Origin of the sequence: Streptomyces sp. NBC_01017 (assembly GCF_045162795.1) — a bacterium.
Taxonomy (GTDB): Bacteria; Actinomycetota; Actinomycetes; order Streptomycetales; family Streptomycetaceae; genus Streptomyces; species Streptomyces machairae.
Genome location: NZ_CP108683.1, coordinates 3,504,617 through 3,735,302, shown reverse-complemented (window position 1 = coordinate 3,735,302; position 230,686 = coordinate 3,504,617). Strand labels below are relative to the sequence as shown.

The 230,686-nt window shown below is 70.1% G+C and carries 205 protein-coding genes, 5 tRNA genes, 2 pseudogenes and 1 riboswitch (2 of these 213 cut by a window edge); of the genes and pseudogenes, 145 read left to right on the top strand and 67 right to left on the bottom strand.

The genetic code is table 11. The features are described from left to right. Positions 1-467, bottom strand: the 5' portion of a protein-coding gene (locus OG331_RS16935) for an alpha/beta hydrolase (protein ID WP_406196939.1). 772 nt of this gene lie to the left of the window's left edge; only the first 467 of its 1,239 coding nucleotides appear in the window; its start codon is at positions 465-467; the stop codon falls past the left edge of the window. A gap of 191 nt (positions 468-658) precedes the next feature. Between OG331_RS16935 and OG331_RS16930 the strand changes: the two genes are divergently transcribed. Then, positions 659-1,522, top strand: coding sequence for a thioesterase family protein (locus OG331_RS16930; protein WP_328879058.1), 864 nt, complete (start codon positions 659-661; stop codon positions 1,520-1,522). 237 nt (positions 1,523-1,759) lie between these two features. Then, positions 1,760-2,197, top strand: coding sequence for a hypothetical protein (locus OG331_RS16925; RefSeq protein WP_406196936.1), 438 nt, complete (start codon positions 1,760-1,762; stop codon positions 2,195-2,197). A gap of 70 nt (positions 2,198-2,267) precedes the next feature. On the opposite strand, the gene OG331_RS16920 is transcribed toward OG331_RS16925, so the two are convergent. Continuing rightward, positions 2,268-2,894, bottom strand: coding sequence for a TetR family transcriptional regulator (locus OG331_RS16920; RefSeq protein WP_406196934.1), 627 nt, complete (start codon positions 2,892-2,894; stop codon positions 2,268-2,270). 147 nt (positions 2,895-3,041) lie between these two features. Here OG331_RS16920 and OG331_RS16915 point away from each other — a divergent pair, with 147 nt between their 5' ends. The 3 genes from OG331_RS16915 (at position 3,042) to OG331_RS16905 (ending at position 5,642) form a co-directional block, all read left to right on the top strand. Further along, a complete protein-coding gene (locus OG331_RS16915) occupies positions 3,042-3,194 on the top strand; it encodes a hypothetical protein (protein ID WP_328879055.1) in 153 nt (50 codons plus the stop codon). Between the two features lie 57 nt (positions 3,195-3,251). Beyond that, complete coding sequence (locus OG331_RS16910; RefSeq protein WP_406196932.1) at positions 3,252-3,524, top strand: DUF4190 domain-containing protein; 273 nt, start codon at positions 3,252-3,254, stop codon at positions 3,522-3,524. A 942-nt stretch (positions 3,525-4,466) separates the two neighbouring features. Further along, positions 4,467-5,642, top strand: a complete 1,176-nt coding sequence (locus OG331_RS16905) for a cysteine desulfurase family protein (protein ID WP_406196930.1) — start codon at positions 4,467-4,469, stop codon at positions 5,640-5,642. Between the two features lie 16 nt (positions 5,643-5,658). Here the strand turns inward: OG331_RS16905 and OG331_RS16900 are convergent, their stop codons facing one another. After that, positions 5,659-6,324, bottom strand: coding sequence for an N-acetylmuramoyl-L-alanine amidase (locus tag OG331_RS16900; protein WP_406196928.1), 666 nt, complete (start codon positions 6,322-6,324; stop codon positions 5,659-5,661). Between the two features lie 60 nt (positions 6,325-6,384). On the opposite strand from OG331_RS16900, the gene mnmA reads away from it, so the two are divergent. After that, the gene (gene mnmA, locus OG331_RS16895) at positions 6,385-7,515 is read left to right on the top strand and encodes a tRNA 2-thiouridine(34) synthase MnmA (RefSeq protein WP_363032592.1); all 1,131 of its coding nucleotides are present in this window, start codon (positions 6,385-6,387) and stop codon (positions 7,513-7,515) included. 60 nt (positions 7,516-7,575) lie between these two features. On the opposite strand, the gene OG331_RS16890 is transcribed toward mnmA, so the two are convergent. After that, positions 7,576-8,355, bottom strand: a complete 780-nt coding sequence (locus OG331_RS16890; protein ID WP_406196926.1) for an alpha/beta fold hydrolase — start codon at positions 8,353-8,355, stop codon at positions 7,576-7,578. A 37-nt stretch (positions 8,356-8,392) separates the two neighbouring features. Then, positions 8,393-8,716 carry a DUF427 domain-containing protein gene (locus OG331_RS16885; RefSeq protein ID WP_406196924.1) on the bottom strand — a complete coding sequence of 108 codons (324 nt, stop codon included), beginning with the start codon at positions 8,714-8,716 and terminating at the stop codon, positions 8,393-8,395. 50 nt (positions 8,717-8,766) lie between these two features. On the opposite strand from OG331_RS16885, the gene OG331_RS16880 reads away from it, so the two are divergent. The 5 genes from OG331_RS16880 (at position 8,767) to OG331_RS16860 (ending at position 15,821) form a co-directional block, all read left to right on the top strand. Next, positions 8,767-9,306: a TIGR00730 family Rossman fold protein gene (locus OG331_RS16880; protein WP_328879048.1), complete on the top strand. Its 540-nt coding sequence runs from the start codon at positions 8,767-8,769 to the stop codon at positions 9,304-9,306. 27 nt (positions 9,307-9,333) lie between these two features. Further along, on the top strand, positions 9,334-10,023 hold the full coding sequence (locus tag OG331_RS16875) for an SDR family oxidoreductase (protein WP_406196921.1): 690 nt from the start codon (positions 9,334-9,336) through the stop codon (positions 10,021-10,023). A gap of 71 nt (positions 10,024-10,094) precedes the next feature. Next, positions 10,095-11,105 carry a methionine synthase gene (locus OG331_RS16870; RefSeq protein ID WP_406196919.1) on the top strand — a complete coding sequence of 337 codons (1,011 nt, stop codon included), beginning with the start codon at positions 10,095-10,097 and terminating at the stop codon, positions 11,103-11,105. A 16-nt stretch (positions 11,106-11,121) separates the two neighbouring features. After that, positions 11,122-13,314 carry an NAD-dependent DNA ligase LigA gene (gene ligA, locus OG331_RS16865; RefSeq protein WP_406196917.1) on the top strand — a complete coding sequence of 731 codons (2,193 nt, stop codon included), beginning with the start codon at positions 11,122-11,124 and terminating at the stop codon, positions 13,312-13,314. A 272-nt stretch (positions 13,315-13,586) separates the two neighbouring features. Further along, positions 13,587-15,821: a putative bifunctional diguanylate cyclase/phosphodiesterase gene (locus tag OG331_RS16860; RefSeq protein WP_406196915.1), complete on the top strand. Its 2,235-nt coding sequence runs from the start codon at positions 13,587-13,589 to the stop codon at positions 15,819-15,821. A gap of 49 nt (positions 15,822-15,870) precedes the next feature. On the opposite strand, the gene OG331_RS16855 is transcribed toward OG331_RS16860, so the two are convergent. Beyond that, positions 15,871-16,458 carry a TetR/AcrR family transcriptional regulator gene (locus tag OG331_RS16855; RefSeq protein WP_406196912.1) on the bottom strand — a complete coding sequence of 196 codons (588 nt, stop codon included), beginning with the start codon at positions 16,456-16,458 and terminating at the stop codon, positions 15,871-15,873. Between the two features lie 87 nt (positions 16,459-16,545). Between OG331_RS16855 and OG331_RS16850 the strand changes: the two genes are divergently transcribed. From OG331_RS16850 to gatB, 6 genes are all read left to right on the top strand, one after another. Further along, positions 16,546-16,917 carry a DUF4267 domain-containing protein gene (locus OG331_RS16850; protein WP_406196910.1) on the top strand — a complete coding sequence of 124 codons (372 nt, stop codon included), beginning with the start codon at positions 16,546-16,548 and terminating at the stop codon, positions 16,915-16,917. 40 nt (positions 16,918-16,957) lie between these two features. Continuing rightward, the gene (locus OG331_RS16845; RefSeq protein ID WP_406196908.1) at positions 16,958-17,452 is read left to right on the top strand and encodes a cupin domain-containing protein; all 495 of its coding nucleotides are present in this window, start codon (positions 16,958-16,960) and stop codon (positions 17,450-17,452) included. A gap of 110 nt (positions 17,453-17,562) precedes the next feature. After that, positions 17,563-17,859 (top strand): Asp-tRNA(Asn)/Glu-tRNA(Gln) amidotransferase subunit GatC, encoded by a 297-nt coding sequence (gene gatC, locus OG331_RS16840; RefSeq protein WP_007384860.1) that lies wholly within the window; start codon positions 17,563-17,565, stop codon positions 17,857-17,859. A gap of 5 nt (positions 17,860-17,864) precedes the next feature. After that, on the top strand, positions 17,865-19,358 hold the full coding sequence (gene gatA, locus OG331_RS16835; protein ID WP_406196906.1) for an Asp-tRNA(Asn)/Glu-tRNA(Gln) amidotransferase subunit GatA: 1,494 nt from the start codon (positions 17,865-17,867) through the stop codon (positions 19,356-19,358). Next, the gene (locus tag OG331_RS16830; RefSeq protein ID WP_328423132.1) at positions 19,355-19,594 is read left to right on the top strand and encodes a hypothetical protein; all 240 of its coding nucleotides are present in this window, start codon (positions 19,355-19,357) and stop codon (positions 19,592-19,594) included. Before gatA ends, OG331_RS16830 begins: the two co-directional genes overlap by 4 nt. A gap of 15 nt (positions 19,595-19,609) precedes the next feature. After that, entirely contained in the window at positions 19,610-21,124 is a 1,515-nt protein-coding gene (gatB, locus tag OG331_RS16825; RefSeq protein ID WP_406196904.1) for an Asp-tRNA(Asn)/Glu-tRNA(Gln) amidotransferase subunit GatB, read from the top strand. Between the two features lie 59 nt (positions 21,125-21,183). Here the strand turns inward: gatB and OG331_RS16820 are convergent, their stop codons facing one another. After that, positions 21,184-21,990 carry an SAM-dependent methyltransferase gene (locus OG331_RS16820; protein WP_406196901.1) on the bottom strand — a complete coding sequence of 269 codons (807 nt, stop codon included), beginning with the start codon at positions 21,988-21,990 and terminating at the stop codon, positions 21,184-21,186. Positions 21,991-22,180: 190 nt separating this feature from the next. Between OG331_RS16820 and OG331_RS16815 the strand changes: the two genes are divergently transcribed. The 7 genes from OG331_RS16815 to OG331_RS16785 all read left to right on the top strand — a co-directional run bounded on the left by OG331_RS16815 (position 22,181) and on the right by OG331_RS16785 (position 30,060). Next, positions 22,181-22,570, top strand: coding sequence for a hypothetical protein (locus tag OG331_RS16815; RefSeq protein WP_406196899.1), 390 nt, complete (start codon positions 22,181-22,183; stop codon positions 22,568-22,570). A 212-nt stretch (positions 22,571-22,782) separates the two neighbouring features. Further along, positions 22,783-25,011 carry an MMPL family transporter gene (locus tag OG331_RS16810; RefSeq protein WP_406196896.1) on the top strand — a complete coding sequence of 743 codons (2,229 nt, stop codon included), beginning with the start codon at positions 22,783-22,785 and terminating at the stop codon, positions 25,009-25,011. Further along, the gene (locus OG331_RS16805) at positions 24,989-25,564 is read left to right on the top strand and encodes a GNAT family N-acetyltransferase (RefSeq protein ID WP_406196893.1); all 576 of its coding nucleotides are present in this window, start codon (positions 24,989-24,991) and stop codon (positions 25,562-25,564) included. The genes OG331_RS16810 and OG331_RS16805 overlap by 23 nt, the downstream gene beginning before the upstream one ends. A gap of 55 nt (positions 25,565-25,619) precedes the next feature. Further along, the gene (locus OG331_RS16800; protein WP_406196890.1) at positions 25,620-26,198 is read left to right on the top strand and encodes a hypothetical protein; all 579 of its coding nucleotides are present in this window, start codon (positions 25,620-25,622) and stop codon (positions 26,196-26,198) included. A 216-nt stretch (positions 26,199-26,414) separates the two neighbouring features. Further along, positions 26,415-26,597, top strand: coding sequence for a hypothetical protein (locus OG331_RS16795; RefSeq protein ID WP_406196887.1), 183 nt, complete (start codon positions 26,415-26,417; stop codon positions 26,595-26,597). 158 nt (positions 26,598-26,755) lie between these two features. Then, entirely contained in the window at positions 26,756-29,797 is a 3,042-nt protein-coding gene (locus OG331_RS16790; protein WP_406196884.1) for an AAA family ATPase, read from the top strand. Between the two features lie 47 nt (positions 29,798-29,844). Further along, complete coding sequence (locus OG331_RS16785; RefSeq protein ID WP_383243157.1) at positions 29,845-30,060, top strand: DUF6191 domain-containing protein; 216 nt, start codon at positions 29,845-29,847, stop codon at positions 30,058-30,060. 10 nt (positions 30,061-30,070) lie between these two features. Here OG331_RS16785 and OG331_RS16780 read toward each other — a convergent pair whose 3' ends face one another. After that, positions 30,071-31,219: a PQQ-dependent sugar dehydrogenase gene (locus OG331_RS16780; protein ID WP_406196881.1), complete on the bottom strand. Its 1,149-nt coding sequence runs from the start codon at positions 31,217-31,219 to the stop codon at positions 30,071-30,073. Positions 31,220-32,007: 788 nt separating this feature from the next. Further along, a complete protein-coding gene (locus tag OG331_RS16775; RefSeq protein WP_406196879.1) occupies positions 32,008-33,006 on the bottom strand; it encodes an aldo/keto reductase in 999 nt (332 codons plus the stop codon). A gap of 76 nt (positions 33,007-33,082) precedes the next feature. Here OG331_RS16775 and OG331_RS16770 point away from each other — a divergent pair, with 76 nt between their 5' ends. From OG331_RS16770 to serA, 6 genes are all read left to right on the top strand, one after another. Next, entirely contained in the window at positions 33,083-34,033 is a 951-nt protein-coding gene (locus OG331_RS16770) for a 2-hydroxyacid dehydrogenase (RefSeq protein WP_406196877.1), read from the top strand. Between the two features lie 452 nt (positions 34,034-34,485). Beyond that, on the top strand, positions 34,486-37,524 hold the full coding sequence (locus tag OG331_RS16765; protein WP_406196875.1) for a putative bifunctional diguanylate cyclase/phosphodiesterase: 3,039 nt from the start codon (positions 34,486-34,488) through the stop codon (positions 37,522-37,524). Between the two features lie 237 nt (positions 37,525-37,761). After that, on the top strand, positions 37,762-39,618 hold the full coding sequence (locus tag OG331_RS16760; protein WP_406196873.1) for an acetolactate synthase large subunit: 1,857 nt from the start codon (positions 37,762-37,764) through the stop codon (positions 39,616-39,618). Between the two features lie 21 nt (positions 39,619-39,639). Further along, a complete protein-coding gene (gene ilvN, locus OG331_RS16755) occupies positions 39,640-40,164 on the top strand; it encodes an acetolactate synthase small subunit (RefSeq protein WP_007496172.1) in 525 nt (174 codons plus the stop codon). Positions 40,165-40,292: 128 nt separating this feature from the next. Next, positions 40,293-41,291: a ketol-acid reductoisomerase gene (gene ilvC, locus OG331_RS16750; protein WP_328879026.1), complete on the top strand. Its 999-nt coding sequence runs from the start codon at positions 40,293-40,295 to the stop codon at positions 41,289-41,291. Positions 41,292-41,520: 229 nt separating this feature from the next. After that, positions 41,521-43,110, top strand: coding sequence for a phosphoglycerate dehydrogenase (gene serA, locus OG331_RS16745; RefSeq protein ID WP_406196869.1), 1,590 nt, complete (start codon positions 41,521-41,523; stop codon positions 43,108-43,110). Between the two features lie 36 nt (positions 43,111-43,146). On the opposite strand, the gene OG331_RS16740 is transcribed toward serA, so the two are convergent. Next, positions 43,147-44,703: an MFS transporter gene (locus OG331_RS16740; RefSeq protein ID WP_406196867.1), complete on the bottom strand. Its 1,557-nt coding sequence runs from the start codon at positions 44,701-44,703 to the stop codon at positions 43,147-43,149. Positions 44,704-44,799: 96 nt separating this feature from the next. Between OG331_RS16740 and OG331_RS16735 the strand changes: the two genes are divergently transcribed. Further along, positions 44,800-45,384, top strand: a complete 585-nt coding sequence (locus tag OG331_RS16735) for a TetR/AcrR family transcriptional regulator (RefSeq protein ID WP_406196865.1) — start codon at positions 44,800-44,802, stop codon at positions 45,382-45,384. A gap of 64 nt (positions 45,385-45,448) precedes the next feature. On the opposite strand, the gene OG331_RS16730 is transcribed toward OG331_RS16735, so the two are convergent. Beyond that, the gene (locus tag OG331_RS16730) at positions 45,449-46,687 is read right to left on the bottom strand and encodes a PucR family transcriptional regulator (RefSeq protein WP_406196863.1); all 1,239 of its coding nucleotides are present in this window, start codon (positions 46,685-46,687) and stop codon (positions 45,449-45,451) included. Positions 46,688-46,860: 173 nt separating this feature from the next. Between OG331_RS16730 and OG331_RS16725 the strand changes: the two genes are divergently transcribed. Further along, complete coding sequence (locus OG331_RS16725; protein WP_406196860.1) at positions 46,861-47,787, top strand: proline dehydrogenase family protein; 927 nt, start codon at positions 46,861-46,863, stop codon at positions 47,785-47,787. A 51-nt stretch (positions 47,788-47,838) separates the two neighbouring features. Then, positions 47,839-49,470, top strand: a complete 1,632-nt coding sequence (gene pruA, locus OG331_RS16720) for an L-glutamate gamma-semialdehyde dehydrogenase (RefSeq protein WP_406196857.1) — start codon at positions 47,839-47,841, stop codon at positions 49,468-49,470. 72 nt (positions 49,471-49,542) lie between these two features. Here pruA and OG331_RS16715 read toward each other — a convergent pair whose 3' ends face one another. After that, positions 49,543-49,749, bottom strand: a complete 207-nt coding sequence (locus OG331_RS16715) for a DUF5988 family protein (protein ID WP_328879019.1) — start codon at positions 49,747-49,749, stop codon at positions 49,543-49,545. Positions 49,750-49,854: 105 nt separating this feature from the next. On the opposite strand from OG331_RS16715, the gene OG331_RS16710 reads away from it, so the two are divergent. Together OG331_RS16710 and OG331_RS16705 are read left to right on the top strand one after the other, a co-directional pair. Then, the gene (locus tag OG331_RS16710) at positions 49,855-50,412 is read left to right on the top strand and encodes a GNAT family N-acetyltransferase (RefSeq protein ID WP_406196855.1); all 558 of its coding nucleotides are present in this window, start codon (positions 49,855-49,857) and stop codon (positions 50,410-50,412) included. A gap of 259 nt (positions 50,413-50,671) precedes the next feature. After that, positions 50,672-50,812, top strand: coding sequence for a hypothetical protein (locus OG331_RS16705; RefSeq protein ID WP_107083653.1), 141 nt, complete (start codon positions 50,672-50,674; stop codon positions 50,810-50,812). 87 nt (positions 50,813-50,899) lie between these two features. Here OG331_RS16705 and OG331_RS16700 read toward each other — a convergent pair whose 3' ends face one another. Continuing rightward, complete coding sequence (locus tag OG331_RS16700) at positions 50,900-52,474, bottom strand: purple acid phosphatase family protein (protein ID WP_406196852.1); 1,575 nt, start codon at positions 52,472-52,474, stop codon at positions 50,900-50,902. Positions 52,475-52,616: 142 nt separating this feature from the next. On the opposite strand from OG331_RS16700, the gene OG331_RS16695 reads away from it, so the two are divergent. Continuing rightward, complete coding sequence (locus tag OG331_RS16695; RefSeq protein WP_406196849.1) at positions 52,617-53,660, top strand: 3-isopropylmalate dehydrogenase; 1,044 nt, start codon at positions 52,617-52,619, stop codon at positions 53,658-53,660. A 267-nt stretch (positions 53,661-53,927) separates the two neighbouring features. After that, positions 53,928-55,016, top strand: coding sequence for a branched-chain amino acid aminotransferase (locus OG331_RS16690; protein WP_406196847.1), 1,089 nt, complete (start codon positions 53,928-53,930; stop codon positions 55,014-55,016). Here OG331_RS16690 and OG331_RS16685 read toward each other — a convergent pair. Then, the gene (locus tag OG331_RS16685) at positions 55,013-56,464 is read right to left on the bottom strand and encodes a cytosine permease (protein ID WP_406196845.1); all 1,452 of its coding nucleotides are present in this window, start codon (positions 56,462-56,464) and stop codon (positions 55,013-55,015) included. The two genes, OG331_RS16690 and OG331_RS16685, sit on opposite strands and share 4 nt — an antisense overlap. 129 nt (positions 56,465-56,593) lie before the next feature. Here OG331_RS16685 and ureA point away from each other — a divergent pair, with 129 nt between their 5' ends. The 9 genes from ureA to OG331_RS16640 all read left to right on the top strand — a co-directional run bounded on the left by ureA (position 56,594) and on the right by OG331_RS16640 (position 66,941). Next, positions 56,594-57,307, top strand: a complete 714-nt coding sequence (gene ureA / locus OG331_RS16680) for an urease subunit gamma (RefSeq protein ID WP_406196843.1) — start codon at positions 56,594-56,596, stop codon at positions 57,305-57,307. Beyond that, the gene (locus OG331_RS16675; protein WP_406196840.1) at positions 57,304-58,977 is read left to right on the top strand and encodes an urease subunit alpha; all 1,674 of its coding nucleotides are present in this window, start codon (positions 57,304-57,306) and stop codon (positions 58,975-58,977) included. The genes ureA and OG331_RS16675 overlap by 4 nt, the downstream gene beginning before the upstream one ends. A 20-nt stretch (positions 58,978-58,997) precedes the next feature. Next, positions 58,998-60,050: an agmatine/peptidylarginine deiminase gene (locus OG331_RS16670; protein ID WP_406196838.1), complete on the top strand. Its 1,053-nt coding sequence runs from the start codon at positions 58,998-59,000 to the stop codon at positions 60,048-60,050. A gap of 9 nt (positions 60,051-60,059) precedes the next feature. After that, positions 60,060-60,464, top strand: coding sequence for a hypothetical protein (locus OG331_RS16665; protein WP_406196836.1), 405 nt, complete (start codon positions 60,060-60,062; stop codon positions 60,462-60,464). A 56-nt stretch (positions 60,465-60,520) separates the two neighbouring features. Continuing rightward, positions 60,521-61,066, top strand: a complete 546-nt coding sequence (locus tag OG331_RS16660; protein WP_362384445.1) for a TetR/AcrR family transcriptional regulator — start codon at positions 60,521-60,523, stop codon at positions 61,064-61,066. Positions 61,067-61,189: 123 nt separating this feature from the next. After that, positions 61,190-63,253 (top strand): TolB family protein, encoded by a 2,064-nt coding sequence (locus OG331_RS16655; protein WP_406196833.1) that lies wholly within the window; start codon positions 61,190-61,192, stop codon positions 63,251-63,253. Positions 63,254-63,279: 26 nt separating this feature from the next. Beyond that, positions 63,280-64,530 (top strand): TolB family protein, encoded by a 1,251-nt coding sequence (locus tag OG331_RS16650; RefSeq protein WP_406196831.1) that lies wholly within the window; start codon positions 63,280-63,282, stop codon positions 64,528-64,530. 307 nt (positions 64,531-64,837) lie between these two features. Continuing rightward, positions 64,838-66,442, top strand: a complete 1,605-nt coding sequence (cimA, locus tag OG331_RS16645; protein WP_406196829.1) for a citramalate synthase — start codon at positions 64,838-64,840, stop codon at positions 66,440-66,442. A 55-nt stretch (positions 66,443-66,497) separates the two neighbouring features. After that, a complete protein-coding gene (locus OG331_RS16640) occupies positions 66,498-66,941 on the top strand; it encodes a VOC family protein (protein ID WP_406196827.1) in 444 nt (147 codons plus the stop codon). Positions 66,942-66,950: 9 nt separating this feature from the next. Here OG331_RS16640 and OG331_RS16635 read toward each other — a convergent pair whose 3' ends face one another. Continuing rightward, complete coding sequence (locus OG331_RS16635) at positions 66,951-68,849, bottom strand: ricin-type beta-trefoil lectin domain protein (protein WP_406196825.1); 1,899 nt, start codon at positions 68,847-68,849, stop codon at positions 66,951-66,953. Positions 68,850-69,294: 445 nt separating this feature from the next. Between OG331_RS16635 and OG331_RS16630 the strand changes: the two are divergent. Continuing rightward, positions 69,295-69,936: pseudogene (locus tag OG331_RS16630) on the top strand (glycoside hydrolase family 3 protein); the annotation flags it as partial. Between the two features lie 105 nt (positions 69,937-70,041). Beyond that, complete coding sequence (locus OG331_RS16625) at positions 70,042-71,388, top strand: hypothetical protein (protein WP_406196823.1); 1,347 nt, start codon at positions 70,042-70,044, stop codon at positions 71,386-71,388. Positions 71,389-71,445: 57 nt separating this feature from the next. Here OG331_RS16625 and OG331_RS16620 read toward each other — a convergent pair whose 3' ends face one another. Then, positions 71,446-72,024, bottom strand: a complete 579-nt coding sequence (locus OG331_RS16620) for a cysteine hydrolase family protein (RefSeq protein WP_406196821.1) — start codon at positions 72,022-72,024, stop codon at positions 71,446-71,448. Between the two features lie 184 nt (positions 72,025-72,208). Here OG331_RS16620 and OG331_RS16615 point away from each other — a divergent pair, with 184 nt between their 5' ends. Then, on the top strand, positions 72,209-73,225 hold the full coding sequence (locus OG331_RS16615) for a GlxA family transcriptional regulator (protein WP_406196819.1): 1,017 nt from the start codon (positions 72,209-72,211) through the stop codon (positions 73,223-73,225). 123 nt (positions 73,226-73,348) lie between these two features. Here OG331_RS16615 and OG331_RS16610 read toward each other — a convergent pair whose 3' ends face one another. From OG331_RS16610 to OG331_RS16595, 4 genes are all read right to left on the bottom strand, one after another. Beyond that, positions 73,349-74,131 carry a S1 family peptidase gene (locus tag OG331_RS16610; RefSeq protein ID WP_406196817.1) on the bottom strand — a complete coding sequence of 261 codons (783 nt, stop codon included), beginning with the start codon at positions 74,129-74,131 and terminating at the stop codon, positions 73,349-73,351. Between the two features lie 206 nt (positions 74,132-74,337). Further along, a complete protein-coding gene (locus OG331_RS16605; RefSeq protein ID WP_406196815.1) occupies positions 74,338-74,571 on the bottom strand; it encodes a hypothetical protein in 234 nt (77 codons plus the stop codon). A 575-nt stretch (positions 74,572-75,146) separates the two neighbouring features. Then, positions 75,147-76,340, bottom strand: a complete 1,194-nt coding sequence (locus tag OG331_RS16600; protein ID WP_406196812.1) for a Cmx/CmrA family chloramphenicol efflux MFS transporter — start codon at positions 76,338-76,340, stop codon at positions 75,147-75,149. 110 nt (positions 76,341-76,450) lie between these two features. Further along, entirely contained in the window at positions 76,451-77,449 is a 999-nt protein-coding gene (locus OG331_RS16595) for a DMT family transporter (protein WP_406196809.1), read from the bottom strand. A gap of 76 nt (positions 77,450-77,525) precedes the next feature. On the opposite strand from OG331_RS16595, the gene OG331_RS16590 reads away from it, so the two are divergent. The 3 genes from OG331_RS16590 (at position 77,526) to OG331_RS16580 (ending at position 79,576) form a co-directional block, all read left to right on the top strand. Continuing rightward, on the top strand, positions 77,526-78,161 hold the full coding sequence (locus tag OG331_RS16590) for a TetR/AcrR family transcriptional regulator (protein ID WP_406196807.1): 636 nt from the start codon (positions 77,526-77,528) through the stop codon (positions 78,159-78,161). Between the two features lie 98 nt (positions 78,162-78,259). After that, positions 78,260-78,943 carry a DUF899 family protein gene (locus OG331_RS16585; protein WP_406196805.1) on the top strand — a complete coding sequence of 228 codons (684 nt, stop codon included), beginning with the start codon at positions 78,260-78,262 and terminating at the stop codon, positions 78,941-78,943. Between the two features lie 63 nt (positions 78,944-79,006). Continuing rightward, the gene (locus OG331_RS16580; RefSeq protein WP_406196803.1) at positions 79,007-79,576 is read left to right on the top strand and encodes a YdeI family protein; all 570 of its coding nucleotides are present in this window, start codon (positions 79,007-79,009) and stop codon (positions 79,574-79,576) included. Between the two features lie 48 nt (positions 79,577-79,624). Here OG331_RS16580 and OG331_RS16575 read toward each other — a convergent pair whose 3' ends face one another. Further along, positions 79,625-80,179, bottom strand: a complete 555-nt coding sequence (locus OG331_RS16575) for a YceI family protein (protein ID WP_406196801.1) — start codon at positions 80,177-80,179, stop codon at positions 79,625-79,627. A gap of 151 nt (positions 80,180-80,330) precedes the next feature. Here OG331_RS16575 and OG331_RS16570 point away from each other — a divergent pair, with 151 nt between their 5' ends. The 3 genes from OG331_RS16570 to OG331_RS16560 all read left to right on the top strand — a co-directional run bounded on the left by OG331_RS16570 (position 80,331) and on the right by OG331_RS16560 (position 84,640). Then, entirely contained in the window at positions 80,331-82,661 is a 2,331-nt protein-coding gene (locus OG331_RS16570) for a polysaccharide lyase 8 family protein (RefSeq protein ID WP_406196799.1), read from the top strand. Positions 82,662-82,815: 154 nt separating this feature from the next. Continuing rightward, positions 82,816-84,399, top strand: coding sequence for an acyl-CoA carboxylase subunit beta (locus tag OG331_RS16565; RefSeq protein WP_406196796.1), 1,584 nt, complete (start codon positions 82,816-82,818; stop codon positions 84,397-84,399). Between the two features lie 46 nt (positions 84,400-84,445). Continuing rightward, the gene (locus OG331_RS16560) at positions 84,446-84,640 is read left to right on the top strand and encodes an acyl-CoA carboxylase subunit epsilon (protein WP_328878991.1); all 195 of its coding nucleotides are present in this window, start codon (positions 84,446-84,448) and stop codon (positions 84,638-84,640) included. Positions 84,641-84,782: 142 nt separating this feature from the next. Here OG331_RS16560 and OG331_RS16555 read toward each other — a convergent pair whose 3' ends face one another. From OG331_RS16555 to OG331_RS16520, 8 genes are all read right to left on the bottom strand, one after another. After that, positions 84,783-85,364: an ATP/GTP-binding protein gene (locus OG331_RS16555; protein ID WP_026248371.1), complete on the bottom strand. Its 582-nt coding sequence runs from the start codon at positions 85,362-85,364 to the stop codon at positions 84,783-84,785. Then, positions 85,345-85,917, bottom strand: a complete 573-nt coding sequence (locus OG331_RS16550) for a DUF742 domain-containing protein (RefSeq protein ID WP_328878990.1) — start codon at positions 85,915-85,917, stop codon at positions 85,345-85,347. The genes OG331_RS16555 and OG331_RS16550 overlap by 20 nt, the downstream gene beginning before the upstream one ends. Before the next feature lie 95 nt (positions 85,918-86,012). Next, positions 86,013-86,426, bottom strand: a complete 414-nt coding sequence (locus OG331_RS16545; protein WP_005479603.1) for a roadblock/LC7 domain-containing protein — start codon at positions 86,424-86,426, stop codon at positions 86,013-86,015. Between the two features lie 10 nt (positions 86,427-86,436). Further along, a complete protein-coding gene (locus OG331_RS16540; RefSeq protein ID WP_406196792.1) occupies positions 86,437-89,688 on the bottom strand; it encodes a nitrate- and nitrite sensing domain-containing protein in 3,252 nt (1,083 codons plus the stop codon). 388 nt (positions 89,689-90,076) lie between these two features. After that, a complete protein-coding gene (locus OG331_RS16535) occupies positions 90,077-90,652 on the bottom strand; it encodes a GTP-binding protein (protein WP_406196789.1) in 576 nt (191 codons plus the stop codon). Then, a complete protein-coding gene (locus OG331_RS16530) occupies positions 90,633-91,031 on the bottom strand; it encodes a DUF742 domain-containing protein (protein ID WP_003997626.1) in 399 nt (132 codons plus the stop codon). The genes OG331_RS16535 and OG331_RS16530 overlap by 20 nt, the downstream gene beginning before the upstream one ends. Before the next feature lie 114 nt (positions 91,032-91,145). Continuing rightward, entirely contained in the window at positions 91,146-91,559 is a 414-nt protein-coding gene (locus tag OG331_RS16525) for a roadblock/LC7 domain-containing protein (protein ID WP_093910158.1), read from the bottom strand. A gap of 9 nt (positions 91,560-91,568) precedes the next feature. Next, positions 91,569-95,408, bottom strand: coding sequence for a nitrate- and nitrite sensing domain-containing protein (locus OG331_RS16520; protein WP_406196786.1), 3,840 nt, complete (start codon positions 95,406-95,408; stop codon positions 91,569-91,571). A gap of 599 nt (positions 95,409-96,007) precedes the next feature. On the opposite strand from OG331_RS16520, the gene OG331_RS16515 reads away from it, so the two are divergent. From OG331_RS16515 to OG331_RS16470, 10 genes are all read left to right on the top strand, one after another. Continuing rightward, the gene (locus OG331_RS16515) at positions 96,008-96,193 is read left to right on the top strand and encodes a hypothetical protein (RefSeq protein WP_362384231.1); all 186 of its coding nucleotides are present in this window, start codon (positions 96,008-96,010) and stop codon (positions 96,191-96,193) included. A gap of 127 nt (positions 96,194-96,320) precedes the next feature. After that, positions 96,321-97,106: a fumarylacetoacetate hydrolase family protein gene (locus OG331_RS16510; protein ID WP_406196783.1), complete on the top strand. Its 786-nt coding sequence runs from the start codon at positions 96,321-96,323 to the stop codon at positions 97,104-97,106. Then, on the top strand, positions 97,090-98,574 hold the full coding sequence (gltX, locus tag OG331_RS16505; RefSeq protein WP_406196781.1) for a glutamate--tRNA ligase: 1,485 nt from the start codon (positions 97,090-97,092) through the stop codon (positions 98,572-98,574). Before OG331_RS16510 ends, gltX begins: the two co-directional genes overlap by 17 nt. Before the next feature lie 166 nt (positions 98,575-98,740). Further along, the gene (locus OG331_RS16500) at positions 98,741-100,957 is read left to right on the top strand and encodes a FlgD immunoglobulin-like domain containing protein (protein WP_406196778.1); all 2,217 of its coding nucleotides are present in this window, start codon (positions 98,741-98,743) and stop codon (positions 100,955-100,957) included. A 36-nt stretch (positions 100,958-100,993) separates the two neighbouring features. Further along, complete coding sequence (locus tag OG331_RS16495) at positions 100,994-101,725, top strand: HAD family hydrolase (protein ID WP_406196775.1); 732 nt, start codon at positions 100,994-100,996, stop codon at positions 101,723-101,725. 91 nt (positions 101,726-101,816) lie between these two features. Next, positions 101,817-101,888 (top strand) — tRNA-Gln (locus OG331_RS16490). A 39-nt stretch (positions 101,889-101,927) separates the two neighbouring features. Then, positions 101,928-102,000, top strand: a tRNA-Glu gene (locus OG331_RS16485). Positions 102,001-102,062: 62 nt separating this feature from the next. Continuing rightward, positions 102,063-102,135 (top strand) — tRNA-Glu (locus tag OG331_RS16480). 20 nt (positions 102,136-102,155) lie between these two features. After that, a tRNA-Gln gene (locus OG331_RS16475) sits at positions 102,156-102,227 on the top strand. A gap of 28 nt (positions 102,228-102,255) precedes the next feature. After that, positions 102,256-102,328 (top strand) — tRNA-Glu (locus OG331_RS16470). A gap of 157 nt (positions 102,329-102,485) precedes the next feature. On the opposite strand, the gene ndgR is transcribed toward OG331_RS16470, so the two are convergent. Then, on the bottom strand, positions 102,486-103,202 hold the full coding sequence (gene ndgR, locus OG331_RS16465) for an IclR family transcriptional regulator NdgR (protein WP_328423005.1): 717 nt from the start codon (positions 103,200-103,202) through the stop codon (positions 102,486-102,488). Between the two features lie 202 nt (positions 103,203-103,404). Here ndgR and leuC point away from each other — a divergent pair, with 202 nt between their 5' ends. From leuC to OG331_RS16445, 4 genes are all read left to right on the top strand, one after another. Next, positions 103,405-104,835 carry a 3-isopropylmalate dehydratase large subunit gene (gene leuC, locus OG331_RS16460; RefSeq protein WP_406196772.1) on the top strand — a complete coding sequence of 477 codons (1,431 nt, stop codon included), beginning with the start codon at positions 103,405-103,407 and terminating at the stop codon, positions 104,833-104,835. Positions 104,836-104,841: 6 nt separating this feature from the next. Next, positions 104,842-105,435: a 3-isopropylmalate dehydratase small subunit gene (gene leuD / locus OG331_RS16455; RefSeq protein WP_362384220.1), complete on the top strand. Its 594-nt coding sequence runs from the start codon at positions 104,842-104,844 to the stop codon at positions 105,433-105,435. A gap of 303 nt (positions 105,436-105,738) precedes the next feature. Then, the gene (locus OG331_RS16450; protein WP_328878980.1) at positions 105,739-105,969 is read left to right on the top strand and encodes a hypothetical protein; all 231 of its coding nucleotides are present in this window, start codon (positions 105,739-105,741) and stop codon (positions 105,967-105,969) included. A 137-nt stretch (positions 105,970-106,106) separates the two neighbouring features. Beyond that, the gene (locus tag OG331_RS16445) at positions 106,107-106,751 is read left to right on the top strand and encodes an HU family DNA-binding protein (protein WP_406196768.1); all 645 of its coding nucleotides are present in this window, start codon (positions 106,107-106,109) and stop codon (positions 106,749-106,751) included. Positions 106,752-106,831: 80 nt separating this feature from the next. On the opposite strand, the gene OG331_RS16440 is transcribed toward OG331_RS16445, so the two are convergent. Both OG331_RS16440 and cofC read right to left on the bottom strand, forming a co-directional pair. After that, a complete protein-coding gene (locus OG331_RS16440) occupies positions 106,832-107,035 on the bottom strand; it encodes a hypothetical protein (protein WP_328878978.1) in 204 nt (67 codons plus the stop codon). A 10-nt stretch (positions 107,036-107,045) separates the two neighbouring features. Next, on the bottom strand, positions 107,046-107,702 hold the full coding sequence (gene cofC, locus OG331_RS16435) for a 2-phospho-L-lactate guanylyltransferase (protein WP_406196765.1): 657 nt from the start codon (positions 107,700-107,702) through the stop codon (positions 107,046-107,048). Positions 107,703-107,872: 170 nt separating this feature from the next. Here cofC and OG331_RS16430 point away from each other — a divergent pair, with 170 nt between their 5' ends. From OG331_RS16430 to OG331_RS16420, 3 genes are all read left to right on the top strand, one after another. Beyond that, the gene (locus tag OG331_RS16430) at positions 107,873-108,664 is read left to right on the top strand and encodes a lysophospholipid acyltransferase family protein (RefSeq protein WP_406196762.1); all 792 of its coding nucleotides are present in this window, start codon (positions 107,873-107,875) and stop codon (positions 108,662-108,664) included. Next, positions 108,661-109,671, top strand: a complete 1,011-nt coding sequence (locus OG331_RS16425; RefSeq protein WP_406196760.1) for an NAD(P)H-dependent glycerol-3-phosphate dehydrogenase — start codon at positions 108,661-108,663, stop codon at positions 109,669-109,671. The genes OG331_RS16430 and OG331_RS16425 overlap by 4 nt, the downstream gene beginning before the upstream one ends. Positions 109,672-109,751: 80 nt before the next feature. Then, positions 109,752-110,909 carry a D-alanine--D-alanine ligase family protein gene (locus OG331_RS16420; protein ID WP_406196758.1) on the top strand — a complete coding sequence of 386 codons (1,158 nt, stop codon included), beginning with the start codon at positions 109,752-109,754 and terminating at the stop codon, positions 110,907-110,909. A 43-nt stretch (positions 110,910-110,952) separates the two neighbouring features. Here the strand turns inward: OG331_RS16420 and OG331_RS16415 are convergent, their stop codons facing one another. After that, positions 110,953-111,462: a DUF3515 domain-containing protein gene (locus OG331_RS16415; RefSeq protein ID WP_406196755.1), complete on the bottom strand. Its 510-nt coding sequence runs from the start codon at positions 111,460-111,462 to the stop codon at positions 110,953-110,955. A 20-nt stretch (positions 111,463-111,482) separates the two neighbouring features. Further along, positions 111,483-111,716, bottom strand: a complete 234-nt coding sequence (locus tag OG331_RS16410) for an Lrp/AsnC ligand binding domain-containing protein (protein ID WP_328422984.1) — start codon at positions 111,714-111,716, stop codon at positions 111,483-111,485. Between the two features lie 206 nt (positions 111,717-111,922). Between OG331_RS16410 and OG331_RS16405 the strand changes: the two genes are divergently transcribed. Both OG331_RS16405 and thiD read left to right on the top strand, forming a co-directional pair. Then, entirely contained in the window at positions 111,923-112,891 is a 969-nt protein-coding gene (locus OG331_RS16405; RefSeq protein WP_406196752.1) for a thiamine-phosphate kinase, read from the top strand. Beyond that, on the top strand, positions 112,888-113,688 hold the full coding sequence (gene thiD, locus OG331_RS16400) for a bifunctional hydroxymethylpyrimidine kinase/phosphomethylpyrimidine kinase (RefSeq protein WP_406196749.1): 801 nt from the start codon (positions 112,888-112,890) through the stop codon (positions 113,686-113,688). The genes OG331_RS16405 and thiD overlap by 4 nt, the downstream gene beginning before the upstream one ends. Before the next feature lie 138 nt (positions 113,689-113,826). Here the strand turns inward: thiD and rpmB are convergent, their stop codons facing one another. Beyond that, positions 113,827-114,012 carry a 50S ribosomal protein L28 gene (gene rpmB, locus OG331_RS16395; RefSeq protein WP_003993230.1) on the bottom strand — a complete coding sequence of 62 codons (186 nt, stop codon included), beginning with the start codon at positions 114,010-114,012 and terminating at the stop codon, positions 113,827-113,829. Between the two features lie 256 nt (positions 114,013-114,268). On the opposite strand from rpmB, the gene OG331_RS16390 reads away from it, so the two are divergent. Further along, positions 114,269-115,978, top strand: coding sequence for a DAK2 domain-containing protein (locus OG331_RS16390; RefSeq protein ID WP_406196747.1), 1,710 nt, complete (start codon positions 114,269-114,271; stop codon positions 115,976-115,978). A 33-nt stretch (positions 115,979-116,011) separates the two neighbouring features. Here the strand turns inward: OG331_RS16390 and OG331_RS16385 are convergent, their stop codons facing one another. Next, positions 116,012-118,972 (bottom strand): tetratricopeptide repeat protein, encoded by a 2,961-nt coding sequence (locus tag OG331_RS16385; protein WP_406196745.1) that lies wholly within the window; start codon positions 118,970-118,972, stop codon positions 116,012-116,014. Further along, positions 118,969-120,807 (bottom strand): HSP90 family protein, encoded by a 1,839-nt coding sequence (locus OG331_RS16380; protein ID WP_406196743.1) that lies wholly within the window; start codon positions 120,805-120,807, stop codon positions 118,969-118,971. The genes OG331_RS16385 and OG331_RS16380 overlap by 4 nt, the downstream gene beginning before the upstream one ends. Before the next feature lie 190 nt (positions 120,808-120,997). Here OG331_RS16380 and recG point away from each other — a divergent pair, with 190 nt between their 5' ends. From recG to mutM, 8 genes are all read left to right on the top strand, one after another. Beyond that, positions 120,998-123,205 carry an ATP-dependent DNA helicase RecG gene (gene recG / locus OG331_RS16375; RefSeq protein WP_406196741.1) on the top strand — a complete coding sequence of 736 codons (2,208 nt, stop codon included), beginning with the start codon at positions 120,998-121,000 and terminating at the stop codon, positions 123,203-123,205. Positions 123,206-123,284: 79 nt separating this feature from the next. Continuing rightward, a complete protein-coding gene (gene rsmD / locus OG331_RS16370) occupies positions 123,285-123,872 on the top strand; it encodes a 16S rRNA (guanine(966)-N(2))-methyltransferase RsmD (protein WP_406196739.1) in 588 nt (195 codons plus the stop codon). 26 nt (positions 123,873-123,898) lie between these two features. Further along, positions 123,899-124,378: a pantetheine-phosphate adenylyltransferase gene (gene coaD, locus OG331_RS16365; protein WP_406210064.1), complete on the top strand. Its 480-nt coding sequence runs from the start codon at positions 123,899-123,901 to the stop codon at positions 124,376-124,378. 58 nt (positions 124,379-124,436) lie between these two features. Then, positions 124,437-125,534 (top strand): ATP synthase F0 subunit B, encoded by a 1,098-nt coding sequence (locus tag OG331_RS16360; RefSeq protein ID WP_406196736.1) that lies wholly within the window; start codon positions 124,437-124,439, stop codon positions 125,532-125,534. A 138-nt stretch (positions 125,535-125,672) separates the two neighbouring features. Beyond that, positions 125,673-126,311 carry a YceD family protein gene (locus OG331_RS16355; protein ID WP_406196734.1) on the top strand — a complete coding sequence of 213 codons (639 nt, stop codon included), beginning with the start codon at positions 125,673-125,675 and terminating at the stop codon, positions 126,309-126,311. A 2-nt stretch (positions 126,312-126,313) separates the two neighbouring features. Then, positions 126,314-126,487, top strand: coding sequence for a 50S ribosomal protein L32 (gene rpmF / locus OG331_RS16350; protein ID WP_015657589.1), 174 nt, complete (start codon positions 126,314-126,316; stop codon positions 126,485-126,487). A gap of 7 nt (positions 126,488-126,494) precedes the next feature. After that, complete coding sequence (gene rnc, locus OG331_RS16345; protein WP_406196731.1) at positions 126,495-127,328, top strand: ribonuclease III; 834 nt, start codon at positions 126,495-126,497, stop codon at positions 127,326-127,328. Positions 127,329-127,427: 99 nt separating this feature from the next. Continuing rightward, on the top strand, positions 127,428-128,288 hold the full coding sequence (gene mutM, locus OG331_RS16340; protein WP_365057861.1) for a bifunctional DNA-formamidopyrimidine glycosylase/DNA-(apurinic or apyrimidinic site) lyase: 861 nt from the start codon (positions 127,428-127,430) through the stop codon (positions 128,286-128,288). Here the strand turns inward: mutM and OG331_RS16335 are convergent. After that, positions 128,261-128,662: a winged helix-turn-helix transcriptional regulator gene (locus OG331_RS16335; RefSeq protein ID WP_406196727.1), complete on the bottom strand. Its 402-nt coding sequence runs from the start codon at positions 128,660-128,662 to the stop codon at positions 128,261-128,263. The two genes, mutM and OG331_RS16335, sit on opposite strands and share 28 nt — an antisense overlap. 123 nt (positions 128,663-128,785) lie before the next feature. Between OG331_RS16335 and OG331_RS16330 the strand changes: the two genes are divergently transcribed. From OG331_RS16330 to OG331_RS16320, 3 genes are all read left to right on the top strand, one after another. Next, positions 128,786-129,370: a flavodoxin family protein gene (locus tag OG331_RS16330; RefSeq protein ID WP_406196725.1), complete on the top strand. Its 585-nt coding sequence runs from the start codon at positions 128,786-128,788 to the stop codon at positions 129,368-129,370. 115 nt (positions 129,371-129,485) lie between these two features. Beyond that, a complete protein-coding gene (locus tag OG331_RS16325; RefSeq protein ID WP_406196722.1) occupies positions 129,486-129,806 on the top strand; it encodes a hypothetical protein in 321 nt (106 codons plus the stop codon). A 266-nt stretch (positions 129,807-130,072) separates the two neighbouring features. Beyond that, positions 130,073-130,423 carry a hypothetical protein gene (locus tag OG331_RS16320; RefSeq protein WP_406210061.1) on the top strand — a complete coding sequence of 117 codons (351 nt, stop codon included), beginning with the start codon at positions 130,073-130,075 and terminating at the stop codon, positions 130,421-130,423. A gap of 36 nt (positions 130,424-130,459) precedes the next feature. Here OG331_RS16320 and OG331_RS16315 read toward each other — a convergent pair whose 3' ends face one another. Further along, positions 130,460-131,641: a CAP domain-containing protein gene (locus OG331_RS16315; RefSeq protein WP_406196720.1), complete on the bottom strand. Its 1,182-nt coding sequence runs from the start codon at positions 131,639-131,641 to the stop codon at positions 130,460-130,462. Positions 131,642-131,793: 152 nt separating this feature from the next. On the opposite strand from OG331_RS16315, the gene OG331_RS16310 reads away from it, so the two are divergent. From OG331_RS16310 to OG331_RS16295, 4 genes are all read left to right on the top strand, one after another. Beyond that, positions 131,794-132,075 (top strand): acylphosphatase, encoded by a 282-nt coding sequence (locus tag OG331_RS16310; protein WP_406196717.1) that lies wholly within the window; start codon positions 131,794-131,796, stop codon positions 132,073-132,075. A gap of 383 nt (positions 132,076-132,458) precedes the next feature. Next, positions 132,459-132,662: a hypothetical protein gene (locus OG331_RS16305; protein ID WP_030048901.1), complete on the top strand. Its 204-nt coding sequence runs from the start codon at positions 132,459-132,461 to the stop codon at positions 132,660-132,662. A 254-nt stretch (positions 132,663-132,916) separates the two neighbouring features. Further along, on the top strand, positions 132,917-136,483 hold the full coding sequence (smc, locus tag OG331_RS16300; protein WP_406196714.1) for a chromosome segregation protein SMC: 3,567 nt from the start codon (positions 132,917-132,919) through the stop codon (positions 136,481-136,483). 235 nt (positions 136,484-136,718) lie between these two features. After that, the gene (locus tag OG331_RS16295; RefSeq protein ID WP_406196711.1) at positions 136,719-138,134 is read left to right on the top strand and encodes a sugar porter family MFS transporter; all 1,416 of its coding nucleotides are present in this window, start codon (positions 136,719-136,721) and stop codon (positions 138,132-138,134) included. Between the two features lie 159 nt (positions 138,135-138,293). On the opposite strand, the gene OG331_RS16290 is transcribed toward OG331_RS16295, so the two are convergent. Beyond that, positions 138,294-139,322, bottom strand: a complete 1,029-nt coding sequence (locus OG331_RS16290) for an LLM class flavin-dependent oxidoreductase (RefSeq protein ID WP_406196709.1) — start codon at positions 139,320-139,322, stop codon at positions 138,294-138,296. Between the two features lie 105 nt (positions 139,323-139,427). Here OG331_RS16290 and ftsY point away from each other — a divergent pair, with 105 nt between their 5' ends. Beyond that, entirely contained in the window at positions 139,428-140,639 is a 1,212-nt protein-coding gene (gene ftsY / locus OG331_RS16285) for a signal recognition particle-docking protein FtsY (RefSeq protein WP_363032440.1), read from the top strand. A gap of 112 nt (positions 140,640-140,751) precedes the next feature. On the opposite strand, the gene OG331_RS16280 is transcribed toward ftsY, so the two are convergent. After that, entirely contained in the window at positions 140,752-141,408 is a 657-nt protein-coding gene (locus OG331_RS16280) for a bifunctional DNA primase/polymerase (RefSeq protein WP_406196707.1), read from the bottom strand. Between the two features lie 458 nt (positions 141,409-141,866). On the opposite strand from OG331_RS16280, the gene OG331_RS16275 reads away from it, so the two are divergent. The 6 genes from OG331_RS16275 to ftsH all read left to right on the top strand — a co-directional run bounded on the left by OG331_RS16275 (position 141,867) and on the right by ftsH (position 151,555). Then, on the top strand, positions 141,867-143,360 hold the full coding sequence (locus OG331_RS16275; RefSeq protein ID WP_406196705.1) for a hypothetical protein: 1,494 nt from the start codon (positions 141,867-141,869) through the stop codon (positions 143,358-143,360). Positions 143,361-143,698: 338 nt separating this feature from the next. Continuing rightward, a complete protein-coding gene (locus tag OG331_RS16270) occupies positions 143,699-145,042 on the top strand; it encodes an ammonium transporter (RefSeq protein WP_406196703.1) in 1,344 nt (447 codons plus the stop codon). Next, positions 145,039-145,377, top strand: coding sequence for a P-II family nitrogen regulator (locus OG331_RS16265; RefSeq protein WP_280886673.1), 339 nt, complete (start codon positions 145,039-145,041; stop codon positions 145,375-145,377). Before OG331_RS16270 ends, OG331_RS16265 begins: the two co-directional genes overlap by 4 nt. A gap of 27 nt (positions 145,378-145,404) precedes the next feature. Beyond that, on the top strand, positions 145,405-147,852 hold the full coding sequence (locus tag OG331_RS16260; RefSeq protein ID WP_406196701.1) for a [protein-PII] uridylyltransferase: 2,448 nt from the start codon (positions 145,405-145,407) through the stop codon (positions 147,850-147,852). 83 nt (positions 147,853-147,935) lie between these two features. Further along, complete coding sequence (ffh, locus tag OG331_RS16255; RefSeq protein ID WP_406196699.1) at positions 147,936-149,489, top strand: signal recognition particle protein; 1,554 nt, start codon at positions 147,936-147,938, stop codon at positions 149,487-149,489. A gap of 128 nt (positions 149,490-149,617) precedes the next feature. Next, entirely contained in the window at positions 149,618-151,555 is a 1,938-nt protein-coding gene (gene ftsH / locus OG331_RS16250) for an ATP-dependent zinc metalloprotease FtsH (protein WP_406196697.1), read from the top strand. A gap of 3 nt (positions 151,556-151,558) precedes the next feature. Here the strand turns inward: ftsH and OG331_RS16245 are convergent, their stop codons facing one another. Further along, positions 151,559-152,425, bottom strand: a complete 867-nt coding sequence (locus OG331_RS16245; RefSeq protein ID WP_406196694.1) for an SAM-dependent methyltransferase — start codon at positions 152,423-152,425, stop codon at positions 151,559-151,561. 197 nt (positions 152,426-152,622) lie between these two features. On the opposite strand from OG331_RS16245, the gene proS reads away from it, so the two are divergent. The 18 genes from proS (at position 152,623) to OG331_RS16155 (ending at position 167,505) form a co-directional block, all read left to right on the top strand. After that, positions 152,623-154,038, top strand: a complete 1,416-nt coding sequence (proS, locus tag OG331_RS16240) for a proline--tRNA ligase (RefSeq protein WP_406196691.1) — start codon at positions 152,623-152,625, stop codon at positions 154,036-154,038. Between the two features lie 260 nt (positions 154,039-154,298). Continuing rightward, positions 154,299-154,895, top strand: a complete 597-nt coding sequence (locus OG331_RS16235) for a hypothetical protein (RefSeq protein ID WP_328878943.1) — start codon at positions 154,299-154,301, stop codon at positions 154,893-154,895. A 352-nt stretch (positions 154,896-155,247) separates the two neighbouring features. Next, positions 155,248-155,667: a 30S ribosomal protein S16 gene (rpsP, locus tag OG331_RS16230; RefSeq protein WP_406196689.1), complete on the top strand. Its 420-nt coding sequence runs from the start codon at positions 155,248-155,250 to the stop codon at positions 155,665-155,667. A 2-nt stretch (positions 155,668-155,669) separates the two neighbouring features. Continuing rightward, positions 155,670-155,909 (top strand): RNA-binding protein, encoded by a 240-nt coding sequence (locus tag OG331_RS16225; RefSeq protein WP_003973401.1) that lies wholly within the window; start codon positions 155,670-155,672, stop codon positions 155,907-155,909. A 126-nt stretch (positions 155,910-156,035) separates the two neighbouring features. Further along, entirely contained in the window at positions 156,036-156,587 is a 552-nt protein-coding gene (rimM, locus tag OG331_RS16220; RefSeq protein WP_406196687.1) for a ribosome maturation factor RimM, read from the top strand. After that, positions 156,587-157,420: a tRNA (guanosine(37)-N1)-methyltransferase TrmD gene (trmD, locus tag OG331_RS16215; RefSeq protein WP_406196685.1), complete on the top strand. Its 834-nt coding sequence runs from the start codon at positions 156,587-156,589 to the stop codon at positions 157,418-157,420. Before rimM ends, trmD begins: the two co-directional genes overlap by 1 nt. A 134-nt stretch (positions 157,421-157,554) precedes the next feature. Beyond that, positions 157,555-157,905 (top strand): 50S ribosomal protein L19, encoded by a 351-nt coding sequence (gene rplS, locus OG331_RS16210; RefSeq protein WP_004924850.1) that lies wholly within the window; start codon positions 157,555-157,557, stop codon positions 157,903-157,905. Between the two features lie 60 nt (positions 157,906-157,965). Continuing rightward, positions 157,966-158,682, top strand: coding sequence for a signal peptidase I (lepB, locus tag OG331_RS16205; RefSeq protein WP_406196683.1), 717 nt, complete (start codon positions 157,966-157,968; stop codon positions 158,680-158,682). Further along, entirely contained in the window at positions 158,675-159,766 is a 1,092-nt protein-coding gene (gene lepB, locus OG331_RS16200) for a signal peptidase I (protein WP_406196681.1), read from the top strand. The genes lepB (OG331_RS16205) and lepB (OG331_RS16200) overlap by 8 nt, the downstream gene beginning before the upstream one ends. Further along, complete coding sequence (lepB, locus tag OG331_RS16195; protein WP_406196679.1) at positions 159,654-160,622, top strand: signal peptidase I; 969 nt, start codon at positions 159,654-159,656, stop codon at positions 160,620-160,622. The genes lepB (OG331_RS16200) and lepB (OG331_RS16195) overlap by 113 nt, the downstream gene beginning before the upstream one ends. Positions 160,623-160,749: 127 nt before the next feature. Then, a complete protein-coding gene (gene lepB / locus OG331_RS16190; protein ID WP_406196677.1) occupies positions 160,750-161,526 on the top strand; it encodes a signal peptidase I in 777 nt (258 codons plus the stop codon). A 10-nt stretch (positions 161,527-161,536) separates the two neighbouring features. Further along, positions 161,537-162,082 carry an NUDIX hydrolase gene (locus OG331_RS16185; RefSeq protein WP_406210058.1) on the top strand — a complete coding sequence of 182 codons (546 nt, stop codon included), beginning with the start codon at positions 161,537-161,539 and terminating at the stop codon, positions 162,080-162,082. Positions 162,083-162,138: 56 nt separating this feature from the next. Beyond that, complete coding sequence (locus OG331_RS16180; protein ID WP_003993268.1) at positions 162,139-162,447, top strand: DUF2469 domain-containing protein; 309 nt, start codon at positions 162,139-162,141, stop codon at positions 162,445-162,447. Positions 162,448-162,554: 107 nt separating this feature from the next. After that, positions 162,555-162,932, top strand: a complete 378-nt coding sequence (locus tag OG331_RS16175; RefSeq protein WP_406196673.1) for a YraN family protein — start codon at positions 162,555-162,557, stop codon at positions 162,930-162,932. 1 nt (position 162,933) lies between these two features. Beyond that, positions 162,934-164,559: a YifB family Mg chelatase-like AAA ATPase gene (locus OG331_RS16170; RefSeq protein WP_406196671.1), complete on the top strand. Its 1,626-nt coding sequence runs from the start codon at positions 162,934-162,936 to the stop codon at positions 164,557-164,559. Beyond that, a complete protein-coding gene (gene dprA, locus OG331_RS16165; protein ID WP_406196669.1) occupies positions 164,556-165,716 on the top strand; it encodes a DNA-processing protein DprA in 1,161 nt (386 codons plus the stop codon). Before OG331_RS16170 ends, dprA begins: the two co-directional genes overlap by 4 nt. A gap of 293 nt (positions 165,717-166,009) precedes the next feature. Next, entirely contained in the window at positions 166,010-166,852 is an 843-nt protein-coding gene (gene whiG / locus OG331_RS16160; RefSeq protein WP_328422905.1) for an RNA polymerase sigma factor WhiG, read from the top strand. Between the two features lie 95 nt (positions 166,853-166,947). Further along, the gene (locus tag OG331_RS16155; RefSeq protein WP_328884306.1) at positions 166,948-167,505 is read left to right on the top strand and encodes a helix-turn-helix domain-containing protein; all 558 of its coding nucleotides are present in this window, start codon (positions 166,948-166,950) and stop codon (positions 167,503-167,505) included. Positions 167,506-168,049: 544 nt separating this feature from the next. On the opposite strand, the gene OG331_RS16150 is transcribed toward OG331_RS16155, so the two are convergent. Continuing rightward, positions 168,050-168,649, bottom strand: coding sequence for a murein hydrolase activator EnvC family protein (locus tag OG331_RS16150; RefSeq protein ID WP_406196666.1), 600 nt, complete (start codon positions 168,647-168,649; stop codon positions 168,050-168,052). A 319-nt stretch (positions 168,650-168,968) separates the two neighbouring features. Between OG331_RS16150 and rpsB the strand changes: the two genes are divergently transcribed. The 5 genes from rpsB to OG331_RS16125 all read left to right on the top strand — a co-directional run bounded on the left by rpsB (position 168,969) and on the right by OG331_RS16125 (position 173,779). Further along, positions 168,969-169,913: a 30S ribosomal protein S2 gene (gene rpsB / locus OG331_RS16145; protein WP_406196663.1), complete on the top strand. Its 945-nt coding sequence runs from the start codon at positions 168,969-168,971 to the stop codon at positions 169,911-169,913. 183 nt (positions 169,914-170,096) lie between these two features. Continuing rightward, the gene (gene tsf, locus OG331_RS16140) at positions 170,097-170,933 is read left to right on the top strand and encodes a translation elongation factor Ts (RefSeq protein WP_383243394.1); all 837 of its coding nucleotides are present in this window, start codon (positions 170,097-170,099) and stop codon (positions 170,931-170,933) included. A 195-nt stretch (positions 170,934-171,128) separates the two neighbouring features. After that, positions 171,129-171,887 (top strand): UMP kinase, encoded by a 759-nt coding sequence (gene pyrH / locus OG331_RS16135; RefSeq protein WP_328422897.1) that lies wholly within the window; start codon positions 171,129-171,131, stop codon positions 171,885-171,887. A gap of 168 nt (positions 171,888-172,055) precedes the next feature. Continuing rightward, positions 172,056-172,613 carry a ribosome recycling factor gene (frr, locus tag OG331_RS16130; protein WP_062666818.1) on the top strand — a complete coding sequence of 186 codons (558 nt, stop codon included), beginning with the start codon at positions 172,056-172,058 and terminating at the stop codon, positions 172,611-172,613. After that, positions 172,613-173,779, top strand: coding sequence for a phosphatidate cytidylyltransferase (locus OG331_RS16125; RefSeq protein WP_406196659.1), 1,167 nt, complete (start codon positions 172,613-172,615; stop codon positions 173,777-173,779). Before frr ends, OG331_RS16125 begins: the two co-directional genes overlap by 1 nt. A gap of 232 nt (positions 173,780-174,011) precedes the next feature. Here OG331_RS16125 and OG331_RS16120 read toward each other — a convergent pair whose 3' ends face one another. Continuing rightward, the gene (locus tag OG331_RS16120; protein ID WP_406196657.1) at positions 174,012-174,323 is read right to left on the bottom strand and encodes a tyrosine-type recombinase/integrase; all 312 of its coding nucleotides are present in this window, start codon (positions 174,321-174,323) and stop codon (positions 174,012-174,014) included. A gap of 224 nt (positions 174,324-174,547) precedes the next feature. Here OG331_RS16120 and OG331_RS16115 point away from each other — a divergent pair, with 224 nt between their 5' ends. After that, positions 174,548-175,054: a cupin domain-containing protein gene (locus OG331_RS16115; protein WP_383602674.1), complete on the top strand. Its 507-nt coding sequence runs from the start codon at positions 174,548-174,550 to the stop codon at positions 175,052-175,054. A gap of 612 nt (positions 175,055-175,666) precedes the next feature. Then, on the top strand, positions 175,667-176,338 hold the full coding sequence (locus OG331_RS16110; RefSeq protein WP_406196654.1) for a hypothetical protein: 672 nt from the start codon (positions 175,667-175,669) through the stop codon (positions 176,336-176,338). 914 nt (positions 176,339-177,252) lie between these two features. Here OG331_RS16110 and OG331_RS16105 read toward each other — a convergent pair. The 7 genes from OG331_RS16105 to OG331_RS16075 form a co-directional block, all read right to left on the bottom strand. Further along, complete coding sequence (locus OG331_RS16105) at positions 177,253-178,107, bottom strand: hypothetical protein (RefSeq protein WP_406196651.1); 855 nt, start codon at positions 178,105-178,107, stop codon at positions 177,253-177,255. An 84-nt stretch (positions 178,108-178,191) separates the two neighbouring features. Next, complete coding sequence (locus tag OG331_RS16100) at positions 178,192-179,829, bottom strand: ATP-binding protein (RefSeq protein ID WP_406196649.1); 1,638 nt, start codon at positions 179,827-179,829, stop codon at positions 178,192-178,194. A 10-nt stretch (positions 179,830-179,839) separates the two neighbouring features. Further along, positions 179,840-180,979, bottom strand: coding sequence for a hypothetical protein (locus OG331_RS16095; RefSeq protein WP_406196645.1), 1,140 nt, complete (start codon positions 180,977-180,979; stop codon positions 179,840-179,842). A gap of 796 nt (positions 180,980-181,775) precedes the next feature. Further along, positions 181,776-182,078 carry a hypothetical protein gene (locus OG331_RS16090; protein ID WP_406196643.1) on the bottom strand — a complete coding sequence of 101 codons (303 nt, stop codon included), beginning with the start codon at positions 182,076-182,078 and terminating at the stop codon, positions 181,776-181,778. Further along, entirely contained in the window at positions 182,075-182,806 is a 732-nt protein-coding gene (locus OG331_RS16085) for a GntR family transcriptional regulator (protein WP_406196641.1), read from the bottom strand. The genes OG331_RS16090 and OG331_RS16085 overlap by 4 nt, the downstream gene beginning before the upstream one ends. Positions 182,807-182,814: 8 nt before the next feature. Next, positions 182,815-183,039 (bottom strand): hypothetical protein, encoded by a 225-nt coding sequence (locus tag OG331_RS16080; protein WP_406196639.1) that lies wholly within the window; start codon positions 183,037-183,039, stop codon positions 182,815-182,817. Between the two features lie 523 nt (positions 183,040-183,562). Next, positions 183,563-183,841, bottom strand: a complete 279-nt coding sequence (locus OG331_RS16075) for a hypothetical protein (protein WP_406196636.1) — start codon at positions 183,839-183,841, stop codon at positions 183,563-183,565. Between the two features lie 79 nt (positions 183,842-183,920). Between OG331_RS16075 and OG331_RS16070 the strand changes: the two genes are divergently transcribed. Beyond that, entirely contained in the window at positions 183,921-184,682 is a 762-nt protein-coding gene (locus OG331_RS16070) for a GntR family transcriptional regulator (RefSeq protein ID WP_406196633.1), read from the top strand. On the opposite strand, the gene OG331_RS16065 is transcribed toward OG331_RS16070, so the two are convergent. After that, entirely contained in the window at positions 184,679-185,635 is a 957-nt protein-coding gene (locus tag OG331_RS16065; RefSeq protein ID WP_406196631.1) for a pentapeptide repeat-containing protein, read from the bottom strand. The genes OG331_RS16070 and OG331_RS16065 overlap by 4 nt on opposite strands. A gap of 472 nt (positions 185,636-186,107) precedes the next feature. Between OG331_RS16065 and OG331_RS16060 the strand changes: the two genes are divergently transcribed. The 6 genes from OG331_RS16060 to OG331_RS16035 all read left to right on the top strand — a co-directional run bounded on the left by OG331_RS16060 (position 186,108) and on the right by OG331_RS16035 (position 192,861). Then, positions 186,108-186,734, top strand: a complete 627-nt coding sequence (locus OG331_RS16060) for a hypothetical protein (RefSeq protein ID WP_406196628.1) — start codon at positions 186,108-186,110, stop codon at positions 186,732-186,734. 170 nt (positions 186,735-186,904) lie between these two features. Further along, complete coding sequence (gene rlmN, locus OG331_RS16055) at positions 186,905-188,011, top strand: 23S rRNA (adenine(2503)-C(2))-methyltransferase RlmN (RefSeq protein ID WP_406196625.1); 1,107 nt, start codon at positions 186,905-186,907, stop codon at positions 188,009-188,011. A gap of 45 nt (positions 188,012-188,056) precedes the next feature. Next, a riboswitch (TPP riboswitch) is annotated at positions 188,057-188,162 on the top strand. A gap of 79 nt (positions 188,163-188,241) precedes the next feature. After that, on the top strand, positions 188,242-189,348 hold the full coding sequence (locus OG331_RS16050; RefSeq protein ID WP_406196622.1) for a thiamine ABC transporter substrate binding subunit: 1,107 nt from the start codon (positions 188,242-188,244) through the stop codon (positions 189,346-189,348). Then, positions 189,324-191,018 carry an ABC transporter permease gene (locus OG331_RS16045; protein ID WP_406196619.1) on the top strand — a complete coding sequence of 565 codons (1,695 nt, stop codon included), beginning with the start codon at positions 189,324-189,326 and terminating at the stop codon, positions 191,016-191,018. Before OG331_RS16050 ends, OG331_RS16045 begins: the two co-directional genes overlap by 25 nt. Then, the gene (locus OG331_RS16040; RefSeq protein ID WP_406196617.1) at positions 191,019-192,038 is read left to right on the top strand and encodes an ABC transporter ATP-binding protein; all 1,020 of its coding nucleotides are present in this window, start codon (positions 191,019-191,021) and stop codon (positions 192,036-192,038) included. Between the two features lie 25 nt (positions 192,039-192,063). Further along, positions 192,064-192,861, top strand: coding sequence for a maleylpyruvate isomerase family mycothiol-dependent enzyme (locus OG331_RS16035; protein WP_406196614.1), 798 nt, complete (start codon positions 192,064-192,066; stop codon positions 192,859-192,861). A gap of 88 nt (positions 192,862-192,949) precedes the next feature. Here OG331_RS16035 and OG331_RS16030 read toward each other — a convergent pair whose 3' ends face one another. The 7 genes from OG331_RS16030 to OG331_RS16000 form a co-directional block, all read right to left on the bottom strand. After that, complete coding sequence (locus OG331_RS16030; RefSeq protein WP_406196612.1) at positions 192,950-193,603, bottom strand: LAETG motif-containing sortase-dependent surface protein; 654 nt, start codon at positions 193,601-193,603, stop codon at positions 192,950-192,952. A gap of 179 nt (positions 193,604-193,782) precedes the next feature. Then, positions 193,783-194,907: an LOG family protein gene (locus OG331_RS16025; RefSeq protein ID WP_406196609.1), complete on the bottom strand. Its 1,125-nt coding sequence runs from the start codon at positions 194,905-194,907 to the stop codon at positions 193,783-193,785. 37 nt (positions 194,908-194,944) lie between these two features. Next, the gene (locus tag OG331_RS16020) at positions 194,945-195,364 is read right to left on the bottom strand and encodes a VOC family protein (RefSeq protein WP_406196607.1); all 420 of its coding nucleotides are present in this window, start codon (positions 195,362-195,364) and stop codon (positions 194,945-194,947) included. A 106-nt stretch (positions 195,365-195,470) separates the two neighbouring features. Next, positions 195,471-196,901, bottom strand: coding sequence for a hypothetical protein (locus tag OG331_RS16015; RefSeq protein WP_406196604.1), 1,431 nt, complete (start codon positions 196,899-196,901; stop codon positions 195,471-195,473). After that, positions 196,883-197,623 (bottom strand): ABC transporter ATP-binding protein, encoded by a 741-nt coding sequence (locus OG331_RS16010; protein WP_406196602.1) that lies wholly within the window; start codon positions 197,621-197,623, stop codon positions 196,883-196,885. The genes OG331_RS16015 and OG331_RS16010 overlap by 19 nt, the downstream gene beginning before the upstream one ends. A gap of 184 nt (positions 197,624-197,807) precedes the next feature. Further along, positions 197,808-199,181 (bottom strand): aspartate aminotransferase family protein, encoded by a 1,374-nt coding sequence (locus OG331_RS16005; protein ID WP_406196600.1) that lies wholly within the window; start codon positions 199,179-199,181, stop codon positions 197,808-197,810. 19 nt (positions 199,182-199,200) lie between these two features. Beyond that, entirely contained in the window at positions 199,201-199,716 is a 516-nt protein-coding gene (locus OG331_RS16000) for an Lrp/AsnC family transcriptional regulator (RefSeq protein WP_406196597.1), read from the bottom strand. 168 nt (positions 199,717-199,884) lie between these two features. On the opposite strand from OG331_RS16000, the gene OG331_RS15995 reads away from it, so the two are divergent. Beyond that, entirely contained in the window at positions 199,885-201,324 is a 1,440-nt protein-coding gene (locus tag OG331_RS15995) for a gamma-aminobutyraldehyde dehydrogenase (protein WP_406196594.1), read from the top strand. 183 nt (positions 201,325-201,507) lie between these two features. Next, the gene (locus tag OG331_RS15990; protein WP_406196591.1) at positions 201,508-202,698 is read left to right on the top strand and encodes a spermidine/putrescine ABC transporter substrate-binding protein; all 1,191 of its coding nucleotides are present in this window, start codon (positions 201,508-201,510) and stop codon (positions 202,696-202,698) included. A gap of 25 nt (positions 202,699-202,723) precedes the next feature. Here OG331_RS15990 and OG331_RS15985 read toward each other — a convergent pair whose 3' ends face one another. After that, the gene (locus OG331_RS15985) at positions 202,724-204,073 is read right to left on the bottom strand and encodes a diacylglycerol/lipid kinase family protein (RefSeq protein WP_406196588.1); all 1,350 of its coding nucleotides are present in this window, start codon (positions 204,071-204,073) and stop codon (positions 202,724-202,726) included. 125 nt (positions 204,074-204,198) lie between these two features. Here OG331_RS15985 and OG331_RS15980 point away from each other — a divergent pair. Next, positions 204,199-204,727 (top strand): annotated as a pseudogene (locus OG331_RS15980) (hypothetical protein). Here OG331_RS15980 and OG331_RS15975 read toward each other — a convergent pair. Continuing rightward, entirely contained in the window at positions 204,717-205,880 is a 1,164-nt protein-coding gene (locus tag OG331_RS15975) for a serine hydrolase domain-containing protein (RefSeq protein ID WP_406210055.1), read from the bottom strand. The pseudogene OG331_RS15980 and the gene OG331_RS15975 sit on opposite strands and share 11 nt — an antisense overlap. A gap of 276 nt (positions 205,881-206,156) precedes the next feature. Between OG331_RS15975 and OG331_RS15970 the strand changes: the two genes are divergently transcribed. After that, complete coding sequence (locus OG331_RS15970; RefSeq protein ID WP_406196585.1) at positions 206,157-207,854, top strand: sigma-70 family RNA polymerase sigma factor; 1,698 nt, start codon at positions 206,157-206,159, stop codon at positions 207,852-207,854. On the opposite strand, the gene OG331_RS15965 is transcribed toward OG331_RS15970, so the two are convergent. Next, positions 207,836-208,555, bottom strand: coding sequence for a glycerophosphodiester phosphodiesterase (locus tag OG331_RS15965; RefSeq protein WP_406196583.1), 720 nt, complete (start codon positions 208,553-208,555; stop codon positions 207,836-207,838). The two genes, OG331_RS15970 and OG331_RS15965, sit on opposite strands and share 19 nt — an antisense overlap. A gap of 64 nt (positions 208,556-208,619) precedes the next feature. Then, entirely contained in the window at positions 208,620-209,681 is a 1,062-nt protein-coding gene (locus OG331_RS15960; protein WP_406196581.1) for an adenosine deaminase, read from the bottom strand. Positions 209,682-209,836: 155 nt separating this feature from the next. Here OG331_RS15960 and OG331_RS15955 point away from each other — a divergent pair, with 155 nt between their 5' ends. Continuing rightward, on the top strand, positions 209,837-210,652 hold the full coding sequence (locus tag OG331_RS15955; protein ID WP_406196579.1) for a DUF4190 domain-containing protein: 816 nt from the start codon (positions 209,837-209,839) through the stop codon (positions 210,650-210,652). A 107-nt stretch (positions 210,653-210,759) separates the two neighbouring features. On the opposite strand, the gene OG331_RS15950 is transcribed toward OG331_RS15955, so the two are convergent. Further along, positions 210,760-211,314: an NADAR family protein gene (locus tag OG331_RS15950; protein ID WP_406196577.1), complete on the bottom strand. Its 555-nt coding sequence runs from the start codon at positions 211,312-211,314 to the stop codon at positions 210,760-210,762. A gap of 226 nt (positions 211,315-211,540) precedes the next feature. On the opposite strand from OG331_RS15950, the gene OG331_RS15945 reads away from it, so the two are divergent. The 8 genes from OG331_RS15945 to OG331_RS15910 all read left to right on the top strand — a co-directional run bounded on the left by OG331_RS15945 (position 211,541) and on the right by OG331_RS15910 (position 221,254). Next, entirely contained in the window at positions 211,541-213,076 is a 1,536-nt protein-coding gene (locus OG331_RS15945; RefSeq protein WP_406196575.1) for a gamma-aminobutyraldehyde dehydrogenase, read from the top strand. A gap of 150 nt (positions 213,077-213,226) precedes the next feature. Then, a complete protein-coding gene (locus OG331_RS15940) occupies positions 213,227-214,474 on the top strand; it encodes a spermidine/putrescine ABC transporter substrate-binding protein (RefSeq protein ID WP_328878907.1) in 1,248 nt (415 codons plus the stop codon). Positions 214,475-214,479: 5 nt separating this feature from the next. Further along, positions 214,480-215,643: an ABC transporter ATP-binding protein gene (locus OG331_RS15935; protein WP_406196573.1), complete on the top strand. Its 1,164-nt coding sequence runs from the start codon at positions 214,480-214,482 to the stop codon at positions 215,641-215,643. After that, entirely contained in the window at positions 215,643-216,572 is a 930-nt protein-coding gene (locus tag OG331_RS15930) for an ABC transporter permease (protein WP_406196571.1), read from the top strand. Before OG331_RS15935 ends, OG331_RS15930 begins: the two co-directional genes overlap by 1 nt. After that, positions 216,573-217,373, top strand: a complete 801-nt coding sequence (locus OG331_RS15925; RefSeq protein ID WP_362384090.1) for an ABC transporter permease — start codon at positions 216,573-216,575, stop codon at positions 217,371-217,373. A gap of 22 nt (positions 217,374-217,395) precedes the next feature. Then, complete coding sequence (locus OG331_RS15920; RefSeq protein WP_406196569.1) at positions 217,396-218,823, top strand: NAD(P)/FAD-dependent oxidoreductase; 1,428 nt, start codon at positions 217,396-217,398, stop codon at positions 218,821-218,823. 128 nt (positions 218,824-218,951) lie between these two features. Beyond that, positions 218,952-219,395 carry a hypothetical protein gene (locus tag OG331_RS15915; protein ID WP_406196567.1) on the top strand — a complete coding sequence of 148 codons (444 nt, stop codon included), beginning with the start codon at positions 218,952-218,954 and terminating at the stop codon, positions 219,393-219,395. Positions 219,396-219,463: 68 nt separating this feature from the next. Continuing rightward, positions 219,464-221,254 carry a chitinase gene (locus OG331_RS15910; RefSeq protein ID WP_406196564.1) on the top strand — a complete coding sequence of 597 codons (1,791 nt, stop codon included), beginning with the start codon at positions 219,464-219,466 and terminating at the stop codon, positions 221,252-221,254. A gap of 3 nt (positions 221,255-221,257) precedes the next feature. Here OG331_RS15910 and OG331_RS15905 read toward each other — a convergent pair whose 3' ends face one another. Next, the gene (locus tag OG331_RS15905; RefSeq protein ID WP_406196562.1) at positions 221,258-221,830 is read right to left on the bottom strand and encodes a phosphatase PAP2 family protein; all 573 of its coding nucleotides are present in this window, start codon (positions 221,828-221,830) and stop codon (positions 221,258-221,260) included. Positions 221,831-222,289: 459 nt separating this feature from the next. Further along, the gene (gene gabT, locus OG331_RS15900; RefSeq protein ID WP_406196559.1) at positions 222,290-223,624 is read right to left on the bottom strand and encodes a 4-aminobutyrate--2-oxoglutarate transaminase; all 1,335 of its coding nucleotides are present in this window, start codon (positions 223,622-223,624) and stop codon (positions 222,290-222,292) included. A gap of 252 nt (positions 223,625-223,876) precedes the next feature. Here gabT and OG331_RS15895 point away from each other — a divergent pair, with 252 nt between their 5' ends. The 3 genes from OG331_RS15895 (at position 223,877) to OG331_RS15885 (ending at position 229,446) form a co-directional block, all read left to right on the top strand. Then, a complete protein-coding gene (locus tag OG331_RS15895) occupies positions 223,877-225,997 on the top strand; it encodes an ATP-binding protein (RefSeq protein WP_406196556.1) in 2,121 nt (706 codons plus the stop codon). Between the two features lie 142 nt (positions 225,998-226,139). After that, positions 226,140-227,819: a PucR family transcriptional regulator gene (locus OG331_RS15890; protein ID WP_406196553.1), complete on the top strand. Its 1,680-nt coding sequence runs from the start codon at positions 226,140-226,142 to the stop codon at positions 227,817-227,819. Positions 227,820-228,000: 181 nt separating this feature from the next. Beyond that, entirely contained in the window at positions 228,001-229,446 is a 1,446-nt protein-coding gene (locus OG331_RS15885) for an aldehyde dehydrogenase family protein (protein WP_406196551.1), read from the top strand. A gap of 113 nt (positions 229,447-229,559) precedes the next feature. Here OG331_RS15885 and OG331_RS15880 read toward each other — a convergent pair whose 3' ends face one another. After that, positions 229,560-230,686, bottom strand: partial view of a glycoside hydrolase family 3 C-terminal domain-containing protein gene (locus tag OG331_RS15880; protein ID WP_406196548.1) — the final stretch only. 1,711 nt of this gene lie beyond the right edge of the window; the window shows 1,127 of its 2,838 coding nt (coding positions 1,712-2,838); its start codon lies off the right edge, out of view; the stop codon is at positions 229,560-229,562.

Genomic DNA, 230,686 nt, shown 5'->3' with positions numbered 1-230,686 from the left:
ACCGGGAACCGGTGATTGCGGTAGGCGGGCTCGTGGTACTGCGGCGGCAGCCAGACGTTGACCTCGGCGTGCACTCCGGAGACCCGGCCCTTGAGCTGCGTGACGAGCACCCCGCCCTCGGCGCGCATGCCCGGCCCCTTGGCCGGCTTGAAGGTCTGCCGCACCTTGGGCAGCTTCTCCAGCGCGATCCCGCCGGTGCCGCTCGCCCCGAGATCGGCGGCCTCGTGCACATGGTCGCTGGTGCCGAGCAGATCGCCCCAACTGTCGTACAGCTGGTTGGAGTTGTTGACCATGGTGAAGACCAGGGCGACCGCCGTGGCCTGGGCGAACAGCAGCATCAGCACCCGGGCGGCGCCCCGTACGACCTTGGGCCCGCGCACCCGCGACCACAGGACCAGCGGCAGCGCGACGGCGACGACGCACAGCGCGATCAACGTGTAGAGGAACGGGGTCCCGGTGAGACTCATGTCCTCATAGAGGGGCAGAGCGGGCTTCGGGTTTCGGGCGAGCCGGGGCACTTGCTGAGAAGTTGCGCACATCTCGTTCGAAGGCTGTGCACCCCCGCCGGAAAGGGGGTGATCCCTTGCCGGAAAGGGGTTGCGCCCTCACTCGGAGGAAAAAGCTACCGCTTAGTAGTTAGCTGTTGTACCGTTCATCCATGCCAGAAGCAGCCTCTGCCCCGACGGCCCCACGGGCCACGATCGGCGACAGCGAGTTCGACCGCGACACCGCGCTGACCCTGCGCGAAGCCGGCGTCTACGACATCGACCTGTCCGCCGGCTGGACGATCATCAGCGCCGTCAACGGCGGCTACCTGCTGGCCGTCCTCGGCCGCGCCCTCGCGGACGCGCTCCCGCACGGCGACCCGTTCACCATCTCCGCGCACTACCTCACCGCCTCCCAGCCGGGCCCGGCGGTCGTCCGCACCGACGTGGTGCGCACGGGGCGAACGCTGTCGACCGGCACCGCCTCGCTCTTCCAGTACGACGAGCAGGGCCGCGAGATCGAACGCATCCGCGTCCTCGCCTCCTACGGCGACCTCGGCTCCCTCCCCGACGACGTCCGTACGACGGCCGAGCCGCCCGCGATCCCGCCGATGGACCACTGCTTCGGCCCCGAGGACGGCCCCGCCCCCGTCGACGGCAGCTCGGCCATCGCCGACCGCCTGATGCTCAAGCTCGACCCGTCCACCCTGGGCTGGGCACTCGGGCAGCCCTCGGGCAAGGGCGAGATGCGGGCCTGGTTCGGTCTCGCGGACGGCCGCGACGCCGACCCCCTCTCCCTCCTCCTGGCCGTCGACGCGCTGCCCCCGACGGCCTTCGAGATCGGCATCTCCGGCTGGGTCCCGACGGTCGAACTGACCGTCCACATCCGCTGCCGCCCGGCGCCGGGCCCCCTCCGTGTGTCCATCACCACCCGCAACCTCGCCGGCGGCTTCCTGGAGGAGGACGCGGAAGTCTGGGACAGCGCGGACCGGTTGGTGGCGCAGTCGAGGCAGCTGGCGAGGGTACGGCTCGGCTGAAGCGGCCCCGGGGGGCGCAGGGCCCGTATCGCGATCGAGTTCCGCCGTGTCACGGCCCTGTACCGGCGAGTTGGCTGAGTATCCAAGGAAAGTCGCAGGCCAGCGGCGTGTGTTGAGGTGCGCTTTGCCCGGCGCACAGGTCCTCGACAGCGGGGCCTCAAGGGAGCCCTGAGCGGCGTTGGTTGAGTGCCGCCCAGGACTTCCTCAGTTTCCTCATCCTCCTTGGAGCTGTCTCTCATGAAGCGTGCACGTCTCCTCTCCGCCGTGGCCCTGCTGGCCCTCTCGCCCCTGGCCCTGGCGGCCTGCGGGTCCGGCGACTCGTCGTCGACGTCGAACAGCGGCAACTCCGGGCAGCAGCAGTCGTCGTGCCGGCAGCCGAGCGGTGCTGCGTCGGGGGCGCCCAGCGGTGCGCCGTCGGGCGCTCCTACCGCGCAGCCGTCCGGTGCGCCGACGGGTGCGGCCTCCGGCGCGCCGTCGGGTGCGCCGAGTGGTGCGCCCAGTGGCGGCCCCGGTGGAGGGCAGGGTGGCGGTCAGGGTGGCCCCGGCGGGGGGCAGGGTGGCGGTGGCTGTGGTGGTCCCGGCGGGGGTGGCCAGGGCGGCGGGGCGGCTCCCGGCGGGGCGCCGAGTGGTGCGCCGAGCGGCGAGCCGGCGGCGGCGACGGCGACCAAGAGCTGACCTACGAGACGTACGGCAGGGGCGGCACTCCCGGTGAAGGGGGTGCCGCCCCTGTGGCGTTGTGCCTTCCTCAGTCCAGCCAGTGCTCCCGGCCGATGCTGATCAACCGCATCTGGCGGGTCGCGACCTGGGCGACGCGCTGCCGCTCCTCCTCCGGTGCCTCCAGGGAGTCCAGGAACAGGGAGGCCGTCATCAGCATCTGGTCGACGTAGAGGTTGGCGAGCATGAGGAGGTCGTCGTCGTTCCAGCCCTCGGAGACCGGGTCCTTGGTGAGCGCCACCTTCACCTCCTCGGCGAAACGGGCCAGTTGGTCCTGGATCGCCTCCCGCACCGACTGCACGCCGCCGTGCCGCTCGCGGGCGATGAAGCGGACGTGGGCAGGGTGGGTCTCGACGTGCCGGGAGATCAGGTCGACGGCGCGTTCTATGCGTTGGTCGCTGTCGCCGACGGAGCTGACGATCGTACGGATCATCGGGTGCAGACTGCCGAGGGCCTCCTCGACGAGGGCGACTCCGAGGTCGGCGGTGGAGCGGAAGTGCCGGTAGAAGGCGGTGGGGGCAACGCCGACGGCCCGGGTGACCTCGCGCAGGCCCAGACTGCTCAGGCTCTGCTCCTCCAGCAGTGCCAACGCCGCGTCCAGGAGGGACTGGCGGGTCTTCTGCTTCTGGGCCTGCCGGATACCGAAGGTGTGACTCATACCATGCAGTTAACAACTGTTCTCTGGAATTGAAAAGCCGTGGGGCGCGCTAGACTTGGAGTCAGTGAACAACTGTTACTACAACTGTTCACCGAAACTTAACGAGAGAGATCTCCAGCGAGAGGGATCTCGAAGGGGGCTCCATCCATGCTGTTCCTCGTCGCCGCGCTCCTGTTGCTGGGTGTGCTGTTGGGCACCGTCGCCCACGCACCGCTCGCCTTCACCGCCGTCGCCGCCGCCGTGATCGCCGTCTGGCTGGGCATCTTCGCCGCCCGCGAGCGTCACGCCCGCCGCAACTGACTCCGTCGTCCGAAGCGACTTCGTCATCCGAACCGACTTCTCGGGAGCTGACACCCCATGCACCTCACCGCACCGGCCACCACGCGCCCCGGCACCCGCACCCGCGACGCCGACGGCATGGCCGTGGCGTCCTTCATCCTCGGCCTCCTCGGCCTCCTCGTCTTCAACCTCTTCCTCGGCCCGACCGCGATCGTCCTGGCCGCAGCGTCCCTGTGGCGCGGGACCGAGCGCAGGGGGCGCGCCTACCTGGGCATGGGCCTGGGCGTCGCGGACCTGCTGGTCCTGCTGGCCTTCGTGCAGGTGGACAACACCGTTTCCTGGGGCTTCTAGGAGTTCCGGAAGGCCGGCCCCGGACCCGACGGCAAGCGGCTTGGGACGAGCCGCAGCCGCGGACGGTCGGTCCGCGGGGCGCCGCCGACTGACTGCCGTCAGCTGAACCGCCGCTGATTGACTGCCGTCAGCTGCCGCCGCAGCCGCCAGCCGCTCACCGTCGGCCTACCGGTGCCCGGCGCTCGCGCTCCGCTGGTCAGGCTGCCGGGACCGGGGGACTGGTTCGCCCGCCGCCCGATGGCAGCCGCCTGCCGCCTGCCGCCCGATGGCCGCCGCCTGCCGCCTGCCGCCCGATGGCAGCCGCCTGCCGCCTGCCGCCTGCCGCCCGATGGCCGCCGCTGCCGTCCGGCGCTTGCTGTCTGTCGCCGGCCGTCGGTTAACCGCAGCTTGTCGTCGGCCTTTCGCCAAGCGCTGACCACTGACCGCTGACCGCCGCCTACCGCCTGCCGTCGGCCTACCGGTGCGCGGCGCCCGGCATCCGCTGGTCAAGCTGCCGGGACCGCAGGAGTGGCTCGCGCGCTGCCGGGTGCACGTCGTCGCTGCCCGATGTCCGGTGCCCGCCGTCGGCCTACCGGGGCCCTGTGGTCACGCCGCCGGGGGTGATTCGCCCGCTGTGGCCTGCCCGCCGCCCGCCAACCGCCGCCTGCCGCCCATCGTCCGCTGATCGCCGCCCGCGCCGTCGGCCTGCCGGTGTCCGGCGCCCCGGGTCAGTGCCGCGACTGCGGGAGTGGCTCGTGCGCTGGTTGGCGCCGGCCCGCGGTCGGCCGCACCACCAACCCGCGGGGGGAGTCGTTCCGCAGGGCGGAACGGGTGGTGCGGGCCGCAGTGCCGGGTGGGTCGCCATCGAGGTCGACTGCAACGCGGGCAAGGCGCAATCCAGCCACACCCCGCGGCAACCTGGGCGCGAGGCCGCAGGGCGGCGCCCGTAGAATCGGGCTCACCATGGCTTACCTCGACCACGCCGCGACGACCCCCATGCTCCCGGAGGCGGCAGAGGCACTGACCGCCCACCTGAGCGTCACCGGCAACGCCTCCTCCCTCCACGCATCCGGCCGCCGCGCGAGGCGTACCGTCGAGGAGGCCCGCGAAACCCTTGCGGAAGCGCTCGGCGCCCGCCCCAGCGAGGTCGTCCTCACCTCCGGCGGCACCGAGGCCGACAACCTCGCGGTCAAGGGCCTGTACTGGTCCCGACGCGACGCCGACCCGGCCGGCACCCGCACCCGCATCCTGGCCAGCCCCGTCGAACACCACGCCGTCCTGGACGCCGTCCACTGGCTCGGCGAGCACGAGGGCGCCACGGTCGAGTACCTCCCGGTCGACGCCCACGGCCGCGTCCACCCGGACGCCCTGCGCGAAGCCATCGCCCGCAACCCCCACGACGTCGCCCTGGCCACCGTGATGTGGGCCAACAACGAGATCGGCACGGTCATGCCGATCCGTGAACTGGCCGACGCGGCAAGGGAGTTCGACGTCCCCCTGCACGCCGACGCCGTCCAGGCCTTCGGCCAGGTCCCCGTCGACTTCGCCGCCTCCGGCCTCGCCGCGATGACGGTCTCCGGTCACAAGATCGGCGGCCCGTACGGCATCGGCGCCCTGCTCCTCGGCCGTGACCACACCCCCGTCCCCGTCCTGCACGGCGGCGGCCAGGAACGCCACGTCCGCTCCGGCACCCTCGACGTCCCCGCCATCGCCTCCTTCGCGGTCGCCGGCCGCCTCGCCGCCGAGCAGCGCGAGTGGTTCGACCGGGAGATCGGCGCCCTGCGCGACGCCCTGGTCGAAGCGGTCCGTACGGCAGTCCCGGACGCGATCCTCGGCGGCGACGCGGCACCCGGCGGCCGCCTCCCGGCCAACGCGCACTTCACCTTCCCGGGCTGCGAGGGCGACTCCCTGCTCCTGCTGCTGGACGCCCAGGGCATCGAGTGCTCCACCGGCTCCGCCTGCACCGCGGGTGTCGCCCAGCCCAGTCACGTCCTCCTGGCCACCGGTACCGACCCCGACCTGGCCCGCGGCACCCTCCGCTTCTCCCTCGGCCACACCTCCACGGAGGCCGACGTCGAGGCGGTCGCGAAGGCGATCGGCCCGGCGGTGGAGCGGGCGCGGGCGGCAGGGCTGACGTAAGCGGCTGCGGCCGCGGTCACGCCTTCGTCGTACGTGCCGCCCGCACCAGCTTCATGTACCGGTCCCAGTCCCAGTGCTCCCCGGGATCCGTGTGGTCGGTCCCCGGCACCTCCACGTGCCCGATGATGTGCTCGCGGTCGACCGGGATGTCATAGCGCGCGCATATCCGGGCCGTCAGCCGCGCCGAGGCCTCGTACATCTCGTCCGTGAGGTCCTGGCGGCGCTCCACGAAGCCCTCGTGCTCGATGCCGACACTGCGCTCGTTGTAGTCGCGGTTGCCCGCGTGGTACGCCACGTCCAGCTCGCGGATCATCTGCGTGACGTGGCCGTCCTTGCGGACGATGTAGTGCGCGGCCGCACCGTGTTCCGGGTCCTGGAACACCTTCACCGCGCTGGCGAAGCTGCCCTGGGTGACATGGATGATCACCATGTCTATGCCGTAGTCGTCGGGCCGGTCCGCCCGCCGCCAGTTCGCGTCCGACGCCGCCACCCACCGGGCACCGGTGTAGTCGACCTCGCCCTCCTTGCGCGGCTTCTCCACGCCCGGAACCCGCCACCACAGCCGCGCGAGCTCGTCGCGGGCCAGCACGGCCGAGCCCGCCGCCGCCACTGCCCCACCGATCAGCAACGCGCGCCGGCCGACCTTCCGGTCGCCGTCCTTCGGAGCCTTCCGCTGTCCCATGTGATCGTCAACGGATACTCGCGGGTCCTGGTTCCCACGCCCCCGTACCCTGGAAGGGTTATGACTGACACCGCGCAGCCCTCCCGCCCCCTCCGTGTCCTCGCCGCCATGTCCGGCGGGGTCGATTCAGCCGTCGCCGCCGCCCGTGCCGCCGAGGCGGGCCATGACGTGACCGGCGTCCACCTCGCGCTCTCCGCGAACCCTCAATCCTTCCGCACGGGCGCGCGGGGCTGTTGCACCATCGAGGACTCCCGCGACGCCCGCCGCGCCGCCGATGTCATCGGCATCCCGTTCTACGTGTGGGACCTCGCCGACCGCTTCCGCGAGGACGTGGTCGAGGACTTCGTCGCCGAGTACGAGGCCGGCCGCACCCCGAACCCGTGCCTGCGCTGCAACGAGAAGATCAAGTTCGCGGCCCTGCTGGACAAGGCGCTGGCCCTCGGCTTCGACGCGGTCTGCACCGGCCACTACGCGACCGTCGTGCTGAACGAGGACGGCAGCCGCGAGCTGCACCGGGCCTCCGACATGGCCAAGGACCAGTCGTACGTCCTCGGTGTCCTGGACGAGCAGCAGCTCGCGCACGCGATGTTCCCGCTCGGCGACACCCTGACGACGAAGGACGAGATCCGCGCGGAGGCCGAGCGCAGGGGCCTCGCGGTGGCGAAGAAGCCCGACTCGCACGACATCTGCTTCATCGCCGACGGCGACACCCAGGGCTTCCTCGCGAACCGCCTCGGCAAGGCGGAGGGCGACATCGTCGACGAGTCGGGTGCGAAGCTCGGCACGCACGAGGGCGCGTACGGCTTCACCATCGGCCAGCGCAAGGGCCTGCGCATCGGCACCCCGGCCGCCGACGGCAAGCCGCGCTATGTCCTCGACATCTCGCCGGTCAACAACACGGTGACGGTCGGCCCTGCGGACTCCCTCGACGTCAGCGCCCTCACCGCCATCAAGCCCCGCTGGTGCGGCACCGCCCCGACCGGCCCCGGCACCTACACCGCCCAGCTCCGCGCCCACGGCGGCGAGACCGAGGTGACCGCCGAACTGGTCGACGGCACTCTGGAGGTCACCTTCACGGAGCCGGTCCGCGGAGTGGCCCCCGGCCAGGCGATCGTGCTGTACGACGGCACGCGCGTGGTGGGCTCGGCGACGATCGCGTCCACGGTGCGGGCGACGACCGCAGCCGTCTGAGGCGAGGCGCCCGGGCGGAGCCGAACTCCCGGCACACGCGTGTGCCCGTCGCCGCCCCGATCACGCCCCGAAGAACTCCGCCAGCACCGGCCCGAGAACGTCTGGCTCCACCGTGTGGGTCTGCCCCTCCAGGCTCCGGTACGTCCCCTCGGGCACGGTCTCCGCGACCGCCCGCGTCGCCTCGCGCATCCACGCGGGGCTCAGGCTGCCCGCGACGGCCAGCACCGGCACCCCGATCGAGGCCAGCCGGTCCCGGGGCACCAGACCGTCGCCCATCACTGCGTTGTCGTACGCCAGGCTCGGCGCGACGGTCTCCAGGCCGGGCCACATGGGCGACTGGCGGGCACCCTGGATCATCTGCTCGGCCATGCCCGTGAGCCGCAGGAAGAGCTCGACGGCGTCCCCGCGCCGCCCTTCCGCCAGCGCCTCGGTCAGCCGCTCGGTGTACTCCGCGCGCTCCTTCGCCCCGCCCTCCTGGACGGCGAACGGCACCTCGTACACCGCGACCTGACGCACAGGCAGCCCGCTCGCCGCCGCCTCGAGCACCAGGGCGCCGCCCGACGAAACGCCGTAGAGCGCCGCCTCGCCACCCACCGCCTCGATCAGCGCGGCAAGATCCTCGACCTCGCGCTCCACCGCGTACGGCTGGGTGTCACCGCTCTCGCCCCGCCCTCGACGGTCGTACGAGACAACCTTGAAGCGATCCGCGAGAGGCACGGCCAGCGGCGCGACAGTGCCCCCGGTGGACATCGCCCCGCTGACCAGGATCACCGCCGGCCCCTGCCCGCTGCTCTCGTATGCGATGGAGGTGCCGTCGTGCGAAATGGTGTTCTTGTCCATGCCTGTGCAGATTGCCGTACAGGGCGGACCTAATCGTTTACGACACTTCGACTTCGTAGAAGCACAGGTGGTCCTTGATCTCGGCCACGTCCGGCTTCGGGTCCGGATAGGCCCAGACGAGGTCCGCCGTGTCGGGCAGCGACCAGTAGGAGGCCGTTCCCTTGAACGGGCAGTAGGAGTGCGTCTCCGAGGGCGTCAGCAGGTCCAGTCGTACGTCCTCCGGCGGGATGTAGTAGCGCACGGGACAGCCCGTCTCCCGCAGGAGGAGCGGGCGGTCGGATTCAGCCAGGATCTGGTCGCCGCGGACGACCCGCACGCGTCGCGTGCCCTGCTCGATCGTGATCGTGTGTCCTTGAGCCATATCGGAAAAGCGCTCGCGGGCCCCCGGTTCTTCCCGCGTACGGTGGCTGCATGCGTATCTGTGTCTTCCTCTCCGCCGCCGACCTCGACGACCGTTACACACGACCCGCGCGCGAGTTCGCGAAACTGCTGGGCAAGGGCGGGCACACGCTCGTGTGGGGCGGCTCCGACGTCGGGCTGATGAAGGTGGTCGCCGACGGGGTGCAGGAGGCGGGCGGCCGGCTGGTCGGGGTCTCCGTGCAGTTCCTCGCATCCAAGGTCCGCCCGGGCGTCGACGAGATGGTGATCGCGAAGGATCTGGCCGAGCGCAAGAAGCTGCTGCTGGAGAAGGCCGACGCCGTGGTGATCATGGTCGGCGGTACCGGCACCCTGGACGAGGCGACGGAGATCCTGGAGCTGAAGAAGCACGGCCACACGGACAAGCCGGTCGTGCTGCTCAACACCGCGGGCTTCTACGACGGTCTGAAGGAGCAGTTCCGTCGCATGGACGACGAGGGCTTCCTGCCCCGCCCCCTGACCGACCTGGTGTTCTTCGCGGAGGAGCCGGTGGGGGCGCTGGCGTACCTGGAGGAGAGCCAGGGAGTGGAGTGACCGGCCACTGATGCGAGCATGGCGGGCATGGCTACACATGTGATCACCGGAGCGGGCTCCGGCATCGGCGCGGCCGTCGCCCGCCGACTGCACGCGCGTGGGGACGATCTCGTCCTCCACGCGCGCGACGCGGGCCGGGCGAAGGAGCTGGCGGCCCAGTTTCCCGGCGCGAAGACGCTGGTCGGCGACCTGGCGGACCCGGACAAGCTGTCCTGGGCCTTCTCCCACCAGGGCCTCCCGGACCGCGTGGACTCGCTGCTCCACATCGCCGGGGTCGTCGATCTCGGCCCGGTGGGCGACCTGACGCCGAAGTCCTGGCGCCATCAGCTGAACGTCAACCTGATCGCCCCCGCGGAACTGACCCGTCACTTCCTTCCCCAACTCCGCGCAGACCGCGGCCACGTGATCTTCGTGAACTCGGGCGCGGGCCTGAGTGCGAGCGCCGAGTGGTCCGCGTACGCCGCGTCCAAGCACGGCCTGAAGGCCCTCGCCGACTCCCTGCGCAACGAGGAGCACGACAACGGCGTCCGGGTCACGTCCGTCTACCCCGGCCGCACCGCCAGCCCGATGCAGGCGAAGGTCCACCAGCAGGAGGGCAAGGAGTACGACGAGTCGAAGTGGATCGACCCCGAGTCGGTCGCCACGACGATCCTGATGGCCCTGGACCTCCCGAGGGACGCGGAGGTCAACGACCTGACGGTGCGACCGGGGAACTGACGGCACATCCCGGGTTCGGCCCGTACCCCAGGCACGGTCCCCGCCCCCGGAGGGTTACGTAGGCTTCGGGGGTGAGTAACAACACCACCCAGTTCAGCTTCGGCGGAGCCACCGGCATCGGCTCCATGCCCGGCGGCGACGCCCGTGAGGCCGCCAAGACCGTCACCGGGTCCTTCGAGGACTTCCCGTTCCTCGCCGAGCTGCCCGCCCGCGGCCCCGGCGCGGACATGATCGGGCGGACGGCGGGGATGCTCGTCGAGCTGTACGCGCGCGTGGAGCCCAGCGGATGGCGGATCGGGGACCGGCCGGGCCGGGACACCAGGCGGGCGAGGTCGTGGCTCGGGGAGGACCTCGACGCGCTGGAGGAGTTCACTCAGGGATACGAGGGGTTGCTGAAGGTCCAGGCCGTCGGGCCCTGGACCCTGGCCGCCGCGCTGGAGCTGAGGAACGGCGAGGTCGTTCTCTCCGACGCCGGCGCCTGCCGCGACCTCGCCGCCTCGCTCGCCGAGGGGCTGCGGCAGCACCTGGAGGAGGTCCGGCGCCGCGTCCCCGGCGGCCGGCTCGTCCTCCAGCTCGACGAACCCTCGCTCGTCGCCGTACTGCGCGGACAGGTGAAGTCCGCCAGCGGCTACCGGACCCACCGCGCCGTCGACCGGCAGATCATCGAGGCCACCCTGCGCGACGTCGTCGGGGTTCACGGCGACGGCCCCGTCGTGGTCCACTCATGCGCACCGGACGTCCCGTTCGCCCTGCTGCGCCGGGCGGGCGCGGCGGCGGTCTCCTTCGACTTCTCGCTCCTCACCGAGCGTGACGACGACGTGATCGGCGAGGCCGTGGAAGGGGGCACGCGGCTCTTCGCAGGTGTCGTCCCGGGCACGGACGGCCCATTGTCAGACCCTGCCGGTAGCGTCATGGGTGTCAGGACGTTGTGGCGCAGGCTGGGGCTGTCACCGGGGCTTCTCGCGGAGGCGGTCACCCTCACGCCGTCGTGCGGACTCGCGGGGGCCTCCCCGGAGTACGCCCGCAAGGCACTCGCGCACTGCGCTCGGGCGGCGAGATCCCTCGCGGACAACCCAGAGTAACGGGAGGACGATTACGGTGGCCGGCGACAAGCAAGCGGAGACGACGGTGCCCACAGAGGCACGGGAGAAGCACGCGAAGCTCGCTGAGCAGATCGAGGAGCACCGCTTCCGGTACTACGTGAAGGACGCTCCGGTCATCAGCGACGCGGAGTTCGACGACCTCCTGCGCTCGCTCGAAGCACTGGAGGACGAGTATCCGGAGCTGCGCACACCGGACTCGCCGACCCAGAAGGTCGCCGTCGAGTACGAGACGGACCTCGCCGAGGTGGAGCACCGCGAGCGCATGCTCTCCCTGGACAACGTCTTCGACGACGCGGGCCTCGCCGCCTGGGCGGAGAGAGTGGCCAAGGACGTCGGCGGTCCGGACTACCACCTGCTGTGCGAGCTCAAGGTCGACGGTCTCGCGGTGAACCTGACGTACGAGGACGGCCGGCTCACCCGGGCCGCCACCCGGGGCACCGGCCGGATCGGCGAGGACATCACGCCGAATGTCATGACGATCGCGGAGATCCCGCATCGGCTGACGGGCGATCGTGTGCCGCGGCTCGTCGAGATCCGCGGCGAGGTCTACTTCCCGATGGAGGCCTTCGCGGACCTCAACGCACGGCGTGTGGCGGCCGGGGAGAAGCCGTACGCCAACCCGCGCAACTCCGCCTCCGGTTCGCTGCGGCAGAAGGACCCGAAGGTCACGGCGACGCTTCCGCTGCACATGGTGGTCCACGGCATCGGCGCCCTGGAGGGGTACGAGGGCATGGGCCGCCTCTCCGAGGCCTATGACCTGCTCAAGAGCTGGGGCCTGCCCACCTCCACGCACGCCCGGGTGGTCGACGACCTCGACGGCGTCCGGGAGTTCATCGCGTACTACGGCGAGAACCGCCACTCCGTTGAGCACGAGATCGACGGCGTTGTCGTCAAGGTCGACGAGATCCCGCTCCAGGGCCGCCTCGGCTCGACCTCGCGCGCGCCGCGCTGGGCGATCGCGTACAAGTACGCGCCGGAGGAGGTCAACACCAAACTCCTCAACATCCGTGTGGGCGTGGGCCGTACGGGCCGGGTCACGCCGTACGCCCAGGTCGAGCCGGTCACGGTCGCGGGCTCGGAGGTCGAGTTCGCCACCCTGCACAACCAGGACGTCGTCAAGGCGAAGGGCGTCCTCATCGGCGACACGGTGGTGCTGCGCAAGGCCGGTGACGTGATCCCGGAGATCCTCGGGCCCGTCGTGGACCTGCGTGACGGCAGCGAGCGCGAGTTCGTGATGCCGTCCGAGTGCCCGGAGTGCGGCACGGCGCTCAGGCCCATGAAGGAGGCCGACGTCGACCTGCGGTGCCCGAACGCCCGCAGCTGCCCGGCCCAGTTGCGTGAGCGCCTGTTCTATCTCGCGGGCCGCAAGGCGCTGGACATCGAGCACTTCGGCTATGTGGCCGCCGCCGCGCTCACCAAGCCGCTGGAGCCGTCCGAGCCGCCGCTGCTGGACGAGGGCGACCTGTTCGACCTGACCATGGAGCAGCTGCTGCCCATCAAGGCGTACGTCCTCGACCAGGACAGCGGCCTGCCCAAGCGCGACCCGAAGACCGGCGAGGAGAAGATCGTCACGGTCTTCGCCAACCAGCAGGGCGAGCCCAAGAAGAACGCGGTCGCGATGCTGGAGAACATCGCCGCCGCGAAGTCGCGTCCGCTCGCCCGCATCCTCACCGGCCTGTCGATCCGCCACGTCGGACCGGTCGCCGCCGAGGCGCTGGCCCGCGAGTTCCGCTCCATCGACCGCATCGAGCAGGCCGACGAGGAGGAGTTGGCGAACACCGACGGGGTCGGCCCGATCATCGCCGCCTCGCTGAAGGAGTGGTTCGCCGAGGAGTGGCACCAGGAGATCCTGCGCAAGTGGAAGGCGGCCGGCGTCCGCACGGAGGAGGAGGGCTCCGGGGAGGACGAGGGACCGCGTCCGCTGGAAGGGCTTACCGTCGTCGTCACCGGCACGCTGGAGCACTTCACGCGCGATGGCGCCAAGGAGGCGCTGCAAACTCGCGGAGCGAAAGTGACCGGTTCCGTTTCGAAGAAGACATCTTTTGTTGTCGTAGGTGACAATCCTGGGTCCAAGTATGACAAGGCAATGCAGCTCAAGGTGCCTGTTTTGAACGAGGACGGCTTCAACGTCCTGCTGGAACAGGGGCCCGACGCAGCGGCCGAAGTTGCGCTCCCCGCAGAGGAGTAGCGGTTGAAGGCCCCCCGATCGGCGCATACCAGATGCATACGGGTGGCTAGGGCGCATTCGGGCAACCGTCGACGACCGCTGCCCGTGGAAGCCTTCTGCGGCCTACTGTTGAGGTATGCGCCTGCCGTGCCCAGCTGCGGTCGGGGCATCCCCTTGGCTCTGCAGAGCTTTGAAGGGCGAGGGGAAGGGTTTTCCAACGCGGTGCCGTTGAAGGTTGTTGTCGGGCATCGGGCCGCGTGGCGTGGGCACCGCCGGCTGTGAGAGGGACGGGAATGGAACCGACCGAGAGTGCCGCCCCTGACTCACGGCTGCGCCGGATCGCCGGCGCGTGGCGAGGGTGGGCGGCACGGACCGCGAGGCGTTCGCGGGCGGAAAGTGGTGCGGGGAGCACCGCCGGGCGGAAGGTCATGACGGAGGGCCGCACCGCCGTGCCGTTCGGCGCCGAGCACGCCGACGGGCTGCCCGGCTCCGATCACGAACGGCACCTGTCCTGGCCCACGCTGCCCGCGGCGGTCGTCGCGGCAGCCGGGTTCGTTCTCGGCGCCGGTTTCTACCGGGCGTTCTCCGGCGACCACGCCCTCTTCCCGTCCGGCACCGTCGGCTGGTCCCTGGCCGTGCTGACCGGCATCATCGTCGGCCATCTCGTCGCCCTCGGCCGCGCCCGCTGGTGGGGCGGCACCGGATCCGGCGCCGCCCTCACCCTCGCCGTGCTGATGCTGTACGGCTGGGTGCCGGCCGGCATGGTCAGCCTCACCGTCGTCGTCCTGGTGGGCATCGCCCGGCGGGGGCGCTGGCTGCAGGGCGTGCTGCACGGCGCGGTGGACATCCTCGGTATCGCCGCCGGAGCCCTCGTGCTGGCGGCCTTCGGCCGGGTACCGACCGTCGAGAACCCCTGGGACCCCGACACCTGGACGCTCTACACCGCCCCCGGCGTGGTGCTCGTCGCCGCCGCCTATCTCGCGGTCTCGCGTGTGCTGCTCTGGTACCTGCACGCCCCGCGCGGCGGCCTGCCCACCGTCGCCCGCACCGCCCTGGTCAGACAGGGGCTGGTCGCGGTCGCGCTGCTCGGCATCGCCCCGCTCGTGTGTGTGGTCGCCTCTGCCAAGCCCCTGCTGCTGCCGCTGTTCTCCATCCCCCTCGTCGCCCTCGACTCCACTCTGTGGATCGCCCGGGCGCGGGCGGAGGAGCAACTGCGCGACCCGCTGACCGGGTTGCCCAACCGACAGTGGCTGCTGGAGCGCATCTGGACCGCGCTCGACGACGCCGAACGCATCGGCGCCCGGTCCGCCCTGATGCTGATCGACCTCGACCGTTTTCGATCGGTCAACGACACGCTCGGTCATCTCGCCGGTGACCGGTTGCTGTTGCAGATAGCCGACCGGCTGCGGCTCGCCCTGCCGCGCGGAGCGGAGGCCGCGCGGCTCGGTGGTGACGAGTTCGCCGTCTTACTGCCGGTCGCCGACTCCACGACGTCCGCGACCCGGGTGGCCCGCAGCCTTGTCGCCGCCCTCAGCTCCCCGCTCGACCTCGACGGCCTCACCCTGGTCCTGGAGGCCAGCGCCGGTGTCGCCGTCTTCCCCGACCACGCGGTCGACGCCGAGGGGCTGCTGCGGCGCGCGGACGTGGCGATGTACCAGGCGAAGCGGGACCGTACGGGTGTGGAGGTCTACGAGTCGAAGCGGGACTCCAACACGCCGGACCGGCTGGGCCTGCTGGGAGATCTGCGCCGGGCACTCGACGCACACGAGGTCGAGCTGCACTACCAGCCGAAGGTCCGCTTCGACGGACAGGTCGCCGGCCTCGAGGCCCTGGTCCGCTGGGTGCATCCCGAACGCGGGAAGGTGCCGCCGGACGAGTTCATAGCGATCGCCGAGTCGTCCGGGCTGATGCCGCATCTGACGGAGTACGTGCTGGAGACGGCGCTCGCGCAGGTGGCCCGGTGGCGGGCCCAGGGGCTGTTCGTGCCCGTCGCCGTGAACGTCTCCCCGCGTGACGTCCACACCCCCGGATTCGCCGGCTCCGTCGCCGCGCGGCTCGCCCGGCACGGTGTCCCGGCAGGAGCGCTCCAACTGGAGATAACGGAACACGTCCTGCTTGAGGACCCGCAGCGCGCCGCGGACACGCTCGCCGCGCTGACCGGGCACGGCGTGAAGATGTCCCTGGACGACTTCGGCACCGGGTACTCGTCCCTCGTGCACCTCAGACGGCTGCCCGTGAGCGAACTGAAGATCGACCGTTCGTTCGTGGCCCGGCTCGCGGTGGACAACGAGGACGCGGAGATCGTGCGCTGCACCGTGGACCTCGCGCACTCGCTGGGCCTGCTCGTGGTCGCCGAGGGTGTCGAGGACGACGAGACCTGGGAACGCCTGCGGGACCTGGGCTGCGACGCCGTACAGGGATGGCTGGTCGCCGCGGCGATGCCGCCCGACGAGACGACGGCGTGGCTGCGGGCGCGGGGGTCGCGCGGGTGGCAGCGGCCGCGTGCGGCGCTGCCGGCCGCCGAATGAAGGCCCTGCGTGCGGGTCGCCTGAAGAAGGTCCGTTGCGCGCGGTGTTGCTAGCTGTCCGCCCCCGCCGTGAAGTGACCCGTCAGCAGTTCCAGCCGTCGCTCGTGCGCCCCCTCCGGCAGCCGCCCGCTCCGCATCAGCGTGACCAGACCGTGCAGGCTCGCCCAGTACGTCTCCGTGAGCAGGGCCGGGTCGTCTCCCTCGGCGGCGATCGGCTCGACCGCTGCCAGCAGTTCGGCGAAGGCCCGCTGTAGCGCCTCGGGGGCCTCGGGGGTGGCGAACGGCAGGTCCACCCGGTGCGTGAACATCGCGTCGTAGAGCGCCGGCCGGCGACGTGCGAACGCCGTGTACGTCTCGCCCACCGCCACCAGCGCGGCGCGTTTGCCCTGCGCCGCGGTACGGGCCGTACGCAACTCGTCGGCCATGTCCGCGCACCCCTGCACCGCAACCGCGGCCATGATCGCGTCCGTGCCCTTGAAGTGGCTGTAGAGGACGGGCTGGCTGTACTCGATCTCCGCCGCCAGCCGGCGGGTCGTCACCGCGTCCCAGCCCTCGGCCTCGGCGAGTTCCCGCGCGGCCGTGACGATGAGCCGCTCGCGTTCCGCTCGTTCGCGCTCCTTGCGCGTCTGGATCGACATGCCAGGAACTCTAGCAGCGCTAGCGCGACTGTCGATGCTCTGCTAGCGTCGCTCCTGTCTCTAGCGCTGCTAGCAAGGAGTGAAGGCATGACCGTGACCGCGTACACCCTGGCCGTCGTGCTCAACCTGTTCTGCGTGTTCCTCGGGTACCGCTTCCTGTTCCAGCCGGCCTCCGCCGCCACCGGCTACGGCGTCCCCGCCCGGCCGGACGGCGACGCCGGCGCCTACCTCTCCGTGAAGGGGCTGCGTGACGGCACCTTCGGCCTGGTGGGCCTGGCGCTGCTGTTCTTCGCCGGCGCCCGTGCCGAGGCCTGGTTCATGCTCGCCGTGGCGATCGTGCCGCTTTTCGACACACTGATAGTGCTGCGGCACGGCGGTACGAAGGCCGTCGCGTTCGGAGTCCACTTCGCCACGGCGATCGTCGTGCTGATCAGCGCCGCCCTGCTCTTCCTCGTCTGACCTCGTCCGAGTACGTCAAGACCGTCACTGGGGGTTCGACATGTCGCTGTTCGTTCCGAAGTTCGACGAGTCCGTGATCGTCCGCGAGGCCGAGGCGGAGGTCGTCGGCCGCGCGCCCACCACCATGCGTCTGCTGGCCGACAGCAGCCGGACGGGCGGTGCGCTGTCCACCCAGCGCGTCACGCTCGCGAGCGGCGCCGACGGCGCCAAACCGCACTGGCACGACAACTCCGCCGAGATGTTCTTCCTGCTCGCAGGTGCCGCCGAGATCCTTTCCGGTGACGACGTCCTCACCGCCGGCCCCGGCGACCTCGTGGTCGTACCTCCCGGCAAACCGCACGCCTTCGCCGCCGTGCCGGGCACCGACGCCGACCTCCTGATCGTCATCACACCCGGCGTCGAGCGCTTCGAGTACTTCCGCCATGTCCAGCGCATCGCCCTCGGCGAAGCCACCCCGGAGAGCCTGCTGGAGGTGCAGGAGCTGTACGACAACCACTTCATGAGGAGCGAGGTCTGGGAGGGGCGCCGTCACTGACGGACGAGGGCCCGGGGAAACCGTTTCACGGCCACTGTCCGCCGCCCCATAGGATTGGGACGACTAGCCCCAGCCCCGAACCACCCACACTCACCCCAGAGGATCGCTGCATGCCTGGCATCACGCGCGAGGAGGTCGCCCACCTCGCCCGGCTGGCGCGTCTGGAGCTGAAGCCCGAAGAGCTCGAGCACTTCGCGGGACAGCTGGACGACATCATCGGCGCGGTCGCCCGCGTCAGTGAGGTCGCCGACCAAGACGTACCGCCGACCTCGCACCCGCTCCCGCTGACGAACGTCATGCGGGCGGACGAGGTCCGTCCGTCGCTCACCCCCGAGCAGGCGCTCTCCGGCGCCCCGGCCCAGGAGCAGCAGCGTTTCAAGGTGCCGCAGATCCTGGGGGAGGACTAATCGCCATGACGGACATCATCAAGCTCACGGCCGCCGAGACCGCCGCGAAGATCGCCTCCGGCGAACTCACGGCCGTGGCGGTCACCGAGGCCCACCTGGCCCGCATCGAAGCAGTCGACGAGAAGGTGCACGCCTTCCTGCACGTCGACCGCGAGGGTGCCCTGGCGCAGGCCCGCGCCGTCGACGACAAGCGTGCCAAGGGCGAGAAGCTCGGCCCGCTGGCCGGCGTCCCGCTCGCGCTGAAGGACATCTTCACCACCGAGGGCATCCCGACGACCGTCGGTTCGAAGATCCTCGAGGGCTGGATCCCGCCGTACGACGCGACGCTCACCAAGCGGCTGAAGGCCGCCGACGTCGTCATCCTCGGCAAGACCAACATGGACGAGTTCGCCATGGGGTCCTCCACCGAGAACAGCGCCTACGGCCCGACCGGCAACCCCTGGGACCTCACCAAGATCCCCGGTGGATCGGGTGGCGGCTCGTCCGCCGCGCTCGCCTCCTTCCAGGCGCCGCTCGCCATCGGCACCGACACCGGCGGCTCCATCCGTCAGCCGGCCTCCGTCACCGGCACGGTCGGCGTCAAGCCGACGTACGGTGCGGTCTCCCGCTACGGCATGGTCGCCTTCTCCAGCTCCCTCGACCAGGGCGGCCCCTGCGCCCGTACGGTCCTGGACGCCGCCCTGCTGCACGAGGTCATCGCCGGGCACGACCCGATGGACTCCACCTCGATCGACGCGCCGGTCCCGCCGGTCGTCGAGGCCGCCCGCAACGGCAGCGTCGAGGGCATGCGCGTCGGCGTCGTCAAGCAGTTCCGCGGCGAGGGCTACCAGGCCGGCGTCATCCAGCGCTTCGACGAGTCCGTCGAGCTCCTCAAGGAGCTGGGCGCGCAGATCGTCGAGCTGGACTGCCCGTCCTTCGACCTGGCGCTCTCGGCGTACTACCTGATCGCGCCCTCCGAGTGCTCCTCCAACCTCGCCCGCTTCGACGGCCTGCGCTACGGCCTGCGGACCGGCGACGACGGCACGAACTCCGCCGAAGCGGTCACGTCGATCACCCGTGAGGCGGGCTTCGGCCCCGAGGTGAAGCGCCGCATCATGCTCGGCACGTACGCCCTGTCGAGCGGGTACTACGACGCCTACTACGGCAGCGCCCAGAAGGTCCGCACGCTCATCACGCGCGACTTCGAGAAGGCCTTCGAGCAGGTCGACGTGATCGTCTCCCCGACGACGCCGACCACCGCCTTCGCGATCGGCGAGCGTGCCGACGACCCGATGGCGATGTACCTCGCCGACCTGTGCACCATCCCGACCAACCTGGCGGGCAACGCGGCCATGTCGCTGCCCTGCGGTCTGGCTCCGGAGGACAACCTCCCGGTCGGCCTGCAGATCATCGCTCCGGCGATGAAGGACGACCGGCTCTACAAGGTCGGCGCTGCTGTCGAGGCCGCCTTCGTGGAAAGGTGGGGGCACCCGCTGATCGAGGAGGCTCCGTCGCTGTGAGTGCACTGACCAAGGCCAAGGGCTTCAAGAAGTCCAAGTCCGGTACGTACCTGTCCATGGCCGCCACCGCGTTCGGCGCGTTCGGCGTCGCAAAGCGGCTCAAGACGGCCCGCGCCGAGAAGGACACGCTGGTCCTGATCGACGCCACCGTGTCCGCCGCCGCCATCGTCACCGGCCTCGCCATCCTCTACCGCGAGCTGAAGCGGCTGGGCGACGACGACGTCCTGCTGGGCTGAGAGGGAAGTTTCACCGTGACCACCACGACCGACCTGGTGTCGTACGAGGACGCTCTGGCGTCGTACGACCCCGTCATGGGCCTTGAGGTCCATGTCGAACTCGGCACCAAGACCAAGATGTTCTGCGGCTGTTCGACCGAACTCGGTCAGGACGCCAACACGCAGACCTGCCCCACCTGCCTCGGCATGCCCGGCGCGCTCCCGGTCGTCAACGCGATCGGCGTGGAGTCGGCGATCAAGATCGGTCTCGCGCTGAACTGCGAGATCGCCGAGTGGTGCCGCTTCGCCCGGAAGAACTACTTCTATCCGGACATGCCGAAGAACTTCCAGACCTCCCAGTACGACGAGCCGATCGCCTTCAACGGCTACCTCGACGTGCAGCTGGAGGACGGCGAGACGTTCCGCGTGGACATCGAGCGCGCCCACATGGAGGAGGACACCGGCAAGTCGACGCACGTCGGCGGTGCCACGGGCCGTATCCACGGCGCCTCGCACTCGCTCCTCGACTACAACCGCGCCGGCATCCCGCTCATCGAGATCGTCACCAAGCCGATCGAGGGTGCCGGTGAGCGCGCGCCCGAGGTCGCCAAGGCATACGTCCGTGAGCTGCGCGAGCTCATCAAGGCGCTCGGCGTCTCCGAGGCCCGTATGGAGATGGGCCAGATGCGCTGCGACGTGAACCTCTCGCTGCGCCCGAACGGCACCGAGAAGTTCGGCACGCGGTCCGAGACGAAGAACGTCAACTCGCTGCGGTCCGTGGAGCGTGCGGCCCGCTACGAGATCCAGCGGCACGCCGCCGTGCTGAACGGTGGCGGGACGATCATCCAGGAGACGCGGCACTTCCACGAGGACACCGGGTCGACGACCTCGGGCCGCGTGAAGGAAGAGGCCGAGGACTACCGGTACTTCCCCGAGCCGGACCTGGTGCCGGTGGCCCCCTCGCGCGAGTGGGTCGAGGAGATCCGGGCGGGCCTCCCGGAGCTGCCGCTGGTCCGCCGTACCCGACTCCTCGCGGAGTGGGGCATCTCGGCCGTCGAGATGCAGGCGATCCTCAACGCGGGCGCGCTGGACCCGATCGTCGCGACGATCGACGCCGGTGCCGACGCCGCCTCCGCCCGCAAGTGGTGGATGGGCGAACTCGCCCGCAGCGCCAACGAGTCGGGCAAGGCGCTCGACGAGCTGGCCATCACGCCGGCGCAGGTGGCCCGCGTCACCGAGCTGGTCTCGAAGGGCGATCTCAACGACAAGCTGGCCCGCCAGGTCATCGAGGGCGTCCTCGCGGGCGAGGGCACCCCGGACGAGGTCGTCGACAAGCGCGGTCTGAAGGTCGTCTCCGACGAGGGTGCGCTCACCACGGCCGTCGAGGAGGCCATCGCCGGCAACCCGGCCATCGCGGACAAGATCCGCGGCGGCAAGGTGGCCGCGGCCGGCGCCCTGGTCGGCGCGGTCATGAAGGCCACCCGCGGCCAGGCCGACGCGGCCCGCGTCAAGGAGCTGATCCTTCAGCAGCTGGGCGTCAGCGAGGGCTGAGCACCTGGATCCGTACGGCCCCGGAGGCAAGTCCTCCGGGGCCGTCGCCTTGCTCGGCGCTACGGCTTACGGCGTCCTACGAGCCGTACGAAGCCCAGCGCGCGGCCCTCGTCATGGCGCAGCATCTCGCCGACCCGGCGGGCCATCGTGCGATGCCACTCCTCCGGGCTCTCCTCGGCGATCACCTCGCACCACAACAGCCAGTCCCGCCAACCGTCGTCCAGCCAGTCGGCGGCCTCGACCTCGACGGCGCCGCTGCGGGTCCACTGGCGTCGCCACCAGTCGGCGGAGTGGAAGCACCAGTAGCCCGGCTCCCACCACGGCTCGAGATGCTCCGGCGGCTCGAGCCCCTCCGGTTCCTCCCGCAGCGCGGGCACGACGACGCCGATCCGTCCGCCGGGCCTCAACAGCCGCGTCAGGGTGGGCAGATAGAGGTCGTCGGTGCCGAAGTACTGGTACGCGTCGACGCTCACGATCGCGTCGAAGCTGCCCTCGGCGAACGGCAGGTCGTGCGCCTCGGCGTGCACGGGCTGCACCCGGTCGGCGAAACCGGCCTCGGCGATGCGCCCCGCGTTGTCGTCGGGCTTGATCCACAAATCGGCCGCGGTGACCTGGGCGTCGTACTCCCTGGCCAGGAAGACGGAGGTCATGGCCCGCCCGCAGCCCAGGTCGAGGACGCGCGCGCCGGGGCGCAGGGCCTCCAGACCGAGGGTCGGGGCCAGCCACTCCAGCAGCCAGAGTGCGTTCGGGCCCATCTGGTTCTCCACGACCCAGCGGGGGTCGTAGCTGTTGCTGCGCGGGTAGCGGGGGTGGGTCAGCCGCTTGGTGAGGTCCTCATTCGAGGTCCTCGGGGTGATGTCCTGCATCGGTGAACGGGCTCCTTGAGTCCGGGAAAGCGGAGAGGGATACGGAGGAGCTCGGCCGGACGCTCAAACAATGCACCTGCTCAGGTCGGCGGCGGCGGTGTGCCGCAGCATGGCTGACCTCCGGAAACTAGCAGTGGCAGGTACGGCCCGGCATCCGGTTTTCCAGCGCGACCCGCTACGCTCGCCCGCCATGAGTGGACGCGGTGATTCCGAGATATCCGAGACGGGGGAGGACCGGACCGAGACGCCCGAGGACCTGGACGGCGGCAGGGACTTGGAGGACGTCGAAGACCTGGAGGACGTCGAAGAGTTCGAGGACGTCGAGGATCCGGCGCAGGTGGCGCGGCGGGCCCGCTGGACGGCGGCCGTGACCGGGTCGCTGCTCGCCCTCGCCGGACTGGCCGCCTCGATGCTGCGAGCCACCGGTTCCGCACCGGCTCTCGTCCCGGCCGCCTACGCCTTCGGCGCCGCAGTCTGCGCGCTCGGCGCGTTCCTCGGCTCGCGGGGTCGCACCCGACGGGCGCTGTGGCTGCTCATCGCCGGGGTGATGGTGATGGCGCTGGGGGATCAGTTCGACTGATGTGCGAGCCGGCGCTCCTCAGCGACAGAGTGACCGTTACTGTCCTGTGATCTGCCTCCCAATCGTGTGAATAAACGCACGAACGGGGCAAACGATCATTTCCGCCTGCGAGAGTTTGCTTCACATCGCTCACGCGTTCTTTGCGGGCTGTTCACTTCACATGAACGACTGTTCCCGGCCAAAGATCCATAAATAGTCCTGGGAGCACGTTCGTGGCAGCCCTCGCACGCTGGTGTGTCCAGCGCCGCCTCGTCGCCGTACTGCTCTGGCTGCTTGCCTTCGGAGGGGTGACCGCGGCCGCCGCCGTGACGGGCTCCGCGTACTCGAACGACTACCAGGTCCCCGGCACCGAATCGGGCCGCGCCACCCAGCTGTTGGAAGAGGGCTTCCCCGGCCTCGGCGGCGACAGCGGCACCGTCGTCTGGCACACCGCCTCCGGCACCGTGCGCGCCGTCGACGTCGAGCAGACCATGACGCGCACCCTGGACGAGATCGCGGAACTGCCCGGAGTCGCGGCCGTGAGCAGCCCGTACGACAAGCAGGGCGCCGCGCAGATCAGCGAGGACGGGCACACGGCGTACGCCACCGTCACCTTCGACGCCGGAGCCGAGAGCCTCGACGTGGGCGACGCGCAGGCGGTCGTGAGCGCGGCCAAGGACGCCGAGACCGACGGGCTCCAGGTGGAGCTGGGCGGCAGCGCCGCCGGGCTCACCGAGTCGCCGGGCGGGCACATCGCCGAGGTCGTCGGGGTGGCCGTGGCGGCCGTCGTGCTCTTTCTCGCCTTCGGATCGCTCGCCGCCTCGCTGCTGCCCATCGCCACCGCGCTGGTCGGCGTCGGCACCGCGTACGCCGGGATCGCGCTGCTCGGGCACGTCATGACGGTCGCCGACTTCGCGCCCATGCTCGGCATGCTCATCGGCCTCGGCGTCGGCATCGACTACGCGCTGTTCATCGTCACCCGGCACCGGCGCGGGCTGAAACGCGGGCTGCCCGTCACCGAGTCGATCACGAACGCCGTCGCGACCACCGGACGGGCCGTCGTGTTCGCGGGTGCCACGGTGTGCATCGCCCTGCTCGGCATGCTGATCCTCCGGCTGAGCTTCCTGGGCGGCGTCGCGATAGCCGCCTCGCTGACCGTGGTCCTGACGGTCGCCGCCTCCGTGACCCTGCTGCCCGCCCTGCTGTCCTTCATCGGCATGCGCGCCCTGAGCCGTCGCGAGCGGCGCCGGCTGACGGAGCACGGACCCCAGCCCGAGCTGCCGACCGGGTTCGCCGCCCGCTGGTCCGCGTTCGTGGAGCGCCACCCGAAAGCGCTCGGCGCGATCGCCCTGGCCGTCATCACGGTCCTCGCACTGCCCACCCTGGGCCTGCGCCTGGGCACCTCCGACCAGGGCAACAACCCCGAATCGGCCACCACCCGCCAGGCCTACGACCTCCTCGCCGACGGCTTCGGACCCGGCGTGAACGGCCCGCTCACCCTCGTCACCCAGGTCGACGGCGGCGACGACAAGCTCGCCCTCGACAACCTCGACGCCACCCTGCGCAGCACCGAGGGCGTCGCGACGGTGACCCCGGTGACGTACAGCAGCGGCGGCGACACCGCCTACCTCACCGTCGTACCGGAGTCCTCGCCGCAGTCGCGGCAGACCAGCGACCTCGTCGACCGGCTGCGCTCCGAGGTCCTGCCGCGCGCCGAGACCGGCACCTCGCTCGATGTGCACGTCGGCGGCATGACGGCCGGCTACGACGACTTCGCCGACGTGATCGTCGGCAAGCTCCCGCTCTTCGTCGGCGTCGTCATCGGCCTGGGCTGTCTGCTGCTCCTGCTCGCCTTCCGGTCCGTCGGCATACCCCTGAAGGCCGCCGCGATGAACGTCGCCGCGGTCGCCGCCGCCTTCGGCGTCGTCGTCGCGATCTTCCAGTGGGGCTGGGGGAGCGAGCTGCTGGGGCTGGGGCGCGCGGGGCCGATCGAGCCCTTCCTCCCCGTGATCATGGTGTCGGTGCTCTTCGGCCTCTCCATGGACTACCAGGTCTTCCTGGTCAGCCGGATGTACGAGGAATGGCTGGAGACCGGCGACAACCGGCGGGCCGTGCGCATCGGCCTCGCCGAGACCGGCCGGGTGATCAACTCCGCCGCGGTCATCATGATCTCGGTCTTCCTCGCCTTCGTCCTCAGCGGCGACCGCGTGATCGCCATGTTCGGGATCGCCCTGGCCGCCGCCGTCGCCCTGGACGCCTTCGTCCTGCGCACCCTCCTCGTCCCCGCCCTGATGCACATGCTCGGCGGCGCCAACTGGTGGCTCCCCCGCTGGCTCGACAAGCGCATGCCCCGCATCAGCATCGAGCCGCCCGAGTCCCGCGCCGCCCATGAGAGGCTCACCGACGTCGTGGCGGAACTGGAGAAGGAGCAGCGGGGCGATGTACGCGATATTGCTGGGTGACGACGGAGCCGAGTTGCGGCCCCTGGAGCCGTGGCACGCCGAGGAGTTCCTGGCCCACCTGGACCGGGGGCGGGAGTTCATCAACCAGTACGTCCCCTTCGGTTCGAAGGCCACGGACGTCGACGCCGCGCGTGCGGTACTCCAGCGGTACGCCGACATGCGCGCAGCCGACACCGGGTCCCTGCACGGCATCTGGCTGGAGGGCAAGCTGGTCGGCGGGGTGCTCTTCCTCAACTTCGACGCCGAGAGCGCCAACTGCGAGGTCGGCTGCTGGCTGGAGCCCGCCGGCACCGGGCGGGGACTCGTCGCGCGCGCGATGCGCGTCCTCATCGACTTCGCCGTCGAGCAGCGCGGCATGCACCGCGTCGAGTGGATCGCCTCCGCCGGGAACACGCCCAGCCTGAACGTGGCGCGCCGCCTCGGCATGACCCGCGAGGGCGTGCGCAGGGAGAGCTACCCCTATCGTGGGGTGCGGCACGACGTCGAGGTGTGGTCGATTCTGGCCCCCGAGTGGCGTGAGGCACGCACGCGTGCCGTCCACAATGATCAGTAAGAGGCCTCAACGATCATTAAGAGACCTCTCATACTGCGTCCGTACGGTGCGAGGCATGGGAACGAAGACAGTGGACGAGACCGGCGCCGACCGAGGCACTGAGGCGAAGACCGACGAGGAGAAGGTGGACGTCGTCAAGGCGAGCGACGCCACTGACGCCACCGGCTCCGACGAGGTCGAGGAGAACGACGACATCGAGGCCGAGGACGAGGTGACCGCTCAGGCCACGGAAGCGAGCCCCTCCGCTGTCGGCCAGGGCGCGGCCGCGGTCGTCTCCGCGGCGCTCGGCCTCGTCTCCCTGACCGGAGGCTGGATCGGCACGGTCGCCGCCGCGCGCGAGACCCTCGTCGGCCAGCTGCAGACCGCGTCCAACGCGGACGTCGCCACGCAGATCAAGGAGGTCTACGGCGACGCCTGGCAGACCTCCGCCCTGTGGGCCGGCGTGTTCGCGCTGGCCGCGCTGATCGTCGGCGTCGTCGTGCTCGCCCGTCCCGCGTTCGGGGCGCCCGGCAAGCCACAGGCCCCGTGGATCAAGTCGGTCGCCTGGGGCGGTGTCGCGCTCGGCGTCATCGGCATGCTGCTGGCGGTGCTCAAGTACACCGACGCCCTGCTCGGCCTGCCCTCGGCGGGCTGAGCCACCTGAATCACCGCAGGCCCCGAGGGGCCTCAGGGCCGCCGTAAGGACCTTAGACGGCGCCCTGAGGCCCCTCAGGCGCGTCTAAGGCCCCCTCGGCCGCCGAAGATGCGGAACTCTCCCGATGTGGCGGACCCGCCTTGGAGACGAAGGTTGACCCATCGCACAAAGCGATCTCGGAAAACGCGTCTCACCAGGGAAAACGAGGGTCCTGCCATGTACGAGTACGAACTCCACCACATCCGCTCCGCCGACCTGATCCGCGAGGCCGAGCACGAGCGCATGGTCCGCGAGGCCATCCGCGTCCGCCGCGCCGCGAGGCGCTCCACCAGGGGCGCGGCGGAGGCGGAATCGCATACGTCCCGCCTCCGGAGGCTCCGGCATCCGCGTGCCGCGTGAAGCCGGGGGTTACGGTCGCCGACGGTCGCCTCCCGGCTCCGGTCGCGGCCGTCTCAGCCCGCCCGGCACTTGAGGACGAGGCCCGTTCAGGGCCGAAGCGGGAGTCCGGGGGCGGCAGCCCCCGGAAAACCGATGCCGGACCCGCAGTGGCGCGTGCGATGCTCGGACCCGTGGAGAGCCGGTCCGTCAGTCCCGTGTTCGTCGGTCGCGCAGCCGAGTTGGAGATATTGAACGACGCCCTCGCCCGAGCCGCCGCGGGCGAGCCGCAGGCGTTGGTGATCGGCGGCGAGGCGGGGGTCGGCAAGACCCGCCTCGTCGAGGAGTTCGCCACCGCCGCCGGCCGGGGAGCCGTCGTCGCGCTCGGCGGCTGCGTCGAGATCGGCGCCGACGGGCTGCCGTTCGCCCCGTTCTCCACCGCGCTGCGCGCCCTGCGCCGCGAACTGCCCGGCGAGCTGGCCGCCGCGGCCGCCGGCCAGGAGGAGGAACTGGCCCGGCTGCTGCCCGAGTTGGGCGAGACAGTCCCGACCCGCGGCGCGGACCGTTCCGACGAGGAGGGCATGGCCCGTCTCTTCGAGCTCACGGCCCGGCTCCTGGAGCGCGTCGCCGCGGGCCGCACGGTCGTCGTCGCCCTGGAGGACCTGCACTGGGCCGACGCGTCCACCCGCCACCTCCTCGCCTACCTCTTCCGCACCCTGCGCACCGGCCGCCTCGTCGTCCTCGCCACCTACCGCTCCGACGACATCCACCGCCGCCACCCGCTGCGCCCGCTCCTCGCCGAACTCGACCGGCTGCGCACGGTCCGCCGCATCGAACTCGGCCGCTTCAGCCGCGCCGAGGTCGGCCGCCAGATCGCCGGCATCCTCGCCACCGAACCCGACCCGGTCCAGATCGACGAGATCTTCGAACGCTCCGACGGCAACGCCTTCTTCGTCGAGGAACTCGCCGTCGCCGCCCACGAGGGCAGCTGCACCGGTCTCACCGACTCCCTGCGCGACCTGCTCCTCGTCCGGGTCGAGAGCCTGCCGGACAGCGCCCAACGGGTCGCCCGGACCGTCGCCGAGGGCGGCTCCACCGTCGAGTACCGGCTACTGGCCGCCGTCGCCCAACTCGCCGAGGACGACCTCATCGAGGCGCTGCGGGCCGCCGTGGGCGCCAACATCCTCATCGCCGCGCCCGGCGACGACGGCTACCGCTTCCGGCACTCCCTGGTCCGCGAGGCCGTCGGCGACGACCTGCTGCCCGGCGAGCGCTCCCGCCTCAACCGCCGCTACGCCGAAGCCCTGGAGAGCGATCCGACGCTCGTCCCCGCCGGCGAGCGCGTGATGCGGCTGGCCAGCTACTGGTACCACGCCCACGACCCGGCCAAGGCCCTGCCCGCCGTCCTGGACGCCTCCGTCACCGCCCGCCGCCGGCACGCCCACTCCGAGCAACTGCGGCTGCTGGAACGCGCGATGGAGCTGTGGGACACCGCCCCCGAGGACATCCGGGCCACCCTGCGCCCCGTCGACTACGCCGAGGCCTACCCTCCCTGCGGCTGCGACCCCGACACCACACCCCTGCGCTACCTCGACCTGATGGCCGAGGCCGCCGTCGCCGGACGTCTCTGCGGAGAGCGCGAACGCGCCCTGAAGATCACCAAGCGCGCCCTGCATCTGCTCGAGGACGAGGGCGATCCGATGCGCGCCGCCTGGTTCTGGGTCCAGCGCTCCCGCCTGACGCAGGCCTTGGCCCGCGGCGACGGCTGGAAGGAGCTGGGCACCGCCCAGGAGCTGGTGCGCGGCCTGCCGCCGTCCGAGGTGCACGCCGAGGTGCTGGCCACCGCGGCCAACTGGTCGATGCTGCGTGCCCCAGGCCCCGACGCCATGTCGGCCGCCGAGCGGGCCGTGGAGTACGCCCGCATGGTGGGCGCCGAGGACATCGAACTCAACGCGCGCCTCACCCTCGGCAGCCTCATGGTCGACGCCGGCCACATCGACGCCGGACTGGCCCAGATGTACGAGGTCAAGGAAGAGGTACTGACCCGTGGCATCACCACGGTGGTGGGCCGGAGCCATGTGAACCTGCCCTCCGCGCTCGAAGGCATCGGCCGCTCCCATGACGCCGTCGGCATCCTGCGCGAGGGACTGCGCCTCACTCAGGAGTGGGGGCTGCGCGACTCCGAGGCGTGGATCTGGACGAACCTCGCCGAGTCGCTGGTCTCCCTGGGCCGCTGGGACGAGGCCGCCGACGCCGCGGTGAACGCCCAGCGCACGGGGCAGTCCGCCAAGCCGCGCGGCGGGGCCTCCAACAGCCTCGCCCATCTCGCACTCGCCCGCGGAGAGGTCACCGAGGCCGCCCGCCATCTCGCCGCCGCCCGCGCCTCCTACGGCACCCACGACCCCATGCCGCAGAACAACCTGCCGATGTCCTGCCTGGCCCTCGGCACAGCCGCCGCCGAGGGCCGTCTCCTCGACGCCCGTGCGGAGGCCGACCGGGTCCTGGACGCCGGCTTCCCGCCCGGCACCCACCGCTACGCCTGGCCGCTGCTGCTGGCCGCCGCCGTGGCCGAGTCCGACGCCCGCGCCCAGTCGCTGCCCACCGCCCAGGAGGGCCGCGCTGCCTTCCTGCAACGGCTCTTCGAGACCGTCCGCCAGCTCACCACGGGCGCGCCCCTGTGGCTGGCCTACGAGAAGTGGACCCGGGCCGAACTCGACCGGGCCGACGGCCGGACCGCCACCGACACCTGGTCGGACGTGGTCACCGCCTTCGAGGCCCTGGAGCGGCCCTACGACCTCGCTCGGGTCCGCCACCGCCTGGCCGAGGCCCTGCTCGCCGTCGGCGGCGACGACGAGCGCGCCCGCGCAACGGAACTGCTCCGGCTGACCCGGGCCGCCGCCACCCACCTGGACGCCCGTCCGCTCGTCGACGCCACGACGCACCTCGCCGAGCGAGCCCGCCTCGCCCTCACGACGGCCCCGCCGCCGGCCGACCCGGCCGACTCCCTCGGCCTCACCACCCGAGAACGAGACGTCCTGCGCCTCGTCTCCGCCGGCCGCACCAACCGCCAGATCGCCGAGGAACTCTTCATCTCCCCGAAGACGGCCAGCGTCCACGTGTCGAACATCCTGGGCAAGCTCGGCGTCTCCGGGAGGGGCGAGGCGGCGGCCGTGGCGCATCGGACGGGGATGTTCGCGGCCGAAACGCTCACGTCCGGGACATGAGCCCGAGGTTTACGCTGTAAGGGACGCCGCCGGCCAAGGGAGGCTCCGTGTTCAACGCGTTCGAGGAACTCTTCGCGCCCGGCCGCAAGCACACCCGCGACGAACAGAACCGTCTGGAACTGACCCGCGAGGACGTCGGGGACGCCGACCCCGGGCGCGGACCGATAGATCTCGCGTCCGGGAAGGTCGTCGTACGGCCGCCCGAACCGTCGGCCGAGGAGGACGACGGCGGGGGCGACGGGAAGCGCGACGGGGAGGGGTGAGGGCGGCCGCTCAGGTCACCTGCACCTCCAGAATCCGGTCGTCCCCGTCCTTCGGGTCGCCCCGTCCGTCCGTGTTGCTGGTCGTCACCCACAGCTTGTCGCCGCCCGCCGAAACGACGGTCCGCAGTCGGCCGTACTCGCCTTCCAGGAAGGCCTGCGGGTCGGCCGATGCCTCGGTCCCGTTCAGAGGGACCCGCCACAGACGCTGGCCCTTCAGGCCCGCCATCCACACAGAGCCTTCGGCGTAGGCGATGCCGCTGGGGGAGGCGTCGTCGGTGCCCCACTGGGCGAGGGGGGTGCGGTACTTGGAGTTGTCCGACTTGCCCTCGACTTCTGGCCATCCGTAGTTGCCGCCCGGCTTGATCGCGTTGAGTTCGTCCCAGGTGTCCTGGCCGAACTCGGCGGCGAACAGGCGCTGTTTGGCATCCCAGGCCAGGCCCTGGACGTTGCGGTGGCCGTACGAGTACACGGGGGAGTCGGGGAAGGGGTTGCCGGGAGCCGGTTCGCCCTCCGGGGTCAGGCGCAGGATCTTGCCGCCCAGGGACTCCTTGTCCTGGGACAGGCCCGTGTCGCCGCTCTCGCCCGTGCCCGCGTACAGCATCTTGTCGGGGCCGAAGGCGATCCGGCCGCCGTTGTGGATGAAGCCCTTGGGGATGCCCTTGAAGATCGTGTCTGGTGCGCCCAGTTGCTCGCCGGTCGGCCGCTGCTCGTCGTACAGCACGCGGACTATGCGGTTGTCCGAGGCCGAGGTGAAGTACGCGTAGATCATGTGGTCCGAGGCGTAGTCCGGCGACAGGGCCAGGCCCATGAGGCCGCCCTCGCCCGCAGGGGACACCCCCGGCACCTCGCCCAGCTCCGTCTTCTTGCCCGTCTCCCCGTCGACCCGCGTGATCGTCGCCTCGTCGCGGGAGGAGACGAGCAGGTCGCCGTCGGGCAGAGGGGCCAGGCCCCAGGGGGTGTTCAGGCCCTCGGCGACCGTGCGCACCACCTTGACGGAGCCCTTTGCAGGCGGGGTCTCCTCGGCGGCCTGCCCGGAGGGCGACGACCCCGCGGCCGTGCTGCTGGGCGCCGCGGCTCCGTCCTCGCCCGGTGATCCCCCGTCGTCGGAGGAACAGCCGGCCGTCAGCAGGAGCGCGGCCGCGGCCATCACGGCCGTCACAACTCGACGTTGCACTATCAAGGTCCCTTCGACGCGGCGGCTTCTACTTTTCTTACACCGCTCGCGCCTCACAGGTTCCCGATCCATGAACCTCGAACCACCGCCGTGCGGGCGTCCCGTCCGTGTTCGATGGCAGCCGAGGCCTGTGACCTGCGGCCGAGCCCAGTTGTGGGGCCGGCGGGGCAGTATCCGGAGGCCGAGACTTCCCGACGGGACTGGACGGGACTGGACGGGACGGGCCGCAGGACGGTGTCCGGGCCGCCGAAAGGATTCACGCCGGTCTGGATGGCGGCCCGGTCCTTCGGCGTGCTGGGCCTCCGCCGGCCTGGATAGCCGCTGCCCCCGCCCTCCGGCCGAATCTCGGCCTGCAGCCCGGCGATGTTCGGGCCAGGGTCCTTGCGCTGTACCGGCCCAGGGCCACTGTGATCCAAGGCGGCCCCGGCACCCAGCCGGGTGCGTCTCCGGCAGCCGCATCCCCCCGGCCTCGGCGTCCTCGCTCACCCAGCGCTCGCGTGTGGCCCGGCCTGGGGGCCGCGATCCTGTGGCGCGCTGGGGCCCGCGGCTCGGCCGCCGTTTCCTGGCCGGCGCCGCCCATCCGGGAGGCTGTATTCGCCAGGTCCGCCAGATCCGCCAGATCCGCCAGTTCGGTCCGCGTCAGCCGCCGTCACCCCGGCCCGGGCGTTCTCGCCGGTCCAGCGCTGCCGTTCGGCCGGGCCCCTGGGGCCGCGATCATGTGGCGCCCGGCGCTATGCGCCCGCGCCGCCCCGCCGTCCCCCCGACCCGCACCCTCAGTCCCACGACACCAACGCCCCCGGCAACTCCGCCACTTCCGCCAGATCCGTCTCCGTCAGCCGCAACCCCCCGGCCGCCGCGTTCTCGCTCACCCAGCGCTCCTGCTTCGCGCCCGGCACGGTGACCACGTGCCGCCCCTGGGCCAGTACCCACGCCAGTGCCACCTGCGCCGGCGTGACGCCCTCCCCGTGGCGGGATGCGATGCGGCGCAGGCCGGCGATTATGGGCTGGTTGGCTGCCATCATCTCCGCGGTGAAGCGCGGGTGGCGGGCGCGGACGTCGTCCGGTTCGAAGCCCTCGCCGGGGGTCAGCCTGCCGGTCAGGAAGCCGTTGCCCAGTGGCATCGCGGCCAGGAAGCCGATGCCGCGGGCCTCGCACCACGGCAGCAGCGTCTCCAGAGCCTCCGGCGACCACACCGACAGCTCCGCCTGTACGGCGCTCACCGGAAAGACCTGCTGCACCCGCTGCAGCTGGCGGATCGTCGCGTCGTGCAGACGGGTTCCCGAGCGGCGGCCACCGCGCGCGCCCACCGCGCACAGTCCCAACGCCCGTACCTTTCCGGCCCGAACGAGGTCCGCCATCGCGCCCCAGGTCTCCTCGACCGGTATCTCGGGGTCCGCGCGATGCAGTTGGTAGAGGTCGATGACGTCCGTCTGCAGGCGGCGCAGAGAGGCGTCGCAGGCGCGCTTCACATAGCCGGGACGGCCGTTGGCCACGATGTGCTGTTCGCCCACGAGCAGGCCGACCTTGGTGGACACGAACGCGTCCTGGCGGCGCTCCTTCAACACCCGCCCCAACAGCAGCTCGTTGGTGAACGGGCCGTACATATCGGCCGTGTCCAGGAGGGTCGAGCCCAGATCGAGCGCCCGGTGCACCGCCCTGAGCGACTCCTCGCCCCGCTGCCGCGACGTGCTGTAGGCCCAGCTCATCGGCATGCACCCGAGTCCGACGGCTCCCACCGCGAGCGCCGCCGCGCCGATCGTCCTGCGCTCCACCTGGCCGTAACCCTCCCTCTTTCGGCACCCCAACCTAACCTCTGCACTCCTGTTCGCCTGACATAGCCTCCAAGGCATGACTGCTGACGTGTGGCTCCCCATCCCGCCGGAAGAGATCGAGGGCCTCCCGCAGGGCCCGCACTACCGCTTCTGGAACGGCGAGGAGACCTTCCCCGCCGACCCGGCCGAGTGCGCCTTCTACGTCGTCCCCTACATGAAGCCGCCGGGAATCGGTCAGCGTCCCCTGCCGGAAATGACCTCCGTGGAGGTCGTGCAGACACTTTCCGCCGGTATCGATCACGTGGAGTCAGGCCTGAAGCAACTGCCTCCGGGTGTGCGGCTGTGCAACGCGCGCGGGGTGCACGAGGCAAGCACCGCCGAGCTCACGCTCACACTGATCCTCGCCTCGCTGCGCGGCGTCCCCGACTTCGTGCGGGCCCAGGACAGAGGGGAGTGGCTCAGCGGTTTCCGGCCCGCTCTTGCGGACAAGAACGTCCTCATCGTGGGATACGGCTCGATCGGCGCCGCCATCGAGGACCGGCTCGCACCCTTTGAACTCGCGCGGGTGGCGCGCGTCGCGCGCTCTGAGCGCACCACGGCGCGCGGACCCGTGCTTCCGCTCACCGAACTGTCCGCCGTGCTTCCGGAAGCGGACGTCGTCATCCTTTGCACGCCCCTCACAGCGGCCACCCGGCACCTGGTCGACGCCGACTTCCTGGCCCGCATGAAGGACGGCGCGCTGTTGGTCAACGTCGCGCGCGGCGGCGTCGTGGACACTAAGGCGCTGCTGACGGAGCTGGAGACCGGGCGCATCACCGCGGCCCTGGACGTCACCGACCCCGAGCCGCTGCCCCGGGAGCACCCCCTGTGGCGTGCGCCGGGCGTGCTGATCAGCCCGCACGTGGGCGGACCGACGTCGGCGTTCCTGCCGCGCGCCAAGCGGTTGCTGGTGGACCAGTTGACTCGTTACGTGAACCGTGAGCCCCTTCGCAACGTGATCCTTACGACGGGCGCGGTGGGCGCGTGACGCTCGCGGGCTGAGCTTCCCGCGGGCGCCGTGTGCGCTGCGCGCAACAGGTCCGAAACCCGCTTCGAGTACCGTCCGCAACCTTCCGGAAGCGGTCCGTACTCGCATATGCGCTGGTCGTCACGGAGCGTAGAGGTGCTATGTCCCTGAGTGACGAGACTGGTGTATCGTCCCGACAGGGGCTGCGCCGTGCACCTTTCGGCGCCGGGGATGGACATTTCAGATTTGTGAGGGGGGCGACGGACGATGCACGGCCTATGGACGAGCAATCCGACGCGGCGGGGCCGTCGGCGGCGACCCTGGCGGACGGCCGCGCGCAGACGCGGCCGGCACGGCACTCACGGCTGTCGTCACAGCCTCCACCACCGCGGGCACAGCAGCCGCAGGCGGCATGCGCACAGCGCGCACCGGGACCCTCGGGACCCGCGAGCGGCGCGGACCGGGAGGGCCCGGTGAGCTCGCCACCGCCCTCCACGACGACGTTGGACGCGGGGCTGCGGGCTCAGCCCTCGTCGGCGGCGCTGCTGCCCCGTCCGTCGTTCCTCGGCGGCGGCTCGGGGCTGGTTCCGCAGCTCGTTCTGGCCCTGGTGTGCGCGGGATACGCCATCGGTTCCGCGCTCGGCTGGGGTTCGGAGCAACTTGCGCTGATCATGGGCGACTTCGGGCTGGCCGCGGCGGCGGGCGCCGCCGCAGTGTCCTGCTTCCGCTACGCCCGTAGCCGCCGTATCCGCTTTCGGCCCGCCTGGCTGCTGTTCGCCCTCTCCTCGGCGATGGCCGCCCTCGGCAACCTGGTCTGGGGATGGTACGAGGTCGTTCTGCAGCGCCCCGTGCCCAGCCCCTCCTACGCCGACGGGTTCTTCCTGTGCTTCGCGCCGCCCGCCATCGTGGGACTCCTGGTGCTCGCCAAACGCCCGGTGACGAAGGCCGGCTGGGTCTGCCTCGCGCTGGACGCCTGGCTGATCGGCGGCTCGCTGCTGACGCTGGCATGGAGCCTCGCCCTCGCCCAGGCGGCCAAGATCGACTCGAACGGCGGGGCCAGCGTGGCGCACACCGCGCTCTCGCTCGCCTACCCGCTGCTCGACATCGCCCTGGTCAGCATGGTGCTCGCGTTGCACTTCCGTCGCTCGTCGGTGAACCGCACCGCGGTCAATACCGCGATCGGCGCGCTCGCCCTGACCGTGATGTGCGACGCCCTGTTCACCTCGCCGCTGATGCACAACAGCTACCGCTCCGGCCAACTGCTCGACGCCGGCTGGTTCGCCGGCTCGCTGCTGCTGGCGTACGCCCCGTGGGCCGCGCCCCGGCACGGAGACGGTGAGCGGCAGGAAGGCACGGGGCACACGCGCGTGGTGCACGAGCACGTGCCCGGACAGCGCGGTGGAAGCCACCACCACACGCCCGCGCCGGGAGGTGATCACAGCCGGTACCCGGTCACCCGGCCGATCGCCGGCTCCCTGGCCGCCCTCACGCCGTACCTCGCGGCCGCCGTCTGCACGCTGGGGATCCTGTACAACGTCCTCAACGGCCGCAGCGTCGACCGAGTCGTGCTCATCACCGGCGGCACCGTCGTGCTCGCCCTCGTGATGCGCCAGGGCATCATGCTGCTCGACAACATCACCCTCACCCAGGAACTGGCGCAGAAGGAGAACCACTTCCGCTCCCTGGTGCAGGGCTCCAGCGACGTCATCATGATCGCCGCACCCAACGGCATCCTCCGGTACGTCTCCCCGGCCGCCGCCGGGGTCTACGGCTGCTCCGCGGAGGAACTGGTGGGCACGGAACTGGCCAATCTCATCCACCCGGAAGACCTGGGCTGCGTGGTGCACGAGGTGCGCCGCTTCCTCGCCGCCAGCCCAGTTGAGGAACCCACTACGCGCATCGAGTGCCGCTTCCGGTCGGGAGACGACGGCTGGCTCAACGTCGAGTCGACCGTCAACCGTCACCACGGTGGCCTCATCTTCAACAGCCGGGACGTGACCGAAAGAGTGCGCTTGCAGGCGCAGCTCCAGCACAACGCCGAGCACGACCCGCTCACCGACCTGCCCAACCGCGCGCTGTTCACCAAGCGGGTCCAGCAGGCCCTGTCCGGCCGCCGTGCCTCCGACCGGGGCATCGCCCTGCGCAACACCGCCGTCCTCTTCATCGACCTCGACGGCTTCAAGGGCGTCAACGACACGATCGGACACCAGGCCGGGGACGAACTGCTCGTCCAGGCCGCCCGCAGACTCCAGGACGCGGTCCGGGGCGGTGACACGGCATCCCGGCTGGGCGGCGACGAGTTCGCGGCCCTGATCGCCGGGGACAACACCCGCGACCGTACCGCCCGCGAACGACACATCCTGGAACTCGCCGACCGCCTCAGGGGGACGCTGTCACAGCCGTACCTCATCGACGGCAACGATGTCCGCGTCAACGCCTCCATCGGCGTCGCCTTCGCCGAGCCCGGCCTCGGCGCGGGCGAGCTGCTGCGCAACGCCGACCTGGCGATGTACCGGGCGAAGGCCGGCGGCAAGGGCCGGGTCGAGCTCTACAAGCCGCAGATGCAGCAGGACGTCGTACGGAAGGCGGAGCTGGCCACGCGCCTGCGGGCCGCGCTGCACGACGGCGAGTTCGCGCTGCTGCACCAGCCGGTGGTGTGTCTGGACAGCGGCCGGATCGCATCGGTCGTCACCCAGGCGCGCTGGCGGTCCTCGCAAGGGGTGCTGTTCACGCCCGCCGAGTTCCTGAGGGTGGCCGAGGACAGCGACAAGACCGCCGAGCTGGGCCGCTGGATGCTGGAGGAGGCCGTGGAGCAGGCCGCCGAGCGCACCGCGACCGGGCTCGCCGTACCCGTCGCCGTGCGGGTGGGCGCGCGCCGGCTGCTGGACCGGTCGATGCCGCTCGGCTCGATCGAGGCGCTGCTGACCCGGCACGGGCTGCCGTCCGGGTCGCTGATCATCGAGCTGTCCGATCTGGACCACCGTGTCTCACTGGACGAACTGGAGCGCCGCCTGAGCGGTCTGCACCGACTCGGCGTCCGGGTCGCCCTGGACGGCTTCGGCAGCGGTTACGCGGCGATCACGGCCCTGCGCCGGCTACCCGTCGACGTACTCAAACTCGACCGCGGTCTGGTCGAGGGTGTCGTCGAGTCCGCGCGGCTGCACAAGATCACCGGTGGGCTGCTGCGGATCGCCGGGGACCTGGGGCTGCCGTCCGTGGCCGACGGCGTGGACCTGCCGGAACAGGTCGTCGCGCTGCGCGCGATGGGGTGCACGCACGGGCAGGGCATGGCGTTCTCCGGACCGCTGGACGAGTACCGGCTGCGTCGCGCGCTCAGTTCCGGTCACTATCCGGTGCCGCATGGACCGGCCGAGCCCGCGTTCGCGGGCGGTGTGAGAGGTGAACGAGCCGTGGAGAGGGGTGCGGGGGTGTACACCGGTGGTGTGCCCGCTGTTCTCGGAGGCGGAAGTGGCCTGCGCTCACATAATGAGACTCCCGTCCCACCCACTTGACAGTGGGTGCGTGCCGGGGGGAGGGTCTGTGCCATGCGCACCCGAATTCTCGTACTTGGAAAGCGCGTCGGCTGAAGCTGGTGACGTCCGGACAGACCCGGAACTCCCAGCGACCACACCCGGCGCGCTCCCCTCGCTTGCCTTATGGCACGAGGGGTTTTTTGTTGCACAGGCGCCTGTCGTGCAGCACCGAAACTCCGCTCAAACTTCGCAAAAACCCTCAGCATCGAGAAGAGAATGCCGATGACCGAGCAGGCCACCGGGGCCCATCACCCGCAGCCCCGGCCCCGATCCGGAGGACACCAGTCCGCCCCCGAGCACGTCACGGGTGCGCAGTCCCTCATCCGTTCGCTCGAGGAGGTCGGCGCCGACACGGTATTCGGCATTCCGGGTGGTGCGATCCTTCCGGCGTACGACCCGCTGATGGACTCCACCAGGGTGCGCCACGTCCTGGTCCGCCATGAGCAGGGCGCAGGTCACGCCGCCACCGGCTACGCGCAGGCCACCGGCAGGGTCGGCGTCTGCATGGCCACCTCGGGACCGGGCGCCACCAATCTGGTCACGCCGATCGCCGACGCCCACATGGACTCGGTGCCGCTCGTGGCGATCACCGGGCAGGTGGCCTCCAAGGCGATCGGTACGGACGCCTTCCAGGAGGCGGACATCGTCGGCATCACCATGCCGATCACCAAGCACAACTTCCTGGTCACCAAGGCCGAGGACATCCCGCGGGTGATCGCGCAGGCGTTCCACATCGCCTCCACCGGCCGCCCGGGCCCGGTCCTGGTCGACATCGCCAAGGACGCCCTCCAGGCGAGGACCACCTTCTCCTGGCCGCCCACCATGGACCTGCCCGGCTACCGGCCCGTCACCAAGCCGCACGCCAAGCAGATCCGCGAGGCCGCCAAGCTGATCACCGCAGCCAAGCGGCCCGTCCTCTACGTCGGCGGCGGCGTCCTCAAGGCCGGCGCCACCGCCGAGCTGAAGGTCCTCGCCGAACTCACCGGAGCGCCCGTCACCACCACCCTGATGGCGCTCGGCGCATTCCCCGACAGCCACCCGCTGCACGTGGGAATGCCGGGCATGCACGGTGCGGTCACCGCCGTCACCGCGCTGCAGAAGGCCGACCTGATCGTCGCCCTCGGAGCCCGCTTCGACGACCGCGTCACCGGCAAGCTGGACAGCTTCGCCCCGTACGCCAAGATCGTCCACGCCGACATCGACCCGGCCGAGATCGGCAAGAACCGCGACGCCGACGTGCCGATCGTCGGTGACGCCCGCGAGGTCATCGCCGACCTCGTCCAGGCCGTGCAGAAGGAGCACGCCGAGGGCCACCAGGGCGACTACAGCGCCTGGTGGAAGGACCTCAGCCGCTGGCGCGACACCTACCCGCTCGGCTACGACCAGCCCGACGACGGCTCGCTGTCCCCGCAGCAGGTCATCGAGCGGATCGGCCAACTCGCGCCGGAGGGCACCGTCTTCGCGGCGGGCGTCGGCCAGCACCAGATGTGGGCCGCGCACTTCATCCAGTACGAGAAGCCGGCCACCTGGCTCAACTCCGGCGGCGCCGGGACGATGGGTTACGCCGTTCCGGCCGCGATGGGCGCCAAGGCCGGCGCGCCGGAGAAGGCGGTCTGGGCGATCGACGGTGACGGCTGCTTCCAGATGACCAACCAGGAACTCACCACCTGCGCCCTGAACAACATCCCGATCAAGGTCGCCATCATCAACAACGGCGCCCTCGGGATGGTCCGCCAGTGGCAGACCCTCTTCTACAACCAGCGCTACTCCAACACCGTGCTGCACTCCGGCCCCGAGGCCGACGGCAAGCAGCCGAGCGCCGGCACCCGGGTCCCCGACTTCGTGAAGCTGTCGGAGGCCATGGGCTGCTACGCGATCCGCTGCGAGTCGCCGGAGGACCTCGACAAGGTCATCGAGGAGGCGAACTCCATCAACGACCGCCCCGTCGTCGTCGACTTCATCGTCCACGAGGACGCGATGGTCTGGCCGATGGTCGCCGCCGGCACCTCCAACGACGAGATCATGGCCGCCCGGGACGTGCGCCCCGACTTCGGCGACAACGAAGACGACTGAGCGAGAGAGACGTAAAAGATCATGTCCAAGCACACGCTCTCCGTCCTGGTGGAGAACACGCCCGGCATCCTGGCCCGGATCGCCGCCCTGTTCTCCCGCCGCGGCTTCAACATCGACTCGCTCGCGGTCGGCGTCACCGAGCACCCCGACATCTCCCGCATCACCATCGTGGTGAGCGTCGCCGACCTGCCGCTGGAGCAGGTGACGAAGCAGCTCAACAAGCTCGTCAACGTGCTGAAGATCGTCGAACTGGAGCCGGGTTCGGCCGTTCAGCGCGAACTCGTTCTGGTGAAGGTGCGCGCCGACAACGAGACCCGCTCCCAGATCGTCGAGATCGTCCAGCTGTTCCGCGCCAAGACCGTCGACGTCTCCCCGGAGGCCGTCACCATCGAGGCCACCGGCTCCAGCGACAAGCTGGAGGCCATGCTGAAGATGCTGGAGCCCTTCGGCATCAAGGAGCTCGTCCAGTCCGGCACGATCGCGATCGGCCGCGGCGCCCGCTCCATCACGGACCGCTCGCTGCGCGCGCTCGACCGCTCGGCGTAGGACGCGTTCGGACGGCCGGGTGACACCGGCCGTCCGGATTCCGCCCGTATGGCGAGACCCCGAAACTTCCCTTCCGCCCTCCGTCATACGGTGGGACGCAACACCTGCACACAAGGAGAGAACCCAAAGTGGCCGAGCTGTTCTACGACGCCGACGCCGACCTGTCCATCATCCAGGGCCGCAAGGTCGCGGTCATCGGTTACGGCAGCCAGGGCCACGCCCACGCGCTGTCGCTCCGTGACTCGGGTGTCGACGTCCGCGTCGGTCTGCACGAGGGCTCCAAGTCCAAGGCGAAGGCCGAGGAGCAGGGCCTGCGCGTGGTGACGCCGTCGGAGGCCGCCGCCGAGGCCGACGTCATCATGATCCTCGTCCCGGACCCGATCCAGGCCCAGGTGTACGAGGACCACATCAAGGACAACCTGAAGGACGGCGACGCGCTGTTCTTCGGCCACGGCCTGAACATCCGCTTCGGCTTCATCAAGCCCCCGGCCGGCGTGGACGTCTGCATGGTCGCCCCGAAGGGCCCGGGCCACCTGGTGCGCCGCCAGTACGAGGAGGGTCGCGGCGTTCCCTGCATCGCGGCCGTCGAGCAGGACGCCTCCGGCAACGCCTTCGCGCTGGCCCTGTCGTACGCCAAGGGCATCGGCGGCACCCGCGCCGGTGTCATCAAGACGACCTTCACCGAGGAGACCGAGACCGACCTGTTCGGTGAGCAGGCCGTCCTCTGTGGTGGTACGGCCGCGCTGGTCAAGGCCGGTTTCGAGACGCTGACCGAGGCCGGCTACCAGCCGGAGATCGCGTACTTCGAGTGCCTGCACGAGCTGAAGCTGATCGTGGACCTCATGTACGAGGGCGGCCTGGAGAAGATGCGCTGGTCGATCTCCGAGACCGCCGAGTGGGGCGACTACGTCACCGGCCCGCGCATCATCACGGACGCCACCAAGGCCGAGATGAAGAAGGTCCTCGCCGAGATCCAGGACGGCACCTTCGCCCAGGCCTGGATGGACGAATACCACGGCGGTCTGAAGAAGTACAACGAGTACAAGCAGCAGGACTCCGAGCACCTGCTGGAGACCACCGGCAAGGAGCTGCGCAAGCTCATGAGCTGGGTGAACGAGGAGGCGTAAGCCTCGGCTGACGGGGCCGGAGCGCGCACGTCCGGCCCCGTTGTCCAACCCGTCGCATCACGGACGGGTGATCCTTCCGAAGAGGCGCATGATGCCTCTCGGCGCGCCACTACACTGCCGTACTACATACGCGTCAGGCCCACAGCGTCGTGCGTCTTCCACGCGGACCACCCCTCCACCGCCTGCGGCCGTCGGGACGGCCGTCCGCAATGGACATGTGAGGACTCACGTGAGCTCGAAACCCGTCGTACTCATCGCTGAAGAGCTGTCGCCCGCCACCGTTGACGCGCTTGGCCCCGACTTCGAGATCCGCCACTGCAACGGAGCCGACCGAGCCGCCCTGCTCCCGGCCATCGCCGACGTGGACGCGATCCTGATCCGCTCCGCCACCAAGGTCGACGCCGAGGCCGTAGCCGCCGCGCGCAAGCTCAAGGTCGTCGCACGAGCCGGCGTCGGCCTGGACAACGTCGACGTCTCCGCCGCCACCAAGGCCGGCGTGATGGTCGTCAACGCCCCCACCTCGAACATCGTGACCGCCGCCGAGCTGGCCTGCGGTCTCCTGCTCGCCACCGCCCGCAACATTCCGCAGGCCAACGCCGCGCTGAAGAACGGCGAGTGGAAGCGCAGCAAGTACACGGGCGTCGAGCTGGCCGAGAAGACCCTCGGTGTCGTGGGCCTGGGCCGGATCGGCGCCCTCGTCGCGCAGCGCATGTCGGCCTTCGGCATGAAGGTCGTCGCCTACGACCCCTACGTGCAGCCCGCGCGGGCCGCGCAGATGGGCGTCAAGGTGCTGTCGCTGGACGAGCTGCTCGAGGTCGCCGACTTCATCACCGTCCACCTGCCCAAGACCCCCGAGACCCTCGGCCTGATCGGCGACGAGGCGCTGCGCAAGGTCAAGCCGAGCGTGCGCATCGTCAACGCCGCGCGCGGCGGGATCGTCGACGAGGAGGCGCTGTACTCCGCCCTCAAGGAGGGCCGGGTCGCCGGCGCCGGTCTCGACGTGTACGCGAAGGAGCCCTGCACGGACTCCCCGCTCTTCGAGTTCGACCAGGTCGTCAGCACCCCGCACCTCGGCGCCTCCACCGACGAGGCGCAGGAGAAGGCCGGTATCGCCGTGGCCCGCTCGGTGCGCCTCGCCCTCGCCGGTGAGCTCGTACCCGACGCGGTGAACGTCCAGGGCGGCGTCATCGCCGAGGACGTCAAGCCGGGTCTGCCGCTCGCCGAGCGCCTGGGCCGTATCTTCACGGCGCTCGCCGGTGAGGTCGCGGTCCGCCTCGACGTCGAGGTGTACGGCGAGATCACCCAGCACGATGTGAAGGTGCTGGAGCTCAGCGCCCTCAAGGGTGTCTTCGAGGACGTCGTCGACGAGACGGTGTCGTACGTCAACGCCCCGCTGTTCGCCCAGGAGCGCGGCGTCGAGGTGCGGCTGACGACCAGCTCGGAGGCCACCGACCACCGCAACGTCGTCACCGTGCGCGGCACGCTCGCGGGCGGCGAGGAGGTGTCGGTCTCCGGCACGCTGGCCGGCCCCAAGCACCTGCAGAAGATCGTCGCGGTCGGCGACTACGACGTGGACCTCGCGCTCGCCGACCACATGGTCGTCCTGAGGTACGAGGACCGTCCGGGCGTCGTCGGCACGGTCGGCCGTGTCTTCGGCGAGGCGGGCATCAACATCGCCGGCATGCAGGTCTCGCGTGCCGTCGCCGGTGGCGAGGCGCTGGCCGTCCTGACCGTCGACGACACGGTGCCCGCCGGGGTGCTGACCGAGGTCGCCGAGGAGATCGGGGCGACGTCGGCCCGTGCGGTGAACCTGGCCTGAGGCCTGTCGCACGCCGAGGCCATGAGACGCTGAGGCCTATCGAACGCCGGACGCGCTGAGCTTGCTCGGCTCGTCCGGCGTTTTGCATGCCGGCTCCCGGATCTCGACCCGGCGCAGCGTGACCGCGGCGAGCACCGCCGCCCCCGCCAGCAGGACCGCGCCCGCGATCGCCGCCCCCTGCATCCCGCTGGTGAACGCCTCTCGCGCGAGCGTGGCCAGACCCGGCACCCGGTCGACGACCGCCAGCGCTCCGCCCAGCGTCTCGTGGGCCACGTCCGGTGCGGTGGCGGGGATCTCGTGGCGGTAGATCGCCGTACCGATCGAGCCGAGCACCGCCATGCCCATGGCGCCGCCGAACTCGCCGGCGGTCTCCATCAGGGAGGACGCCGAGCCCGCTCGCTCCACCGGGGCGGTGCCCATCGCGAGGTCCATGATCTGGGACATCACGACGACGCCCCCGACGGCGAGGACCGCGCACGAGCTCAGGACCAGCCACAGAGAGTCCGTACCGGCGAGGGCGAGCAGCGCGAACCCGGCCGCGGAGATCGCGAAGCCCGCCGTGACGACGTAGGCACGGTTGACGCCCCGCTGCACCAGCTGGGTCGCGATCGGCCCCGCCGCGCCGATCGGCACCGACGGCAGCAGCGCCCACAGGGCCGCCTCCAGCGCGCCCTTGCCGAGCACCGACTGCAGGTACTGCGTGGTGAAGTAGGCCGAGCCCATCACCCCGAACATGCAGACCAGGTTCAGGACGACCGACGGCGCGAAGCCCCGGCCACGGAACAGGGCGGGCGAGATCATCGGTGAGGCGGCCGTGCGCTGGCGGTGCACGAGGAGGACCGCGAAGAGCAGGCCGACGGTGATCGAGACGACGTAGCGGACGTTGAAGCCCTCGGAGGGGATCTCCTTCAGGCCGTAGATCACGGGGAGCACGGCCGCCATCGACAGCGGGACGCTCAGCCAGTCGAAGCGGTCGGGGGAAGGGTTCTTCGACTCGGGGAGCAGCAGCGGGCCGAGGATCAGCAGCAGGGCCATCGCGGGCAGGTTGACCAGGAAGACCGAGCCCCACCAGAAGTGCTCGACCAGGACCCCGCTCATCACCGAGCCGAGCGCGATCCCCGCGGTCATCACGCCGGACCACACGCCGATCGCCTTCGCACGCTGGGCGGGGTCGGTGAACATCGTGCGGAGCATGGCCATCGTCGACGGCATCAGGGTCGCGCCGCCGATGCCGAGGATCGCGCGGGCTGCGATCAGCATCTCGGCGCTGTTCGCGTACGCCGCCAGCAGCGAGGCGGCACCGAAGGCGGCGGCGCCGATCAGCAGGAGCCGGCGGTGGCCGATGCGGTCGCCGAGCGAGCCCATCGTCATCAGCAGGCCGGCCAGGACGAACGCGTAGATGTCGAAGATCCACAGCTGCTGGGTGCCGCTCGGCGCCAGGTCCGCGCTGATCGACGGGACGGCGAAGTAGAGGACGGAGACGTCCATCGAGACCAGCAGCAGCGGCAGCATCAGCACGCCGAGAGCGGTCCATTCGCGGCGTCCGGCGCCGGAGGAAGGAGGCGTGGTGGTGCTCATCGGGTTCGTTGTCATGGCGGTGAATGTACGCGCGTCTTAAACGCTTGTCTAGAACGGCTGTATAATACGGCTGTATAGGACGGTTGTATGGATCGGCGGTAGGGTGGGCGCATGGGACACCGTGAGGATTTGATGGAGGGCGCCAAGCGCTGCCTGCTCGACAAGGGGTTCGCGCGCACGACGGCGCGGGACATCGTCAAGGAGTCGGGGGCCAACCTCGCCTCCATCGGTTACCACTACGGCTCGAAGGACGCGCTGCTCGCCCAGGCGTATGTGTCGCTGGTCGAGGGGATGAGCGACGCCTTCGACGGCGACGAGGTCACCGGGGTCACCGCCGAGCCCGGCTCGCTCGAACGGTTCCGCGAGGTGTGGTCGAACATCATCGGCACCATGAGCGGGCCCGGCTCCCTGTGGCGGCTCAGCATGGAGATCGTCGTCATGGGCGACCAACTGCCGGAAGTTCGCGACCATCTGGCGGTGGCTCAGCGGGAGGCCTGTCGCGGCCTGATTCCGCTGCTCATGGGCGGCCGGGAGGAGGACGTCCCGGAAGGGACCGTGGACACCCTCGGCAGGTTCTACGTGACCCTGATGACGGGTCTCATCGCGCAGTGGATGTTCGACCCGAAGACCGCGCCCGGGGCGGATCAGCTCACCGAGGGCCTGCGCCAGGTGCTGGAGGCAGCCACTCCGAAGTGACCCGCCTGACCTCGTCCAGGGCCGGACTCTCGTCCAGGACCGGCCCTCTCGTCCAGGGCCGGCCCTAGAGTCGCGCCCCCTTCAACGCCATGTGCAGCAGCAGCCGGTCCTCCCCGTCGTCCAGGTCCAGGCCCGTGAGTTGTTCGACGCGGGAGAGGCGGTAGTACAGGGTCTGGCGGTGGATGCCGAGTTCGGCGGCGGTGCGGCCGGCCTGGCCCGCGCAGTCGAGGTAGACCTCGGCGGTGCGGGCGAGTTCGTGGTGGGCGGGGGAGAGGAGCTGGGTGATCGCGGGGTCCCGGGCTGCCTCCGGGGGGAGGGACGTGAGCAGGCGGTACGGGCCGATGTGCGCCCACTCGGCGACCGGGCCGAGGCGGGGTTCGGCCAGGGCGGCGCGGGCCGCGGCCGACGCCTCCTGCCAGGTGGCGGCCAGGTCGGCGAGGCCGGAGCGGGGTGCGCCGATGCCCGCGGCCGCCTGGACCGCGCCCTCCTTGAGCAGCCGGGACGCAGCCGCCTGGGCCGGCGTCCGCACCTCCGGCGAGCGCAGCCGGACCAGGATGGCGAGGCTCTGCCCGCTCTCCCCCACTGTCTTAAGGGCGTGGGAGGTGCCCCCACCCCACGGCACCGTGCACAGCGCCGTCGCGTGCGGCACCGTACGGACGGACGGGGCGTCGTCGGGGTCGGCGGACGGCCACGGGGCGACGCAGACCACGGTGTGCGTGCCTTCGCCCCGCGGGCCGAGTGCCGTGCGCAGGGCAGCCAGCGCCTGGTCCCCCTGCCAGCCCCGCTCCGAGGTGAGCGCAGCCCGCAGTTCCCGGCTCAGATCCGCCCCGTGCTGCGCCTCGTCAGCCAGCAGCGCGCCGATGCGGGCGGTCACCTCCATGGCGGCCGACAACTGCTGCTCCGTGGGGCCCGGATCGTCGTCCAGGAGCCAGACGTAACCCAGGACCACGCCCCGGTGGCGTACGGGGAGGCAGACGCGTCCCCGGTAGACGCCAGCCTCGGGGGTGGGCGGGATGCGCACCGGGCCCGTCGCCCGGGTGATGCCGAAGCCCTCGAACCACGTCCGCACCGCCGCCGTGGAGCGCCGCGTCAGGATCGAGCGGGTGCGGACGGGATCCAGAGCGGACGCGTCGAGATCGCCCTCACTGTCGTACGCACCGAAGGCGATCAGCTCGAAGTCGCGGTTCTCCAGCGTGGCGGGCGCGCCCAGCAGCTCGGAGATCTCGTCGACCAGCTCCTGGTAGTCGTCCTTGTGGTCCTTGTGGTCCTTGAATTCCGGCGTCACCCGGGCATTCTCCCGCATTTTCGCGTGGCCTTCATACATCTGTCTGAGATCTGTTGCACGGATGCGTGACAGCTGTCGATGGCCGCCGTTCGGAGGGATCCTTAGGTTTCACGGTGGTTCTCCGTGCCGTCCCCGGAACATCACTTATCGGGGTGTCGGCCGTCATTCGGCAGTGTTTGTGGAGGTGCCCCGTGCTGGGTCCCGTGATTCTCGCCGCGTCGCGCAGCGACCGGATGCGACGCCTGATCTCGGCGGCCCCGGTGACGAAACAGGTCGTCGACCGGTTCATCCCCGGCGAGACCGTCCACGAGATCGTGCCGATCATCGAGGAGCTCACCGGCAACGGCCTGGAGCTGACGATGGACGTCGTCGGCGAGGACATCACCCGCCCCGACCAGGCCGAGGCCGCGCGGGACGCCTACCTGGCGCTCGTCGACCGGATCAAGGACCTGGAGCTCGGCGAGCGCGTCGAGATGTCCGTCAAGCTCTCCATGTTCGGCCAGGCGCTGGAGGGCGGCCACGAGCTCGCCCTCGCCAACGTCCGTCCGGTCGTCGAGGCGGCCGCCGCGATCGGCACGACGGTCACGCTGGACGCGGAGGACCACACCACCCTCGACTCGATGTTCGCCATCCACGAGGAGCTGCGGAAGGACTTCCCGCAGACCGGCTGCGTCATCCAGGCCTACCTCTTCCGCACCGAGGCCGACGCCCGCCGGCTCGCCGCGGACGGCAGCCGCGTACGGCTCGTCAAGGGTGCCTACAAGGAGCCCGCCGAGGTCGCCCACCAGCAGAAACAGGAGATCGACAAGGCGTACGTCCGGATCCTCAAGGTTCTGATGGAGGGCGCCGGGTACCCGATGATCGGGTCCCACGACCCGCGCCTGATCTCCATCGCACAGGAGCTCGCGCGGCGCGCCGGGCGCAAGCTGGACGAGTACGAGTTCCAGATGCTGTACGGGATCCGCAGCGACGAGCACCTGCGGCTGGCCGCGGAGGGCCACCGCATGCGCGTCTACACGGCCTACGGCACCGACTGGTACGGCTACTTCATGCGCCGGCTCGCGGAGAAGCCGGCGAACCTGCGCTTCTTCCTCCGCTCGATGGTCAGCAAGGGCTGAGCCCCGCACAACGGCTCGCAACACACCGCTCAGTAAGGAGTTACGGAACCCATGGACGCTGTGACCCAGGTCCCCACCCCCGTCAATGAGCCGGTGCACGGCTACGCCCCCGGCTCGCCCGAGCGCGCCCGGCTGGAGGCCAAGCTCAAGGAGCTGGCCGAGAACCCGATCGACCTGCCGTGCACCATCGGCGGCGAACGGCGGCTGGGTGGCGGCGAGCGCGTCGACGTCGTGCAGCCGCACAACCACAAGGCCCGCCTCGGCACCTACGGCAACGCCACCCAGCAGGACGCCCAGGACGCCATCGACGCGGCCCTCGCCGCCGCGCCGGCCTGGCGCGCGATGGCCTTCGACGACCGCGCGGCGATCATCCTGCGCGCCGCCGAGCTGCTGTCCGGACCGTGGCGCGAGACGCTGGCCGCCTCCACCATGCTCGGCCAGTCGAAGACCGCCCAGCAGGCCGAGATCGACACGCCCTGCGAGCTGATCGACTTCTGGCGCTTCAACGTCAAGTACGCCCGTGACCTGCTCGCCGAGCAGCCCCCGGCGAACTCCCCGGGCGTCTGGAACCGCCTCGACCACCGCCCCCTCGAGGGCTTCGTCTACGCGATCACGCCGTTCAACTTCACGGCCATCGCGGGCAACCTGCCCACCGCGCCCGCGCTGATGGGCAACGTCGTGGTGTGGAAGCCGAGCCCGACGCAGACCCACGCCGCCGTGCTGCTCCTGCAGCTGCTGGAGGAAGCGGGCCTGCCCAAGGGCGTCATCAACCTCGTCACCGGTGACGGCATCGAGGTCTCCAAGGTCGCCCTGGTCCACCGCGACCTCGCCGGCATCCACTTCACCGGCTCGACCAAGACCTTCCAGTACCTGTGGAAGACGGTCGGCAACAACATCGAGAAGTACCGCTCCTACCCGCGCATCGTCGGCGAGACCGGCGGCAAGGACTTCGTCGTCGCCCACCCGAGCGCCGACAAGGCCGTGCTGAAGACCGCGCTGACCCGCGGTGCCTTCGAGTACCAGGGCCAGAAGTGCTCGGCGACCTCCCGGGCGTACATCCCGGCGTCGATCTGGAACTCCGGCTTCAAGGAGGAGTTCGCGGCCGAGGTCGACTACATCACCATGGGCGATGTGACGGACCTGTCGAACTTCGTCGGCGCGGTCATCGACGAGCGGGCGTTCGCCAAGAACAAGGCGGCGATCGACCGGGCGAAGCAGGACCCGACCTGCACGATCGTCGCGGGCGGCTCCTACGACGACTCGGTCGGCTACTTCGTCCGCCCGACCGTCGTCGAGTGCACGGACCCGGAGCACGAGGTCTTCACGACCGAGTACTTCGGCCCGTTCCTCGCCGTGCACGTCTACGAGGACGACAAGTACGACGAGATGCTGGAGCAGATGGAGTCGGTGTCCGCCTACGCGCTGACCGGCTCGGTCATCTCGGGCGACCGCGCCGCGGCGGCGTACACGATGGACAAGCTGCGCTACGCGGCCGGCAACTTCTACATCAACGACAAGTCGACCGGCGCCGTCGTCGGCCAGCAGCCCTTCGGCGGCGGCCGCGCCTCCGGCACCAACGACAAGGCCGGCGCCCCGCAGAACCTGATGCGCTGGACGCTGACCCGCGCCATCAAGGAGACGCTGGTCGCGCCGACCGACTACGCGTACCCGCACATGGGCTGACACCCCAACTCGCAGGAAGGGGCCGGGTCTTGAGGTGACCCGGCCCCTTGCTGTCTGCTGCCTTCGGTGAGGCTACTCGGCGATCTCGGTCCGCTCCCACCACTCGTACACCGGCAGCCTGCCCTCCGGTGTGTCCGTGTGCCGTGACGTCGGCCTGAAGTGCTCGTATCCACCGCGGAGCCTGATCTTCGCATCGGGGCCCGGGGACGGGGTCGGAACGATCCGCTCGGACAGATCGTCGGGGCCGCCCTCGAGGAACACCTTCGCCATGTCGTTCATGACGTCACCGTTCCCCTCGACGCAACCCTGTGTCCCGTACGCCCCGCAGGATCAGCCGAGTGGGCGAGCCGCCCGCCCGCCCGGTCCGTTGCCGATACTGGTCCGATGACCGCACCCACCTCCGCCGGCACCCCGCGCACCGTGCACACCGCCGATCTCACCCCCGCCGAACTGAGCGCGATCCGTGCCCTGTTGGACGACGCCTTCGACGGGGACTTCTCCGACGAGGACTTCGAGCACGGGCTCGGCGGTATGCACGCCCTCGTCCAGGACGACGCCGGGCGGGTCGTCGCGCACGGTTCGGTGATCATGCGGCGGGTGCGGTACCGCGACCGGTGGCTGCGGGTCGGGTACGTCGAGGCGGTCGCCGTACGGGCCGATGCGCGGCGGACCGGGCTCGGGGGCCGGGTGATGGCCGAGCTGGAGCGGGTGATCGACCGGGCGTACGACGCGGGGATGCTGTCCGCGAGCGACGAGGGCGCCGCGCTGTACGCCGCTCGCGGCTGGGAGGTGTGGGGCGGGCGGGTCTGCGCGCTGGGACCCGAGGGCGTCGTGCACCTGCCGGACGAGGAAGGCACCACCTTCGTACGGGCCGCGCTCGCCGGTGCGCTCGACCCCGCGTTCGAGCTGGTCTTCGACTGGCGGGACGGGGACGTGCTCTGACGGGGCGAAGACGGAAAGTGCAGGTCAGTGGGGTGTGACCCAGTCGGCCGTCTCAGATAGTAGGAAGTCCGAGTAATTGTGGAGACAGACGCGCCATCCTCCCTTAGTTTTGTAGAAGCCGAACGTCTCGCTCGATCAAGCGAATGGCGGTCGTGAGCCGGGCCCCTTGCAGGCAACCCCTGTGGCACCGCTCCCCGCCCCATCCGGCGTCTCGTATCCCCTGTCTGCACTCCCGGATTGTCGAAGGAGTCGATTTCCCATGGCCGAGACGACCGCCCGCCGCCGAGTCCGTCACCTCTCCCGCACGAGCGAGTCCGACCGCAAGAACGCCGCAGCGGCCCTCCAGCGCGCCCTCGACCGCAGGGACAACGGCGGAGCCACCGGCCACCAGGCCGCGTAGGCGCTCCGCCGGTAGCGCCGCGAAGTGTCGTTGTCCGAGTGCGGCGTCGTCGTGGCTGATCGCGCAGGGCGCTGACCTCAGGCCCGATCAGCCGCCGCGCCGCACCTCGAAGTGGTCGATGCGCTCCCCGTTCTGCGCCAGTGCCGACACCTTCAGCCGGGGTTTCGCGCCGCTCTCCGCCTCCACCGTGAGAAAGGAGAAGCCCCGGTAGCGCACCCGCGACCACTGCACGCGCTCCGCCTTGGTGTCGCGTGACTTGGTCCACTTGAAGGTGTCGACCGACTCACGCTCGGTCACATGCCCCTCGTAGCTCTCCTCGACGCCCGCGGGGAAGCCGTACAGCTCCTTGCCGCCGCCACCCGCCGTGACGTACACGATGCCGTCCCGCGTCGGGTCCGTCGATGCGCCGATGGGCACCTGCCTGCCGACCTCGCCGTTCTTGATGGCATCCGTCCGCTCGTAGACGTGGTTGTGCCCGTTGATCACCAGGTCCACCTGGTGCCTGGCGAAGAGCGGCACCCACTCGGCCCGCACACCTCCGTCGGATGCGTGCGAGGACGTCGAGTACGCGCAGTGGTGGAAGAAGACGACGATGAAGTCGATGCCCTTCGCCGCCCGCAGCTCACCGAGCCGCTCGTCCAGCCACTTGGTCTGGCGGCCGTCCGTGTGGCCCCGGTTGGCGGGAATCTCGTACGACACGTCGTTGGCGTCCAGCGCCACGAAGCCGACGTTGCCGTAGACGAAGGAGTACACGCCCGGGGCCGTCCGGGAGTCGAAGCCGCTGTCCGGCAGGGACCAGCGGGCCAGCTGGCCGCCGTAGCCGTCCGGCGAGTACCAGGCCTCCATGTCGTGGTTGCCGGTCGTCACCATCCACGGCACCGACTTGGCCACCGACTCGGTCTGCTTGAGGTAACCGTCCCAGAAGCCGGGGTCGTAGGCGTCCGACTCCTTGCCGAGGCCCTTGACGTTCGCGTAGCAGATGTCGCCGGCGTGCAGGTGGAAGGCCGGGTTCTGGCCCAGCAGGAGTTTGTCGTTGGTGGCGGCCGCCTCGCTCACGCCCTGGTCGCCGAAGGCCGTGAAGGTGAAGGTTTCGGCGCTCGCGGGAGCCGTGCGGAAGGAGGCGATCGTCGCGCGGTTCCCGGGGGCCGCCGGGTCGAAGCCGTCATGGCCCACGCCGTAGTAGTACGTCGTGCCGGGGCGCAGGGAGTCCAGCGCCGCATGGACGTAGTACTGCTCCAACGCCGCGCGGATGCCCTGCAGTTCGGGGGTGTACAGATCGCGGATCTCGGCGTCGATCCGGCGGCTCAGGTCGTCGGGCCGCAGCCCGATCCGGACGTACGGCTTCTTCACCGCGGCCGGCACCTGCCAGGAGATCCGCATCTGCGCCTTCGGGTCGGCGCCGAAGGCGAGATGGCGGCCGAACGGGGCGACCGCGGAGCCCGGCACCTTCGTGAGGGTGGACGCGGACGCCGATACGGAGGGCTTCGCACCGGACGTGCCCGACCCCGGCCCCGAGCAGCCCGTCAGCAGACCGCCCGCCACCGCGCCCGCCGTCACCAGCGTGCGGCGCCTGGTCAGTCTCGTACGCAGGTACTCGTGCTGTTCCGCCATGCTCATACGGCGGGCGAGCCGGGGCGGGATGCCGAAGTCGGGGAGGTCCATGCTGGGAAAGTTCCCAGCACAGGCCAACGCCCGCCATACGTACGGGTGAACGCCGGTCGACACGCAGACGCCGTCCCCCATCGGGGTGTCCGTATCGCGGACATCGTGTGTCATCCCATGGGACGAGGAGTAGGGTGCCGACATGTCTCGCAGCCTCAATCTCGCAGTGATTCCCGGTGACGGCATCGGCCAGGAGGTCGTGGCCGAAGGCCTGAAGGTCCTCTCCGCCGTCCTTCCGCAGGATGTGAAGCTGGAGACCAGGGAGTACGACTTCGGCGCCCGGCGCTACCACGCCACGGGTGAGACCCTCACCGACGCCGACCTCGACGCCCTGAAGAAGCACGACGCGATCCTGCTCGGCGCGATCGGCGACCCGGGGGTGCCGTCGGGCGTCCTGGAGCGCGGTTTCCTGCTGAAGCTCCGCTTCGCCTTCGACCACCACGTCAACCTGCGTCCGTCGAAGCTCCTTCCGGGTGTCGCCACCCCCCTCGCCGGACAGCCCGAGATCGACTTCGTCGTGGTCCGCGAGGGCACCGAGGGCCCGTACACCGGCAACGGCGGCACCATCCGCAAGGGCACCGAGCACGAGGTCGCCACCGAGGTCTCCGTGAACACGGCCTTCGGTGTCGAGCGCGTGGTCCGCGACGCCTTCGCCCGCGCGCAGGCCCGCCCGCGCAAGAAGCTCGCGCTGATCCACAAGAACAACGTGCTGACCTTCGCCGGTCACCTGTGGACCAACATCTTCAACAAGGTGGCCGAGGAGTTCCCCGAGGTCACCACCGAGTACATGCACGTCGACGCGGCGACCATCTACCTGGTCACGCAGCCCGAGCGCTTCGACGTCATCGTCACCGACAACCTCTTCGGCGACATCATCACCGACCTCGCCGCGGCCGTCTCCGGCGGCATCGGCGTCGCCGCGTCCGGGAACATCAACCCGTCCGGCGCGTTCCCGTCCATGTTCGAGCCGGTCCACGGCTCGGCCCCGGACATCGCCGGCCAGGGCAAGGCCGACCCCACCGCCACGGTGCTGTCCGTCGCCCTGCTCCTGCGCCACCTCGGCTACGACGCCGAGGCCGCCCGCATCGACGAGGCGGTCTCCGCCGACCTCGCCGAGCGCACCGGCAAGCCCGCCCGCAGCACGTCGGAGATCGGCGACGCGCTGGCCGTACGAGTAGCCGGCTGACCCGCCGCGCTTCTCGAACACCTTCGAAGCCGTCGGGTCACTCCGCACCCGGCGGCTTCCCCATGTCCGTCGCCGGGTGTCACCATCATCCCTGGGTCGCGATGCACGCCGATCGCACCGATCAGACCGGAATCGCCCACGGCTCTCTTTGCGATAATCGAACGTGGAGCCGCGGATTGAGGGAATGCTCGGACGTCCTAGCACTGGCCACTGGCAGTCTGGCGTGAGCGCGGCCCGCCACAACCAACCGGTGAAGGACACCTACTCATGACGACGCCCACGATCGAGCTCAAGCCGTCCGCCAGCCCGCTCGCCGCCGCGGACCGCGAGGCGATACTGACCAACCCCGGGTTCGGCCGCCACTTCACCGACCACATGGTGACGATCAAGTGGACCGAGGGCCGCGGCTGGCACGACGGCCAGCTCGTGCCGTACGCGCCGCTCTCCCTCGACCCGGCCACGATGGTCCTGCACTACGCGCAGGAGATCTTCGAGGGTCTCAAGGCCTACCGTCAGCCCGACGGGTCCGTCGCCACGTTCCGTCCCGAGAAGAACGCCCTGCGTTTCCAGTCCTCCGCCCGCCGGCTCGGCATGCCCGAGCTGCCGGTCGAGACGTTCATCGAGGCCTGCGACGCGCTGGTGGGCCAGGACCAGGCCTGGGTCCCGACGCACGGTGGCGAGGAGTCCCTCTACCTGCGGCCGTTCATGTTCGCGACGGAGGTCGGCCTGGGCGTGAAGCCCGCGAGCGAGTACCTCTTCATCGTCATCGCCTCCCCGGCCGGCGCCTACTTCCCGGGCGGCGTCAAGCCGGTGTCCATCTGGGTCTCCGAGGACCACGTCCGCGCGGTGCCGGGCGGCATGGGCGACGCCAAGACGGGCGGCAACTACGCCGCCTCCCTGCTGGCCCAGGCCGAGGCCGCCGCCGAGGGCTGCGCCCAGGTCTGCTACCTGGACGCGGTCGAGCGCAAGTGGGTCGAGGAACTCGGCGGCATGAACCTGTACTTCGTGTACGGCGACAAGATCGTCACCCCGTCCCTCACCGGCTCCATCCTGGAGGGCGTCACCCGCGACTCCCTGCTGTCCGTCGCCCGTGACCTCGGCTACGAGGCCGAGGAGGGCCGCATCTCCGTCGACCAGTGGCAGCGCGACGCGGGGAACGGCACCCTCACCGAGGTCTTCGCCTGCGGTACGGCGGCCGTCATCACCCCGGTCGGCACCGTGAAGCGCACCGGCGCCCAGTGGCGGCAGGGCGACGGGGAGCCCGGCGAGGTCACGATGAAGCTGCGCCAGGCCCTTCTCGACGTCCAGCGGGGCAAGGTCGAGGACAAGCACGGCTGGATGCACAAGCTGGGCTAACTCTCGGCCTTGACCGTCAGGGCCGCCGCGGCCTCCGAGTCCGCGGCGGCCCTTTCGCGTACCGGAGTGGAGTCGGCGATCGTCAGCAGCACGTACGTCACCCCTCCCACCAGCCCCGACAGCAGGAAACTGCAGTCCACCCCGCCGGTCACGGCCAGCAGCGGCCCCTCGTACGACGGGAGCGAGACGGCCAGCAGGCCGACCGTCGCGCCCAGGGCCCACGCCGCCGTCGCCGGGATGTTCCAGCCGGCCCGGTACCAGTAGATCCCGCCCCGCGCCCGCCGGTTGAAGACCTGGAGGGCCTCCGCGTCGTACACGCCACGGCAGCGGGCGAAGCCGATCAGGGTGATGACCGCCCACGGGGTGCCGATCGCCGTCAGCAGCAGGACGAAGGACGTCATCGCGTCCTGCGCGGACGAGTAGTAGTGGCCGACGAAGACACAGGCGGTGGCGATCACCGCGACCGTGTACGTGGCCGTCGCCCGGGACGCGCGCGGCAGGATCGCGTCCAGGTCGAGGCCCATGGAGTAGAGCATCAGGCCCGCGTTGCCGACCGACCCGGCGGAGGCGGCCAGCAGGAGCGGGACCAGGTACCAGCCGGGGGAGGCGGAGACCAGCGGTCCGGCGTAGTCGAGGGCGGCCCCCGCCGCGTACGCCGTGAAGGTGCCGAAGAGCTGGGGGATCAGCAGGCCGAGGGAGAGGCCGAGCCAGGTCGCGTGCAGCACCCGGCGTGAGGAGTGGCGGGCGGGCGAGATGTAGCGGGTGTAGTCGCCGAGCAACGTGATGAAGGCGATCGGCCCGGACAGGCCCGCGGCCACCGTCGCCAGCAACCAGGTGGGCCAGAAGCCGCCCAGCAGATAGCCGCCCGCCTCCGGCAGCGCGCCGGTCGTGAAGTGCGGGGCGTAGGCGATCACGCCGACGACCAGCAGGGCCGTCATGCCGATCGCGAGGACGCGGGACATGGCGAGCAGCACGCGGTAGCCGTACACCGCGCCCGCGACGGTCGCCGCGGCCAGCAGTCCGTAGACCACGCCGTACGAGATCCCGCTCGCCGGCAGCCCGACCAGCCGGCCCAGCACGCCGACCATCACGTCGCCGCCGATCCACACGGTCAGGGCGGTGTAGCCGAGGGCCAGCAGGAGGCCGACCACCGAGCCGACGAGGCGGCCTCGCACGCCGAACTGGGCGCCCGAGGACGTGGACAGGTTCGTCGCCGTGCGCAGGGAGATCAGCGCGAGCGGGGCGGTCAGGGCCGTGCCGGCCACCGTGCCCACGACGACCGAGCTCACCGACGCCCACCAGTCCAGGCCGAACGACGGCGGCAGCCAGCCGAAGACGATCACTCCGAGGCAGAGGTTGGACCCCAGCAGGATCGAGACGAGATCCCGGGGCCCGCTCGTGCGTTCCCCGTCGGGGATGGTGTCGACTCCGCGCTGTTCCATCGGCATATTGGTCTCCCTCGGTTAGAACGACGTTCAATGTGATGTGTCCTAACCTCTGCCGTCAAGGTTTCGGTTGCATCAATCCAGTGTTTAGAGTGATGCTCTAAAGCGAGGACGACAAGGAGGTGCCGCGTCGTGAGACTGACCCCGACGGAACGTGACCGGCTGCTGCTCTTCGGAGCCGCCGAACTGGCCCGAGCCCGCCGGGCCAGAGGGCTCAGGCTGAACGTGCCCGAGGCGACCGCGCTCATCGCGGACACCGCCTGCGAGGCCGCCCGGGACGGCGCCCGCCTCGCCGAGGCGATCGAGCGTGCCCGGTCCGTGCTCGGGCCGGACGACGTGCTGCCGGGCGTGGCGGACGTCGTCACCGAGGTGCATGTCGAGGCCGTCTTCGACGACGGCTCGCGACTGGCGGTCGTGTCCGACCCCATCGGTGGCGGCCGGCTCGCGGACCGGGGCCCGGGCGCGCTGCTGCCGGGGCCCGAGCACGCCGAGCCCGAGGCGGTCCTGCGGCTGATCGTGACGAACACCGCCACCGTGCCGGTCTCCGTCACCTCCCACTTCCACTTCTTCGAGGCCAACCCGCGCCTCGACTTCGACCGCGGCGCTTCCTACGGCATGCGCCTCGCCGTTCCGGCCGGGTCGTCGACGCGCTTCGGGCCGGGGGAGAGCGTCGAGGTCGGGCTGGTCCCGATCGGGGGCGAGCGGATCGCGATCGGGTTCGCGGGGCTCGTCGACGGGGCGCTGGACGCGCCGGGGGTGAAGGAAGAGGCCCTGCGCAGGGCCGCCGCCTGCGGATATCTGGGAGCCACGGCTCCGGGGGGCGAGTTTCAGGGAGCACGACGATGAATCCACACGAGTACGCCGCCACGCACGGCCCCCGCGCCGGCGACCGCATCCGCCTCGGTGACTCCGGCCTGACCATCCGCGTCGAGTCGGACTCCCAGCGCTACGGCGACGAGTTCCTCGCCGGGTTCGGCAAGACCGCCCGGGACGGGCTGCACCTCAAGGCGGCCGCCGTCCGGGAGACCTGTGACGTGGTGATCAGCAACGTCGTCGTGATCGACGCGGCGCTGGGGATCCGCAAGGTCTCCATCGGCATCAGGGAGGGCCGGATCTGCTCGATCGGGCGGGCCGGGAACCCCGACACCCTCGACGGCGTCGACGTCGTGGTCGGCACGGGCACGTCGATCGTGTCCGGCGAGGGGCTCATCGCCACCGCCGGGTCCGTCGACACGCATGTGCACCTGCTGTCGCCGCGCATCATGGAGGCCTCGCTCGCCTCCGGCGTGACCACGATCATCGGGCAGGAGTTCGGGCCGGTGTGGGGCGTCGGCGTCAACTCCCCGTGGGCGCTGCGGCACGCGTTCAACGCCTTCGACGCCTGGCCCGTCAACATCGGCTTCCTGGGGCGCGGTTCCTCGTCGGACCGGGCCCCGCTGGTCGAGGCCCTCGCCGAGGGCGGCGCCTCCGGCTTCAAGGTGCACGAGGACATGGGCGCCCACACCCGGGCGCTGGACACGGCCCTGCGGGTCGCCGAGGAGTACGACGTCCAGGTCGCCCTGCACAGCGACGGCCTGAACGAGTGCCTCTCGGTCGAGGACACCCTGCGCGTACTGGAGGGCCGCACCATCCACGCCTTCCACATCGAGGGCTGCGGCGGCGGACACGTCCCGAACGTGCTGAAGATGGCCGGCGTCCCGAACGTCATCGGCTCCTCCACCAACCCGACCCTGCCCTTCGGCCGGGACGCGGTCGCCGAGCACTACGGCATGATCGTCTCCGTCCACGACCTGAAGACCGACCTGCCCGGCGACGCCGCCATGGCCCGCGACCGCATCCGCGCCGGGACGATGGGCGCCGAGGACGTGCTGCACGACCTGGGCGCGATCGGCATCACCTCGTCGGACGCGCAGGGCATGGGGCGCGCCGGCGAGACGGTCCGCCGTACCTTCGCGATGGCCGGGAAGATGAAGGCCGAGTTCGGCGCCCCGGACGACGGCGACGACAACGAGCGCGTCCTGCGCTACATGGCCAAGCTGACCATCAACCCGGCCATCGCGCACGGCCTCTCGCACGAGGTGGGGTCGATCGAGGCCGGCAAGCTCGCCGACATCGTGCTGTGGCGGCCGGAGTACTTCGGCGCCAAGCCGCAGCTGGTGCTGAAGTCCGGCTTCCCTGCCTACGGCGTGGTCGGCGACCCCAACGCGGCCACCGACACCTGCGAACCCCTCGTCCTGGGACCGCAGTTCGGGGCGTACGGCGCCACGCCCGCCGACATCTCCGTCGCCTTCGTCGCGCAGGCCGCCGTCGACCAGGGCAACGACACCATGCCGACCCGGCGCCGCAGGGTCGCCGTGCGCGGCACGCGCGGCATCGGGCCGGCCGACTTGCGCCTCAACTCCCGTACCGGCGCCGTCGACGTGGACCAGCGCACCGGCCTGGTCACCCTCGACGGCGAGCCGCTGCGCTCCGAGCCGGCCGACTCGGTCTCCCTCAACCGCCTCTATTTCCTGTGACGTTCAGACAAGGACCCGCCATGACGACCCCCGCCGCCGACGGCTTCCGCATGCCCGCCGAGTGGGCCACGCACGAGCGCACCTGGATGGCCTGGCCGGGACCGAACCCGACCTTCGAGGACCCGGACGACCTCGCGGCCTCCCGGATCGCCTGGGCGTCCGTCGCCCGTGCGGTCCGCCGCTTCGAGCCGGTGACGGTGGTGTGCGGCCCCGGCCAGTCGGCCGAGGCCCGCGCCCTGCTCGGCCATGACGTCGAGACGGTCGAGCGGGACCTCGACGACGCCTGGATGCGCGACATCGGCCCGACCTTTCTGACCGACGGCAAGGGCGAACTCGCCGCCGTGGACTGGACGTTCAACGGCTGGGGCGCCCAGGACTGGGCCCGCTGGGAGCATGACGCGAAGATCGCCGCGTACGTCTCCGACCTCGCGGGGTCGGCCAGGACGTACGCCTCGAAGCTCGTCAACGAAGGCGGCGCGATCCACGTCGACGGCGAGGGCACCGTCCTGCTCACGGAGACGGTCCAGCTCGGCCCGGAGCGCAACCCGCACTGGACGCGCGAGCAGGTGGAGGCCGAGATCCACGCCCACCTGGGCACCCGCAAGGCGATCTGGCTGCCGCGTGGCCTGACCGGCGACTACCCGCCGTACGGCTTCGGCACCCTCGGCCATGTCGACATCGTCGCCGCGTTCGCCCGCCCCGGCGTGGTCGTGGCCCATGTGCAGCCGGACCCGGCCCACCCCGACCACGAGGTGACCAAGGAGATCGTCGGCCTGCTGAAGTCACAGACGGACGCCCGCGGCCGCCGCCTGGAGGTCGTCGAGGTGCCCGCGCCGACCGTCCTGGAGGCGGACGGCCACTGGGCCGACTACTCCTACATCAACCACTACCTCTGCAACGGCGGCGTGGTGCTGTGCGGCTTCGACGACCCGCGTGACGAGATCGCGGCCGGCATCTTCCGCCGGCTCTTCCCGGAGCGGACGGTGACGCTGGTGGACGCCCGGACGGTCTTCGCCGGCGGCGGGGGCATCCACTGCATTACCCAGCAGCAGCCGAGGGCCGGGGTCAGGTAGAACGTACGGGTGAACGTACTGCTCTGCGCCACCTGCGGAACCCGGCTGACCGAGCCGGTCCGGCGGCTCGACGAGATGCCCCCGTGTCCCGACCGGGACGGGTTCGCGGACGCGGACAAGCCGCGGCCCGGACCGGCGAGCGTCCCGCGTGGGGCGTACACCGTCGACCCGCACCCCTTCGGCGCGCCGTACGTGCCGTACGAGGGGCCCGCAGGCGAGTACGACGGGGTCTTTCCGGGCGGTGGGTGGAAGTCCGACGCGCGGGGCCTGCTGGTCTCCGCGGGATCACGCGGCACCTATGTCCTGCACCCGCTCGACGCCGTCGGCCTCGCACCCCATGCCGACGCCACCCGCCTCATCGGGTACGAGACCCGGCTCGTCCCGGACGCCGTCCGTGTGGAGGCCGTCGCGTGACCCCCGCCCGCCGCCGTACCCCCGCCCCGCCCCGCGAGGACGTCCTCGCCGCCGCCATGGAGATGATCGCCGAACGCGGCCTGGAGAAGCTCACCATGGCCGCCCTCGGCCGTGAGGTCGGGATGAGCAGCGGCCATCTCCTCTACTACTTCCACTCCAAGGACGAGCTGCTGCTGCGGACCCTGGAGTGGAGCGAGGGCCGGCTCGGCGCCGAGCGCGGGCGGCTGCTCACCCGGACCGCCTCCGCCCGCGAACGCCTCGACGCATACGTCGACCTGTACGTCCCCGACGGCCACCGCGACCCCCACTGGACGCTGTGGCTGGAGGTCTGGAACCGCTCGCAGAACGCCGACGACGACGCCCGCGACCGCCAGGCCGCCATCGAGGGCGCCTGGCACCGCGACCTGGTGGCGCTGCTGGCGGAGGGGGTGTCGAGGGGCGAGTTCCGAGCGGTCGACCCGGACCGTTTCGCCGCCCGACTGCGGGCCCTGCTGGACGGCTTCTCCATCCATGTGGCCATCGGGCTGCGGGGCACGGACCGGGGGACGATTCTCGGCCACGTACGGGAGTTCCTGGACGAGGGCCTCCTCGCGGACGCCTGACCTCCTGCCCGGGTTGTACGCAATAAGACCGATTGACCCTGTGGCCGGTGATGCGTTTGCCTCGTTGCGAACTCCCGGCGGGGGCCGGGTGGTGGAGCGTCGGCGGGGACCACAGGGGGGAACATGTCCGGAGTCGCACGTGTGTCCAGAGCCTCGTTAGGCGCGGCCCTGCTGCTCGCGCTCGCCGGGACGGCGGCCCCGAGCGCCGACGCGGCGCCCCGCCCGCCGCTCGTCGAACGCGTCAGCACCGCCGCCGACGGCACCCAGGCCGACGGCTCCTCGAACGACGCCGCGATCAGCGCGGACGGCCGTCATGCCGCGTTCGTGTCCACCGCGCCGAGCTTCGGCTGCGCGCACTTCACCCCGTGCCTGCTCGTGAAGGACCTGGCCGGCGGCGGGGTCACCAGGATCGACCTCGGCAGCGGTTACACGTACGGTTCGCCGATGCCGAGCGCCGACGGGAGCCGTATCGCCTTCTCCGCGGGCACCCGGTTCCTCGCGCCCTACCTGTACGACCGCGCCACCGGCCGCGCGGAGCGGCTGTGGCCCGAGAACCCGCCCGGCTCCAACGAGTTGGGGCGCGTGCAGTCCCTCAGCCCGGACGGCACGCACGTCGCGTACACCATCGGCAACCGCAACGGCTCGGAGAACTTCCGGCTGCTGTACGTCCGCGACACGGCCACCGGCACCGACGAACTGATCTCACCGGCCGAGGAGGGCGACAAACCCGGGGCCTCGGTGAGCGGCGACGGCGAGCGGGTCGCCTACTCCGTCCGCAGCGGCTCCGAGGAGGACCCGGCCGACGTCTTCGTCAAGGACCGGGCGACGGGCGAGCGGACCCAGGTCGACACGGACCTCGGCGCCGCCTTCCTGGTCCGCATCACGGCGGACGGCCGTCGCGTCCTCCTCGAAGCGGAGGGTGGCCTGTACGTCCACGACCTGGGCGCGGGCACCTCGCGGCGGGTGGCCGAGGGGACGACGTCCGCCGTCACGGCGGACGGCCGGTACGCGGTCGTCTCGGGCGCGGACGGCACGCGGGTGCGCGATCTGCGGACCGGGCTGCGCGGCGCCGCCCTGCCACCGAGCGCCCAGGTCATGGAGGGCGCGCTGGCCGACAAGGGGCGTGCGATGGCGTTCAGTTCGACGGCATCCCACCTGGTGCCGGGCGACACCAACGCGGAGTCGGACGTGTTCGTCTTCTCCGGCCCACTCCGCAAGAACCCGGCCCCGATGCCGTCCGTCACCGAGCGGATCAGCATGACGGGAGACGGACAGCAGCGGCCCGAGGCGTCGTACGACCCGGTGATGGGTGCGGACAAGGTCGTCGCGTTCACGTCGGACGACAACGTCTTCGTCAACGCGGCCGGCGGTATCGGCCAGGTCAACTCCGGCACACAGAAGCCGGCGTCCGAGGGCACGCCCTGCTCCAGCGGACGCATGGTCGGCTATGCGGCCCCTTACGACCCCGACGGCGGTCCGGGCGTCCACGTCCGCAACCGCTCGGTCGGCAAGCTGACCAGCCTGGGTTCCTACCAGGGCGTCCGCTTCACCTGGATGGGACAGCCCGCGGTGGATCCCAGCTGCCAGTGGATCACCTACACCGCCACACTGCCCGCGACCGACGCCGACCCGCATCCGCAATCCCGCGTCTACCGCTTCCGCTTCAACGGCGGCACCACCGACGCCGTCAGCGCGCCCACGGGCGAGGCGGCGGGCAACCCCTCCATCAGCTACGACGGCCGGTACATCGCCTTCGAACAGGGCGGCGGCGTCCACGTCGCCGACCTGGACGCCGGCGCCCTGGAGCAGACCGGAGCCGAAGGTGCCTCAGCGCCTTCCCTGAGCGGGGACGGCCGCCGGGTCGCCTTCCGGCAGGGCAACGAGATCCACGTCCGTGACCTCGACGCGGGGACGACGACTCGGGTCAGGGGCACCGAGCCCTCGCTCTCCGGAAGCGGTACGCACCTCGCGTACACCTCGCGAGACGCCGTGTACCTGCTCGAACTCGCCACCGGACAACGACAGTTGGTCAGCGTCGACCGCTGGGGCGGCCGCAACGACCTCCCGGCCCGGCACCCCTCCGTCAACGCCGACGGCACTGTCGTCGCGTTCGAGTCGGCGTCACCCGATCTGGTGGAGGGGGACACCAACGGGGTGCCGGACGTCTTCCTGCGGACAGTTCAATGACAACGACCATCAACGGGGGAACAACCATGCACAGCACCAAGCGAGTTGTCGCGCTCGCCATCGCCCTGGCCGCCGCGACGGCGACGCTGTCGGGCACGTCGGCGGGCGCCGCACCCAGGGCGCCGTACACCGAGAAGGCGAGCGTGGCCCCGGACGGCACGGACGGCAACCGTGGCTCCAACGGGCAGAGCCTGAGCGCCGACGGCCGCCATCTGGCGTTCGTCTCCGACGCCGACAATCTCGTCGCGGGCGACTCCAACGGCGTCGCCGACGCGTTCGTGCGCGACCTGCGGACCGGCGTCACCCGTCTGGCGAGCACCGCGGCGGACGGCAGCCCGGGGGAGGCGAACGTCCTGGACGTCTCGCTGAGCGCCGACGGCCGGTACCTGGCGTTCACGTCCAACCCCACCTACAACACCGCCGACAACCACATCTTCGTCAAGGACCTGCGGACCGGCGCCCTCCAGCGGATCGACGACGCCGTCGACACGGGCTACAGCGCCGCCGGCATGCCCGCCCTCAGCGCCGACGGCCGCTACCTCGCCTTCGTCGCCCTGCACACCAGCGACGCGGGGCCTGCGGGCGACCGGTCGAACCGGGTCTACCGTGTCGACCGGGTCACCGGCGAGCGGGTCCGCATCAGCCAGGTCCCCGGCGAGGGCGCCTGGAAGTCCGCCGCCACCCAGCCGACCATCAGCGCGGACGGCACCAAGGTCGGCTACCGGTTCTTCGTGCCGTACCCCACCCGGGGCGACTGGAGCGACGCCTACGTCCGTGACGTGCGCAGCGGCGAACTGACCCAGGTCGACAAGGCGCCGGACGGCACGGTGTCCGACGGGCACACCGAGTACCCGCAGGTCAGCGCCGACGGCCGGTACGCGGTGTTCAACTCGCTGGACTCGCAGCTGACGCCGGGCGACACCAACGGCACCCACAACGTCTTCGTCCGTGATCTGAAGACGGGGGACCTGGGCCGCATCGACGCCGCCGACCCCGCCGCCTACACCGGCTTTGCCCGGCTCAGCGCCGACAGCAGGTACCTCGCGTTCGGCTCGGCAGCCCCGAACAGCGCACGTCAGGTGTACGTGCGCGACCTGCGTACCGGACGCACGGAGCTCGTCAGCGCCGCGGCACAGGGCGGCCCGAGCGCCGACTACGCGGAGTACCCGGTGATCGACCGGCACGGCCGCACGGTCGCCTTCAGCAGCCGGGGCGCCGACCTCGTGCCGGACGACACCGAGGACACCACGCACGTCTACGTCCGCCACCTGCGGTGATCAGCGCAGTGCTCGCATCCTGAGACGGACGGTGAGCGCGGGGGCGACTTGTGCCAGACTGCCCCCGTGCTCTCGTTCGCCATGATTATTGGCAGCAGGCGCGCCGGTCCGCAGTGACCACCACGTACGACCAGGTACGGGTGGACACCGTCGTCCTCGACCCGCGCGCAGACCTCTCGCACCCGCGAGAGGTTTTTCTGTTTCCCGGCCCACCCGCAGCCGGGCGGAGAGCGTGAGGGACCATAGGTGGGGACGGTGGAGCCGGTCATTCCGGTAGACCGAGATCCAATACAGGAGCCTTACGACCATGTCGGTAACCAGCGAGCTCGACGACTCGTTCCACGTCTTCGACACCACCCTGCGCGACGGCGCCCAGCGGGAGGGCATCAACCTCACCGTCGCCGACAAGCTGGCCATCGCCCGTCACCTGGACGACTTCGGCGTGGGCTTCATCGAGGGCGGCTGGCCCGGCGCCAACCCCCGTGACACCGAGTTCTTCGCGCGCGCCCAGCAGGAGATCACCTTCCGGCACGCCCAGCTGGTCGCGTTCGGCTCCACCCGCCGCGCGGGCGCCAAGGCGTCCGAGGACCCGCAGGTCAGGGCGCTGGTGGAGTCCGGCGCCCCGGTGGTCACCCTGGTCGCGAAGTCCCACGACCGGCATGTCGAGCTCGCCCTGCGCACCACGCTGGAGGAGAACCTCGCCATGGTCGGCGACACGGTGTCGTACCTGCGCGAGCAGGGCCGCCGTGTCTTCGTCGACTGCGAGCACTTCTTCGACGGCTACCGCGCCAACCCCGAGTACGCCAAAGCCGTCGTCCGTACGGCCTCGGAGGCCGGCGCGGACGTCGTCATCCTGTGCGACACCAACGGCGGCATGCTCCCCGCCCAGGTCCAGGCGGTCGTCTCGACGGTCATCGCCGACACCGGCGCCCGGCTCGGCATCCACACCCAGGACGACACCGGCTGCGCGGTCGCCAACACCCTCGCGGCCGTCGACGCGGGCGCGACCCACGTCCAGTGCACGGCCAACGGCTACGGCGAGCGGGTCGGCAACGCCAACCTCTTCCCGGTGGTGGCGGCCCTGGAGCTGAAGTACGGCAAGAAGGTCCTTCCCGACGGCCACCTGCGTGAGATGACCCGCATCTCGCACGCCATCGCCGAGGTCGTGAACCTCACGCCGTCCACGCACCAGCCGTACGTCGGCGTCTCCGCCTTCGCGCACAAGGCCGGCCTGCACGCCTCCGCGATCAAGGTCGACCCGGACCTGTACCAGCACATCGACCCCGAGCAGGTCGGCAACACCATGCGGATGCTGGTCTCCGACATGGCGGGCCGCGCGTCGATCGAGCTCAAGGGCAAGGAGCTCGGCATCGACCTGGGCGGCGACCGGGAACTGGTCGGCCGGGTGGTCGAGCGGGTGAAGGAGCGCGAGCTCGAGGGCTACACGTACGAGGCCGCCGACGCCAGCTTCGAACTCCTGCTCCGCACCGAGGTCGAGGGCAAGCCCCTGAAGTACTTCCAGGTCGAGTCCTGGCGCGCGATCGTCGAGGACCGCCCCGACGGCAGCCACGCCAACGAGGCCACGGTCAAGCTCTTCGCCAAGGGCGAGCGCATCGTCGCCACGGCGGAGGGCAACGGCCCGGTCAACGCCCTCGACCGCGCGCTGCGGGTGGCGCTGGAGAAGATCTACCCGCAGCTCGCCAAGCTGGACCTCGTCGACTACAAGGTCCGCATCCTGGAGGGCGTGCACGGCACCCAGTCCACGACCCGTGTCCTGATCTCCACGTCCGACGGGGCGGGCGAATGGTCCACGGTCGGTGTCGCCGAGAACGTCATCGCGGCGTCGTGGCAGGCGCTGGAGGACGCGTACACGTACGGTCTGCTGCGGGCCGGGGTGACGCCGGCCGAGTAGGCCGAACGGACCTCGCCACCTGCGCCGCGCCCGTCGTCCACGGTACAGTTGAGCCATGGACGACAAGGACGTCACGGACACGGACGCCCGGCACTTCCTGGCCCGGGGGCAGGTGGCGAGCCGCCTGCCCGCCCAGGACCTGGAGCGGGCCCGGCGTTTCTACTCCGAGAAGCTCGGTCTGGACCCGGTCGACGAACGGCCGGGCGGGCTGCTGTACCGGTGCGGCGGCACGGAGTTCGCCGTGTACCAGTCGACCGGAGCCTCCCCCGGTACGTTCACCCAGATGGGGTGGCAGGTCGAGGACGTCGAGGCGGTCGTCGCGGAACTCGGGCGGCGCGGCGTCGAGTTCGAGGACGTCGACGTGCCTGGGCTCCGCACGACGAACGGCATCGCCGAAGTCCAGGGCCACTACCCGAGCAAGGGCTTCCGCGGGGAGCGCGCCGCCTGGTTCCACGACAGCGAGGGCAACCTGCTCGGCATCGGCGAGCCGTTCGCCTGAGCCGGCGCCCTACTGCAGACGCCATTTCTGGTTCGCGGCGCCCGTGCAGCTCCAGATCTGCGCGCGGGCGCCGTTCGCCGAGGAGTTGTCCGCCACGTCGAGACACTTGTCCGCGGCGCGGTTGACCACATCGCCCGTCGTGGCGTTGTACGACCACGCTTGCGCCCCCGACCCGTTGCAGCCGTACAGCTGCACCTTCGCCCCGTTCGCGGTCGCGCCGGACGTGACGTCCAGGCACTTGCCCAGTGCCTGCACCGACCCGTCGGCCTGTACGGTCCACCGCTGGGCGGTCGAGCCGTTGCAGTCGTAGAGCTGCACCGCCGTACCGTCGGCCGACGAACCGCCCGCCACGTCCAGGCACTTACCGGCGAGACCCGCCAACGCCCCCGACTGCGACGGGCCCTCGGTCTGCGTGCCCGACCAGGTGAACGTCGCCGACGTCTTGCCGGGCAGCGAGTAAGTGGCGTGCTGTGAACCCCAGTTGATCGTCACGGTCCTGGCGGCCGAAGAGTCGTTGTAGGCGATCAGCGCCTTGGATCCGTCGGGGTTGCGCCACGCCACGTTCGGTACCGACGACGACGCCGTGGACGCGATGCGCTGGGCGCCCGGCTTCACGAACTTCGTCAGATGGCCCATCGTGTAGTACTCGACGGTGTAGTCGACCTGCCCGTGCCGGGAGTCCCCGTTGTGGACGGTGATCAGACCGTCGCAGGTCCCGCAGCCGCCGTTGTGCGGACCCCGGTTCTGGTCCAGCGCGAGCGACCACTTGGTCACCGACTTCGCCCAGTTCCGGGTGTAGTCGATGATGTTCATCATGTCCTCGCGCTGCTGGTTCGCGATCCAGGTGCCACCGGAGTGCTCGGTGCCGAAGGCGTCCAGCTGCGGATACTGGTTGTGCACCTGCGTCTGCTTGGCCACGTCACCGCCGTAGCCGTGCCAGGCGATCCCGCCGAAGTTCGGGTGGTTGCGGACCGCCGCGTCGTCGACCGTCTGCGCGGCGTAGGCGTCGTAGGTGTCCCAGTTCCAGTCGTGCGCCAGCACCTTCGTCGACAGCCCGGCGTTCTGGAGCTTCGGCAGCAGCTCGTTCTTCGTGAAGTACGCGAGCCCGCTCGCGTTCCAGCTCATCGACGGATAGCCCGAGCAGCAGGTCGGCTCGTTCTGCGCGGTGACGTACGAGATCGGGATGCCCTGGGCCTGGTAGGCCTGCACGTACTTCACGAAGTACGAGGCGTACGCCCCGTAGTGCTCCGCCTTCAGCCAGCCGCCGTTGAGCTGCCCGTTGTCCTTCATCCAGGCGGGCGCCGTCCACGGCGAGGCCATCACGGTGAGCCCCGGGTTGAGCTGACGCGCCTGCTTCGTCAGCGGCACGACGTCCTGGAGATCGTGGGCGATCGAGAACTCGGAGAGGTCAGGGTCGGTCTGCCCGGCGGGCATGTCGTCGTACGTGTAGCCGAAGCGGGCGAGGTCCGAGCCGCCCATGGGGTTGCGCAGGAACGACAGTCCGATGCCCTCCGTGGGGGAGAACAGTTTGCGCATGGTCTCGTCCCGCGTGGCCTGCGACAACGCGCCGCTGCCGTCCATCAGCCAGGCCGCGGTGTCCGTGAAGGACGCGCCGCCGCCGGTGAAGGACTGGTAGCGGGTGTTCTCGTCGACGGTGATGTTCTCACCGCTGCCGCCGGAGCCGGCCTGGAAGGCGAACGGCGTCTGCGGCTGGAGTCCGCGGGTCACATGGCGTCCGCCGGTGTCGTCCGTCGTGGTGAGCCAGGCGGTGACCTGTTCGCCGGCGGCCTGCGCGGGTGCGGCCGCCGTGAAGCCGGCCGTGGTGAGGAGCCCGGCGAGCAGCAGCCCGAGCGTCCGGGTGGACCGAGGGGATGGCGTGGATCGCGTGGATCGAGTGGATCTCCTCATGGAGCGCCGCCCTTCTGGCGGTGGGGGATGGGGGCGTGCGAGGCGTGAGTAAATGACGGGCTCGCATGCGCGTCAAGGGGTCGCGCGTTCATGAGGTGAAGGGGCAACGGCACTGCTCCGGCCAGGAGTTGAGTGCGCACCGGGTCTGACGTGAAGTCTTGACGCCAATCGGCGCTCCCAGTTAACTCAAGGCGTGAGGTAAGTCATAAGCGGGCCATGAGAGTCGAGGGACGTTCCATGCGAAGAACCGCCCTGCTCGTCTCCGTCGCCCGCGACGACGCGCCCGAGGGCGAGAGGGTCCTCTCCGGCAGCCACGTGAAGGCCTACCGCACGGAGCACGGACTACCAGCCCGTCGGCGGCATCGACCACATCCTCGGGCTCACCGGGACCTGGGGCCACGCCGTCACCCTCCCGGTCGGCGTCAGGGGCCGGTTCGCCATGGACGGCCATGACGTCGGCGTGGTCGTCGTCGGCGAGACCCCGTACGCCGAGGGTGTCGGTGACGTCGGCAACGGCAACGGCCTGGAGCTGAGCGCCGCCGACCGGGCCGCCGTCGACCAGGTGTGCGGCGCCATGAAGTGCGCGGTGCTGATCGTCTCCGGGCGTCCGCAGCTGGTCGACGACGAGCGGCTCGCCGGGATCGACGCGCTGGTCGCGTCCTGGCTGCCGGGCACCGAGGGAGACGGCGTGGCGGACGTGCTGTACGGGAAGCGCGCCTTCACCGGGCAACTCCCCGTCACCTGGCCGAAGCCGGAGGCACAGCTGCCGATCAACGTCGGGGACAGCGCGTACGACCCGAGGTTCCCGTACGGCTGGGGCCTGACCACGCTGACCAAGGTGCCGGGAGGGGGCGCCTCGACCCTGAGGGCGCTCGGCATCGCGGCCCGGGCGGCCGAGAGGGCCGGGGCGCAGCAGGCGGGCCGTGCGCTCGTCACCAAGGCCCGGCTGATCGTCCAGGAGAAGGCCGCCCGCACGGGGATCACCGAGGCGGTCGTGGAGCCCTTCGCCGAGGCCGATCATCTGCTGCTGACGGGCCGGTACGGGGCGGCGGTGGAGAGGCTGAGCGCGGCGTACCGCGCGGCCTGAGCCGCCGTACGGTACGCGGCGGCTGCCGTGGGGGCGCCGGGCCCGGTGGGAATCCAGCCACCTGGACCGGCGCCTTTGCCCGTTCCATCAGGTAGCGTCGAGAGTATGAGGACTCCGCTCTTCCGGGGACTCATGCGCTTGCTGATCGTGCCGGTCGCCGCAACCGCGGCGGTGCTTGTGGCCGGCCCGCCCGGCGCACATGCGGCCACGGATGTCTCCCGGGTTGCCGAGGCGCTGCGCGATGATCCCGTCTACGTGGATCCCGCAGCCTCGGACCAGCTGTCGTCGGCCGACGCGGAAGCGCTCGCCGACAAGATCAAGGACGCCGACAAACCGATCTTCATCGCCGTCCTGCCGGCCGACCAGCCGACCAGGAACCTGCTGCTGAACCTCCGCACGGAAACCGGTGTGACGGGCCTGTACGGCGTCCACGTCGGTGACCGGTTCGACGCGGCGGCCGACTCCTCGGTGATGTCCCGCCAAGCTGTGGACAACCTGGTCTCCTCGGTGCAGACCGCCGGCGACCCCAAGGCCCAGCTGAACGACTTCGTCGACTCGGCCCTGCGCAACGTGAACGGCACGGCCCCGGCCAGCTGGAGTGACGGTGGGGCCGGCGACGGCTTCGACGCCGGCGGTCTGATCGCCGTCGGCGTGGTGCTGGCGGCGGGCGGCGCGGGCGCGTACGCGCTGGTCAAGCGCAACCGGCGGCGCCGCGAGGCGGAGCAGCAGGCGGCGCTGGACAAGCTGCGGGTCGTGGTCGACGAGGACATCACCGCCTTCGGTGAGGAACTGGACCGCCTGGACTTCCACCCGGGCGAAGCCGGCGCCGACGACGCGATGCGCGTGGACTACGAGAGCGCCCTGGACGCCTACGAAAAGGCGAAACGGCTGATGGACTCGGCCCGCAAACCGGAGGACGTCAAAGCAGTCACCCAGGCCCTGGCGGACGGCCGCTTCTCCCTCACCCAGCTGGCCGCCCGCCGGGAACACCAGCCCCTGCCCGAACGCCGTCCGCCCTGCTTCTTCGACCCGCGGCACGGCCCGGCGGTTGCCGACGAGACCTGGACCCCGCCCGGCGGCAGCGCCCGCGAGGTGCCGGTCTGCGCGGCCGACCGAACCCGCCTCTCCGAAGGCCGCGACCCCGTGATCCGCGAGGTCGACACCGAGTACGGCCGCCGCCCTTACTGGGATGCCGGCCCGGCCTACGGCCCCTGGGCGGGCGGCTACTTCGGCGGCGGCATCCTCCCGGGCCTCCTCATCGGCACCCTGCTCGGCAGCATGATGGCCACGCCCGCCTACGCCGCCGACTACGGCGGGGGCGACGGCTACGGCGGTGGCGGCTACGAGGGCGGCGACGTCTCCGGCGCCGACTTCGACAGCGGGGACTTCGGGGGCGGGTTCGGCGGCGGGGACTTCGGTGGGGGAGGAGGGTTCGACGGCGGAGGGTTCTGAGGATCCCTGTGTTCCGCCGCGATCAAGGGGACGGACGCGGGCCCGGTGCGCGCCGTGTCAGGCCAGCTCCCTTGCGGAGGCGACCACGACGCCGTACGCGTCGGCGATGGCCGCCAGCGCACTGCGGTGCAGCTCGTCGGCGGACACGTCCACGATCGACCGGGTGGCGCAGGCGTCCGCGGGCACGGTCGGCTTGTTGCCGCGCAGGGCCGCGGACGCCGTCGTGTACGCGACGCACATGTGGGTCATGAACCCGGCGACGATCACCGTCTCGTTCCCCGCCTCGTCCACGAGCTTGCCGAGGTCGGTCCCGTGGAAGGAGTCCGGGGCCTGCTTGACGACCACGGACTCGCCCTCGACGGGCGCGACGGCGGGGTGTATCCGGCCGATCTCCGTGCGGATGTCGTACAGCGAACCCTCGCCGTCGTCGTGCTGGACGTGGATGACCTCGGCTCCCGCCTCGCGGGCCCGGGACAGCAGATCCGACGCCGCTTCCAGGGCGGGCTTCCAGCCGTCGAGTTCCATCGCACCGCGGGTGTAGGTGTTCTGGTAGTCGACGAGGATCAGCGTCGAGGACGCGAGGGTCGCGGGGGTGGCGTCGGCACCGCCGAGTTCGCGCAGCGTCTTGCTGGCCACAGCACTTCTCCAGGGGTTGGGGGAGGGACGTGAGGTTCCGAGGGCTGGTTGAACGAGTTGAACCGCTGCTCAACAGCCTGTTGAACACGTATGCGACGCTATGACCCGCACCGGGCTGTCGGCAATGACGTGCAGTTCGCAGAAACCGACACCCGCGTGCGCGAGCGAGGCAGGGGGGCACAGGGTGGGGGCCGTGAACCGGTTGATCGTGATCGTGCTGTTCGAGGGCGTCGACCTCCTCGACGTCACCGGCCCGCCGGAGGTGTTCTCCCTCGTCCCGCACGAAACCACCGGGCGCGTCGGCTACGAGGTCGTACTGGCCGCCGAGACGACCGCGCCGGTGACGACGGCGGCCGGCGTGCGGATCCTGCCCGACACCACGTTCTCCGAAGTCGCCGAACGGGCCATCGACACCCTCCTGGTCCCCGGCTCCGTCGAGGTGGACGGCGAGCGCCGCATCCACCCCGTCACCGACCCCGGCACGGTGGCCCGGGTGAAGGCGCTGGCCGGCCGTACCCGACGGGTGGCCTCGGTGTGCGTCGGCGCGCACATCCTCGCCGCCGCGGGGCTCCTCGACGGCAAGCGGGCCACCACGCACTGGTCCACCGCGCAGCGGCTCGCCGCCGACCATCCGGCGGTGCGGGTCGACCCGGATCCGATCTTCATCCGCGAGGAGGGCGAGATCTGGACCGGCGCGGGGATCAGCGCCTGCCTGGATCTGTCCCTGGCCCTGGTCGCGGAGGACTTCGGGGAGCAGGTCGCGCTGCGCGTCGCCCGCCAACTCGTGATGTACCTGAAGCGGCCCGGCGGGCAGTCCCAGTTCAGCGTGCCGTTGGAGCCGGTGTCCACGACCAGGCGCATCGAGGACCTCCGGCATCACGTCCTGAACAACCTCGGCCGGCGCCTCACGGTCCCGGACCTGGCCGCGTACGCGCATGTCAGCGACCGCCAGCTGACCCGGATCTTCAAGTCCGAACTCGGCATGACGCCGCACGCCTACATCGAGTCGGCCCGGGTCGAGTTGGCCGGCAACCTGCTGGAGAGCACCGACGCCACGCTGGAACGGGTCGCCACGCTCTGCGGGTTCGGCACCGTCGACACCCTCATCCGGGCATTCCGCCGCCGGCACGCCACGACGCCGAGCGAGTACCGGGCGAGGTTCCGGGCCGCTCCGGTCCGGGTGACGGCCGAAACCGGGTGACGGCCGACGGGTGACGGCCGAAACCGGGTGAGCGAGGCGTGTGCGGCACGGCGCGGCGCGGCGTGGGCCCGGCGTCGGAAGACACCGGGCCCGCGATGCAGCAAGCTCAGACGTGCGGGGAGGTCACAGAGACGACGCCGCGGAGGCGATCGCCGAGGCGAAGGTGGAGACCTCGGTGTAGACGCCGGGGGCGTTCGGGCGGGCGCAGCCTATGCCCCAGCTGACGATGCCGACCTGGATCCAGGCGTTGCTCGCGTCGCGGCGGAACATCGGGCCGCCGGAGTCGCCCTGGCAGGTGTCGACGCCGCCGGACGGGAAGCCGGCGCAGATCTCCTCGTTGGCGATGAGGCCGCTGTAGCCGCTGTAGGAGCGGCACTGGGCGTCGCTGACGAACGGCACGTTGGCCTTGAGCATGTACCGCTGCTGGGCACCGCCCTCGCTGGCCGCGCCCCAGCCGGCCACGGTGAAGGTGCCGGTGTTGTACTGCGAGGTGGTGGCGATCTTCAGCGTCGGCAGGTTGATCGGCTGGGCGAGCTTGATGAGCGCCCAGTCCTTGCCGTCGCCGTTGTAGCCGGGGGCCCGGTACACGTACGTGGAACGGACCTGGACACGGCCGCTGGTGGACTGCAGGTCCACGACGCCGGCGGTGGCGGTGATGCTGGTGTTCGGGCCGGTCGCGCCCACACAGTGCGCGGCGGTGAGCACGATCTGCTGGGTGTAGAGCGCGCCGCCACAGCCCATGGAGAGCCGGACCATGAACGGGAACTCGCCCTGCGAGGCACGGGTTCCGCCGACGACGCGCGAGTCCGCGGCCTGCGCGGCCGAGACGGGCTGAAGGCTGACGATCGCGAGAGCGGCGGCGCCGAGGACCGCGCATCTCTTGAGGGCGGTGAGGAGCTTCTTCAACGTGATGCCTTCCGTGGGGGGTTGGACACGCGAACGTGGAGAGAGAGCTGAAATGTCGGGAGCATGCCAAGCAGGGGGAGTGATCATCTACTGACATGCGCCGGTCAATTCCTCTGCTGGATTATGGGAATCCTGTGACCGCCCCCACAAGGGGCCAATTCCAGCCACGCCGAGTTCAGGCCTTGGCCGGTTCCGGCCATGCCCGCTCAGGCCCCGCGCCTCCCGCCCGAGCCCTCGTCGCGCGCGTACCGCTCCCCGGCGGCATGCCACCAGCCGGGCGGGGACGGCCCGTTGACGACGGCGGCCGGCTGATCGGGATGCAACCCGAGCTGCCACAGGGCACCCGCGGCGACATGGACCGTGACCCACGCCCGCCAGTGCCCGTCGGCCCCCGGCGCACACACACGACCCCAGCGGACCTCGCCCGCCTCGAACGGCATCCAGTCGATGCCGCGCTCCCGCAGTCAGGCGCGCACGGCGGCCAGGGGGTGCAGGAGCGGCTTCCCGATCTCGTACGAGGCGACGGCGACCCAAGCGCGAGCGGGGTGGGGCGTGTCGGTCATGCCGACGATGATGCCCGGGCACGCCTCCCGCCCGCGCCCCGATTTCCACGACCAGACTCACCCCCTCCGGCGAACCCCACCCAGTCGCCGCCCCGCTTGCCTGGTCGGACGCGAGCAGCGGCAGACGCCTGGAGGCACCCGTGCTCGGCCCACACACGGCGACGCCGGCCCTGGCGGGAACCAGGGCAGGACGCCGCGGCGGTCATGCCGGCGAGGACGCCCCCGTACGACTCCCGTCGGCACCCCGGTTCCGCAGCCCGGCCCGGCCGCCCGCCATGCCCGCCGCCACCAGCGACAGCGCGACCAGTTCGGCACTGGCCACACGGGCGTGGGGGTATCCGTGGCCGGCCACGATGTCGAATGGCGCGCACACCCGCACGTCCGGGACCTCACCCGCGGCTAACGGGACGCTGTCGATGCCCGCTCACTCCATCACCGGGACGCCGCGGCGGTCAGGCCGACAGGGACGCCCCGGTACGACTCCCGTCGGCACCCCGGTTCCGCAGCCCGGCCCGGCCGCCCGCCATGCCCGCCACCACCAGCGACAGCGCGACCAGCCCGGCACTGACCCACACCGGTGACCGGTATCCGAGGCCCGTTCCGATGGCCGTGCCGCCGAGCCAAGGTCCCAGTGCCGCGCCCACGTTGAACGCGGCCGTTGCGAAGCCGCCGGACAGGGTGGGGGCGCCGGGGGCGGCGTACAGCGCCTGGGAGATGAGCGTGGACCCGACTCCGAAGGACAGGGCGCCCTGCACGAAGACGAGCCCGAGCGTCAGGGCCGGCGTCCCGGCGCCGAGGGCGAGGGCGCCCCACCCGAGGCACAGGACGCCGCCGCCCCCGACCAGCACCGCACCGGGCCGGCGATCGGCGAACCGTCCCCCGACTCCGACCCCCACGAACGACCCCGCGCCGAACAGGGCGAGCACCACGGGCACCCACCCGTCCGCCAGGCCCGTCACCGTGGTGACCAGGGGCGCGAGATAGGTGAAGGTGCAGAAGGTCGCCCCATTGACGAGGGCACCCAGGAGCAGAGTCAGCCGGAGCCGCGAGCTCCGCAGGGCGCGCAGTTCACCCCGCAGCGCTGGACGTTCCGAGTCGCCCGAGCCGCCGGGTACGGACCGCGCCACGGCCGCCACAGCGGGCAGGGACACCAGGGTCACGGCCCAGAACGCGGCACGCCACCCCCAGAGTTGACCGATCAGCGCCCCCGCCGGGACCCCCACCACACAGGCCAGCGTGACCCCGCCGAGCAGCGTCGACGTGGCCCGGCCCTTGGCCTCCGGCTCGGCCAACGCCACGGCCGTGACGAGGGCGACGGCCAGGAACCCGGCATTGGCGAGCGCCCCGACGACACGGGTGACGACCAGCACCGCGAAGCTGCCGGTCACCGCGCCCACGACATGGACGGCGAGGAAGACCCCCAGAAACCCCAGCAGGGCCCCGCGCCGCGACCACCGTCTCGCGAGGGCGGCCATGAGTGGCGCCCCGACCACCATCCCCACGGCGAAGGCCGAGGTGAGTGCCCCGGCCGCGGGCACCGAGACCCCCAGGTCCCGGGCGATGTCCGGCACCAGCCCGGACAGCATGAACTCGGACGTCCCCTGCGCGAACACGGCGACGCCCAGCAGAAAAAGAGCGAACGGCATGAAGAAACTCCGCAACCCGAAGTCGAAGGTGAAGACGAAACGGCACGTCGAACGGCCGTCCGGCAGCGGAGTGAGCCCGGAAGCGGAAGTGAACGCTGATCAGAGGGACATCACGGGCAGCCACCGGAGAGCCGGTGGCCGGAGTCTGGAGGCTTCGGGGCTGGACACGCGGGCAGGGTATGCGGGACCTGCTGAGGGGAGCCACCGGTTTTCGAGCGACGCCGGACGGCACGCGTTCGGGATGCGCCGCCCCCGCGATGGACGATGACGACGGCGACCAGGCCGACGACCAGGCCGATCGCGGTCTGCGCACCGAACGGCTCGCCGAACATGAACGCTCCCCACACCGCCGTGACCGGCGCCATCAGGAACATCAGCGTGTTGACCTTGGTGACTCCGGAGCGCCGCAGGATCATCCAGTACAGCCCGTACCCACCGAAGGTGGACAGCACCACGAGCCAGCCGATCGCGGCCCAGAAACCGGCCTCGGCGGGCGGCGCGGCCGCTCCGGTGCTCAAGGCGAACGCCGTGAACAGCACGGCGCTGGTGCCGCAGTGGACGGTGAGCGCCACCGAGGGCGGGACGGGCGTGCGGGAACGGCTTTCGAGGAACGTGGCCGCCACCAGCGAGAGCATGCCGAGGAACGGGATGAGATAGGCCCACGCGGCAACGCCGGTCGCCGCCGTGGCGTCGGCCATGGTGACGATGAGGACGCCGCTCACCCCCAGGACCAGCCCGAGCCACTGACGGCGTGAGACGTACTGCCGCAGCAGTGGTCCGGCCAGCGCACCGGCGACGAGGGGCTGGACGCCGTCGATGAGGGCCGTGGTGCCACTGGAGACGCCGAGCTGGATGGCGTAGTAGACGGTGAGCAGATAGCCGCTCTGCGACAGCGTGCCGATCACGGCCTGGCGGGCGAGATCCCGTCCGGTGAGACCCCGCCACGACGCGCGGCCCAGCACCGCGGCCACGACGACCAGGATCACGGCGAGTGGCAGGAACCGCCACATCAGGATCGTCACCGCGGAGGCGCTCCCGGCGCCGAGCTTGGCCCCGATGAACCCGGAGCTCCAGCTGAGGACGAAGGCGATGGACAGCAGGGCGTTCACGCCAACCACATCCAGTAAACAGATCGGTATACCTTGCTCGCACCGGAAAGTATACAGATCGGTATACTCGGATGCCATGGGGACCGCAGAGCAGCAACCGCAGCGCGTCACGATGACGCGTGCCGCACGCCGCATCCTGGAAGCCGCCGAGCGGCTGTTCTACGAGCGCGGCATTCACGCCGTGGGCGTGGATCTCATCGCCGCGGAGGCGGGGGTGACCAAGAAGACCCTCTACGACCGCTTCGGCTCCAAGGAGCGGATCGTCGTGGAGTACCTGACCGGCCGCGACGAGCGCTGGCGGGCCTTCCTCGCGCAGTACCTCGACGACCACCTCGACGACCACCTCGACGCGGCGCACGCGACACCGCGGGCGCGCGTCCTGGCGGTGTTCGACGCCTCACGCGCGTGGTCGGCGGAGTACGGCTCCAAGGGATGCAGCATGGTCAACGCGCACGCCGAGATCAGCGACCCCGCCCACCCGGCCTACCCGGTCATCGCCGGGCAGAAGGAGTGGATGCTCGCCCTGTTCACCCGCCTCGCCCGGGACATCACCCCGGACGACGCGGACGAGGCGGACCGCATGGGCCGGACCCTCATGCTGCTTCACGAGGGAGCGCTCGTGGCCCACGGCCTGAACACCTTCCCGGACCCGATCGCGCACGCCCGCGACCAGGCGGCGGCTCTCCTGCCGGTACCGGAAGAGCTGCCGTGAGCACGCCGTCCCGGCCGCCGCTGCGAAGGTGAGCGCTCAAAGCCCCCGGCCTAAACTGAAGGCGGCAAGGGGAACGGGAGCCGACCCGGGAGGACGCGATGTTCCGGTACACCCGACTGCCAGGTGAATCCGCCGAGTACCTCGCCGCCCGCGAGGAACTGCGCCTCGCCGAGATCGAGTTGACGCGCCAGGGCGAGGAGGTCGCCGCCCGCCGGCGCGCGCTCCCGCCGGGGCCGCCCGTCGACGACTATGCCTTCCTGGAGGGCCCCGCCGACCTCGCCGCCGGCGACGAACCCGTCCGCGAGGTGAGGCTGAGCGAGCTGTTCACCGCCCCCGAACGGCCCCTGCTCATGTACCAGTTCATGTACGGCAAGGCAGACACCGAACCCTGCCCGATGTGCACCATGTGGATCGACGGCTTCAGCAACATCGCCCACCACATCACGCGCAACGCCGACTTCGTCGTCGCGGCGGCCGCCGACCCGCCCGTCCTGCGCCAGCACGCCCGCAGCCGTGGCTGGCACCGGCTGCGGCTGCTGAGTTGCGGCGACAGCACGTTCAAGTACGACACGGGCAGCGAGGACAAGGACGGCGCACAGGACGCCACCGTCTCCGTGTTCACCCGCGACGGCGACGGCACGCTCCGCCACTTCTACTCCGCGCATCCCCGCATGTCCGACGACATCGGCGAGCGGGGCATCGACCGGCTGGCCCCCGTCTGGAACCTCCTGGACCTGCTCCCGCAGGGACGCGGCGACTGGTATCCGAGCGTCGCCTACTGACGCAGGGATCCGAGCCGCCGATGGAGGACGGTTCCTGACCTACTTCGCCCCTATGTTTCCGTCATGAGCCCCCACCGCGACCCGGAGCCCCTCGCCTTCGCATCCGCCGACGCCCTCGACACCTGGCTGGCGAAGCACCCGGCCCCGCACCCCGGCCTCTGGGTGAAGGTCGCCAAGAAGGACTCCGGCATCCCCTCCGTCACTGCCGCCGAGGTCAACGACGTGGCCCTGTGCCACGGATGGATCACCGGGCAGCGCAAGGGACTCGACGGGTCGTACTACACGCAGCGCATCACCCCGCGCCGGCCCGGCAGCCTCTGGTCGATGGTCAATGTGCGGCGGGTGGCGGAACTGGCCGCCGAGGGGCGGATGCGCCCCGCGGGCCTCGCCGAAGTGGACGCCGCGAAGGCGGACGGGCGGTGGGAGGCGGCGTACGAGTCGCAGCGCAACGCCGAGGTCCCGGACGAGCTGGCCGCGGCGCTGGCAAAGAATCCCCGGGCCGGGGCGGCCTTCGAGCGGCTGGGCAGGACCGACCGCTACCAGCTCATGCTCGGCCTCCTGCGCGCCCGGACCCCGCAGAGCCGGACAACTCAAGTCGCCGCGATCCTGAGGCAATTGACACAGCGCCGGTGAGTGACGGACTCACCGGCGCCGTGCCATCGGGTCGCCCTCAGAGAAGGCTCACGCGTTCTTGATCGCCGAGATGTCGAAGTTCAGCTTGATCTTGTCGGAGACAAGCACACCGCCCGTCTCCAGAGCCGCGTTCCACGTGAGACCCCACTCCGAGCGCTTGATCTCCGCCTTGCCCTCGAAGCCGACGCGCTCGTTGCCGAACGGGTCCTTCGCGGCGCCGTTGAACTCCAGGTCGATCGTGATCGGTTTGGTGGTGCCGAGGATCTCCAGGTCACCGGTGATGCGGTAGTCGTCGCCGCCGAGGGACTCCGCCTTGGTGGAGCGGAAGGTCATCGTGGGGAACTCCTCGATCTTGAAGAAGTCCGCGCTCTTGAGGTGCCCGTCCCGGTCCGCCGACCCGGTGTCGATGCTGTCCATCTTGACGTCGATCGACGCATTGGACGCGGACGGGTCGGCGCCGTCCAGCTGCAGCGACCCGCTGAAGTCGAGGAACTTGCCCTTGACGTTGGTGACCATGGCGTGCCGGACGGTGAAGCCGATCGTGGAGTGGGCCGCGTCGATCGTGTACTCGCCGGTCAGGGTGGTCAGGTCGGGGTTCGCCATGACGTGCTCCTTAGGAGGGAAGGGGCCTCGCGGCCCTAATGTTGAATCTTGAACTACACCAACGCGACCGACCGTAGACCTATTCCGTTCAGGATTCAACATCATCTGCACGTGTTGGCGTGATTACTCTGAGGTGGTAGATGCCCATGACATGACCTCTCAGCGCACCGGGCTCACCAGACCCACCCGCCGAGCCGTTCTGCTCGCGGCGGCGCTCCTGTCCACCGCCGCTCCCGCCGCCCGCACCGCCTCGGCCGACGCCTACGACACCCTCCGCCTCCGCTGGCTCGACATCGCCCTCGGCTCGGGCTACGACCCCGCGGCGGAGCCGTACGCCTCGCGCCTCGCCGAGACCGGCACCCTCGCCCGCGGCTTCCGGGCCGCCATGGCCCCCACCCCCACCTCCCTGTGGCCCGGCCACCCCTACGACCCGCCCGCCGGCATCACCCAGAGCTACAGCCGCCTGTGGACCATGACCCAGGCCTACGTCCAGCAGGGCACCGGCTCCACCGCCGACCCCGCCCTCCTTGCCGACGTCCTGCGCGGCCTCGACCACCTCTCCGCCACCGTCTACAACCCCTCCACCACCCGCTACGGCAACTGGTGGGAATGGCAGATCGGCAGCCCGCGCCTGCTGACGGACATCACGGCCGCCCTGTACGACCACCTGACCGAGGCGCGGATCGCCCCCGCCTGCGCGGCCGTCGACCACTTCATTCCGGACGCCATGCTCACCGACTACTCCGGCACCTCCACCGGCGCCAACCGCGTCGACCTGTGCCGCAGCGTCGCCCTGCGCGGCATCCTCGGCCGGGCCCCGGCGAAGATCGCGCTCGCCCGTGACGCGCTCTCCCCGGTCTTCCCGTACGTCACGAAGGGCGACGGCCTCTACGTCGACGGCTCGTTCGTCCAGCACACCTGGGTCGCCTACTCCGGCACCTACGGCCAGGTCCTCCTCGACGGCCTCGGCCGCCTCTTCGCCCTGCTCGCCGGCTCCGAGTGGCAGGTGACCGACCCGCACAGGCAGATCGTCCTCGACAGCGTCGAGCACGCCTACGCCCCGCTCATCCACGACGGGCTGATGATGGACAGCGTCAACGGCCGTGCCATCAGCCGGGGTTACCTCAAGAGCGACGACCGGCACGTGATGCGCAGCGACCACTTTCACGGGCAGGGCATCATCGCCGCCATCGCCCTGCTCGCGGGCGGCGCGAGCGCGGCGGAGCGGGAGCGCTGGTACGGCCGGATCAAGGGCTGGATCGAACGGGACAGGGTCACGCCGATCCTGACGGCCGGACAATTCGGGGTGGCCGACCTCGCACGGCTGCACACCGTCGCCGAATCACCGGCCGCCGCCGCCCCCGACCCGGTCGGCCACCACCTCTTCGCCGCCATGGACCGGGCCGTCCACCGCCGCCCGGGCTTCGTCGCGAACATCGCCATGGCCAGTGACCGCATCGCCCACTACGAGTGCGGCAACGGCGAGAATCCGCGCGGCTGGCACACCGGCGCCGGGATGCTGTCCTGGTGGGCGCCGGGTCTCGGCGACCAGTACACGGACTGGTACTGGCCGACAGTCGACTGGTACCGCCTCCCCGGTACGACGGTCTCCACCAAGCGCCTTCCCGACAAGGCCGGCGGCGAGTGGGGCGAGCCCAGGCCCGACGTGCGGTGGGTCGGCGGCACGACGGACGGCGAGTACGCGGCGATCGGGCAGCATCTGAAAGGCCTCGGCTCGACCCTGGAGGCCCGCAAGTCGTGGTTCTGCGCCGCGGACGCCGTGATCTGCCTCGGAGCCGGCATCACCTGCGCCGACGCGGTCCCCGTCGAGACCGTCGTCGACAACCGCAACCTGGGGGAGGGCGGCACGCAGACCTTCGTACGCGGTTCCGGCTGGGCGCATCTGGAGGGCCACGGCGGCTGGGTGGTGCCGTACGGCGAACTGCGCACCCTGCGCGAGGACCGCACCGGCGCCTGGGCCGACATCAACACCACCAGCACGACGGAGCGCCGCACCCGCCGCCGGCAGACCCTCTGGCTGGACCATGGCACGGACCCGACGGACGCGAGCTACGTCTACGTCCTCATGCCCGGCGCGAGCCGGCACCAGGTGGCGGCCCGCGCCGCACTGGGCACCCGCTGGCTGTCGGTCCTCGCCAACGACAGCGCGTGCCAGGCCGTCCGCATCCGCTCCCTGGGCCTCACGGCCGCCAACTTCTGGCAGCCGGGTACGGTGGGCCCGCTCACCGCCACCGCCGGCGCGAGCGTGCTGGTCCGTCACCGGGGCCGTACCGCTACGCTCTGCGTGAGCGAGCCGCCGCGCTCGGGCGAGCCGCTGGAGATCACCTGGGACCACCCCGTACGCCGGGTCCTGCGCAAGGACGACTCGGTCGAGATCCTCTCGACGGGACGCCGGCTGAGGGTCCGTGTCACTCCGGGGATGGTATGCGCGACCCACCGATGTGAGGTGGCTCTCGCCTGACGGCTTTGTGCGACCCCGACAACCCGTACGCCCTCTGAGCAGTCAGAAGGGCTGCATGCCTCGATGGTTCTGTTCAGTGGTACCAGGAAATGGGTCCGGAGACTGTACGGAGTCAACGGCTCGCTTTCCTCGGTGTCCTTCGTAAGGTCGCTACATGACCGTTTTGGATGAGGCACCGGGTGAGCCGATCGACGCGCGCGGGCGCACCGCCGAGCTGCACGAGATCCGTGCGCAGGCGCTGGCCGGCCCGAGCGAGAAGGCGACCACGGCGCAGCACGCCAAGGGCAAGCTGACCGCCCGGGAGCGCATCGAGCTGCTCCTGGACCCGGGTTCCTTCCGGGAGGTCGAGCAACTGCGTCGGCACCGGGCCCAGGGCTTCGGCCTGGAGTCCAAGAAGCCGTACACCGACGGTGTCATCACCGGCTGGGGCACGGTGGAGGGCCGCACGGTCTTCGTCTACGCCCATGACTTCCGCATCTTCGGCGGCGCGCTGGGCGAGGCCCACGCCACCAAGATCCACAAGATCATGGACATGGCCATCGCGGCAGGCGCTCCGCTGGTCTCGCTGAACGACGGCGCGGGTGCCCGTATCCAGGAGGGCGTCTCGGCGCTCGCCGGCTACGGCGGCATCTTCCAGCGCAACACCAAGGCGTCCGGCGTCATCCCGCAGATCAGCGTGATGCTGGGCCCGTGCGCGGGCGGCGCGGCCTACTCGCCCGCCCTGACGGACTTCGTCTTCATGGTCCGCGAGACGTCCCAGATGTTCATCACCGGCCCGGACGTGGTCAAGGCCGTGACGGGCGAGGAGATCACCCAGAACGGCCTCGGCGGCGCGGACGTGCACGCCGAGACCTCGGGCGTGTGCCACTTCGCGTACGACGACGAGGAGACGTGCATCGCCGAGGTGCGCTACCTGCTCTCGCTGCTGCCCCAGAACAACCGTGAGAACCCGCCCCGCGCGGAGTCCACGGACGCGCCCGACCGCCGCAGCGACGTGCTCCTCGACCTGGTCCCGGCGGACGGCAACCGTCCGTACGACATGGCCAAGGTCATCGAGGAGATCGTCGACGACGGCGAGTACCTGGAGGTCCACGAGCGCTGGGCGCGGAACATCATCTGCGCGCTGGCCCGTCTCGACGGCCAGGTGGTCGGCATCGTGGCCAACCAGCCGCAGTCTCTCGCCGGCGTCCTGGACATCGAGGCGTCGGAAAAAGCTGCGCGCTTTGTCCAGATGTGTGACGCTTTTAACATCCCGATCGTCACTTTCCTGGACGTTCCCGGGTTCCTTCCGGGTGTCGATCAGGAGCACGGCGGAATCATCCGCCACGGCGCGAAGCTGCTCTACGCCTACTGCAACGCGACGGTCCCCCGGATCTCCCTGATCCTGCGCAAGGCGTACGGAGGCGCGTACATCGTCATGGACAGCCAGTCCATCGGTGCGGACCTCACCTATGCCTGGCCGACGAACGAGATCGCCGTGATGGGCGCGGAGGGCGCGGCCAATGTCATCTTCCGCCGCCAGATCGCCGACGCAGAGGACCCCGAGGTCATGCGGGCCCGCATGGTCAAGGAGTACAAGTCCGAGCTCATGCACCCCTACTACGCGGCCGAGCGCGGCCTGGTCGACGACGTGATCGACCCCGCCGAGACCCGCGAAGTACTCGTCAAGTCCCTGGCGATGCTCCACACCAAGCACGCCGACCTGCCGTCCCGCAAGCACGGCAACCCCCCGCAGTAACCCACCGGTACCGCTGCGGAAACCTCTTCCACGGAGACTGACACCCATGAACCTCCCTGATATCCGCGTCGAGAAGGGCCACGCCGAGCCCGAGGAAGTCGCCGCCATCACGGCGATCCTGCTCGCGCGTGCCGCCGCCCAGCCGGCCGACACCGCCCCGGCCCACCGCGGCCGCGCAAAGGCCGGCTGGCGCCGCCTGGAGCGCGAGCCGGGCTTCCGGGCGCCTCACAGCTGGCGCTGACGTCGAAGACCGAAGAAGGGCCCCTCTCTGAGAGAGGGGCCCTTCAACGTCCCCAGGAGCGCGGGGAACTGCGCGAACGGCCACCGGACCACCCGCAGACGGCCTACGACCGTGAGGGGCAGCCCAGTGGCCGCACAAAGCCCTACCGCAGCCGCGCCATCAAAGCGTGCTCCACGAGAGTGATCAGCGCCGACTTCGCGTCCGCCCGGTGCCGGGCGTCCGTCGTGATGATCGGGGTGTCGGGGCCGATCTGGAGGGCCTCACGGACCTCGTCCGGGTTGTACGGCTGGTTTCCGTCGAAGCCGTTGAGGGCGATGACGAACGGAAGCCCGGAGTTCTCGAAGTAGTCGACCGCCGGGAAGCAGTCGGCAAGGCGCCTCGTGTCAACGAGGACGATCGCGCCGATGGCGCCGCGCACCAGGTCGTCCCACATGAACCAGAAGCGGTCCTGGCCGGGCGTACCGAAGAGGTACAGGATCAGGTCCTGGTCCAGGGTGATACGACCGAAGTCCATGGCGACCGTCGTGGTCGTCTTGTCTCCGGTGTGGGTGAGGTCGTCGATGCCCGCGGAAGCGGACGTCATGACGGCCTCGGTACGCAGCGGGTTGATCTCCGAGACGGCCCCGACGAACGTGGTCTTGCCCACGCCGAAGCCACCCGCCACCACGATCTTCGCCGAGGTGGTGGAGCGGGAAGGACCGCCGCTAGAGCTTGCGAAGTCCACTGAGCACCCTTTCGAGCAGTGTCACGTCTGGCTGGCCGCCGGCGTTCTCGTCGCCGCCGGGCTGATGGATGGCGACCAGGCCCGCCTCCGCCAAGTCGGCGACGAGGATCCTGGCCACGCCGAGAGGGATCGTCAGGAGGGCCGAGACCTCGGCGACCGACTTGATCTCACGGCAGAGGTTGCAGATCCGCTGATGCTCGGGCAACTGGCCCTGCATCTGGTGCGGCTGCGCGGTGGTGTGCACCAGTGCCTCGATGGCGAGCTGGTAGCGCGGGCGCGTCCGGCCGCCGGTCATGGCGTACGGGCGCACCAAGGGGTTGGACGACGACCCGGCGGGTGCCGGCTCAGGGGCGCGGCGCTGCGGCTGCACCGGCTGGATGCGCGGCGCCGGGGGCTGGTCGTACGGCGAGGGCCCGGGGCCCTGCGGGGCGTACGGCTGCCGCTGGCTGGGCGTGGAGGGGAAGTTGTACCGGTTCCGGGAACCGTCGCCGTGCCCCTGGCCAGGGCCGTACGACCAGTTGCCCGATGACGAACCGTCTGGGGGTGTTGCCACTTTCTCTCCTCCTCCGACCGTGCCTGGCACCCATCTTGTGGAGCCGCGTCCCGAAACCTTACGGCCACGGGACGCCAAAACGCACCGACTGTCTGTTAGTTGAGCAGGCTGCCCTGGAGCTCCGCACGCAGATCCGGCGTCAGGACCGTACCGGCACGGTCCACCAGAAGCGCCATCTCGTACCCGATGAGGCCGATGTCCGCCTCTGGATGTGCGAGAACTGCGAGTGAGGAACCGTCGGAGACGGACATGATGAACAGGAATCCCCGCTCCATCTCCACAACCGTCTGGTTCACGCTGCCACCCTCGAAGATGCGGGAGGCGCCTGCCGTCAGAGACGTCAGACCGGAGGCGACGGCCGCGAGCTGGTCGGCGCGGTCGCGCGGGAAGCCTTCGGACATCGCCAGAAGGAGTCCGTCGGCGGAGACCACCACCGTGTGCGACACCCCGGGGGTGTTGTCCACGAAGTTGGTGATCAACCAGTTCAGGTTCTGTGCCGCCTGGCTCATCGGGCTCACACTAACGCTCCTGGTTGTAGGTGCTGTCAGGACCACTGTGGTGATTCCTAGTGGCCTGGCCGTTCGTTTCGCTTCCCGCGCTGCGTCCCCGCTGGACACCGCGGCGCAGGTTGCTCAGCCTGCCCCGGACGTCCTCGGGAGCACGGGAGATCTGTGGACCTCCCTGGGGGGTGGTCTCAGCGGCTCCCTCGACCAGGTTGGCCTTGGGAACCCGCCTCGGCAGGCCGGAGGAGGTGACCCCGCCCGCCTTGGGCTTCCGGAGCTGCGAGGCCTGCTGCCAGCGGTCGTCGTTGGCCGAACGCCAGCTGCTGTCGCCGTTGCTCTCCGGCGTGGGGGCCGACGGTTCCTGCCGCGCGGGCCGTGCGCCGTTGCTGCCGCTCGCGCCGGATCCGCGGCGGGGGAGCCCGGCGTCGGTCATTGCGTGGGCGGCGGAGGAGGCCGGTCCCGGACGGTCGAAGCCTACGCGGTCGCGCTCGTTTGCGTCACCGGCCTGCGCAGATTCCGTTTCCGGAGCGTACTGGTCCTGATAGCCGTTCCCGTAGCCGTTCTGCTGCGGCCAGTCGTCCTGGTGGCGCCGCTGCTCGAAGGCCGGGAAGGACTCCGAGGCGGGGGCGCTCGGAGCCGCGGGCTCCTCGCGGACCGGCTCCGGATAGGACGGCTCGGGGTAGCCGCTGCCGGACGAGAAGGTGTCGTTCTGCTGCAGGCCGCCGTTCGGCGCGTAGTACGTGTCGTCGTACGACGCCCGCTGGGGCTCCTCGTACGCAGACCGCTGCTGCTCCTCGTACGACGGCTGCCGCTGCTCCTCGTACGACGGCTGCTGGTCGTACCCGCCCTGCTGCTCGGGGAAGCCGTTGCCTCGGCCGTCGTAGGCCTGCTGACCCGTGAAGTCGTCGTACCCGGGCGACTCGGGGTTCTCCGGGCCGTGGCCCTGGGATTCCAGGGCCGCGCGGCGCTCCTCGCGCATCAGGGAGCGGCCCACCGGGTCCAGCTCGCGGATGTCGTCCGGCACCTCGGTGTAGCGGCTGTCGTCGAAGCCCAGCTCGGCGGCCGTGCGCATCGGCGGGCCGAAGCTCTCACCACCCTGGAAGTGCTGCTCCGGGATGATCTGCGAGACGGTGAACTCGTCCTGGGACGACTGCTGCTCGCCGCCGCCGCCGTGCGTGATGGCGTCGGGCAGCATGACCAGCGAGGTCGTGCCGGCCTGCTCGCCGGAGGGGCGCAGCTGGACGCGGATGCCGTGCCGGTCGGACAGCCGGCCGACCACGAACAGGCCCATGCGCTGGGATATCGCGGCGTCGACGGTCGGCGGGTTGGCCAGCTTGTGGTTGATGTCCGCGAAGTCCTCGGCCGTGAGGCCGATGCCCTTGTCGTGGATCTCGATCATGATCCGACCGTCGGGGAGACGGGTGGCGGTCACGCGAACCTTGGTCTGCGGGGAGGAGAACGTCGTGGCGTTCTCCAGAAGCTCGGCGAGCAGGTGCACGAGGTCGGTCACGGCGCGGCCGTGGATCTCGGCCTCCGGGACGCCGGAGAGCTCGATGCGCTCGTACTGCTCCACCTCGGAGGAGGCGGCGCGCAGCACATCGACGAGGGGGACCGGCTGGTCCCAGCGGCGGCCGGGCTCCTCGCCGGCGAGGACCAGGAGGTTCTCGCCGTTGCGGCGCATACGGGTCGCGAGGTGGTCCAGGCGGAAGAGGTTCTCCAGCTGGTCCGGGTCGGCCTCGTTGTTCTCCAGGTCGGTGATCAGGGTCAGCTGGCCCTCGATCAGCGACTGGTTGCGGCGCGACAGGTTGGTGAAGATCGCGTTGATGTTGCCCCGCAGCAGGGCCTGCTCGGCGGCGAGCCGGACGGCCTCGCGGTGGACCTGGTCGAAGGCGCGGGCGACCTCGCCGATCTCGTCGCGGGTGTTGATCGGGATGGGCTGGACGCGGGTGTCCACGCGGCCCGGGTCGGTGCGCGAGAGCTGGTCGACCAGCATCGGCAGCCGCTGCTCGGCGATACCGAAGGCGGCGTTGCGCAGCTGGCGCATCGCGCGGCTCATCTGGCGGGCGACCATCCCGGCCAGGATGAACGCGGCGAGCAGGGCGACCACGACGACGGCACCGGTGATCAGCGCGTCGCGCTTGGCGTCGTCCGAGATGGCGGAGGCCTCGTTCACCGCGGTGCCCGCGAGGTCGTTCTCGATGTCGCGGTACGCGTTGTACTTGAGGGTGTTCACCGCCCACCAGTTGTCCCTGGTGATGCCCTGCGAGGCGAGGGCCTGGCGGTCACTCGGGTCCGTGGAGGACAACTGCGCGATGGCCGAGACCATCGCGTTGTCCTTGGTGGGCGGCGGGACGTAGTTCGGGTTCTTCTGCCTGGCCGCCGCCGCCAGGGCCGCGCCTTCGGCCTTGATGTCCTTCGAGGCCTGCACCAGCTTGGCGTTGTCCGCCTCGGTGCCACCGCTCTGGTACTCCTGGATGGCGATGCCCTCCAGGTAGGCGTACGACGACAGGGCGACGCGCTGCTTGGCGAGATCCTCGGCCTTGGGACCCGGCTGGGTCAGCATGTGCATACCGATGGAGCGCTGCAGCGAGAGCGCGCCCTTGGTGAGCGAGATGGCGTAGACCGTACGGCCGTAGCTGGTGATGTTTCCGGTGCCGAGGCCCAGCTCGTTGGAGAACTCCAGCAGTCGGTGCTCGACCTCGACGTAGCCCTCTTCGGTCTCCACGCCCTTGAGCTTGCTGGTGTAGGCGGCCGCACGGAGCTTGGTCAGCTCCGGCTCGACCTCACGGAAGCGGTCCAGACGGCGGACCAGGTTGGGCCGGTCCGGCATGTTCTGGGCGGCCTCGTCGAAGGCGTCGGCGGCCTTGTCGGTGATGTCGCGGGCCTTGACGACCGTCGGGTCGTCCTCGCCCTTGCCCGCCAGCAGGGGCGCGGCGGTCTGGTCGCGCTCCTCCAGCAGAGCGTCGCCGTAGGTCAGGGCGGCGGCGACCAGGCGCGCGGTGTTCTCCGCGTCCTCGGCCTCCTGCCAGGTGTCGATCGAGTTCTTCACCTGGAAGCCGCCCATGACAAGGCCGACCATCACGGGTATGAGCAGGATCGCGTTCAGTCGGGTCGGCACGCGCCAGTTGCGCGGGGAGAGACGGCCGCCGCTCGGGGCCGGCGTGGCCGTTGGTTCCGATCCGGGCACATGGGCGGGCGCCGCTCCGCGCGGCGGCGGGGTGAAGTTGCCCCGGGCCGACGGCTCGGGACTGCTCTTGCTTCGCCTCACTCGACCAACAACCTTCCGGCGGGGTCGGCACCTACGTATGTGCCGCTGTGTCTCAGAGCCCAGTTCGCCATCGAGTACGCACTACTGCTGAGTACGTCTTTGACTATTAGGCAGTTCTCGCATTCCAGCACGTCGGCCTGCGCTCTTCCAAACAGTGGAAGTCGAGGATTCCGGATGATGTAAGCCCTAGATAAAACGGTCATAAAGAGCGAGCCCCGTCAAAAGACGGGGCGTTTGTGCGCGCAGCGACACCGCTTGACCGCGACGAGTGGCCGTACCACCCGATTCCTCTGCCGAAACGTTATGAACAACGAAGCCGACCGTGTCAAAGGCCACAGTCGGCTCCGGTACATCTACGACAACTGCCGTATGTCGCTCCCGACTTGCGTTACCGCAGCCGGGCCATCAGTGCGTGCTCGACCAGCGTGATCAGCGCGCTCTTGGCATCCGCCCGGTGCCGGGCGTCGGTGGTGATGATCGGCGCGTCCGGGCCGATCTGCAGCGCCTCGCGCACCTCGTCCGGGTTGTACGGCTGATGTCCGTCGAAGCCGTTGAGGGCGATGACGAACGGGAGCCCGCTGTTCTCGAAGTAGTCGACCGCGGGGAAGCAGTCGGCGAGACGGCGGGTGTCCACCAGGACGACGGCGCCGATGGCGCCGCGCACCAGGTCGTCCCACATGAACCAGAAGCGGTCCTGCCCGGGCGTACCGAAGAGGTACAGGATCAGGTCCTGGTCCAGGGTGATACGACCGAAGTCCATCGCCACCGTGGTGGTGGTCTTGTCCCCGGTGTGCGTGAGGTCGTCGATGCCCGCACTCGCGGACGTCATGACGGCCTCGGTGCGCAGCGGGTTGATCTCCGAGACCGCGCCGACGAACGTGGTCTTGCCCACGCCGAAGCCACCCGCCACCACGATCTTCGCGGAGGTGGTCGCCCGGCCTGGTTCAGAGCTTGCGAAGTCCACTGAGCACCCTTTCGAGCAGCGTCACGTCCGGAGCGCCGCCGTTGTTCTCGTCGCCACCCGGCTGGTGAATGGCGACCAGGCCGGCCTCCGCGAGGTCCGCGACGAGGATCCTGGCCACGCCCAGCGGCATGGAGAGGAGCGCCGACACCTCGGCGACCGACTTCACCTCACGGCACAGGTGGCAGATGCGCTGGTGCTCCGGGAGGAGTCCCATGAGCGCTGCCGGGTCGGCCGTGGTGCTGATCAGAGCCTCGATGGCCAGCTGGTAGCGCGGCCGGGTCCGGCCGCCGGTCATCGCGTACGGACGAACCAGCGGCTGGTCGCCCTCATCCTCGTACGGCTCCGCGTACGGATCATGAGAGGCGGTGGGCGGGGTCATGAATCCTCCGGGCTGGGACAGCAAGTCGGTCAGTCAAGCCGTCTGGTAAGGGGCCAGTGGGGGGATTGTGGCGGCCGGACGGTGATTTGGTGAGACGGGTGGATCCGGGAGCGATCAGTGGAGCAGACTGCCTTGGAGCTCGGCGCGCAGGTCCGGGGTGAGCACCGCGCCCGCGCGGTCGACCAGCAGCGCCATCTCGTAGCCGACGAGGCCGATGTCGCATTCGGGGTGTGCCAGCACGGCGAGGGACGAACCGTCCGAGACGGACATGAGGAAGAGGAATCCCCGTTCCATCTCCACGACCGTCTGGGCCACGCTGCCGCCGTCGAAGATCCGCGACGCCCCCGCCGTCAGCGAGGTCAGACCCGACGCGACGGCCGCCAGCTGGTCGGCCCGATCGCGCGGGAAGCCCTCCGACATCGCCAGCAGCAGGCCGTCCGCCGACACGACGACGGTGTGGGACACACCCGGGGTGTTGTCCACGAAGTTGGTGATCAACCAGTTGAGGTTCTGTGCCGCCTGGCTCATCTGGCTCAACTAACGCTCCTGCTGGTGAGTGGGGTTCGGGAAGCTGCCGGTCTGGCCGTTACCGACCTGGCGACCTTGCGCGATACCCCGACGGAGATTGGTCAGCCGACCGCGTACGTCATCAGGCGCACGCGAGATCTGCGGACCGGCTTGGTGCTGTTGCTGCTGAGCGGTGCCCGGGACGAGGTTGGCCCTGGGGACCCGACGCGGCAGGCCGGAGGTGGTGACCCCGCCCGCGGCGGGCTGCCGGACGCGTTCCGCCTGCCGGACGAGGTCGTCGTTCGGCGAGCTGCGCCAGGCGGTCGATGCGCCCCGCTGAGGAGCGGAGGACGGCTGCGGAGGTGCCGCGGGAGCCTGGGGTTCCCGCGGAGCGGAGGCCGGAGCCTGGCCGCCCGCCTCGGGCTGCTGCCCCTGCTGACCGCCGTGGAACCAGTTGGTCTCCAGCGTGTCGTACAGCGGCGTACGCCCGTCACCGGGACCCGTCGCGGGCGGCAGCGCCTCGGGCTCCTGCCGCGCGGGCCGCTGCTGCGGCCGCTGCGGGGCCGGCGGCTGTGCGCCGCCGTAGCCGGAACCGCCGCCGTACGTGCCGTTGACCTGCGGCCGCTCGAACTGTCCGGTGGAGTCCGGGTTCTGGCGGCCGGGCAGGGCGTGCTGGCCCGTGGAGCCGTTGTCGTAGGCCTGCGGAGCGGGGAACTGACCCGTCTGCGACGCGTTGTTCTGCCCGCCCTGCGGGGTGCCCTGGGGCCGCTGGAACTGTCCGGTGGAGTCCGGGTTCTGGCGGCCGGGCAGGGCGTGCTGGCCGGCCGAGCCGTTGTCGTAGGCCTGCGGGGCGGGGAACTGGCCCGTCTGCGACGAGCTGTTCTGCCCGGCACCCGGGGTGCCGAATACGTCCGAGCGGACGAACTGGCCCGTGCTCTGGGGGTTGTACGAACCCGGAGACGTGGCGTCGAAGTCGGGGCGGGCGAACTCGGAGGTCGAGCCGGCACCCTGACGGTCGTCGACCCGCGGCATCCGGGAGGTCTGTGCGGAGTCCTCGTCGTGCCCGCGCGGGGTGTCGAGCGAGGCACGCGGCACCGGCGGCTGCGCGTTCTCGTCGCTCCAGCTGGGGCGGGAGGGCTGGCTGCCGCCCGGCAGCTCGGCACGCGGGCCACCGCGCGGCGGCAGCTGCGGCTGACGGCCACGACGGCCCTTCTCGGCGGGCGGGTTCTGCTGCGACGAAGGACCACCCGGACGGCTTTGGTCACGACCGGAGCCGCCGCGGGGGCCGCCGAAGGCGTCCTGGCCCGCACCGAACGGATCCTGGCCCATGCCCGCGGCCTGAAGGCCCTGCGGAGCACCCGGAGCCTGGCCACCGAACCCGGCACCCGCACCGGCGGGAGCCGGCCGGCCCTGCGACGGCGCGCCCGGACCCTGCTGTCCACGCGGAGCGCCGGGCCCACCCGGAAGTCCGCCACCGTCACGCCCCGGCAGCGCGGCCCGCGGTCCCTGACCGGCACCGAGCCGGCCACCGCCGGACGCACCGGCACCGAGCGCACCACCCGCGGCGCCACCCGGCGCGCCCGCGCCGAGGGAGCCACCGCCGGCCTGGGACTGGCGACGGGCGGCAGCCACACCGGCAGCGGCCTGCGCCGCGGCCGGGCCACCGGAGGCACCGGGACCGCCCGGGCCGGGCTTGCCCGGAGCGGGCTTCTTGCCGCCCTGGGCGACATCGACGGGCAGCATGACCAGCGCGGTCGTACCACCGGAGTCGGACGGGCGCAGCTGGATACGGATGCCGTGCCGCTGCGACAGCCGGCCGACCACGAAGAGGCCCATGCGGCGGGAGACGGAGACGTCCACGGTGGGCGGCGAGGCGAGCCGCTCGTTGATCGCGGCGAGGTCCTCGGGGGAGAGGCCGATGCCGGTGTCGTGGATCTCGATCAGGACGCGGCCGTCGGGCAGCGCGTGACCGGTGACCTTGACCTTGGTCTGCGGGGAGGAGAACGAGGTCGCGTTCTCCAGCAGCTCGGCGAGCAGGTGCACGAGGTCGTTGACGACCCGGCCGGCCACTTCGGTGGTCGGCACGGACGACAGTTCGATGCGCTCGTACTGCTCCACCTCGGACGCGGCGGCGCGGAGCACGTCGACCAGCGGGACCGGACGGGTCCAGCGGCGGCCGGGCTCTTCACCGGCGAGAACGAGGAGGTTCTCACCGTTACGGCGCATGCGGGTCGCGAGGTGGTCGAGCTTGAACAGGGAGGACAGCTGGTCCGGGTCGGCCTCGCGGGACTCCAGTTCGGAGATCAGCGAGAGCTGACGCTGGATGAGGCCCTGGGAGCGGCGCGAGAGGTTGGTGAACATCGCGTTGACGTTGCCCCGCAGCAGGGCCTGCTCGGCGGCGAGGCGGACCGCCTCGCGGTGCACGTCGTCGAAGGCCGCGGCCACCTGGCCGATCTCGTCCCGGGAGTGCACACCGACCGACTCGACCGAGGTGTCGACGTCCTGCGGGTCCGACTCCGACAGCTGCTTGACCAGCTCGGGCAGCCGGTCCTGGGCGACCTTGGTGGCGGTCTCCTCCAGGCGGCGCAGCGAGCGGATCATGGAGCGGGCGACCACGAAGGCGCCGACCAGCGAGACACCGAGCACGAGCAGGATCAGCGCACCGGAGATGATCGCCTCGCGCTCCGACTCGTTGCGCAGCTCGCGGGCCTTCTGCTCCATGTCCTCCAGCAGCGTGGTCTCGATGGCCCGCATCTGCTGGATCTTGGTGGTGCTGTCGTCCACCCAGTCCTTGTAGGAGCGCTTCTCCAGGTCGTCGAGGGCGTTCGGGTTGCCGAGGGCACGGGTGGCGTACTTGTCGCTCGCCGTGATCGTCGGGTTGCCCTTCTCGATCGACTGCAGCAGGTCGGCGGCGCCCTGGATGCCGTAGATGCTCCGGAAGCTCTTCAGCTCGGAGCGCTGGCTCGTCAGGGCCGACTCGGCGTACAGCCGGTCGTTCTCGGAGAGCTTGCCCGCGGTGTCGTTGTTCGCGGGCAGCGCGGCGGCGAGGACGGCGCGCTGGATGGACGCGTACTCCTTGGCGGTGGAGAAGGCCGCCAGGGCACGCGTGCTCTGGATCATCTCCGGGTTGCTGGTCGCCTCCGCCATGTCCTGCGAGAGACCGAGCAGGTTGGTGATCAGGCGGTGGTAGGCCTCCACGGACTGCGTGGAGTTCTGCTTGGCCTGGTAGGCGGTGTTGCGGATCTTCGCGATGTCGCTCAGGTCGCCGACGAGCTGGACGAGGTTGTCGCGGACGCCCTTGAGGTTGCCGTCCTTGCTGCTGTCGTCGATCTCCTCGGACGCCTCGATGAAGCTGTCCCTGGCCCGGTCCGTCTTGTCCCGGTAGCCCTTGACCGTGTAGTCCGTCGCCTTCGCGCCGTGCGCGAGCGGGCCGGCGGACTGGTCGCGCTCCTCCTGGAGCGCCGCCGCGAGCTCGGTGGCCCGCTTGGTCATGTCCGTCAGCAGCTTCATGTTGTCGAGCTGCTGGATGTCGTCCATGTTGTCGCTGATACGCAGGGCGCCCAGCGAGGTGGCCGCGACCACCGGGAGCGTCAGCAGCGCCACCAGACGCGTGGAGATACGCCAGTTGCGCAGGGCTATTCGCGCGCCCGGACCGGTGGCGGACTTGGGGGCCTTCTTCGGCGGCGGTGGCGTGGAAGCGTTGGCCGTCCCCGGGGAAGCCGACACGGCGGGGCGCCCGGAGCGCTCACCGCCGTCGACGGACACGGCCGGGCCCGGGTTCTGGGCGTGCTGGGGCGAGGGACCTCGGTCGGTCCCGCCGTGCTCCGGCTCCGCCGAAGCGCTGCCATCCCTCTTGAAACGTCCCTGCACTAGCGTCGCAACCTCTGGACCAGGCGCCCCTCCGCGTGAGCGGACGGACACGGTGTCGGCGTATTGGGGAGCGTCCTGAACACGCTCCCTGATGGTCGTGAGTGACCGGCGCTGGCTCCCCCTTCTCGCCGCCGCTCGGCGCTCGATGCGCCCCCTGTGCGCCGGCTCGATCCTGCGGCGGTCCGTGGAATTCCAGCACAGTGCCGGATCTCCAACAAGGCCCGTAGGTCGAGCCGTGACATACGTGACACGGCGTGAGGGTGAGATTACCTGCCGTAGAAAATGATCCGGTCTATATCGGACTTATGCCCGCGAGCCGCTCGGGTGCGAGGGGTGTCCCAGTCGCCATGATCAGGAGCGGAATGATGGCTTCAGGTGCTCAATGTCCGTTTCATGGGGGTGAATTGCAGGCCTGAATTGCCGGGTTCGTCCGCAGAGTCGTGAGCAAACTCACATGCGCTTGACAGGGTCTGCGTGACCGCGGAGGGGAACATCAGGTTTAGCCCGCGCTTTACATGATGTAAGACTTTGACAATCCGCGCCCGCGCGAGGCCCCCTGCCTCCACCGGCGCCCGAACACGACAGGGTCACGTACAACCGTGAAGACGACGATGATGTTCCACAACATAGCCAACCCGCGGCGCACGACGCTGGCGCACCTCAAGGACGCCGACGCCCTGCAGACCCCGGAGCAGGAGCACTCCGTCGACCTCCCGGCGCAGACCGCGAACCCCAGGCGCACCGTCCTCATGGAGGTCCCCGCCACGGCCTCCGTCGCGCAGTAGTACGCGCGCCGGCCCCGGATCATTCAAGGCGCCCTCACCCGAGGTAATGCGCGAGGCACCTGCCCCTTGCCGCGTTAGCCTGGAGCGTCAGACTCCAGCCGGCTCAAGTGAGGGGCGCAGGGATCCCGTGCGCATCGCCAGATTCTCCATCGACGGGAACGTCGCCTTCGGCGCGGTCGAGGGCGACAAGCCTGACGAGCTCGTCCTCGACATCATCAAGGGCATCCCGTTCGCGGACTTCGAGCTCTCCGGTACGAAGGTGCCGCTGAGCAAGGTCAGGCTGCTGCCGCCGGTGCTCCCGAACAAGGTCGTGGCCTTCGGCCGCAACTACGCCGAGCACGCCCGCGAACTCGGCCACGAGGTGCCCGACGCCCCGTTCGCCTTCTTCAAGCCGTCCACCGCGGTGATCGGCCCCGGCGACGAGATCCAGTACCCGTCCTTCACCGAGGACCTCCACCACGAGGCCGAACTGGCCGTCGTCATCGGCCGCATGTGCCGCGAGGTCCCGCGCGAACGCGTCAAGGACGTCATCTTCGGCTACACCTGCGCCAACGACATCACCGCCCGCGACGTCCAGAAGCGCGAGAAGCAGTGGGCCCGGGCGAAGGGCTTCGACACCTCCTGCCCGCTGGGCCCCTGGGTGGAGACGGACCTGGACCTCGACAAGGCGTCCGACCTGACGATCCAGCTCACCGTCAACGGCGAACAGCGCCAGCTCGGCCGTACCAGCGAGATGATCCACCGGATCGAGGATCTGATCGTCAACATCTCCGAGGCCATGACGCTGCTCCCCGGCGACGTGATCCTCACGGGCACCCCGGCAGGGGTCGGCCCCCTCAACGTCGGCGACGCGGTCGCCGTCACCATCGAAGGCATCGGCACTCTCACCAACAAGGTTGTCAAGCGTGGCTAGCGCACCCGTCCGCGTACGTTTCTGCCCCTCGCCCACCGGTAACCCCCACGTGGGCCTGGTCCGCACCGCCCTGTTCAACTGGGCGTTCGCCAAGCACCACCAGGGCACGCTCGTCTTCCGCATCGAGGACACCGACGCGGCCCGCGACTCCGAGGAGTCCTACGAGCAGCTGCTCGACTCGATGCGCTGGCTGGGCTTCGACTGGGACGAGGGCCCCGAGGTCGGCGGCCCGCACGCGCCGTACCGGCAGTCGCAGCGCATGGACCTCTACAAGGAGGTCGGCCAGAAGCTCCTGGACGGCGGTCACGCCTACCACTGCTACTGCTCCCAGGAGGAGCTGGACAGCCGCCGCGAGGCGGCCCGCGCCGCCGGCAAGCCGTCCGGCTACGACGGCCACTGCCGCGCGCTGACCGAGGCGCAGGTCGTGGAGTACAAGGCCCAGGGCCGCGCGCCCATCGTCCGCTTCCGCATGCCCGACGAGACGATCACCTTCACGGACCTGGTCCGCGGCGAGCTGACCTTCACCCCGGAGAACGTCCCGGACTACGGCATCGTCCGCGCGAACGGCGCCCCGCTGTACACGCTGGTGAACCCGGTCGACGACGCGCTGATGGAGATCACCCACGTCCTGCGCGGCGAGGACCTGCTCTCCTCGACGCCCCGCCAGATCGCCCTGTACAAGGCGCTGACGGAGCTGGGCATCGCCAAGCAGACCCCGCAGTTCGGCCACCTGCCGTATGTGATGGGCGAGGGCAACAAGAAGCTCTCCAAGCGTGACCCCGAGTCGTCGCTGAACCTCTACCGCGAGCGCGGCTTCCTCCCCGAGGGCCTGCTCAACTACCTCTCCCTGCTCGGCTGGTCGCTCTCCGCCGACCAGGACATCTTCACGATGGGCGAGATGGTCGCGGCCTTCGACATCGCGGACGTGCAGCCCAATCCGGCCCGCTTCGACCTCAAGAAGTGCGAGTCGATCAACGGCGACCACATCCGCATGCTCGACGTGAAGGACTTCACGGAGCGCTGCGCCCCGTGGCTGAAGGCGCCGTTCGCCCCCTGGGCGCCGGAGGACTTCGACGAGACCAAATGGCACGCGATCGCCCCGCACGCCCAGACGCGCCTGAAGGTCCTCTCCGAGATCACGGACAACGTCGACTTCCTCTTCCTCGCGGAGCCGGTGTTCGACGAGCCGAGCTGGACGAAGGCGATGAAGGAGGGCAGCGACGCGCTCCTGACGACCGCCCGCGAGAAGCTGGAGGCGGCCGACTGGACCTCCCCCGAGTCCCTGAAGGAGGCCGTCCTGGCTGCCGGCGAGGCCCACGGCCTCAAGCTCGGCAAGGCACAGGCCCCGGTCCGCGTCGCCGTCACCGGCCGCACGGTCGGGCTGCCCCTCTTCGAGTCCCTCGAGGTCCTGGGCAAGGAGCAGACGCTGGCCCGCATCGACGCGGCGCTGGCCAAGCTGGCCGCATAACGCGTTCACAGAAGGGCGGCGTCCGGTTCGGACGCCGCCCTTCGCGTGTCCGCCCAGACGTCACCCGGAGTTCACCCTTCCGGCCAACTGCTGCTTTCTGAGCGGACGTTGGATGCTCCCTGTGCACATGAGGTGCGTGTGCACCCTGTTACAGAGGGAGGGGAACGTGACTCGTTCACGAAGACTTGCCACGGTGGCGCTCAGCGGGGCGGTGGCGCTGACGTGCGCACTGCCGATCACGCCCGCGCAGGCCGTGGAGTCGCCGGTGGGGACCGTCCGGCTCAGCACGGAGAAGCGGCAGGAGATCCGGTACGTCTGGGCCGGCTCGTCCGGCTTCCGCTACGGCATGGTCAGCGGCGGTTCCACGACCTGGGTGGACTACCCGGGCGTCGTCCCGCCCGCGCACGCCGGACCGGACGACCTGGCCACCGGCGCCGACGTCATCACCACGATGAGCGGTGCGACCGCCACGCAGCAGCACCATTCCACGGGCGTGACCGCCACCCTCACCATCCCGTCCGGCCAGACCTACCAGGTCGCGGTGGGCTGGAGCGTGCTGACCCGGGACGGCTCCGGTGCCCTCCACGTCCTGCGCGCGGCTCCCGACGGCACCACCACGGATCTGCCGGTCTCCGGCCTCCCGGCGGGCGCCCAGCCCACCGCCTACCCGCAAGCCGGCTCGGTCCGCCGGATCGCCGTGGTCTACAAGGTCGACGGCACGACATCCGTCGGTCTCATCGACCTGGCCGACGGCACCTTCCGCACCTACGTCTCCGGCGTGATCGCCGCCCCCGAGGTCATCTACAACGACCGCTGGCTCGTCGCCGACTGGAAGTCGGTACGGATCGACTCGGAGCCCGGCACCGAGCCCACCCGACACCCCCGATGGGGCGCTCAGCTCGAAGCCGTGGTCGGCGATCAACTCCTCATCGGCAACCCGGACTTCGTCGAGGCCGGAAAGCAGCCCACACTGATTGCCCAGTCCCTCGTGACCGGCGCCAGCACCATCGCGCTCAGCTCGTCGTTCGGCGGGATCGGCCCGACCCCGGACGGCGGCGCACTCGCCACCGCGGGCACTTCCAGCCTCGACTGGAACGTCCACCGGATCACGCCCACCGAGGACGGCACGGTCACCACCGAGAAGGTGGCCCAGATCCCGGCCTACGCGGTCGGCGTGGCGGGACTGGCCGTCGCCGGCGGCGAGTTGTTCCTGTACGGCTCGACACCGGGCGCCTCCTCCCGGTTCAGCAGCTTCCAGCTGGACTCCACGGGCAGGCCCACGGGTCAGCAGACCCCGCGCAGTCCGGGGCTGACCCAGACCACCTGCCTCCCGGGCGACGCCGCCTGCCCCCAGCTGGAGGCCCTGGGCGACGGCCGGGTCTCCTACCTGTGGACCGACGCCGAGGGCCAGGAATTCGTCCACAACGTCGGCCCCGACGCCACGACGCCCAGCCGCTCCGAGCCCACGGGCGGCGACTTCGCCGGCCGTATCCCCGGTGGCACCGGCCGCTATGTGCTCTACAACGGCGGCTCCGGCACACAGAAGGTCGTCGACTTCCCGAGCGGCACGACCGACGGCGAGACCACCCTCAGCCGCGCCCGCACCGCGGCCGCCGTCTGGGGCCAGACGATGTGGACCCCCGGCAGCACCCAGGGCTCGGTCGTCGGCAAGAGCCTCAAGACGGGCCAGACGGTCGCCACCCTGGCCACCGGCGCGCCCTGCACCCCGAGCGACATCCAGGCGGTCAACACCTGGCTGTACTGGTCCTGCGGCTCCACCGCGGGCGTCTACGACCGGGCGACGAACCGCAAGATCACGGTCCCCGCCGACCAGGGCCCGGCCCGCCTCGCCGACGGTTTCCTGCTCCGCGAGAACCGCACCACCCACGAACTCCTGCTGACCGACTTCCACACCGGTACGGCCGCCACCCGCACCCTGGTCAAGCTGCCCACCACGGACCAGAACACGGGAGGCAGCAACGGCCGCTGGGCCGTCGACCGCTTCGGTGGCCACATCGCCTACCTCAACGGCACCTACGGCGAGGTGTCGATCGTCCGCAGCGGGGTCCCCGCCTCGACCCTCGCGCAGACGGAGGCCCAGACGGACGCGGTACAGGGCGGCCCGACGAAGTCCAACCCCTGGCAGCCCGTGTGGCAGCTCAACAAGCCCGCCGACTGGACGCTCACCCTGACCGACAGCAGCGGCACGGTCGTGCGCAGCCTCACCGGCAGCACCAAGGGCGCCGCAGTCCGCGCCGCCTGGGACGGCTACGGAGCCGACGGCCGCCGCGTCACCGGCACATACACCTGGAAGCTGACCGCCGAGCCGCGCGACGAGGTGGGCCCCGCCCTCACCGTGACCGGCACCACCACGGTCAACTGACGGACAGCCCCCTGCCGTCCGCGTTACCGTCGGATCATGAGCATCAGGGCCGTGGTCTGGGACGTGGACGACACCATCTTCGACTACACCGCGGCCGACCGCGCCGGAATGCGCGCGCACCTGCTGGCCGAGGGCCTGCTCGACGGGTACGAGACCGTCGAGAAGGCCCTCGTGCGTTGGCGCCAGGTCACCGATCAGCAGTGGGCACGGTTCTCGGCGGGGGAGGCGACCTTCGAGGGCCAGCGGCGTGATCGCGTACGGGTCTTCCTGGGCAAGGAGGTCACAGACGCCGAGGCGGAGGCGTGGTTCCAGCGGTACATCACGCACTACGAGGCCGCCTGGGCCCTGTTCCCGGACGTCCTGCCCGTCCTGGACGCCCTCGCGACCAGTCACCGACACGCCGTGCTGTCCAACTCCAGCCTCGTCGTCCAGGACCGCAAGCTGCGGGTGCTCGGGGTCCACGACCGGTTCGAGGCGATCCTGTGCGCCGCCGAGCTGGGCATCTCGAAACCGGAAGCCGGCGCCTTCCACGCCGCCTGCACAGCACTGGAGCTCGCCCCGCACCAAGTGGCGTATGTCGGTGATCACCCGGAGATCGACGGGCGGGGTGCCGCCGACGCCGGACTGCTGTCGGTGTGGATCAACCGTGACGGCGTGTACACCAGCGAGGACGCCCCCGGCGGGCCGCACCGGATCGCTTCCCTCGCCGAACTCCCCGCGCTCCTCGGCGCGGATACCCGTTTTGGAGCCCCGTCCACCTTCGGGTAATGTTCTTCCTGCGCCGCCGGAGAGCGGGCCGAAAGGCCGGAATCCGGGGGAGCAAACTAGAACGATATCCCCTCAGGGGCTTGCGTTCCAGTGGCCTATGGTGTAATTGGCAGCACGACTGATTCTGGTTCAGTTAGTCTTGGTTCGAGTCCAGGTAGGCCAGCTCGCAGAGCTCATCTGCGTCGCGGATCACATCCGCAAAGCCCCCGTTGTGTAGCGGCCTAGCACGCTGCCCTCTCAAGGCAGTAGCGCCGGTTCGAATCCGGTCGGGGGTACAGATCCTTCCCGCGAGGACGGCTCGGGTAGCTCCCACCGACTTCGATGCAGGATCGCTAGGGCCCCCGTTGTGTAGCGGCCTAGCACGCCGCCCTCTCAAGGCGGTAGCGCCGGTTCGAATCCGGTCGGGGGTACTGACTGGTCTAAACCACATTGGTCTATGGTGTAATTGGCAGCACGGCTGATTCTGGTTCAGTTAGTCTTGGTTCGAGTCCAGGTAGACCAGCTCGGACCTGCGGAAACGCAGTGTCCAGGCCCCCGTTGTGTAGCGGCCTAGCACGCCGCCCTCTCAAGGCGGTAGCGCCGGTTCGAATCCGGTCGGGGGTACAGAACGATGGCTCTCCACCTCAGCGGATACGCATGAGGTGGGGGGCCGTTTCTGTTGTTCGGGCGGGTGCGCGGTGGTGGGGGCTTGTCGCCCCCCCGTGCCCCATTAACTGTCAGGGCCTGCCGCGGCGTTGAGGCCGGCCCTGACGTCCTTCGATCAGCCCGAGCGGCGCAGCGCCTCGGAGAGGCGGCCCGCCGCGTCGATGACCGCCTGTGCGTGCATGCGGCCGGGGTGGCGGGTGAGGCGCTCGATGGGGCCGGAGACCGATACGGCGGCCACCACACGGTTCGACGGGCCGCGCACCGGCGCGGAGACGGACGCGACGCCCGGCTCGCGCTCGCCGATCGACTGGGCCCAGCCTCGGCGTCGTACGCCGGAGAGAGCCGTCGCTGTGAAGCGGGCGCCCTGCAGCCCGCGGTGCAGGCGCTCCGGCTCCTCCCAGGCCATGAGGATCTGCGCCGAGGAGCCCGCCTTCATGGTGAGCGTCGAGCCGACCGGGACCGTGTCCCGCAGGCCGGACAGACGCTCCGCCGCGGCGACGCAGATGCGCATGTCGCCCTGGCGGCGATAGAGCTGTGCGCTCTCGCCGGTCACGTCACGGAGGTGGGTGAGGACCGGGCCCGCCGTCGCGAGGAGGCGGTCCTCACCGGCCGCCGCGGCCAGTTCCGAGAGTCGAGGGCCGAGAATGAAACGGCCCTGCATGTCACGCGCCACCATGCGGTGGTGTTCCAGAGCCACGGCCAGTCGATGGGCCGTGGGTCGTGCCAGTCCGGTGGCCGAGACGAGCCCTGCGAGGGTGGCCGGACCGGACTCCAGGGCGCTCAGGACAAGGGCTGCCTTGTCCAGGACGCCGACGCCGCTACTGTTGTCCATGAAACGATACTCGCGTCTCACTCTGTGAAACGCAAGTTCAATTTTCCGTGGAACACGCCACTCTGGAAGAACGAAGGCAGAGCGGCCCGTAAACCAGAGCGGGCCTGGCGGCGGACGCCCGGAAGCAGGGGCGCGGGCGCAGGTCGCCTTCTCAAGATCTCTAGTTGGGCCGGTGGACCGTATACCGGCCGGAGGGAAAGCGATGGGTAGGACACTCGCGGAGAAGGTCTGGGACGACCATGTCGTCCGGCGCGCCGAGGGCGAGCCCGACCTCCTCTTCATCGATCTGCACCTGCTGCACGAGGTGACCAGCCCGCAGGCCTTCGACGGCCTCCGCAAGAGCGGTCGCCAGGTGCGCCGGCTCGACCTGACCATCGCCACCGAGGACCACAACACCCCGACCCTCGACATCGACAAGCCCATCGCGGACCCGGTCTCCCGCGTCCAGCTGGAGACGCTGCGCAAGAACGCCGCCGACTTCGGTGTGCGCCTGCACCCGCTGGGCGACGTCGAGCAGGGCGTCGTGCACGTCGTCGGCCCCCAGCTGGGACTGACCCAGCCCGGCATGACCGTCGTCTGCGGTGACTCGCACACCTCCACGCACGGCGCCTTCGGCGGTCTGGCGTTCGGCATCGGCACCTCCCAGGTCGAGCATGTGCTGGCCACCCAGACGCTGCCCATGGCCCGTCCGAAGACCATGGCCATCACGGTCAACGGCGAACTGCCCGAGGGCGTCACCGCCAAGGACCTGATCCTGGCGATCATCGCCCGGATCGGCACCGGCGGGGGCCAGGGCTACGTCCTGGAATACCGCGGCTCCGCCATCGAGAACCTCTCGATGGAGGCCCGGATGACCATCTGCAACATGTCGATCGAGGCCGGCGCCCGCGCGGGCATGATCGCCCCGGACCAGACCACCTTCGACTACCTCGAGGGCCGTCCGCACGCCCCCAAGGGCGAGGACTGGGACGCGGCCGTCGCGTACTGGAAGACGCTGAAGACGGACGAGGATGCCGAGTTCGACGCCGAGGTCGTGATCGAGGCCGCCGAACTGTCGCCGTTCGTCACCTGGGGCACCAACCCCGGCCAGGGTGCGCCGCTTTCGGCGGTCGTCCCCGATCCGGCTTCGTACGAAGACGCTTCGGAGCGCTTCGCCGCCGAAAAGGCCCTGGAATACATGGGGTTGGAGGCCGGTCAGCCGCTGCGGTCCATCAAGGTGGACACCGTCTTCGTAGGCTCGTGCACCAACGGCCGCATCGAGGACCTGCGCGCCGCCGCGGAGCTCGTGAAGGGCCGCAAAGTCGCCGACGGCGTACGGATGCTGGTCGTCCCGGGCTCAGCTCGGGTGGGTCTGCAGGCCGTTTCCGAGGGCCTGGACGTCGTCTTCAAGGAGGCCGGCGCCGAGTGGCGGCACGCGGGCTGCTCGATGTGTCTGGGCATGAACCCCGACCAGCTGGCCCCGGGTGAGCGCTCCGCGTCCACCTCCAACCGCAACTTCGAGGGCCGGCAGGGCAAGGGCGGTCGTACGCACCTGGTGTCGCCGCAGGTCGCGGCGGCCACCGCGGTCCTGGGCCACCTGGCCTCCCCGGCCGACCTGTCCGACGCCGAGACCCGTACGCCCGCTGGAGTCTGATCAGCCATGGAAGCATTCACCACGCACACCGGCCGGGCCGTCCCGCTGCGCCGCTCCAACGTCGACACCGACCAGATCATCCCTGCTCACTGGCTCAAGAAGGTGACCCGGGACGGGTTCGAGGACGGGCTGTTCGAGGCCTGGCGCAAGGATTCGGAGTTCGTGCTCAACCGCCCCGAGCGCGAAGGCGCCACGGTGCTGGTCGCCGGACCCGACTTCGGCACCGGTTCCTCCCGTGAGCACGCCGTGTGGGCGCTGCAGAACTACGGCTTCAAGGCCGTCATCTCGTCGCGCTTCGCGGACATCTTCCGTGGCAACTCGCTCAAGAACGGCCTGCTCACGGTGGTTCTGGAGCAGAAGATCGTGGACGCGCTGTGGGAGCTCACCGAGAAGGACCCGCAGGCCGAGGTCACGGTCGACCTTCAGGCCCGTGAGGTGCGCGCCGAGGGCATCACCGCCTCCTTCGAGCTGGACGAGAACTCCCGCTGGCGGCTGCTGAACGGCCTCGACGACATCTCGATCACCCTGCAGAACGAGGCCGACATCGCCGCTTACGAGACGAAGCGGCCGTCGTTCAAGCCGCGCACCCTCCAGTCCTGATCCGAGGGCCTGATCCGAGGGCCTGACCCGAGGCGCGAGCCGAGACTTCGAAACAAGGCCACTTTCGGCCACCACAACACCCCCGCAGTACCCCCGATCAGCCCGATCGGGGGTACTGCCATGTCTGCACCCGAACGGCCCTGCGTCGCTCGCCGGCGGCGCTCAACTTCCCACGTTACGAGGGATGTTGAAGGGGTACGCGAGTGTTGTAGTCGCGGCTTCCGCAAGTGCCCGGAAGGCCATTTGAGGCCGGAGTTACACCCCTGGCAGGCGACAACTCGCCCCAGATGGCACAATCTGTGCATGGAACACGACGGCCAACTCGAGCTCTATGCGGCAGTCGCGGACCAACTCAAGGAAGCGCATGGAAGGGTGCGCGCACTGCAAGTCCCGGAGGGCGTACGGATGGCGCTGACCCGGAAGCTGCTGGTCATTACGGCCGCGGCCAAGCACGACGTCGCCGAAGCGACAAGGCGTCTGGAGCGGTTCATGGCGGATCTCGACGCGGGGCGATTCCCCGAAGAGGAACGCTGAACACCTTCGAGACTGTCGAGTCTGTTGCGGCACAAGGGTGATTAGCCCGTTTCGTGTTTGATTTGCGGTATATATCTGCCTAACGTGCGAAAAAGCTTGAACACTTTCGTTCTGGCGATGTCTCCGAAGGGGAAGACGTGAACAAGGCGCAGCTCGTAGAAGCGATTGCCGACAAGATGGGCGGCCGCCAGCAGGCCGCCGAGGCTGTCGACCACGTACTGGACGCCATCGTCCGCGCGGTCGTCTCGGGTGAGCGGGTCTCCGTCACCGGCTTCGGTTCGTTCGAGAAGGTCGACCGGCCTGCTCGTTACGCCCGTAACCCCCAGACGGGCGAGCGGGTTCGGGTCAAGAAGACCTCCGTTCCGCGCTTCCGTGCGGGTCAGGGCTTCAAGGACCTGGTGAGCGGCTCGAAGAAGCTCCCCCGGGGCGGCGAGGTCGCCGTCAAGAAGGCGCCCAAGGGCAGCCTGACCGGTGGTGCCTCGGCGACGGTCAAGAAGGCCGCCGCGAAGAAGACCACCAAGGCGGCCGCGAAGAAGGCGACCGCGAAGAAGACGACGGCCAAGAAGACCACGGCCGCCGCGAAGAAGACGACCGCGAAGAAGACGACGGCCAAGAAGACCACCGCCGCCGCCAAGAAGACCACCGCGGCGAAGAAGACCACGGCCAAGAAGGCGACGGCCAAGAAGGCCCCGGCGAAGAAGGCGACCGCCAAGAAGGCGCCCGCCAAGAAGTCGACGGCTCGCAAGACCACCGCCAAGAAGGCCACCGCCCGCAAGAGGTAGAACTGCGGGTCACAGGTAGCACCGCAGGGCACTCACGCGCCGGGCCGGACTCCCCGTGGAGTCCGGCCCGCGGCGTGTTTCTAGAGGGTCTGCAGCGTCACCAGCGTGATCCGCAGGGCCGCGCCGTCGCCTTCCGTCTCGATGCGGACCCGCTGCCCGGGGCGCAGCAGCCTCAGGCCGCCCGCGTCGAACGCCGGGGCGTCGAAGGGGACGGGGGTGCCGTCGTCCAGGAGGACACTGCCGGAGCGGGTGTCTTCGTCGTAGGTGTATGCGGTGGCCTGCATGGCTGCAACCCTACGACGGGTTGTGGTCCGGGTGCGGGGCAATGAGCAGACGTGCCGCTGCCGCCGCCGTTCGCGAGCCCACCCCCAGGGCCAGTGCGGCCCGCAGGTCCTCGCCGGTGTCCACGTCATGGCGTACCGAGTCCACCTCGTCGAGGCACAGTTCCTCTGCCCCGGACTCACGATGGCGGGCCCGGGAATCCTCGCCGAATGCGGGCCGCAATTCATGTCCGGGGGCAGCGGCCAGCAGAGTGGTACCGATTGCTGCGGCGTCGGGGAGGAAAGCGCGGGGGAATTCCGCTGCCGCGTCCAGGACGCGGGCCAATTCCAGCGGGCGCAGGGCCGGGAGATCCGCGTTCAGGGCCGCCAGGGCGCTTTCGGGACGGGACGACCGTACGACTGCCGCCGCGTGTGCCAGTGCCGCGTTCAGGCCGCCGCCCGGCTCGTCCGGGACGATGTGCGCGCCAAGTGCGCCCAGCTCGCGGCCCGCCAGCGCGTCGCCCGTGACTACTGCCACATCCTTCACCGCCGGGCAGGCCAGCGCCGCCACCACGGTGTCCTGGGCGAATGCGAGGGCCAGGCCCGGGCGCAGCCCGTCCGAGGCGGTGTCCGACAGCCTGCTCTTCGCCCGCGCCAAGGGTTTCAGGGGTATGACCAAGGTCCACTGCACGCGCGTTCCGTCCCTCTCTAGTCGCCGCCATTGTCACTCAGCCGTCACCAGGGCCATCCGGCAGCCGCGACGGCGAGGCGTACGGTGTTCTCGACAGACCGGCGGCCTGGGGCGACACTTGTGCGGCCCCCAGGCCCGATGTCCTTGATTCCTAGAGGAAGGTGCTCCGCGTGCCCCGCCGCAGAATCGGCTTCTGGTACCGCTTCGCCGCGGTGATCTGCAAACCGCCGCTGGTGGTTCTGATCAAGCGGGACTGGCGTGGAATGGAGCACATTCCGGCCGAGGGCGGATTTATCACCGCGGTGAACCACAATTCGCACATCGATCCCTTCGCGTACGCGCACTTTCAGTACAACACCGGCCGGGTTCCGCGATTCCTGGCGAAGAGCGGGCTTTTCAAGAAGGGATTCGTCGGCGCCGCGATGCGCGGCACCGGCCAGATCCCCGTGTACCGGGAGACCACGGACGCGCTGAGCGCCTTCCGGGCCGCGATCGACGCCGTGGAGCGCGGTGAGTGCGTCGCGTTCTACCCCGAGGGCACCATCACCCGGGACCCGGACCAGTGGCCCATGACGGGCAAGACCGGTGCCGCCCGCGTCGCCCTGCAGACCAAGTGCCCGGTGATCCCCGTCGCGCAGTGGGGCGCCAACGAGTTGCTGCCGCCGTACGCCAAGAAGGCCAACGTCCTTCCGCGCAAGACCCACCGGGTGCTCGCAGGTCCGCCGGTCGACCTCGCGCGCTTCTACGACAAGGAGATGACCCCGGAGTTGCTGAAGGAGGCGACCGAGGTCATCATGGCCGCCGTCACTCGCCAGCTGGAGGAGATCCGCGGCGAGAAGGCGCCGACGACGCCGTACGATCCGCGTCAGGAGCGCATCGAGCAGCGGCGCCGGACCGCAACGCACAACCGGCAGACGCCGGTGCAGCAGAAGGCCGAGCAGGAAGAGGGGCAGGGCACGTGAGCAAGCCCGTCAAGGCGGCCGTCATGGGCACCGGATCGTGGGGCACCGCCTTCGGCATGGTCCTCGCCGACGCGGGCTGCGAGGTGACCCTCTGGGCCCGCCGCCCCGAACTGGCGGAAGCGGTCAACTCCACCCGCACGAACCCCGACTACCTCCCCGGCGTCGAGCTCCCGGAGAACCTGCGGGCGACGCCCGACCCCGCCGAGGCCGCGCACGGCGCCGACTTCACGGTCCTCGCCATCCCCTCGCAGACGCTGCGCGGCAACCTCGCCGAGTGGACCCCGCTGCTCGCGCCCGGCACGGTCCTCGTCTCGCTGATGAAGGGCGTCGAACTCGGCTCCGCGATGCGGATGAGCGAGGTCATCGATGATGTCGCCAAGGTCGGTTCGGACCGGATCGCCGTGGTCACGGGACCGAACCTCGCCCGTGAGATCGCCGCGCGGATGCCGGCCGCCGCGGTGGTCGCCTGTACGGACGAGGCTGTCGCCCAGCGTCTCCAGGCCGCCTCTCACACGCCGTACTTCAGGCCCTACACCGAGACCGACGTGGTGGGCTGCGAGCTGGGCGGTGCCGTGAAGAACGTCATCGGGCTCGCCGTCGGCATCGCGGACGGCATGGGGCTCGGCGACAACGCCAAGGGCTCGCTCATCACGCGCGGCCTCGCCGAGACCGCGCGGCTCGGGGTCCGGCTGGGCGCCGACCCGCTGACGTTCGCGGGACTCGCCGGCCTCGGCGACCTGGTGGCGACCTGTTCCTCGCCGCTGTCGCGCAACCACACCTTCGGCACCAACCTCGGCAAGGGCATGACCCTGCAGGAGACCATCGCGGTCACCAAGCAGACCGCCGAGGGCGTCAAGTCCTGTGAGTCCGTGCTGGATCTGGCCCGGCGGCACGGTGTCGACATGCCCATCACGGAGACCGTCGTCGGCATCGTGCACGAGGGCAAGCCGCCCGTGGTCGCCCTGAAGGAGCTGATGTCGCGCAGCGCGAAGCCGGAACGACGCTGAGCGAACACCGGCACGCCCTCCGGCTTAACCGCGGGCCGAACGCTGACTCGGCCCCTACGGGCGGGTACGCTCAACGCGATATGAGCACCGAGAACCTCTCCCAGAGCCCTGACCAGCAGCCGCGCAAGCCGCGCGTGGCCGTCGTGTTCGGCGGCCGCAGCTCCGAGCACGGGATCTCCATGGTCACCGCCGGCGCCGTACTGCGCGCGATCGACCGGACGAAGTACGACGTCCTGCCGATCGGCATCACGCAGAGCGGCCGCTGGGTGCTCACCGCCGACGAACCGGAACGCATGGCGATCACCGAGCGCCGTACGCCCAACGTCGAGGAGCTGGCCGAGTCGAGCGAGGGCGGCGTGGTGCTCCCCGTCGACCCGGCGAACCGCGAAGTCGTCTACACCGAGCCCGGATCGGTGCCCAAGGCGCTGGGCGAGATCGACGTCGTCTTCCCGGTGCTCCACGGGCCCTACGGCGAGGACGGGACCCTCCAGGGCCTCCTGGAGCTCTCCGGGGTGCCGTACGTGGGTGCGGGAGTGCTCGCCTCGGCCGTCGGCCAGGACAAGGAGTACATGAAGCGGGTGTTCACCTCGTTCGGGCTCAAGGTGGGCCCGTATGTGGTGATCCGGCCCCGCGAGTGGGAGCGGGACGAGTCCGCCGCCCGCAAGAAGATCATCGACCTCGCCGGCGACCACGGCTGGCCGCTCTTCGTGAAGCCCGCGCGCGCGGGTTCGTCGATCGGCATCACCAAGGTCGAGGACCTGTCCGGCCTGGACGAGGCGATCGCCGAGGCCCAGCGGCACGACCCGAAGATCCTCGTCGAGGCGGCGCTGCGCGGCCGGGAGATCGAGTGCGGCGTGCTGGAGTTCGAGGACGGCCCGCGGGCCTCCGTCCCCGCGGAGATCCCGCCGCCGGACGCGCACGCGTACTACGACTTCGAGGCCAAGTACATCGACTCCACGCCGGGGATCGTGCCGGCGCCCCTGACGCCGGAGGAGACGGCGCAGGTGCAGCGCCTGGCGGTGGACGCCTTCGAGGCGGCTTCGTGCGAGGGGCTCGTGCGGGCGGACTTCTTCCTCACCGAGGACGGGGAGTTCGTGATCAACGAGATCAACACGATGCCCGGTTTCACGCCGATCTCGATGTACCCGCAGATGTGGCAGGCGAGCGGGATCAGCTACCCGGACCTGGTGGACCGGCTGATCGAGGCGGCGCTGCGCAGGTCGACGGGTCTGCGGTAGGAGCCGGACCCGTTCGGGTCCGTTCCCGTCAGGCCTGTGGTGTTCAGTTGGCGATCCCCTCGGGGATCGCCTTCTTGATGGCCGGAGCCAGGTCGATCAGCACACTGGAGCTGTCCCGGCCCTCCGGCACGGCGACCTCGACATACGCGAGACGGCTGGCGGTCGTGAACCGGTACCCGCCGTCGTCCTGCTTCTCCATCAACCACCTGACGTCTTCCACGCCACCGGCCACCGCGTCCGGATCCCGGCCCTCGGCCACCTTCGGATCGACCATCTTCGGCGGCTGCGGCACACCGCACCGCAGTATGATCGCCGAGTCCCCCCAGCCCGCGGTCAGCGCGGACGCGGGCGAGGGGTCCTCACGGCTCTCACCGTCCACCTTGGCGGGCAGCACTTTGTCGAGGTTCCGGCACAGTTGCCTGGCTTTCGCGCCGGGGCTGGGAACCGCCGCCGACGCGCTGCCGTCTGCTGATGAGCAGCCCGCTGCGGTGATCAGCAGGACGAGCGCGGGCAGCCCGAGGACAGAAATGCGCCGGTGACGGAAAGAGTTCACCGGCCAAGGGTAGACGGGGGCTACAGATGTACGACCGGGCAGGTCAGGGTGCGGGTGATGCCATCCACTTGCTGGACCTTGGCGACCACCAGGCGACCCAGGGCGTCGACGGTGTCGGCCTGGGCGCGCACGATGACGTCGTACGGTCCTGTGACGTCCTCGGCCTGGATGACTCCAGGGATCTTGCTGATCGTCTCGGCGACGGTCGACGCCTTGCCGACCTCCGTCTGGATCAGGATGTACGCCTGTACCACGGAACCTCCAGGGCGGCCACGAGGATCATGTGGGGAAAAGGAACGCCACGGTATCGCGTCGCCGCTCGCCGCGGGGAGACCTGCGGTGGCCGGGGCTTGCGCGCCGGGGTGCAGACACGACAGAAGTTGACGTACACGTCGACCGTAGCGAGGACAGTAGTGACGCGCGACCGGGTGCGGACAGGGACAGAAGGGGCGTAAGGGCAATGAAGGGCACTGTTGGTGAACTCGGCGAGTTCGGGCTCATCAGGGAGCTCACCTCCCGTCTCACCACCACCCCGGCGGTCCGGGTCGGCCCCGGCGACGACGCCGCGGTGGTGGCCGCGCCCGACCGCAGGGTGGTCGCCAGCACCGACATCCTGCTGGAGGGGCGGCACTTCCGCCGCGACTGGTCCACGGCGTACGACGTGGGCCGCAAGGCCGCCGCGCAGAACCTCGCGGACATCGCCGCCATGGGCGCGGTGCCGACGGCGCTGCTGCTCGGCCTGGTCGTGCCCGCCGAACTCCCGGTGACCTGGCCGACCGAGATGATGGACGGCCTGCGCGACGAATGCCAGGTCGCGGGTGCCTCCGTGGTCGGCGGGGACGTCGTACGGGGCGACACGATCATGGTGTCGATCACCGCGCTCGGCGATCTGCGCAACCAGGAGCCCGTGACGCGCGCGGGCGCGCAGCCCGGCGACATGGTCGCCGTGACGGGCTGGCTGGGGTGGTCCGCGGCCGGATACGCCGTGCTCGCCCGCGGTTTCCGCTCGCCGCGCGCCTTCGTCGAGGCACACCGGCGCCCCGAGCCGCCGTATCACGCGGGTCCGGCCGCCGCCGGGCTCGGCGCGACCGCGATGTGCGACGTGAGCGACGGGCTGATCGCCGACCTCGGGCACATCGCCGAGGCCAGCAAGGTCCGTATCGACATCCGCTCCGGCGCGATCGACATCCCCTCCCAGATGAACGACATCGGGCAGGCCGTCGGCGTCGACCCCATGCAGTGGGTGCTGACCGGGGGAGAGGACCACGCGATCGTGGCGACCTTCCCGCCGGACGTGAAGCTACCGGCCCGCTGGAAGGTCATCGGCGAGGTCCTCAACCCCTCGGCGCTGCCCCAAGTGACGGTGGACGGGGCACCGTGGACCCGCAAGGGCGGCTGGGACCACTTCGGAGGGGACATCGAGTCGTGATTCCCAACGTCCTTACGGTGGCCGGCTCCGACTCCGGGGGCGGCGCGGGCATCCAGGCCGACCTGAAGACGATGCTCGCGCTCGGCGTGCACGGTATGAGCGTGATCACCGCTGTCACCGCCCAGAACTCCCTCGGCGTGCAAGGCGCTTGGGAGCTGCCGGTGGAGGCGGTACGGGCCCAGTACCGCAGCGTCCTCGACGACATCGGCGTGCAGGCGGTCAAGACGGGCATGCTCGCGTCGGCCGAACTCGTCGAGACGGTGGCCGAATTGATCGGCGGCACCGACGTGCCCGCCGTGATCGACCCGGTGGGTGTGTCCAAGCACGGCGACTCGCTGCTCGCGGCGTCTGCGCTGGACTCCGTACGCACGAAGCTGCTGCCGGTGGCGACCGTGGCGACCCCGAACCTCGACGAGGTGGCCCAACTCACCGGCGTGCACGTCGAGGCGGAGGACGACCTCAGGCGGGCCGCGGCGGCCGTGCTGGCGTACGGGCCCCGGTGGGTCGTGGTGAAGGGCGGCCATCTCGCGGGCGACGCCGTGGACCTCCTCACCGACGGTTCCGAGGAGCACTGGCTGCGCGCCCCGCGCCACGACAACCGCCACACCCACGGCACGGGCTGCACCCTCGCCTCCGCGATCGCGTCACACCTCGCGAAGGGGCTGTCCGTGCCGGATGCGGTGGCGGCTGCCAAGGAGTACGTCACGGGCGCCATCGCCGCCGGTTTCGCACTGGGCGGGGGGATCGGGCCCGTGGATCACGGCTGGGCCCTCACACGGGGCACCACGGCCCTTTGACGGCGCGGGGAATCTCGCGTCAGGACTCTTGCGTCGCGCCGCGAGAACCAGCCCGCGGGCATGGCAAAAAGCCGGTCCACCCTGAGGTGGACCGGCTTACTGCAGCGAACCAGCTGTGGCCGCGCGCTTAGCTGTGCGTCAGCGCGAGACCTTGCCGGCCTTGATGCACGAGGTGCAGGCGTTCACGCGCTTCGGCGTCCCGCCGACCACGGTACGGACGCGCTGGATGTTCGGGTTCCAGCGACGGGACGTACGGCGGTGCGAGTGCGAGATGTTGTTGCCGAAGCCCGGCCCCTTGCCGCAGACGTCGCAGTTGGCAGCCACGGGTCACTCCAAAGACTTCAGATGCTCTTACGGATAATCCCGGCATGCCGGGATCGAGATCTACGATGAGAGATCTGAGTGGCGCTGCCAGGGGAACGGCCCGATTTTCATCGGGCAACCGGAGCAGCATACAACGACTGCGCCAGTCCAACGAAACTACCATGCCTGATCAGGGGCCCGCTCCCGGCCCGCTTCCGGCGCGCACCCTCTCTGGGTCTACGCTGCGTGCCACGGTCGGCAGCTCAAGGAGGCGCAGGTGGCGCAGGTGCCGCAGACATTCTTCGATGCTCTCGCGGTGCGCACCTGGTGCGGCCTCGCGCTGGAGTCACTGGGCCGGGCGCGTGAGGAGATCGACGCGATCAACGTCTATCCCGTGGCCGACGGGGACACCGGCACGAACCTGTATCTGACGGTGGAGTCGGCGGTCGCGGCGGTGGAGGCCGTGTTCACCGCGTACGACGTGGGCAAGCCCACCCTGGCGGACGCCGCCCGCGCGATGGCGCACGGGGCCCTGATCGGCGCCCGGGGGAACTCCGGGACGATCCTCGCCCAGCTGCTGCGCGGCATGGCGCAGGTGCTCGCCGCCGAGGGTGAGACGGCTCATACCGATGGCTCCGGCCTCGGCCTCGCCCTGCGCCATGCCGCGGACTCCGCCCGCCAGGCCGTGGCCCACCCCGTCGAGGGAACCGTCCTCACGGTCGCCTCGGCAGCCGCCGACGCGGCCGGCGGGGTCGCGCACGACGACTGCGGGGCCGTCGCGCGGGCGGCCTACGAGGGCGCGCGCGTGGCGTTGGCCGAGACGCCCGGGCAGCTGGCGGTCCTGGAGCGGGCGGGGGTCGTCGACGCCGGCGGACGGGGGCTGCTTGCGGTGCTGGGTGCGCTGGTGGAGACCTTCACGGGGGAAGCGGCAGCCCCGCTGGTTCACCAGGTCTCCGGCGTGCACCCGCGCGTGGCGGGCGGTTCACCCGGTGACGGCACCTCCCTCACCTCCCTCACCTACCTCGCCGACGCCGAGGACTGCGCCGACGCCGTCGCTGCGGGTGCGCCCGCGTTCGAGGTGATCTACCTGCTGGAGGCCGAGGACGCGGCCGTGGCGCGGCTGCGGGGGCGGCTCGACGCCCTCGGGGACTCGCTCGTGATCGTCGGCGGTGACGGGCTGTGGAACGTGCATGTGCACGTCGACGACGCCGGGGCCGCCGTGGAGGCCGGCGTCGAGGCCGGTCGGCCCTACCGGATCCGGATCACCCACTTCGGTGCCGGTGACGTGCACACCACCGGTGCCGAGCGGCCGCCCCGGGAGCGGGCCCAGCGTGCCGTGGTCGCCGTCGTGCCCGGCGAGGGCCTGGCCGGGCTGTACAGCGAGGCCGGCGCGACCACCGTCCTCGCCCGCCCCGGGGAGCCGCCCGCGAGCGGGGAGCTCGTGCAGGCCGTACGGCGTGCCCACGCGCGTGAGGTCGTGCTGCTGCCCAATGACGCCGAACTGCGCCACACCGCGGCCGCGGCGGCCGAGCAGGCCCGCACGGAGGGCATCCGCGTGGCACTGATCCCCACCCGCTCCGCGGTCCAGGGCATCGCGGCGCTCGCCGTGCACGAGCCGGACCGCCGCTTCGACGAGGACGTCGTGTCGATGACCTCGGCGGCCGGCGCCACCCGCTACGCCGAGGTCGCCGTCGCCGAACGCCAGTCCTGGACCATGGCCGGCATCTGCCAGGCCGGCGACGTCCTCGGCCTCATCGACGGCGACGTGGCCGTGATCGGAACGGACGTCACGGCCACCGCCGAGACCGTCCTGGACCGCATGCTCTCGGCCGGCGGTGAACTCGTCACCCTCGTCCTCGGCGACGAGGCACCCGAGACGATCGCCGAGCACCTCGAAGCACGCGTGCGTGAGTCGTATCTGGCCGTCGACACCGTGGTGTACCGGGGCGGACGGCAGGGAGCGCTGCTGCTCATCGGCGTGGAGTAGCGCCACGCCGAAAGGCCCCGCCCCGGCCGGGAGCTACGCCTTCTCCCGCTCCGCGTCGGCCTGCTCCTGCACCACCTGCAGCATCTGCCCGGCCTCCGCCCGGCGCTCCTGCGCCGTCTCGTCGCCCTCGTCGTGGCCTTCGTACGCCACCAGCACCGCACGCGCGCGTGCCGCGGCCTCGGCCGGGCGGCTCAGGTCGGCCTCCAGCCAGCCCGCGGCGAGTTCGGCGCCGGTGCGGCTGTGCAGGGCGTCCTCGCCGAGGGAGGCGAACACCGCGACGGCCCGCGTCACTTGGGACAGGGCCTCCTCCAGCGCGGTCCGGATCGACTCGTCCTCGGCGTCCTCGGTGGCCGAACGGGCCAGCAGGTCACCGAACTGCCGGTGGGTGTGCCCGAGCTCGGCGACCAGGCGTTCGCGCGCCTCGTCGTCGCCGACCGCCTCCAGCGCCGCCCTGCACTCCTCGACAGCGCTCGCCATCAACTCGGACGTGCCCTCCACGTCCTCCACCCGCAGCGCCAGCCACGCGCGGGCACGCAGGGAGCGCACCAGGCCGTGCACGTTGCCGAGGGTGCGCCACAGCCCACCCGCGCGCGCGTACGCCTGGTCCGCCTCGGCGTGCAGGCCCGCGTGGCCGAGGGACTCGGCGGCGAGGTGGGCCAGCGTGGCGTGGTCGTGCTGCTCGGGCCAGTGCCGGGCGATCTCGGCCGCCTGCAACCGGCGTTCGGCTGCCTCGCGGTGCTCCCCGAGCTCGCTCTGGCAGTCGCCGAGCCACCACTGCGTCTGGACGACCGCGCCGTCGCCGTGCGTCTCGGCGCTCAGGTCGGGCAGCGCCGACTCCAGCACCTCGGCGGCCTCGGCGAACCGTCCCTGCCGCAGCAGGAATCCGCCCAGCTGCTGCCGCGCCCAGGCGCCCAGCGTGCGGCTCTCGCCCGCCTCGTCGGCCCAGTGCGCCGCCTGAAGGGCGTGTTCGGCGGCCTCCTCGGACAGCCCCCGGCCGCCGAGCACCTCGGCCAGCTGGAGGTGCAGCTGGGCACGCCCCGGCGCCTCCAGGTGCGGCCCGCCGTGCTCCAGGGCCGCCCGCAGCGCCCGCTCGGCCTCCGCGGTGTCGCCGAGATGGTGCGCGAGCCCGGCCAGCCGGGCCTCGTACTCCACCGCGAACCACGGCAGCCCCGCCCCGACGAACTCCGCCGAAGCCCGCGCGAACAGCTCCGCGGCCCCCTCCACGTCCCCGGTGAGCGCCGCCAGCTCCGCGAGCATCGCCTGCGCCTCCGCGGCCCGCGAGGCAAGCCGTACGTCGTCGCCGGCCCGCCCGTCGACGAGCGCGAGCACCTCACGGGCGGCGGTCTCGGCGTCGGTCAGCACGGCCTCCGGCACCGCGTCCTGCGTCTCGTGCACCCGCCGCATCAGAATCCGCGCCCGGCACATCAGCACGGCCGCCGTCTGACGCACGCCCGTGCCGTCCTCGGCGTACAGCGCGAGAACCCGGTCGTACAGGTCGGCGATCGCCGTGAGGGCCTGCGGGACCTCGCCGGTGAGAGCGGTTACGTACGCTCCACGCGCGCGTGCCGCCAGCGCCTCGCCGGGGTCGCCCGCCGCCGCGTACAGCTCGGCGGCCTCCTCGAAGAGGGGAACGCCCTCGGGGCCCAGGTCCATCGCCCGGTGGTCGGCGATCTCCGCGCGGTCGAGGGCGTGCAGCTCGACGCCCTCGGCGGCTCGGGAGACGGCGGCCCAGGCCTCGATGGCGTTGGGTTGCAGGGTGTCCGACAGCCGCCGTGCCTCGGCGAGCAGCGCGGGCAGGTCGGCCTCCGCGGCGGCCGTCGCGGAACCGTCGGGTGCGACGACCGCAGCCGGCGCGGGCATCGCCACCGCCTTGGGCCGGGCCGCCGTACGCACCCCCAGCGGCAGCCGCTCCACCAGTGGCCGCTGCCCCATGCGCGCGCGTGCCCGTTCGCTGACGTGCTCCGTGCAGTTGCGCCCGTCGAAGTCCGCCGCCAGCGCGAGGGCCTGCGCACGCGCGTGTGCGGCCAGTTCACCGGCGGTCCAGTCACGGCCCGCCGGCCCCGGGACCCGCTGTCCGCCCAGCCCCAGCTCGGTCAGGCGGTCCATCAGCAGCGCCACCACCGCCATGAACTCCAGCTTGCTGCGCGGATGCCCGGTGTCCGTGAAGTACGCCGGCCGCTCCGCGAGCAGCTCCAGGCCGCGCGCCTCGTTGCCGGTCAGCACGCAGAACTCGACGTGGTCCGCGTAGGCGCCGCGCATGCTCTCCATGGCACGTACGAGCCTGAAGCCCCGCAGATGGTTGGCGCGGGCCTCGTCCACGCGGCCCAGGCGCAGCAGCGGTGCCAGGGAGGACGCGAGGACCGTGTGCGGCTCGTGGGCGCAGGCGAACTCGCCCTCCAGGACCGGCGCCCACAGTTCGAGCGCCTCCGCGTCCCGGCCCCGCTCGGCCTGCCACCAGCCCTGCCCGTGCAGCTCGCACGCGTGGCAGTCGGCCATGGCGTCCCGGTCCGCGGCCAGCCACGCGCCGTACGCCCGCTCGGCCCGCGCCACGTCCCCGACATGTGCGGCCACGCTGAACTCCGCGCTGCGCACGGCCCGTTCGGAGTGCCCGGCCAGCCGGTAGCGGTGCTCCATCTCGCCGAGCCACTTCTCGATCGAGGCGAGCGGCACATGCGGCTGGTCGAGCATGCCGGACGACATCCACTTGAAGACCCAGTGCAACGAGTGCGTCTCGTACTCGTCGAAGTCCTCGGGGCGCTCGTCCCACATGCGCAGCAGACGCGCGAAGGGGACGAACATCTTGTCCTTCTCGGAGCTGTAGTTGTAGACCTTCAGCTGGTGTCCCAGCGCCTCGATCACGGCGAGCGGGACGCCCAGCTTCTCCGCCTCGGCGAGCAGCTGCTCCGCGCGCGCGTTGCGGGCGGGACCCTCCGGCTCCTCGGAGTTCTCCGCCATTGCCCGGCGCAGCGAGTCGAAGTCCGTGACATCGCTCATCGGCGGCCCTCCTCGCCGTTCGTGGCCCACTCCAGCAGGCCGATGAAGGCCCGGTTCAGCAGCGCCGAGTCCGCCGGCCTGAGCGGGCGCTGCGCCATCAGCAGGGCCTGCCCGTAGAGGGACTCGGTGGCGGTGCCGATCAGCTCGGGATCGCCCAGTGAACTGATCCGCCGGATCAGCGGGTTGAGGTGGTTGAGCACCAGACGCGCGCGTGGCGCGCTGCCGCGCAGCGAGCCCAGAATGCCCGCCCACAGGTCGTCGGCCTGCTCCTCGGCCTCCGCGCGCGCCTGCTCGTGCCGGGCCGCCCGGTCGTCGAGGTGCAGAGCGGGCACGGACAGCGGATGGAAGGCGCGCAGCACGACGTCACAGCCCAGCGGATCGAGCTTCGCCCGCGCGGCCGCAAGGAAGCCCGCCAGAGCCAGCTCCTCGGCCGGGTCGACCGAGTCCAGATGCGCGGTCACGGTGTCCGCGTCCAGCTCGGCGACGACCGTCCCCGGCCGCACCGACGGCAGCGCCTCGACCAGCTCGCTGTCGTACGTGTAACCGCCGTTGATCACGCCGACGCCCTGCGCGGACGCGATCGGCGCGACCTGCCGGTACTCCTCGACGGTCCGCGTGAAGTGCACCACCGGGTGCCGCTGCGCGAACTCCTCCAGGGACAGCCGCCCGTCGGTCGTCTCGAAGGGCAGCCACGGCAGCATCGTGCGCAGCATCTCCTTGTCGTGCCGCGCCAGGGACTTCACGCCCAGGTGGTGCACGGACAGAAACGCCGCCAGCCGTTCCGGATCACCGGCCGCCAGCCCCGTCAGCCAGGACCGAATCCTTTCGCCGAGCGCTTCCCGTACGCCCGCCAGCGTCTCGTCCTCGTACAGCGACTCCCGTGAGGCCGTCGGCCGCAGGCTGTCGGTGTCCAGGACACAGCGCACGAAGAACGCCCAGTCGGGCAGCAGCTGTTCGGCACGCTCGGTCAGCAGCATGCCCTTGAGGTGGACGCGATGACCGGCCCGCTGGGCGGGGCTGACCGCCGACGGAAGGACGTACGCCACGCCACGGATGCCCGCGAGCGGCACGTCCAGCTCGATCGAGTCCAGCGGTGTGAAGCCGAACAGGTCGTGACAGTGCCGGGCCAGGGCGACCCTGCGGTTGGCGGGGGAGGGGTACGGGCGGTCCCAGGGGGCGGGGAGGTCGGTGACCGCCTCGTCGCCGACCCGGACGTCGTACGGCAGCAGCGAGCCGAAGTCCCGCGCCAGCGCGAGAACCCGGTCCTGCGCCAGCCACTCCCCGGCCCCGGCCCGCGCCACCAGGTGCACGGTGGTGCCCGGTTCGGTGCGGGCGTCGTCCGGCAGCGTCCGCACGGTGTACGAACCGTCGTCCGTCGCCGTCCACTCCACGGGCGCCGCGTCCGGCGTACGGGCACTGCGGCTGACCACCCGGATCCGCTCGGCGACCACGAAACAGGCCAGCAGCCCGATGCCGAACTGGCCGAGGAAGTCGGACCGGGCCTCCTGAAGGCCCTCGGCACGCTTGGAGCTACGGCCGATGGTGGCGAGGAGGTTGTGCACGTCCGCCTCGGTCAGTCCGACCCCGGAGTCCTCGACCCGCAGGGCGCCCGACTCGGCGTACAGGCGGACCTTGGCGGGCGCGTCCGGCTCTTCGGCGCGTCTGGCGGTGATGGCGTCGACAGCGTTCTGCAGCAGCTCGCGAAGGTAGACCTTCGGGCTGGAGTACAGGTGGTGGGAGAGCAGGTCCACCAGACCACGCAGGTCGACCTGGAACGTATGAGGTGACTGGGACGGCTGAGGTGCCTGAGATGACTGTGAGGTCTGGGAGTCCATCGTCGCTGCGCCGGTGGGGGGACTTCGCGACGGCGCGGGGTCGGGCGGTCCCGGTGAGGCGGTAACCGCGAAAGGATGGCCGGAGCGCGCCATCCTAGAGCCGAAACGAACCGTCTGACCAGGGGTTTCCGGGACGTTTACCCGGACTGCCGCCCTGACCTCTACGGCATTGTCAGTGCCGTGGTGTGGAATGGATCTCGTGCCCGCACTGGAAGAACCACTGAAAAAGGTGCTCGGCCCTCCCACCGCGAAGGTGATGGCCGAGCACCTCGGCCTGCACACCGTCGGCGACCTGCTGCACCACTACCCGCGCAGATACGAGGAGCGCGGCCAGCTCACCCACCTCGCCGACCTCCCCATGGACGAGCACGTCACGGTGGTCGCGATGGTCGCCGACGCGCGCCTGCACACCTTCGCCTCCAGCAAGGCCCCGCGCGGCAAGGGCCAGCGCCTGGAAGTCACGATCACCGACGGCAGCGGCCGGCTCCAACTGGTCTTCTTCGGCAACGGCGTTCACAAGCCCCACAAGGAGCTCCTGCCGGGCACCCGCGCGATGTTCGCGGGCAAGGTCTCCGTCTTCAACCGCCGCCTCCAACTGGCACACCCGGCGTACGAGTTGCTGCGCGGTGACTCGGAGGAAACGGTCGAGACATGGGCCGGCGCCCTCATCCCGATCTACCCCGCCACCGCCAAGCTGGAGTCCTGGAAGATCGGCAAGGCCATCCAGACGGTCCTGCCCAGCGCCCAGGAGGCGCTCGACCCCGTCCCGCCCGCTCTGCGCGAAGGCCGCGGCCTGGTTCCCCTGCCCGAGGCACTGCTCAAGATCCACCGCCCCCACACCAAGGCGGACATCGAGGACGCCCGCTCCCGCCTGAAGTGGGACGAGGCGTTCGTCCTCCAGGTGGCCCTGGCCCGCCGCCGCCACGCGGACGCCCAACTCCCGGCGGTCGCCCGCAAACCCAAGCCCGACGGCCTCCTGACCGCCTTCGACGACCGGCTTCCCTTCACCCTCACGGAGGGCCAGCAGAAGGTCTCGAAGGAGATCTTCGACGACCTGGCGACCGAGCACCCGATGCACCGGTTGCTCCAGGGAGAAGTCGGATCGGGGAAGACGATGGTGGCGTTGCGCGCCATGCTCGCCGTCGTCGACGCGGGCGGGCAGGCCGCCATGCTCGCGCCCACCGAGGTCCTCGCCCAACAGCATCACCGGTCGATCGTCGAGATGATGGGTGAGCTCGCCGAGGGCGGCATGCTGGGCGGGGCGGAGCAGGCCACGAAGGTGGTCGTGCTGACCGGGTCCATGGGGGCTGCCGCCCGCCGGCAGGCGCTGCTCGATCTCGTCACCGGTGAGGCCGGGATCGTGATCGGCACGCACGCGCTGATCGAGGACAAGGTGCAGTTCCACGACCTCGGCCTGGTCGTCGTGGACGAACAGCACCGGTTCGGCGTGGAGCAGCGCGACGCCCTGCGCGGCAAGGGCAAGCAGCCGCCCCACCTCCTGGTCATGACGGCGACCCCCATCCCGCGCACGGTCGCCATGACCGTCTTCGGCGACCTGGAGACCTCCGTCCTCGACCAGCTCCCGGCCGGCCGCTCACCGATCGCCAGCCATGTCGTCCCGGCCGCCGACAAGCCCCACTTCCTGGCCCGCGCCTGGGAACGCGTGCGCGAGGAGGTGGACAACGGCCATCAGGCGTACGTCGTCTGCCCCCGGATCGGGGACGAGGAGGACGACCCGAAGAAGGCCGGCAAGAAGAAGTCCCCGGAGGACGAGGCGGAGAAGCGCCCACCGCTCGCCGTCCTGGACGTGGCGGACCAGCTCGCCAAGGGGCCTCTACAAGGCCTCAAGGTCGAGGTCCTGCACGGCCGTATGCACCCCGACGACAAGGACGCGGTCATGCGCCGCTTCGCCGCGGGGGAGACGGACGTCCTGGTCGCCACGACGGTCATCGAGGTCGGCGTGAACGTCCCCAACGCCACCGCGATGGTGATCATGGACGCCGACCGCTTCGGCGTCTCCCAGCTCCACCAGCTGCGCGGCCGGGTCGGCCGTGGCTCGGCACCCGGCCTGTGCCTCCTGGTCACGGAGATGCCGGAGGCCAGCGCGGCCCGCCAGCGCCTCAACTCCGTCGCCTCCACCCTCGACGGCTTCGAACTCTCCCGCATCGACCTGGAGCAGCGCCGCGAGGGCGATGTCCTGGGCCAGGCCCAGTCCGGGGCCCGTTCCTCGCTGCGAGTCCTGGCCGTCATCGAGGACGAGGAGATCATCGCCGAGGCGCGGGAGGAGGCGGCGGCGCTGGTGGCGGCGGATCCGGAGCTGGAGCACCTCCCGGGCCTGCGCACAGCCTTGGACGCCCTCTTGGACGAGGAGAGGGAACAGTACTTGGAAAAGGGGTGAGGGATGCCGACCCAGGGGCGCGGGGAACTGCGCGACCAGCCACACTGAACCTAAAGCCGCTCACACCCAAGGACCAAAGATGACCCGCGTGATCGCCGGCGCAGCCGGCGGACGTCGTCTAGCCGTGCCGCCAGGCACGGGAACCCGGCCAACATCAGACCGCGCACGCGAAGGTCTCTTCTCCACCTGGCAGTCCCTCCTCGGCGGCCCCCTGCAAGGCGAACGCGTCCTCGACCTCTACGCCGGTTCGGGCGCCGTCGGCCTGGAGGCACTCTCCCGCGGCGCCGGCCACACCCTCCTGGTCGAGGCCGACGCCCGAGCCGCCAGGGTCGTCCGCGAGAACGTGAAGAATCTCGGCCTCCCCGGCGCCGAGGTGAGGTCCGGCAAAGCCGAACAGATCATCCAGACCCCGGCACCGACCGAGCCGTACGACCTCGTCTTCCTCGATCCCCCGTACGCCGTCTCGGACGACGATCTTCGAGAGATTCTCCTCACACTCCGCTCAGGGGGCTGGCTCGCGGCCGAAGCGCTCGTCACCGTGGAGCGCAGCACCAGAGGCGGAGAGTTCCGGTGGCCGGACGGTTTCGAAGGGATCCGGGCCCGTCGTTACGGCGAGGGAACGTTTTGGTACGGTCGCGCCGCCTCCACGTGCGAAGACGCACGATGACCGGACCCGAGAGCGAGGGATCACAAGTGCGCCGAGCCGTATGTCCCGGGTCGTTCGACCCGATCACCAACGGACACCTCGACATCATTTCCCGCGCCTCAAGGCTGTACGACGAGGTCTACGTCGCCGTCATGATCAACAAGGCCAAGAAGGGCCTGCTCGAAGTGGACGATCGGCTCGACCTGATCCGCCAGGTCACGGCCGAGTACGGCAACGTCCGCGTCGAGGCCTTCCACGGCCTCCTCGTCGACTTCTGCAAGCAGCGCGACATCCCGGCCATCGTCAAGGGCCTGCGTGCCGTCAGTGACTTCGACTACGAGCTGCAGATGGCCCAGATGAACATCGGCCTGTCGGGCGTCGAGACGCTCTTCGTCCCGACGAACCCCACCTACAGCTTCCTGTCCTCCTCCCTGGTCAAGGAGGTGGCGACCTGGGGCGGCGACGTGTCCCACCTCGTGCCGCCGGTGGTCTTGGACGCCCTCAACGAGCGCCTGCGCAAGGACTGATGGGGCTACAGTCGTCCCGTCCGTCTCCATCACAGCAGTAGAGAGTGGCGAGCACACGGTGGACGTGCAGAAGAAGCTCGACGAGATCGTCGCCTCGGTCTCAGGTGCCCGGTCGATGCCCATGTCGGCCTCGTGCGTGGTCAACCGCGCCGATCTGCTCTCGATGCTGGAAGAGGTCCGTGCGGCCCTGCCCGGCTCCCTCGCCCAGGCCCAGGAGCTGATCGGCGGCCGTGAGCAGATGGTCGAGCAGGCCCGCCAGGAGGCCGACCGGATCATCCAGGGCGCGCACGCCGAGCGCGGTTCGCTGATCTCCGACACCGAGGTCGCCCGCCGCTCCCAGGCCGAGGCCGACCGCATCCTCGCCGAGGCCCGCAAGGAGGCCGAGGACATCCGCGCGGAGGCCGACGACTACGTCGACTCCAAGCTCGCCAACTTCGAGGTCGTCCTCACCAAGACCCTCGGCTCCGTCGGCCGCGGCCGCGAGAAGCTCCTCGGCACCGGACCGGGCACCGACGAGCACGGCTACGAGGACGAGGACGCCCCCGAGCGCAGCCACGACCCGGAGACCCTGCGCCGCAACGCCGACGGCTACGTCGACATCAAGCTCGGCGCCTTCGAGGCGGTCCTGGCCAAGACCCTGGAGGCGGTCGGCCGCGGCCGGCAGAAGCTGCACGGCCGTATCGCCAGCGACGACCTCGGCGCCCTCTCCGACGACACCGGCACCGTCCAGCACTCCAGCGACGCCGACTATCTCGCCGACCTCGCCGCGCTCGCGGAGCAGGACGCCGCGGCGGCCCAGGCGGCGCCGGCCGAGCAGCCCGCCGTACCGGCGCAGCACCAGTACGACCAGCAGGCCGTACAGCCGGCCTACGGCTACCAGCAGCAGACCGCGGACCCGTATGCCGGCTATCAGCAGCAGTACGCGGGCCAGCAGGATCCTTACGGCTACCAGCAGGCCGACCCCTACGCCTACCAGGGCTACGACCCTCAGCAGGGCGCCTACGACCCGCACCAGGCTCAGCACGCCCAGCACCAGATCCCGCAGCAGGCCGCACAGGACGGTCAGGGCTACGCCCTCGACGAGACCAGTCTCTTCGACACGAGCATGATCAGCGCGGAGCAGTTGCGGGCCTACGAGCAGGGGCGCGGCCAGTAAGCAGCCACCGGATTGGGCCATGAGCGAAAGGTCCAGTATCCTGGCTCTTCGGTCGCGTGTACGTCCGCGATCAAACCTGCCCCGGAACATCCAAGGGCAGTGACCCCCTGAGCTCAGCAGATCGAAAGCAGGAATGGCGTGACAGCCCGCCTCGACCACCGCAACCCTCTCGTGTTCGACACGCACGAGCTGGGTCGGCGGCCCGGTGCGCTGCAGCGCCTGACCCGTTCGGTCGACGCCCCCAAGGATCTCGGAATCCAGGGGGTCATCGGAGTGCCGGAAGGCGCCCCGATGGAGCTCGAACTCCGACTCGAGTCGGTCATGGAAGGGGTGCTTGTCACAGGCACCGGCCGTGCACAGGCCGAGGGGGAGTGCGTAAGGTGTCTGGAGCCGCTTCAGCTCGACGTCGAAGCGGAATTCCAGGAGATGTTCTCGTACCCTGACGCCGATGACCGGGGCCGCCACAGCGCGGAACCCGGCGACGACGCCGAGGACGACGAGGACAGGCTCTTTCTCGAGGACGGCTTGTTCGACCTCGAACCAGTGCTGCGTGATGCGGTGGTGCTCGCACTGCCGATGCAGCCGGTGTGCCAGGACGACTGCCCTGGACTGTGCGCCCAGTGCGGAGCACGTCTCGCAGACGACCCGGACCACCACCATGACGCCGTCGACATCCGTTGGGCGGCACTGCAGGGACTCGCCGAGACCATGACGGACGGCGAGAAGGACGAGATGAGCGGCGCCGAAGCGGGCGTCGACGAGAAGCAGGAGAAGTAGCCGTGGCTGTTCCGAAGCGGAAGATGTCGCGCAGCAACACGCGCCACCGCCGGTCGCAGTGGAAGGCTGCGGTCACCCCCCTGGTTGCGTGCGAGCGCTGCCACGAGCCCAAGCAGCAGCACATTGCGTGCCCGTCTTGCGGCACCTACAACAAGCGCCAGGTCCTCGAGGTCTGAGCGGCTGGTGAGAGGCACTGTGTCCACTGCCAAGAAGGCGGAAGACGCCAAGGCGGACCCACACGCCCGTAAGAAGGCGGACAACCAGGCCTCGTCCCACACGCTGTTGGAAGGGCGGCTCGGGTACAAGCTCGAGTCCGCCCTTCTGGTGCGTGCGCTGACCCACCGTTCGTACGCGTACGAGAACGGCGGCCTGCCCACCAACGAGCGCCTGGAGTTCCTCGGGGACTCCGTTCTCGGCCTCGTTGTCACGGACACGCTGTACCGCACCCACCCCGACCTGCCTGAAGGCCAACTGGCCAAGCTGCGGGCCGCGGTGGTCAACTCTCGTGCGCTGGCGGAGGTCAGCCGCGGGCTCGACCTGGGCTCCTTCATCCGGCTCGGCCGCGGTGAAGAGGGCACGGGCGGCCGGGACAAGGCATCCATCCTTGCCGACACCCTGGAAGCGGTGATCGGCGCGGTCTATCTCGACCAGGGCCTGGACTCGGCGGCGGAGCTGGTGCACCGCCTGTTCGACCCCCTGATCGAGAAGTCCTCGAACCTCGGAGCCGGCCTGGACTGGAAGACCAGTCTCCAGGAGCTCACCGCGACCGAAGGGCTCGGCGTACCCGAGTACCTGGTCACGGAGACCGGCCCCGACCACGAGAAGACCTTCACTGCTGCCGCCCGCGTCGGAGGCGTCTCGTACGGCACCGGCACCGGCCGCAGCAAGAAGGAGGCGGAGCAGCAGGCCGCAGAATCCGCATGGCGGGCCATCAGGGCCGCCGCGGACGAGCGCGCCCGCAAGTCGGCGGCTGATGCCGCCGAGCCCGACGCAGATGCGTCGTCGGCCTCCGCCTGACCGAACAGCGCGATCCGAGCGCCCGTACCCCGCCGTGGGGCGGGCGCTCGGTCCATTGAGCGGCCCTGCCGGGCCGCGCAGGTGTTACGGGGGAACCCCATGCCCGAGTTGCCCGAGGTCGAGGTCGTACGACGCGGACTGGAGCGGTGGGTCGCCCACCGCACGGTCGCCGATGCCGAGGTGCTGCATCCGCGTGCCGTACGCCGGCACATCGCGGGCGGTGACGACTTCGCGCACCGCCTCAAGGGCCACCGCATCGGCACGCCGAGCCGCCGCGGCAAGTATCTGTGGCTGCCCCTGGAGGACACGCACCAGTCGGTCCTGGCCCACCTCGGCATGAGCGGCCAGCTGCTGGTCCAGCCGAGCACCGCGCCCGACGAGAAGCACCTCAGGATCCGGGTGCGGTTCGCGGACGCCGTCGACACCGAGCTGCGCTTCGTCGACCAACGCACCTTCGGCGGACTGTCGTTGCACGACAACACCCCCGACGGGCTGCCCGATGTCATCGCGCACATCGCCCGCGACCCCCTCGACCCGCTCTTCGACGACGAGGCCTTCCATCAGGCCCTGCGCCGCAAGCGCTCGACCATCAAACGGGCCCTGCTCGACCAGTCGTTGATCAGCGGGGTCGGCAACATCTACGCGGACGAGGCCCTTTGGCGCGCTCGCCTCCACTACGACCGCCCGACCGCGACCTTCACGCGCCCGCGCAGCCTCGAACTCCTGGGCCACGTAAGGGACGTCATGAACGCCGCCCTCGCCGTCGGCGGCACGAGCTTCGACAGCCTCTACGTCAACGTCAACGGCGAGTCGGGCTACTTCGACCGGTCGCTCGATGCGTACGGCCGTGAAGGGCTGCCGTGCAAGAGGTGCGGTACGCCGATGCGCAGACGGGCCTGGATGAACCGGTCCAGCTACTTCTGCCCGAAGTGTCAGAGGGCGCCGCGCGTCTCGTCGTAACGCACGCGTGCTTCGAGCACGTCGTCCATCTGCCCCTCCACGAAGTGGATGAGGTTCAGCAGCCGCTCCGCCACGCCGCGCCCCAGGGGCGTCAGTTCGTAGTCGACCCGCGGTGGGTTCGTCGGCTGGGCATCGCGGCGCACCAGGCCGTCCCGCTCCAGGGCGTGCAGCGTCTGGGACAGCATCTTCTCGCTGACGCCGTCGACGCGGCGGCGCAGCTCGTTGAAGCGCAGCGAGCCCTCGTACAGGGCGCCGAGGGTGAGTCCGCCCCAGCGGCCCGTGACGTGCTCCAGCGTGCCGCGCGAGGGGCAGGCCTTGGCGAACGCGTTGTACGGGAGGTCCTGCGCCTCCGTGCGCTCCTGCGTGGTGTCCATATCTGAAGCGTACTCGAACGCAGCGCTAACCGGCAGGTTGCACTAACTAGAAGTTAGTGCTTTTCTTTCGTCATTGCCGACGAGCTGCCTCTCGCTGGGCTGCCTACGTTCAGGAGTACCCAAGTGACCACCCCCGTCGTCTCCATCGCCTACCACTCTGGCTACGGCCACACCGCCGTCATCGCCGAGGCCGTCCGCTCCGGTGCCGTCGAGGCCGGTGCCGAGGTGCATCTGATCAAGGTGGACGAGATCACCGAGGAGCAGTGGGCGACCCTCGACGCCTCGGACGCGATCGTGTTCGGTTCGCCCACCTACATGGGCACCGCCTCCGGCGCCTTCCACGTCTTCGCCGAGGCCACCTCGAAGCGCTGGGCCGACCAGGCCTGGACGGACAAGCTGGCCGCCGGCTTCACCAACTCCGCCTCCAAGAGCGGCGACAAGCTGCACACCCTGCAGTTCTTCCAGATCCTTGCCGCCCAGCTCGGCATGCACTGGATCAACCTCGGCCTGCTCCCCGGCTGGAACAGCAGCGCCGGCTCCGAGAACGACCTCAACCGCCTCGGCGTCTTCACGGGCGCCGCCGCCCAGACCAACGCCGACCAGGGGCCGGAGGCCGTCCACAAGGCCGACGTGGCCACGGCCGAGCACCTCGGGCGCCGGGTGACGGAGACGGCGAAGGCGTTCGCGCGGGGCCGCGTGGCCGCCTGAGCGCGACGCCGTAATTGAGGCGCACGAGGCGCCGCCCCCGCTGTAACCTGCCCACCGAGCCGGCCGCGGGGGACGGCGCCTTGGGGGAAATGTGCGGGACAGCCCGTTCTGTCGGGTGCGCAGGGACGGATACGAGATCTGCTTCGTAGTGGGAGTGGGGGAAGAGCTCGACGAGGTCTGCGACGTCGACATGTGGGTGACGTTCGCCGATGGGCAGCGCTGGTCCGGAACCGTCTTCACCGTCGACGAGGCACGCCGCCTGATGGACCGCTGGAGCGACACCGGGGAGTGCCTCGACGGCCGGTACTTCTACGGCTGGGACAACCTGATCGTCCGGGACCCCGGCATCCCCGCGATGGCCGACGTCATCGACCACCTCGTCGTCACCGGCGACTACAGGTCGGCCCTGCGGCCCCTGGGGCTTGCCGAGGACTGAATCGGCAGCCCGGGCCGTCCAGGGGCCGTCGGAGGGTGCCCCACGACAACGCGGGAGCGCCTCGGGGTCGGAATGCCGACGGAGTGCCGTCGTGCCACGCTGAGATGAGGGATCGAGTCAGTCCAGGAAGCTCGGCTGACCGGATGGCTCCGCGACCCGAGGAGGCCGACATGGCCCGTGACGCCCCCCAACCCGAATGGGCCAACGCCGACCCGCGCCCATGGCATGGGCCCACATCCGGTACCACCGTCCTCGCGGCAGCGCTGATGATCTTCGGCGGAGCAATGGCGATCTTCGAGGGAATCGCGGCCATTGCCGAGGACGACCTGTTCCTCGCGACACGGCACTACGTGTTCGAGTTCAGCCTGACGGGCTGGGGCTGGGTCCACCTGATTGTGGGAATCGCCCTCGTCATTGCAGGCTGCGCCGTACTCAGCGGAGCGCTGTGGGCACGCTTCTTCGGCGTCCTCGTGGCCGGGCTGGGCGCGCTCGCCAACTTCCTGTGGGTGCCGTACTACCCCCTATGGGCCCTGGCGCTGGTCGCGATCAACATCTTCATCGTCTGGGCCCTGTGCGCGGGTATGCACAGGGAGGCCAACGACGGCCGGACGGCCTGACCCGGGCGCGTCCACCGGGTGCGCCCTTCCCCGTGTTCAGTACCCGAAGTCCTGCGTCCACCAAGGGCCGCCGGCGCCGAGCTGCACGCCGACACCGAGGGTCTTGAAGTCGCAGTTCAGGATGTTGGCCTTGTGGCCCGGGCTGTTCATCCAGGCGTCCATCACGGCGGCCGCGTCGGACTGGCCGCGGGCTATGTTCTCGCCGCCGAGGTCCGTGATGCCGGCCTTTGCGGCCCGGTCCCACGGGGACGCGCCGTCGGGGTCGGTGTGGTCGAAGAAGCCCCGCCCGGCCATGTCCGCACTGAAGTCCTGGGCCAGCTCGGCGAGCGAGCTGTTGGCGGCGACCGCGCTGCAGCCGACCTGAGCGCGCTCCTCGTTGACGAGCTTCAGCACCTCGGCCGCGGCGGCGGCCTGCGCGGACACCGTCACGGGAGCGCTGGTCTGCTCCTTCTCGGGCTTCTTCTCAGGCTCCTTCTCCGGCGCCTTCGTGGCCGTACGGGAAGGCGTGTCCTTCGGCTTCTCGCTGGGCGTGGCCGAGGGCTTCTTCGACGGGGTCTTCGTCGGCGCGGCCGACGAGGTCGAGGGGGCCGGCGAGGTGGGCCGCTCGGTGTCGCGGCTCGTCGCCGAGCCGTTCCCGTCCCTGTCGGCGCTGCCGGAGGTGCCGCCCTGCTCGGTGGGGGAGTTGGTCGGGGTGTCGGCGGCCTGCACCTTGTCCGCGCCGTTGCCGCCGCCGAGCCGGTAGTTGTCGATGCCGGGCACCACACCGGTGGCGACCGCGACCGTGCCCAGGGCGACCGCAGCGGAGACGCCGAGCAGACCGGTCTTCACCGGCGCCACGGCCTTCTTCTTGCGGCGGCGGTGCGCGCCGTTCCCGGGGCGACGGGAGCCGGAGCTGGGCGTGAAGCCGTCACTGCGGAAGACCGCGGTGTCCGCGCCCGAGGCGGAGCCGCTCATGGAGGCGGCGTCGCTCGGGAAGGTCGCGGTGTTGGTGATCCGGTCGTAGTCGTCTTCCTCGGCGAAGAGGTACGCGTCGCTCTTCGCGTAGGCCTCGGCGTACGCCTCCGGGTTCAGATAGGGCGCGATGCCCATCGTGGGCCGGTCGCCGTCGTACGAGTTGAGCGGGTCGTGGCCCTCCGTGTAGGAGCCGTCCGTATGTGTGACCCCCGTGGCGCGGCCGGTGGCGGCGCGTCCGGCGGCGGAGCGTCGGTGGCGTCCCATGTTCTGGCCTTCCTCGTCCCTGCGGTCTCAACGTCCTCACAGAACTCACTCGATCGTGTGAGTTTCATATGAGATTCATTGGGTCGGGACGGTACCGCATGGCGCCAGGGGAGGAAGTGCTCGGAGAGACATTGGCCCGTTAGGTTGCACTCATGAGCGACGATGTACGGATGGTCGCCTGGGTGCGTGGAAGCGTCCAAGGTGTGGGTTTTCGCTGGTTCACGCGGGCCAAGGCCCTCGAGATCGGCGGCCTGAGTGGTTTTGCTCTCAATTTGGCCGACGGTCGGGTCCAAGTGGTTGCGGAGGGCCCGCGCAAGGGTTGTGAAGGACTCCTCGACTGGCTCCAGGGCGACGACACGCCCGGGCGGGTGGACGGTGTCACCGAGATCTGGGACACACCTCGCGGGGGTTACGACGGCTTCGCCATCCGTTGAGCCGGTTCTGTAAAGCGGCCCTGGAACAAGCGGCCGGATCTGCCACTGGCAACTGCCCCAAGCAGAAATGAGCAGGTGGTTGCCAAGAACGGCTCACGGTGGCAGGCTCCGCACTGAAGGATGATCGCCACGCCCCGAAGGGCCCGCAGGAGCCGCCGCGCAGCCGTCTCAAGGCCGTGTGCCCCCGGGTTTGCCCGCCAATACGGGGCGTGATCGTGTTGACCGTCAAACTTTTTGGTGAGACGCTGAAAGCCCCGCGCACCTTCGCTGTTTGGCGTGGCTGAACGGCAGTACAACTCCAGGCCTGCCAACCAACCGCGGGTGCGAATCCCTCACGACCCACACCGCTTCGGTCGGTCACTCATTGTGGAGGACCATCCATCATGGCAAAGGCGCTTCTCGGTTACGTCGGCGGCTCCGACCCTCGACTCCTCGCCGAGATGCGACGGCTCCAGCAGCGTGTCCAGGACCTGGAATCCGAGCTCGGACGGATCCAGGCGGAGAACGACGCGCTGACGGCTGCCGCTTCTCACGACAGGATCATGGAGAGCATCGACGCACACCAGGCGGAGCCTGCGCTCACCTGATCACTGCATCGCTCCACGTCAGCACAAGCAGTGGTTTGGGCGGCTCGTATCCAACCGCTAGGTAGTTGTCAGGCGACTGGCCAGCCAGTCGTCAGAAGTTGCAAGGGACGCTTCGGCGTCCCTTCTTTCTTGCCCCCGGCTTACTGCCCCGCGCATCCTTTCACCCTCTTTAACGTCTGGTGTGCCCTGCACGTTCATCGGTGAAACCGCGGGTTCATGGAGCGAGATACAGGCGGAAGGTAGAGTCCAGCGGCGTGCACCTCAAGGCCCTGACCCTCCGCGGGTTCAAGTCGTTCGCCTCGGCGACCACACTCCGGTTCGAGCCGGGCATCACGTGCGTCGTCGGACCGAACGGCTCGGGCAAGTCCAACGTGGTGGACGCGCTCAGCTGGGTCATGGGCGAGCAGGGTGCCAAGTCGCTGCGCGGCGGCAAGATGGAGGACGTCATCTTCGCCGGCACGACCGGGCGTCCGCCACTTGGCCGAGCCGAGGTTTCGCTGACCATCGACAACTCGGATGGCGCACTGCCCATCGAGTACGCCGAGGTCACCATCACGCGGATCATGTTCCGCAACGGCGGCAGCGAGTACCAGATCAACGGCGACACGTGTCGCCTCCTCGACATCCAGGAACTGCTCTCCGACTCCGGCATCGGCCGCGAGATGCACGTCATCGTCGGCCAGGGCCAGCTCGACTCCGTCCTGCACGCCGACCCGATGGGCCGCCGCGCCTTCATCGAAGAGGCGGCCGGTGTCCTCAAGCACCGCAAGCGCAAGGAGAAGGCCCTCCGCAAGCTGGACGCGATGCAGGCCAACCTCGCGCGCGTGCAGGACCTGACGGACGAACTGCGCCGACAGCTCAAGCCCCTCGGCCGCCAGGCGGCCGTTGCGCGCCGGGCCGCCGTCATCCAGGCGGATCTGCGTGACGCCCGGCTCCGCCTCCTCGCCGACGATCTCGTACGGCTCCGTCAGGCGCTCCAGACCGAGGTCGCCGACGAGGCCGCGCTGAAGGAGCGCAAGGAGGCCGCCGAACAGGAGCTGAAGAGGGCGCTCCAGCGCGAAGGGCTCCTGGAGGACGAGGTACGGCAGCTCACGCCGCGCCTTCAGCGGGCCCAGCAGACCTGGTACGAACTGTCCCAGCTCGCCGAGCGGGTGCGCGGCACGATCTCCCTGGCCGACGCGCGCGTGAAGAGCGCGAACTCCGCGCCGCCGGAGGAACGGCGAGGCCGCGACCCCGAGGACATGGAGCGCGAGGCCGCCCGCATCCGTGAGCAGGAGGCCGAGCTCGAAGCGGCCCTGGAGGCAGCCGAGCGGGCCCTGGAGGACACGGTCGCGCACCGCGCCGAGCTGGAGCGCGAACTCACGCAGGAAGAACGGCGCCTGAAGGATGTCGCCCGCGCCATCGCCGACCGCCGCGAGGGCCTCGCCCGGCTGAACGGGCAGGTCAACGCCGCCCGTTCACGTGCGGCCTCCGCCCAGGCCGAGATCGACCGCCTGGCCGCCGCACGGGACGAGGCCCAGGAGCGGGCCTTCGCCGCGCAGGAGGAGTACGAGGCGCTGAAGGCCGAGGTCGACGGCCTGGACGCCGGCGACGCGGAACTCGCCGAGCAGCACGAAGCCGCCAAGCAGCAGCTCGCCGAGGCCGAGGCCGCGCTCACGGCAGCCCGCGAGGCGGCCACCGCGGCGGAACGCGGCCGCGCCGCGACGCAGGCCCGCCACGAGGCGCTGGCGCTCGGCTTGCGGCGAAAGGACGGCACGGGCGCGCTGCTCGGAGCGAAGGACCGGCTCACGGGACTGCTGGGCCCCGCCGCCGAACTGCTGACGGTGACGCCGGGCTACGAGGTTCCGCTGGCGGCGGCTTTCGGTGCGGCGGCGGACGCGCTGGCGGTGACATCGCCTTCGGCGGCGGCGGACGCGATCCGCATGCTGCGGAAGCAGGACGGCGGAAGGGCGTCACTCCTGCTCGCCGGGGCACCGGAGGCGCCCGAAAGAGGCGCGAACCACGAACCGGCGGACGCCAGGCAGAAACACGCGGCAGATCTGGTCCGCGGCCCTTCCGACCTCATGCCGGCCGTACGACGCCTCCTGCACGGCATCGTCATCGTCGGCACGCTCGAAGACGCCGAGGACCTCGTCTACACCCACCCCCACCTCACCGCCGTAACCGCAGAAGGCGACCTGCTCGGGGCGCACTTCGCGCACGGGGGGTCCGCCGGGGCGCCCAGTCTCCTCGAAGTGCAGGCCTCCGTGGACGAGGCCGCTGCCGAGCTGGAAGAGCTGGCCGTGCGGTGCGAGGAGCTGGCCGAGGCGCAGCAGGCGGCGGTCGAGCGGCGCAAGGAGTGTGCCGCGCTGGTCGAGGAGCTGGGGGAGCGGCGCAGGGCGGCCGACCGGGAGAAGTCGGCCGTCGCGCAGCAGCTCGGACGGCTCGCCGGGCAGGCGCGCGGGGCCGCCGGTGAGGCCGAGCGGTCCGTCGCCGCCGCCACGCGCGCGCAGGACTCGCTCGACAAGGCCCTCCAGGAGGCCGAAGAGCTGGCCGAGCGGCTCGCCGTCGCCGAGGAGATGCCGGTCGAGGAGGAGCCCGACACGTCGGTACGGGACCGTCTCGCCGCCGACGGTGCCAACGCACGGCAGACCGAGATGGAGGCCCGTCTCCAGGTCCGCACGCACGAGGAGCGCGTCAAGGGACTCGCCGGACGTGCCGACTCCCTGGACCGTGCCGCCCGCGCCGAACGCGAGGCACGCGCGCGTGCCGAGCAGCGGCGGGCCAGGCTGCGCCACGAGGCGGCCGTCGCCGAAGCCGTCGCCTCCGGTGCCCGGCAACTCCTCGCGCACGTCGAGGTCTCCCTCGCCCGCGCCGACGAGGAGCGCACCGCCGCCGAGGCCGCCAAGGCCCGCCGCGAGCAGGAGCTCACCGTCGCCCGTAACGAGGGCCGCGACCTCAAGGCCGAGCTCGACAAGCTGACGGACTTCGTCCACCGCGGCGAGGTCCTCGGCGCCGAGAAGCGGATGCGGATCGAGCAACTGGAGACCAAGGCGCTGGAGGAACTGGGCGTGGAGCCCGCCGGGCTCGTCTCCGAGTACGGCCCCCACCAGCTCGTACCGCCCTCCCTGGCCGCCGAGGGCGAGCAGCTTCCCGAGGACCCCGAGCATCCTCGCAACCAGCCCAAGCCCTTCGTCCGGGGCGAACAGGAGAAGCGGCTCAAGGCCGCCGAGCGCGCCTACCAGCAGCTCGGCAAGGTCAACCCGCTCGCCTTGGAGGAGTTCGCGGCACTGGAGGAACGGCACAAGTTCCTCAGCGAGCAGCTGGAAGACCTGAAGAAGACCCGTGCCGATCTGCTCCAGGTCGTCAAGGAGGTCGACGAGCGCGTCGAGCAGGTCTTCACCGAGGCCTACCGGGACACGGCCCGGGAGTTCGAGGGCGTCTTCAGCCGGCTGTTCCCCGGTGGCGAGGGACGGCTGATCCTGACCGATCCCGACAACATGCTGACCACGGGTGTCGATGTCGAGGCGCGTCCGCCCGGCAAGAAGGTCAAGCGGCTGTCGCTGCTCTCGGGTGGTGAGCGTTCACTCACCGCGGTCGCGATGCTGGTGTCGATCTTCAAGGCCCGCCCGAGCCCGTTCTACGTCATGGACGAGGTCGAGGCCGCCCTCGATGACACCAACCTCCAGCGGCTGATCCGCATCATGCAGGAGCTGCAGGAGGCCTCGCAGCTGATCGTGATCACCCACCAGAAGCGCACGATGGAGGTCGCCGACGCGCTGTACGGCGTCTCCATGCAGGGTGACGGGGTGTCAAAGGTCATCAGCCAGCGACTGCGTTGACACCGGGCGCTGCCGATCATCGGGCGCGATCATCTTCACCGTCACCTTTGCCTTCACCTTCACTTCAAGAAGTGAACACAACTCACTTAGTCACGTCTCCAAGGTCACAGCTTCCTGGGTATTGACTTCGAAACTTGAAGACATAGTCTCTGTCACGTTGTTTTTACCTTCAGGTATCACCACTTGGAGCGGCTACCCCCACCCGGCAGCGTTGCCGGTGGCCCGAGGAGTACACGTGACCAGCACAGCGCAGGCACCCACGTCAGGAGCGAGGACGGCGCACCCCGAACATCTCGGGCACGTCATCTTCATCACCGCGGCGGCTGCCATGGGCGGCTTCCTGTTCGGCTATGACAGCTCCGTCATCAACGGAGCCAACGGCGGCATCCAGGCCCGGTTCGATCTCAGCTCCGGCGTCACCGGTACCGTCGCCGCAAGCGCCCTGCTCGGCAGCGCCCTCGGCGCCGCAATCGCCGGCCGCATAGCCGACCGCATCGGCCGCATCCGCGTCATGCAGATCGCGGCGGTGCTGTTCGCCGTGAGCGCCGTCGGCTCCGGCCTCCCGTTCGCCGCGTGGGACCTCGCCGCCTGGCGTGTCCTCGGCGGCATCGCCATCGGTATGGCCTCGGTCATCGGCCCCGCCTACATCGCCGAGGTCGCCCCGCCCGCGTACCGAGGCAGGCTCGCCTCATTCCAGCAGGCCGCCATCGTCATCGGCATCGCCGTCTCGCAGCTCGTCAACTGGGCCATCCTCAACATGGCCGACGGTGAGGAGCGCGGGACGGTCGCGGGCCTGGAGGCCTGGCAGTGGATGCTCGGCGTGATGCTCGTGCCCGCCCTCGTCTACGGCCTGCTGTCGTTCGCCATCCCCGAGTCGCCGCGCTACCTGATCAGCGTCGGCCGCACCGAGGACGCGAAGAAGGTGCTCGCCGACGTCGAGGGCGGCGTGGACCTGGACGGCCGCGTCACCGAGATCGAGCAGGCCATGAAGAGCGACCACAAGTCGACGTTCAAGGACCTGCTGGGCGGCCGGTTCGGTCTGCTGCCGATCGTGTGGATCGGTATCGGCCTCTCCGTCTTCCAGCAGCTGGTCGGCATCAACGTCATCTTCTACTACTCGAACCTGCTGTGGCAGTCGGTGGGCGTCGACCCGTCGAGCTCGTTCTTCTACTCGTTCGAGACCTCGATCATCAACATCATCGGCACCGTGATCGCGATGATCTTCGTCGACCGCCTCGGCCGCAAGCCGCTGGCCCTCATCGGCTCCGTCGGTATGGGTATCTCGCTCGCGGCGGCCGCCTGGGCCTTCTCCTTCCAGAACGGCAACGACCCGCTGCCCACCGCACAGGGCTACGTGGCGCTGATCGCCGCCAACGCGTTCGTCCTCTTCTTCGCCATGTCCTGGGGCGTGGTCGTCTGGGTCATGCTCGGCGAGGTCTTCCCGAACAAGATCCGCGCCGCCGCCCTGGGTGTGGCCGCGTCGGCCCAGTGGCTCGCCAACTGGGTCATCACGATCACCTTCCCGGACCTCTCGGACTGGAACCTGTCGCTCACCTACGTCATGTACGCGGTGTTCGCCTTCCTCTCCATCCCCTTCATCCTCAAGTTCGTGCCCGAGACCAAGGGCAAGAAGCTGGAGGAGATGGGCTGAGCCGCCAGGGCTCCCCGAACTCGGGGAGAAGGGCCAAGTCCCCGCTGCCCCTCTCCCCGTAACCCCGCCGCCGCCCCGGCTCGGCCACTGCCCGAGCCGGGGCGGCGGTGTCGTATGCGAGGGGGGAGTGCGGCGTCGTATGCCGTCCCGCCCGACGGATCAGTCGCCGAGCCCCGGCAGCACCCGCTCGCAGAACAACCGCAGGCTGCGCCACCCCTCCTCCACCGGCATCCCGCCGGACAACGGGTGCAGTACGTAGTTGGCGTGGCCCAGCGCCACACACTCCTCGGGCGTCACGATCCGGTACACGCCCTCCGCGCGCAGTTCCTCCACCGTCGTGGCCCCCGACTTCACCGCCGAGCGGATCTCGCCGGACTGCCAGGAGGCGTACGTCCGTGCCTCATGCAGGAAGTGCTTCCCGTACTGCGCCCACGCCCGGTCGGGATCCTCGGCCACGTGCAGCAGCGGCGTCTCGGCGGCCGGCATCATGGTCCAGCCCTCGGTGCCGTACTCGACGAGCCGCTCCTTGTAGTACGCCTCCAGCTCCGGCAGATGCGCGCTGGGGAAGAACGGCAGGCCGAGCCGGGCGGCCCGGCGGGCGGCGGCCTTCGAGGAGCCGCCGACCAGCAGGAGCGGGTGCGGATCGGTGTACGGGCGCGGAGTGACCCGTACCGTACGGCCCCGGTACTCGAAGGGCTCGCCGGTCCAGGCCTTCAGCAGCGTCTCCAGCAGCTCGTCCTGGAGCCTTCCGCGCCGCTTCCAGTCCACGTCGAACAGGGCGTACTCCTCGGGCCGGTACCCGATCCCGGCGACCGTCACGAGCCGGCCGCCGCTCAGCAGGTCCAGTACGGCGATCTCCTCGGCCAGCCGCAACGGGTCGTGCAGCGGGCCGATGATCGCCGAGACGGTGACCGCGAGGCGCCCGCCCGTCACCCGACCACCACCCCCCAGCGAGGCGCTGCGCGCCACTGAATTTCCTTGTGTCGCGCCGAAGACCGCGGCCGCGAAGGCGAACGGCGACGGCAGCCAGTTGTTGTCGGCGCCGTGGTGCTCCTCGGTCTGCACCGTGGTGATGCCGTGCTCGTCGGCGTACGCGGCCATCTCCAGGGCCGCCCGGTAGCGGGCGGCGAGTGAGGCGGGGGTCGCGTCGGGCTCGACGAGGTTGAAGCGTACGACCGTGACGGGCATGGGGGTCCCCCTTCACCGGGCGGGTGTGAAGGCGGACATTAGCTGACGGTGTGTCAGACATCCAGAGCGGTGCCGCCGGGCTCCATGGCCGATACTGGACGGGTTATGGACATCGTCATCCTTGCTGTAGTCATCGCCGTGGTCGTGCTCGGCGCGCTCGGCGGGCTCATCATCGGCAGCCGGCGCAAGAAGCAGCTGCCCCCGCCGCCGCCCGCCGCCCCCGACATCACCGCCCCTCCGGCCGAGCCGCACGTCGGCGACGAGGCCGAGACGCCGCGCGACGAACCGCGCCGGACCATAGAGGAGGTGGATCTTCCCGACGGCTCGACCGGGGTCGCCGTCGAGGAACCGCCCGTCGTCGAAGAGCCCCCGCCGATCGAGATCGAGGTCCCGGAGCCCACCGCCGGCCGCCTGATCCGACTGCGCGCCCGGCTCTCCCGCTCCCAGACCGCCCTCGGCAAGGGACTGCTCACGCTCCTGTCGCGCGAGCACCTCGACGAGGACACCTGGGAGGAGATCGAGGACACGCTGCTCACCGCCGACGTCGGCGTGCAGCCCACGCAGGAGCTGGTCGAGGGGCTGCGCGAGCGCGTGAAGGTCCTCGGCACCCGCACGCCGGTCGAGCTGCGCACCCTGCTGCGCGAGGAACTGCTGAAGCTCGTCGGCACCGACATGGACCGCGTGGTCAAGACCGAGCCGGAGGCCAGCAAGCCCGGCATCGTGATGGTCGTCGGCGTCAACGGCACCGGCAAGACCACCACCACCGGCAAGCTCGCCCGCGTCCTCGTGGCCGACGGCCGCAGCGTCGTGCTGGGCGCCGCCGACACCTTCCGTGCCGCCGCCGCCGACCAGCTGCAGACCTGGGGCGAGCGGGTCGGCGCCTACACCGTGCGCGGGCCGGAGGGCGGCGACCCCGCCTCCGTCGCCTTCGACGCGGTGAAGGAGGGCAAGGAGATGGGGTCGGACGTCGTCCTCATCGACACCGCCGGGCGCCTGCACACCAAGACCGGCCTCATGGACGAGCTCGGCAAGGTCAAGCGGGTCGTCGAGAAGCACGCGCCGCTGGACGAGGTGCTGCTCGTGCTGGACGCGACGACGGGGCAGAACGGCCTGGTCCAGGCCCGTGTCTTCGCCGAGGTCGTCGACATCACCGGCATCGTGCTCACCAAGCTGGACGGCACGGCCAAGGGCGGCATCGTGATCGCGGTCCAGCGCGAGCTGGGCGTGCCGGTGAAGCTGGTCGGACTCGGCGAGGGCGCCGACGACCTGGCGCCGTTCGAGCCGGAAGCGTTCGTGGATGCGCTTATCGGAGAGTGACCTACGAAGTTCGTACCTGCTCGAAGCGAGGAAGCGCCCGCCCCCCAAGGTGCAGTTGGGGGACGGGCGCTTCGCTGTGTACGACTGTGACGGCTGTGACCGGTGGTACGCGCTACGCCCGCGACCGATGAGCCACGTAGGCCAGCGTCCCGAGCAGCAGTCGCGCGGCCGGCGGCTTCGTGGCCGTGTCCAGCTGTGGCGCCCGCAGCCAGCGCACCGGCCCCAGTCCGCCCCGGTCGGACGGCGGGGCCGTGATGGACGTGCCGGTGCCGAGGCCGCGCAGGTCGAGGTGGGTCGGGTCGTCCCAGCCCATGCGGTAGAGGAGCTCGGGGAGCTCGGCGGCGGCGCCGGGGGAGACGAGGAACTGCGCGCGGCCCTCGGGCGTGGCGGTGACCGGGCCGAGGGGGAGACCCATCCGCTCGAGCCGGGCCAGCGCACGACGTCCGGCCGGCTCGGCCACCTCGATCACGTCGAACGCCCGCCCGACCGGCAGCATCACCGAGGCACCCGGGAACTCCGACCACGCCTTGGCGGCCTCGTCGAGCGTGGCCCCGGCCGGGATCTGCGGCGCGAAGTCGAGGGGGTGTGCGCCGGGCGCGTCGCAGTCGGAGCGGCCGCACGAGCAGGCGCCCGCGGCGGCTCGCGCGCCGGGCGCCACGTCCCAGCCCCACAGCCCGGTGAACTCGGCGACGGCGGTGCACTCCGAGGCGCGGCCGCGTCGACGCGTGCCGGACCGGATCTCTCGGATGCCGCCGATCGTGAAGCCCATGCCCCCTCCAACGGGTCCAGCGCGCCGGTGGTTACGGCGCGGAACCGGAACGTGACCCTGTGTGTTCCTCGAAGGCCGGTTACCCTCCGGCGCCGTTCGGCTCACGCGGCGCTTGGAAGCACTCAGGGTTGTGGACTCGGCGACGCGCGCCTCACAGTGCTTCGCTCCGCCCACTTCCGGTCGTCCTATGTCAAGTGAATCGCGTGGAGGCGTCCGTTAGTTCATTCGAAGGGGTGGCGAATGGTGGCGTTTCCCGGATCGCCATGGCTGGAGGCGTGATCGTAGGATTACCGTGAGTGCACGGAGCCTCGGGGCACATGCACTCGTGGGTATGCCGGGGGCAAGTCGGCTTTCCGTTCGAAGGGTGACAACTGCCGGACGGGAGACCGTATTTACCGGCATTCTGATAGGGCTTGGCGCACTCGGTGACAAGTGGTCCAAGGGATGGGGGCGTTCCAGTGAGCGGCAACAGCGGAAGCGGTACGAGCGCCGGTGGCGCAGCGCACGCTGACAAGCGCCCGAACGAGCTGCTCGCGTCCTGGTTCGTGCGCAGCGGCTGGTCGAAGGGCGAACTGGCCCGCCAAGTGAACCGCCGCGCACGCCAGTTGGGTGCCAACCACATCTCGACCGACACCTCGCGCGTACGCCGCTGGCTCGACGGTGAGAACCCCCGCGAGCCGATCCCGCGGATCCTGTCCGAGCTGTTCTCCGAGCGGTTCGGCTGCGTCGTCTCCGTCGAGGACCTCGGTCTGCGCGCCGCCCGCCAGTCACCCTCCGTGTCCGGTGTCGACCTGCCCTGGACGGGTCCGCAGACGGTGGCCCTGCTCAGCGAGTTCTCGCGCAGCGACCTGATGCTGGCGCGGCGCGGCTTCCTCGGGAGCTCGCTGGCCCTGGCTGCGGGCCCGGCCCTCATCGAGCCGATGCAGCGCTGGCTGGTCCCCGGACCGTCCGCCCCGCACCAGGAGTCCCGGCCCGTCCCGTCCTCACGCGCGCGTGGCCGGCTGTCCAAGCCCGAGCTGGAGCTGCTGGAGTCCACCACCGTGATGTTCCGGCAGTGGGACGCCCAGTGCGGCGGCGGCCTGCGCCGCAAGGCGGTCGTGGGGCAGCTGCACGAGGTGACCGACCTGCTCCAGGAGCCCCAGCCGGAGTCCACCACCAGGAAGCTGTTCAAGGTCGCCGCCGAGCTGGCGGAGCTGGCCGGCTGGATGTCGTACGACGTGGGGCTCCAGCCCACCGCGCAGAAGTACTTCGTGCTCGCGCTGCACGCCGCCAAGGAGGCCGGCGACCGGCCGCTCGGCTCGTACATCCTCTCCAGCATGAGCCGCCAGATGATCCATCTCGGCCGGCCCGACGACGCCCTGGAGCTGGTCCACCTCGCGCAGTACGGCAGCCGGGACTGCGCGAGCCCGCGCACCCAGTCGATGCTGTATGCGATGGAGGCCCGCGCCTACGCCAACATGGGGCAGCCCGGCAAGTGCAAGCGGGCGGTCCGGATGGCCGAGGACACCTTCTCCGAGGCCGACGAGTGGGACGAGCCGGACCCCGACTGGATCCGCTTCTTCTCCGAGGCCGAGCTGTACGGCGAGAACTCCCACTCCTACCGTGACCTCGCCTATGTCGCCGGCCGCAGCCCGACGTACGCCTCGCTGGCCGAGCCGGTCATGCAGCAGGCCGTGGACCTGTTCGCGAAGGACGGCGAGCACCAGCGGTCGTATGCGCTGAATCTGATCGGCATGGCCACGGTGCATCTGCTGCGGCGCGAGCCCGAGCAGAGCACGGTCTACGCCGAGCACGCCATGCAGGTCGCCAAAAAGGTGCGCTCCGAGCGCGTCAACACTCGTATCCGAAAGACGGTCTACACGGCCGTACGCGACTTCGGGGATCTCGCCGAGGTCGTGGACCTGACGGACAAGCTCGCAGTCGAGCTGCCGGAGACCGCCGAGGCGGTCTGACGACCGCGGGCGATCCCGCACAAACCCCAGAACCCCGGCCGCGGCCGGCCCTCCCGAACTGCCCGACTCGGCTCCCCCATGCCAGGTCATCGGAAGGCCGCCCGCGGCCGGCTTTTTCTTCCTTCAGTGAAGGTTGCGCCACGATAACGATCCGGCAGCCGGAGATCTTGCAGTTCATCGACGCGTAACACGCAGGGCGCCTTCGTCACGGCGGCGAAACAACGAGGGGCTTCCACCGAAACGGCGCTGCGCCAATCTCATGGCGCATAACCGGCCCACCCCTCATTCCGCTCAGGCTTCGCCCGCACGGGGCCGTACCAATCGACGAGGAGACGCCGATGGCATCAGCCGCCATCACGCTTGCGGCGGACGCACCCACGCTGTCGTCCGCCAACACAGGCTTCATGCTCATCTGTTCCGCCCTGGTGATGCTCATGACCCCCGGCCTGGCCTTCTTCTACGGAGGCATGGTCCGCGTCAAGAGCACCCTGAACATGCTGATGATGAGCTTCATCAGCCTGGGGATCGTCACCATCCTGTGGGTGCTGTACGGCTTCTCCATGGCGTTCGGCACCGACTCCGGCAGCCTCATCGGCTGGAACTCGGACTGGGTCGGCCTCAGCAACATCGGCTTGACGCAGCTGTGGGACGGCTACACCATCCCGATCTTCGTCTTCCTGGTCTTCCAGCTGATGTTCGCGATCATCACACCGGCACTGATCAGCGGTGCGCTGGCCGACCGCGTGAAGTTCACCGCGTGGGCGCTGTTCATCGCCCTGTGGGCCACCGTCGTCTACTTCCCGGTCGCGCACTGGGTCTGGGGCGCCGGCGGCTGGGCCTTCGAACTCGGTGTGATCGACTTCGCCGGTGGTACGGCGGTCCACATCAACGCGGGCGCCGCGGCACTCGGCGTGATCCTCGTCATCGGCAAGCGCGTCGGCTTCAAGAAGGACCCGATGCGCCCGCACAGCCTGCCGCTGGTCATGCTCGGCGCCGGTCTGCTGTGGTTCGGCTGGTTCGGCTTCAACGCCGGCTCCTGGCTCGGCAACGACGACGGCGTCGGCGCGCTGATGTTCGTCAACACGCAGGTCGCCACCGCCGCGGCCATGCTGGCCTGGCTGATCTACGAGAAGATCCGCCACGGCGCGTTCACCACGCTGGGCGCCGCCTCCGGCGCGGTCGCCGGTCTGGTCGCCATCACTCCTGCCGGCGGCGCGGTCAGCCCGCTCGGCGCGATCGCCGTCGGCGCCATCGCCGGTCTGCTGTGCGCCGTGGCCGTGGGCCTGAAGTACAAGCTCGGCTACGACGACTCGCTCGACGTGGTCGGCGTCCACCTGGTCGGCGGTGTCGTCGGCTCCCTGCTGATCGGCTTCTTCGCCAGCGGCAAGGGCCAGTCCGAGGTCAAGGGCCTCTTCTACGGCGGTGGCCTCGACCAGTTCTGGAAGCAGTGCGCCGGTGTCTTCGCGGTCCTGGCCTACTCGCTGATCGTCTCCGCGATCCTCGCCTTCATCCTCGACAAGACCATCGGGATGCGCGTCCCCGAGGACGACGAGGTCGCCGGCATCGACCAGGCCGAGCACGCCGAAACCGCATACGACTTCAGCGGCGCCGGCGGCGGTGCCGCCCGTACCGCCGGCCCGGCTCCGGTCGCGGCGGCAGCGAGCAAGAAGGTGGACGCATGAAGGTCATCACCGCCGTCGTCAAGCCCCACCGGCTCGACGAGATCAAGGAAGCCCTCCAGGCCTTCGGAGTGCACGGCCTGACGGTCACCGAGGCGAGCGGCTACGGTCGTCAGCGGGGCCACACCGAGGTCTACCGCGGTGCCGAGTACACCGTCGACCTGGTCCCGAAGATCCGCATCGAGGTCCTGGCCGAGGACGACGACGCCGAGCAGCTGATCGACGTCATCGTCAAGGCCGCCCGCACGGGCAAGATCGGTGACGGCAAGGTCTGGTCCCTCCCGGTCGAGACGGCCGTACGGGTCCGCACCGGCGAGCGCGGCCCGGACGCGCTCTAAGCAGGGAAACAGAACAGGAGTCGCTGGGTGACGGGCACGGACGTTCGCAAGGATGCAGAGGACTCGGGACCCAGCGGCTATGCGGCGGCCCGGCTGCGCCTCCTCACCGAGGGGGCGCGGTCCGGGCCGCCGCGCCGTACCGCCCTCGCGGAACTGACCGACGACTGGCTGACCGGCCTGTTCGCCGCCGGCGCCGAGGGGATGCGCGGAGTGTCCCTGATCGCCGTCGGCGGATACGGCCGCGGCGAGCTGTCCCCGCGCAGCGACCTGGACCTGCTCCTGCTGCACGACGACGGTGACAGCAAGGCGGTGGCCGCCCTGGCCGACCGCATCTGGTACCCCGTCTGGGACCTCGGCCTCGCCCTCGACCACTCGGTGCGCACGCCGGCCGAGGCACGCAGGACGGCCGGCGAGGACCTCAAGGTCCAGCTGGGCCTGCTGGACGCCCGGCACATCGCGGGCGACCTGGGCCTTACGGCCGGACTGCGGACGGCGGTCCTGGCCGACTGGCGCAACCAGGCGCCCAAGCGGCTGCCCGAACTCCAGGAGCTGTCCGCCGAGCGCGCCGAGCGCCAGGGCGAGTTGCAGTACCTCCTGGAACCCGACCTCAAGGAAGCCCGCGGCGGCCTGCGGGACGCCACCATCCTGCGCGCCGTCGCCGCCTCCTGGCTGGCCGACGCCCCGCGCGAGGGCCTCGACGACGCCCGGCGCAGGCTGCTCGACGTGCGGGACGCCCTGCACCTGACCACCGGGCGCGCGACCGACCGGCTCGCCCTGCAGGAGCAGGACCAGGTCGCCGCCGAACTCGGGCTGCTCGACGCCGACACGCTGCTGCGGCAGGTGTACGAGGCGGCGCGGGTCATCTCGTATGCGAGTGATGTCACTTGGCGTGAAGTGGGGCGCGTTTTGCGGTCGCGCGCCGTGCGGCCGCGTCTGCGCGCCATGCTGGGTGGCGGGAAGCCGACCATCGAGCGCTCTCCGCTGGCCGAAGGTGTGGTCGAGCAGGACGGCGAGGTGGTGCTCGCCCGCGCCGCACGCCCCGAACGCGACCCCGTGCTCCCGCTGCGCGCCGCGGCCGCCGCCGCGCAGGCCGGACTGCCGCTCTCCCTGCATGCCGTACGCCGCATGGCTGCCGCCGTCCGCCCGCTGCCCACACCCTGGCCCGCCGAGGCGCGCGAGCAGCTGGTCACCCTGCTCGGCTCCGGCAGCCCCACCGTCGACGTCTGGGAGGCGCTGGAGGCCGAGGGGCTGATCACCCGCCTGCTGCCCGACTGGGAGCGGGTCCGCTGCCGTCCGCAGCGCAACGCCGTACACATCTGGACCGTCGACCGGCATTTGATCGAGACTGCGGTGCGCGCCTCCGAGTTCACCCGCCGCGTCCACCGCCCCGACCTCCTCCTGGTCGCCGCGCTGCTGCACGACATCGGCAAGGGCTGGCCCGGCGACCACTCGGTGGCCGGCGAGATCATCGCCAAGGACGTGGCCGGGCGCATCGGCTTCGACCGCGACGACGTGAGCGTGCTCTCCACCCTCGTACGCCATCACCTGCTCCTCGTCGACACGGCCACCCGGCGGGACCTGGAGGACCCGGCCACCGTGCGCTCGGTCGCCGAGGCGGTGGGCTCGCAGGGCACGCTGGAGCTGCTGCACGCCCTGACCGAGGCGGACGCCCTGGCCACCGGTCCGGCGGCCTGGTCGTCGTGGCGCGGATCCCTCGTCGCCGACCTGGTGAAGCGGGTCGCGGCGGTACTCGCCGGGGACGACCCCGCCGAGCCCGAGGCCGCCGCGCCGACCGCCGAGCAGGAACGGCTCGCCCTGGAGGCGATCGCCACCGGCAGCCCGGTGCTGGCGCTGCGCGCCCAGACCGAGCCGCCGGCCGAGGGGCAGCCTGCCGGTGATCCCGAGCCGCTCGGCGTGGAGCTCCTGATCGCCGTACCGGACCAGCCGGGCGTACTGCCCGCGGTGGCCGGCGTCCTGGCGGTGCACCGGCTGACCGTCCGCGCCGCGGAACTGCGTGCCCTGGATCTCCCGGACGGCGTCGAGGGCTCCGTCCTGCTGCTGAACTGGCGGGTCGCCGCCGAGTACGGCTCCCTGCCGCAGGCCACCCGGCTGCGCGCCGACCTCGTACGCGCCCTGGACGGCTCACTGGACATCGCGGGCCGTCTCGCCGAGCGGGACGCGGCATACCCGCGCCGCCGGGGCGTGGTGGCGCCGCCACCGAGGGTGTCCGTCCACCCGGCCGCCTCCCGGCTGGCCACGGTGATCGAGGTACGGGCCCAGGACGCCCCCGGGCTGCTGTTCCGGATCGGCCGGGCACTGGAGGACGCGGGTGTACGGGTGCGCAGTGCCCATGTCAGCACCCTGGGCGCCAACGCCGTCGACGCGTTCTATGTCACAGGGCCCGAGGGAGCGCCGCTGCCCAGGGAAGAGGCGGCCTCCGTGGCCCGCAAGCTGGAGGAGACATTGCGCGGCTGAACGGGTATCCCGGCAACCTGCGCCGCCGGGATACCCTGGAGGGCGATTGCCAGCCGCCACCGACCCCGAGGACCGCGAGCGCCGTGTTCGATACTCTTTCCGATCGCCTCTCAGCGACTTTCAAGAACCTGCGCGGCAAGGGACGGCTCTCCGAGGCGGACATCGACGCGACCGCGCGCGAGATCCGCATCGCCCTCCTCGAAGCGGACGTGGCGCTGCCCGTCGTCCGCACGTTCATCAAGAACGTCAAGGAGCGTGCGCTCGGCGCCGAGGTCTCCAAGGCGCTGAACCCGGCCCAGCAGGTTCTGAAGATCGTCAACGACGAGCTCGTCACGATCCTGGGCGGGGAGACCCGTCGCCTGCGGTTCGCGAAGCAGCCGCCGACCGTGATCATGCTGGCCGGTCTGCAGGGTGCGGGTAAGACCACCCTCGCGGGCAAGCTCGCCCACTGGCTGAAGGAGCAGGGCCACTCGCCGCTGCTCGTCGCCGCCGACCTCCAGCGCCCGAACGCCGTGAACCAGCTCAGCGTCGTCGCCGAGCGCGCCGGCGTCGCGGTCTACGCGCCCGAGCCGGGCAACGGCGTGGGTGACCCGGTCAAGGTCGCCAAGGACTCCATCGAGCACGCCAAGACCAAGGTCCACGACATCGTGATCGTGGACACCGCCGGCCGCCTGGGCATCGACCAGGAGATGATGCAGCAGGCCGCCGACATCCGGGACGCGGTCTCGCCGGACGAGATCCTCTTCGTCGTCGACGCGATGATCGGTCAGGACGCGGTCAACACCGCGGAGGCCTTCCGCGACGGCGTCGGCTTCGACGGCGTGGTGCTCTCCAAGCTCGACGGTGACGCCCGCGGTGGTGCGGCCCTGTCGATCCGGCAGATCACCGGCAAGCCGATCATGTTCGCCTCGAACGGCGAGAAGCTCGACGAGTTCGACGCCTTCCACCCGGACCGGATGGCCTCCCGCATCCTCGACATGGGTGACCTGCTCACCCTGATCGAGCAGGCGGAGAAGACCTTCGACCAGGCCGAAGCCCAGAAGATGGCCGAGAAGCTGGCCTCCAAGAAGGGCCAGGACTTCACCCTCGACGACTTCCTGGCCCAGATGGAGCAGGTCAGGAAGATGGGGTCCATCTCCAAGCTGCTCGGCATGCTCCCGGGCATGGGCCAGATCAAGGACCAGATCAACAACTTCGACGAGCGTGACGTCGACCGCACGGCCGCGATCATCAAGTCGATGACGCCGGGCGAGCGCCAGGAGCCGACGATCATCAACGGCTCGCGGCGCGCCCGTATCGCCCGCGGTTCCGGTGTCGAGGTCAGCGCCGTCAAGAACCTCGTCGAGCGGTTCTTCGAGGCCCGCAAGATGATGTCCCGCATGGCCCAGGGCGGGGGCATGCCCGGGATGCCGGGGATGCCGGGCATGGGCGGCGGCCCCGGCCGCACCAAGAAGGCGCCGAAGAAGGCCAAGGGCAAGCAGCGCTCCGGCAACCCGATGAAGCGCAAGCAGCAGGAGCAGGAGGAGGCCGCCCGCCGGGCCGCCGCCGCCCAGGCCGGCGGCGCCCTCGGGCTGCCGGGCCAGCAGGGCGGGCAGGACTTCGAGCTGCCGGACGAGTTCAAGAAGTTCATGGGCTGACGGTTCGTTTCGTCAGGGCTGTCTCAGCCCGTCGGCGATCCCGTCGTTCACGTCACTGGGGGCGCCCCTCGCTTTGAGGGGCGCCCCCAGCGCATGCCACCGCCAGGTATCTGCCGTAACGTCCAGATATGAGCAATGCCGCGCCGCCGCGCAAGGCTCCTGACCAGCCGTGGCGCACCGAGGGCACGCCGGACGAGCCGCCCGGGCGGCCCCGCGGCCGACGGATGCGCGGTCGCTGGTGGGGCCTGCTCCTCACCGCGGTAATCGTCTTTCTGCTCGCCTATGTGGGACTGACCTATCTCGACCGGGGCAACGAGCCGACCATCTCGTACACGGAGTTCAGCAGGCAGGTCGACGCCGGCAACGTCTCCAAGATCTACTCCAAGGGCGACGCGATCCAGGGCGAGCTCAAGAGCGCCCGGGACAATCCCGACGGCGACGGCGACTACACCAAGTTCAAGACGCAGCGCCCTGCCTTCGCGGACGACGACCTCTGGCAGGACCTGAGCAGCCGCGACGTGACGGTGACCGCCGAGCCGGTCGTGCGGGAGCGCGGCGTCCTGTCCAACCTGCTGTTCTCCTTGATCCCGATCGCGTTGCTGCTCGCGGTCTGGATCTTCGTCGCCCGGCGGATGGGCGCCGGCCTGGGCGGCGCGGGCGGCATGCTCGGCCGCAAGGCGCCGCCGAAACCGGTGGAGCTCCAGCCCGGCAAGGAGCGCACGACCTTCGCCGATGTGGCCGGCATCGACGAGGTCAAGGGCGAGCTGGACGACGTCGTCGACTTCCTTGAGCATCCCGACGCCTACCGCAGGATGGGCGCGAAGATGCCGCGCGGCGTGCTGCTCGCGGGCCCGCCCGGCACTGGCAAGACCCTGCTGGCGCGCGCGGTGGCGGGCGAGGCGGACGTGCCGTTCTTCTCCGCCTCCGCGTCCGAGTTCATCGAGATGATCGTCGGCGTCGGCGCGTCCCGCGTCCGGGAACTGTTCGCCGAAGCCCGCAAGGTGGCACCGTCGATCATCTTCATCGACGAGATCGACACCATCGGACGGATGCGGGGCGGCGGCGCCTCGGTGAGCGGCCACGACGAGCGCGAGCAGACGCTGAACCAGATCCTCACGGAGATGGACGGCTTCTCCGGCTCCGAGGGCGTGATCGTCATCGCGGCGACGAACCGCGCCGACATCCTGGACCCCGCGCTGACCCGGCCCGGCCGCTTCGACCGGGTGGTCAACGTCGCGCCGCCGGACCGCGGCGGGCGCGAGGCCATCCTGCGCATCCACACCCGTGGGATCCCGCTCGCCGAGGACGTGGACCTGACCCAGCTGGCCCGCACCACCCCGGGCATGACAGGCGCGGATCTGGCCAACCTGGCCATCGAGGCCGCTCTGCTCGCCGTCAAGCGCAAGCAGGATCAGGTGACCCAGCCGGACCTGTCCGAGGCCCTGGAGAAGGTGCAGTTGGGCGCCGAGCGCACCCTGGTGATGCCCGAGGAGGACCGCCGGCGCACCGCATACCAGGAGAGCGGACACGCCCTCCTCGGCATGCTGCAGCCGGGCGCCGACCCCGTACGCAAGATCACCATCGTGCCCCGCGGCCGGGCGCTCGGGGTGACGATGTCGACCCCCGAGGTGGAGCGGTACGCGCACTCGGAGGGCTATCTGCGCGGGCGGATCATCGGCGCCCTGGGCGGCATGGCGGCCGAACAGGTGGTCTACGGGGTGGTCACCACGGGCGCGGAGAACGACCTCGAACAGGTCAGCAACATCGCGCGCGCCATGGTCGCCCGCTGGGGCATGAGCGAGCGCGTGGGCCGGCTGTCCGCCCTGCCCAGCGACGCCCAGCAGGCGTACGGGCTCGCGGCAGCCCCGCAGACCCTCGACGTGATCGACGCCGAGATGCGCCGGATCGTCGACGAGTGCTACGAGGAGGCCTGCCGCAAACTCCGGGACCATCGCGGGCAGTTGAACGCCCTGGCCGAGGCGCTGCTGGAGAACGAGACGCTGGAGGAGGCCGCCGCGTACCGGATCGCGGGGATCACGCGGCTGAAGAAGGACGACGCCCAGTAGGGCTCAAGGCACGCGGGCGATCAGGTACCGGAAGACGTTCGGCATCCATACCGTGCCGTCCTGCCGCAGGTGCGGATGCAGCGCCTCCGTCACCTCCTTGTCCACCTGGGCCTGGTCGGTCGCCGCGACCGCCGCGTCGAACAGCCCCGTCGACAGCAGCCCGCGTACGGCACTGTCGACGTCCGCGTACCCGAACGGGCAGGCCACCCGCCCGGAACCGTCGGGCCTGAGGCCCGCGCGCTGGGCGACCTCCTCCAGGTCGTCGCGCCGGGCGGGGCGCCAACTGCCCGCACTGCGCAGGGGATCGGCCAGCTTGGTGGCCACCCGCAGCACGGACGACGTGGCGCAGCGTTCCGGCGGGCCCCAGCCGGCGAGCACCACGGGCGCCCCCCGCTCGGCGAGCGGCGTCACCGCCGCGAGCGCCTCACCGAGCCCCTCCGAGTCACCCGCGAGGCACCCGATGGGCTCGAACGCGGTCACCAGCGTGTACGCGGGCGAGTCCGCGCCCGCCGCGGCGGCCAGGTCGCCGGGCGAGCCGTCCACGAGCCGGGCCTCGCCACGCGCGCGCGTGCCCCACGCCTCGGGCAGCAGCCGCTGCCGCGCGAGGGCCAGCCGTTCGTGGGAGGAGGACTCGACACCGGTGACGGCCGCGCCTCTGGACGCCGCCATCAGCAGGGCGAGCCCGCTGCCGCAGCCGAGGCCCAGCAGCCGGGTCCCGGCGCCCATTTCCACTCGCTCGTAGACGGCCTCGTAGAGCGGAACCAGCATCCGCTCCTGGATCTCGGACCAGTCACGCGCGCGTGCACTCGGGTTCACGCGGGGTGTCGCGCCCGCATGAGGTGGGTGCTGCCGCACGAGCGTAGGTGTCATCTAAAGCGCCCCAATCCGCCGAGAGTTGCCGCTGTACCTGATTTCGTGGCCCCCGTGACATGCGCTCACATCCCCCCGTATGCCAGGAAACTCCGCACCCGCCGCTCCGTCCAGGGGTCGCGGAGCCCGGCTTGTGAGATCCCTGCGTTCGTGGCCAAAATTCACATTCCGGCAACGTGGACCCGTACCATCTCGCCATGGCAAAGGCACCCGTACTCACGCCACGGGCGGACGACTTCCCGCGCTGGTACCAGGATCTGATCGCCAAGGCGGAGCTGGCCGACAACGGCCCGGTGCGCGGCACCATGGTCATCCGCCCGTACGGGTACGGCCTGTGGGAGCGGATGCAGGCCGAGATGGACTCCCGGATCAAGGCGACGGGCACGCAGAACGCGTACTTCCCCCTCCTCATCCCGCAGTCGTATCTCACGCGCGAGGCGGACCACGTCGAGGGCTTCGCGCCGGAGCTCGCGGTCGTCACGCACGGCGGCGGCAAGGAGCTGGAGGAGCTGGCGGTCGTCCGCCCCACCTCCGAGATGATCATCAACGACTACTTCTCGAAGTGGGTGCAGAGCTACCGCGACCTGCCCCTGCTGATCAACCAGTGGGCGAACGTGGTCCGTTGGGAACTCAGGCCGCGCCTCTTCCTGCGCACGACCGAGTTCCTGTGGCAGGAGGGCCACACCGCGCACGCCACCTACGAGGACGCCCGCGACTTCGCCGCGCACATCCACCGCGCGGTCTACGAGGACTTCATGGTGAACGTCCTCGCGATGGACGTCGTCCCCGGCCGCAAGACCGTCAAGGAGCGCTTCGCCGGCGCCGTCAACACCCTCACGCTCGAAGGCATGATGGGCGACGGCAAGGCCCTGCAGATGGCCACCAGCCATGAGCTGGGGCAGAACTTCGCGAAGGCCTTCAACACCTCGTACCTGTCGCAGGACGGCACCCAGGAACTGGTCTGGCAGACCTCCTGGGGCTCGACCACCCGCATGATCGGCGCCCTGGTCATGATGCACGGCGACGACAACGGCCTGCGGGTCCCGCCGCGCCTCGCGCAGATCCAGGCCGTCGTCCTCGCCATCAAGGGCGACGAGGCGGTTCTGGCCAAGGTCCGCGAGATCGGCGACCGGCTGACAGCGGCCGGCATCCGCGTCCACGTCGACGACCGAACCGACACCCCCTTCGGCCGTCGCGCGGTCGACTGGGAGCTCAAGGGCGTGCCCGTCCGCATCGAGGTCGGGCCCCGTGACCTGGAGAACGGCACCGCGATGCTGGCCCGCCGCATCCCCGGCGGCAAGACGCCGATCGCGCTCGATGATCTTCTGCGACTGCTCCCCGCCGTCCTCGACGAGGACCAGGCGCTGCTGCTGACCCAGGCCCGCGAGCGCCGCGAGTCCCGCACCACCGACGTGACGACGATCGGGGAGGCCGTCGAGGCGGCCGTCGCCGGCGGCTGGGCGCGCATCCCCTGGGCGACACTCGGCGAAGAGGGCGAGGCCAGGCTGGCCGAGCACGCGGTGACCGTACGGTGTCTGGTCGCCGAGGACGGGTCGGTGCCGGACGCCGATGAGGCACCCGGTAACGTCGCCGTAGTGGCGCGCGCATACTGAGCCGACGCCGTGTGGAACGAGAGCGGCCGAAACGCCTCTTGCGCATTCGCGGACCACAGCCGCACCGGCGCGTGGACGGGGCGTACGCGCCGGGGCGTACGTCAGACTACGCACCGGCTTGGTATGAGCTGTGAGGCTTCTCCGCAGATCAGCGCACCCGCCCTCGTCCGGGCGCATCATTCGCAACTGACGGGTACGTGCAAATTATTTGGGATGCCCCGGAATCGGAACACAGCGGCACTCCGGCTCGTTGTCATTACGTGAGCACGACACAGACACCACCTGTACTCGCCGCAGAGCTGGCGCAGGCGTGGGCCGACATTCAGCGGTACCACCCCGAGCTGCCGGATCTCGCCGCGCCAGAGTCCCTGATCGGGGAGTCGTCGTCCGCTTGCGGTCACGAGCTCTCCTTCGAGCGACTGCTTCACGAGGCAGTCCATGGCATCGCCGCCGCGCGCGGCGTCCGCGACACCTCCCGGGCCGGCCGCTACCACAACCGCAGATTCCTCGCCGTCGCCGAGGAACTGGGCCTGGACCACCCCGAGGAGCCGCACCCGAGCAGCGGTTTCTCCCTGGTCACGCTCAACCCCGAGGCCAAGCGCCGCTACCGCCCGACCATCGAACGCCTCCAGCGCGCCCTGAAGGCCCACACGATGGCCACCTCCGCCGACACCAGCAGGACCTTCCGGGGCCCGGCCGCCCGCCACGGCTCCTCCGGGGGCGGAGTCCGCGTCAAGGCGGTCTGCGACTGCGGCCGTAACGTCCGGGTCGTCCCCTCGGTGCTGGCGCAGGCGCCGATCGTGTGCGGCGGCTGCGGGAAGCCGTTCCGGATCCCCGAGGTGGTCGGAGCGGCGTAACGACGTCCCGTCGGACACCGGCATCTCGTGGCTGCCGGTTCAGTACGTGGCGTCGACCGCCGGGGTGCCGTTGCGCAGTCGCGTCGACGGCACCCCGTAAGCGCCGGGCTGCACGCCCCAGGCCCGACGGAATCCCGTTCGCCGGGTGCCTTTCAGGCATGCCCGGGCACCCGCCCCGCCCCTCGGCTCAAAAGCGCCCCGCAGGGTGTGGCACAATGGCTAGCTGTACTCGACAGCCGCACAGGAACCCTCTCGCCTCCGGCTGACGCGTCCATCGGGCACTCGGGTACCGCAACCCCACGCGGCCATCTCGCCGTGCCCAACCACGTCAAATCCAGGAGAACCCACTCCCGTGGCAGTCAAGATCAAGCTGAAGCGTCTGGGCAAGATCCGTTCGCCTCACTACCGCATCGTCGTCGCCGACTCCCGCACCCGCCGTGACGGCCGTGCGATCGAGGAGATCGGCAAGTACCACCCGACGTACAACCCGTCGGTGATGGAGGTCGACGCCGAGCGCGTGGCGTACTGGCTCGGTGTCGGCGCCCAGCCGACCGAGCCCGTCCTCGCCATTCTGAAGAAGACCGGCGACTGGCAGAAGTTCAAGGGCGAGCCCGCCCCGGCTCCGCTGCTCGTCGCCGAGCCGAAGAAGGCGCGCCCGACGTTCGAGGCCCTCAGCGGCGAGGACGAGGGCAAGGGTGAGGCGATCACCCAGAAGAAGAAGGCGGAGAAGAAGGACGAGGCTGGCGCCGAGTCCGCGTCGGCCGAGGCCTGAGCATGCTCGAGGAGGCTCTCGAGCACCTCGTGAAGGGCATCGTCGACAACCCGGACGATGTGCAGGTCGCCTCGCGCAACCTGCGTCGCGGGCGCGTGCTGGAGGTCCGGGTCCACCCCGACGACCTCGGTAAGGTGATCGGCCGTAACGGCCGTACCGCACGCGCTCTGCGCACCGTCGTGGGCGCCATCGGCGGCCGCGGTGTCCGTGTCGACCTCGTCGACGTGGACCACGTCCGCTGACGCCGAACGCAGCACCGGCTCGGGCCGGGGAGGGCCACTGGGCCGTCCCCGGCCCGTAGTCGTACGGGCGGTTCATGGCCGTCGTAAGCGTCGTACGGCCAGTCGCATGACAGGAGAGCAAGCACAGTGCAGCTGGTAGTCGCACGGATCGGCCGCGCCCACGGCATCAAGGGCGAGGTCACCGTCGAGGTTCGCACCGACGAGCCGGAACTGCGGCTCGCCCCCGGCGCCGTCCTGGCCACCGACCCGGCCGCCACCGGGCCGCTCACCATCGAGACCGGCCGCGTCCACAGCGGCCGCCTCCTCCTGCGCTTCGAGGGGGTCAAGGACCGCACCGCCGCCGAGGCGCTGCGCAACACCCTCCTCATCGCCGAGATCGACCCGGACGAGCTGCCCGAGGAGGAGGACGAGTACTACGACCACCAGCTCATGGACCTGGACGTGGTGACCGTGGACGGCATCGAGGTCGGTCGTATCACCGAGATCTCGCACCTGCCGTCCCAGGACCTCTTCATCGTGGAGCGGCCCGACGGGAGCGAGGTGATGATCCCCTTCGTCGAGGCGATCGTCACCGAGATCGACCTGGAGGAGCAGCGCGCCGTCATCACGCCGCCCCCGGGTCTGATCGACGACAACGCGGAGATCGCCTCGGCCCGCGATGCGGAGGCCGAGGGCTGATGCGGCTCGACGTCGTCACGATCTTCCCCGAGTACCTGGAGCCTCTGAACGTCTCCCTCGTCGGCAAGGCACGCGCGCGTGGGCAGCTGAACGTCCAGGTGTACGACCTCCGTACCTGGACGTACGACCGCCACAACACGGTCGACGACACCCCGTACGGCGGCGGCCCCGGCATGGTCATGAAAACCGACCCCTGGGGTGACGCGCTGGACTCCGTCCTGGCCGACGGCTACGAGACGGGCTCCCGCGGTCCCTCCCTGATCGTCCCCACCCCCAGCGGCCGCCCCTTCACCCAGGAACTCGCCGTCGAACTCTCCGAGCGGCCCTGGCTGATCTTCACGCCGGCCCGCTACGAGGGCATCGACCGCCGGGTGATCGACGAGTACGCGACCCGTATGCCGGTGCACGAGGTGTCCATCGGGGACTACGTCCTCGCCGGCGGCGAGGCGGCCGTACTGGTCATCACCGAAGCCGTGGCCCGCCTGCTGCCCGGCGTCCTGGGCAACGCCGAGTCCCACCGGGACGACTCCTTCGCGCCCGGCGCGATGGCGAGCCTCCTGGAGGGTCCCGTCTACACCAAGCCGCCCGAGTGGCGCGGCCGGGACATCCCCGACGTGCTGCTCAGCGGCCACCACGGCAAGATCGCCCGCTGGCGGCGTGACGAGGCGCTCAGGCGTACGACGGCCAACCGGCCCGACCTGATCGAGCGTTGCGACCCCAAGGCCTTCGACAAGAAGGACCGCGAGATGCTCTCCATCCTGGGCTGGATGCCCGACCCGGAGGGGGAGCGGTTCGGCCGATTTTGGCGCAGGACCGAGGGCGTGGAAGAATAGGGCGCTGTTGTGCGCCGTCCGGCATGCGCCCCTGCCACAGGGGGACACGACGCCCGCCCCGACGCGAACAGCATCCTCACGAAGAACCTATCTCCCGCCTATGACCTGTGGCATGGGCGAAGAAAGCAGACGAAATGTCTCACCTGCTCGACTCCGTCGACTCCGCGTCGCTGCGCAGCGACGTCCCGGCCTTCCGCCCGGGCGACACCGTCAACGTCCACGTCCGCGTCATCGAGGGCAACCGCTCCCGTGTGCAGCAGTTCAAGGGCGTTGTGATCCGCCGCCAGGGCGCCGGCGTTCGCGAGACCTTCACGGTCCGCAAGGTCTCTTTCTCCGTCGGCGTCGAGCGCACCTTCCCGGTGCACACCCCGATCGTCGAGAAGATCGAGCTCGTGACCCGCGGTGACGTGCGTCGCGCGAAGCTGTACTACCTGCGTGAGCTGCGCGGCAAGGCGGCGAAGATCAAGGAGAAGCGCGAGAACTGAGCGCTTTCGGGGGCTCGCCCCCGCGGGGTCCCGAGCGGGGCCGGATAACATCTGGCCCCGATGGACACCGAAGCACAGCCGACGGAGCGCGACCGCTCCTCCCGCCCTTCCGACTCCGAGGCGATCTCGGACACCGAGGGACAGGAGGGCCGGTCGCGCTTCGCGTTGGTGTCGCGGATCACCGAATGGATCCCGGGCGGGCGGATCAGCCTGACCCTGCTGGTCTTCCTGGTCTTTCTGCTGCTGCTCAACACGTTCGTGCTACGGCCGTTCGAGATTCCCAGCGGATCCATGGAGTCCGGATTGAGGATCGGCGACCGCGTTCTCGTAAATAAGTTGGCGTACCGTTTCGGTGCCGAGCCGCGACGCGGCGATGTTGTCGTGTTCGACGGAACTGGGTACTTCGGGGATGCGGACTACGTCAAGCGCGTTGTGGGTGTGGGGGAAGACCACGTGGTCTGCTGTGACGAGGAGGGGAGGATCCAGGTGAACGGCCGGTCGGTCGACGAGTCGACGTTCCTGTACCCCGGCGACAGCGCGTCCACGGTGCCCTTCGACGTCGTCGTGCCCGACGGCACCCTGTTCGTCCTCGGCGACCACCGCAGCGAATCCAGCGACTCCCGCGACCACCTCGGCTCGCCCGGCGGCGGCATGATCCCGCTCGACGACGTCATCGGCCGCGTCGACTGGATCGTATGGCCGACCGCCCACTGGACCCGCCTGGACCGTCCGGACGCCTACGCGCGCGTGCCCGCAGCGGAGGGCGCGCATGGGTAACCGTGGCAAACCGCGCGGCGTCCCGAGCAGCCCCGCCGAGAATCTGCTGCCCACCGGTTCCCGGCGCGCCGCCAGCCCTGCCGGCGGTCGTACGCGCGCGGAGCGGCGCAAGCTCCAGCGCAAGGTCAAGCGCCGCCGCAGGCGCTCCGCGATCAAGGAGATACCCCTCCTCGTCGGCGTCGCGGTCCTCATAGCGCTGGTTCTGAAGACGTTCCTCGTCCAGGCCTTCGTGATCCCGTCCGGCTCGATGGAGCAGACGATCCAGATCGGCGACCGTGTCCTGGTCGACAAGCTCACCCCCTGGTTCGGCTCCGAGCCGCAGCGCGGGGACGTCGTCGTCTTCAAGGACCCCGGAGGCTGGCTCCAGGACGAGCAGACGACGGTGAAGAAGGAGGACCCCGTCGTCATCAAGCAGGTCAAGGAGGCTCTCACCTTCATCGGCCTGTTGCCGTCCGAGGACGAGAAGGACCTCATCAAGCGTGTCGTCGGGGTCGGCGGCGACCGCGTCAAGTGCTGTGACACGCAAGGGCGAGTCACCGTCAACGGCGTTCCCCTGATCGAGGACTATCTCTATCCCGGCAACGCCCCCTCCGACTCGAAGTTCGACATCACCGTCCCGCAGGGCCGGCTGTGGGTGATGGGCGACCACCGCGCCAACTCCGCGGACTCCCGCGCACACCAGAACCAGGGCTACGGCGGCACGGTCTCCGAGACCGAGGTCGTGGGACGGGCCATGGTCATCGCCTGGCCCTTCGGTCACTGGAACTCACTCGAGGAACCTAAAACTTACGCATCGGTGTCCGACGCGGCGACCGGGTCGACCGCGGCCGCCCAGCAGTCGCATAGGGTTGCTTCCGACGAATCGATCAGAACGATTCAGCTCCCGAGCCCTGCGGAACTCCCGCTCGTTATGGGAGTGGTGGGCCTGCACCGTCTTGCGGGCAGGCAGCGGCACAGAGTGAGGAGTTGGCGTGGGGGATGTGGCGGTTGGCGCACGATCCGGGCACGACGGCGAGGAGCACCGCGGACGCCCCGTGGGAGCAGCCGACCCGGCCGCGGACGGCGCCGTGACCTCCGGGAATGACCCCGGAGCGGCCGGCGACGGCGAAGGGTCCGGCGGGCAGCCGCCGACCGACGGTCAGGGGTCGGGCGGGGCCTCCCCCCAGTCGAAGAAGCAGCGCTCCTTCTGGAAGGAGCTGCCCATCCTGATCGGTATCGCGCTCGTCCTCGCGCTGCTGATCAAGACGTTCCTGGTGCAGGCGTTCTCGATCCCCTCCGACTCGATGCAGAACACCCTCCAGCAGGGTGACCGCGTCCTGGTCGACAAGCTCACCCCCTGGTTCGGCTCCGAGCCCGAGCGCGGCGAGGTCGTCGTCTTCCACGACCCCGACCAGTGGCTTGCGGGTGAGCCCACTCCCGACCCCAACGCGCTGCAGACCTTTCTCAGCTGGATCGGCCTGATGCCGTCCGCCGAGGAGAAGGACCTCATCAAGCGTGTCGTCGGCGTCGGCGGCGACACGATCCAGTGCGAGGGCACCGGCCCGCTGCTGGTCAACGGCAAGGCGCTGAACGAGCCGTACGTCTACCCGGGCAACACCCCCTGCAGCCAGGACGACCAGGGCGGCCAGTTCAAGGTCAAGGTCCCCGAGGGCATGATCTGGGTCATGGGCGACCACCGGCAGAACTCCCGGGACTCGCGTTACAACCAGTCCGACAAGAACCACGGCATGGTCCCCGTCGACGAGGTCGTCGGCCGCGCCATCGTGATCGCCTGGCCGATCAACCGCTGGGACAACCTGCCGGTCCCGGACACCTTCGAGCAGAACCTGAGCGCCCGGTCCGCCGCTCTGACGGTCGCCCCGCAGGGCCTTGCGCTCGCCGGTGCGGTGCCGCTGGTGCTGTGGCGCCGGCAGCGGATCAAGGCGACGCAGACCCGCTGACCGCTTGACGCCCTTCCTGGGGCGAGGCCCCCGCTGCGGAGAGCTGGGAAAGCTTTGCCGAGCCGGTGGCTCCGGGCGCTCAGGAGGGGCTGCCCGGTGTCGGTACCGCCGGGTAGGGTGCGGACCCATGGGTGGCGAGAGCACGATACGTACGGCGCCGCGTGGCGGTGGCGCGAGCAGTGGCCCGGCGGGCAGCCGGACCGGAGAGCGGTTGTCCGGACTGGCCGTGGCGCTGGGCCTTGTGCTGTTCCTGGGCGGATTCGCCTGGGGAGTGGTGGTCTACCGGCCGTACACCGTGCCCACCAGTTCGATGGCGCCGACGATCGGTGCGGGGGACCGGGTGCTGGCCCAGCGCGTCGACGGCGGTGAGGTACGCCGTGGTGACGTCGTCGTCTTCACCGACAAGACCTGGGTGAGCAACGCACCCGTCGTCAAGCGCGTGGTCGCCGTCGGCGGCGACACGGTCGCCTGCTGCACCGACGGCAAGCTGACCGTCAACGGCAAGCAGATCGACGAGCCCTACCTCGCCGAGGACGGCCTGGCCGAGCTCCAGAACTTCCCGACGGTGACGGTGCCGAAGGACAGGCTCTTCCTGCTCGGCGACGAGCGCAGCGGCTCCCTGGACTCCACGGCCCACCTCACGGACGCCGCCAAGGGCACCGTGGCACGCAGCGCCGTGTCGGCCCGCGTGGACGCCGTGGTCTGGCCCGTGGACGGCATGCTGGAGCCCGCCACGAGCTTCGGGCAGCTCGGTGCCCTGTCGTCGCCGGGGCCGTTGCGGACGATGGTCGTGCTGATCGTCGGCGGAGGCGTGCTCGTCCTGGCCGGCGGCGCCTACGGCCCGATCGCGAAACGAATGAGCAAGCGCTCCCAGACCCGTACGGAGCCCGCGGGTGCCCGCTGAGGCGGCGGGCGTGGGGAACGGTCCGTACGGCGGGACAGGCCTCGGGAACGGGCCGTACGGCGACTCGTACGACGGCGGACTGCGCAAGGTCGCCCGAGTCGTCCTCCTCGACCCGCAGGACCGCATTCTGCTGCTGCACGGCCACGAGCCGGAGGATCCGTCCGACGACTGGTGGTTCACCCCGGGAGGCGGCGTCGAGGGCGACGAGAGCCGCGCTCAGGCCGCACTGCGGGAACTCGCCGAGGAGACCGGCATCACCGAGGTCGAACTCGGCCCCGTGCTGTGGCACCGGATGTGCTCGTTCCCGTTCGCCGGCCGTCGCTGGGACCAGGACGAGTGGTACTACCTGGCCCGTACGACGCAGACGGCGACCCGGGCCACGGGCCTCACCGAACTGGAGCGGCGCAGCGTCGCCGAAGCACGCTGGTGGACGTGTCGGGAACTTGCCCAGGCACATGAGACGGTGTATCCGACCAGACTCGCCGAGCTACTGCGCACACTGCTCGACGAAGGTCCCCCCGCCGGGCCCGTGACCCTTGACTCCGAAATTGTCTAGGTGCGGACGGGACTGGCGCACAATGGTGGGATCGCACGGCTGAAGGGGAACATGCCATGAGCGCCGAGGACCTCGAAAAGTACGAGACCGAGATGGAGCTCAAGCTCTATCGGGAGTACCGCGATGTCGTCGGTCTGTTCAAGTACGTGATCGAGACCGAGCGGCGCTTCTACCTGACCAATGACTACGAGATGCAGGTGCACTCGGTCCAGGGAGAGGTGTTCTTCGAGGTGTCCATGGCGGATGCCTGGGTGTGGGACATGTACCGGCCGGCCCGGTTCGTGAAGCAAGTTCGGGTCCTCACATTCAAGGACGTGAACATCGAGGAGCTCAACAAGAGCGATCTCGAGCTTCCGAGCGGGTGAGGTTCACCCGCAGGGGTGAGCGAGTTATCCACAGTCGCGGACTTGTCCACCAAGATCCAATAGCTCGCTGAGCTGCCCTCATCGTTGGCGCCGGAGGTGGTGCCGACATGAGCACGAGCAAGGGAAGCGCACGCAGCGCACTGGGCAGGTACGGCGAGACGCTGGCCGCACGGCGGCTGGTCGAGGCCGGGATGACGGTTCTGGAGCGCAATTGGCGCTGTGGCAGGACCGGAGAGATCGACATCGTCGCCCGGGACGGCGACGTGCTGGTCATCTGTGAGGTGAAGACCCGCAGGACCGGCGGCTACGAGCATCCGATGGCCGCGGTCACCCCCGAGAAGACGCAGCGTCTGCGCGGCCTCGCGGAACACTGGATCCACGCCCATGGCGGGGCTCCACCCGGAGGCGTCCGCATCGACCTCGTCGGCGTGGTCCTGCCCGACCGCGGCGCGCCCGTGGTCGAGCATGCGCGAGGGGTGGCCTGAGATGGGGTTCGCGCGTACGTGCTCGGTCGCTCTGGTGGGCGTCGAGGGCGTTGTGGTCGAGGTCCAGGCGGATCTGGAGCCGGGGGTGGCGGCGTTCACCCTGGTGGGGCTGCCCGACAAGAGCCTCTCGGAGAGCCGCGACCGGGTTCGGGCGGCCGTGGTGAACTCGGGCGGGGAGTGGCCGCAGAAGAAGCTCACCGTCGGGCTCAGCCCGGCCTCGGTGCCCAAGGCGGGCAGCGGCTTCGACCTGGCCGTCGCATGCGCCGTCCTCGGCGCCGCCGAGCGGATCGATCCACGGGTCCTCGCCGACATCGTGATGATCGGCGAGCTGGGCCTCGACGGACGGGTGCGTCCGGTGCGGGGCATCCTGCCCGCGGTGCTGGCCGCGGCGGACGCCGGCTACGAGCAGGTCGTCGTCCCCGAGTGCGCCGCGGCCGAGGCCTCGCTGGTGCCGGGCGTGTCCGTACTCGGTGTGCGCAGTCTGCGCCAGCTGATCGCCGTCCTCGCGGACGAACCCGTGCCCGACGAGGAACCGGAGGAACAGGGCCGCCCGGATCCGCTGCTCGCCGGTCTGCGAATGCCGGGCACGGGCGCGGCCACGGGCATGCACAGCATGGGTGCCACCGAGCCCGACCACGGGCACGATCTCGCCGATGTGGTGGGCCAGATCTCGGCGCGGACGGCTGTGGAGGTCGCCGCGGCGGGCGGGCATCACCTGTTCCTCGAAGGGCCGCCCGGCGCCGGCAAGACGATGCTCGCGGAGCGGCTGCCGGCCATCCTGCCCCGGCTCGGCAGGCAGGAGTCGCTGGAGGTCACGGCGGTCCACTCGGTGGCGGGGCTGCTCCCTCCGGGCAAGCCCCTGATCGACGAGGCCCCCTACTGCGCACCGCATCACTCGGCAACCATGCAGGCCCTCGTCGGCGGCGGAGCCGGCATCGCCCGGCCCGGCGCGGTGTCGCTCTCCCACCGAGGGGTCCTCTTCCTGGACGAGACGCCGGAATTCAACAGCCACACCCTCGACGCCCTCCGGCAGCCGCTGGAAGCGGGGCACGTCGTGATCGCACGCAGCGCGGGCGTGCTGCGCTTCCCGGCGAAGTTCCTGATGGTCCTCGCGGCCAACCCCTGCCCCTGCGGCCGTTTCTCCCAGACGGGCGACCTGTGCGAGTGCCCGCCCTCGGCGATCCGCCGCTATCAGGCGCGGCTGTCGGGGCCGCTGCTCGACCGGGTCGACCTCCGGGTCGAGGTGGACCGTGTCACGCGCGCCCAGCTGACCGAGCGCGGGGCCCGGGGCGAGTCCACGGCCATGGTCGCCGACCGGGTCCGTGCAGCGCGTGAGCGGGCGTCGGACCGGCTCGCCGGTACCCCGTGGCGGACCAACAGCGAGATCCCCGGACGGGAGCTGCGCAGCCGGTGGTACGCGTCGGTCGGCGCCATGGACGAGGCGGAACGGAGCCTGGAACGCGGCGTACTGACCGCACGAGGACTCGACCGTGTGCTGCGGGTCGCCTGGACCGTCGCCGACCTGGTCGGCCACGACCGGCCCGACGCGACGGACGTCGCCCTGGCACTGCAACTGCGCACCGGTGTGCCCCGCGGCGTGCCCATGGCCATCGGGGCGCTGACGTGAGCGGCACCGAGGATCCGGACGACGAACTGCTCGGCCGGGTCTTTCTCAGCCGGGTCGTCGAGCCCGGGGACGAGGTCGCCGGACGGTGGGTGCGGGAGTACGGCGTGGGGGAGGTGGTGCGGCGCCTGCGGGAGGGGGCGGAGGCCTTGCCGGGGGTCGGTTACAAGCGGTGGGACGGGCTGCGGGCCCGGGGGCTGGCGGCCGAGCCCGGCAGGGACCTCGCCGTCGCCCGGAAGGCCGGCGTGCGGTTTCTGGCCCCCGGGGACATCGAGTGGCTGGGGCAGCTCGACGACCTGGGGGACGCCCGGCCCCTCGGGCTGTGGGTGCGCGGGCGGGCCAGTCTGCGGATGTGGGCGTTGCGGTCCGTGGCCGTAGTCGGGGCACGCGCCTGCACCGAGTACGGCGCACACATGGCGGCCACCCTCGCCGGCGGGCTCGCCGAGCGAGGCTGGGTGGTCGTGTCCGGCGGCGCCTACGGGGTCGACGGTGCCGCTCATCGCGGTGCCCTCGGCTCCGGCGGAGCCACCGTCGCCGTGCTCGCCTGCGGCGTCGACCGGCCCTACCCGCGCGGGCACACCCAGCTGATCAACAGGATCGCGGAACAGGGACTCGTGATCGGCGAGCTGCCGCCGGGGGACCATCCGACGCCCAGCAGGTTCATCGTGCGGAACCGGGTGATCGCGGCCCTGACGCGGGGCACGGTCGTCGTCGAGGCCGCCCATCGCAGCGGCTCGCTGGTCACCGCACGGGCCGCCCAGCGGTTGGGACGCCACACGATGGGGATCCCCGGCCCGGCCACCAGCGGCCTCTCGGCGGGCGTGCACGAACTGCTGCGCGGGGACGCCGTCCTGGTCACCGACGCCGCCGAGGTCGTTGAACTGGTCGGCGACATGGGAGAGCTCGCGCCCGAGCGGCGCGGGCCCGTCCTGCCCCGCGATCTGCTGGAGCCCCGGGCGCGCAGAGTCCTGGCGGCGCTGCCCGGTCGGCGCGCGGCGAGAGCGGGCGAGGTCGCGCGCGGTGCGCAGACCACCGAGGACGACGCGATCGCGAGACTGTACGAACTCCGCTCACTTGGTTACGTCGAACGACACGGCGACGGCTGGAAGTTGACACGCCAGGCGATGATGTCCGTTCAGGCCGGTCGGAGTCGATGCTGACCGAGCGTGTTCGGCCGTACGGGGGAACACGGACACCCTTGAGAATTCCCCCAGTTGGGGTGTTCGTGTGATCACGTAGAGCGACCGTCATGCCCCTGTGGGGCGTCCAGCGGAACGTATCTGCGTACGGCGTGCGCTCCGCCCTTCGCGCACCGCGACACTTCAGTCACGCTACGCTCACGAGGATTCCGGCGCAGACCGGCACCTCGACCCCAGAACGGCAGCAGAACGACATCCGACCGGTTGCTCCCCCAGGCACCCTCACTTCACGGCAGAACGGCACAAGGCAACGAATGCCCCAGCACACCTCCGGGTCCGACCGGGCGGCGATCCCCCCAGCCGCCCGTGACGGTGGCAGCGTGCGACCGCCCGCTCCCTCGACACTCGACGAGCTGTGGCGGTCGTACAAGGCGACGGGGGACGAGCGGCTGCGCGAGCAGCTGATCCTGCACTACTCGCCGCTCGTCAAGTACGTGGCGGGCCGCGTCAGTGTCGGCCTGCCGCCCAATGTGGAGCAGGCGGACTTCGTGTCGTCGGGGGTGTTCGGGCTGATCGACGCGATCGAGAAGTTCGACATCGACCGGGAGATCAAGTTCGAGACGTACGCGATCACGCGGATCCGGGGCGCGATGATCGACGAGCTCAGAGCGCTGGACTGGATTCCACGGTCGGTGCGGCAGAAGGCGCGGAACGTCGAGCGGGCCTACGCGACGCTGGAGGCGCGGCTTCGGCGCACGCCCACGGAGGCGGAGGTGGCCGTCGAGATGGGCATCGCGGTGGACGAACTCCACTCGGTCTTCAGCCAGTTGTCGCTGGCCAACGTGGTGGCGCTGGAGGAGTTGCTGCACGTCGGCGGCGAGGGCGGCGACGGGCTCAGCGTCATGGACACGCTGGAGGACACCGCCGCGGACAACCCCGTGGAGGTCGCCGAGGACCGGGAGCTGCGACGGTTTCTGGCGCGGGCGATCAACACGTTGCCCGAGCGGGAGAAGACCGTGGTGACGCTGTACTACTACGAGGGGCTCACGCTGGCCGAGATCGGGAACGTGCTGGGCGTGACCGAGAGCCGGGTGAGCCAGATCCACACCAAGTCCGTGCTGCAGCTGCGGGCGAAACTGGCCGGCTTCGGTCGTTGACCTGGCGGTACGTCCGTCGGGTTGGGCGGAGAGACTCCCGTCGGCGCGGGTGCGTCCGTAAAGTGGTTCATGTGCCAAGGATTCGAGCGGCCTCCGTGGCCGAGCACCGGTCGATGCAGCGAGCCGCCCTGCTGGATGCGGCTCGATCCCTGTTGTCCGAGGGTGGGACGGAGGCGCTGACCTTCCCCGCCCTCGCGGAGCGGACGGGGCTCGCGCGGTCGTCCGTGTACGAGTACTTCCGATCGCGGGCCGCCGTGGTCGAGGAGCTGTGCGAGGTCGACTTTCCCGTTTGGGCCGCGGATGTCTCGGCGGCGATGGAACGGGAGGCCACGGCCGAGGGCAAGGTCGAGGCGTATGTCCGGCAGCAGCTCGCGCTCGTCGGCGACCGGCGGCACCGGGCCGTGGTGGCGATCTCCGCGAGCGAGCTGGACGCGGGGGCCCGGGAGAAGATCCGGGCGGCGCACGGCGGGCTGGTCGCGATGATCGTCGAGGCGCTGGCGGAGATGGGACACGCCGAGCCCCGGTTGGCAGCGATGCTGCTGCAGGGCGTGGTGGATGCGGCCGTGCGACGGATCGAGCTGGGGGCGGCGGAAGAGCCTTCGGCGATTACGGAGGCGGCTGTCTCGATGGCGCTGAGGGGCGTTCGGGGCTGAGTCCGGCGGGGGTGCGCAGGTGGCCGCTGCCTGGTGTCGGAGGGGGCGGCCGGCGTCGGGGGCGAGGTCGGGGTTGGGTGCGGATCGATGTCGGCGGGTGTCACCTGTGTGGGTTGGTTGGGGCCAGGTCGGGGTGGGCGCGGTTCGATGTCGGTGGGTGCCGCCTCTGTGGGGTGGAAGTAGGTCGGGGGCGGGCGCGGCCTGATACCGACGAGGCCCCGCCTCAGTGGGCTGGGCGCAGCCCCATCGGCAGGGCTGCCCGCAGTTACGCGAGTCGGTCTGCTGGGCGCCGCTGAGGCGCCGATGCCTCGGCGGCAAGAGCGTCCGCGGGCCCGGCGGCCGGCGATCTTCCGCCAGGTCGGCGCAGTTGCCGACCCGGAGGCCGCGGCGGGCCAGGGTCTGTGCGGGGGCCGTGTGCGGGCGTTGCGCGTCGGACGGCGAGGGGCCGGGTCGACTGCGCCGGCCAGGTCAGCTACGCCGGCCAGGTCGACTGCGCCGGCCAGGTCGACTGCGCCGGCCAGGTCAGCTACGTCGGTCGGGTCGGCTACGTCGGCAACGGCACTCCCAGCACCGGCAGTAGCCGCGACGGCCCCCGGTGTAGCAGCCCCGGTGGCAGGAGTGACAACGGGTCCAGGTAGGCGTCGCCGCGGCGCAGACCCCAGTGCACGCACGTTCCCGTGCAGTGCGATCCCGTCGGCTCGACCGTCCCCACGACCTCCCCCGCCGCCACCTCGGCGCCCTTCTTCAGCACCGCCCGCACCGGCTCGTACGTCGTCCGCAGCCGCGGATCCCCCGTCCCCGTCAGCTCCACCGACACGACCCCCTTGCCCGCCACCCGGCCCGCGAAGGAGATCCGCCCCGGCGCCACCGCCCGTACCGGTGTCCCGGCCGGGGTGCCGAGGTCCACGCCCCGGTGGCCGCGCCCGTACCGTGTCGCCGGGGGTTCCCAGGCGCGGAGGATCGGCGGGGGAGACCCCACGGGCCATGCCCGGCCGACCGTCGGCACGGTCGGGTCCGGGGCCGACGCGGCGCCGGCGCTCGCGGCGGTCGGGGTCAGCCGTGGTGCCGGGGACAGCAGGACGGTCGCCGTCAGGAGCAACAGCACCACCAGCCGTCCGAATGTCCTGGCCGTCCTGGCCGTCATCGCTGCCCTCGCGGCACCCGCCGCCCTCGCACATTGCTTCGCTCGCATGCGAGAACCGTCCCCCATGCCCGCCGATCATGGCCGGGATCTGTGGATAACTCCCGGGTTGTGGACAGCGGCGTCACCCGGTACCCCGCGGGTCCCGTACACTTCTTCTGGCGATCCGGGTCACCGGGTCGACTTCGCACGCCCCGATACGACAACCGGAGACGGTCCGTATCAGCGCCTCTCGGTCCTTTGTGGCACGGCGCATGTGGGCGTCAGGCGCGGGAGCCGTCCGGCACCCGCGGCACAACCGAGAAATTCAAGGAGAACGGCCATGGCCGTCGTCACGATGCGGGAGCTGCTGGAAAGCGGCGTCCACTTCGGTCACCAGACCCGTCGTTGGAACCCGAAGATGAAGCGCTTCATCTTCACGGAGCGCAACGGCATCTACATCATCGACCTGCTCCAGTCGCTGTCGTACATCGACCGCGCCTACGAGTTCGTCAAGGAGACCGTCGCCCACGGCGGCACGGTCATGTTCGTCGGCACGAAGAAGCAGGCGCAGGAGGCCATCGCCGAGCAGGCCACCCGCGTCGGCATGCCCTACGTCAACCAGCGCTGGCTGGGCGGCATGCTCACCAACTTCTCGACCGTCTACAAGCGCCTGCAGCGCCTGAAGGAGCTCGAGCAGATCGACTTCGAGGACGTGGCCGCCTCCGGCCTCACCAAGAAGGAGCTGCTGGTCCTCTCCCGCGAGAAGGCCAAGCTGGAGAAGACCCTCGGTGGTATCCGCGAGATGCAGAAGGTGCCCAGCGCCGTCTGGATCGTGGACACCAAGAAGGAGCACATCGCCGTTGGTGAGGCCCGGAAGCTCAACATTCCGGTCGTCGCGATCCTCGACACCAACTGCGACCCCGACGAGGTCGACTACAAGATCCCGGGCAACGACGACGCGATCCGCTCCGTCACCCTGCTCACCCGCGTGATCGCCGACGCCGTCGCCGAGGGCCTCATCGCCCGCTCCGGCGTCGCCACCGGCGACAAGGGCGAGAAGGCCGCGGGCGAGCCGCTCGCCGAGTGGGAGCGCGACCTGCTCGAGGGTGAGAAGAAGGCCGACGAGGCTCCGGCCGCCGCAGAGGCCCCTGCCGCCGAGGCCCCCGCTGCCGAGGCCGAGGCCCCGGCCGCCGACGCTCCGGCTGCTGAGGCACCGGCTGCCGAGGCCCCCGCCACCGAGGCCCCCGCCACCGAGGCCCCGGCCGCCGAGGGCGAGCAGGCCTGACACCGTCAGCGTCAGGGTTGACGGCGGGAGCGGCACTGCACCCACTTGCGCCTCCGGCGCGGTGAAGTCCGCTCCCGCCGTTCACCCGTAGGTCGACGAAAGGTCAGCGGCTTCCGCCTTCATGGGGGCCGCAGACCCCGTAGATCTTCGATCTTCCAGACTTCGAGAAAGATTCACAGACTCATGGCGAACTACACCGCCGCTGACGTCAAGAAGCTCCGTGAGCTCACCGGCGCCGGCATGATGGACTGCAAGAAGGCGCTGGACGAGGCCGAGGGCAACGTCGAGAAGGCCGTCGAGGCGCTCCGTATCAAGGGCCAGAAGGGCGTCGCCAAGCGCGAGGGCCGCTCCGCCGAGAACGGCGCCGTGGTCTCGATCATCGCCGACGACAACTCCTCCGGTGTCCTCGTCGAGCTGAAGTGCGAGACGGACTTCGTCGCCAAGGGTGACAAGTTCCAGGCCGTCGCCACCGCGATCGCCGAGCACGTCGCGAAGACCTCCCCGGCCGACATCGAGGCCCTGCTCGCCTCCGAGATCGAGGCCGGCAAGACCGTCCAGGCGTTCGTGGACGAGGCCAACGCGAACCTGGGCGAGAAGATCGTCCTGGACCGCTTCGCGCAGTACGGCGACGGCTTCGTGCTCGCGTACATGCACCGCACGATGCCCGACCTGCCCCCGCAGATCGGTGTCCTCGTCGAGCTGGACAAGCCGAACGCCGAGATCGCCAAGGGCATCGCCCAGCACATCGCCGCCTTCGCGCCGAAGTACCTCTCCAAGGAGGACGTGCCGGCCGAGGTCGTCGAGTCGGAGCGTCGCGTCGCCGAGGAGACCACCCGCGCCGAGGGCAAGCCCGAGGCCGCCCTGCCGAAGATCGTCGAGGGTCGCGTCAACGGCTTCTTCAAGGACGCCACGCTGCTCGGTCAGCCGTACGCGCTCGACAACAAGAAGTCCGTCCAGAAGGTTCTGGACGAGGCCGGTGTCACCCTGAAGCGCTTCACGCGCATCAAGGTCGGCATCTGAGTCCGTACCGCGATCGGCGCCCGACCCCGATAGGGTCGAGGGCAGTCGTCCGCGGACGCCGTCACCACGCACGCGCGCGTGACGGACGACAGCAGATCTGACGAGGAGGCCATTGCCGCGCATGGGATGCGAAACACACCCCAACCGGCAGTGGCCTTCTTCGTATGTGCACCACGTAACAAAGGCGGGATCGCGATGACCACCAAGGCCCAGAAGAGCGACGACGGCAAAGTACGCGGCCGGTACCTGCTGAAGCTGTCCGGAGAGGCCTTCTCCGGCGGCGGGGGCCTCGGCGTCGACCCCGACGTGGTGCACAAGATCGCCCGCGAGATCGCGGCCGTCGTGCGCGACGGTGCGCAGGTCGCGGTCGTCATCGGCGGCGGCAACTTCTTCCGCGGCGCCGAACTCCAGCAGCGCGGCATGGACCGGGCCCGCTCCGACTACATGGGCATGCTCGGCACCGTGATGAACTGCCTCGCCCTCCAGGACTTCCTGGAGAAGGAGGGCATCGACAGCCGGGTCCAGACCGCCATCACCATGGGCCAGGTCGCCGAGCCGTACATCCCGCTGCGCGCCGTACGGCACCTGGAGAAGGGCCGCGTGGTCATCTTCGGCGCCGGTATGGGCATGCCGTACTTCTCCACCGACACCACCGCCGCGCAGCGCGCCCTGGAGATCGACGCCGAGGCGCTGCTGATGGGCAAGAACGGCGTCGACGGGGTCTACGACTCCGACCCGAAGACCAACCCGGACGCCGTCAAGTTCGACTCCCTCGGCTACGGCGAGGTCATCACCCGCGACCTCAAGGTCGCCGACGCGACGGCCGTCACGCTGTGCCGCGACAACAAGCTCCCGATCCTCGTCTTCGAGCTTCTGGCGGAGGGCAATATCGCGCGTGCCGTCAAGGGTGAGAAGATCGGCACGCTTGTGGGTGAGCAGGGCGGTCGGGGCTGACGCTCCGACAACAAGCCCGTCCGGGGGACGGACGGGACGGACCCTGACCGGGGGATGGACAATGTCCTGCCGGTCGGGAACCGTGCAGGAAGAAGACGCGACGCAGCCGGCCGCCGCCCCACCGAGGAACCGCAGCCGGGCCTTACTCAAGACACGCAGGAGCAAGTGGTGATCGAAGAGACCCTCCTCGAGGCCGAGGAGAAGATGGAGAAGGCCGTCGTGGTCGCCAAGGAGGACTTCGCCGCGATCCGCACCGGCCGTGCGCACCCGGCGATGTTCAACAAGATCGTGGCCGACTACTACGGTGCGCCGACGCCGATCAACCAGCTGGCTTCGTTCTCCGTGCCGGAGCCGCGTATGGCCGTCGTGACCCCGTTCGACAAGAGCGCGCTGCGCAACATCGAGCAGGCGATCCGCGACTCCGACCTCGGCGTCAACCCGAGCAACGACGGCAACATCATCCGAGTGGTGTTCCCCGAGCTCACCGAGGAGCGTCGCCGCGACTACATCAAGGTCGCCAAGGGCAAGGGCGAGGACGCCAAGGTGTCCATCCGCTCCGTCCGCCGCAAGGCCAAGGACGCCATCGACAAGCTGATCAAGGACGGCGAGATCGGCGAGGACGAGGGCCGCCGCGCGGAGAAGGAGCTCGACGACACCACGCACAAGTACGTCGCTCAGGTGGACGAGCTCCTCAAGCACAAGGAAGCCGAGCTGCTCGAGGTCTGATGAACGACTCTTCCTGGGGGGCGCCGCCACAAGCCGGGCAGGCCGGACATGCCGGGTACTGGGGGACCTCCGCGCGTGGACCTGTCCAGGGGGCTGCCCCGGCGGGTCCCGCGTACGATGCGCCTGAGGCGCAGCAGACTCGCGCCATGCCCATCGTGCCCGACGTACCCGCGTATGGCGGAGACCAGGATGACGATCGGGGGGCCGCTCGGCTGGGCGGCCCCTTGTTCCGCGAACAGCCGCCCCGTGCGCGGCCGTACGACACGTCGCAGGCGCGGCCCTCCGAGGCGGCGCAGCAGAATCCGGAGCCCATGCACGACTCCCCGCAGCCGGCGCCCCCGCCGCAGAAGAAGAGCGCGGGGCGCGACCTGGGTGCGGCCATAGGGGTCGCTGTCGGGCTCGGCGTGGTGATCGTCGCTTCGCTGTTCGTCGTCAAGGCCGTGTTCGTCGGTGTGGTCGCGGTCGCCGTGGTCGTGGGCCTGTGGGAACTGACCAAGCGGCTGGAGGAGCGCAAGGGCATCAAGGCGCCCCTCGTCCCCCTCGCGCTCGGCGGTGCGGCCATGGTGGTCGCCGGGTACGCCCGGGGTGCCGAGGGTGCCTGGACGGCGATGGCGCTGACCTCGCTGGCCGTGCTGGTCTGGCGGATGACGGAGCCGCCGGAGGGCTATCTCAAGGACGTCACCGCGGGTGTCTTCGCGGCGTTCTATGTGCCGTTCCTGGCGACGTTCGTCGCGATGATGCTGACCGCCGACGACGGGCCCTGGCGGGTCCTGACGTTCCTGCTCCTGACGGTCGTCAGCGACACCGGCGCATACGCCGTCGGCTGGCGCTTCGGCACACACAAGCTCGCCCCGCGCATCAGCCCCGGCAAGACCCGCGAGGGCCTGCTCGGTGCGGTGAGCTTCGCGATGGTGGCGGGCGCGCTGTGCATGCAGTTCCTCATCGACGACGGCACCTGGTGGCAGGGCCTGCTCCTGGGCCTCGCGGTCGCGGCCACCGCCACGCTCGGTGACCTCGGCGAGTCGATGATCAAGCGGGACCTGGGCATCAAGGACATGGGCACGCTGCTGCCGGGTCATGGCGGGATCATGGACCGACTGGACTCCCTGCTGCCCACGGCGCCGGTGGTGTGGCTGCTGATGGTGCTGTTCGTGGGCTCGGGCTGACGTTCGTAAGGGCACGTACCTGAGGGCCTCCGCTCCGGCCGAGCGGGGGTCCTTTGGTTCTGGTAGAGGCCCGGTCGACTGTGGGGCGGGCTACTCCAGTGGATCTGCGACACTGGGGGAGTTATGCCTGCACCCGGAGAACTGATGTGCTCCGGGCACGAAGAAGCCCCCTACCAGCGATGTTGTCGCCAGTAGGGGGCCGTCTTGTGCCCGCTGGGCCGTCTCCGGGCCGTCAGGGCTCTTGGGCCGTGTCGAATACGCCGTCCAGGGCCCGGCGGGCTCGCTCGCTGCTGCTGGGCATCAGGTGGGCGTACACCCGCAGTGTCATCGCCGGATCAGAGTGCCCGAGGTACTCGCTCACGGCCTTGATGCTCTCGCCCGCGTCCAGGAGGACCGAGGCGTAGAAGTGGCGAAGGGCGTGCATCCCGTGCTGCCGGGCGGAGGCGTAGGGCTCGCCGAGTTCGGGAGTCGGGATAAGGCCGGCGGCCGCAAGGGCGGGCTTCCACTCGTGGATGTTTGAAGTTGCTTCGCCAAACGATCCCATCGGCTGTGTTGGTGTCCAAGTGGACTTTGACGACCAGGCGGGCGTAAGCCAATCCGACTTCGAATCGCTGGCCTGCGACGACGAAACCACCAGTCCTGCTTACGTTCCGCTCGGCGGTCTGGGGTGCGGGCGGCAGGGATGATCGGAGTGAGCCTGCCGGGCGCCTCCTATGAATCGGTCATAGAGTTACAGAAGACGGCAAAACTGACACCTGGGAGGCCGTTATGGGGGCTCTCCGCTTCGTAGTCGAACCAGACGAGGGCAAGTCGATCTGGCTCGCGGGCATAGGAGTCGACTTCAAGATCTGGGGCGAGGAGACCGGCAACCAGTTTTCGATCGTCGAGCACCCCATCGAGCCGGGCCGTCTCATACCGCCACACGTTCACAGCCGCGAGGACGAGTTCTCGTACGTCCTGCAGGGCAGGGTCGGCGCACGAGTGGGCGACGAGGAGGCCACGGCAGGTCCAGGCTCGTACATCCTCAAACCGCGAGGGATCCTGCATACCTTCTGGAACGCTGGACCGGAACCGGCGAGGATCCTGGAAATCATCTCCCCCGCAGGCTTCGAGCGGTTCTTCGACGCGCTGGGCACGGTCAGCGAGACGGCCTCTGATCCTGCCGAGTTCCTCCAGCGCCGGGCCGAGCTAGGCGAGCAGTACGGTCTCGGGTTCTCCGACGAGTGGGTCGCCGAACTCACCAACAGGTACCAGCTCAAGCTTCTCGGTGAGTAACTACACCAGCTCTCCCACGCACACTGATCAGACGCGCACAGCCAAGCCGAGGCAAGCGGTGTCAGGCATCAGGTGAGGCCACTGCGTCGAGCATCAACCGAGACAAGACAGAGCGGCGCAAGATCCGCGCGGTAGAACTTTCCCTACTTCATCAAGGGCCCGCGCAAGCGCGGGCTGGCCCCTTGGGCCTGGCCCCTCTGCGCCTTCGGCGCCGGGGCCTGGCCCCTGGGGCCGCAAGCATGTTACGGCCCGGACGGTAGAGCCCTAGACGGGCAGGCCACGGTCAGAACGATGCCTCCGGCGGGGATCGGCCGGCACCGGGATGGAGGGGGCGCCGTACGCGACTGCGGGTCCGTAGGGGCGTGCGCGGGGAGCTCCCATCCCGACCACCATCGACCCAGGCAGAGCCGAGCAGACGCGGCCCATGGCGTCCAGGTCGTTCGTACAGTGGTGCGCTCCACCTGGACGCCATGAACCACGTCCGCTCCACGGTGTGTGGGTCGACGGCGGACGGGATGGGAGCTGGGGAGGGTGGTGGTGAACGAAGGGTGCTTCACTGACCGTCGTCAACCTCACGGCCGCCCAAGCCTTTTGGTCCCCCAGAATGTGCATATGGATGCAGGTCTCGCAGCGGTTCTTGGCGCAGCAGTGGGGGCATGCGGCACAGCCGTCGCGGCAGGCCTCACTGGATTCTTCTCGCGAACGCAGATGATGTTGCAACTAGCAGCGCAGCAACATCAGACCGAGCGGCAAATACGTGCTGACCTGGCAACACAGCTACGAGAGCCTCGACGTCAGGCGTACGCCAATTACGCAGCCGAGGCCACAGCAAGGCTCGACGCCCTGTGGTGGGTACGCGATGCCCTGTCTCAGAGCCCGCCGCGTCGTGAATCAGCCGAGGAGCGGCTTAGGGCCAGTTTCGAGCCGTCCAGTAGCACCGCTTACGAGCGAGTGCTGCTTGAGGGCCCCGAAGAAGTCGCAGGTATTGCAGCACGTCTAGCAGCGGCAATCGAAGACGCGACACACATCGCCCTCACCTGGATCATGGCTCTTGAGGCAGGTTCGGAGCCTATCCAGCGTGACTTCGATGCCGAGCTGAGCCGAGCCACCGACACCGCCAAGCAGGCCCGACGGAACTTCCGAATGGTCGCGATGGATGCCGTTCGGGCCGATGGCAGAGAGCCTGAATCGGAAGAGGCGCGGATCCGAACCACGGCAATCCTCCAGTGGCTCGGTGAAGACCACTTGTCAAGACCGCATGGGGCGACTGACACCAACAACTGACACCAACAGGCGCGAACAGCGGCAGCCGACGTTGAACGTCAGCGGACAGCCGGGCAGGGCGCAGAGCGTGTTAACCGATGCCATCAGCTCCTCGTGATCGACCTGATGAGGATGAGGCCAGTTCGCAAACCTTGAGCCCAAGGCTACGAGCTGGCCGCAACCTGTGAACGGCGCACCCATGGACTTGACTTGGCCATTGAGACTCCACCCACCTCGTACGCCACGGACACCAGCTATCTTCGGTCCCATGGATGCTGGGTTAGCAGCGGTACTCGGTGCCGGCGCAGGAGCGCTAGCAACGACGGGAGCTGCGTTGGCGACGGGGTGGGCTTCGCGGGAACAGGCAAAGATCACGGCCCGCGCTGAGCATCGCCGACAACGCAGGGAGCCCCGCCGGGAGATCTACAAGCAGTTCATCGATGCCGCTAGTACCGCCGAGTGGTATATGACAATGCTTCCACTCCTAATCGCCACGGCGAATGTGGGCGAACCGCTGGAGGAACCATCAGCGGCTGATCATGCCCAACACTGCAGGACACTTGCTGACGACGTCAGGAAGGCGTGGCTCGACGTCGTTTTAGCTGGGCCTGCCGAAGTAGCACAGGCGGCCTCCGAGATCGAAGAGTGTTGCCGAAAGCTATCGATCAGTGCTAATTCATTCGCGGAAGGTGACGCCAGCTCCAGTCTGGAGCGTGATTGTAGGGAGCTCACGAAGCGTTTCTCCAGTCAGCTACCCCGGTTCATCGACCAGGCGCGAGAGGCTTTGGACGACGACGGAAGCGGCAAGCGTTGCTGATCAGGAAGGCGACAGCTTGGTCGATCCAACGCGGGCGACGAGGCAGACTGGGTCGCTCACAGGCGGCCCCTGACGCGTAAGGAATGCCTAAAGGAAACAGCGCAAGCCGCTTACATGCCTAAAACTCCGAATCCTCAATCATCTTTTCACCCTTCGGCGTACTAGTTTGACGCTCCAGTTTGTAGTCATACTGGCGGCTGAGCTTCTGGAGCCACTTGGACTTATGAAAGATCCATTCCTCCTGATCGAGCTCCAAGATTAGGTCACCAGCAATACTGGGGCCAGCGGCAGTCAACCACATCACACCTAGGCAATCGTAGACCGATGCGAGTTGGTTGTTCATCGTGGTGAGATCTTTGGCAGTTTCGAACCCACTAAAGGCCCCTCGGCGGGCCCGCGCTGCTCGCTCGTCTATTTGCTCTTTGGATGGATGCACAATCCCAGAGAGGGAAGACCATCTACCCTTCACCTCTTCCTGAAATCTCCTCACCTCTTCTGACGGCAACAGGGGAGCGACATCGAAGATCGGTTGAATACTCGACCGCGGGACCTCCTTCTTGAGAAATTCGATGCGCTGCTCCCTGGTCACACTGAGGCTGGGGCATTGTTGATCAACGTAGAGAAACTTCACCGCTTGTTCAAGAAGGTATCTACACTCTCGCCGCGCCACATTATGGACACCCTGCGCGACCAGTGCCCGTATTGCCACAATGCATTCCAGCGCATCGTCTGTTCCCGCAAAGACGAGATACGTGTCCGTTGCGTTAGGCATTCTGCTAATACCCACGTGAGACATGTAAACGAGATTGATTGCAGCCTCGGTCAATCGGTCTAGCCGCTTCAGTTGTCCTAGGTACTGTGGCGAACTTAGATGTTCTTCGTGCTTTCGTTGCTTCAGCGCACGCTCCTCCCGCTGCTGTTCCCACCATTCAGCAAAAGCGCCGAGGCCTGCGGCCTCCTCTAGGCTGGTCATCTGACCTACGGACTTTCCATCAATCGATATCGACTTCGCTGCATGCACACACCTATGACGTAGGCCGCCGAGGTCTGCGCCTGGTTATTTTTGCCAATCCTCAACTACCTGCACGAACTGCACCTCATGCCAGGGTTTAATCCACTCCGCCATATACCTGACGTCACTTGACGAAGGGGCAGGAAGAGCCTGTTCCAGAACGACTCTAGAGGGCATGACCGCAGCGTCCCCAAGCAACAGGGCCTCCCCTGAACTGAGCACAGGGAGAGAATCAGTCAGGGGGCCGAGGGAGTCCGGCAAGAGACGCTTGACATAATTCTGATCTTCAGGATTCGTAAGTCGCATGGCAAGGAAGTTGCTGCACTGGGAGAAGATTGTTTCCGAAATCTCTGCGGGCCTCTGGCTCACAATTGCAGCCGTGATCCCATATTTCCTCCCCTCTTTCGCAATCCGCTCGATCGAGTTCCTCGACGAACTGAACTTAGCCAAACCGCTCTTTGGGACGTACTTGTGAGCCTCTTCATATACGAGCAAAAGCGGTGTTTCCGCGGAAGAAGAGATGCTGTTCTTTTTGAAGTAGTACGAGTAGTCAAACAGCAATCGGGACACCAGCGATACAGTGATACTCAGGACCTCAAACGGGACGCCGCTTAGATCAATCACCGTCGCGTTCGCGAGAGAATTAGGATTGTAGCCCGTGAACTGACGAAGGATCGATTCGAGGTCCACCTTTTTAGCCCGCTCACCCAATAAAAAATCAAGCCTTCTATCTAGAACGCGGTTCTCAAGCCGTGTAATGAAATTATCGAGCTTGCCAAAGAGCGGACCCGCCCGATCGACACTCTTGCCAGGTGTGGAGATGCGTTCCTCATTTTTCGCCTTAATTGCGTCAAGCGCCTCTTGCACCTCGAAGAAGATGGGTGACTCGTAGTGGACCAGGTCCCGCTTTTCCTCCGCACCTGAAAAGTGCTTGCGTTTATTTTCCGTGATGGTCTTTTTCAGAATCGCGATTTGATTGTGAGACTGCTCCTCGTTGCTCTCGATGAAGAGATCCTGAAGTTCCTCCGCGTTGAGCAGCCAATAGGGAAGGATCAGGGATTCGACGGATAGATGGTTAGCCGCAGGGAATGCCGTTTTGTATTCAGAGTGGATGTCAAAGATCACGACATGCGCGTTATTCAGGCTGTACTCGCCATACGATTCATCCCGGATCTGGGTCGCGGTCTGAATGATTCTGGCAATCGCATGAGACTTGCCGGAACCCGTGGATCCCACGACGGCGATGTGCCGGCTGAAGAATTTATCGCCGTCAACTGGAACGTCGACAGAGATATCTTGCGCCAGTTGGGCGAAGTGGAACCTTCTCTCCGTATCGATCGTGTCGTAGATGCGCTGGACTTCATCTTTAACGGCTACTGAGACCTTCTTGGGTGGGATGGCAATTCCCCCGCCACCTCTTGAGAAACGACCATCGCCGTCGACGAATCCGAGCGGCACTGCCTCAATGATGTACACCTTTTGCCGTTCTTCATCTGCCTCCTTGCTCGGGCGAAGCTCGATAGAATAGTTCTCGATGATCGCCATAATAGCGCCCTGCATGCTGTCATAGATTTTCAGGTACGAGCCGACCTCTACAGGATCGCCATCGGCAAGTTCGCCAATATCATGCACTGCGATCTTAATGCGGTTGGGGTAAACGGCAATTACTTCAGCACTAGACAAGGAGCGCTCCTCACCGGAATACTTCCATCAGGTCGCCGTGGGACTGCAAAAAGACATGATGCGGTCGCGGCACCGCGACTGGGGAATCACGCTTCCCAGTAAGGAAGAAGTCGTGAAATTCCTTTACTTTTACTGCTGTCATCAAATCGTGGAGCTTATCCTGTTCCACGATCTTAAGGCGGGCAGCACCGAAGGGGGGATTGGTGAGGATTTCCATTTTGAAGGCTCCCCCATGGTATCCGCGGCCATCATTGAAGTATGCGCCGGCTTCCCACAGATTGGCCTTAATCGAGCTCTCATCAAACTCGCCACGGAACGTGAAGTAGGGAGTAGGTGAACTCTCTACAATGCGGTATCTGTCACAGATAGTCAGCACCGCCTCTGCAATATCCTCAGGCTTCGTCTCCCCCGTACATTCAAAAGAAAAAATTCTCTGAAGATTAGGAACGTTGACCCTGCGCGGGAGGTACTGCCTCCGCACCATTTTGAGATACTTCTCGTACCCGCAATGAAGAACATACGTGGATGTGAAGATAGCGCTCCGTGCGTCTGTAACGGCCTTCTTCAGGTCGTTCAACGCTACCCAACGACGGCCCGACGGCTCGGTCAATACTAGATTTCTCAAGTATGCATGAAGAATCGCATGATAGGAGAGTGCTTCTACTGAATCCTTGGCACCAAGGTCTGTAGCAATGCGATGCAATACGTTCTGAAATTGCGTTTCGTAGTTTTCTGAAAAGTTGATGCAGAAGGATTTCGAGAACTGCAACTTTAGATCTTGCTCGACCTCATCAAACTGACCAGAAAACAAGCCATTCAATTCGTCTGGAGTGAGCAGGCGCGAAGTCCCCGAGGGTTGGTCAGCGAAGTGGCAGTGAAGGATATAGGCGGCATCACGATTGCTCATGAATTGCAGAAACATTCTTCGGACTGCCTTACCAATCACCGACGGATAGAACTTCCCGGATCGGTTCTTGATCTGCATGTGATAGTGCTCGCCACTAAGATCTTGCGCGCCCTCGATCTCAAGTCGTTGTCTCGGGCTTTGAAAGATCTCAAGGAGGGTTTTATCGAACTGGTAGGCGAACCCCTTGATGGCATCGTGCCCACCGTCGTCTACAGGAGAGGGGCTCTCCGCGAGGTCGGTCAACAGCTACTCCGGAACGCTCTGGACAGAGTGTGAGGTGACTGGGAGGGCAAGAGCCCACAAAGTGCACCCTGGTGCAGTTCATGCTAAGTGGCACAGGTGGAGCCCTAGGGGTAAATGATCTGATTGGTGCAACTTCGATCGCCAGGGGCGCCATCAACCGCTGTGGCCGACGTCGAAGTGTGAGCCATCTCCGTATGGACGCTGAGGCCGAGGGGCATGGGCCGCACTGTCTGGCGCAGGCCTACCTCGTCCTCGCAGCACCAACGCACTCCATGCGAAGAGATCGGTGGCCCCGGCCACGATGTGTCGGTAGAACTCCTGGCGAGGGAATCCGCAGCCCACACTCAATGCATGCGCGTCGCACGCTCAAGTTACGGGTCAAGCACAGCCACGCCCCGCACCCCAACCGAGCTCAGTGCCTGTGGGAAAGCTCAGCCCACGAAGCACCCGGTGCGACCCCATTCGTTCATGTTTGACCAGGTCGGGAAGCAGCGACTCACGGCAGGACCCTGACGCTCGGTCAAGGTGGCACGTAGCAGGCCGTGGACTATCTGTGGACTCGGCCCACCCGATCCACTATCGATAGGGCCGTGACCTGCAGCGTTGTCACCTTCGTAAGGGCCGCCGGAGCCGTTGCTGTGCAGCAACAGACCACTTCAGCCATCCATGTTCTGAAGGTGCCTCTCTCGGCATAAGCACAGGGAAACGGGGAGAGGAGCCCCGGTGCGAAACCCGGTTCCTCTCCCCGTCGGGGAACGAAAGGTCGTTGCCGGCCACTAGACGCGGCCGTCTCCTTTCAGGGGCAATGAGGATCGCTCACCGCTAGGAGGTCACCGCGGCTGGTCGCAACGCGGAGCATGTCGCGCAAGGCCCCGGTCAGTTCCTTCGCCAGCCGTCGCAGCTCCTCCGGGCCCGTGTCCTGGTCGTCGAGCTTCTCCGAGACTTGCTCCAGCAGCTCGGCGGCCGTTCCCATTTGCACCGCCTCGATGTTGTCCGCAAGGCGGGACATGTAGCCGCCCCTGTCGTCGGTGCTCAGATAGCAGGGCTTGCCCTCCGGCCCCGACCATGGGAGGAGTCGCAGTCTGTTCGGTGCTGTCATGCTTGCGTCTGCCTCTCGTCGGTCATGTGGTGGGTGGTGAAGACCGCGTCGACACGGTCCCCCGGGAACACCAGAAGCGCGGCCTCGACGACTCGCCCGACGGCGTCGGTCGCGACGCGTGTGAGGGCGAGGACTGCCACGGCGGACCGGAGCCGGAGGGCCGAGGCTTCGTCCGGTGTCGGTGGGCGGGCACTTACCGTCTCCCGGACAGTTGGCGGCGGCGAGCTCAGGACGGCAAATCTCGTGGCTGTCTCCCGCCACGAGGACTCGTCGTCCAGCACTCCGGCCGGCGCCAGGCCGCGCGGAATGTAGATGCGGGCCAGCCCGTGCGGTGACTCTCCCTCGTGGCTGATGCAGAAGAACTCGGCGAGAGGGCTACCCGTCGGCACCTCCAGCAAGGTCGTCAGATGCCCCTCTGCCGGAACCGTGTTGGTGCGGACCGTGACACGCAGAGCTGCTTCAGCGGCGGTCCACGGGTCCAGCGTTCCCCATCCCCCGACGTACACGATCTTCCGCAGTGGGCGGCGGACGAAGTTGCCCTTACCGTGGATCTTCTCGACGAGCCCTTCGCCCTGGAGGACCGCGAGGGCACTCCGCAGTGTCACCGTGCTGACCTTGTATCGGTCGGCGAGGCCGAGCTCGGACGGCAGGCGTTCGCCGGGCTTGATGTGGCCTGTCGTGATCTGATGCCTGAGATCGTCGGCGATGTCGTGATAGCGCGATGGCACGGACCGGATCACCGCCTTCTCTGCATGCGAACGGCAGCGAGCCGGGTTCGCGCATGCATGGTCAGTAGTTCCCCTGACTCGAAGAGGAGTTGCTTGGCGCCTTGAGGGAGTTGGAAGAGGTCGCTCACCCGGCACGCTTGGCCACCGAGTTGGATGATGTCGCCCCGCTGCACGGTGGCCGCGGTGACCTCAACGTTGGATACCAGCGCGCCGCCAGGTGCCCAGCCGCTCACCGCTCTGTCTCCGTGGGCGTGGAGTGGCGGGACGCCGAGTGACACGGGCAGGCGCATGTCTCGTAGACAATCGGCAGGTCGACCGGTGCGGGGACCGGGGACGACTCTGCGCAAGCATGGTGTGTGCCGATACGGCAGGCCGCCGACCGGTAGGGAACGGCCGAGACCTCGACGGTGTGGGGCCGTTGGCGAGCAGGCATCAGCGGACCCCCGCCAGAGAGGACCAGGCCTCAGCAGGCAAGTGAGAAGCGACTACCACCGTGCGCGGCCGTGCTCGTCGCCCCCAAGCCAGCATGTACGGGCGGACGAGCGCGTTTTCCTCCCCCGCGAGCCGGTGACGGTGGTTCGCGGTATCGGGAGCCCGGCCCAGGACGACCATCAACGTGTCAGTGGGCGCAGGGACAACGAGGGCGGCCGTCGGCTGGGAGGGCCGTAAGGGACGGCGGTGCCTGCCCTTGGGGAAGTACCGCGCTCTGGTGAGCGAGACGGCACGGCGGATACGGTTGAGCACGCTGCTCAGCGCCTATCGCTGATGGCTCGGTCCCCCGACATCGCCCGTCGTGGGGACCGCTTTGTGTACGACCGCCCAGAGGGTGCGGTCGTTCAGGCTGGTGGCGAGGAGCCCGAACCGATCGGCCTCAGCCACCACTTCCAGGGCCTCCCGCCATAAGTCGGCGGAGAGCGACTCTGGCACCTCCGCTTGGACCGACGCGTACCGGAAGCGCTCCTCCACGCGCGCGGGAAGTCCGATGTCGGACAGCCGGGCAGCGATGGCCGCCGCGCTAACTCCCGAAGCGGGCACAGGGCAGCCTCCGTTAACCAGCGATCACTTTGAGTGAAGCTAGTTAACTAGGTTAGGGCTAGTGGACTAGATTTTCCATATGTCTGAGCAGCCGCCCTATCTCCGCATCGCTGACGAACTCCGGCGGCGGATCGCGGAGCATGTGTGGGAACCCGGGGACCGCCTGCCTTCCCGCACCCAGATCGGCCAGGAGTGCGGGGTGGGCGAGAACGTGGTCCGTCGGGCACAGGAGCTGCTGATCTCCCAGGGAGTGCTGGAGGGCCGCGCCGGATCGGGCACCTACGTCGCCGAGCCCCGGCAACGGGTCCGAGTCGTCCGGTCGTCGGCGCGAGAGCGGCCCGACGCGTCACCGTTCCGGGCGGACATGAAGGCCTTGGGCAGGCAAGGGGATTGGGAGAGCCGGACCGAAGCCAAGGTGCCGGCTCCGGCAGACGTCGCAGCGCGGCTCGGCATCGCCGAGGGCGACCTGTGCGTCCGGACGACGTACGAGTTTCTGGCCGACGGCAGGCCGATGCAGCTGTCGACGAGTTGGGAGCCGTACGACCTCACCGCCGGCACGCTCGTAGTCCTCCCCGAGGGAGGACCCCACGCCGGTACGGGGGTTGTGAACCGCATGGCCGCAATCGGCGTCACCGTCGGCCACGCCGTGGAGCAGCCGGAGCCGAGGCAGGCAACCGCCGACGAGGCGTCACTTCTCGGCATCCAGAAAGCCGCCCTTGTCACGCACATCCGGCGGACGTACTACAGCGACGACGGGCGGCCCGTGGAGACGGCAGACATCGTGGTCCCCGCCGCTCACTGCGAGATCGTCTATGAGATCCCGATCGATCGCCACCACTAGCCCTCGCGCGGGAGCCCTCGCGCGCCGGTCCGCTTTGCATCCTGCAATTTCGCGCCGGTCAGCTTGGCGCCACGGAAGTCCGCGTTGGTGAGGTCCGCTTTGGTCAGGTCCGCGTTCGTCAGGTCCGCGTGGCGAAGGTTCGCACCTGCCAGGTTTGCCTCACGAAGGTCCGCGTTGCTCATCTTGGCGTTCCGAAGATCTGTGTCGTCCAGCCAGGCGGACTGCAGGTCCACGCAGAATGCTGGCTCGATCTCCTGACCGGTCTCCGTAAGAATGCCTCCCCCACAGGTCATGTCTGTTTCACGAAGGTTCGCGCCTGTGAACACCGTGCCGACGAGGCTCGCCGCCGTCAGATCGGCCGCCCTGAGATAGGCCTCATCAAGATAAGCACTCTCTAGGTTCGCGTAGCTCAAGGACGCTTTGCGGAGGTTTGCGCCGCTCAGAGTGGCCCAGCGGAGGTCGGCGTCGGACAGGTCAGCCTCCGGGAGGTTGATGGAGGCCTTGCCGGTGAAACGGAGGCCGCGGAGGTCGGTATAAGTCAGGTCGATGATCGTCTCGCTGTCCCGTTCTGGGCGGCGTCTGGCCAGCGTGGCGATCGCCGCCTGGACATCAGCCTTAGGTCTGTGATCGTCGCGGCTGGCAGCCAGTGGTTCCCTGAGGCTTTCGGTACTCGATCCGGCATGCCGCTGTGCAAAGGCGGCCAGCACGGAGACGACCGTGGGGTGGTCACGGACGGAGTCCTGCATGATGCGTTGCAGGGCGTAGATGCCGCCCAGCCGGACGTCTAGGGACTGCGATCCCAGATTGCCGATCGCGGCATTGAACCGGCTGGTGATCTGTCCATGCTCGGAGATCCGCAGTTCCTTGCTGGCCTGTCCGACCTGCATCCAGGTGAACAGCAGCGCGCCCAGAGCGGCGAGCCCAGGCAGGCTGACCGCGATCAGAGAGACCATCTGCATCCGGTCCCGGCCCTCGTACGCGGGCCCCGCCGAACGGCCATGGTGTCGACGCCGGCTAACGCGACGGCGCCGACGAGCGCTACGACGAAGCTCGTCGACGCTCAGTTTGCTAGCCACCCGCCCATCGCATCCCGCCTACCGAGCGGCAGCAACACTTACTACTCCGAGGAGACGGAAACCCAGGTCTGCCTGTTGATCAAACGAAACTCCCTAGCCGTAGCTCCGCACCTGTCGAAGTCGAATGCGTGTTGAAGGCTGATTGACGAGACGCCCAACGCCACAAGAGAAGCAGGTCAGCAGGGGTGTAAGACTCGTCCAGCCAAGCGCCTTCTAAGCCCTCACTACAAGCCTGCCGGTACACCCCAGCAGGCCCCTTCGCGCCGCGTGACCGGATCCGCTCTCTTGTTGATGCTTCATGCACGTGTCACACAGTTGGTAGGCGGTGACTGGGGGAGGGGAGCATTGCATGTCAGTGTTGGGTGGCTATCCGGTAGGGCCGTCGGCCTGGGCCGTCGAGCGGTTTGGGCGGCATGCCGGCGCGCTTGCTGCTGAGGTCCCGGTGCAGCTATCCAAGGCCCATGGGAAGGCTCATGCCGCACACCTTGCTGTAGGGCTGAAGAAGCGGAGTCCCTACGGTGTCGCCCTTGCGGGGTTGGTGCGCGAGAACCTGGCAGAGACCGCGCGCCAGCTGGGGGAGGCCGTGCGAGACGCGCGCGGATACGAGTACGCGGTGATCAACGATCACGCACTCTTCCCCTTCCGCTACGCGGACAGGCCGAGGCCCCTGGACCGAGCCCGATTGCCCGCCAATGCGTCGCCCACTCGGCACCGGCTGTTCCGGGCGCACGGGCCGCAGCCTCCAGAAGGCCTGTTCGACGTCGATGAGGACTTGGCGACCGAGGAGTACCTGGGGCTGCACGAAGCGTTCGAGGAGCTGGGGGCTTCCACCAGGTTGGTCTGTGTGTTCTTCACGGCTGACGCCGAGAACGGCATCCATGCCATTCACTGGGGCGACGCCCATCTCGAACCCGACCGCACCTTTACATGGCCGTACAGGGAACAGCTCCCGGTCGCCCCAGTGCAGATGGAATGACGGTCCGGGGGCGCCGCCACCTGGACACATCCGGCGAAGGCTGAGCGAGTCCTGGGCCGTCCCTGGGCCGTGCGAAGCCGACCAACGCCGACAGTCGGCACCCACGGGTGACCACCCCCACCCCGCTCTGGCCTGGGCCCCCAGAGTTGATCTGCCACACTGGAACGGTTATGCCTGCACCCGGAGAACTCACTTTCGTCGCCCCCCGCGGAGCCAAGAAGCCGCCGCGGCACCTTGCCGACCTCACTCCTGCCGAGCGCAAGGACGTCGTCGCTGCGATCGGCGAGAAGCCGTTTCGTGCCAAGCAGCTCTCGCAGCACTACTTCGCGCGGTACGCGCACGAACCGGAGCAGTGGACCGACATCCCGGCCGGGGCGCGGGCCAAGCTGCGGGAGGAGCTGTTCCCGGAGCTGATGACGGTGGTGCGGCATCTGTCGACCGACCAGGGCACCACGCGCAAGACGCTGTGGCGGCTGTTCGACGGGACGCTCGTCGAGTCGGTGCTGATGCGGTATCCGGACCGGGTGACCATGTGCATCAGCTCCCAGGCGGGGTGCGGGATGAACTGCCCGTTCTGTGCCACGGGGCAGGCGGGGCTGGACCGGAATCTGTCGACCGCCGAGATCGTGCATCAGATCGTGGACGGGATGCGTGCGCTCCGGGACGGGGACGTGCCCGGTGGGCCTGCCCGGCTTTCCAACATCGTCTTCATGGGGATGGGTGAGCCGCTCGCCAACTACAACCGGGTCGTGGGCTCCATTCGGCGGCTGACCGATCCGGAACCGGACGGGCTCGGGCTGTCCCAGCGCGGGATCACCGTCTCGACCGTCGGTCTCGTCCCGGCCATCCACCGGTTCGCCGACGAGGGCTTCAAGTGCCGGCTCGCGATCTCGCTGCACGCGCCCGACGACGAGCTGCGCGACACCCTCGTACCCGTGAACACGCGGTGGAAGGTGCGCGAGGTGCTCGACGCCGGCTTCGCGTACTCCGCCAAGTCGGGCCGTCGGCTGTCCATCGAGTACGCGCTCATCCGCGACATCAACGACCAGGCCTGGCGTGGTGACCGGCTCGGGCGGCTGCTCAAGGGCAAGCCGGTGCATGTGAACCTGATCCCGCTGAACCCGACTCCGGGCTCGAAGTGGACCGCGTCGCGTCCCGAGGACGAGAAGGCGTTCGTCGAGGCCATCGCCGCGCATGGTGTGCCCGTGACGGTTCGGGACACCCGTGGTCAGGAGATCGACGGGGCGTGCGGGCAGCTCGCCGCGACCGAACGGTAGTCTGATCGCCGTAGGTACATTTTCCTATGGCGTAAATACATCTTCATATTCCGACAGGGGAGCGCCACAGCGCTGAGAGTGCGGCATCGGCCGCAGACCCTCCGAACCTGGCCCAGGTCATTCTGGGTAGGGAGATCGGTCACCACTCGAGCTGTTGCGCCCTGCCCGGAGCCTTCCCAAGGGTTCCGGGCAGGGCCGCGTCTCTTCCTGGTCACCCCCAGGAGGAATTAGTGAGCATCACCAAGAAGTCCACGGTGAAGTCCGTGGCCCTGGCCGTCGGGCTGGGCCTCGTCGCGCTGCCCGCGCTGTCCGCGTGCGGGTCGTCCGACACCGACGGCGGCGACGGCGGCGGCGGGTCCAAGACCGTCACGCTCGTCAGCCATGACTCGTGGGCCGTCTCGAAGAGCGTCCTCGCCGCCTTCGAGAAGCAGTCCGGCTACAAGGTCAGGGTCCTGGAGGACGGCGACGCCGGGCAGGCCGTCAACAAGGCCATCCTCACCAAGGACAACCCGCAGGGCGACGTCTTCTTCGGTGTCGACAACACCCTGCTCTCGAGGGCACTGGACAACGGGCTGTTCCAGTCCTACGAGGCGAAGGGCTCCGACCTGGTCCTGCCCGAGTACCGGGTCGACCAGGACCGGCACCGAGTCACCTCCGTCGACACCGGCGACATCTGCGTCAACTACGACAAGGCGTACTTCAGCAAGCACAAGCTGGCCCCGCCCAGCTCGTTCGACGACCTGATCAAGCCCGAGTACAAGAACCTCCTCGTCACCGAGAACGCCTCCGCCTCCTCGCCCGGCCTCGGCTTCCTCCTCGGCACCGCCGCCAAGTACGGCGACGACGGCTGGCAGGACTACTGGAAGAAGCTGAAGGCCAACGGCGTGAAGGTCGTCGACGGCTGGGAGCAGGCCTACAACGAGGAGTTCTCCGGCTCCGCCGGCGGTAAGAAGGCCAAGGGCGACCGGCCGCTCGTCGTGTCGTACGCCTCCTCGCCGCCCGCAGAGGTGATCTACGCCGATCCGAAGCCGACGACCGCGCCGACGGGTGTCGCGACCGGCACCTGCTTCCGGCAGGTCGAGTACGCGGGTCTGCTCAGCAACGCCGAGAACGCCGAGGGCGGCAAGGCGCTGCTGGACTTCATGCTGACCAGGACGTTCCAGGACGACATGCCGCTGAACATGTTCGTCTACCCGGTGCGCGAGGCTGCCCAGGTCCCGCCGGAGTTCGTGAAGTACGGCCCGCAGGCCAAGAACCCCGAGACCCTGGACCCGTCGAAGATCGCCGACAACCGTGACGACTGGGTCAAGTCGTGGACCTCGCTCGTACTGAAGTAGCCCCTCGCAAGGGCACCTTCCGTGAGGGACGCACGCGGAGCGCGGCGGTGCGGCTCGGCCTCATCACCGTGCCCGTCGCGTTCTTCGCGGTCTTCTTCGCCCTTCCCGTCGCCGCGATTGTCGCGCGCGGCCTGAAGGTCGACGGGGTCTGGCAGTTCGGGCGCCTCCTGGACGTGCTCGGACAGTCCGACATCCGGCACGTCCTGTGGTTCACCACCTGGCAGGCGCTCGCCTCCACCGCGCTGACCCTGCTGATCGCGCTGCCGGGCGCCTACGTCTTCGCCCGCTTCGACTTCCCCGGCAAACAGATCCTGCGGGCCGTGGTGACCGTCCCGTTCGTGCTGCCGACGGTCGTCGTCGGTACGGCGTTCCTCGCGCTCGTCGGCCGCGGCGGACTCCTCGACGAGCTGTGGGGCGTACGGCTCGACACCACCGTGTGGGCCATCCTGCTCGCGCATGTCTTCTTCAACTACGCCGTCGTCGTACGGACGGTCGGCGGGCTCTGGTCGCAGCTCGACCCGCGGCAGGAGGAGGCCGCGCGGATGCTGGGCGCGTCACGCCTCACCGCCTGGCGGACCGTCACCCTCCCGGCCCTGGGCCCCGCCGTGGCCGCCGCCGCGCTGATGGTCTTCCTGTTCACCTTCACCTCCTTCGGTGTGGTGCAGATCCTCGGCGGCCCGACGTTCTCGACGCTCGAAGTCGAGATCTACCGGCAGACGTCGGAGATCTTCGACCTGTCCACGGCCGCCGTCCTGACGATCGTCCAGTTCCTCGCCGTGGGCGCGATCCTCGCCGTGCACGCCTGGACGGTACGGCGACGGGAGAGCGCCCTGCGCCTGGTGGACGCGTCGGTGACAGCGCGGCGGCCACGCGGCGCCGGGCAGTGGTCGCTGCTGGCCGGTGTCCTGGTCGTCGTAGCCGTGCTCCTGGTGCTGCCGCCGGCCGTGCTGGTGCAGCGGTCGCTGGACGCGCCCGGCTTCGGCTACTACCGGGCGCTGACCAGTGCCGACGGCGGGGTCTTCCTCGTCCCGCCCATCGAGGCGATCGGCAATTCCCTGCAGTACGCCGTCGTCGCCACCCTCATCGCCGTGCTGATCGGCGGTCTGGCGGCGGCCGCGCTGACCCGACGGGACGCGGGCCGGTTCGTACGCGGTTTCGACGCGCTGCTGATGCTGCCGCTCGGGGTGTCCGCGGTGACGGTCGGGTTCGGGTTCCTGATCGCACTGGACGAGCCGCCGCTGGACCTCAGAAGCACGTGGATCCTCGTCCCGCTCGCCCAGGCGCTGGTCGGAGTGCCGTTCGTCGTACGGACCATGCTGCCCGTGCTGCGGGCCGTGGACCAGCGGCTGCGCGAGGCGGCTTCGGTGCTGGGGGCGTCGCCGTGGCGGGTCTGGCGTGAGGTGGATCTGCCGATGGTGCGGCGGGCGCTGCTGATCGCGGCCGGGTTCGCCTTCGCGGTGTCGCTGGGCGAGTTCGGGGCGACCGTGTTCATCGCGCGGCCCGACAACCCGACGCTGCCGGTGGCCGTGGCGAAGCTCCTCGGGCGGGCCGGAGATCTCAACTACGGGCAGGCAATGGCCCTTTCGACGATTCTGATGATCGTGTGCGCGGTGGCGCTGCTGGTGTTGGAGCGGCTGCGGCTGCGCACCGACCGGACCGGGGAGTTCTAGATGCTGCTGAGCCTTGCGGACGCGACGGTCCGGTTCGACGGGCGGGCCGTGCTGGACGGGGTCGGCCTCGACGTCGCCGAGCACGAGATCGTGTGCGTGCTGGGGCCGAGCGGCAGCGGCAAGTCGACGCTGCTGCGGGTGGTGGCCGGGCTTCAGTCACTGGACCAGGGCCGGGTGCTGCTCGACGGGCGGGACCAGGCGGGGGTGCCCGCGCACAAGCGGGGCGTCGGCCTGATGTTCCAGGACCATCAGCTCTTCCCACAGCGGGACGTCGGCGGCAACGTGGCCTTCGGGGCACGGATGCACGGCTCCTCGAAGGCCGAACAGGCGGATCGGGTAAGGGAGTTGCTCGACCTGGTGGGACTGCCGGGCGCCGCCCGCCGTGCCGTCGCCTCCCTGTCCGGCGGTGAGCAGCAGCGCGTGGCGCTGGCCCGTGCGCTCGCGCCCCGGCCGCGGTTGCTGATGCTGGACGAGCCGCTGGGCCAGCTCGACCGCTCGCTGCGGGAGCGGCTCGTGGTCGAACTGCGGGAACTGTTCGGCCGGTTGGGCACCACCGTGCTGGCCGTGACGCACGACCAGGGCGAGGCCTTCGCGCTCGCCGACCGGGTCGTGGTGATGCGGGACGGGCGGATCGCCCAGACCGGTACGCCTCTTGAGGTGTGGCAGCGTCCGGTGGACGAGTTCGTCGCCCGCTTCCTCGGCTTCGACAACGTCGTCGAGTCAACGGTCGCCGGGGAGGCCGCGGACACCCCCTGGGGCAAGCTGCCGGTGGGCGAGGGCGCCGCACAGGGCACCCGGACGCTTCTCGTACGGCCGGCCGGGGTGCGGCTCGTGTCCCCGGACTCGGGGTTGCGCTGCACGGTCACGGCGCGCACGTTCAGGGGCACGCATGTCGCCGTGCACCTCCAGCCGGAGGACGCGCCGCGCCTGGAAGCGGCGTGTGCGCTGCGGGAGGCGCCCGAGGTCGGGGACGCCGTCGGCGTGGAGTTCGACGCGGCGGAAATTGTGCTGCTGGGCTGATCACCCCGCACATAGGGTGCGGGGCATGACGTCTCTCCCGCACGACCGTTACTGCGACGAGATCGCCCACCAGGTCGGCCTGTTGAGGGCCGTCGTGACCTCGGGCGCCGACCTGTCGGCCACCGTGCCGACCTGCCCGGACTGGTCGCTGGAGCAGCTCGTGCGGCACACGGGCGGGGCCCTGCGCTGGGTGGAGCTGACCGTGCGGACCCGGGCCGAGGAGGAGATTCCGGAGGAGCAGGTGCCGGGGATCGCCGGCCCCGAGGGCGAGGGTGACGCCGCCGCGCTCGACGCCTGGCTCGCGCAGACCGGCGAGATGATCGTCGGCACGCTGCGGGAGGCCGGTCCCGACGCCAAGGTGTGGGGCTGGGCCGGGGTGCTCAACGCCGGGTTCTGGGCCCGCCGTATGACCCACGAGATCACGATCCACCGCGCGGACGCGACACTCGCCGCCGGCCTGCCCTTCGAGGTCGCGCCCGACATCGCCGCCGACGCGATCGACGAGTGGCTGGAGATCGTCGAGTGGGCGCAGCGGACGCTGCCGGACGATCCGGCGCGGGAGCTGTGCCGGCCGGGGAGCAGCATCCATCTGCACGCCACGGACAGCACCCCCGAGCTGAATGCCGAATGGTCCATCGACCTCGACCACGACGTCATCGCCTGGCGGCGCGGCCACGAGAAGGCGACCGTCGCGCTCCGCGGCCCGCTCACCGCCGTACTGCTCGCCTTCTACCGTCGGCTGCCGCTGGACAGCCCGGAGTTGGAGGTCCTCGGCGAGCGGGAGCTGCTGGAGTTCTGGCTGGAGCGGGCGAAGTTCGGCTGACAGGCGTGGGGCGTGGCCCCGGGGAACAGGCGTGTGGCCCGCCCCCGGGGAAGGGGACGGGCCACAGCGGTGGTGCTCTACGGGCGCGTCAGCGGTCGCTGCTCGCCCCGCGGCGCCGCAGTCCGAAGAAGACCGCGCCGCCACCGATGGCGACCAGGCCGACCGCGATGCCGGCGATCAGGCCGGTGTTGGAGTTCGCACCGGTCTCGGCGAGGTTGGAGTCATCGGTCGCCGGGGACGGGGCGCTGCCCGTGTCCGCGGGAGCGGTGCTCTCGCTCTCCGAGGGCGTCGGAGCGGGGGTCTCCTCGGCCGGGGTCGAGGCGGAGTCCGACGGGGTCGGGGTGCCCGACGGAGCCGGCGGCTCCTCCTCTTCCTTCTTGCAGGCCGTCGACGGGGTCGTGAGGTTCGGCTTGATGTCCTCGTCGACGTAGCCCGCGGCCTTGACGTGGACGCGGTACTCGGCGTCCGGCTTCCAGTTCTCGGCGAAGGTGATGGTGACACCCTCGCGGGAGCCCTTGACCACCTGCTCGCCGACCTTCTTCAGGTCGGCGCCGTTGTTCTGCAGGTAGACGCTGATGGTCGCGGGGATGCCGCTGGGGTCCACGTCGGTGACCGTGATGACGCCCTTGTCGCCGTCGCACTTGGCTTCGGCGGCGAATTCACTGATGTTGCAGGCGAGGGCGTTGCCCGCGAGGCCGAGCGCGAGTGCGGCGGAGGCGGACGCAACACCAAGAGCGCGCACGGAGCGCGCAACAGTACGGCGGTTTATGGACACGTTTGTCCTTACGAGTTGCACCACTGAGGGGGGTTGAACGAGGCGGCGATGGGACACATCACCGTCCCCAGGAGTCTCACAGGTTTATAAGCGTGGCATAAGCAGTGTCAACGCATATGCCCTCCGCACGCGTTGGCTTTGCCCTCTTATTGCTCGCCGAGGCGTTTCAGCGCCTGCGGAGCCTGCTCGATCCGGTCGACCAGGGCGATACGGGACTCCATCGACCGATCCCGGGCGAGGGCCTGCAACAGCGGCCAGGTCGGCAGCTTCTGAGTCCAGTGGGCCTTGTTCACGAGCACCATGGGGGTGGGCTCGCCGCGCGACTCGTAGTAGTTCGGCGTCGCGTTGTCGAAGATCTCCTGCACGGTGCCGGCGGCGCCCGGCAGGAAGACGACGCCCGCGTTCGAGCGGGCCAGGAGGCCGTCCTCGCGGGTGGCGTTGGCGAAGTACTTCGCGATGTGGGAGGCGAAGGGGTTCGGCGGCTCGTGGCCGTAGAACCAGGTCGGGATGCCGACGGAGCGGCCGCCCTGCGGCCAGCGGCTGCGCACCTCGAAGGCGGCCGTCGCCCACTCGGTGATCGAGGGCGTGAACAGGGGCGCCTTCGCCAGGAGTCGGAGGGCGTCGCCGAGCATCTCGTCGTCGTGCGGGGCGGCGTACGCGCCGAGGTTCGCCGCCTCCATCGCGCCCGGGCCGCCGCCGGTGGCGACCGTGAAACCGGCGCGGGCCAGTTCCCGGCCGAGCCGCGCGGCGCCCTCGTACGCCTCCGTGCCGCGGCGCATCGCGTGGCCGCCCATGACGCCCACCACCCGGGCGCCGGACAGGAGTTCGTCGAGCGCGTCCGATATGGAGTCGTCGTGGATCGCACGGAGCATGGAGGCGTGGATGTCGCGGTCGGCCTTGGTCCGCTGGAACCAGGCATACGCGTGGGCGTCGGGCGTGTTCTCGTAGCCGTCCGCCAGTGACGCGAAGAGATCGTCGGGCGAGTAGACCAGGCCCCGGTACGGGTCGAAGGGCAGGTCGGGGACCGGCGGGAAGACCAGGGCGCCGTCCGTGCGGATCTTCGCCGCCGCGTCCTCGCGCATCGAGCAGCCCAGGAAGACGGCGCCCGCCGTGTCCGCGGTGAGCAACTCGCGTGTACGGTCCGTCAGGTCGACGGCCTGGATACGGAATCCGGCGAGGGAGCCGCGCGCCGAGACGGTCGCGTCGAACTCCTCCAGCGTTTCGATCTCACGGTCGTTGTGGTGGGCCGCATGGGCGGGCATCGTCTGCACCCGCCCATGCTAGGCACCGGCCACGGGACGGCGGGGATCAGCCCTCGATGGCCGACGGGTCCATCCACACGACCTCCCAGGTGTGGCCGTCGAGGTCGTCGAAGGCGCGGCCGTACATGAAGCCGTGGTCCTGGGTCTCGCCGGTGACGGAGCCGCCCGCGGCGACCGCCTTCTCGACGAGCTCGTCGACCTTCTCGCGGCTCTCGGAGCTCAGCGCGATCAGCACCTCGCTGCTCTTGGTCGCGTCCGTGATCTGCTTCTTCGTGAACTGGGCGTACTTCTCGTGGGTGTGCACCATCGCGACGATGGTCTCGCTGATCACGACCGAGGCGGTCGTGTCGTCGCTGAACTGCTCGTTGATCGAGTAACCGAGCTCCGTGAAGAACTTCTTCGAGGCGCCGAGGTCGTTCACGGGCAGGTTCACGAAGATCATCTGCTGGTAGGCGGGGGCGGTCATCGTGGTCTCTCCCTCAGGTGGCTGCTGCTGTCGCTGCTGTTCGGTGGGATAGACCGGGGGTCCTGGCGGAAGTCATCGCCGGGCGGAGATTTTTTTCCTACGAGTTTCAGCGGGCCAGGGGCGCCGCGGCCAGTTCGGCCACGATCAGGGTGAGCGGGCAGAAGAAGACCAGCAGCGTGCCGGCGCGCAGGGCTGCCGCGCTGCGGAGCAACGCGGTGGGGGCGCCCAGGCGGAGCAGTGCGGCCGTGGTGTCCGCGCGGGCCTGCTTGGCCTCCACGGCGGCCGTGAGGAGGGTGGCCACGGCACAGCCGGTGACCACGGTGGCGCCGACGGCGGTGAGGGGCCCGATGGCGTCCCTGGCCACGGGGGCGGACAGGGGCGCCATGGCGTACGCCGCGGAGGCCACGGCGCAGACGACGCCGAGGGGGCGCCCGATGCGGGTGGCTTCGGCCATCAGGACACGGCCCGCGAGGAGGCGTACCGCGCCCGGGCGTACGGCCTGCAGGACGCGGCCGCAGAGGTGGGTGAGGCCGGGGGCTGCCAGGGCCAGCCCGAGGGCGGTCAGGAGCCAGCCGACCAGGACAGCCGCGGGGCCGGTGGGGAGGGCGGCGGGAAGGGTGAGGGGGGTGGGGGTGGCGGTGCGGCCCGCGTAGGCCTCCACGGCGATGCCTGCGGCGAGGACCGCGATGCCCCAGGGAAGGCCGGCGGGGGGCTTGGCGGGAGCCGGCAGGGGGGTCACGTGGTCCAGTGCTGGGCCGGCGTCGTCAGCCGCGGGGTCGGGCGCGCGGTCCGGCGCGGGTGGGGTGCCGTCGGTGTCCGGGGCGGGCGCCACTTCAGCGGTACGACTGCCCGCGGACGGCGCGGCTGCGCCCTCGCCGTCCTCCGCGGCGCCGGGCGCGGCCGTACGGCCCCGCCTCAGGTGGGCCCCGAACCTGCCGTACGCACCGAAGGTTTCCCGGGCCATCGACCTGCCGTACCCGCCAATGCCGCTGTACGCCCGCCCCGCGCCTCGTGCCCCGGTGGATCCGGGCTCCATGGGGCGCAGCACCAGTGCCACCGCCGTCGACGCGATGGCCGGGGTCAGGGACAGCAGCGTCAGGGCGGCCGGCAGGGGGAGGGGGGCGTTCGCTGCCAGGAACTGCGCTGCGGCGCCGTCGAAGGGCATGCCGGTCAGGTCGCCCCGGAGGTGGAGGAAGACGAGCAGCGCGAGCATCGAGCCGAGGGCGCAGGACAGGGCCGTGGTGGTGGCCGACACCAGCATCAGACGGGCCGGGCCCAGTCCGATCGCCGAGAGGCCGGGGCGGGGCTTGGTGCCGGGGTCCGTGCGCGCCACCGCGACCGCGAAGTGGATCGTCGCGGCCAGCGGGGGCACACACCAGGCAAGGCGGAGGACCGCCGCGGACGTGTCGGTGTGGGACATGGCGTAGCCCAGGGCGCACAGCAGCAGGAAGCCCGTGCCGGCCGACGCCGCCGCCAGGAGCAGGCGGCGCAGCTGTACGGCGGGCTGGGCGCTGCGGCTCAGACGGAGAGCGAGCACGCGGCCCGGCCTTCCGTCGCGGTGACCGGGGGCAGGTGCACCGTGTTCACGCGCCGTCCGTCGAGCAGGGCGAGGGTGCGGTCGGCGAAGGCCGCGTTCTCCGCGTCGTGGGTGGCCAGCACGACCGTGATGCCGTGCGAGCGGGCCGCTGTCGTCAGGGTGCGCAGGACGTGCGCGCGGTCGGCGCGGTGCAGCGGGGCCGTCGGCTCGTCGGCGAACAGGACCGTGGGGGAGGGGGCCAGGGCGCGGGCGATGCAGACGCGCTGGCGTTCGGCCTGGACGAGCTGGTGCGGGCGCTTGCGGGCCGCCTCGCCGACGTCCAGGCGGTTCAGCCACTCCAGCGCGGTCGTCTTGGCGCGGCGGCGGCTGGTGCCGCGCAGCATCAGGGGGAGCGCGGCGTTCTCCCAGACGTTCAGCTCGGGGACGAGTGCCGGGGCCGGGTCGATCCAGGTGAAGCGGTCCCGGCGGAGCCGTTCGCGCGCCATCGCGGTCATGGTGTGCACCGGCACGCTGTTGAACCAGACCTCGCCGCTGCGGGCGGGGGCCAGGCCGGACAGACACTGCAGGAGAGCCGTCTTGCCGCTGCCGCGGGGACCGGTGACGGCGAGGATCTCCCCCTCACGCACACCCAGCGAGACCCCGCCGAGCGCGGGGGAGCCGTCGTGGTGCGTGAAGTGCAGCGCGCGTGCCCAGAGCACGTCGTTGTCCGGCGGAGCCTCCATGGGCGTACACCTCGTCAGATCCGTAGTTCCCGGGCCGTTCCCCCGTGCGGGGGAACGAAGACAGGGCCGATCGGTTACCAGGCACGCTAAGGATCCGGGGGCGCAACGGCGGACAGCACGCGGCGGGGGTGCACCCTTCTCACTCCTACGGGTGCACCCCCGCCGTCGAACGAACCACGTACGGCTAGAGCTTGGTCCACGCCTCCGTCAGCGTCGCGCGCAGGATCTGCTCGATCTCATCGAACGTCTCCTGGTTGGAGATCAGCGGCGGCGCGAGCTGGACGACCGGGTCGCCGCGGTCGTCGGCACGGCAGTACAGACCGTTGTCGAACAGGGCCTTGGAGAGGAAGCCGTACAGAACCCTCTCGGTCTCCTCGTCGTTGAACGACTCCTTGGTCGCCTTGTCCTTGACGAGCTCGATGCCGTAGAAGAAGCCGTTGCCGCGGACGTCGCCGACGATCGGAAGGTCGTACAGCTTCTCCAGCGTCGCGCGGAACGCGGCCTCGTTGTCGAGGACGTGCTGGTTGAGGTTCTCGCGCTCGAACAGGTCGAGGTTGGCGAGGCCCACCGCGGCCGACACCGGGTGGCCGCCGAAGGTGTAGCCGTGCAGGAAGGTGTTGTCGCCCTTGTAGAACGGCTCGGCCAGGCGGTCGGAGATGATGCAGGCGCCGATCGGGGAGTAGCCCGAGGTCATGCCCTTGGCGCAGGTGATCATGTCCGGGACGTAGCCGAACTTGTCGCAGGCGAACATCGTGCCGAGGCGGCCGAAGGCGCAGATGACCTCGTCCGACACCAGCAGGACGTCGTACTGGTCGCAGATCTCGCGCACCCGCTGGAAGTAGCCGGGCGGGGGCGGGAAGCAGCCGCCCGCGTTCTGGACGGGCTCCAGGAAGACCGCGGCGACGGTTTCCGGGCCCTCGAAGAGGATCTGCTGCTCGATCTGGTCGGCGGCCCAGCGGCCGAAGGCCTCCGGGTCGTCACCGAAGATCGGGGCGCGGTAGATGTTGGTGTTCGGCACCTTGTGCGCGCCCGGGACCAGCGGCTCGAAGGGGGCCTTCAGGGCCGGCAGACCCGTGATGGACAGGGCGCCCTGCGGGGTGCCGTGGTACGCGACCGCGCGCGAGATGACCTTGTGCTTGGTGGGCTTGCCGGTCAGCTTGAAGTACTGCTTGGCCAGCTTCCAGGCGGTCTCCACCGCCTCGCCGCCGCCGGTGGTGAAGAAGACCTTGTTGAGATCGCCCGGCGCGTGGTCGGCCAGCCGCTCCGCCAGCTCCACGGCCTTCGGGTGGGCGTAGGACCAGATCGGGAAGAACGCGAGCTCCTGCGCCTGCTTGAAGGCGGCGTCGGCCAGCTCGACGCGACCGTGCCCGGCCTGCACCACGAACAGGCCGGCGAGCCCGTCGAGGTAGCGCCTGCCCTTGTCGTCGTAGATGTAGGTGCCCTCGCCCCGGACGATCGTCGGGACGGGAGCCTTCTCGTACGAGGACATACGCGTGAAGTGCATCCACAAGTGGTCGTACGCGGTCCTGCTGAGGTCCTGAGGGCTGTTGGTGCTCACGGTTATCGGGTCCTCACGGTTATCGGGTTCCCCACATGTAGGTCTGCTTCTTGAGCTTGAGGTAGACGAAGCTCTCCGTCGAGCGCACTCCGGGGACGGCGCGGATGCGTCGGTTGATGACGTCCAGGAGGTGGTCGTCGTCCTCGCAGACGATCTCCACCATCAGGTCGAAGGACCCGGCGGTCATCACCACGTACTCGCATTCGGCCATGGCGGTCAGTGCGTCGGCCACGGACTCCACGTCGCCCTCGACGTGCACGCCGACCATCGCCTGCCGGCGGAAACCCACGGTGAGCGGATCCGTGACGGCGACGATCTGCATGACGCCCTGGTCGAGCAGCTTCTGGACGCGCTGGCGCACGGCCGCCTCGGACAGGCCGACGGCCTTGCCGATGGCGGCGTACGGCCGGCGGCCGTCCTGTTGAAGTTGTTCGATGATGGCGAGGGAGACGGCGTCCAGCTGGGGACCGCCGTTCCTGGACTCGCGGGAGTCCCTGTGCTCTGCGCTTCGACTGGCCACGACGTCACTGTGCACGACGTCTCGACAGTTCCGCAAGGCCGATGCGATGAAATTCGTTGTTTGCGCGACCGAGACCTGCGGATTTCGCAGAAGAGGTGCCAGTGGGGGTGTTGAAAACGTGGGTCAGCCGATTAGGGTGGGTGTCTCAGAGAATGGACAGCTCTACCTGACAGGAGGCCGGCAGTGAGCACCGAGCTGCGTCGTCTGCGCAACTACATCGACGGTGAGTTCCGGGACGCCGCCGACGGACGGACCACCGAGGTGGTCAACCCCGCGACGGGCGAGGCGTACGCGACCGCGCCGCTGTCCGGGCAGGCGGACGTCGACGCCGCGATGGAGGCCGCCGCGCGTGCCTTCCCCGCGTGGCGTGACGTGACCCCCGCCGAGCGACAGAAGGCCCTGCTGAAGATCGCCGACGCGTTCGAGGAGCGGGCCGAAGAGCTCATCGCGGCCGAGGTGGAGAACACGGGCAAGCCGATCGGACTCACGCGGTCCGAGGAGATCCCGCCGATGGTCGACCAGATCCGCTTCTTCGCGGGCGCGGCGCGGATGCTGGAGGGCCGCTCGGCCGGTGAGTACATGGAGGGCCTGACCTCCATCGTGCGCCGTGAGCCGATCGGCGTCTGCGCGCAGGTCGCGCCCTGGAACTACCCGATGATGATGGCCGTATGGAAGTTCGCGCCGGCCCTCGCGGCGGGCAACACGGTCGTCCTGAAGCCGTCGGACACCACTCCGGCGTCGACCGTCCTGATCGCCGAGATCATCGGGGGCATCCTGCCCAAGGGTGTCTTCAACGTCATCACCGGCGACCGTGACACCGGGCGGCTCATGGTCGAGCACCCGACTCCGGCGATGGCCTCCATCACCGGTTCGGTACGGGCCGGCATGTCGGTCGCCGAGTCCGCCTCCAAGGACCTCAAGCGGGTCCACCTGGAGCTGGGCGGCAAGGCGCCGGTCGTCGTGTTCGCCGACACCGACATCGCCAAGGCCGTGGAGGACATCTCCGTCGCGGGCTTCTTCAACGCCGGGCAGGACTGTACGGCCGCCACGCGTGTCCTCGTCCACGAGGCCATCCACGACGAGTTCGTGCAGGCGCTCGCGAAGGCCGCCGCCGACACCAAGACCGGGCAGCCGGACGACGAGGACGTGCTGTTCGGCCCGCTCAACAACCCGAACCAGCTCAAACAGGTCTCCGGGTTCATCGAGCGGCTGCCCGCCCACGCCAAGGTCGAGGCCGGCGGTCACCAGGTCGGTGACAAGGGGTACTTCTACGCACCGACCGTGGTGTCCGGGCTGAAGCAGGACGACGAGATCGTCCAGAAGGAGGTCTTCGGTCCGGTCATCACCGTGCAGTCCTTCTCGGACGAGGCGCAGGCCCTCGAGTGGGCCAACGGCGTCGAGTACGCGCTCGCGTCGTCCGTGTGGACCAAGGACCACGGGCGTGCGATGCGGATGTCCAAGGCGCTGGACTTCGGGTGCGTGTGGATCAACACGCACATTCCGCTGGTTGCGGAGATGCCGCACGGCGGGTTCAAGAAGTCCGGGTACGGCAAGGACCTGTCGGCGTACGGGTTCGACGACTACACGCGGATCAAGCACGTGATGACGTCCCTGGACGCGTGACGCTGCGCTAGGCGCCGCGGGGGTCGTGGCCGTCTCACGGCTGCGGGTTCGATGTGGCCGGTCGCGCAGTTCCCCGCGCCCCTTCGCGGCGTCGCAGCCCCGGACGGAGTGAGTACCGTTCGGGGCTGCCGCTCGACATGGCGTCGATTGATCGGCCGCGGTCAGCAGCGGCATGCTGCGGCAATGGCCCTCCCCTCGATGAACTCCCCACTGTCCCGCCGGACTTTGCTGCGCACCCTCGGTGCGGGCGCTGCGCTCGGTGGGCTCGCCGGCTGCGGCGTGCGGCCCGCCTATGTGTCGCCGGGCGACCGGGCCGCCACCGATGTCTCCGCGACCGACAAGCGGCTCACCTGGGCGAACTGGCCGCTGTACATCGACACGGACGAAGAGGACGCGAGGCGCAGGCCCACACTGGAGGCGTTCGAGAAGAGCGCAGGGATCTCCGTCGACTATGTCGAGGAGATCAACGACAACGACGAGTTCTTCGGCAAGATCAGCCCCGCCCTGATGAACCATCAGCGCACCGGCCGCGATCTCCTCGTCATCAGCGACTGGATGTGCGCCCGGTTCGTACGGCTGGGCTGGGTGCAGGAGATGGACCGGGCCCGCCAGCCGAACGTGACGAAGTACCTGGACCCGCTGCTGCGTTCACCGGCGTTCGACCCCGGACGGAAGTACACCGTGCCGTGGCAGTCCGGCATCACCGGCATCGCGTACAACCGCCGTCGGCTGGGCCGCGACATCCACAGCGTCTCCGAGCTGTGGGCGAGCGACCTGAAGGGCCGGGTGACCCTGCTCTCCGGTCTGGACGAGGCCTTCGCGCTGCTCATGCAGGGCAACGGCGTCGACATCACCCGGTGGACCGCGGACGACTTCCACACCGTCTGCGACCAGGTCGACGAGCAGGTCCGCAAGGGCCAGATCCGCCGCTTCACCGGCAACGACTACATCAAGGACCTGTCGAGCGGCGACGTCCTGGCCTGCCAGGCCTACTCGGGCGATGTCATCCAGCTCCAGGCCGACGACCCTGACATCCGCTTCGTCGTCCCGGAGGAGGGCGCCGAGCTCTGGTCGGAGTCCCTGATGGTCCCCAACCTGGCCCGCCACAAAGCCAACGCCGAGCGGCTGATCGACTACTACTACGACCCCGAGGTCGCCGCCGACCTCGCCGCCTGGGTCAACTACGTCTGCCCCGTCCCGGCCGCCCAGGACGTCCTCGCCTCCGCCAAGGACGAGGAGACGGCGGCGCTGGCCGAGGATCCGCTGATCTTCCCGGACGCGGCAATGCGTCGGCGTCTCGCGATCGCTCGGGACATCACGTCGGACGAGCGGGTGGAGTTCGCGAAGCGATGGAACGCGATCGCGGGGTTGTAGGAGGCCCTTGCAGCCCCTGTGCCCCCTACCAGTGACCCTGCCGGTGCACCGCCGTGCGCCCCACCGTCGCCGCCAGTTTGCGCAGTCGGCGCCAGTCCAGGCGCGGGCCGCGCTGGGGGACGCCGGGGCGTTTGCGGGGGACACGGACGCGTAGGGCGCCCGAAGTGATGCGGCAGTGGACCGGGGCCGGCAGGACAAGGGCCTCGCCGTCGATGCCCGCCTCGATCTCCTCGCGGTCGGCCTCGATGACCACTTCGGTTGCGGTGAGGATGCTGAGGCCGGGCGGCGCGGGGTCGAGGAGCAGTGCGGCGGCCTCGGCCGCGCTGTCCACCCTGATGCCGAGGACGCCGAGAACGGCGGCGTCGAGGCGGTCGCGGCGGCCGAGCCCGAAGGGATCGTCCGTGCGGTAGGGGTTGTTGCTGACCAGCACGGCATGCGGGGCGTGGAGGGTCGTGTCCGCCGCCCGGACGGTCAGCAGCGGGCCCTGCTGGCGGGTGAGCAGGTCGGGCAGCAGCTCCAGGCTGGTGCCGATCTTGTCGTCGCGGTACCCGGGGCTCTGCACGATGGCCGCGTACGCGCCGAAGGAGGCGTTGTTGACGAAGGGGCGGCCGTTCGCGAAGCCGAGGTCGACGCGCAGCTCCACGCCGTCGACGAGCGCGTCGAGGCAGGCCGCGGGATCCTCGCGGTCGAGGCCCAGGTCCATGGCGAAGTGGTTGCGGGTACCGGCGCTGATCACCAGGAACGGGATGTCGTACGCGGCGGCGATGGCCGCGACCAGTGCCTGGGTGCCGTCCCCGCCTGCGACACCGAGCAGATCCGCGCCGTCCGAAACGGCCTTGCGGGCCAGGGCGGTGACGTCCTGATGCTCATCGGGGTCGAGGAGGACGACCTCGGCGCCGAGCCGTTCCGCCTTCTCCTTGAGCGCGAAGCGCTCCACCTTCCCGCCGCCCGAGCGGGGGTTCATGATCAGGATCGCCCGCCGCGGTGGCGCCGCCTTGCGCCCCCGCATCACCCGCACCCGTGAGCTCCCCGTGCCCCGCAGCGCGTACCGGCCGCTCCACACGGCCACCGTCCACAGCGCCACGGACGCCAGCAGCGCCCAGAAGAGGGTGGCGGCGAACAACGTGATCACGGCGGCCGGTACGGCCAGGGCCACGACGCCCGCCAACCAGCGCACAGGTCCGCGCAGCGTCAGCGTCCACCACACGGCGACGGCGCCGATCCCCAGGCCCGCCACACCGGCCACCAGGAGCAGCACGCCGCCGACCCCGCCGTAGGCGAGCGGCACGAGCACGGCGAGCCCTGCTGCGGCCAGCGAAGCCCGTGCCGCCCAACGTTGCCCCCGGTAAGCCCGTTCGCTCAGGTCCAGGCCCATGCGTCCTCCCTCGTCGGCGGACATCGTAGGGCCGGGCCGGTGCGGGCCGCATGGCGGCCGTCGGTTCGGGCTCCGCGACGGAGCCCGGCTTTGAACGTGTTCAACTCCAGGCGTACGCTGCCCCCATGAGCGACAGAGCCGCCCTGCTCAAGGGCATCCGCGTCTGGCTGGCCCTCTTCGTCGTCTGCCTGGTGCTCAGCGGCGCCACGGCCTTCCCCCTCGTCCACGAACTGCGCTGGACCGAGGACCTGTTGCGCGCCCTGTCCGTGCCGGAGCACCTCCCCGGCCTCATGGACTGGATCGAGCGCGTCCGGCGTGGTCTCGACACCGCCGACGCCGACTACCCCTTCCTGCTCTACGGCACGGACCTTCGCCCATCTCGTCATCGCGGTCGCCTTCTACGGCCCCTACCGCGATCCGGTCCGCAACATCTGGGTCGTCGAGTTCGGGATGATCGCCTGCGCGGGCATCATTCCGCTCGCCCTGATCTGCGGGCCGATCCGCGGCATCCCCCTGTGGTGGTCGGTGATCGACATGTCGTTCGGCGTCTTCGGGGTGATCCCGCTGTACGTCGTGCGGAAGAGGATCAAGCGGCTGGAGGCGCTGACGACGCCGTCAGCGCCTCCGGCTGCCGCCGTCGTCGTCAGCGGTTGAACGCCGGGAAGGCGAAGCGCTGGGCGATGGACAGGCCGTCGCCCTTCGCATCGGTCGAGTTGACGGAGTAGACGACCGTCCGGGACAGATTGCGGGTGGCCGCGACGACGGTGTGATAGCCGGGGCGGGAACCCGTCTTGCCCCAGATCTCCTTGCCGTTCAGCTCGAAACGCTCCAGCGAGGCACCCATGGTGGCCCCCTCGATGTCCGGGACCGCGAACATCTCCTTCAGCTGCGGCTCGGGCACGACCCGACCACGGAACAGGGCGAACAGCAGCCGTTCCAGGTCCGCCGTCGTCGAGATCATGTCGCCGGCCGCGAACCGGTCGGACATGTTCCACTCGGTCACGTCGACCAGCTTGCCGTCGATCCAGTCGTAGCCGCGGTTGTGCGGTCCGTGGACGCGAGGGTCCGGGCCGTCGGGAAAGGACGTGTGCCGCATGCCGAGCGGGCGGAAGATCCGTACGGCCGCCTGGTGGGCGTACGAGTCGCCGGTGACCTTCTCGATCAGCATGCCCAGCACCGTGTAGTGGATGTTGCCGTACCGCTGGTACTCGCCGGGCGCGTGATCGGGGTCGGGGCCCTTGGCGACCGACGCGGCCACCACCTCCTCGGGGGTCAGCGTCTCGAAGCGGTGCTCGTAACCGTCGTCGACGCCCTCACCGAGGGACGCCCCCGGCTGCAGACCGCTGGTGAAGTTCAGCAACTGCCGTACGGTGATGGGCTCGAAGTCCTCGGTGAGCAGGCCGGGCAGATACTGCTGCACCGTCCCGTCGAGGGAGATCCGCCTCTCGGCGGCGAGTTGCAGCACGATCGCCGAGGTCACGATCTTCGTCGTCGAACCGGCGCGGAAGCGGGCGTTCTGCAGCGCCGGCGCCCCGCTTCTCATGTCCCGCACGCCGGCCGCCCCGTGCCAGCTCCCCTTGCCGCCCACGCGGATCAGCGCGGCCGTGGCGTCCTTGTCGGGCAGCCCCGCGAGCGCGGCGCACAGGGCCTTGACGTCGGGGCCGCTCTTCGGGGCCGCCTCGATCGCGTGCGCGGAACAGGACGATGACGACGCGGGCCGCGCGGAGGCCGTCCCGGCGAGCGGCAGTGCGGCCAGGGTCAGGGCGAGCGCTGAGGTGAGGAGTGCGGGAAGCGGGCGTACGGGCATCTGCTGCTCCTGGAGTCGGGTCGGTGGGATGTCCGTGATCATCGTCGGGCCGTACGGTCCCGTGGCGGATCGTCGGTGAGGAGGGGCTGCGACCCTGGGGGATCCCGGAGCAAATCCCTTGCAGGGAACGGGGGTTGTGGGGGATCGCCCCTACGGGGTGCCGGTCGGCGAAAAAGTGTTATCGCCGACCCCTTCACCGCGTCTCCACTGGCGGAATGTGATCTCCGATATAGCCGACGGTGCTGGTCGGGCTGAGAAGGTGCGTACGGGCAGCGCATGACCCTGGAGAGGACGTACGTGGACGAGGGAGCCGGCAGGCAGTGGCGCTCCACCATCGCGGCGGCGCAGGCCGGTGACCGGCAGGCGCTGGACGAACTGGTGGAGGGCTGGCTGCCGCTGGTCTACAACGTCGTCGGACGTGCCCTGAACGGCCATGCCGATGTCGACGACGTCGTCCAGGAGACGATGCTGCGTGCCGTCGACAACCTCGGCTCGCTGCGGGACCCGGACAGCTTCCGCTCCTGGCTCGTCGCGATCGCCATGCGGCAGATCCGGGACCGGGCCCGCCGTAAGCAGCCCGCACCGCTGGAGGAGTCGGCGGCGCACGAGGCCACCGACTTCGCCGAACTCACCGTGCTGCGGCTTCAGTTGGAGGGGCAGCGGCGGGAGGTCGCGGAGGCGGTGCGCTGGCTGGACGCCGAGGACCGGCAGTTGCTGTCCCTGTGGTGGCTGGAGGTCGCAGGCGAGCTGACCCGGCGCGAACTGGCCGCCGCGGCCGGGATCAGCCGGCAGCACGCCGCGGTGCGCGTCCAGCGGGTGAAGGAGCGGCTGGAGACCGCGCGCGGCATCGTCCGCGCACTCGACGGCGCCTGCCCCGACCTGCGCGAACCGACCGCCCGCTGGAACGGACGCCCGGACTCCGTCTGGCGCAAACGGCTGGCCCGGCACATCAGGGGCTGCGGCTACTGCGGCGACACCCGCGAGGCCGTCGTACCGGCGGAACGCCTTCTCGTCGGCATCGCGCTCGTCCCGATCCCGGTCGGGTTCACCCTGTCGCTGGCTCTCGGCGGCAAGACGGCGGTCGCGGCAACGGCGACGGCCGCGGCGGCCTCCGTCGGCTGGTCCGCGAAGGTGATGGCCGCGATCACCCAGCCGGCCGTGGCGGTGACGGCCGGGGCGACACTCGTCGCGGGCGGCGCGTACGTCGTCACCCAGGCCCCGGACGCCCCGACCCGCGCTGCCGCACCCACCGCGGCGAGCACGGCCCGCCCGCCGGCGCCGGCCGTGTCACCGACGGCCACGCTCTCCCCGTCCCCCTCACCCTCGCCGTCCCCGTCACCATCGCGGAAGGCCGAGCTGTACGGCACGGTCGTCGACGCCGTCGACCGGGCCCCCGAACCGAACGCCCGGCCCGCCGCCCTGCCGCACCGCCCCGAGTCCGGTATCACCAGCACCTGGGGCGCGAAGGCCGTCATGCAGCACCGCGGCGAGAAGGTGACGCTCAGCGGGCAGGGCTACATCCTGGTGCGCTGGCAGATCTCCCCGCAGTCACGGCCCGGCGCGCTGGTCATGCCGACCTGGACCGGTCTGAAGGGCAGGCTCTTCCATGTCGCGTCCGGCGGCGGCCGTCGCATGGACGACACCACCGGCCCCGACACCACCGGCATGGGCGGACCCGCCACCGGCTACACGGTCCTGCCCGACGGCACCCAGCAGATGTGGCAGAACGAGTACTTCTACGTCGACGGCTCGGTCACCCTCAACCAGAACGAACGGGGCGCCGACTACGGCGTCGTCGTCTTCCCGTCGACCTGGGACGCGGCCCAGAAGGACGTGCGAACCGGCCCCGGCCAGGGCGCGATCCGCTACGGCCAGGTCCGCGACGACGGCAAGGACACCGCACCGGTCCCGCAGTACGTCACCCGCGGGACACCGGCCGATCCGGCGACGGTGCCTCAACGCTCGCGCGTGTAGCGGCCTTCGGCGTCGGACCGGGCGGCGAGCAGGCCGACGAGGACGTCGACGCGGTTGGTCGTGATCGAGTCGACGCCGAGGTCCAGCAGTCGGCGCATGGAGCGCCGGGTGTCCGGGGTCCAGACGGACAGCAGGTGACCACCGCGGTGGACGCGCTCGGCGAGGGCGCGGTCGACCAGGCCGAAACGGTAGTTGAGCCAGTGCGGGCGCACCGCGTCCAGCAGGGCGGGGCGCGGCGGGGCCAGCGTCGTCCAGGTCAGGGCGATCTCCGCGGCCGGGTCGGCGGCCCGCACGGCGAGCATGGCCGGGGCGCCCGCGCAGTAGTACACGCGGTCCTGCGCCCCGCACTCGCGTACGACGTCCACGATCCGCCGTACCGCCCGCACGTCGGGCGTGCCCGGCAGGTCGAGCATCACCCGGCTGCCGTCACACGACGCCAACGCCTCCTGAAGCGTCGGCACCCCGCCCGCCGTCAGCCCGCGCACCTCGGCCGCCGACAGCGCGCGCACGGGCCGGTCCTGCTCCCACAGCCGCTTCAGCGTCTCGTCGTGCAGCAGCACCGGCACGCCGTCCTTGGTGAGCCGTACGTCGATCTCCACCGCGTCCGCGCCCCGTTCGAGCGCGGAGCGCAGGGAAGCGAGTGTGTTCTCGCGGACGCGGTAGGGGTCGCCGCGGTGGGCCACGGCGGTCACGTTCTGCATGAGGGCATTCCGGTCGGGGGCGGGGCCATCGTGGATGAGCCGGGGCGTGGAAGGCGCAGCGGGCTCAGGAGGCGAGCCAGTCGGTGGTGTACGTGTCGATCTCGGCCCTGATCCGGGCCTTGCCCGGCTCGTCGAGGAAGGACACGTCCACGGCGTTCTTGGCGAGGTCCGCCAGGCCCCGCTCGTCAAGGTCGAGGAGGCGTGCGGCGACCGCGTACTCGTTGTTGAGGTCGGTGCCGAACATGGGCGGGTCGTCGGAGTTGATGGTGACGATGACGCCGGCCTTGGTGAACTGCTTGATCGGGTGCTCGTCGATCGTGCGCACCGCGCGCGTGGCGATGTTGGAGGTCGGGCATACCTCCAGCGGGATCCGGTGCTCGGCGAGGTGCGCGAGCAGCTTCGGGTCCTGTGCCGAACTGGTGCCGTGCCCGATGCGCTCGGCGCGCAGGTGAGTGAGGGCGTCCCAGACGGTCTCCGGGCCGGTGGTCTCCCCGGCATGCGGTACGGAGTGCAGTCCGGCGGCGATGGCCTGGTCGAAGTACGGCTTGAACTGCGGCCTCGGTACGCCGATCTCGGGCCCGCCGAGCCCGAACGAGACCAGGCCCTCCGGGCGCAGCCGGTCGTCGGTGGCGAGCCGCACGGTCTCCGCGGCGGACTCCAGGCCGGCCTCGCCGGGAATGTCGAAGCACCAGCGCAGCACGGTCCCGAACTCGGCCTCGGCCGCCTTGCGGGCGTCCTCGATCGCCGCCATGAAGCCGCTCTCGTCGATGCCGCGGCGGGTGGAGGAGAACGGGGTGATGGTCAGCTCGGCGTACCGCACCTGCTGGCGGGCCAGCTCCCGGGCCACCTCGTACGTCAGCAGCCGTACGTCCTCCGGGGTGCGGATCAGATCCACGACGGACAGGTACACGTCGATGAAGTGCGCGAAGTCCGTGAACGTGAAGTAGTCGACCAGGGCCTCGGGATCGGTGGGGACCTTGGAGTCGGGGTGGCGGGCGGCGAGTTCCGCGACGATGCGGGGGGAGGCGGAGCCGACGTGGTGGACGTGCAGTTCGGACTTGGGCAGTCCGGCGATGAAGGCGTGCAGATCGCGCGGGACGCGGGCGTCGACGAGGTTGTCGGTCAAGGTTCCTCCCCAGGAACGGCGTCCCCGGCCGGGTGTGTGGTCGGCGGGACGCGGGTGATCGGCTGATCGATGACTCGGGGTCATCGTATGCCGGGGCCGTGCCCGAGTTGCCCGGGCCTTAGCATGACGGCACATACGACGGAGGGGGGCCGGGCATGTCCGACGACGCGCAGACGCCGGGGGCGGCGGACGGATCGGGGGGCGCGGCGGCAGGAGGGCCGGCTTCACCGGGGGCTTCGTCGTCGGGTTCGTCGGAGACGGATCCGAGAACCTCGCTGGAGAAGACGGGGAGGAACGCGACCTCGGCCGAGCCGGATCCGTGGGCGCCGCCGGTCGCGCCCGGGGGACCCGGACCCGGCTACACCGTCGCCTCGAACGACCCGCTGACCTGGCCCGCACCATCCGTGCACGATCAGCAGACGGTGACGTCCATGCCGTCCTCCGGCATGCCGACGCCGCCGGGCGAGTCGAGTGCCAACCCCTTCGCGGCGCCGGGGTCGGGGCCCACGTCGCCTGTGCAGCCCCTCGCGCCGGCCGGGCCCTTCGCGCCCCCTACGGCGTCCGTTCCCTACGCCGTCCATGGTGAGCCCGTTCCGCCGCCGCCCCTCGCGCCCGGTGGGCCGGGGCACGTCGCGTACGGCTATCCCGGGCCTGTCCAGGGGTACCCGCCGCCGGTCATGGGTCCGGGTACCGGGGGTTATTACGGGTGGCCCGGGGTGCAGGCCATGCCGAGCAATGGGATGGGTACGGCGGGGCTCGTGCTCGGGATCATCTCCGCGGCGATCTTCTGTCTGTGGCCGGTCGCCATCGTGATGGGTGCGCTGGCGTTGATCTTCGGGTCGATCGGGCGGGGGAAGGCGCGGCGGGGGGAAGCGACGAATCCTGGGCAGGCGCTGGCGGGGATGATCTGCGGGGCGGTGGGGTTGGTGCTGGGGTTGGGGATGCTGGCGGTGTTGATCTCGACGGTGTAGCGAGCGGGGGGTTTCTTCGCCCCCGCCGCCCCTACCCGTCCCATCCCTGGGGGCTGCCGCCCCCGGACGGGCTGAAATACCTGGACCGGCGCTGGAAAATCAGCCCCTCACCCCCGCAACCGCTCCCGCGCCCCCATCAACGCAAACCCCAACAAATTAGGCCCCCGCCACCGCTCAGGGTTCCCCGCCCCGTCATCCCCCGCCGCCAACCCGATCCCCCACACCCGATCCACCGGACTGGCCTCCACCAGCACCCGATCCCCGGTCCCCAGCAAGAACCCCCGCAGCTCCGCATCCGCCGAGAACTTGTGGACCGACCCCTCGACGACGATCCGGAACCGCTCCCGCTCCCACACCGCGTCGTCGAAGCCGCGCACGAGCCGCCCCGCCTTCTTCGCCAGCGAGGGATGCCCGGCCTCCAGCACCCGCCGCTCGGCCTCCGCGTCCCCGAAGAGCCGGGCCTTCTCGGCCATCATCCAGTGCTCGGCGGTCGCGTACGACACGCCGGCCACCGTGAACGGCGACGGCCACCACTGGCTCAGGCAACTCGCGCTCACCTGTCCGTCCGGTCGTGGCCGGTGGCCCCAGAAGTGCAGATACTTGACTCTCGTCCCCGCACGGACCTCCCTGATCAGGACGTCCCAAGAATCGATCTTCGCCATGTGGCCGAGTCTGGCACGCACCACCGACAATCCGTCCCGGGTTTTCAAGGCCCACTCGACACCTGGTCGACAGATTCCGTTGCGTAACCAAAAGGCAACAACGGAATCACTTGTTGGGACCTTCCTGCTCTGTCAGGATCGGCACTCAAATCGAGCCTGAGCCACGCCACCCCACCCCACGCCGACCCCACTGCGGTCCCTCCAGGGGGACACGGAGGAGAGCGACATGCACAACCCGGGCACCGTCACCCCGGAACGATTCCCGGCCCAAGACCGCTTCGCGGACGGCGCGCAGTTCATTGCGGGCCGTCTGGTGAAGGGAACGTCGGGTCGTACGCACGCCGTCGTCGACCCGGCCACCGGCGAGGAGGTCTACACCTACGACCTGGCCGGCACCGACGACGTCGACGCCGCCGTGGCCGCCGCGCGCGAGGCGTTCCCCGCCTGGGCGGCAGCCACCCCGGGCGAGCGCTCGGACGCACTGCACCGCTTCGCCGCCGTCCTCGCCGAGCGCGCCGAGGACTTCGCCCGCGCGGAGTCCCTGCAGTGCGGGAAGCCGCTGAAGCTGACCCGTGAGTTCGACGTGCCGGGCACGATCGACAACACCTCCTTCTTCGCGGGGGCCGCCCGCCACCTCGCCGGCCAGTCCGCGGGGGAGTACTCCGGCGACCACACCTCCTACATCCGCCGCGAACCCATCGGCGTCGTCGGCTCCATCGCCCCCTGGAACTACCCCCTCCAGATGGCCGCCTGGAAGGTCCTCCCGGCGATCGCCGCGGGCAACACCATCGTGCTCAAGCCGGCCGAGCTCACCCCTCTCACCTCGCTCCTCTTCGCCCAGGCCGCCACGGACGCCGGCATCCCCGACGGCGTCATCAACATCATCACCGGGACCGGCAAGGAGGCCGGCGAGCATCTCGTGGGCCACCCCGACGTGGTCATGACCTCCTTCACCGGCTCCACCGCCGTGGGCAGGCGCGTCGCCGAGATCGCCACGGCCACCGTGAAGCGGATCCACCTGGAGCTGGGCGGCAAGGCGCCCTTCGTCGTCTTCGACGACGCCGACGTGGAGGCCGCAGCCAACGGGGCCGTCGCGGGCTCGCTCATCAACACCGGGCAGGACTGCACGGCCGCGACGCGCGTGTACGTGCAGAGGCCGCTCTATGAGGAGTTCGTCTCGCGCACCGCCGCCCTCATGGAGAGCGTCCGCCTCGGCGACCCCTTCAGCCCCGGCACCGATCTCGGGCCCCTCATCTCACACGTCCAGCGCGACCGTGTCGCCGGGTTCGTCGACCGTGCGCGTGCCTACGCGCGCGTGGTCACCGGCGGTGAGGCCCCGCAGGGCGATCTCAAGAACGGTGCGTACTACCGGCCCACCCTGGTCGCCGACGCCGCCCAGGACAGCGAGATCGTCCAGTCCGAGATCTTCGGGCCGGTCCTTGTCGTTCTGCCGTTCGACAGCGACGATGACGGGATCCGGCTCGCCAACGACACCCCGTACGGGCTCGCCGCCTCCGCATGGAGCCGCGACGTCTACCGGGCGAACCGCGCCACCCGCGAGATCCAGGCGGGCTGCGTGTGGGTCAACGATCACATCCCGATCATCAGCGAGATGCCGCACGGCGGCTACAAGGCGTCCGGCTTCGGCAAGGACATGTCCGCGTACTCCTTCGAGGAGTACACGCAGATCAAGCACGTCATGTTCGACAACACGGCGGTCGCCAGGAAGGACTGGCATCGCACCGTCTTCGGGGACCGGTAGCCGATCGGACCGGACCGGACCGCCCCCGGCCTGAGCGGACCTGACCAGGCAGGAAGCCGGACCGGACCGGATCAGATCGGCGCGGCCGCCTCGCCCCTCCCCGCGGCCGGCCTCCCCTCCCTCCCGATCTCCCGAAAGGGCACCACGCGCATGGAGCAGTACGAGCCCGACCGCCTGTCCCCGGCCCAAGTGGCCGCCATGCGGCGCAGCCTGCGCAACGGCCGGGCCGCCATGACCCGCCGTTCCCTGCTGCGCGCCTCCACCGGCGGCGCTCTCGCGGTGGGCGGACTTGGGGCGCTCAGTGCCTGCGGAATCCCCGCGGCCGGCAAGACCGAGGGCGGCACGTCCGCCGAGGACCACTCGGCGAAGGAGAAGCAGGTCAGCTTCTCCAACTGGACCGAGTACATGGACGTCGACGACAGCGGCAAGCACCACCCGACGCTGGAGCAGTTCGCGAAGCGGACCGGCATCAAGGTCAAGTACACCGAGGACATCAACGACAACAACGAGTTCTTCGGGAAGATCAAGCCGCAGCTGGCGGCGGGCCAGGAGACCGGGCGCGACATCGTCGTCCTCACGGACTGGCTCGCCGGCCGCCTGATACGCCTGGGGTGGGTCCAGAAACTGGACCCGTCGAACCTGCCGCACGCCTTCGCCAACCTCTCCCAGCAGTTCCGCAACCCCGACTGGGACCCGGGACGGGCGTACTCGTACCCCTGGCAGGGCATCTCGACCGTCATCGCCTACAACAAGAAGGCGCTCGACGGCGTCGAGGTGAAGACGGTCTCCGACCTGCTCGACAACCCCAAGCTCAAGGGCCGCGTCGGCTTCCTCACCGAGATGCGCGACACCATCGGGATGACCCTGCTCGACATGGGCAAGGACCCCGCCAAGTTCACCGACGACGACTACGACGCGGCGATCGCCCGTCTGCAGAAGGCCGTCGACAACAAGCAGATCCGCCGGTTCACCGGCAACGACTACACCTCCGACCTCACCAGCGGAGACTTCGCGGCCTGCCTCGCCTGGGCCGGTGACGTCGTACAGCTCAAGGCCGACAGCCCGGACATCGACTTCCTCATCCCGGACAGCGGCTACATGACGTCCAGCGACAACATGCTGATCCCCAACAAGGCCCGTCACAAGACGAACGCCGAGCGGCTCATCGACTTCTACTACGAGCCGAAGCCCGCCGCCGAGCTCGCCGCCTACATCAACTACGTCTGTCCCGTGGACGGCGTGAAGGAAGAGCTCGCGAAGATCGACGAGGACGCGGCGAACAACCCGCTGATCCTCCCCGACAAGGCCATGCAGGCCCAGTCCCGTGCCTTCCGCTCCCTGAGCTCGAAGGAAGAGACGGCCTACGAAGAGAAGTTCGCGAAGCTCACAGGGGCGTGACCACCATGACGAACGACACCAGCGGCGACGTCCGCCTCTCCGGCATAAGCAAGACCTACGGCTCCTTCCATGCCGTACACCCGCTCGACCTGACCGTGCCCCAGGGCTCCTTCTTCGCCCTGCTCGGCGCCTCCGGCTGCGGCAAGACCACCACCCTGCGCATGATCGCCGGCCTGGAGGAACCTTCCTCCGGCACCGTCCACCTCGGCGAGCAGGACGTGACCGCGCTCCCGCCGTACAAGCGGCCGGTGAACACGGTCTTCCAGTCCTACGCCCTCTTCCCGCACCTCGACATCTTCGAGAACGTCGCCTTCGGCCTGCGCCGACGCGGCATCAAGAGCGTGAAGAAGCAGGTCGAGGACATGCTCGACCTCGTCCAGCTCGGCGAGCAGGCCCGCAAGAAGCCGCACCAGCTGTCCGGTGGCCAGCAGCAGCGTGTGGCCGTCGCCCGCGCGCTGATCAACCACCCCAAGGTGCTCCTCCTCGACGAGCCGCTCGGCGCCCTCGACCTCAAGCTGCGCCGCCAGATGCAGCTGGAGCTCAAGCGCATCCAGACCGAGGTCGGCATCACCTTCGTCCACGTCACGCACGACCAGGAGGAGGCCATGACGATGGCCGACACGGTCGCCGTGATGAACGCGGGCCGCGTCGAGCAGCTCGGCTCGCCGACCGACCTCTACGAGAACCCGCGCACGACGTTCGTCGCCAACTTCCTCGGCACCTCCAACTTCATCGAGGCCGAGGTCGACTCCAAGAGCGGCGACGACATCGTGCTGAAGGCGGCCGGCGGCAAGCTCGTCCTGCCCGAGGCGCGGTGCAGCGCGGCCACGGCGACCGGCGGCAAGGTGCTGGTCGGCGTACGCCCCGAGAAGATCTCCCTCACGCATGCCGACGAGGCGGGTGAGATACCCGAGGGCCGCAACCGCATCACCGGCAGGATCGCGGACTCCTCCTTCATCGGCGTCTCCACGCAGTACGTCGTCGACAGCCCCGTCTGCCCCGAGTTCGAGGTCTACGCCCAGAACATCGACCGGGACGACCGGCTCGTACCCGGCGCCGAGGTCGTCCTGCACTGGAACCCGGCGCACACGTTCGGCCTGGACGCCTCGCAGTCCCTGCTTGCCGGGACGACGGGCTCCGCCGGCATCCAGGAAGAGGCGGCGGTCTGATGGCGACAGTCACCGAGGCGCCCCCGCCTCTCACCCCGAACGCCCCGGAGAAGAAGCCGCCCCGCAAACGCGGCCGCCTGGTGCCGTACTGGCTTCTGCTGCCCGGCATCCTGTGGCTGGTCGTCTTCTTCGCGCTGCCGATGATCTATCAGGCCTCCACGTCCGTGCAGACGGGCTCCCTGGAGGAGGGCTACAAGGTCACCTGGCACTTCGCCACGTACTGGGACGCCCTGTCCGACTACTACCCGCAGTTCCTGCGCTCGGTGCTCTACGCCGGCTCGGCGACGATCCTGTGCCTGGTCCTCGGCTACCCGCTCGCCTACCTCATCGCCTTCCGCGCGGGCCGCTGGCGGAACCTGATCATGATCCTGGTGATCGCGCCGTTCTTCACCAGCTTCCTGATCCGCACCCTCGCCTGGAAGACGATCCTCGCGGACGGCGGCCCGGTCGTCGGCGCCCTCAACACGCTGCACGTCCTGGACGTCACGAGCTGGCTCGGCATGACCGAGGGCGACCGCGTGCTGGCCACCCCGCTCGCGGTGGTGTGCGGTCTGACGTACAACTTCCTGCCGTTCATGATCCTGCCGCTCTACACCTCGCTGGAGCGCATCGACCCACGGCTGCACGAGGCGGCGAACGACCTGTACGCCAGGCCGGTCACCACCTTCCGCAAGGTCACCTTCCCGCTGTCGATGCCCGGAGTCGTCTCCGGCACGCTGCTGACCTTCATCCCGGCGGCCGGTGACTACGTCAATGCCGATCTGCTCGGCTCGACCGACACCCGCATGGTCGGAAACGTCATCCAGACGCAGTTCCTGCGGATTCTGGACTATCCGACGGCAGCGGCTCTTTCCTTCATCCTCATGGCCGCCATCCTCGTCATGGTGACGGTCTACATCCGCAGGTCCGGCACGGAGGATCTGGTTTAAATGACCTTCGTCAACTGGCTCAAGCGCAATCTCGTGGTCATCGCGGGACTGCTGACGCTCGCTTATCTCCTCCTGCCCAATGTCATCGTGACGATCTTCTCCTTCAACAAACCGAAGGGGCGCTTCAACTACGAATGGCAGGAGTTCTCCACGGCCGCCTGGCAGGACCCGTGCGGTGTCTCCGACCTGTGCGGCTCGCTGTCGGTCAGCCTCCAGATCGCGTTCTGGGCGACCATCGGCGCCACGCTCCTGGGCACGATGATCGCCTTCGCGCTGGTCCGCTACCGCTTCCGCGCGCGCGGCGCCATCAACTCGCTGATCTTCCTGCCGATGGCGATGCCCGAGGTCGTCATGGCCGCCTCGCTGCTCACCCTGTTCCTCAACATGGGCGCCCAGCTCGGCTTCTGGACGATCCTCATCGCGCACATCATGTTCTGCCTGAGCTTCGTGGTGACGGCGGTGAAGGCACGTGTGATGTCGATGGACCCGCGACTGGAACAGGCCGCGCAGGACCTGTACGCCGGTCCCTTCCAGACGTTCGTCCGGGTCACCCTGCCGATCGCCGCCCCGGGAATCGCCGCGGGCGCGATGCTCGCCTTTGCGCTCTCCTTCGACGACTTCATCATCACCAATTTCAACGCGGGCTCCACCGTCACCTTCCCGATGTTCGTCTGGGGCTCGGCCCAGCGCGGAACGCCCGTTCAGATCAATGTCATCGGTACGGCCATGTTCATCATCGCCGTACTGTTCGTCCTGGCCTCCATGGCCATCGGAAACCGCCGCAAGAAGCAAAAGGCGTAAACCCCTGTAGGGAGTTGAAATCATGGCCCCAAGCGCCATGAGTTCTGGCAATCACTGGACGAAGGCACTCTCCGACGCCCAGCCGGTCCCGTACTGGCTGGACGACCCGGGCCGCCCCCACCCCGAGCCCGCCCTCACCACCGCCGAGACCTGCGATCTGCTGGTCGTCGGCGGCGGGTACAGCGGACTGTGGAGCGCGCTCATCGCCAAGGAGCGCGACCCGCAGCGGGATGTCGTGCTGCTCGAAGGCCGCGAGGTGGGCTGGGCCGCCTCGGGCCGCAACGGCGGCTTCTGCGCCGCCTCCCTCACCCACGGTCTGCCCAACGGGCTCACCCGCTGGCCGGACGAGATCCACAAGCTTCAGGAGCTGGGCGCCCGCAACCTCGACGAGATCGAGAAGGCGGTCGCCCGCTACTCCCTGGACTGCGACTTCGAACGCACCGGCGAGATCGACGTCGCCACCGAGGCCTACCAGGCATCGGAACTGCGCGACTGGTACGAGGAGTTGCGGGACAAGGGACTCGCCGAGGGCGTCGAGTTCCTGGACACCGAGGCGGTGAGGGCACAGGTCGACTCACCGACCTTCCAGGCCGGCCTCCACGACCGCCGGGGCGTCGCCATGCTCAACCCGGCCAAGCTGGTGTGGGGCCTGAAGCAGGCCTGCCTGGACCTCGGCGTCCGCGTCTACGAGCACACTCCCGCCCTCACCCTGAAGCCGTACGGCGGGGGGATGGCCGTACGCACTCCGTACGGCTCGGTCCGCGCCCGCAAGGTCGCGCTCGGCACGAACATCTTCCCCAACCTGATCAAGCGCGTCCGCTCCTACACCGTCCCGGTCTACGACTACGCCCTGATGACCGAGCCCCTCACCGAGGACCAGCTCGCGTCGATCGGCTGGAAGAACCGCCAGGGCCTCGGCGACTCGGCCAACCAGTTCCACTACTTCCGCCTCTCCGCCGACAACCGCATCCTGTGGGGCGGCTACGACGCCATCTACCCGTACGGCGGCCGGGTGCGGGCCGAGTACGACGACCGTCCGGAGACGTACGCCAAGCTCGCCGGGCACTTCTTCACGTGCTTTCCGCAGCTGGAGGGCGTCCGCTTCACGCACGCGTGGGGCGGGGCGATCGACACCTGCTCGCGCTTCTCGGCGTTCTTCGGTACCGCCCACCAGGGCAACGTGGCGTACGCGGCGGGCTTCACCGGCCTCGGCGTCGGCGCGACCCGGTTCGGCGCGGACGTGATGCTGGACCTGCTGGCAGGGGAGCGGACGGAGCGCACGCAGCTCGAAATGGTCCGCAGGAAGCCACTGCCCTTCCCGCCGGAGCCCTTTGCCTGGACCGGCATCGCCCTCACCAAGTGGTCGCTGGCCCGCGCCGACGCGCAGGGCGGGCGGCGCAATCTGTGGCTGAAGGCGATGGACCGGCTGGGCCTCGGCTTCGACAGCTGAAGGCCGTCGGTGAGTATGTGACTCAGCTCACTACGAACTGGTGGTGAGAACCCGCGTAATGCCTGCCGGTGACCTCCCTCTCCCTCGTGACGCGATCGGCGTCCACAAGGAAAAGGGAGGTCACCGTCATGACAGGGGCGAAGACGGCGGTCGAGTGGCTGGCATCCGTTGCGCCGAATCCCGAAGCCTGTCGCTGGGAGTGGGAGCGCAACCCCCTCGGGGTTGCGTTGCTGCCGGCGGGCAAGGCCTGGGACGTACTCATCCTGCCGGGCGAGCTCGGCTATCCGACCCTCGATGTGCTCACCCGCGTCATCGATCAACTGGGCCCGGTCCTGGTCGACTTCGGCGATGCACGCATGGGCTTCTTCGTGCCGCCCGGCACGGCCACCCGCTGGCTCGGCACCGGCATCCGTACGGCCGGGGCCGGCACCTGGATCGTCGTTCCGTACCCGGGCCGCGCCACCGGCGGCACCCGCTGGCTGGTCCCGCCGGACGGCACCGGCACCCTCACCGACCCGGCACTTCTCGAACTGGCCATGCATGAGGCGGCGGCGGGTCTCGCGGACTCTTGACAGGCGCATTGGTCTGGACCAAGTTGTGTGCGGCTCCACCCTCCATTTCCCCCTGCCCGGAGGCACTCGTGGATCGCTTCAGACCTCTCGCCCTCCTGACCGCCGCGGCACTGACCCTGCCCGGCGTCACCGCGCTCTCGTCGGCCGCCCGTGCGGCCGACGCGGACCTTGCCCGCAACGGCGGCTTCGAGGCCGGCCTCGACGGCTGGACCTGTACGGCCGGTACGACCGTCAACACACCCGTGCGCAGCGGCAGTTCCGCGCTCCAGGCCACCCCGGCCGGCAGCGACAACGCCCGGTGCGCACAGACCGTCACCGTGAAGCCGGACTCCCAGTACACCCTGTCCGGATACGTCCGCGGCTCGTACGTCTACCTCGGCGCGAGCGGCACCGGCACCACCGACGTCTCCGCATGGACCCAGTCCGCCCCCGGCTGGCAGCAGCTCACGACGACCTTCCGGACGGGCCCCTCCACCACCCGCGTCACCCTCTACACCCACGGCTGGTACGGCACCGGGGCCTACAACGCCGACGACATCTCCCTCGTCGGACCCGGAGTGGACGCCGGCCAGCCGCCCGCCGTCCCGACCGGCCTGAAGACCGGAGCGGTCACCTCGTCCAGCGTCGCCCTGTCCTGGTCGGCCGTCCCGGGTGCGACGGGCTACGCCGTCTACCGCGACGGCGCCAAGGTCCAGACGGTGACCGGCACTTCGGCCACGACCGGCGGGCTCTCGCCCGCCACGGCGTACGGCTTCCAGGTCGCCGCGGTGAACGACGCGGGCGAGTCGGCGAAGTCGGCCACGGTGACCGCGACGACGACCGCGGGCACCGGCAGCCCCGTGGACCTCCCGGCCCACGCCCTGGTCGGCTACCTCCACGCGAGCTTCGCCAACGGCTCCGGCTACACCCGCCTGGCCGACGTCCCCGACAGCTGGGACGTCATCGACCTGGCCTTCGGTGAACCGACCTCGGTCACCTCGGGCGACATCCGCTTCGACCGCTGCCCGGCCACGGAGTGCCCGAACGTCGAGAGCGACGCCGAGTTCAAGGCGGCGATCAAGGCCAAGCAGGCGGCAGGCAAGAAGGTGCTGATATCGATCGGCGGCCAGAACGGCCAGGTGCAGCTGACGACGACGGCCGCGCGGGACACCTTCGTGACGTCGGTGTCGAGGATCATCGACGCGTACGGACTCGACGGCCTGGACATCGACTTCGAGGGCCACTCGCTCTCCCTGAACGCCGACGACACGGACTTCAAGAACCCGAAGACGCCGGTGATCGTCAACCTCATCTCGGCCGTGAAGACCCTGAAGGCCAAGTACGGCGACGACTTCGTGCTGACCATGGCCCCGGAGACCTTCTTCGTCCAGCTCGGCTACCAGTACTACGGCACCGGCCAGTGGGGCGGCCAGGACCCGAGGGCCGGGGCCTATCTCCCGGTCATCCACGCCCTGCGCGACGACCTGACGCTGTTGCACGTCCAGGACTACAACTCGGGCCCGATCATGGGCCTGGACAACCAGTACCACTCCATGGGCGGCGCCGACTTCCACATCGCCATGACCGACATGCTGCTGACCGGCTTCCCGGTCGCGGGCAATGCCGGCAACGTCTTCCCGCCCCTGCGCCCCGACCAGGTCGCGATCGGCATGCCCGCCTCGACCAACGCGGGCAACGGCCACGTCCCTCCGGCCGAGGTCACCAAGACCCTCGACTGCCTGACGAAGAGGACCAATTGCGGCTCGTACGCCACCCACGGCACCTGGCCCGCGCTGCGCGGCCTGATGACGTGGTCGATCAACTGGGACCGCTACTCGAACTGGGAGTTCCAGCGGACGTTCGACGGCTACTTCGGCTGACGGCTACTCGGGCCGGCGTCCGGCACGGCTGAGGAACAGCCGGAGCAGCGCGAGGAGCACCGCGCAGAGGCACCAACTGGCCACTACGTCCAGTGGCCAGTGGTAGCCGCGCCGGACCAGCCCGAAGCCGACGCAGACATTGAGCACGGCGCACGTGACGAGGAGCGCGCGCCGGGCGAACACGGAACTCAGCCACGGCAGCAGCAACAGGGTCGCGGCACCGTAGGCGATGGCGGCCGTGGCCGTGTGGCCGGACGGGTAGTAGCCGGTGGCGGGCGGCACAACCGGGGTGCCGGGACGGTCGGTCAGGATCTTGAGGGGGATCACCAGGGCCGGAACCAGCGCCATGAGCAGGGCCGCGGAGGCAGCCGGCAACCACCATTGGTGTGTACCAGTGCTGCGGGCCCGCCAGGCGGCGTACGTCAGACTCACGGCGAGCACGGGCACCGCGACCGGCACATTGCCCAGGTCGGCGAGGAGTTCGGAGAAAGGGTCCGGACGAGCCAGGGCCCGGCTGGCCGCCTCGTCGAGGTCGACCAGCGGGCCGTCGGCCACCACCTGCCAGGTGATGAGCACGAAGAGAAGGGCGGGAAGCCCGAGGAGTCCGAGAAGGACGAAGAGGGAGGTCGGCCGCCCCGGAACAGGGGGGGTGGTTCCGGGGCGGCCGTCCGGATCGGAAGGTCGCGCGCCCCGGGGGGTTTGGGGCGGGCGACTGTCCGATCGGTGAGGAGATCCGGAGCCGGAAGCTCCGGGTGTGTGCGCGAGGGCACGACCAGGTCGAAGCTGGGGAGGCCTCGGCCCGAAGTCGCCCAGAGTCCCCTCTGGGCGGGGTGTATCTCTCATCTGCTTAGAACCTACGACAGGGCGATGGTGTTAGACAGCCGGAATGGCGTCCTGACATCCACCTCGCACACCTTCTTCACACGCTCTGACGGTAGCCGCCCCGGCCCCGGAATCACGGAAGGTGCCGGGGCTGGGGCGGACGAGTCGCATGGGGCGAGACCCCTGTCGCTCACCAGTGCTTTCGCTGTGACCTCAGATGCGGGCGAAGGCCTGTTCGATGATGTCGAGGCCCTCGTTGAGGAGGTCCTCGCCGATCACCAGCGGGGGCAGGAAGCGCAGCACGTTGCCGTAGGTGCCACAGGTCAGGACCAGCAGGCCCTCCTGGTGGCAGGCCTTGGCGAGCGCGGCGGTCGCCTGCGCGTCGGGCTCCTTGGTGGTGCGGTCCTTGACCAGCTCGATGGCGATCATGGCGCCACGGCCGCGGATGTCGCCGATGATGTCGAACTTCTCGGCCATGGCGGAGAGGCGGGCCTTCATGGTCGCCTCGATGTTCTTCGCCTTGGCGTTGAGGTCGAGCTCCTTCATCGTCTCGATGGAGCCCAGCGCACCGGCGCACGCCACCGGGTTGCCGCCGTAGGTGCCGCCCAGGCCGCCGGAGTGCGCGGCGTCCATGATCTCGGCGCGACCGGTCACGGCGGCGAGCGGCAGACCGCCCGCGATGCCCTTGGCGGTGGTGATCAGGTCCGGGACGATGCCCTCGTCCTCGCAGGCGAACCACTGGCCGGTGCGGCAGAAGCCGGACTGGATCTCGTCGGCGACGAAGACGATGCCGTTGTCCGAGGCGAACTTGCTGATCGCCGGCAGGAAGCCCTTGGCCGGCTCGATGAAGCCGCCCTCGCCGAGCACCGGCTCGATGATGATCGCGGCGACGTTCTCCGCACCGACCTGCTTGCTGATCTGGTCGATGGCCTGCGCGGCGGCCTCCGGCCCGGCGTTCTCCGCACCGGTCGGCCAGCGGTAGCCGTAGGCGACCGGCACGCGGTAGACCTCGGGCGCGAACGGGCCGAAGCCGTGCTTGTACGGCATGTTCTTCGAGGTCAGCGCCATGGTGAGGTTCGTACGGCCGTGGTAGCCGTGGTCGAAGACGACTACGGCCTGGCGCTTGGTGTACGAGCGGGCGATCTTGACGGCGTTCTCGACGGCCTCGGCGCCGGAGTTGAACAGCGCCGACTTCTTGGCGTGGTCACCCGGCGTCAGCTCGGCCAGCGCCTCGGCGACGGCCACGTAGCCCTCGTACGGCGTGACCATGAAACAGGTGTGGGTGAAGTCGGCGAGCTGCGCGCTCGCCCTGCGTACGACCGCCTCGGCGGACGCGCCGACGGACGTCACGGCGATGCCCGAACCGAAGTCGATGAGCCGGTTCCCGTCGACGTCCTCGATGATGCCGCCGCCCGCCCGCGCGGTGAACACGGGCAGCACGGAGCCCACGCCCTGCGCGACCGCGGCGGTGCGGCGGGCCTGCAGCTCCTGCGACTTCGGGCCGGGGATGGCGGTGACGAGGCGGCGCTCCTGCGGAAGTGCGCTCATGAGGGGCTCCTGGGGGTTTTGCGGACTCTTGTCTTGTTCTTTTCTCGCAGGCTAGGGCGGGGAGCGGGGGGTGGGCATGCTCCATGTGGGCGTTGTCAGGGGGCCCGGTTGTCCGTCGTGGACATAGCGACGCCGAGTGTCTGGAGCAGCTCGATCCGTTCGGTCGGCCGTGTAAGCGGTGAACTCCCCAGCGGAGGGCGTTAGATTGACTCGCTGATGGTGGACGGAGCGGCTGGTCAGGGGGCAAGGGCGATGGACAGCGACGGGACGCAGGACGCGCGGGGTACGCACGCCACGCCTGTGCCTCGGCCTGCGGCACCACCGGAGGCCCCTGCGGTGCCGCCGCGGCCGGCACGGGCGCCGGGTGCGGGGCCGGACGACTCGGCGTTCCTGACCTGGCTGCGGGCGCCACGACCGGAGGCGCTGCCCGGCGTGTGGCGGTTCGGGCACGTGCCCCGCCCGGACGCGGAGCCCGAGCGGATCCCGGGGCGGCAGTTGCTGAGCGGGGCGGTGATCGCCTTCCTGGTCGGGTGGCTGATCTGGTCGCTGCTCTGGAACGGCTATCTCGGTGGCTGGTGGGTGCTGCCCCTGGAGCTGTTCACCCCGGACTCCTGGCGCGAGAACAACGACCGCGTCGGCAACGCTGTCCTCTGGTACAGCTACTACACGCTCATCGCCCTCGCCATAATGCTCGCCGTCGGCCGACTGGGCCGTTGGGGCGAGGTCTGGCGTCGCTACGGCCCGCCCGCCTGGCTGCGTACGGCACCCGCGCCCGAGCGGGCGCCCGCCCCCGAGCAGGACCCCGCGTCCTGGCCCGCGCTGCGCACCGCCGGTGCCGCGGATGCGGCCGAGCGGCTGAGTGCCGACGCGCGGTCGGGGCTGATGCGGGACGTCGACTACGCCCGGATCACCCGCGCCTGGCAGGGCGTGCGCAGTGGCCGGCACGACCTGGCCACCTTCAGCGGTGCCGTGCTCAAGGACGGCGCCGCCGCCTGTCTGCATCCGTCGGGCGAGCGCGACGTGCCGGGCCGGGTCGCGCGGCACGACCTCGTCAGCGGCCAGGTGCGGCTCGGCACGACCGCCGACGATCCGCGCAATCCGTACGCCTACCGCGGGGCGGGACTGGGCCTCGGACCCGACCTGCTCGGCACCTCCCTGCTCGCCGTCGGGCCCGCCGGGTCCGGCAAGACGGGGACCGTCGTGCGGCCGCTGGCCGAGTCGCTGTGCCTGCACGCGCTCGCCGGACGGGCCGCCGTGGTCGTGGTCGGCGCGGCGGGCACGGGGCTCGGACCGGAGGACTCGTACGACGTCGTCGTACGGATCGGAAACCCGGACTCGGTCTACGACCTGGACCTGTACGGCGGCACCGGCGACCCCGACGAGGCGGCGGCCGTGCTCGCCGAGGCGCTCGTGGGGGATCTCGCCGACCCGCATCCGGGCAGCGACAGCCGCCGCTCCACCACCGTGCTGGCCCAGTTGCTCGGGCCGTTCCGCGCCGTCCATCAGCGCTTCCCGTCCGTGGCGGAGCTACGGCAGCTGCTGGACGGCGCCCCTGGTGCGCTCGGCGCGCTGCGTACGGCGCTGGAGGGGTCCGGGCAGGAGTCCCTCATCCGCGAACTCGATGCCCGGGAGCGGCAGTCGGGGCATCCCGGTGATGTGGCGGCCGTGCTCGCGGACCGGGTGGCGCTGCTCGACCGCCCTGCCTTCGCCGGGTTCTTCGACACGTCCGGGCAGTCGCGGCCGTTTTCGCTGAAGGCCCTCGACCACCCCGTCCGGGTCCGCATCGACCTGCCCGCGCGCGGGCACGCGGAGGCCTCGCGGATGCTGGCGCGGCTGGTGCTGGCGCAGTTCACGGCCAGCATCGCCGTACGGGAGGACCGGTCGCTGTTCGCCTGCCTGGTGCTGGACGACGCGACCGGCGTCGTGACGCCCGAGGCCGTACGGGGCATCCAGCGGCTGCGGTCCGGCAACGCCGGCGCGGTGCTCACGCTGCGCAGCCTGGACGACGCGCCGAGGCCGCTGCGCGGGCCGCTGCTCGGCGCCGCCGGGTGCCGGATGGCGCTGGCCGGGATCACGCCCTGGGACGGGCAGGACTTCGCCGAGGTGTGGGGCAAGGAGTGGACCGAGGCGCGGGACGTCACCGACCGCCAGATCATCGCGGAGACCCCGGCCGGGAAGGCCGTGCACGCGCTGCGACGGGTGATCACCGGCAAGGCGCCGACCGCGCGGGCGGTGACCGTACGCCAGGTCGAGCGCGAGCGCTGGTCGGCGTCCGAGCTGGCGCACGCGGTGCCGCCGGGGCATGCGGTGCTGTCGCTCACCAGCGTCCAGGGGGAGCACGCGCCGCCGTTGCTGGTGGATCTGCGGGGGTGACCTCGGGGTACGGGCGTCAGGCCGCGGGGTGACCGTACGGTGAGGCAGAATCGGCACAGGTCGTTCATACACGGCGGCCAAATGATCACAGAGATCACCGAAGATCCAGCGGTCACAGAGCTCACACCGATTTGAAGGCCTCATGCCCCCCACGCTCGCCTCGCTCCTGCACCACTCCGCGCTCAAGCTGACCGTGCGGGCGGGCGAGGACCGCCTGGACGTGCCCGTGCGCTGGGTGCACGCCAGTGAGCTCGCCGACCCGGTCCCCTATATGGAGGGCGGGGAACTGCTGCTGATCACCGCGCTCAAGCTGGACGCGGAGAACCCCGAGTCGATGCAGCGCTATGTGCGGCGGCTGGTCGGCGCGGGCGTGGTCGGGCTCGGCTTCGCGGTCGGCGTCAACTACGAGGACATCCCCGAGGCACTCGTCGACGCGGCGGCGCAGGAGGGCATGCCGCTTCTGGAGGTGCCACGCCGCACGCCGTTCCTCGCCATCAGCAAAGCCGTGTCGGCGGCGATCGCGGCGGACCAGTACCGGGCGGTGACGGCAGGGTTCGCGGCCCAACGGGAGCTGACCAAGCAGGCGTTGACCGACGGGCCGGAAGGGCTGCTGGCCGCGCTGGCCGCGCAGGTCGACGGCTGGGCGGCGCTGTACGACGCGTCCGGTGCCGTCGTCGCGACCGCACCGGAGTGGGCCGGGCGGCGGGCGGCACGGCTCACGGCGGACGTGGAGCGGCTGCGCGAGCGGCCGGCGCCGGCGTCGTCCGTCGTGGGCGGGCCGGAGAACGAGGACCGGGTCGAGCTGCACACCCTCGGCACCGGCCGCCGGCCTCGCGCCGCCCTGGCCGTGGGCACGGCGGCGGCACTGGGCACGGCGGAGCGGTACGCCGTCCACTCGGCCATCGCGCTGCTGACCCTGACCACCGAGCGGTCGCGTTCGCTGCAGGCGGCCGAGGCGCGGGTGGGCGCGGCAGTGCTGCGCATGCTGCTCGCCGGGGAGCCCGATCATGCGCGGGCGGTGGCCGGGGACCTGTACGGAGGGCTCCTGGACGCGCCCTTCCGGGTGATCGTCGCCGAGGCTGCGTCGGTGTCGGCGGCGCGGGTCGTGGACTCCGGGAGCCGGGTGGCGCTCACCAAGGCGTCCGCCGCGGTGCTGGTCGCCGCCTCCGAGGCGAGCGGCGATCCGCTGGGTGCCCTCACCGAGATCATGGAGTCGGCGGCGGCCCGGGCCGGGGAAGCGGTGCTGGTGGTGCCCGAGGGGGAGGGAGACGCGGCGCGGCTGGTGGTGCTCGCGGCCGACGGGGGTGCGGCGGTGGGCGCGTGTGCGGACTACGCGGCGGCGTTGGAGGCGGCGCGGACCGGGACCGTACCGGAGCAGCCGGGGGGCGACGACGAGGACGAGCTGGTCGTCGGGCTCTCGGCGCCGGCCGGACCCATCGCCGCGGCGGCGGCGTACAAGCAGGCCGAGCAGGCGCTGTCGGTGGCGCGGCGGCGGGGGCGGGTGTGTGTGGAGCACGAGCAGATGGCGGCGGGGTCGGTGCTGCCGTTGCTCGCGGACGACGCGGTGAAGGCGTTCGCGGACGGGTTGCTGCGGGCGCTGCACGAGCACGACGCGACGGGGCGGGGGGATCTGGTCGCCTCGCTGCGGGCCTGGCTGTCCCGGCACGGGCAGTGGGACGCGGCGGCCGCGGACCTCGGGGTGCACCGCCACACGCTGCGGTACCGGATGCGGCGGGTGGAGGAGATTCTGGGGCGGTCCCTGGACGACGCGGACGTGCGGATGGAGCTCTGGCTGGCGTTGAAGGCGACGTCGACCGAGTAGGACGACGGCGTGGCACCGGAGAATTCCGGGCCGGCGTCGAGCCGAGCCGCCGCTCTGCCAATCCGTCGAACCCCGGCTGCCCACCACTACACCCCGGACAAACGTCCTGCCGCCCCCGCGCCCCTACCGTGGACCACGACACACCAGGACACCCCCAATCGCGGAAGGGCCGGGAATTCATATGACTTCCACCCACGCCTTCTGGCTCGCCGGCCGCCAGGTCAGCGGCGAGGACAGCTTTGATGTGACCTCCCCGTGGGACGGGCGGGTCGTCGGCACGGTGAGCGTGCCGACGGACGCGCAGACCGAGGAGGCCGTGGCCGCCGCGTACGCCGTCCGCGAGGACTTCGCCGCGACCCCGGCGCACGTACGTGCCGCCGCCCTCGACCACGTCAGCAGGCGGCTCGTCGAGCGGACCGAGGAGATCGCCCGGCTGATCTCCGCCGAGAACGGCAAGCCCATGAAGTGGGCCCGCGGCGAGGTCGGCCGTGCCGTGTCCGTGTTCCGGTTCGCGGCCGAGGAGGCCCGGCGGTTCAACGGCGGCGAGGCCCAGCGGCTCGACACCGACCTGGGCGGCCAGGGGCGGCTCGCCTTCACCCGGCGCTTCCCCAAGGGTGTCGTCCTCGGCATCGCGCCCTTCAACTTCCCGCTCAACCTGTGCGCCCACAAGATCGCCCCGGCCATCGCCGCCGGCGCGCCGATCATCCTGAAGCCCGCCCCGGCGACCCCGCTGTCCGGGCTGATCATCGGTGAGCTGCTCGCCGAGACCGAGCTTCCGGCCGGCTCCTGGAGCATCCTCCCGGTGCCGAACGACCGTATGCCCGGGCTCGTCCAGGACCCGCGCCTGCCCGTGATCTCCTTCACCGGCTCCGAGAAGGTCGGCTACGCGATCATGGACTCGGTGCCGCGCAAGCACTGCACCCTGGAGCTGGGCGGCAACGGCGCGGCGATCGTGCTCGCCGACTTCGCCTCCGACGAGGACCTCGACCGGGCCGCGACCCGCATCGCCACGTTCTCCAACTACCAGGGCGGCCAGTCCTGCATCTCCGTGCAGCGGGTGATCGCGGACGCGTCCGTGTACGACCGGCTCGTGCCGCGCATCGTCGCCGCCGTCGAGGCCCAGGTCACCGGTGACCCGGGCGACGACGCCACCGACGTCGGCCCGCTGGTCAGCGAGGACGCCGCCAAGCGCGTCGAGACCTGGGTCGAGGAGGCCGTCTCCGCCGGGGCCAGCCTCCTCACCGGCGGCAAGCGCGACGGCGCCTCCTACGCGCCGACCGTCCTGACCGACGTACCGGCCGACGCGACCCTCGCGTGCGAGGAGGTCTTCGGACCCGTCCTCACCGTGCAGAAGGTCGACGGGGAGGCCGCCGCCTTCGCCGCCGCCAACGACTCCAAGTACGGCCTCCAGGCAGGTGTGTTCACCCACGACCTGCAGACCGCCTTCCGCGCCCACCGCGCCCTCGAGGTCGGCGGCGTCGTGATCGGCGACGTGCCCTCCTACCGCGCAGACCAGATGCCGTACGGCGGCGCCAAGCAGTCCGGTGTGGGCCGTGAGGGCGTGAAGTTCGCGATGGACGACTACACCTACGAGCGCGTGATGGTTCTCACCGGCATCGCGCTCTGAGCCACGCGCAAGGCTAGCTAATGGGAACCATTTTCATATAAGGTTCCCGAAGGGGCCCGGCACCGATGCCTTCCGGTGCCGGGCCCCTTCCTGCGTCGGCCTGTTCCGGACCCTCAACCGGAGAAGCCGACGTGCGCGAGCCGCAGTGGGCCGCGCAGTTCGAGGTGGACGTCGTGGACGCCGTCGGCGGTGATGCCGGCGCTCACCGTCGTGTAGTCGTACGGGCTCGCGTCCGCCGCCCCGGACGTCAATGCGGCGAGCACCGGGCCCCCGTCCAGGGACACCTCGGCCACGCCGTCGCCGGAGACCGTCGCCGTCACCAGCGTGACGCCGGCCCCGAAGTCGCAGTGCCGGTAGACCAGTTCGCCCACCTCGCCCTGCGCCGACGTCACCGCATCGCCCGACGCCTTCGTACGGTCGACGATCGCGATGCCGGTCTGCTCGTCGAAGTCGGCCGCGTTCAGGCCGCGTCGGAGGGCCGGGCGCGGGGCGGGCGCCTCGCCGTCCAGGGTCAGGGGCATGCGCAGGCGGATGTCCTCGCTGGAGGCGCCGGCCAGGATCTCGTACGGGCCCGGCTCGCGGCGCCATCCGCCCCGTGCGACGTCCCAGAAGTCGAAGGCGGACAGCGGGACTTCGAAGCTCAGCTCCTGCCGCTCGCCGGGAGCCAGCCGCACCCTGCTGTGCGCCACCAGCTCGCGGCGCGGACGCGGCACCGTCGGGTCCACGGCGCGGGTGTAGAGCTGGGCGACCTCGTCGGCCGTCACGTCGCCGGTGTTGGTGACCGTGAAGGTGACCGTCACCGCGTCGCCGCCCACCGTCGTCCGCAGGCCGGCGTACGAGAAACTCGCGTACGACAGGCCGTGGCCGAACGGGAACAGCGGGGTCCCCTCGAAGTACAGGTACGTCTGCCGGCCGTCGATCACGTCGTAGTCGAGGAGGCCGGGCAGGTCGGCGTCGGCGGCGTACCAGGTCTGGGGGAGGCGGCCCGCGGGGGAGACGTCGCCGGCCAGGACCCGGGCCAGGGCGGTGCCGGCCGCCTGGCCGCCGTGGGACGTCCAGAGCATCGCCGGGATCGCGGCCGGGTCGACGGCGTACGGGTACGCCGACACCAGCGCCAGCACCGTGTTCGGGTTGGCGGCGCGGGCGGCCCGCAGGAGGCGTTCCTGATGGGCGGGGAGGGCCAGTGTCGTGCGGTCCTCGGTCTCGCGGCCGTTGATGTGGGGGTCGTTGCCCGCGACCA

Coding starts and splice junctions, on each gene's coding strand:
- OG331_RS16930 (WP_328879058.1), top strand. CDS start 659: ATGCCAGAAGCAGCCTCTGCCCCGACGGCCCCACGGGCCACGATCGGC.
- OG331_RS16925 (WP_406196936.1), top strand. CDS start 1,760: ATGAAGCGTGCACGTCTCCTCTCCGCCGTGGCCCTGCTGGCCCTCTCG.
- OG331_RS16920 (WP_406196934.1), bottom strand. CDS start 2,894: ATGAGTCACACCTTCGGTATCCGGCAGGCCCAGAAGCAGAAGACCCGC.
- OG331_RS16915 (WP_328879055.1), top strand. CDS start 3,042: ATGCTGTTCCTCGTCGCCGCGCTCCTGTTGCTGGGTGTGCTGTTGGGC.
- OG331_RS16910 (WP_406196932.1), top strand. CDS start 3,252: ATGCACCTCACCGCACCGGCCACCACGCGCCCCGGCACCCGCACCCGC.
- OG331_RS16905 (WP_406196930.1), top strand. CDS start 4,467: ATGGCTTACCTCGACCACGCCGCGACGACCCCCATGCTCCCGGAGGCG.
- OG331_RS16900 (WP_406196928.1), bottom strand. CDS start 6,324: ATGGGACAGCGGAAGGCTCCGAAGGACGGCGACCGGAAGGTCGGCCGG.
- mnmA (WP_363032592.1), top strand. CDS start 6,385: ATGACTGACACCGCGCAGCCCTCCCGCCCCCTCCGTGTCCTCGCCGCC.
- OG331_RS16890 (WP_406196926.1), bottom strand. CDS start 8,355: ATGGACAAGAACACCATTTCGCACGACGGCACCTCCATCGCATACGAG.
- OG331_RS16885 (WP_406196924.1), bottom strand. CDS start 8,716: ATGGCTCAAGGACACACGATCACGATCGAGCAGGGCACGCGACGCGTG.
- OG331_RS16880 (WP_328879048.1), top strand. CDS start 8,767: ATGCGTATCTGTGTCTTCCTCTCCGCCGCCGACCTCGACGACCGTTAC.
- OG331_RS16875 (WP_406196921.1), top strand. CDS start 9,334: ATGGCTACACATGTGATCACCGGAGCGGGCTCCGGCATCGGCGCGGCC.
- OG331_RS16860 (WP_406196915.1), top strand. CDS start 13,587: ATGGAACCGACCGAGAGTGCCGCCCCTGACTCACGGCTGCGCCGGATC.
- OG331_RS16855 (WP_406196912.1), bottom strand. CDS start 16,458: ATGTCGATCCAGACGCGCAAGGAGCGCGAACGAGCGGAACGCGAGCGG.
- OG331_RS16850 (WP_406196910.1), top strand. CDS start 16,546: ATGACCGTGACCGCGTACACCCTGGCCGTCGTGCTCAACCTGTTCTGC.
- OG331_RS16845 (WP_406196908.1), top strand. CDS start 16,958: ATGTCGCTGTTCGTTCCGAAGTTCGACGAGTCCGTGATCGTCCGCGAG.
- gatC (WP_007384860.1), top strand. CDS start 17,563: ATGCCTGGCATCACGCGCGAGGAGGTCGCCCACCTCGCCCGGCTGGCG.
- gatA (WP_406196906.1), top strand. CDS start 17,865: ATGACGGACATCATCAAGCTCACGGCCGCCGAGACCGCCGCGAAGATC.
- OG331_RS16820 (WP_406196901.1), bottom strand. CDS start 21,990: ATGCAGGACATCACCCCGAGGACCTCGAATGAGGACCTCACCAAGCGG.
- OG331_RS16815 (WP_406196899.1), top strand. CDS start 22,181: ATGAGTGGACGCGGTGATTCCGAGATATCCGAGACGGGGGAGGACCGG.
- OG331_RS16805 (WP_406196893.1), top strand. CDS start 24,989: ATGTACGCGATATTGCTGGGTGACGACGGAGCCGAGTTGCGGCCCCTG.
- OG331_RS16800 (WP_406196890.1), top strand. CDS start 25,620: ATGGGAACGAAGACAGTGGACGAGACCGGCGCCGACCGAGGCACTGAG.
- OG331_RS16795 (WP_406196887.1), top strand. CDS start 26,415: ATGTACGAGTACGAACTCCACCACATCCGCTCCGCCGACCTGATCCGC.
- OG331_RS16790 (WP_406196884.1), top strand. CDS start 26,756: ATGCTCGGACCCGTGGAGAGCCGGTCCGTCAGTCCCGTGTTCGTCGGT.
- OG331_RS16770 (WP_406196877.1), top strand. CDS start 33,083: ATGACTGCTGACGTGTGGCTCCCCATCCCGCCGGAAGAGATCGAGGGC.
- OG331_RS16760 (WP_406196873.1), top strand. CDS start 37,762: ATGCCGATGACCGAGCAGGCCACCGGGGCCCATCACCCGCAGCCCCGG.
- ilvN (WP_007496172.1), top strand. CDS start 39,640: ATGTCCAAGCACACGCTCTCCGTCCTGGTGGAGAACACGCCCGGCATC.
- OG331_RS16740 (WP_406196867.1), bottom strand. CDS start 44,703: ATGACAACGAACCCGATGAGCACCACCACGCCTCCTTCCTCCGGCGCC.
- OG331_RS16735 (WP_406196865.1), top strand. CDS start 44,800: ATGGGACACCGTGAGGATTTGATGGAGGGCGCCAAGCGCTGCCTGCTC.
- OG331_RS16730 (WP_406196863.1), bottom strand. CDS start 46,687: ATGCGGGAGAATGCCCGGGTGACGCCGGAATTCAAGGACCACAAGGAC.
- pruA (WP_406196857.1), top strand. CDS start 47,839: ATGGACGCTGTGACCCAGGTCCCCACCCCCGTCAATGAGCCGGTGCAC.
- OG331_RS16715 (WP_328879019.1), bottom strand. CDS start 49,749: ATGAACGACATGGCGAAGGTGTTCCTCGAGGGCGGCCCCGACGATCTG.
- OG331_RS16710 (WP_406196855.1), top strand. CDS start 49,855: ATGACCGCACCCACCTCCGCCGGCACCCCGCGCACCGTGCACACCGCC.
- OG331_RS16705 (WP_107083653.1), top strand. CDS start 50,672: ATGGCCGAGACGACCGCCCGCCGCCGAGTCCGTCACCTCTCCCGCACG.
- OG331_RS16700 (WP_406196852.1), bottom strand. CDS start 52,474: ATGGACCTCCCCGACTTCGGCATCCCGCCCCGGCTCGCCCGCCGTATG.
- OG331_RS16695 (WP_406196849.1), top strand. CDS start 52,617: ATGTCTCGCAGCCTCAATCTCGCAGTGATTCCCGGTGACGGCATCGGC.
- OG331_RS16690 (WP_406196847.1), top strand. CDS start 53,928: ATGACGACGCCCACGATCGAGCTCAAGCCGTCCGCCAGCCCGCTCGCC.
- OG331_RS16685 (WP_406196845.1), bottom strand. CDS start 56,464: ATGCCGATGGAACAGCGCGGAGTCGACACCATCCCCGACGGGGAACGC.
- OG331_RS16675 (WP_406196840.1), top strand. CDS start 57,304: ATGAATCCACACGAGTACGCCGCCACGCACGGCCCCCGCGCCGGCGAC.
- OG331_RS16670 (WP_406196838.1), top strand. CDS start 58,998: ATGACGACCCCCGCCGCCGACGGCTTCCGCATGCCCGCCGAGTGGGCC.
- OG331_RS16660 (WP_362384445.1), top strand. CDS start 60,521: ATGGAGATGATCGCCGAACGCGGCCTGGAGAAGCTCACCATGGCCGCC.
- OG331_RS16655 (WP_406196833.1), top strand. CDS start 61,190: ATGTCCGGAGTCGCACGTGTGTCCAGAGCCTCGTTAGGCGCGGCCCTG.
- OG331_RS16650 (WP_406196831.1), top strand. CDS start 63,280: ATGCACAGCACCAAGCGAGTTGTCGCGCTCGCCATCGCCCTGGCCGCC.
- cimA (WP_406196829.1), top strand. CDS start 64,838: ATGTCGGTAACCAGCGAGCTCGACGACTCGTTCCACGTCTTCGACACC.
- OG331_RS16640 (WP_406196827.1), top strand. CDS start 66,498: ATGGACGACAAGGACGTCACGGACACGGACGCCCGGCACTTCCTGGCC.
- OG331_RS16635 (WP_406196825.1), bottom strand. CDS start 68,849: ATGAGGAGATCCACTCGATCCACGCGATCCACGCCATCCCCTCGGTCC.
- OG331_RS16625 (WP_406196823.1), top strand. CDS start 70,042: ATGAGGACTCCGCTCTTCCGGGGACTCATGCGCTTGCTGATCGTGCCG.
- OG331_RS16605 (WP_406196815.1), bottom strand. CDS start 74,571: ATGCCGTTCGAGGCGGGCGAGGTCCGCTGGGGTCGTGTGTGTGCGCCG.
- OG331_RS16600 (WP_406196812.1), bottom strand. CDS start 76,340: ATGCCGTTCGCTCTTTTTCTGCTGGGCGTCGCCGTGTTCGCGCAGGGG.
- OG331_RS16590 (WP_406196807.1), top strand. CDS start 77,526: ATGGGGACCGCAGAGCAGCAACCGCAGCGCGTCACGATGACGCGTGCC.
- OG331_RS16585 (WP_406196805.1), top strand. CDS start 78,260: ATGTTCCGGTACACCCGACTGCCAGGTGAATCCGCCGAGTACCTCGCC.
- OG331_RS16580 (WP_406196803.1), top strand. CDS start 79,007: ATGAGCCCCCACCGCGACCCGGAGCCCCTCGCCTTCGCATCCGCCGAC.
- OG331_RS16575 (WP_406196801.1), bottom strand. CDS start 80,179: ATGGCGAACCCCGACCTGACCACCCTGACCGGCGAGTACACGATCGAC.
- OG331_RS16570 (WP_406196799.1), top strand. CDS start 80,331: ATGACCTCTCAGCGCACCGGGCTCACCAGACCCACCCGCCGAGCCGTT.
- OG331_RS16565 (WP_406196796.1), top strand. CDS start 82,816: ATGACCGTTTTGGATGAGGCACCGGGTGAGCCGATCGACGCGCGCGGG.
- OG331_RS16560 (WP_328878991.1), top strand. CDS start 84,446: ATGAACCTCCCTGATATCCGCGTCGAGAAGGGCCACGCCGAGCCCGAG.
- OG331_RS16545 (WP_005479603.1), bottom strand. CDS start 86,426: ATGAGCCAGGCGGCACAGAACCTGAACTGGTTGATCACCAACTTCGTG.
- OG331_RS16530 (WP_003997626.1), bottom strand. CDS start 91,031: ATGACCCCGCCCACCGCCTCTCATGATCCGTACGCGGAGCCGTACGAG.
- OG331_RS16525 (WP_093910158.1), bottom strand. CDS start 91,559: ATGAGCCAGGCGGCACAGAACCTCAACTGGTTGATCACCAACTTCGTG.
- OG331_RS16495 (WP_406196775.1), top strand. CDS start 100,994: ATGAGCATCAGGGCCGTGGTCTGGGACGTGGACGACACCATCTTCGAC.
- ndgR (WP_328423005.1), bottom strand. CDS start 103,202: ATGGACAACAGTAGCGGCGTCGGCGTCCTGGACAAGGCAGCCCTTGTC.
- leuC (WP_406196772.1), top strand. CDS start 103,405: ATGGGTAGGACACTCGCGGAGAAGGTCTGGGACGACCATGTCGTCCGG.
- leuD (WP_362384220.1), top strand. CDS start 104,842: ATGGAAGCATTCACCACGCACACCGGCCGGGCCGTCCCGCTGCGCCGC.
- OG331_RS16450 (WP_328878980.1), top strand. CDS start 105,739: ATGGAACACGACGGCCAACTCGAGCTCTATGCGGCAGTCGCGGACCAA.
- OG331_RS16440 (WP_328878978.1), bottom strand. CDS start 107,035: ATGCAGGCCACCGCATACACCTACGACGAAGACACCCGCTCCGGCAGT.
- OG331_RS16420 (WP_406196758.1), top strand. CDS start 109,752: ATGAGCACCGAGAACCTCTCCCAGAGCCCTGACCAGCAGCCGCGCAAG.
- OG331_RS16405 (WP_406196752.1), top strand. CDS start 111,923: ATGAAGGGCACTGTTGGTGAACTCGGCGAGTTCGGGCTCATCAGGGAG.
- OG331_RS16385 (WP_406196745.1), bottom strand. CDS start 118,972: ATGAGCGATGTCACGGACTTCGACTCGCTGCGCCGGGCAATGGCGGAG.
- OG331_RS16380 (WP_406196743.1), bottom strand. CDS start 120,807: ATGGACTCCCAGACCTCACAGTCATCTCAGGCACCTCAGCCGTCCCAG.
- recG (WP_406196741.1), top strand. CDS start 120,998: ATGGATCTCGTGCCCGCACTGGAAGAACCACTGAAAAAGGTGCTCGGC.
- rsmD (WP_406196739.1), top strand. CDS start 123,285: ATGACCCGCGTGATCGCCGGCGCAGCCGGCGGACGTCGTCTAGCCGTG.
- mutM (WP_365057861.1), top strand. CDS start 127,428: ATGCCCGAGTTGCCCGAGGTCGAGGTCGTACGACGCGGACTGGAGCGG.
- OG331_RS16335 (WP_406196727.1), bottom strand. CDS start 128,662: ATGGACACCACGCAGGAGCGCACGGAGGCGCAGGACCTCCCGTACAAC.
- OG331_RS16320 (WP_406210061.1), top strand. CDS start 130,073: ATGATCTTCGGCGGAGCAATGGCGATCTTCGAGGGAATCGCGGCCATT.
- OG331_RS16315 (WP_406196720.1), bottom strand. CDS start 131,641: ATGGGACGCCACCGACGCTCCGCCGCCGGACGCGCCGCCACCGGCCGC.
- OG331_RS16310 (WP_406196717.1), top strand. CDS start 131,794: ATGAGCGACGATGTACGGATGGTCGCCTGGGTGCGTGGAAGCGTCCAA.
- OG331_RS16305 (WP_030048901.1), top strand. CDS start 132,459: ATGGCAAAGGCGCTTCTCGGTTACGTCGGCGGCTCCGACCCTCGACTC.
- OG331_RS16290 (WP_406196709.1), bottom strand. CDS start 139,322: ATGCCCGTCACGGTCGTACGCTTCAACCTCGTCGAGCCCGACGCGACC.
- ftsY (WP_363032440.1), top strand. CDS start 139,428: ATGGACATCGTCATCCTTGCTGTAGTCATCGCCGTGGTCGTGCTCGGC.
- OG331_RS16280 (WP_406196707.1), bottom strand. CDS start 141,408: ATGGGCTTCACGATCGGCGGCATCCGAGAGATCCGGTCCGGCACGCGT.
- OG331_RS16270 (WP_406196703.1), top strand. CDS start 143,699: ATGGCATCAGCCGCCATCACGCTTGCGGCGGACGCACCCACGCTGTCG.
- OG331_RS16265 (WP_280886673.1), top strand. CDS start 145,039: ATGAAGGTCATCACCGCCGTCGTCAAGCCCCACCGGCTCGACGAGATC.
- ftsH (WP_406196697.1), top strand. CDS start 149,618: ATGAGCAATGCCGCGCCGCCGCGCAAGGCTCCTGACCAGCCGTGGCGC.
- OG331_RS16245 (WP_406196694.1), bottom strand. CDS start 152,425: ATGACACCTACGCTCGTGCGGCAGCACCCACCTCATGCGGGCGCGACA.
- proS (WP_406196691.1), top strand. CDS start 152,623: ATGGCAAAGGCACCCGTACTCACGCCACGGGCGGACGACTTCCCGCGC.
- OG331_RS16225 (WP_003973401.1), top strand. CDS start 155,670: ATGCTCGAGGAGGCTCTCGAGCACCTCGTGAAGGGCATCGTCGACAAC.
- trmD (WP_406196685.1), top strand. CDS start 156,587: ATGCGGCTCGACGTCGTCACGATCTTCCCCGAGTACCTGGAGCCTCTG.
- rplS (WP_004924850.1), top strand. CDS start 157,555: ATGTCTCACCTGCTCGACTCCGTCGACTCCGCGTCGCTGCGCAGCGAC.
- lepB (WP_406196683.1), top strand. CDS start 157,966: ATGGACACCGAAGCACAGCCGACGGAGCGCGACCGCTCCTCCCGCCCT.
- lepB (WP_406196681.1), top strand. CDS start 158,675: ATGGGTAACCGTGGCAAACCGCGCGGCGTCCCGAGCAGCCCCGCCGAG.
- lepB (WP_406196677.1), top strand. CDS start 160,750: ATGGGTGGCGAGAGCACGATACGTACGGCGCCGCGTGGCGGTGGCGCG.
- OG331_RS16180 (WP_003993268.1), top strand. CDS start 162,139: ATGAGCGCCGAGGACCTCGAAAAGTACGAGACCGAGATGGAGCTCAAG.
- OG331_RS16175 (WP_406196673.1), top strand. CDS start 162,555: ATGAGCACGAGCAAGGGAAGCGCACGCAGCGCACTGGGCAGGTACGGC.
- OG331_RS16170 (WP_406196671.1), top strand. CDS start 162,934: ATGGGGTTCGCGCGTACGTGCTCGGTCGCTCTGGTGGGCGTCGAGGGC.
- whiG (WP_328422905.1), top strand. CDS start 166,010: ATGCCCCAGCACACCTCCGGGTCCGACCGGGCGGCGATCCCCCCAGCC.
- OG331_RS16150 (WP_406196666.1), bottom strand. CDS start 168,649: ATGACGGCCAGGACGGCCAGGACATTCGGACGGCTGGTGGTGCTGTTG.
- rpsB (WP_406196663.1), top strand. CDS start 168,969: ATGGCCGTCGTCACGATGCGGGAGCTGCTGGAAAGCGGCGTCCACTTC.
- tsf (WP_383243394.1), top strand. CDS start 170,097: ATGGCGAACTACACCGCCGCTGACGTCAAGAAGCTCCGTGAGCTCACC.
- pyrH (WP_328422897.1), top strand. CDS start 171,129: ATGACCACCAAGGCCCAGAAGAGCGACGACGGCAAAGTACGCGGCCGG.
- OG331_RS16125 (WP_406196659.1), top strand. CDS start 172,613: ATGAACGACTCTTCCTGGGGGGCGCCGCCACAAGCCGGGCAGGCCGGA.
- OG331_RS16120 (WP_406196657.1), bottom strand. CDS start 174,323: ATGGGATCGTTTGGCGAAGCAACTTCAAACATCCACGAGTGGAAGCCC.
- OG331_RS16115 (WP_383602674.1), top strand. CDS start 174,548: ATGGGGGCTCTCCGCTTCGTAGTCGAACCAGACGAGGGCAAGTCGATC.
- OG331_RS16110 (WP_406196654.1), top strand. CDS start 175,667: ATGGATGCAGGTCTCGCAGCGGTTCTTGGCGCAGCAGTGGGGGCATGC.
- OG331_RS16105 (WP_406196651.1), bottom strand. CDS start 178,107: ATGACCAGCCTAGAGGAGGCCGCAGGCCTCGGCGCTTTTGCTGAATGG.
- OG331_RS16090 (WP_406196643.1), bottom strand. CDS start 182,078: ATGACAGCACCGAACAGACTGCGACTCCTCCCATGGTCGGGGCCGGAG.
- OG331_RS16070 (WP_406196633.1), top strand. CDS start 183,921: ATGTCTGAGCAGCCGCCCTATCTCCGCATCGCTGACGAACTCCGGCGG.
- OG331_RS16065 (WP_406196631.1), bottom strand. CDS start 185,635: ATGGTCTCTCTGATCGCGGTCAGCCTGCCTGGGCTCGCCGCTCTGGGC.
- OG331_RS16060 (WP_406196628.1), top strand. CDS start 186,108: ATGTCAGTGTTGGGTGGCTATCCGGTAGGGCCGTCGGCCTGGGCCGTC.
- rlmN (WP_406196625.1), top strand. CDS start 186,905: ATGCCTGCACCCGGAGAACTCACTTTCGTCGCCCCCCGCGGAGCCAAG.
- OG331_RS16040 (WP_406196617.1), top strand. CDS start 191,019: ATGCTGCTGAGCCTTGCGGACGCGACGGTCCGGTTCGACGGGCGGGCC.
- OG331_RS16035 (WP_406196614.1), top strand. CDS start 192,064: ATGACGTCTCTCCCGCACGACCGTTACTGCGACGAGATCGCCCACCAG.
- OG331_RS16020 (WP_406196607.1), bottom strand. CDS start 195,364: ATGACCGCCCCCGCCTACCAGCAGATGATCTTCGTGAACCTGCCCGTG.
- OG331_RS16010 (WP_406196602.1), bottom strand. CDS start 197,623: ATGGAGGCTCCGCCGGACAACGACGTGCTCTGGGCACGCGCGCTGCAC.
- OG331_RS15990 (WP_406196591.1), top strand. CDS start 201,508: ATGGCCCTCCCCTCGATGAACTCCCCACTGTCCCGCCGGACTTTGCTG.
- OG331_RS15985 (WP_406196588.1), bottom strand. CDS start 204,073: ATGGGCCTGGACCTGAGCGAACGGGCTTACCGGGGGCAACGTTGGGCG.
- OG331_RS15975 (WP_406210055.1), bottom strand. CDS start 205,880: ATGCCCGTACGCCCGCTTCCCGCACTCCTCACCTCAGCGCTCGCCCTG.
- OG331_RS15970 (WP_406196585.1), top strand. CDS start 206,157: ATGACCCTGGAGAGGACGTACGTGGACGAGGGAGCCGGCAGGCAGTGG.
- OG331_RS15965 (WP_406196583.1), bottom strand. CDS start 208,555: ATGCAGAACGTGACCGCCGTGGCCCACCGCGGCGACCCCTACCGCGTC.
- OG331_RS15955 (WP_406196579.1), top strand. CDS start 209,837: ATGTCCGACGACGCGCAGACGCCGGGGGCGGCGGACGGATCGGGGGGC.
- OG331_RS15950 (WP_406196577.1), bottom strand. CDS start 211,314: ATGGCGAAGATCGATTCTTGGGACGTCCTGATCAGGGAGGTCCGTGCG.
- OG331_RS15945 (WP_406196575.1), top strand. CDS start 211,541: ATGCACAACCCGGGCACCGTCACCCCGGAACGATTCCCGGCCCAAGAC.
- OG331_RS15940 (WP_328878907.1), top strand. CDS start 213,227: ATGGAGCAGTACGAGCCCGACCGCCTGTCCCCGGCCCAAGTGGCCGCC.
- OG331_RS15935 (WP_406196573.1), top strand. CDS start 214,480: ATGACGAACGACACCAGCGGCGACGTCCGCCTCTCCGGCATAAGCAAG.
- OG331_RS15930 (WP_406196571.1), top strand. CDS start 215,643: ATGGCGACAGTCACCGAGGCGCCCCCGCCTCTCACCCCGAACGCCCCG.
- OG331_RS15925 (WP_362384090.1), top strand. CDS start 216,573: ATGACCTTCGTCAACTGGCTCAAGCGCAATCTCGTGGTCATCGCGGGA.
- OG331_RS15920 (WP_406196569.1), top strand. CDS start 217,396: ATGGCCCCAAGCGCCATGAGTTCTGGCAATCACTGGACGAAGGCACTC.
- OG331_RS15915 (WP_406196567.1), top strand. CDS start 218,952: ATGACAGGGGCGAAGACGGCGGTCGAGTGGCTGGCATCCGTTGCGCCG.
- gabT (WP_406196559.1), bottom strand. CDS start 223,624: ATGAGCGCACTTCCGCAGGAGCGCCGCCTCGTCACCGCCATCCCCGGC.
- OG331_RS15895 (WP_406196556.1), top strand. CDS start 223,877: ATGGACAGCGACGGGACGCAGGACGCGCGGGGTACGCACGCCACGCCT.
- OG331_RS15890 (WP_406196553.1), top strand. CDS start 226,140: ATGCCCCCCACGCTCGCCTCGCTCCTGCACCACTCCGCGCTCAAGCTG.
- OG331_RS15885 (WP_406196551.1), top strand. CDS start 228,001: ATGACTTCCACCCACGCCTTCTGGCTCGCCGGCCGCCAGGTCAGCGGC.